This window comes from Echinicola pacifica DSM 19836, assembly GCF_000373245.1.
Classification (GTDB): Bacteria; Bacteroidota; Bacteroidia; order Cytophagales; family Cyclobacteriaceae; genus Echinicola; species Echinicola pacifica.
Genome location: NZ_KB890755.1, coordinates 196,788 through 399,560 on the forward strand (window position 1 = coordinate 196,788; position 202,773 = coordinate 399,560).

At 44.9% G+C, this 202,773-nt stretch carries 141 protein-coding genes, 1 tRNA gene and 1 pseudogene; 54 read left to right on the forward strand and 89 right to left on the reverse strand.

Annotated features, from left to right (window positions below; genetic code table 11):
* The 4 genes from B050_RS23580 to B050_RS0116620 all read right to left on the reverse strand — a co-directional run.
* Positions 1–4,730 (reverse strand): MBG domain-containing protein (locus tag B050_RS23580; RefSeq protein WP_044202787.1); only part of this gene is annotated, 4,730 nt, incomplete at its 3' end.
* Positions 4,731–5,739: 1,009 nt separating this feature from the next.
* Positions 5,740–7,266: a RagB/SusD family nutrient uptake outer membrane protein gene (locus B050_RS0116610; protein ID WP_026235967.1), complete on the reverse strand. Its 1,527-nt coding sequence runs from the start codon at positions 7,264–7,266 to the stop codon at positions 5,740–5,742.
* Positions 7,267–7,344: 78 nt separating this feature from the next.
* A complete protein-coding gene (locus B050_RS0116615; protein WP_018475076.1) occupies positions 7,345–10,386 on the reverse strand; it encodes a SusC/RagA family TonB-linked outer membrane protein in 3,042 nt (1,013 codons plus the stop codon).
* Between the two features lie 463 nt (positions 10,387–10,849).
* Entirely contained in the window at positions 10,850–11,791 is a 942-nt protein-coding gene (locus B050_RS0116620; protein WP_018475077.1) for a hypothetical protein, read from the reverse strand.
* A 590-nt stretch (positions 11,792–12,381) separates the two neighbouring features.
* Here B050_RS0116620 and B050_RS0116625 point away from each other — a divergent pair.
* Complete coding sequence (locus tag B050_RS0116625; RefSeq protein ID WP_018475078.1) at positions 12,382–13,095, forward strand: hypothetical protein; 714 nt, start codon at positions 12,382–12,384, stop codon at positions 13,093–13,095.
* A gap of 1 nt (position 13,096) precedes the next feature.
* A complete protein-coding gene (locus tag B050_RS0116630) occupies positions 13,097–13,957 on the forward strand; it encodes a hypothetical protein (RefSeq protein ID WP_018475079.1) in 861 nt (286 codons plus the stop codon).
* A 190-nt stretch (positions 13,958–14,147) separates the two neighbouring features.
* On the opposite strand, the gene B050_RS22980 is transcribed toward B050_RS0116630, so the two are convergent.
* Together B050_RS22980 and B050_RS0116645 are read right to left on the reverse strand one after the other, a co-directional pair.
* Complete coding sequence (locus B050_RS22980; protein ID WP_157492858.1) at positions 14,148–14,807, reverse strand: hypothetical protein; 660 nt, start codon at positions 14,805–14,807, stop codon at positions 14,148–14,150.
* 9 nt (positions 14,808–14,816) lie between these two features.
* Positions 14,817–15,785, reverse strand: a complete 969-nt coding sequence (locus B050_RS0116645; protein ID WP_026235968.1) for a YHYH protein — start codon at positions 15,783–15,785, stop codon at positions 14,817–14,819.
* Positions 15,786–16,096: 311 nt separating this feature from the next.
* Between B050_RS0116645 and B050_RS0116650 the strand changes: the two genes are divergently transcribed.
* On the forward strand, positions 16,097–16,948 hold the full coding sequence (locus tag B050_RS0116650; RefSeq protein WP_018475083.1) for an AraC family transcriptional regulator: 852 nt from the start codon (positions 16,097–16,099) through the stop codon (positions 16,946–16,948).
* 36 nt (positions 16,949–16,984) lie between these two features.
* On the opposite strand, the gene B050_RS0116655 is transcribed toward B050_RS0116650, so the two are convergent.
* Entirely contained in the window at positions 16,985–19,312 is a 2,328-nt protein-coding gene (locus B050_RS0116655) for a glycosyl hydrolase family 95 catalytic domain-containing protein (RefSeq protein ID WP_157492859.1), read from the reverse strand.
* A gap of 239 nt (positions 19,313–19,551) precedes the next feature.
* Here B050_RS0116655 and B050_RS22620 point away from each other — a divergent pair, with 239 nt between their 5' ends.
* The 5 genes from B050_RS22620 (at position 19,552) to B050_RS0116685 (ending at position 28,124) form a co-directional block, all read left to right on the forward strand.
* Positions 19,552–20,295, forward strand: coding sequence for a phytanoyl-CoA dioxygenase family protein (locus tag B050_RS22620; protein WP_018475085.1), 744 nt, complete (start codon positions 19,552–19,554; stop codon positions 20,293–20,295).
* Complete coding sequence (locus tag B050_RS0116665; protein ID WP_018475086.1) at positions 20,292–21,146, forward strand: sugar phosphate isomerase/epimerase; 855 nt, start codon at positions 20,292–20,294, stop codon at positions 21,144–21,146. The genes B050_RS22620 and B050_RS0116665 overlap by 4 nt, the downstream gene beginning before the upstream one ends.
* Positions 21,147–21,225: 79 nt before the next feature.
* Positions 21,226–24,318, forward strand: coding sequence for a SusC/RagA family TonB-linked outer membrane protein (locus B050_RS0116670; protein WP_018475087.1), 3,093 nt, complete (start codon positions 21,226–21,228; stop codon positions 24,316–24,318).
* 11 nt (positions 24,319–24,329) lie between these two features.
* A complete protein-coding gene (locus B050_RS0116680) occupies positions 24,330–25,871 on the forward strand; it encodes a RagB/SusD family nutrient uptake outer membrane protein (RefSeq protein WP_083923298.1) in 1,542 nt (513 codons plus the stop codon).
* An 87-nt stretch (positions 25,872–25,958) separates the two neighbouring features.
* On the forward strand, positions 25,959–28,124 hold the full coding sequence (locus tag B050_RS0116685; RefSeq protein WP_018475090.1) for an alpha-N-acetylglucosaminidase: 2,166 nt from the start codon (positions 25,959–25,961) through the stop codon (positions 28,122–28,124).
* A 309-nt stretch (positions 28,125–28,433) separates the two neighbouring features.
* Here B050_RS0116685 and B050_RS23705 read toward each other — a convergent pair whose 3' ends face one another.
* The 3 genes from B050_RS23705 to B050_RS0116695 form a co-directional block, all read right to left on the reverse strand.
* On the reverse strand, positions 28,434–28,985 hold the full coding sequence (locus tag B050_RS23705) for a class I SAM-dependent methyltransferase (RefSeq protein ID WP_018475091.1): 552 nt from the start codon (positions 28,983–28,985) through the stop codon (positions 28,434–28,436).
* Positions 28,986–29,366: a hypothetical protein gene (locus B050_RS23710; RefSeq protein ID WP_229802395.1), complete on the reverse strand. Its 381-nt coding sequence runs from the start codon at positions 29,364–29,366 to the stop codon at positions 28,986–28,988.
* A 422-nt stretch (positions 29,367–29,788) separates the two neighbouring features.
* A tRNA-Ile gene (locus tag B050_RS0116695) sits at positions 29,789–29,862 on the reverse strand.
* 134 nt (positions 29,863–29,996) lie between these two features.
* On the opposite strand from B050_RS0116695, the gene B050_RS0116700 reads away from it, so the two are divergent.
* From B050_RS0116700 to B050_RS0116715, 4 genes are all read left to right on the forward strand, one after another.
* Positions 29,997–30,629, forward strand: a complete 633-nt coding sequence (locus B050_RS0116700) for an HAD family hydrolase (protein WP_018475093.1) — start codon at positions 29,997–29,999, stop codon at positions 30,627–30,629.
* A complete protein-coding gene (locus B050_RS0116705) occupies positions 30,619–31,725 on the forward strand; it encodes a site-2 protease family protein (RefSeq protein WP_018475094.1) in 1,107 nt (368 codons plus the stop codon). Before B050_RS0116700 ends, B050_RS0116705 begins: the two co-directional genes overlap by 11 nt.
* Positions 31,726–32,106: 381 nt before the next feature.
* Positions 32,107–32,979 (forward strand): hypothetical protein, encoded by an 873-nt coding sequence (locus B050_RS0116710; protein WP_018475095.1) that lies wholly within the window; start codon positions 32,107–32,109, stop codon positions 32,977–32,979.
* A gap of 200 nt (positions 32,980–33,179) precedes the next feature.
* Complete coding sequence (locus tag B050_RS0116715; RefSeq protein ID WP_157492860.1) at positions 33,180–34,124, forward strand: hypothetical protein; 945 nt, start codon at positions 33,180–33,182, stop codon at positions 34,122–34,124.
* 10 nt (positions 34,125–34,134) lie between these two features.
* Here the strand turns inward: B050_RS0116715 and B050_RS0116720 are convergent, their stop codons facing one another.
* The 12 genes from B050_RS0116720 to B050_RS0116775 form a co-directional block, all read right to left on the reverse strand.
* Entirely contained in the window at positions 34,135–36,462 is a 2,328-nt protein-coding gene (locus B050_RS0116720) for a patatin-like phospholipase family protein (protein WP_018475097.1), read from the reverse strand.
* 100 nt (positions 36,463–36,562) lie between these two features.
* The gene (locus tag B050_RS0116725) at positions 36,563–38,206 is read right to left on the reverse strand and encodes a glycoside hydrolase family protein (RefSeq protein WP_157492861.1); all 1,644 of its coding nucleotides are present in this window, start codon (positions 38,204–38,206) and stop codon (positions 36,563–36,565) included.
* Between the two features lie 114 nt (positions 38,207–38,320).
* Complete coding sequence (locus B050_RS0116730; protein WP_018475099.1) at positions 38,321–40,795, reverse strand: glycoside hydrolase family 95 protein; 2,475 nt, start codon at positions 40,793–40,795, stop codon at positions 38,321–38,323.
* A 264-nt stretch (positions 40,796–41,059) separates the two neighbouring features.
* Complete coding sequence (locus B050_RS0116735) at positions 41,060–42,580, reverse strand: RagB/SusD family nutrient uptake outer membrane protein (RefSeq protein ID WP_018475100.1); 1,521 nt, start codon at positions 42,578–42,580, stop codon at positions 41,060–41,062.
* Between the two features lie 21 nt (positions 42,581–42,601).
* Positions 42,602–45,982, reverse strand: coding sequence for a SusC/RagA family TonB-linked outer membrane protein (locus tag B050_RS0116740; protein WP_018475101.1), 3,381 nt, complete (start codon positions 45,980–45,982; stop codon positions 42,602–42,604).
* Between the two features lie 30 nt (positions 45,983–46,012).
* Positions 46,013–47,071, reverse strand: coding sequence for a FecR family protein (locus tag B050_RS0116745; RefSeq protein ID WP_018475102.1), 1,059 nt, complete (start codon positions 47,069–47,071; stop codon positions 46,013–46,015).
* Positions 47,072–47,579: 508 nt separating this feature from the next.
* A complete protein-coding gene (locus B050_RS0116750; RefSeq protein WP_157492862.1) occupies positions 47,580–48,260 on the reverse strand; it encodes an RNA polymerase sigma factor in 681 nt (226 codons plus the stop codon).
* A gap of 397 nt (positions 48,261–48,657) precedes the next feature.
* Positions 48,658–49,446, reverse strand: a complete 789-nt coding sequence (locus B050_RS0116755; protein ID WP_018475104.1) for a YoaK family protein — start codon at positions 49,444–49,446, stop codon at positions 48,658–48,660.
* A gap of 2 nt (positions 49,447–49,448) precedes the next feature.
* Positions 49,449–49,919, reverse strand: coding sequence for a hypothetical protein (locus tag B050_RS0116760; RefSeq protein ID WP_018475105.1), 471 nt, complete (start codon positions 49,917–49,919; stop codon positions 49,449–49,451).
* 10 nt (positions 49,920–49,929) lie between these two features.
* Positions 49,930–50,433: an adenine nucleotide alpha hydrolase family protein gene (locus B050_RS0116765; RefSeq protein ID WP_018475106.1), complete on the reverse strand. Its 504-nt coding sequence runs from the start codon at positions 50,431–50,433 to the stop codon at positions 49,930–49,932.
* Positions 50,434–50,531: 98 nt separating this feature from the next.
* Positions 50,532–51,902, reverse strand: coding sequence for a sensor histidine kinase (locus B050_RS0116770; protein WP_018475107.1), 1,371 nt, complete (start codon positions 51,900–51,902; stop codon positions 50,532–50,534).
* Entirely contained in the window at positions 51,899–52,591 is a 693-nt protein-coding gene (locus tag B050_RS0116775) for a response regulator transcription factor (RefSeq protein WP_018475108.1), read from the reverse strand. The genes B050_RS0116770 and B050_RS0116775 overlap by 4 nt, the downstream gene beginning before the upstream one ends.
* Positions 52,592–52,939: 348 nt before the next feature.
* Here B050_RS0116775 and B050_RS0116780 point away from each other — a divergent pair, with 348 nt between their 5' ends.
* The 3 genes and pseudogenes from B050_RS0116780 to B050_RS0116800 all read left to right on the forward strand — a co-directional run bounded on the left by B050_RS0116780 (position 52,940) and on the right by B050_RS0116800 (position 55,982).
* Complete coding sequence (locus B050_RS0116780; protein WP_018475109.1) at positions 52,940–53,785, forward strand: alpha/beta hydrolase; 846 nt, start codon at positions 52,940–52,942, stop codon at positions 53,783–53,785.
* Between the two features lie 146 nt (positions 53,786–53,931).
* Positions 53,932–54,324, forward strand: a pseudogene (locus B050_RS23285) (IS91 family transposase); the annotation flags it as partial.
* Positions 54,325–54,716: 392 nt separating this feature from the next.
* Positions 54,717–55,982 carry a PepSY-associated TM helix domain-containing protein gene (locus B050_RS0116800; protein ID WP_018475112.1) on the forward strand — a complete coding sequence of 422 codons (1,266 nt, stop codon included), beginning with the start codon at positions 54,717–54,719 and terminating at the stop codon, positions 55,980–55,982.
* 208 nt (positions 55,983–56,190) lie between these two features.
* Here B050_RS0116800 and B050_RS0116805 read toward each other — a convergent pair whose 3' ends face one another.
* From B050_RS0116805 to B050_RS0116835, 6 genes are all read right to left on the reverse strand, one after another.
* Positions 56,191–56,556, reverse strand: a complete 366-nt coding sequence (locus tag B050_RS0116805) for a DUF2200 domain-containing protein (protein ID WP_018475113.1) — start codon at positions 56,554–56,556, stop codon at positions 56,191–56,193.
* Between the two features lie 86 nt (positions 56,557–56,642).
* Positions 56,643–58,130 carry an arylsulfatase gene (locus B050_RS0116810; protein WP_229802394.1) on the reverse strand — a complete coding sequence of 496 codons (1,488 nt, stop codon included), beginning with the start codon at positions 58,128–58,130 and terminating at the stop codon, positions 56,643–56,645.
* A gap of 219 nt (positions 58,131–58,349) precedes the next feature.
* Positions 58,350–59,609, reverse strand: a complete 1,260-nt coding sequence (locus tag B050_RS0116820) for a TolB family protein (protein WP_229802393.1) — start codon at positions 59,607–59,609, stop codon at positions 58,350–58,352.
* A gap of 8 nt (positions 59,610–59,617) precedes the next feature.
* Positions 59,618–61,189, reverse strand: a complete 1,572-nt coding sequence (locus B050_RS0116825; RefSeq protein WP_018475117.1) for a RagB/SusD family nutrient uptake outer membrane protein — start codon at positions 61,187–61,189, stop codon at positions 59,618–59,620.
* A 48-nt stretch (positions 61,190–61,237) separates the two neighbouring features.
* Positions 61,238–64,312, reverse strand: coding sequence for a SusC/RagA family TonB-linked outer membrane protein (locus B050_RS0116830; RefSeq protein ID WP_026235972.1), 3,075 nt, complete (start codon positions 64,310–64,312; stop codon positions 61,238–61,240).
* A gap of 191 nt (positions 64,313–64,503) precedes the next feature.
* Complete coding sequence (locus tag B050_RS0116835; protein ID WP_018475119.1) at positions 64,504–65,652, reverse strand: hypothetical protein; 1,149 nt, start codon at positions 65,650–65,652, stop codon at positions 64,504–64,506.
* An 82-nt stretch (positions 65,653–65,734) separates the two neighbouring features.
* Between B050_RS0116835 and B050_RS22985 the strand changes: the two genes are divergently transcribed.
* Positions 65,735–66,697: a GNAT family N-acetyltransferase gene (locus B050_RS22985; protein WP_018475120.1), complete on the forward strand. Its 963-nt coding sequence runs from the start codon at positions 65,735–65,737 to the stop codon at positions 66,695–66,697.
* A gap of 40 nt (positions 66,698–66,737) precedes the next feature.
* On the opposite strand, the gene B050_RS0116845 is transcribed toward B050_RS22985, so the two are convergent.
* The 16 genes from B050_RS0116845 to B050_RS0116920 all read right to left on the reverse strand — a co-directional run bounded on the left by B050_RS0116845 (position 66,738) and on the right by B050_RS0116920 (position 82,940).
* Positions 66,738–67,706 carry a polysaccharide deacetylase family protein gene (locus tag B050_RS0116845; RefSeq protein ID WP_229802392.1) on the reverse strand — a complete coding sequence of 323 codons (969 nt, stop codon included), beginning with the start codon at positions 67,704–67,706 and terminating at the stop codon, positions 66,738–66,740.
* A gap of 11 nt (positions 67,707–67,717) precedes the next feature.
* Positions 67,718–68,932 (reverse strand): hypothetical protein, encoded by a 1,215-nt coding sequence (locus B050_RS0116850; protein ID WP_018475122.1) that lies wholly within the window; start codon positions 68,930–68,932, stop codon positions 67,718–67,720.
* Positions 68,933–69,139: 207 nt separating this feature from the next.
* Positions 69,140–70,276 carry a glycosyltransferase gene (locus B050_RS0116855; RefSeq protein WP_018475123.1) on the reverse strand — a complete coding sequence of 379 codons (1,137 nt, stop codon included), beginning with the start codon at positions 70,274–70,276 and terminating at the stop codon, positions 69,140–69,142.
* Between the two features lie 69 nt (positions 70,277–70,345).
* Entirely contained in the window at positions 70,346–71,440 is a 1,095-nt protein-coding gene (locus B050_RS0116860) for a glycosyltransferase (protein WP_018475124.1), read from the reverse strand.
* A 25-nt stretch (positions 71,441–71,465) separates the two neighbouring features.
* Positions 71,466–72,563 carry a glycosyltransferase gene (locus B050_RS0116865; protein WP_018475125.1) on the reverse strand — a complete coding sequence of 366 codons (1,098 nt, stop codon included), beginning with the start codon at positions 72,561–72,563 and terminating at the stop codon, positions 71,466–71,468.
* A complete protein-coding gene (locus B050_RS22635; RefSeq protein WP_018475126.1) occupies positions 72,560–73,459 on the reverse strand; it encodes a glycosyltransferase family 2 protein in 900 nt (299 codons plus the stop codon). The genes B050_RS0116865 and B050_RS22635 overlap by 4 nt, the downstream gene beginning before the upstream one ends.
* Before the next feature lie 9 nt (positions 73,460–73,468).
* The gene (locus tag B050_RS0116875; RefSeq protein ID WP_018475127.1) at positions 73,469–74,368 is read right to left on the reverse strand and encodes a glycosyltransferase; all 900 of its coding nucleotides are present in this window, start codon (positions 74,366–74,368) and stop codon (positions 73,469–73,471) included.
* 10 nt (positions 74,369–74,378) lie between these two features.
* Positions 74,379–75,212: a glycosyltransferase family 2 protein gene (locus B050_RS0116880; protein ID WP_018475128.1), complete on the reverse strand. Its 834-nt coding sequence runs from the start codon at positions 75,210–75,212 to the stop codon at positions 74,379–74,381.
* The gene (locus B050_RS0116885; RefSeq protein ID WP_018475129.1) at positions 75,199–76,194 is read right to left on the reverse strand and encodes a glycosyltransferase; all 996 of its coding nucleotides are present in this window, start codon (positions 76,192–76,194) and stop codon (positions 75,199–75,201) included. The genes B050_RS0116880 and B050_RS0116885 overlap by 14 nt, the downstream gene beginning before the upstream one ends.
* Before the next feature lie 2 nt (positions 76,195–76,196).
* Complete coding sequence (locus B050_RS22640) at positions 76,197–77,171, reverse strand: hypothetical protein (RefSeq protein WP_018475130.1); 975 nt, start codon at positions 77,169–77,171, stop codon at positions 76,197–76,199.
* A gap of 271 nt (positions 77,172–77,442) precedes the next feature.
* Entirely contained in the window at positions 77,443–78,474 is a 1,032-nt protein-coding gene (locus B050_RS22990; RefSeq protein WP_018475131.1) for a glycosyltransferase family 2 protein, read from the reverse strand.
* Positions 78,475–78,480: 6 nt separating this feature from the next.
* On the reverse strand, positions 78,481–79,209 hold the full coding sequence (locus B050_RS0116900; protein WP_018475132.1) for a hypothetical protein: 729 nt from the start codon (positions 79,207–79,209) through the stop codon (positions 78,481–78,483).
* Positions 79,206–80,471, reverse strand: a complete 1,266-nt coding sequence (locus B050_RS0116905; protein ID WP_018475133.1) for an ABC transporter ATP-binding protein — start codon at positions 80,469–80,471, stop codon at positions 79,206–79,208. Before B050_RS0116905 ends, B050_RS0116900 begins: the two co-directional genes overlap by 4 nt.
* Positions 80,472–80,479: 8 nt before the next feature.
* On the reverse strand, positions 80,480–81,271 hold the full coding sequence (locus tag B050_RS22650; RefSeq protein ID WP_018475134.1) for a glycosyltransferase family 2 protein: 792 nt from the start codon (positions 81,269–81,271) through the stop codon (positions 80,480–80,482).
* A gap of 37 nt (positions 81,272–81,308) precedes the next feature.
* Complete coding sequence (locus B050_RS0116915; RefSeq protein ID WP_157492863.1) at positions 81,309–81,896, reverse strand: hypothetical protein; 588 nt, start codon at positions 81,894–81,896, stop codon at positions 81,309–81,311.
* Positions 81,897–82,067: 171 nt separating this feature from the next.
* Positions 82,068–82,940, reverse strand: a complete 873-nt coding sequence (locus tag B050_RS0116920; RefSeq protein WP_018475136.1) for an ABC transporter permease — start codon at positions 82,938–82,940, stop codon at positions 82,068–82,070.
* 324 nt (positions 82,941–83,264) lie between these two features.
* Between B050_RS0116920 and B050_RS0116925 the strand changes: the two genes are divergently transcribed.
* The 7 genes from B050_RS0116925 to B050_RS0116960 all read left to right on the forward strand — a co-directional run bounded on the left by B050_RS0116925 (position 83,265) and on the right by B050_RS0116960 (position 92,608).
* Positions 83,265–83,546, forward strand: a complete 282-nt coding sequence (locus B050_RS0116925) for a SelT/SelW/SelH family protein (protein ID WP_026235975.1) — start codon at positions 83,265–83,267, stop codon at positions 83,544–83,546.
* 103 nt (positions 83,547–83,649) lie between these two features.
* Positions 83,650–84,201, forward strand: coding sequence for an RNA polymerase sigma factor (locus B050_RS0116930; RefSeq protein WP_157492864.1), 552 nt, complete (start codon positions 83,650–83,652; stop codon positions 84,199–84,201).
* 213 nt (positions 84,202–84,414) lie between these two features.
* On the forward strand, positions 84,415–85,422 hold the full coding sequence (locus B050_RS0116935; RefSeq protein WP_018475140.1) for a FecR family protein: 1,008 nt from the start codon (positions 84,415–84,417) through the stop codon (positions 85,420–85,422).
* 128 nt (positions 85,423–85,550) lie between these two features.
* Positions 85,551–89,078 (forward strand): TonB-dependent receptor, encoded by a 3,528-nt coding sequence (locus tag B050_RS0116940; protein ID WP_018475141.1) that lies wholly within the window; start codon positions 85,551–85,553, stop codon positions 89,076–89,078.
* A 21-nt stretch (positions 89,079–89,099) separates the two neighbouring features.
* The gene (locus B050_RS0116945; protein WP_018475142.1) at positions 89,100–90,851 is read left to right on the forward strand and encodes a RagB/SusD family nutrient uptake outer membrane protein; all 1,752 of its coding nucleotides are present in this window, start codon (positions 89,100–89,102) and stop codon (positions 90,849–90,851) included.
* A gap of 146 nt (positions 90,852–90,997) precedes the next feature.
* Positions 90,998–91,810, forward strand: coding sequence for an endonuclease/exonuclease/phosphatase family protein (locus tag B050_RS0116955; RefSeq protein ID WP_018475144.1), 813 nt, complete (start codon positions 90,998–91,000; stop codon positions 91,808–91,810).
* Positions 91,811–92,071: 261 nt separating this feature from the next.
* Positions 92,072–92,608 (forward strand): hypothetical protein, encoded by a 537-nt coding sequence (locus B050_RS0116960; protein WP_026235976.1) that lies wholly within the window; start codon positions 92,072–92,074, stop codon positions 92,606–92,608.
* Positions 92,609–92,703: 95 nt separating this feature from the next.
* On the opposite strand, the gene B050_RS0116965 is transcribed toward B050_RS0116960, so the two are convergent.
* The 5 genes from B050_RS0116965 to B050_RS0116985 form a co-directional block, all read right to left on the reverse strand.
* Positions 92,704–94,374 (reverse strand): RagB/SusD family nutrient uptake outer membrane protein, encoded by a 1,671-nt coding sequence (locus B050_RS0116965; protein ID WP_018475146.1) that lies wholly within the window; start codon positions 94,372–94,374, stop codon positions 92,704–92,706.
* A 12-nt stretch (positions 94,375–94,386) separates the two neighbouring features.
* On the reverse strand, positions 94,387–97,806 hold the full coding sequence (locus tag B050_RS0116970; RefSeq protein WP_026235977.1) for a SusC/RagA family TonB-linked outer membrane protein: 3,420 nt from the start codon (positions 97,804–97,806) through the stop codon (positions 94,387–94,389).
* A 205-nt stretch (positions 97,807–98,011) separates the two neighbouring features.
* Positions 98,012–98,983: a FecR family protein gene (locus B050_RS0116975; RefSeq protein WP_018475148.1), complete on the reverse strand. Its 972-nt coding sequence runs from the start codon at positions 98,981–98,983 to the stop codon at positions 98,012–98,014.
* Between the two features lie 94 nt (positions 98,984–99,077).
* A complete protein-coding gene (locus B050_RS0116980) occupies positions 99,078–99,638 on the reverse strand; it encodes an RNA polymerase sigma factor (RefSeq protein ID WP_018475149.1) in 561 nt (186 codons plus the stop codon).
* A 405-nt stretch (positions 99,639–100,043) separates the two neighbouring features.
* Positions 100,044–100,748, reverse strand: coding sequence for a 3-keto-disaccharide hydrolase (locus B050_RS0116985; protein WP_018475150.1), 705 nt, complete (start codon positions 100,746–100,748; stop codon positions 100,044–100,046).
* A gap of 472 nt (positions 100,749–101,220) precedes the next feature.
* On the opposite strand from B050_RS0116985, the gene B050_RS0116990 reads away from it, so the two are divergent.
* From B050_RS0116990 to B050_RS0117015, 6 genes are all read left to right on the forward strand, one after another.
* Entirely contained in the window at positions 101,221–101,796 is a 576-nt protein-coding gene (locus tag B050_RS0116990; RefSeq protein ID WP_018475151.1) for a DUF4136 domain-containing protein, read from the forward strand.
* A gap of 41 nt (positions 101,797–101,837) precedes the next feature.
* Complete coding sequence (locus tag B050_RS0116995; RefSeq protein WP_157492865.1) at positions 101,838–103,088, forward strand: BamA/TamA family outer membrane protein; 1,251 nt, start codon at positions 101,838–101,840, stop codon at positions 103,086–103,088.
* Between the two features lie 4 nt (positions 103,089–103,092).
* Positions 103,093–105,477 (forward strand): arylsulfatase, encoded by a 2,385-nt coding sequence (locus B050_RS0117000; protein WP_169336268.1) that lies wholly within the window; start codon positions 103,093–103,095, stop codon positions 105,475–105,477.
* 8 nt (positions 105,478–105,485) lie between these two features.
* Positions 105,486–107,075 (forward strand): arylsulfatase, encoded by a 1,590-nt coding sequence (locus B050_RS0117005; RefSeq protein WP_018475154.1) that lies wholly within the window; start codon positions 105,486–105,488, stop codon positions 107,073–107,075.
* A 49-nt stretch (positions 107,076–107,124) separates the two neighbouring features.
* Positions 107,125–107,658 carry a hypothetical protein gene (locus tag B050_RS0117010; RefSeq protein WP_018475155.1) on the forward strand — a complete coding sequence of 178 codons (534 nt, stop codon included), beginning with the start codon at positions 107,125–107,127 and terminating at the stop codon, positions 107,656–107,658.
* Positions 107,659–107,810: 152 nt separating this feature from the next.
* Positions 107,811–108,983: a BamA/TamA family outer membrane protein gene (locus tag B050_RS0117015; RefSeq protein WP_018475156.1), complete on the forward strand. Its 1,173-nt coding sequence runs from the start codon at positions 107,811–107,813 to the stop codon at positions 108,981–108,983.
* A 165-nt stretch (positions 108,984–109,148) separates the two neighbouring features.
* Here the strand turns inward: B050_RS0117015 and eutB are convergent, their stop codons facing one another.
* Positions 109,149–111,458 (reverse strand): ethanolamine ammonia-lyase subunit EutB, encoded by a 2,310-nt coding sequence (eutB, locus tag B050_RS0117020; RefSeq protein ID WP_018475157.1) that lies wholly within the window; start codon positions 111,456–111,458, stop codon positions 109,149–109,151.
* A gap of 841 nt (positions 111,459–112,299) precedes the next feature.
* Between eutB and B050_RS0117030 the strand changes: the two genes are divergently transcribed.
* The 5 genes from B050_RS0117030 to B050_RS0117050 all read left to right on the forward strand — a co-directional run bounded on the left by B050_RS0117030 (position 112,300) and on the right by B050_RS0117050 (position 118,455).
* Positions 112,300–112,932 (forward strand): DUF4136 domain-containing protein, encoded by a 633-nt coding sequence (locus B050_RS0117030; RefSeq protein ID WP_018475159.1) that lies wholly within the window; start codon positions 112,300–112,302, stop codon positions 112,930–112,932.
* Positions 112,933–112,939: 7 nt separating this feature from the next.
* Positions 112,940–113,536 carry a hypothetical protein gene (locus B050_RS0117035; RefSeq protein WP_018475160.1) on the forward strand — a complete coding sequence of 199 codons (597 nt, stop codon included), beginning with the start codon at positions 112,940–112,942 and terminating at the stop codon, positions 113,534–113,536.
* A 495-nt stretch (positions 113,537–114,031) separates the two neighbouring features.
* The gene (locus B050_RS0117040) at positions 114,032–115,660 is read left to right on the forward strand and encodes a peptidase domain-containing ABC transporter (RefSeq protein ID WP_044202912.1); all 1,629 of its coding nucleotides are present in this window, start codon (positions 114,032–114,034) and stop codon (positions 115,658–115,660) included.
* Positions 115,661–115,666: 6 nt separating this feature from the next.
* Entirely contained in the window at positions 115,667–117,043 is a 1,377-nt protein-coding gene (locus B050_RS0117045; RefSeq protein ID WP_018475162.1) for an HlyD family secretion protein, read from the forward strand.
* Positions 117,043–118,455, forward strand: a complete 1,413-nt coding sequence (locus B050_RS0117050) for a TolC family protein (RefSeq protein ID WP_018475163.1) — start codon at positions 117,043–117,045, stop codon at positions 118,453–118,455. Before B050_RS0117045 ends, B050_RS0117050 begins: the two co-directional genes overlap by 1 nt.
* A gap of 2 nt (positions 118,456–118,457) precedes the next feature.
* Here the strand turns inward: B050_RS0117050 and B050_RS0117055 are convergent, their stop codons facing one another.
* The 6 genes from B050_RS0117055 to B050_RS0117080 form a co-directional block, all read right to left on the reverse strand.
* Positions 118,458–118,967, reverse strand: coding sequence for a MarR family winged helix-turn-helix transcriptional regulator (locus B050_RS0117055; protein ID WP_018475164.1), 510 nt, complete (start codon positions 118,965–118,967; stop codon positions 118,458–118,460).
* A gap of 49 nt (positions 118,968–119,016) precedes the next feature.
* A complete protein-coding gene (locus B050_RS0117060; protein ID WP_018475165.1) occupies positions 119,017–119,958 on the reverse strand; it encodes a DMT family transporter in 942 nt (313 codons plus the stop codon).
* A 322-nt stretch (positions 119,959–120,280) separates the two neighbouring features.
* Positions 120,281–121,315, reverse strand: a complete 1,035-nt coding sequence (gene arsB, locus B050_RS0117065; protein ID WP_018475166.1) for an ACR3 family arsenite efflux transporter — start codon at positions 121,313–121,315, stop codon at positions 120,281–120,283.
* The gene (locus B050_RS0117070) at positions 121,308–121,967 is read right to left on the reverse strand and encodes a low molecular weight phosphatase family protein (RefSeq protein WP_240473671.1); all 660 of its coding nucleotides are present in this window, start codon (positions 121,965–121,967) and stop codon (positions 121,308–121,310) included. Before B050_RS0117070 ends, arsB begins: the two co-directional genes overlap by 8 nt.
* Positions 121,942–122,478: a DUF6428 family protein gene (locus B050_RS0117075; protein ID WP_018475168.1), complete on the reverse strand. Its 537-nt coding sequence runs from the start codon at positions 122,476–122,478 to the stop codon at positions 121,942–121,944. The genes B050_RS0117070 and B050_RS0117075 overlap by 26 nt, the downstream gene beginning before the upstream one ends.
* 56 nt (positions 122,479–122,534) lie before the next feature.
* Positions 122,535–122,867, reverse strand: coding sequence for an ArsR/SmtB family transcription factor (locus B050_RS0117080; RefSeq protein ID WP_018475169.1), 333 nt, complete (start codon positions 122,865–122,867; stop codon positions 122,535–122,537).
* 330 nt (positions 122,868–123,197) lie between these two features.
* Here B050_RS0117080 and B050_RS0117085 point away from each other — a divergent pair, with 330 nt between their 5' ends.
* Genes B050_RS0117085 through B050_RS0117095 form a run of 3 tightly spaced genes read left to right on the forward strand, consistent with a single transcriptional unit; the run spans position 123,198 to position 129,641 of the window.
* The gene (locus B050_RS0117085; protein WP_018475170.1) at positions 123,198–126,317 is read left to right on the forward strand and encodes a SusC/RagA family TonB-linked outer membrane protein; all 3,120 of its coding nucleotides are present in this window, start codon (positions 123,198–123,200) and stop codon (positions 126,315–126,317) included.
* An 18-nt stretch (positions 126,318–126,335) separates the two neighbouring features.
* Positions 126,336–128,054 carry a RagB/SusD family nutrient uptake outer membrane protein gene (locus tag B050_RS0117090; protein ID WP_018475171.1) on the forward strand — a complete coding sequence of 573 codons (1,719 nt, stop codon included), beginning with the start codon at positions 126,336–126,338 and terminating at the stop codon, positions 128,052–128,054.
* A 12-nt stretch (positions 128,055–128,066) separates the two neighbouring features.
* A complete protein-coding gene (locus tag B050_RS0117095; protein ID WP_018475172.1) occupies positions 128,067–129,641 on the forward strand; it encodes a hypothetical protein in 1,575 nt (524 codons plus the stop codon).
* Here the strand turns inward: B050_RS0117095 and B050_RS0117100 are convergent.
* Positions 129,630–129,809 carry a hypothetical protein gene (locus B050_RS0117100; RefSeq protein ID WP_018475173.1) on the reverse strand — a complete coding sequence of 60 codons (180 nt, stop codon included), beginning with the start codon at positions 129,807–129,809 and terminating at the stop codon, positions 129,630–129,632. The two genes, B050_RS0117095 and B050_RS0117100, sit on opposite strands and share 12 nt — an antisense overlap.
* A gap of 84 nt (positions 129,810–129,893) precedes the next feature.
* Here B050_RS0117100 and B050_RS0117105 point away from each other — a divergent pair, with 84 nt between their 5' ends.
* Positions 129,894–131,219 carry a family 16 glycosylhydrolase gene (locus B050_RS0117105; protein ID WP_018475174.1) on the forward strand — a complete coding sequence of 442 codons (1,326 nt, stop codon included), beginning with the start codon at positions 129,894–129,896 and terminating at the stop codon, positions 131,217–131,219.
* Between the two features lie 318 nt (positions 131,220–131,537).
* On the opposite strand, the gene katG is transcribed toward B050_RS0117105, so the two are convergent.
* Positions 131,538–133,820 (reverse strand): catalase/peroxidase HPI, encoded by a 2,283-nt coding sequence (gene katG / locus B050_RS0117110; protein WP_026235979.1) that lies wholly within the window; start codon positions 133,818–133,820, stop codon positions 131,538–131,540.
* Positions 133,821–133,951: 131 nt separating this feature from the next.
* Here katG and B050_RS23500 point away from each other — a divergent pair, with 131 nt between their 5' ends.
* Positions 133,952–134,089 (forward strand): hypothetical protein, encoded by a 138-nt coding sequence (locus B050_RS23500; RefSeq protein ID WP_157492866.1) that lies wholly within the window; start codon positions 133,952–133,954, stop codon positions 134,087–134,089.
* A gap of 259 nt (positions 134,090–134,348) precedes the next feature.
* On the opposite strand, the gene B050_RS0117120 is transcribed toward B050_RS23500, so the two are convergent.
* The 11 genes from B050_RS0117120 to B050_RS0117170 all read right to left on the reverse strand — a co-directional run bounded on the left by B050_RS0117120 (position 134,349) and on the right by B050_RS0117170 (position 150,170).
* A complete protein-coding gene (locus B050_RS0117120) occupies positions 134,349–135,362 on the reverse strand; it encodes an L-rhamnose/proton symporter RhaT (protein WP_018475177.1) in 1,014 nt (337 codons plus the stop codon).
* 26 nt (positions 135,363–135,388) lie between these two features.
* The gene (locus tag B050_RS0117125) at positions 135,389–136,426 is read right to left on the reverse strand and encodes an aldose epimerase family protein (RefSeq protein WP_018475178.1); all 1,038 of its coding nucleotides are present in this window, start codon (positions 136,424–136,426) and stop codon (positions 135,389–135,391) included.
* Positions 136,427–136,503: 77 nt separating this feature from the next.
* A complete protein-coding gene (locus B050_RS0117130; protein WP_018475179.1) occupies positions 136,504–137,631 on the reverse strand; it encodes a mandelate racemase/muconate lactonizing enzyme family protein in 1,128 nt (375 codons plus the stop codon).
* 5 nt (positions 137,632–137,636) lie between these two features.
* Entirely contained in the window at positions 137,637–139,082 is a 1,446-nt protein-coding gene (aldA, locus tag B050_RS0117135) for an aldehyde dehydrogenase (RefSeq protein WP_018475180.1), read from the reverse strand.
* Between the two features lie 35 nt (positions 139,083–139,117).
* On the reverse strand, positions 139,118–139,888 hold the full coding sequence (locus B050_RS0117140; protein ID WP_018475181.1) for an SDR family NAD(P)-dependent oxidoreductase: 771 nt from the start codon (positions 139,886–139,888) through the stop codon (positions 139,118–139,120).
* Between the two features lie 12 nt (positions 139,889–139,900).
* Entirely contained in the window at positions 139,901–140,920 is a 1,020-nt protein-coding gene (locus B050_RS0117145; RefSeq protein WP_018475182.1) for a zinc-dependent alcohol dehydrogenase, read from the reverse strand.
* Positions 140,921–141,032: 112 nt separating this feature from the next.
* Positions 141,033–142,229, reverse strand: coding sequence for a glycoside hydrolase family 117 protein (locus B050_RS0117150; protein WP_157492867.1), 1,197 nt, complete (start codon positions 142,227–142,229; stop codon positions 141,033–141,035).
* Between the two features lie 719 nt (positions 142,230–142,948).
* Positions 142,949–144,340: a c-type cytochrome domain-containing protein gene (locus B050_RS0117155; RefSeq protein WP_018475184.1), complete on the reverse strand. Its 1,392-nt coding sequence runs from the start codon at positions 144,338–144,340 to the stop codon at positions 142,949–142,951.
* Positions 144,341–144,342: 2 nt separating this feature from the next.
* Positions 144,343–145,446 carry an NHL repeat-containing protein gene (locus B050_RS0117160; protein ID WP_018475185.1) on the reverse strand — a complete coding sequence of 368 codons (1,104 nt, stop codon included), beginning with the start codon at positions 145,444–145,446 and terminating at the stop codon, positions 144,343–144,345.
* Between the two features lie 2 nt (positions 145,447–145,448).
* On the reverse strand, positions 145,449–146,942 hold the full coding sequence (locus tag B050_RS0117165; protein WP_018475186.1) for a DUF1501 domain-containing protein: 1,494 nt from the start codon (positions 146,940–146,942) through the stop codon (positions 145,449–145,451).
* Positions 146,943–146,945: 3 nt separating this feature from the next.
* Positions 146,946–150,170: a DUF1553 domain-containing protein gene (locus B050_RS0117170; protein WP_018475187.1), complete on the reverse strand. Its 3,225-nt coding sequence runs from the start codon at positions 150,168–150,170 to the stop codon at positions 146,946–146,948.
* Positions 150,171–150,280: 110 nt separating this feature from the next.
* On the opposite strand from B050_RS0117170, the gene B050_RS22655 reads away from it, so the two are divergent.
* Positions 150,281–151,147, forward strand: a complete 867-nt coding sequence (locus B050_RS22655; RefSeq protein WP_018475188.1) for a helix-turn-helix domain-containing protein — start codon at positions 150,281–150,283, stop codon at positions 151,145–151,147.
* A gap of 25 nt (positions 151,148–151,172) precedes the next feature.
* On the opposite strand, the gene B050_RS0117180 is transcribed toward B050_RS22655, so the two are convergent.
* Positions 151,173–152,606, reverse strand: a complete 1,434-nt coding sequence (locus B050_RS0117180) for a sulfatase-like hydrolase/transferase (RefSeq protein WP_157492868.1) — start codon at positions 152,604–152,606, stop codon at positions 151,173–151,175.
* Positions 152,607–152,608: 2 nt separating this feature from the next.
* On the reverse strand, positions 152,609–153,871 hold the full coding sequence (locus B050_RS0117185; protein ID WP_018475190.1) for a glycoside hydrolase family 117 protein: 1,263 nt from the start codon (positions 153,869–153,871) through the stop codon (positions 152,609–152,611).
* Positions 153,872–154,228: 357 nt separating this feature from the next.
* Here B050_RS0117185 and B050_RS0117190 point away from each other — a divergent pair, with 357 nt between their 5' ends.
* The 4 genes from B050_RS0117190 to B050_RS23505 all read left to right on the forward strand — a co-directional run bounded on the left by B050_RS0117190 (position 154,229) and on the right by B050_RS23505 (position 161,822).
* Positions 154,229–155,893, forward strand: coding sequence for a hypothetical protein (locus B050_RS0117190; protein ID WP_018475191.1), 1,665 nt, complete (start codon positions 154,229–154,231; stop codon positions 155,891–155,893).
* A gap of 600 nt (positions 155,894–156,493) precedes the next feature.
* Entirely contained in the window at positions 156,494–159,700 is a 3,207-nt protein-coding gene (locus tag B050_RS0117200; protein WP_157492869.1) for a SusC/RagA family TonB-linked outer membrane protein, read from the forward strand.
* Positions 159,701–159,717: 17 nt separating this feature from the next.
* Positions 159,718–161,466, forward strand: a complete 1,749-nt coding sequence (locus tag B050_RS0117205) for a RagB/SusD family nutrient uptake outer membrane protein (RefSeq protein WP_018475194.1) — start codon at positions 159,718–159,720, stop codon at positions 161,464–161,466.
* Positions 161,467–161,627: 161 nt separating this feature from the next.
* Positions 161,628–161,822 (forward strand): hypothetical protein, encoded by a 195-nt coding sequence (locus B050_RS23505; protein WP_157492870.1) that lies wholly within the window; start codon positions 161,628–161,630, stop codon positions 161,820–161,822.
* 144 nt (positions 161,823–161,966) lie between these two features.
* Here B050_RS23505 and B050_RS0117215 read toward each other — a convergent pair whose 3' ends face one another.
* The 4 genes from B050_RS0117215 to B050_RS0117230 form a co-directional block, all read right to left on the reverse strand.
* On the reverse strand, positions 161,967–163,082 hold the full coding sequence (locus B050_RS0117215; protein WP_044202799.1) for an MBL fold metallo-hydrolase: 1,116 nt from the start codon (positions 163,080–163,082) through the stop codon (positions 161,967–161,969).
* Between the two features lie 516 nt (positions 163,083–163,598).
* Positions 163,599–165,197: a MutS-related protein gene (locus B050_RS0117220; protein ID WP_018475197.1), complete on the reverse strand. Its 1,599-nt coding sequence runs from the start codon at positions 165,195–165,197 to the stop codon at positions 163,599–163,601.
* A gap of 355 nt (positions 165,198–165,552) precedes the next feature.
* Positions 165,553–167,112 (reverse strand): sulfatase family protein, encoded by a 1,560-nt coding sequence (locus B050_RS0117225; protein ID WP_018475198.1) that lies wholly within the window; start codon positions 167,110–167,112, stop codon positions 165,553–165,555.
* A 15-nt stretch (positions 167,113–167,127) separates the two neighbouring features.
* Complete coding sequence (locus B050_RS0117230; protein ID WP_018475199.1) at positions 167,128–168,138, reverse strand: zinc-binding alcohol dehydrogenase family protein; 1,011 nt, start codon at positions 168,136–168,138, stop codon at positions 167,128–167,130.
* Positions 168,139–168,998: 860 nt separating this feature from the next.
* On the opposite strand from B050_RS0117230, the gene istB reads away from it, so the two are divergent.
* Entirely contained in the window at positions 168,999–169,721 is a 723-nt protein-coding gene (gene istB, locus B050_RS0117240) for an IS21-like element helper ATPase IstB (RefSeq protein WP_018473914.1), read from the forward strand.
* A 319-nt stretch (positions 169,722–170,040) separates the two neighbouring features.
* On the opposite strand, the gene B050_RS0117245 is transcribed toward istB, so the two are convergent.
* The 4 genes from B050_RS0117245 to B050_RS0117260 all read right to left on the reverse strand — a co-directional run bounded on the left by B050_RS0117245 (position 170,041) and on the right by B050_RS0117260 (position 178,395).
* A complete protein-coding gene (locus B050_RS0117245; protein WP_018475201.1) occupies positions 170,041–171,756 on the reverse strand; it encodes an SMC family protein in 1,716 nt (571 codons plus the stop codon).
* Positions 171,757–171,800: 44 nt separating this feature from the next.
* Positions 171,801–172,889, reverse strand: coding sequence for a DUF4297 domain-containing protein (locus tag B050_RS0117250; protein ID WP_018475202.1), 1,089 nt, complete (start codon positions 172,887–172,889; stop codon positions 171,801–171,803).
* 726 nt (positions 172,890–173,615) lie between these two features.
* Complete coding sequence (locus B050_RS0117255) at positions 173,616–175,361, reverse strand: RagB/SusD family nutrient uptake outer membrane protein (RefSeq protein ID WP_026235980.1); 1,746 nt, start codon at positions 175,359–175,361, stop codon at positions 173,616–173,618.
* A 43-nt stretch (positions 175,362–175,404) separates the two neighbouring features.
* The gene (locus B050_RS0117260) at positions 175,405–178,395 is read right to left on the reverse strand and encodes a SusC/RagA family TonB-linked outer membrane protein (protein WP_018475204.1); all 2,991 of its coding nucleotides are present in this window, start codon (positions 178,393–178,395) and stop codon (positions 175,405–175,407) included.
* A 579-nt stretch (positions 178,396–178,974) separates the two neighbouring features.
* Here B050_RS0117260 and B050_RS0117270 point away from each other — a divergent pair.
* The 3 genes from B050_RS0117270 to B050_RS0117280 all read left to right on the forward strand — a co-directional run bounded on the left by B050_RS0117270 (position 178,975) and on the right by B050_RS0117280 (position 181,044).
* The gene (locus B050_RS0117270; protein ID WP_157492871.1) at positions 178,975–179,565 is read left to right on the forward strand and encodes a hypothetical protein; all 591 of its coding nucleotides are present in this window, start codon (positions 178,975–178,977) and stop codon (positions 179,563–179,565) included.
* A gap of 245 nt (positions 179,566–179,810) precedes the next feature.
* Positions 179,811–180,095, forward strand: a complete 285-nt coding sequence (locus tag B050_RS0117275) for a YciI-like protein (protein WP_018475207.1) — start codon at positions 179,811–179,813, stop codon at positions 180,093–180,095.
* Positions 180,096–180,381: 286 nt separating this feature from the next.
* Positions 180,382–181,044: a metallophosphoesterase family protein gene (locus B050_RS0117280; protein ID WP_018475208.1), complete on the forward strand. Its 663-nt coding sequence runs from the start codon at positions 180,382–180,384 to the stop codon at positions 181,042–181,044.
* Here B050_RS0117280 and B050_RS0117285 read toward each other — a convergent pair.
* On the reverse strand, positions 181,013–182,563 hold the full coding sequence (locus tag B050_RS0117285; RefSeq protein WP_044202805.1) for a Ppx/GppA phosphatase family protein: 1,551 nt from the start codon (positions 182,561–182,563) through the stop codon (positions 181,013–181,015). The genes B050_RS0117280 and B050_RS0117285 overlap by 32 nt on opposite strands.
* Positions 182,564–182,840: 277 nt before the next feature.
* Positions 182,841–184,739 carry an NADP-dependent phosphogluconate dehydrogenase gene (gndA, locus tag B050_RS0117290; protein WP_044202808.1) on the reverse strand — a complete coding sequence of 633 codons (1,899 nt, stop codon included), beginning with the start codon at positions 184,737–184,739 and terminating at the stop codon, positions 182,841–182,843.
* Positions 184,740–184,993: 254 nt separating this feature from the next.
* Between gndA and B050_RS0117295 the strand changes: the two genes are divergently transcribed.
* The gene (locus tag B050_RS0117295; protein WP_018475212.1) at positions 184,994–186,070 is read left to right on the forward strand and encodes a Gfo/Idh/MocA family protein; all 1,077 of its coding nucleotides are present in this window, start codon (positions 184,994–184,996) and stop codon (positions 186,068–186,070) included.
* A gap of 196 nt (positions 186,071–186,266) precedes the next feature.
* Here B050_RS0117295 and B050_RS0117300 read toward each other — a convergent pair whose 3' ends face one another.
* Positions 186,267–187,184, reverse strand: a complete 918-nt coding sequence (locus B050_RS0117300; RefSeq protein ID WP_018475213.1) for a helix-turn-helix domain-containing protein — start codon at positions 187,182–187,184, stop codon at positions 186,267–186,269.
* Between the two features lie 648 nt (positions 187,185–187,832).
* Here B050_RS0117300 and B050_RS0117305 point away from each other — a divergent pair.
* Together B050_RS0117305 and B050_RS0117310 are read left to right on the forward strand one after the other, a co-directional pair.
* The gene (locus B050_RS0117305; protein ID WP_026235983.1) at positions 187,833–189,362 is read left to right on the forward strand and encodes an aldehyde dehydrogenase family protein; all 1,530 of its coding nucleotides are present in this window, start codon (positions 187,833–187,835) and stop codon (positions 189,360–189,362) included.
* 400 nt (positions 189,363–189,762) lie between these two features.
* Positions 189,763–190,152, forward strand: coding sequence for a DUF779 domain-containing protein (locus tag B050_RS0117310; protein ID WP_018475215.1), 390 nt, complete (start codon positions 189,763–189,765; stop codon positions 190,150–190,152).
* 69 nt (positions 190,153–190,221) lie between these two features.
* Here B050_RS0117310 and B050_RS0117315 read toward each other — a convergent pair whose 3' ends face one another.
* Positions 190,222–192,372, reverse strand: a complete 2,151-nt coding sequence (locus B050_RS0117315) for a family 43 glycosylhydrolase (protein ID WP_018475216.1) — start codon at positions 192,370–192,372, stop codon at positions 190,222–190,224.
* A gap of 330 nt (positions 192,373–192,702) precedes the next feature.
* Positions 192,703–193,500 carry a 3-keto-disaccharide hydrolase gene (locus B050_RS0117320; protein ID WP_157492872.1) on the reverse strand — a complete coding sequence of 266 codons (798 nt, stop codon included), beginning with the start codon at positions 193,498–193,500 and terminating at the stop codon, positions 192,703–192,705.
* A gap of 477 nt (positions 193,501–193,977) precedes the next feature.
* Between B050_RS0117320 and B050_RS0117330 the strand changes: the two genes are divergently transcribed.
* Together B050_RS0117330 and B050_RS0117335 are read left to right on the forward strand one after the other, a co-directional pair.
* A complete protein-coding gene (locus B050_RS0117330; protein WP_018475219.1) occupies positions 193,978–194,919 on the forward strand; it encodes a glycoside hydrolase family 43 protein in 942 nt (313 codons plus the stop codon).
* Positions 194,920–195,057: 138 nt separating this feature from the next.
* Entirely contained in the window at positions 195,058–196,032 is a 975-nt protein-coding gene (locus B050_RS0117335; RefSeq protein ID WP_018475220.1) for a glycoside hydrolase family 43 protein, read from the forward strand.
* Positions 196,033–196,628: 596 nt separating this feature from the next.
* Here the strand turns inward: B050_RS0117335 and B050_RS0117340 are convergent.
* Both B050_RS0117340 and B050_RS0117345 read right to left on the reverse strand, forming a co-directional pair.
* Positions 196,629–197,789, reverse strand: a complete 1,161-nt coding sequence (locus tag B050_RS0117340; protein ID WP_044202920.1) for an aldose epimerase family protein — start codon at positions 197,787–197,789, stop codon at positions 196,629–196,631.
* 19 nt (positions 197,790–197,808) lie between these two features.
* A complete protein-coding gene (locus tag B050_RS0117345; RefSeq protein WP_018475222.1) occupies positions 197,809–198,513 on the reverse strand; it encodes an L-ribulose-5-phosphate 4-epimerase in 705 nt (234 codons plus the stop codon).
* 444 nt (positions 198,514–198,957) lie between these two features.
* Here B050_RS0117345 and B050_RS0117355 point away from each other — a divergent pair, with 444 nt between their 5' ends.
* Positions 198,958–199,359, forward strand: a complete 402-nt coding sequence (locus B050_RS0117355) for a lipocalin family protein (protein WP_018475224.1) — start codon at positions 198,958–198,960, stop codon at positions 199,357–199,359.
* A 122-nt stretch (positions 199,360–199,481) separates the two neighbouring features.
* Here B050_RS0117355 and B050_RS0117360 read toward each other — a convergent pair whose 3' ends face one another.
* From B050_RS0117360 to B050_RS0117380, 3 genes are all read right to left on the reverse strand, one after another.
* On the reverse strand, positions 199,482–200,528 hold the full coding sequence (locus tag B050_RS0117360) for a sialidase family protein (protein ID WP_018475225.1): 1,047 nt from the start codon (positions 200,526–200,528) through the stop codon (positions 199,482–199,484).
* Positions 200,529–200,983: 455 nt separating this feature from the next.
* Entirely contained in the window at positions 200,984–202,279 is a 1,296-nt protein-coding gene (gene fucP / locus B050_RS0117375; protein ID WP_018475228.1) for an L-fucose:H+ symporter permease, read from the reverse strand.
* Between the two features lie 71 nt (positions 202,280–202,350).
* The gene (locus B050_RS0117380) at positions 202,351–202,764 is read right to left on the reverse strand and encodes an aldo/keto reductase (RefSeq protein WP_455423233.1); all 414 of its coding nucleotides are present in this window, start codon (positions 202,762–202,764) and stop codon (positions 202,351–202,353) included.
* Positions 202,765–202,773 lie beyond the last annotated feature (9 nt).

Genomic DNA, 202,773 nt, shown 5'->3' on the forward strand with positions numbered 1-202,773 from the left:
CTAATATTCAATACACCACTTAAATCCTCAGCAGTATCCTCCCCTACGAAACCGCTATACGCAACGCTAAAATTCGGATCCTGCGCTCCATAGACTTTTTTATCGCTGTTTACCGATATATTCAGGGGGGCTTTTTGGATGATTAGTTTTTGAGTTTTAGCATCGGCAGCCAGGGTCTGCGCATCCCCTGCCTGGGTGGCAGTGATGATAAGTTCCCCTGCTCCTATTATTTCGGCACTATTTCCAGTAATGTTCACCAAGCCTGGATGACTTGCAGAATAGCTAATCTCCTTATTTTGATCGGTGTATTTGGCACCCAAAACAAAGGTATTACCTCCATATGTCCTCTCCGCGATCGGCTCAAAAGTGATGGTCTGGGAAGCCTTGATCGCTCCAATATATTCAGATATCACTTTTTCACCATAGACTTGGCCATCACCCGGCTTCACTTCCACTTGGATAAAATATCCTCTATCAGCTTCTTTTAAGGTATATACCTTTAGGAATGCTCCATCTATCTTTGTCCTATCCGTACCATTCGCAGTTTTGGCGCGATACCATTCATAGACTGTTCCGTTCTCATCATCCTTTTCACCATCGGCAAAATCATATTTGGCCGTCAGGCTTTCCCCAATCACCAAATCTCCAGTAAGGGATAGCTTGCTGATTTGTGGTGGGGTATTGGTTTTCTTATTCAGGCTTAGACGTTTCCCCTTTCCTGTGTTTCCGCCAGCATCTTCCAGCCACACCAAGAGCTCCACCGCTCCATCTGGAATCGATCGTAAGTCCAGGCCATTGACCTGCTGGTAAATAGATGTTACGGTAAGTGAGGAATAAATGGAGTCTGTCATTGCGGTACTCTTGAAGGAATAATGCATGGTGCTGCCCATTTCAGCATCCTCAAGACTAATGGTGCCATTGGCTACATTCTCATTGAGAATGGCTCCTCCTTGAAAATGCACAAGAAAGTCTGCCGGGGCTATTCCGTCCACGTGGATGTTTTTAGTCTCTCCTATATTAGTAAGAGCCGCATTGGCTGGGTTATTATTTTTAACCTGATAAATACTTCCCGGCTCATAGCCTAAGATGGTAATTCCCCCCGGGCCCATATCTCCTTCTTGCACGATATATTTAAATGTCAAGGTGGTGGAATTTGCCCCTGATTGGTAGGTGGCTATTTTGGTCTGAGACCCCACGGTCAATCTAATAATAGGGAGATTATCAACTTTCACCGAAACCGGGTCGTCAAAAGTAATCTTGATGATCAACTCATCGCCTATTCCATAGGTTTTTGACTCAGGAACCTCTACTTTGACCACCTCTGCCATATCACGGGTGGCATTTATGCTCGTACTCTTTGTAAGTGGAAGGGTTCCAGAACTTACAAACAACTGGAAGTCCTCATCAAACCCTTCTTTAAACTGGTAATTGAGGGTCAAATTTTCAAATTTAACCTGTCCATGAACAGGCTTTAGCGTGACCGAATTTTCTGATTCATCCAGGTCACCATCGGAAGTCAGGATGCTTTTACCACTTCCTGATTCGTTAAGTAAGAAATTGGTAGTATAATCTACATCCACCAGCTCCTGGTCATCCACCGCGGCAACCACTGGAACGCTGCTGAATTTCACTGCCGTTTCTCCATATATCTTTAGAGGGCTAGGTTCGGTGGTAAATATCAATTTGGTCGCCAGCACATCAGCGATCAGGGCTTTGGATTGGATAGCAGGGAAATCAGGCTCATCAGTAGTCGCCGTCAATATAAAGCTCTGCTTATCCGCCGTGGCGGTATAGGTCAAATTGGTGAATATCGCCTGGCCATTTACCGCTTCCACAGTTGCATTCGTCAAAGTCCCTGCGCTTGCTTCGGTGAGCTCTACTGCTGCGGCAAAATCACGGTCGATATTGCCAAAGTCATCCATAGCCGCAATTATAGGCTGTGTCGTCAGGGCCTTGCCAGAAACTGATCCTACCGGCTGAGTCGTGAATTCCCATCCTGTAGCCTTCACGGTAATCACCGATCCTGTTCCATTGCTAAGTGGACTGCCCGCTTGCATATGAGTTCCTTCTTCTGATACGGTGATCCCTGAGGCGCCATCCAAGTTCAGTATGATGGTATTCCCCTCCTCCAAGAAGGTATTATCATTAAAATAGGCGGAGAGTGTATAGTGCTCATTTCCACCATTTGCAATGGAGATGCTGAGATTAGAAAAGGTTAGTTTTTCAGTATCTGCATCATATTCTCCATCTGCATCCGTCACATCGGGACCATTAAGGAGATACGTGAGCTTCGCCCGCGTGGAATCAGCAGCCGTGCCAGATACCTCAAATGAAATGTTCGAAACGTCCATGGATAAACCATCAGTGCCACCACCATCGGTCAGGATAAAGTCAAATATCCCTTTGTGATCTCCCACTTCATTTAGGGTGCTGGGTAAATCTACCGGTTCGCTAATGCTACTTCCCTCGGTAAGGGTCCCATCAAAATCATAGCTGGAAAGAGTCCTGAAGAGAATATTATCGACTGAATAGGACTCAGTCATTCCCATGCCCATACCACCAGAATAGCTGATCCTTATCTCATCCACCTCTACTTCTACATATTGATTGGGAACTATTATTTCGCCAGCAAAATTACTAGCTTCGTCTATATTAAAATAAAATTTTTCGACGCCTTCATATTTTCCAGAAACCCTAAAATCGAGCCCATTGAATAGGTCAATTCCCCTGAGATCAAAGCTTATGAAATTAAAGGAATCATTAGACTTAAAAGCAAGGGTGGCAGGGGTCATATCATAACTAGATGATTCCCAATCTATTGACATTGAAACACCTATTTCGCCATCATAATAAAACAACCCATATTGATCTTCCTTATAGGCTAAAGACAAGCTTTCAAAAGGGGTCATAGTATCATCATCGGTAACTTTGAATTTGACGGATTTCAGAATCTCATCTTCCTCTATAAATGAACCTAGGAAGGGGCCAGCAAAAGTGCTTTCTCCCATGCCGGAGGGCTGGCTAGGGAAGGTTAACAAACTAAAATTACCCACCAAAACATTAGCTGATAATTTAGCATATTCATTATCCAGATAGCTTTCATTTCCTTCAGCATCCGTACCCATAAATAAGAGCGTTCGTAGGCCTTCTTTGGTGCCTTCCATCCGGACAGACCGAAGAACATCCTGCACCTGTGCGGTGGTATGGCTGCTATTTACATTCAGGCTAAGTTCGCCAAGGTCGGCATCATAATTACTGGTAATACCATATTGAGAGACGATTGTCAATTTATCCGCAGGATCCAGCCCAGAGGTGATTTTCACTTTGACACTGCCCATGCTATAGGAATCAATATCGTGTAATTCTATTTGTGGACTAATTTCCGTAGCCCGACCAATGACCGTCACTTCACGCTCTTTCAAATAAAATAGGGGTGAAATCTGGCCCTCAAAAACAACTGGTTGCTGCGAATTACTTTGAAACCTGGGAGAGGCCCCTTCAATTTCCTTATTTATATAAGAGCCACTTCCATCTTTTTTGATATAATGAGGATTGTTTGGGAAATAAAATAGTCCATCATCATAATTTACCATGCCATTTATCCTGACTTTATTATCAGATATTAATTCCGCTGAGGTCGAGTTAATGTATTTATAGACATCATATGCAATATTTGAAGTATGTGGGCTGGAATAGAATAATTCACCATTGACCACCGTCATCAAAATAGGCCCACCTGTATAATCCGGGTTAGGAACATGCTCAAAAGTCACATTCTCATCGGTATCCATAGAAAAGAGTTTGACTTTTTTATTGATACCTCCATAAGCAAGGTCATAGTGATAAGCGGACCAGAATAGCTTATTATCGAAAATGGTGAAATCTCCAATAATATCGTCCTTTCCTGAAGAGTTCCCTGGGTTTGATTCGAAAACCTGCCAGGAGGATTCTCCATCATAGGCTACCAGCCGGTCATCCCCATTGGTATTTAGGGGAGATGCAGCCACATATAAGATGTCATTAAAAACTATAAATTCTTCAGGAGTACTGAAATTAAAATTATCAATTTTCCGGGTCGTCTGCCCATCAAAGGAGTATAAAGCTGTTTTCTGAGAGGAGCTGCTTCTAGCTCCAAAATATAATTTTTCACCCGTCCCATCATCATAAACGACAAGTGAAGAGCTATTCAAATCAGATAAGCCTGCTTCTCCCGAAACGTTGATGGTTTGATTAGTGCTAGGATCATACTCTACAAGCTGAGTATAGCCATAGCTGTTCGATATGGTTCGAATAAAATAAATTTTGTTCTTATATAATGTGAAATGAAGGTCCATAATAGTTTGGTTATTCATCAAATCACCAATAAGCTCATAGGTTTTACCATCAAATCTCCCTAAAACCACCTTCGATTCCTGCTTTATTATTCCATAGAGATAGCCATCATGATAAAAATTCTCATAATGAAATCCTCTTTGATATAATCCCGTATTAGAAGGTTTTATAAGGTTAACTAAACCGTATTTATCTAGCCGCGCATTATATCCATGCAGCTGGTAAGCTTCTTCTGTAAAGTCATTGACAGAAAAAACCACTGATCCCTGACCAAGGGCATTATTTGCACTAGAAAATAAAGCGATTGGGATCAAGAATTGGAGAATACTGTGGTTTATCCTCATCTGATTCTTTAATACCCATAACTGCTTAGCATGATCGAGTAAAAATTTCATCATATTATACTAATTAATTTATAAAACTTTAATGGTTTAATTAATTTCATGTTTTAATCCCTGCCTATTTCAGAAAAGACATAGCTTCGCCATAGGACCTCCTCATGGAGTTTTTTTGGTCCATAAAACTTCGGCTCTTACTATATAATTATAATCTATGGGTGTAGGCTGGGCAGCTTGGTGTACTCCCCATTCGTATGGCAATTTTAACAAAAAAATCTTATGTACAGAAATATATTTCGCCAGCCAATAGGTAAACAAAACTATAAAATGCAATGACGAATCACATTAATACATAGATCAACAATTTAGATATTATAAAAAGTACTTTTGATAGGATCAAAATTCAAACACTTGTATAAACTGCATTTTTATTGGGATGATTATTTTAGGTGTTTTTTACTTTTTTTTAGTATTTAATTTAGAGCAACTGGCTTAAAACACTATTTTTAATGTATTTTCCTCAAATAATTACAATTTTGAATCCTCAAAAAACGCAAACATTATCCTCAAGGAAGATATACAGTGAAATCTATGGCAAAAATGAAATTACCAAAAGGATAATAGGTTTACCATTTGACATTCTAAGAAAACTTAGGCAACATAAAAGTGAATCAGCAAGCCATCTATTAATTAAATGAAAAACATTAATTTGATTATTTAACGTCATTGCTCTTCTTCCCCTGTATTGCTACTTGTATAATTTTTACTTTTTAGAATTAAAAACCTTTGTTCATTAAATCGTCCTTAACCCAAAACCATCTCGCGCTAAAACAATATTTACATCTAACTATACCCCAAGGACTTAAGCAATATCTCCATTCAGAAATCTACCTAAATACTAATAAAATCAAATCATTAGCTGAGCTTAGCCTACCCAAATGGGCCAGGACGAAAAAAGCAGCACCCATGAAGGGTGCTGCTTATATAATAATCGATGAATTATACGCGCAGCTTTCAGAATCCTCCTATTTTGCAAGACAAAAAGGCTATTGGAGCTGCGCTACCGCCATTAGCGGTACCCATTATTGGTAGGGTCAGATTCCAACAGTGCGGGGTTTAGGACAAATTCCTCGGTGGGAATAGGCAGTAATATATGGTAAGGCTTGATATTCGCCGCAGGGTTAAACACCCGGTACTGGGTGGATTTCACTACTTCCTCCAATATTCCCCAGCGAATAAGGTCCATTCTTCGGTGTCCTTCTCCACCAAGCTCCCATCTGCGTTCGTCATAAATGGCCTGTCTCAGCTCATCCTTAGTAAGGCCCGCCAAATCCTGATCGGGTTCATAGGCGCGCTTTCGCACGGCATTGATATACTCATAAGCGCTGGTGGTGGGGCCATTTAATTCATTTTCGGCCTCCGCAGCCATGAGGTACACATCTGCCATTCGAAAGATGATTTTGTTATCCCCGTGATTTCCTCGAGGAGAATTGATCTGATCAAGGTTCCACATCTTAGGCATATAGGGAAAGTTGAGTTCAAAACCAAGGTAATTGGTCAGCACATTAGAAGCTCTCCTTAAGTCATTGAGCGGGAAGTCATTGACATATCCAGGAATGGGAATGGCTAGACCATAGCCGGTAAAACCCTCCTGCTGCGCACCAAGGGCCGCACTTAGCTCGTTTTGCTTGGTGGGATCTTTAGGCTCATCTCTGATCCGCGGGGTAAAGTGATCCACCCAATCCGAGGAACGTACGTCTTTCACAAAGTCAATCTCCCAGATATTTTCCTCATTATATTCATTGTTCAGGTCAAATATAGCTGCATAATCATCCAATAAGCCATGTGGCGATTGCTGCAGGATCTCCACAGCCTTATCTCTCGCTTCCTGCCAACGCTGCTGAGTGAGGTAAATCTTCACCATCACCGTGGCGGCAGTCCACTTACTGGCCTTGCCAAGATTGGTACCAGAATATTGGGAGGCGAGGATATCCTGTGCGGTCTGCAAGTCTTGAAGGATTTCATTTCGGATCAGGGTCACATCCGTCCGTGGTAGCGACTGGATTTCTGCAATAGGAATCAGCTCCCGATAATAAGGCACATTTCCCCAGAGGTTGGTCAGGTGATAATAGGCATAAGCTCTCAAAAACAAGGCCTGCCCCAGCGCATAATCCCGCTCTGAATCATTCAAGACGGTGGTTCCATCAAGATTATCCAATAGGGTATTGGCATTGAGTATGATGGCATATAAGTCCTGCCAAGTCTGGGGGGCACCACCTCCCTGAGACAGGGCACTGATATTACTCTCACTCAGCGTATAATTCTGGATGGGCTCCACCTGGTCAAACACCCTGTTGGGGCCGATCACATCCGCACCATTTTCATAATATCGGTCCAATCCGATCTTCCCATGCAGGGCGTTTCCCTTATATATATTATAAATCCCGACAATAGCCAATTCATATTCAGCCGCGGAATTAAAGAATATGGAAGGAGAAACAATGTCCCGGGGCTCCTCCTCCAGGAAGTTATCGCAGCTCATCAGCAGACTGAAAGCTGTCAGGACACTTAGAATTATTTTATATTTATTTTTCATGATTTTCATAGTTTTGAGATAAGCTCCCCGTGCCAGATGGCTGGCGGCGAACTTATTTTTTTGATTGATACATAGCAATTAAAAATCAATTTTAGCGCCGATTGCCACCGTTCTGGAAGTAGGATATTGTCCCGAGGAGAAGCCCATGGACAGGTTATCGCTTTGTCTTCCATACTGACTAGTTTCAGGGTCTTTCAGTCTAAAACTAGAAATCACAAACAGGTTATTGCCGGTCAGGTAAACGGATAGGCCACGAATCTTGTCGGTTTTGAGAGGTACATTATAGCCAAATCTGAAATTTTTCAGCCTTATATGTGAGCCATCTTCGATCATCTCAGAATTATTATATATCTCCGAAAGGGCCGCCACAGAACCTGCCCGAGGTATGTCGGAAGTAGGATTTTCGGGAGTCCATCGGTTTAAGGTTTCCGCGTACTTGGTGGTCTCTGACCGACCAAAGAAGGCCGTTTGGGTAAGGCTATTAAATACCTCATTGCCATAGGTGCCCTGAAAGAAGAAGTCCAGTGTGAAATTTCCCATTCTCATGCTATTGCCAAATCCATAATAAAAGTCAGGCTGAGGGCTTCCCAATACGATAAAGTCATCCTCGGTGATCTGATTATCTCCATTGGTATCTTCAAATCTGGGACCGCCAACATCATGATCCCCACCTAAACCAGCTTCATCGATTTCCTCCTGTGACTTCCAGGTACCCAGATAGCGCACTCCTGTAAATACCGGGGTCGTCTCTCCCACGATCAGCCTTGCGCCGGTGCCTCCCTGCTGTGCTGGAGTGGCCAAGTTTATAAAATCTACCCCGCCCAAGTCCACGACTTTATTATTATTATGAGAAAGGGAAAAGCTGGTGGACCAGGTGAATTTATCCTTGTTGAGATTGGTGCTATTTACCAAAAATTCAAATCCCCTATTCTGGACCTTTCCTATATTCTGAAGCTTGCTGACGAAGCCAGTTTGTCGGGGAAGCTGGGCGTTGAGGAGTAGGTCGCGGGTATTTTTCTGATAAAAATCAAATTCCACGCTAAGGCGACCATTGAGGAAGCCCATTTCCAAACCAATATCCAGCTGCTGAGTGGTCTCCCACTTAAGCTCAGGATTTTCGGGTCTTCCGAGGATTACTCCCGGTTGCTCTATGCCATTGAAGGTGGTATTGGCACTGCTCAGTACCGCCAAAGTCCGATAAGAAGGAATCGCCTGACTTCCAGACAGACCATAACTTGTTCGCAGCTTTAGGTCGCTGAATAGGTTTAGGTTTTGGATGAAGGGCTCTTCGTGTAACTTCCACGCGAAGGCTCCAGAGGGAAACAAGGCATATTTATTTTCCGGAGCAAAGCGGGAAGATCCATCCACCCGTCCCACCACGGTAAACAAATACTTATCATGAAAGGAATAATTTACCCTTGCCAACCAAGAAACCAGCTGAAAAGCATCATAGGAAGACGCCACTTCATTTCGGGTGGGATCTGAGCCAAAGCCCAGATTATTGAAGCCTGTGACGTCATTGGAGATCCTAAAGGCTCTGGAAATATCACCTTCCTCTTCCGACTTCTGGATAGTAAATCCTGCAAGAGCAGAGAGCTGACTTCCATTATCAAAATCACGGATATAGTTTACCGTATTTTCATTGATCCAGCCGACCCTCATGGTGCTGGTGATGGCGGCATCTCCCCCATTTTGGAGCAGCAGGTTATTGGGTAAGGCCCCGGGGTTAAAGACATTCTGTTTGAAATTATTAATTTCAGGGCTGAAGGTAGTCTTAAAAGTCAGGTTGTCCATAGGCTGCAGCTCCACGTATATATTACCAAGGATATTGGTGGTATAACTGTGATTTTGGCGCATTTGGATATCTGCTTCGAAGTTTCTAGACACCCCATCGGTAATGGGATCTAGGGCTGTAAACTCTCCATTCTCATCATATATTCCTCGGGTCGGGGTGGTGGACAAGTACAGGGTTCCAAAGTTGATTTTGCTGTTCTCAGTCTTCAGACGGCTGAGGTTTATTCGAAAACCTACCTTCACCAAGTCCGAAATTTCATTGTCCATATTGGCGCGGAAGATATACTTCTTGATACCAGTCTCGCGAATTAAGCCTTCCTGGTCAAAATAATTTCCCGATATATAGTAATTGACCTTTTGGTTTTCTGACATTCCCGATAGGGACACATCGACATTATAAACTGCGCTATTTTGGCTTACCTGATCGATCCAGTCCACATTGGCCACTGCATTGAGATCGGTAAATGGCAAAGCTGAATTTCTAAATTCGGCATCTTCATTGGCATAATCGGCATGCTGAGGGCCATCCAAGAAGTCCACTTTGGTCACCATGGATTGCACGCCATAGTAGGAGTTGAAGGATACATTGGTGCCCCCTTTGGTTCCTTTACCACTTTTGGTGGTGACCAATATCACCCCGTTGGCACCACGAGTACCATAGATAGAAACTGCCACGGCATCCTTCAGGATATCGATGGACAGGATATCGTTAGAATTCAGGTTGCTGAGGTTAAAGTCCGTCCCAACGATCACGCCATCGATCACCCAAAGAGGCTCATTATTCCCCTGAATGGAGTTGCCCCCACGAATCCTAATGGTGGGCGCCGAGCCGGGTTCACCACTGATTTGGGACACCTGAACACCCGCGGCCCGTCCTTGCAAGGTCTGGTCTATCCGGGCCGTGGGGAGGTTTTCGAGGTCTTTTCCATCCACCTTACTGACGGATCCTGTCAGGTCTTTCTTCTTCACCTGACCATATCCTACCACCACGACCTCTTCCAGATTAGAAAGATCAGGTTTTAGAACGAGGTCGATTTTTGCTTGCCCATTTACCTGAATTGTTTGGCTTGCAAAGCCCAAATAACTAAAGCTGAGGCTGGCATCAGCAGGCACACTGATGGAGTAATTGCCATCAATATCCGTGGCAGTACCATTCACTTTGGCGGAGTTTCGGGTCGATAGTTCCACGATATTCACACCGGGGATGGTCATCCCCGATTCCGAGTCAGTTACTGTTCCTGTAACAGTAATTTGTTGGGCATTTGCGCTGACTGCATAGACTAGCAGCACCAGCACAAATACTACCTTTTGGGTAAATTTGATCATAATTGTTATTATTAGGTTAAGGTTAATTGACTATGGGCTCCTAAAAGCCTTACTTCAAATAATGAATACAGACTAGGGTTGAAGTCTATATACACGAAAATTAATTCTGTTTATTCAGGGCTTAACACCAATATTCTTTGATTTTATAAGCACGCTCTGATTTTGGTAGTTTAAAAATAATAGGGTTTCTAGTTTTGGGGAATCGTAAGTATACGATAGGAAACAACTACCTTAATATACCCTGAAAAATGCACAGCTTTACTATTTAGTGATACAAAATATTTGGTCACAAGCCAGCTAGGGATGATTAATCTTGCTCATTATTTGGCACAGCTGCCTTTAGAATCGTCAAGGCAGCCTCACTTCGACCACACAGGCGTATTAAATAGGGGGGGGGGGTAATATATAATTATGGCTCCGCCACTATAAGGGCGAAGCCATAATTAGGTCTAGGATTCTAGGATTATTTCAGGTAATAATCTCTAAATTTCATACCATTGGCACCAATCTCTCCAGTCTCCAAATTGATCATATTCCATGAATTATAGAGCACGAGACCATTCACTCCCCGCTCAATGGCCGCCTCGATTCGGGTAAGTCGATTGGCATATTTCTTATTCATATTTACTTCCGAATCCCAAACAGGAAGATGGCCAGATTTCTCGATGAATTCAGGCCATTTATCATGGTTGAAGCCCAGATTATGAGTGGTGGATACGTCTATATAATCAGCGATATTCGTCTGATCCAGGTATTTTATGGCAGCAGGGATTCCCCATACGTCAGAACCCACCAATTTGGCCCCTTGGACCTTACCATATAATGAGGCATAAATATCATTGATCTGCTCAGCCGTCCAGGCGTCTCCAGGGGCACTATCCTCATTGAGTGGAGAGATAAAATCGACATTATATTCCTTAGAGAAGTCCCTTACCACCTGTATCAACTTATCGCTTTTGGCGAAATCACCTTTTACAGAGGAAGTATTACTCATATCGCCATTAGCGATCCTGACGCCACCCAAATGGTTAGCGGGATTGGCAAAAACCAACAGCTTCTCGGCCTTGCACTTTGCCATCAGATAGTGCATCAAAAATCGCTGCTGCTTAGACATATGCCCTTCAGGAAAAATAGGAATTCTGATGCCATCGACTTTAAACTCATACTTAAAGCCTTTGACTAGCATTTCAATTTGCTTTTTGGTGCTTAGCTTATCAGTGATGAAAGCCTGCTTTACATCCCCCAAAACGATCTGTAGCTCGCCCTTATATTCCTTCTCCACAGAAAACTTCGCCGCAGCGTGATATACCTCCGAAGATTCCAAGGCCTCTGAATCTGCATTAAGGCATGAAAAAGACGCAAAAACTAAACTAATGGCCAAAGCCGCATTAAATAGAATTTTCATAAATATTACTTTAGGTTTATAAAATTAATTATCTACAAAACTAGATAATACAGAATATTTCAAGTATGAATTTTTCGTCAATTATTATGAATCTCTATTCATAAAGCTACTGGAAAGGGTAAGGAAAAGGAGCTATAAATTTAAGAGAAGGCCCACCTCGTCGATGCACGAGTAGGATTAAGCTGACATTTAAACACCCAAATCGTAAGAATGGCCTAAAAATATGCCGCCTTAATTCAGCCTAACTTGGCCAAGCTCGGGCTAAGTGCTTGCGGCTTATAAGTAAATCAACCTTAACCACCATTCTTTATTTACCTGAAAAATTTCTTTTGGACTCTCGTCTCAATAAGTCTCCACCAACCTTAGGTAATGAGGAGAATAGGTGTTTATAATTATTAACCTTTTCCTGAGGGGTCTATATCCTAGTTTGTAAAGAATCAGTTATATTAAAGACTGTTACTCTTAATTTCCAATACATTGACACTATTATTAAGATTTTAACTAAAAACGCATCAATTTGACAGCTTTTCCGGAAATTCTTAGAAAATTAATATAGCCACCATTCTTATTTTATAATTAAATAAAACTTAATGAGTATTTTCACTTATCATTTAGTAAAGACATCCTTCTTTTCTGGCTTAGCAGGACTGCTTTCTAAGCCACTATCTAAAAGCATCCCGGGTTTGGTTTATTCGAAATATATGACCTGTATGACCTTAGGGGCTCCTATTTTTTCGCCCTCCCGGGTATTATTTAGGCAAATTGCAATATTTGCACAGTGGGAAAATGAAGCAGCAATCAACGATTTTTTAAGCAATGATAAGCTGGGTAGAAAAATAGCTACAGGTTGGCATATACGAATGACTTTCCTGAGACAATGGGGTAAAATAAGTGGACTTAAACTCCCAGAAAACATTAACTCAGAGGAGCTTTCATCCACTCCAGTGGTGGCAGTCACGATAGCTAAGATGAAAATCCCAGCCATACCACGGTTTATCTATTGGGGACGACCAGTAGAAAAACTTGTGCGTGATCATCCAGCAGCTTTATTAGCCAATGCATCCATTAAACTCCCCAACACTGTTTCAACATTTTCGATATGGAAATCTTCTAGCGAAATGATAAATATGGTGCAGGGCCATAGTGTAATCCCTATGCCGAAAAGACATGTAAATGCGATGAGCGAAAGAGAGCGTAAGGACTTTCATTTTGAATTTACCACCTTACGATTCAGTCCCATCTCTGAATATGGCTCCTGGAAAGGCCAGAAAAACATTATCCCCAACCTTCCTAATCCAAGCTGAGATGGGCCTTGCTAATCCATCACAAAATTTTCAGGATTGGGTAACCCAACAATGGGTGATCCTATTTGGAAGGAAGTTAAGCCCTAGGGATTCTACTTGGTTAATGGGACCTTTTGGCGATTCCACGGGAATGGGAATGGATTATATAAGTGCTTTAGCTAAAGCTGAGAATCTAATCATCGATAAGGGAAGATCAAAATATGGCCTAATCCATTCGATATCAGACTTAAACTTACCTCCAAAGGAGCTCAACAGGTTACCGAAGGAAGTCATTGACTTTTATGAAAACACCTCCAATTATAGTTTAGCTTTCAATGTTCATTGGGATCCCTTTTTCCGAATCGGTGGATTGATAATCCAGAAGTTGTTCAGTATTCGCTTGAGACAATTAAATCTTCCTATCAAAAACACCTCGACCTATGAAAGGTTAAAGAGCGAAATTATCACCTTAGTAAATCCTGCTTCAGGAAAAATTGAGCGAACGATCTGGCTCAGAAATCTAGCGTTTAATAATCAAATTATATATTCCGGTATTTATGAAATCTGCAGCCTCCCCAGCGGTGAGACCTGTATAAAAGCCATTTTTCCACTGCCTAATGGAAATGCCACGGTGATCCTAAAGCCAAGAGTGGGAGAAAAGGGGGACTTGATTTTAGATTCCTCAGGACAAAAATTCGGGGACGGCGGCTTCTATTTTCTGCTAAAGGATGCTCAAAACATTCTGTGGACCAAATACCTCAGCTCCTTTAAGGATAAGCTCAGCCTTAATTTCGAGAAGGACTCGATTCAGGCTGAGCAGGAATTAAAACTCTGGGGACGGAGGATGTTAGTTATTAATTACCATATTACTAAGTGCTCTTAAATCGTTCTTCATAAAACTGCTGCCGCCCAGGTTGATATCCCACTATCCTCCTCCCAAAAATTAGTCCCTCAATTGATATCTTCCCGGCCCCTGTTCCGGATTGTTTTTTTTATTGCCTGATCCTCAGCATTTCCTGAAAGGGTATCACCAATCTGTTGCAAAATGGGAAGGAGGAAAGGGGAAGCCTCCATTAATAGGGATGTGTTTCCAGCTGGTTCCCTGTTTTATGAGGGAAAATCCGCTGACGAAAGTCGGTCTTTCGTAAGAAGATACCCACAAGGCCAAGGGCAAGCAACGAGACAGTGATGAGCTTCCAAGGATCGGCTCGGGAGCTGGTGGCTTCCAGCACTTGATTATCTTTCAAGCTCAGGCTCATCTGATAGTCATTGGCTTGGTTAAGTATAAACCGGGACTGATCTATCCCCTCCTTGTTGAGGCTAAAGATCACTTGACTGTGGTAGATATTTTCAAAAGCCTTATTATCAATAAATATTTCTTCGACCCCATCTGGCAGCTGGCCCAGGTCAAAAGCGACGGTGGTGGCATGGCCCAAATTCACCATTCCATTCTTTAATGCCATTTTATGGCCGTTGATCTGAAGGCGGATATTCTCTTTTAGATGGTCTAGAAGCAACTGATTAAATTCCTCAGGAGAGCTATAGCTATCTTCGCCAAAAGCCTGCCTAACCTCATATTGGAAGGCAGTCATGGAGGCGTTTAGCTGGATCATCCAGCCCCCATTGGGCTGCTCCACCAATGCCAGGGAAGAAATATCTGGATCATGAGCCATCACTGCATGACTATAGCCTATTGCCATAAGGCTAAAAAGAAGGATTATTATATTTTTCATAAGGGTCGATTAGTTTATATAAGCACCTTGAAGGCAGTTGATGAAATTATTAGCTCCCGGCGCATCCACATGGTAATGGTAGCCTCGAATCTCGTCATAGTGTCCTCTGCATTCGTCCAAGTCCTCCGGCTCTTTACCGTCCTCATTGAGCTGGCCATAAATCCCATGGCCATCCATGGCATAGCCAATCATGGCAGCATGGCCATCCTCCTGAGGGACCTCGGCAGACAGACCCGTGGCAGCATGATAGTGATACCCTTGATGGATATTGATATGGCCGCCAGCATCATCGAAAGGGGCCAAGGTATAGGCCGAAAGAATATTGTCCACAGGAGCAGCACCAGAAAACTCCACTCCATTGAAGGCGATACCTCTTACAGATGGCCCTCCAAAACCTCCCGGACCAGGCCCAGCAAAGCTACTTGAAGAGGTCAACTTCACAGGACTCGTAGGGATCAGCCAGGAACGCTCAAGCCCTTCTATATAATCAGGAATACACTCCACGCAATAATTACGGTATTCCTCCCCTACATTTGGATTGGCAGCATTGATACAATCCTCCTCGCTATCGGTGACATAGATATCTCCGTTTTCATCATACATCAGCCAAGCATCGTCATTATAAAAGGTGGCCATATTGGCGATGAAGTCCCCGTCCACGTCATAGACCTGACCATTCTCCAGCCATATGCCTCCTGCTTCCGCTCCATCTGCGATATTGTCAGGACACCAAGGCCCCATATCATGCTCAGAAGGGGTGCTGGCCACGATTTGGTAGCAGGTCGTTTCAGTTCCGTTTGACAGAGTACAGGGTACCACCGTCACCGTGGTGCCCTCCAGGAAAAGTGAAGGATCAACGTCCATTACTGTACCTATTGACATGTCCACCTCAGGCGAACTTTCGTCCTTGCAGCCATTGGAGCTACATAAAACCGCCACCATCAACAGCGGTGAAATCAACGATTGTATTTTTATCATATCCTTATTTTTCCCCTTTGGACAGCTACCCCAAAAAAATCCTTCGCCAAAACACATTTATTTTAAAAATTAATCTGATAAGTACTGAGGGGGGGATACTAATTAAATTCAATTCTACCTCCCCTACTTAAACCATAACTGCGGCTTTGCCTGATGGGAGAACCTCAATCAACGAATAGATTGCGAGCCCCTCATTTATGGCAAGAAGAAACCCGATCTCCCTTCTTTTGGAGAAGAATTATCGTTCTAAATGCTCTCTAGTTCTTATTTGCTCATAAAAAATCGTATCCTTGTACTTCAAGTTTATCCTTATGAGCTCCCAAGAAAGAACTGTTTACAACCTTCAGGACTATGGAATAAAAAGAGGAGTCAGCTTTGGGCATTATCGGTATATTGAAGCTAAGCCACACCTTGAAAACCATATCCATAGCAATATTTTAGAAATATGCTTTTGCATCAAAGGCCAGCAATATTATATCATAAAGGGCGAGCAGGTTCGATTACAGGGAAATGAATTCGTAATTGTCCCACCCAATACGGCGCATAGCACGGGGGATTTTCCAGAAGGAAAGGGGGAGCTCTATTGGGTGCAGATATCGATTGATGAGGATCTAGGCAAACTTTGTAATATGACTAAGAGGGAAGCCAAGCATCTTTTGGACCTGCTATTATCCAAATCCTCTCTCGTTTTTAAGGGGACATTTTTAGTGAAGCCTATTTTAGAAAAAATAAAACGTACCCTCCATAAACCGCAGAGTATCATCTCCGAAATCACCATCAATCAGCTCTTCACCCAATTGCTACTGGAAACGTTGGAACTCGCCAGCAAGGAGCAAAAGGTGTCGATTTCTGATCGCCTCAATAAAATAGATCATTTCATTCAGGAAAATACTCACCGCACCATTTATTTGGATGAACTTGCGGACCTTATCAATGTATCAGAAGCCTACTTCAAGTCCTGGTTTAAAGAAAAAGCGGGAATGCCTCCGAAGGAGTATATAAACCGCATGAAAATTGATAAATCAAAGACGGAATTGATCGAAAAAAAATCCGTTACCGAAGTGGCTTTTTCCTTAGGTTTTTCATCTTCACAATATTTTGCGACCACCTTCAAAAAATATACAGGAATAAGCCCCAGATCCTACCTTCAGGGCTATAGGTGAAAAGAAAAGCGGAGACCTAAGTCCCCGCTCTTCTTTTTATTGTTTTATAAATTCTAAATTTAACTTCTCTCCTTTTTCCATCATTTTCTCATAATATTGCCCCTGGGCCACTAATTCCCCATCTACAGACACCTCAGCCTCAAAAGGATTGATAATCTTGAGTTTCCCACCTTCTCTTGCCAGAACGCTCGCTGTATATTTAGTCGGACTCCGTTTTTTTGCACTAATTTTGAAAGCCCCCTGGGCCAAGAAACCATCAAATGAAGCCTCTTCCCAGGCTTGTGGAATAGCTGGGAATAGACGAATAAATCCCTCATGACTCTGGAGAAGCATCTCCTGTAAACCAGCTGCAAAAGCAAAGTTCCCTTCCAGGGTAAAGGGTCTATAGGTAAAATTGGAATATCCCTGCCCAGACTGATCACCATTTACATGGAAACTATTGGGCAAGCAAAAGTTATTAGCGAAAATAGAAAGTGTTTCCGCGGCTCCATCTCCATGGAGGATGCGGGCCTGAAGACTTGCAAGCCAGCTAAAAGAATACCCCACCCATGCTGATGAGCCCTGTTTCTTCAAATTATTGATGGTATTAAGCATTAGCTCCTGAGCTTCAGGACCATCGGACCAGTTGACCAAGCTCAATGGGTGAATGGCCATCAAATGGGAAAAATGCCGGTGAGAGCTCTCATAAGCTTCTTCTGGCGCTACCATAAATCCAGAAGCTGGGTCAAGGGCAAACTCAGGCCATTCATTAAGCAGCGTTTCCCAATGTGCCGCGTCCTCCTTTTCGCCCAATGCCAAGGCCAGCTCAGCCGCTTTACTATACACAAATCGAATGATGGATAAGTCAAAATTAGTGGTCTCTCCAAACCAAGCCTCCCTGCTATTGTCATGAAACTCTGGAGAGGAACTAATTGGCAACTTCCGCTTTCCATCGGGGCCCTTTTCTGCTATCTGGTCAAAGAATATAGCTACCTCTTTAAACCAGGGATAGGCTCTGGTTTTTAGATATTCTTCATCCATACTATATTTCCAGTGCCAATAAAAATGCTGGGCTAGCCAACCTGAAACTGTCGGACCAAATGAATATTGGATCCAGCCCCCCATGGGGTCTCCGGTCAGCGTGGTCACTCCGGGCACATTCAAGCCTTCGACACCGAAATAATTTTTGGTGTAATCTTTAAAAGTGTCCTTATACACCCATAGCCAATTCGTGAATCCATACTCCAGGTCCAGATGATCGGCACTGTAGGCTGGCCAATAGCTAAGCTGAGTATTTAAATCGTGGTGATAATCGCCTTTCCAAGGGGGCAGTTTACCATTATCTGCGGTCCACACTGCCTGTAAAGAAATTGGCGGGCCATCAGCTCTTGCTGCAGCACCAAACTTATATTGCTCCAGGTACCACTGTTTTTCCAGTACCTGATCAGGGATACTAATGCTGGATCTAGACCAAAAATCCTTCCACCAATCCACATGGGACGCATAATTATTGTCATAATCGAGTTTTAAGGCTTTCTCCATGCCCTCCTGAGCATCGGCCTTAGCGTCGCCTTTATCATCGTGCGTACTAATGGACCATACTCCTGTCAGCAGGCCTTCTTCATACCTCCACTTTACGGCCACCTGATAGGAGAAGCCGCCCCAGCCCCTCTGTACATAGGTCAAAGTGGAATCTGTCCGAACTACCTCACCTTTGTCATAGCCAAGCCTCCTTAGATCCTGACCTGTGACAGGGTCTTCAGCAGCAGATGAGTTTTCACTCACATAGTTTGGAACGATTAGCTGGGGAATGACCCCTTCGTCTATCCCCTGAAATTGGAAAAAACCCGTGTTTTTTTCGGCATGAACAAAGGTCTTAAGTCGCATTCCGGACTCCCATTCTATTTCTCCCACCGCTTCGGCTAGCTCCAATCGAACGTTTTTTACCTTACCCAAATCCTGAAGATCAAATTCTAAAGCGGCACCCGGAATCTTGGATGGCGCGGGAGAGCGATCATAGGGGTGATCAAATAATTCCTGAACTTTATGGTATTCATCTTCTTCCCACTGCTGTTTCACCCACTGATAGGTCCATTCCTCGCCGTTCAGATTATCCATAGGACGCAAATCCCACAGTCCTACATGATCCAGCGAAAAGCGGAGATTTCCATCCTTTTCCCATATCAATGCTCCTATTTCCCCATTTCCCAAGGGTAGTCCCTCATCCCAAGACTGAGGGATATAGGAAAAAGAAAGGTCGCCGGGATACTTTATAGCATTTTGCTCCTCTATTTTTTCATTTGCAGGATCACAGGACCAAAGACAGGCCGTCAATAATCCGCAGATAATAGGGAGAAAACACCTTGAATTTAACTTTAACATCATTAAACAATTTTGATTAATTAATACAGGAAAGAACTTCTAATGACCTCTCGCTACCCTTAAGAAACACTTATTGAGACCCGGCATATACAGACATGATGGGCTGTGAGATCATGGTGCTAGAGGACAGTTCGAATATCGGAATGATTGGCCAAAATAATGTATAAAAAAATAAGGTGCTACAATATTGAAAGCCTTTCAGGAAATAAACTCCAATATTTGGACATCAAAATTTCATTTTCATGACAAGAAAAATCAAAAAGGAAAATTTCTTAAAAAGGGGCTACACCCATTTGGAATCACTACTTGCACCACAAGAAACCAAAGATCTGCTGACGCTCTATGACGAATTATTGGCAGACAAGTCAAAAACCGCTGGACTGCGTAGTGATCTGGCGGGCGGTGGAGATCAGGGAAATGTGGAACGCATCACCCAAATAATGCGGCCGAGTATCATTGAACCTAAATTACTAGCGCATCCCGCCTATTCAAGGGCATTGGAATGGGCTCAGGAATTACTTGGAAAGGACATCGCTTTGGATTTTGACATGTTCATTAACAAAGCCCCACACACCAATACGGCTACTCCCTGGCATCAAGATGCAGCCTATTGGATAAATATGCCAGATAAAAGAGCGGTTAGTTGCTGGATTGCCCTAGATCAGGTCAGTGAAGAGAATGGTTGTATGTGGTTTATTGACAAAGACCCGGAAAATCCAATTCACCCGCATCAAGCCCTCCCCAATGGCGGAGCACTCTATTGTGAAACTGACGCTAATGACGCCCTAAGTATGCCCTTATCCCCGGGAGGCTGCACTTTCCATGATGGCTTTACCTTACATTTTAGCAGAGGAAATATCACCTCAAGTCAAAGAAGAGCCCTAATTCTGAATTTCCGCCCCGAATCAATGATTCAATTACAAAGAAGCCAGGGAATAGACCATACCGGAAAGAGGGAATTTAGAAATAAAAATGTAGAGGAATGAAACTTAAACTCATTTATCCACGATGGGGAAATGACCATATTCCTTGGAAAAAATTCCTAAAAGAGGTCAAGGAAGCCGGCTTCCATGGAGTGGAAATAGGCATACCCCAATCAAAAACAGAAAGAGATCGAGTCCTAGGCTTGATCAAAGATCTAGGCCTCGATTTTATAGCCCAACATTGGGAGACTCAATCCAGTAATTTCCACGAGCACTTAAATTCCTATAAGCATCACCTAATAAGGTTAGCTGAATGCCAGCCCTTATTAATTAATAGCCATACAGGGAAAGATTATTTTTCTCCTGAATATAACCTTCAGTTGATTGATATAGGCCATGAGATAGAAATAAGAACAGGCGTACCCATCACTCATGAGACCCATCGATCAAGATTTTTGTATGCTGCTCATATGGGTCAAACTTACCTAAAAGGTCATGACAGTCTCAAATTGACGACTGACCTATCGCACTGGTGCTGTGTCGCTGAATCATTACTTGAAGATCAGCCCGAAGCTGTAGAACAGGCCATATTGCACACCTATCATCTTCATGCTCGAGTAGGTTCCTCGCAGACAGCCCAGGTTATAGATCCACGGGACCCCAGATATGCAACAGAGTTGGAGCAATTTAAATCATGGTGGAAATCCATATTAACGAATGCTTGGAATGCTAACAGGGAATGGATGACGGTCAGTCCAGAATATGGACCTGCTCCTTATGCGCTCCATAGCCCTTTTAGTGACTTACCCATGGGGGATCAATGGGAGATCAACCTCTTTATTTCTGATGAAGTTAAAAAGATACATCAGGAAATCTCTGACACGAAAAATCATTTCTATCCTGAAAACAGCTAATTAAAATTGATAGACAATTTCATTTTACCCAGATGAAAGTAATAAAAACTCAGCTTTCCCAACCCAACCAATTAAAATCATGAAGAAATTTACCAAAAAAAAATGGATTAACTCAAATTGGAAAATAGTCCTATTGAGTTTCGGTTTATTATTTTCAGAAGTTCAAAAACCTGCTTATTCAGATAGCTTTCACCCTGCGGCTAAAGCAGATAATGAAAAGATAGTCAAAGAGATCTCGGGCATCGTAACAGATAGGCAAGGAAATCCCATCCCGGGAGTGAGCGTCCTTATCACTGGCTCCAATACAGGAATAGTCACCGATCTTGAAGGAAAGTTCACAATTGAAGCAGAAGAGGGCGATGTACTATCGTTCTCTTTTATCGGAATGAAACCTCAGAAAGTGAATATAGGATCTCAAACCGTCCTCAATATTGTACTTAAGGAAGATGTCAGTTCTCTTGATGAAGTGGTGGTGGTAGGATATGGCACCCAGAAAAAAGCTAATGTAACTAGTTCAGTAACTACTGTTGACGCTAAAGAACTTGGCACCATCACACAGCCTAATATAGGATCAGCACTTCAAGGTCGGGCGCCAGGACTTTTCGTACGGGATGCTGGATACAATCAAGGACTAGGGTTCTTAGTAAGGGGATCTACGACCATAGGAAATAATTCCCCATTATTCATAGTGGACGGCATCCCTCAAAATGCACTTACGGTTGACCCCAATGACATCGCAAGTATCTCCATACTTAAGGATGGGGCAGCCTCCGCCATATATGGCTCAAGAGCTGCAGCCGGTGTGGTATTAATCACCACAAAATCAGGAAGTAATGAAAAGGTGCAGTTTAGTTATGAAACTTATTTTGGCTGGAGCAATTTAACGACTACTCAGGAAGCCGTTGGCTCTGTCCCATCAGCCCAAATCATGAATGAGGCTTCCCTAAATTCCGGTGGACAAGAATTGTTTACTGAGGATCAAATAAACCTTTTCAAGACAAATACGGATCATTGGTACGCCAATACAGATTGGAAAAAAGAATTATTAAAAACTGAACATACCCAAAGACACTACCTAAGTGCCACGGGAGGTAATGAAAAAACCAATTACTATCTTGCCTTCGGATACCGAAGTATAGACGGTATTATGAAAAAAGGAATAAATGGTTCTCAATATAGTTTAAGAACCAATCTAAGTACTCAGCTAAAGGATAATATCAATTTAACTACCAATCTAAGCTATATTCTTACGGACAACACCTCTCCCAGTGTCAATAATGGGATTGATAATATTTACACTCACTTGAATGTTATCGCACCTTTTCTACCTGTAAGACAGACGGAGGAGGGAGATTCTCCTTATGCATTTCTCAATCAGGCAGGAAGCTATAGCAGAGGCTTCTGGAATCCACTCTGGGAGCTGGAAGCGGGTTCGAGTAATTCAATAGGAAAAACGTTTACCATCAACACCAATTTGGATTGGACCATACTTCCCGGTTTAAAAGCTATAGGTAGGTTCTCAGGTATATTCCATAATAGCAAGTCCATGTCCAATATTTACAAGGGATCCACCACCAATGGACCTCCATGGTTCTCTGATATCAACAGCCTTAGCAAAACTTTTGCGGACAATAATCAATTTAACGTGCAGACCTTTCTAAGTTACGAAAAGTCGATAAATAATCATTATTTCAATGCATTGGGTGGTTGGGATGTACAGTTCGATAAATACTCATTCCTTTCTGCAAGTAGAGTAAATTTCCAATTTGATGATCTACTGACAGAGTTTAATGCTCCTAATTCGGGAGATAAGGAAGATATTACAGGGTTGAATAGCAATACCACTGAAAGTGCGCTGCAGTCCGCTGTAGCCAGAGTAAATTATAACTATGCGGAGCGGTATTTTATCGAATTAGCCGGAAGATATGATGGTTCTTCAGTATTTGCTCCAGAACATCGGTACGGATTTTTCCCTGCCGCTTCGGCAGGATGGCTGATCTCTCGGGAGAATTTCTTCGGATTCGAGAGTATGGATATGTTAAAACTACGAGCTTCATATGGAGTAAGTGGAAACAACGGCGTGAACGGAAGCTACTTTTCTAATATTGTGTTTGGAACCTATTATTTTGGAGCCGGAGACCAGGTGGTGGTGACCGCTGCTGAAGGCGGAATACCCTTTAGAAATTTAAAATGGGAAACTACCAATTCTGCAAACATTGGAATTGACTTCTCCTTTAATAGTGGAAAATTTGGTGGTTCAATTGATGTTTATAATAAGATAACTAAGGATATTCTTTTGCCAAGTCCGGTCCAAGGTACTATTGGTACTAATAGGATTGGCCCAGCGATAAATGCCGGAAAGGTAAAAAATAGCGGTATTGAACTTTCCTTAAATCACAGGAACACATTAGGAAATGGCTTACATTATGGAATCACATTAGTCGGTTCTTATAATGACAATGAAATTATAGAACTAACTGATGCCTTTTCAGAATATAGCACAAGCTATCGGAAAGGAGACCCGTTAGGAGCAATATATGGATATGAATCTGATGGGATATTAAAGTCAGAAGCTGAGGCTGAGGCCTATAGAAGCTCTCTAAGCTCAGGCATCAACCCGAATACATCTGCTGGAGACATCAAGTATATTGACCATAATGGTGATGGTAAACTAGATTTCGAGGACCGGGTTGTAATAGCAGAAACGGTACCAAAAATTTCTTATGGCCTGACCTTAGATGGCAACTGGAAGAATTTTGACTTCCAAGCCTTTATTCAGGGAGTTGGAAAAACGCAACAGTACAGTAGTAATGACTTATTTGGAAATTTCGCATGGATACCTGAAGAAGCCCAAGATGCTTGGAGTCCTGACAATCAATCTGGTACTTACCCTAGACTTCTGCTATATGGCCAGCAAACTTATTTCCAAAATTTCTCTACTACCTCTGACTTTTGGAGCTTTGATGGATCCTATTTGAGATTAAAAAACATCCAATTAGGCTATACGCTTCCCCTTACCAAAAACAGATTCTTTGAATCTCTAAGAGTCTATCTCACTGGCACAAATGTCCTCACAGCTTCCAGTTTCAGGCCTGGTTTCGATCCTGAATCAAATGGACTGAATATTCCTCCATTGAAAACTTACACCTTAGGCCTAAATGTTAAATTCTAATCCCACTTGTAATGTATAATTCAGCATATATATCTATAATAATTATCGGAATATCCTGCTTCTCTTTGAGCTCCTGCATGGAAAAAGACATCACCAAGCTACCGGTAACAGCCCTCTCAGAGGATGAATTTTGGACCTCCGAGGAGCAGGTAGCTCAAGCGGCCAATGCAGCTTATTTCAATTTAGAAAATGTTAGCCAGATAGAATGGGATGGATTTACTGAAGTAATGTACAGCCAAACCGGGTCTACAAAAGAAATTTCCACCGGCGGAATAAACCCTGGCTCTAGCCTGGTAAACTCTCTATGGACCTCCTCCTATAGCTCCATCAGAAGTGCGAATTGGTTTTTGGATAATGTAGACAAATCCCCTCTGGAAGCGGATATGCTTTCCGTGTACAAAGGCCAAATGCGCTTTATTAGAGCATGGGCCCATTATCGCTTAATGTACCAATTCGGTAATGTCCCTATTGTACAGCAGGTTCTTGATATTAATGAAGGAAAAGTCCCTGCTAATACCCGAGCGGAAGTGCTCAATTTTGTGATTAATGAACTTGACCTCACCATAAGTGAACTTTCCGTAGCGGAATACGATCCTGAATTTGGGAGGATCACCCCCTGGGCCGCAAAGGCCCTTAAATCGAGAATCCTATTGTATGAGGGGACCTTGGCAGGAGATACCAATCTATTATTAGAAAGTGCTTCCCTGGCCAAAGACATCATGGACAATGGTGGTTTTAGCCTCCACCACAATTATACAGCATTATTTCGGCCGGAAGGAGATGGTAGTAATGAGGTAATACTATCTCGTATCAATGCAGACCTGGAAGGTCAATATCATAACCTAGGACAGATGCTGGGCCCGGTAAGCTTTCATGCCTCCTGGAATATTTTCTCCCCCACAGTAGCCTTAGTGGAAACCTACCCTGATATCAACGGGGAGTCTATCCAATCAAGCCCAATCTATAATCCTGACGAGCCCTTCCAAAATAGAGATCCAAGACTAACACAGACAGTTTTTGACTGGAGAGAAACAGTGAATTATGAAGGAGCTATATTTGAAAATACTGGCTCATGGTTCAATTTCAGAAAATTCATTGACCCCAGCGAAACTTCTGAACAAAGGAGTCATAATGATCATATTATTTTCCGTTTGGCAGAAATGTACCTAACCTACGCCGAAGCAATCAACGAAGTCCAAGGGCCAAATCAAGAGACCCTTGATCTAGTAAATGCACTCCGCATGAGAGCTGGGCAAGGAGCTGCCGACGATGGAACGGACATCTTGGTGCCGCCTATTCCATTGGCGGGAATGAATCAGGATTCATTCAGGATGATTCTCAGAAGAGAAAGAATTATTGAATTCGTTGGGGAAGGCATCTTATATTATGATTACCACCGCTGGAAAGAACTAGAATCCACCATGAATGAACCTGCAGTAGCAGTAGTTTCTCTGGAGGACAGGGTATTTACGGCGCCTCGGGATTATACTTGGCCTATCCCTGAATTTGAATTGATCAATAATGATCTATTATCGCAAAATCCAGGATATTAACTTTAATGTGGTCGTGGGAAATTATACCCTTACGACTTTATAAACCAATAGACCAAATCTACCAGCCTTGGTCAAACCTTAACTGTAATGAGAAATATTCATTTTCTAATAAGCATTATTTTCCTTGCCACTTTTGCATGCAATTCAAAAGCATCAAAAGCCCCCGAAGTTATTAGTGCCTATAATGTACTAAATAGGGTAATCGGAGAAGACCACGCCAAAAAATTCCAATTGGAATTAGTGGTAAAAGACAGCCTTGATTATTATTCAATCAATACTGAGGGGGACAAAGTGATCATTCAAGGTACCTCTTCCACTACATTGACCAGGGGCGCTTATGATTATTTGAAAAATGCGACGCATTCTATCATTAGCTGGTCAGGTAATCGAATCAACATCCCCGATAGGCTTCCACAGTATAAAACCACCGTAAAAACCCCATTTAAGTTCAGGTATTATCTCAATACGGTAACTCATGGATATTCCACTCCGTATTGGGGCTGGGAAAGATGGGAGAAGGAGATAGATTGGATGGCCATGCATGGTTTTAATATGCCGCTTATTGCGGGTGCTCATGAGGCCATCCTATTTCGAACCTTCAAAAAACTAGGCCTGACCGATGAGGAAGTATTACAATACTTTTCTGGACCTGCTCATTTTCCTTGGAACAGGATGGGGAATATTGGGAGTTGGGATGGACCACCACCGCTATCCTTTTTTGATAAGCAAATTGACCTAGCTCATAAAATGCAAAATAGAATGGCTGAACTCGGCATGTCTCCTATTGTCCATGCATTTGCTGGTTTTGTCCCGGAGGGAATTCAGCGAATCTTTCCTGATGAAGACCTCAGAGAATTAGGTTGGGGTGGATTTGAAGAAAAAGTACAGATCCTTTCCCCAAAAAGTGCACTTTTCTATAAAATCGGCAAATTATACATAGAAGAGTGGGAAAAGGAATTTGGTAAGGGGGAATATTATTTAGCAGATAGCTTCAATGAAATGGATGTTCCGCTTTCGCAAGACCCTGAGGTAGCAAAAGAAGAACTGGCTAAATATGGGGAGGCGGTCTTCTCCCCTATTGCAGAAGCGAACCCGAATGCCGTTTGGGTCATGCAAGGATGGACCTTCCCCTACCACCGGGACAAAAATGGCGACCTCTTCTGGACCCCTGACCGACTGCAAGCCATGATGTCCGGAATACCCGATGATAAGCTATTGATATTGGATATGGCAAATGAATATAATGCCTTGTTCTGGAAAATCCCTTACTCATGGAAAATGTACAAAGGTTTTTTCGGCAAGCAATGGATCTATAGCTTTATCCCCAATATGGGAGGGAAAGTCCCCCTCAATGGTGTGCTTGACTTTTATGCTAAAGCCCCACATGAAGTCCTTGAATATAAGGATAAAGGCAACCTGGTTGGATTTGGTTTTGCGCCTGAAGGGATAGAAAATAACGAAATCATCTATGAACTTCTAGCCGACTGGGCTTGGAGAACTGAATCTATTCCACTTCCAGAGTGGATCGCTTCCTACTGTAAATCCAGATATGGCGCATTTCCCACAGAAATTAAGAAAGCCTATGACCTACTACAGGAATCTGCGCTGGGGACCTTCACCGACCACCCTAGGTTTAGATACCAATTTAGGCCTACAGAAAAGGCCCAAGGTACCGTTGATGATAGCGAAAATTTTGATCTTGCAGTTCATTATTTCTTAAAAGCCTCCGACAACTTTGATAATAGTTTACTCTATGAATATGATGCTATTGAACTCGGGACACAATTAATTGGGCTCAAAACAGATGAAATAATAGCGGAGGCTACGGCCCTCGAGGACAGTCCTGAAAAATGGGTCTTATATCAAAAAGCCATTGATAACATGAGGGTCATAGACCGCCTCCTAGCTTCTCATCCTAGCCACCAATTGGAAAAATGGGTGGAACTGGCAAGAGATTATGGCGATAATGACAAGGAAAAACTATACTATGAAAGCAATGCAAAACGGCTGATCACCACTTGGGGAGCTGGGGTCAATGACTATTCTGCAAGGACGTGGAGTGGCTTAGTGGGCGATTATTATGCAGAGAGATGGCAGAAATGGTTAGATGCCAAAATCGCTGGAAATGATTTTGATATTAAGGCATGGGAAGAAAATTGGATCACTTCAAGGTGGGAAAACCGCACTAAACCCTATGATCATCCACTGAATAGCTTAAAACAAATGATACAAAAATTAGAAAAAACGGAATAATCCTATGAATATCCAGCTAGGCTAAAGTCTTATCACTGGACCCGCTTATGAATCTTTAAATAAATAGGAAATGCTAATAAATAAAAGCTTGATTTCTACCTATTGGAAATCAAGCTTTTATTTTTCATTTTTTAAGGAGAAACCTTCCGATAAACCCCATATTGCCTTACCAAAAAGAAACTCCCCAAAGCACCCCTTTGGAAGAAGCGGGAGGCAGACGCAGTTATTAAGTATCCCGAATGGTAATGTTAAGAGGGTTCTTGGGATGGATTCTTTTAAAGAGTGATTAGAAATATTTTTAATCCTCCCTTATTCTATTTTTTTATAATAAAGGCAAACCTGATCTCCCTTACGTTCCTTATTATATTCTTTAGCCATCGTTTTATATTTATTTCTATCTGCTTTAGAAAATTCAGAATTTAAATCTGCTTTAATAAAGCTCTTTCCTTTTTTATACAAGGAGGTAAACATAAATTGAGATGCTGAGCTATCAAACTCAGAAAAATACAAATTAAAACCATTTTCCTGGCCCATTTTTGCCATTGCCTCAACGCTTGGAATGAAAAAATGACGAGGAGCATCCAATTGGAACCAGTTAGTTCTTTCGACTTTCCAAACTAAACCATCTGTAACAGGAACCCGAATTAGCAACTTACCTCCCTTTTTTACTATTCCACTAAGGTTTTTAAACACGGACTGAGGATCCTCCATATGTTCAAATGAATGATGCAGCATAACAATATCATAAGTTCCATGTACACTATCAACGTCTTTTCGCTCAAGTTTTAAACCATTTAATTCAAGCTCTTCATGCACATAGGGATCAAAGCCAAATAGCTTATTAAACCCTGAACAACGCATTTAGTAAACTAACTGACCGTTTCCACAGCCGATATCCGCAATAGCATCATCCTCTGATGCTTCTAGTTTATACAGCCAACGTAGGTATGCAGGATAAGAAGCCCTATAGATCCTCCATTTATAAAATTGCCACCTTACTTTTTTAAAAACATTACGAAGGAAACCACTATTATTCAATCTCTGGAAGGTGTAGTATTCAGGGACATAATATTTGGACAAGTCTGCCGGGGGACTAATTATCTGTAATGAACTGCACTTGCTACATTCCAGATAATCAAATTCATGCCCCATTTCAAACATCCTTTCTACAGCAGTAAAAACGCTATTATTCTTACTATTACCACAGGCCACACATGTATTTCGCTTATTAATCTGAATCATAAAAATATTACTTTTTTTAATATTACCTGGCAATTTTAAAATACCAATCAAACGAAAACACAAAAATTCAAGCTAGAATCGATCTTTAAATTTAGTTTATTACAGGAAATAAAAATCATTAAATCAATAAAAATTGTGAACTTAAACTTACCCACCCGATAAATCCCCTTTCCTGTTCTCAGCTTGGTTAAGCTCAAGCCGAGGGCTGGAAGACTCTATTTTATCAAAGACGAAATAATGGGGCGGATTACTTCCAAACCAGCAGCAGTCAAGCTAAAAGATATGAGATAATACCCTTCCAACCTTCTCCCAAACCGCCGATTCAAGAAAATTAAAAATATAGCGAGCCCATTTCGTGCAATAACTGTGTGCAAACAAAAAAGCCACTTACAATTTTACATCGTAAGTGGCTTTTGTTTGGGTGGGCCCACCTGGGCTCGAACCAGGGACCCTTTGATTATGAGTCAAATGCTCTAACCAGCTGAGCTATAGGCCCTTAAAAGCAGTAGTTGTCAAAATCGGGATAAAAACCCCTCCTTCTTTTTACTTGGAATAACCTAATGTGATTTTTCCTTGCTTTTGGGACTGCAATGTTACATATTTGATTTTAATTCCACAACATTTGAACCAATGAAAATAGATAAAAATACAGATTTTTTTATTTTTGACTTAGGCGGGGTGATTATCGATCTTGATATTCCATTTACAATCAACCAATTGCAGCAAATCGCCTTAAAAAATTCCATTGACTTGTATGAGGACTTTATGAATCATCCCGTGCATCATGCCTATGAGAAAGGTGAAATTGACGATCAGACTTTCCGCGATGAGCTCAAGCTGGTCTTTAAGCATGAATGGCCAAACCAGGAAGTGGATGATATCTGGAATGGGATGCTTGGCAAAATTCCTCAAGAGAAAATCCAGCTGCTGAAAGACCTGCGCAAAACCCATCCTATCTATATGCTTTCCAACACCAATGGTATCCATTTCCGCAAGGTGGAAGAAATTTTATTGGAAGGAAGTGGGCATAAAAGTTTTGAAGAACTCTTTGACCGTGTATTTTTGTCTTTCGAAATGGGATGTAGGAAGCCCGATACGGTCATATACGAGAAGGTACTAGCAGAAATCGGCCAGGAAGGCTCCCGAGGAGTGTTTTTTGATGATAATGCAAGCAATATCGTGGGTGCTCGTAAGGCTGGCCTGCGTGCTCATCATATAGATCACCCTACCGCCCTACTGGATTATTTTGCGAATGTACACTAAGAAAGAATACCTCAAACACCTGCTGTTGTTTTTGCTCACCTTTATCTGTGCCACTCTGGCGGGTGCAGAATGGCTATATGGCAGGTATTTGATTTCGGAGAAAAATCCTCTCACTTGGGAATATTTCCTGAGAGCGACGGCTTTTTCTATCCCCTTTATCGGTATTCTTCTTATCCATGAACTCGGTCATCTCTTTACCTCCATTCATCATAAAGTAAAATCCAGCTTACCCATTTTCATCCCTTTCTGGCTTGGATTTCTGGGTGCCCCTTCCATCGGCACCATGGGAGCCGTCATCAAGATGAAAAGCTATGTCAATAGCCGCATAAAATTCTTTGACATCGGCGTAGCTGGCCCTCTGGCGGGTTTTGTAATTGCCCTAGCTGTATTAGCTTACGGATTTATCAATCTCCCCGAGGCAGAGTATATTTATGAAATCCACCCCGAATACTTGGACCCCAACTATTCCCTGGAAGAAAGTGGGGCTATGGTGGTCGAACTAGGAAACAACCTGCTCTTTCACTTCATGTCTTCCACCTTGGCAGACCCTGAAAAAATGCCTCCTATGACAGAGGTCATTCATTATCCTTTCTTATTTGCTGGCTACCTCGCCTTGTTCTTTACCGCGCTAAATCTGCTGCCTATAGGTCAGCTAGATGGTGGCCATGTGATTTTTGGGCTGTTTCCCAAGCACCATCGGCAGATATCATTGACCTTTTACACAGCATTCTTGTTTTTCGCAGGACTGGGTATCATCAATCCCTTCCTAGAGACTAGCTACCTGCTGATCGCCCTGCCCGTCTATATTCTATTCCTTTACATCTGCTTCTCCAAGGCCAGGCTAAGCAGCCAGACGAAATGGTCCTTCGTACTCAGCCTCGCCGCCGTCCAATATGTGATCATGTACTTCTATCCTCACATCGAGGGCTACGAAGGCTGGCTTCTATTCGCTTTCATCCTCGGAAGAATACTGGGAATCGAGCACCCACCCGTTCGCGACAATAGCCCTCTCACCACTGGCAGAAAAGTGCTGGGCTGGATCGCCATCCTCATTTTCATCCTTTGCTTTACCCCTAAGCCTTTCGTCCTCGAATAGGACTATTAAGCGCCTAAGCTTAGGGATATGCCTGCTTACTTCTTGGCAATAACTCCCTTCCTACCTAGCGGAATACTATACACATAGACCGCATTCCAGAGGAATCATAACCAAACCTTACCAGGCAATGATTCATTGATCCAACCGCTTTCTATTGTCTATACAAATCGTTTTCATATAATTTTTACCAGTTATATGACATATTTACGTGTATGAACTGCATATATCAACTATTTTTAGTAGTTTTATAAAATCAATAAGCTATGAAGGGATCTGGCAGTGCATTCAGTTTTGGAATGGCTATTGACTTAAAGGCCTTAATAGATCTCCCTTGACCATAAGGCCCCAAACGAATACAATATAACCCAAAATGATAATGCTATGATTAACCGTATTTTCACTAGTCTAGCCAGCCATGTACAAAGCATGGGGAAAATGGGGATCTCTCTCAAGCTCCCCTTCGCCCTACCCTATAACCCTCAACCTATAGGGCATAATGCCAGCACCTATTACCCCAAACCCATAGCTACCTATACCTCTCCAAACGAACCCAGGGGAAAGAGGGTGAAAGACCTGAGTTTGAAATTAAATCTCCTCGCATTCAGGAAGGACCGGTTTTATTCTGAATTGCTGAAGATGGAGTCCAAGATATCGCTGCAAACAAGGATCATAAAAGCGCTAAACCCCTGTCTTAAATCTGCCCTAAATAGAAAACAGGTCTTGTCCTACCCTATCTCGAAAATCAAAATGCTTAAGATCACCGCAGAGGACCTCCGACAGGTGGTGGACAGGAACCCTTTGCGAGGTGTGGAAGCATTAAAAGAACTGTGTTATCTGGATCTGCAAGGAAAAATTGACAACTTGAATTATTTCGAAAAGATCAGCAAATTACCTGAGCTCGAAATATTATCCCTGGCCCAAGGCCCATCCATTCCGGCTTTTCACCAACATCGTTTACCCAATTTTCCTCAGGTCAAAAAAATTACTATTGACAATGCTAAGGAACGGTCGGACTTCGAAATCATCTTTCTGATGCCACAATTATCGACTGTAATCCTAAAGAATTTTTCGGCAGAAAACCTTAAGGAAATCATTAATATAAGATGCCTTGGGCAATTTACCTCCATCACCATTTACCTCAATACCTGTGAGGACCATACGGATCAGCCTGATGTGCTAGTGAGGAATTTGATCAAACACTATAGCGAATATGTGAAGATCAATATATTTTACAAAAACAACCCCACCACTTGACCTGATAAGCAACCTACCAGCATTAAATACCACCACTAGACCAACTATAACGATTTATCTACCAATTTCCTGAAACAAATCACCAGAAACAAACGTTAAGTGGTGGAATAAAGGAAACCATGGATATTAAATTATACCCTTTAGATATTCTTTTTAAACGATTTTTTAAGAAAAAATCCATTCAGTCAACACCTGACTTGATGGCTGTACCTTCATTACTGAAGGAGCTTCCTAGCGCACACACCGAATTCATCAGACTCCAACTGCTTCACAGTAAGGCCTTAAGGCTATTAGAGCGGATCCCCGTGGAATACAGGGGCTTGGACTTTGGCTCCGCTCTCCAGTCTATCTGCATTAAACTTACCGCTTATCTTCAGCCTCATATCATGGGGCAGGAAATAATGGTGCGGGAGCCTGAAGAAAACAAGGAATTGACATTTGACCTCGGGGAATTTGCCGCTAAAATCAAGGGGTTAATTCATATTGGCAATATCCGATTGGAGAAGACCGAATTAATTATTCATTATTTAGAACACTACTCTTATACAAGCTATACCTCGGAATGGGGAAAATTAAGTAATGTCCTGAAATCAGCTTTGGCCGACCAAGGTCTGGCCCCAAATCAGCTTCAAAAGCTAAAGGAGCTTAATTTGGACCTCCGCAATGAACCATCCAGAACGCAGTTTGGAGTATTGGAAGGAATAAAATACCTGGATCAAATCCAGAAAGTGGAGATCAATGGGGTCTTGGAGCAAGAGAATGAGTTCAATAAGCTATCACTATTGCCGAATCTGACCACGCTGCTGCTAGATAAAGGTCCTAAGGTCAGTTGGCCATTGGATAAGCTAACTATCTGCCATTTTCCTGCCCTAAAAAAGATCATTATTAAAGAGGCCTACAAGTTTGAAGACTATCAAATCATTTACTATATGGACAGCTGCTCCGAAGTGGTGGTTCGGAAATTTGACCCCTCTCAATTGAAGTATCTGATCAATATACGCTGCCTGGAGCAGTTTAACACCATCGATATCCACTGCTCCAAGCCGGTGGAAGAGGAAGTATATAATTGCCCACAGCTATACCAGCTGATACATTATTATGGGGAATTTCGGCATATCAATATTTTTACGCCTTTGGCTCAATAGAGACGCATCCTTAGCGATCTGAATAATTAAATGAAAAGCCAATGGCCAAATAAGGCCGGATTGCGCCATCCTTGGTATTGGTGGTCAGGCCAGCGGTAATAGGCCCCAAAAAGGAGTTGAGTGAGGCATCTACGCCAAAGCCAAGGATCAGTTGATCTTTCATAAAACCATTCATATCAAAATCACCATTCCCTCCAAAAGGAATATGCGACTGATGGCCGATCAGGTTGGTGCCAGCCCGGATGTATAAATTGGGCGAGGGGATCCATTGAGAATATAAGCCCAGTTTGCCAAAGTTCTCTGCGGTCAGCTCGCCATAATTGAGCCCCCAGGCGGGAGTATCATCAAACTGCACACGCTGGTATCCGCCGATGGAGAAGTCATTGAATAAGAAGGATTCGTCCTGCCCAGAGATGGTCAGGCCAAGGGCCATGGAAGGCACCAGCTGCACCTTATTTCCTAGCGCAAAGAACTTCTGGTAATTGAAATAAGTGGTCAAATAGCCATTTGGCGTGATCTCCTCGAAGGTTCTATCTAATTCACTTTTGGGGATTTTCACCTCCACATCCCCCTGATTTAAGGTAAGGGTATCCACCCCATTTTTCAGCTTTATCTTAAACTTGTTTAGCGTCCTAAAGAGCGATTCCACGATGAGTTCTGAGCCCTGAGTGGGGAAATTACGGTCATTCAGCGAGCTGCGAATATGCAAAAATCGAAGCCCATAGGAGCTATAATAAGCCCCTTTTACCTCCGAAGGTATGGAGATCTGGTAACTTGACTGGGCCTTGGTATGCTCGAAGAATGGACCAAACCAGCTACTTTGCTTCAGCGAGTGTGTGGTAATAAAGTTTAACTTCACCTGCGACTGGCGATTCAGGTATAGGTCTCTTTTGATCCCATCCTCATATTCGGGAATCTGCTGAAACAGGTAATCGTATCTGACATTTATTGCATATTTCTTATCATCGCCCAAGTACTTATAATGATCCAGCCTAAACTTAGGATTTTGAGAGATATCTGCGATAGCGACCGTCCTGGAAGGCTTACCCAGGAGATCCCTCATGGTAAGATTTAGTAAGACCCCTGCCGAGAATACATTGTCATAGTGGAAGGCGCCACTCAAAATCGTATTTTGTTTTTCCTTGGTATTTATCACCAGTCGGTACGCTCCGTTTGGCAATGGAGAAAGCTGGTAGCCCACCTTACTGAAACCATTGACCCCAAAGACCCTATCGATGCCTTTCTGCAAATCGGAGCGGCTAAGGGTGTCTATTTGGTTAAAGCCCAATTTAGACCGAATGAGCTCATCGGAAAACATTTTATTCCCATTAATGACTATACCGTGGATCACCACTGAGTCCACCTTTGTACCAATGCCTACAATGGGATCCATGGGCGGTAGCTTTTTTGCCAGCTCTTCAAATTGCGGCTCATACTCCTCACCGGCGGCCTTGCCAAGGTCCAAAATCTCCTGGAAAGCACTGAAGCTAGCGGTGCTATACTCTAATAAATCCGGCTTAATATAGATATCGCAGCCTGCGATATTGTCCACCAGCTTACTGTACGAGCTGGTCATAGCGATCTGCATCAGGATGCTGGAGAAGGAATCCAGTTCTTTAGGATCTAAAAAGTCCTCATCCCCGACATTGATGCCAATAACATAATCTGCGCCCATCTCCCTGACGATGTCCACAGGGAAATTATTTACCACCCCACCATCCACAAAAAGGGTGCTGTCTGCCTCAAAAGGCGTGAAAGCCGTGGGAATGGCAATACTGGCACGCATGGCATCCGCCAGATAGCCTGACTCGAGAACCACCGCCTTCCCGGATTTCACATCCGTGGCGATCGCCCTGAAGGGGATAGGAAAATCATCAAAACTCTTATAAGGAATGGACGGCCAACTATAATAATGTAAGGTTTCTGAGAGCTTTTGGCCCTCAATTAGGCCTGCAGGAACGGCTATTTTGCCATCTATCACAGGCAGCTCAAAAAGATAGCGGTTATAATATTCCTTTTCCTCAAAGGCAATGCTGCTATACGAGACCCGATTGGATACCATAAGCTCCCAGTCCGAGGTCTTCACGATTTCCTCCAACTCTGCTCCACTGTAACCGATCGCATACAGCCCTCCGATCACCGAACCCATGCTCGTGCCAACAATATAATCCGGCCGAACTCCGGCCCTTTCCATGGCTTGGATGATCCCCACATGGGCGATGCCCTTCGCTCCTCCTCCACTCAGCACTAAGCCGACCTTGGGTTTCTGCTGAGCCTCAGCACCCAACTGTAGAAGGAATAGAAAAATAATTAGGAGGCCTATAAATTTTCTTTGCATGCGGAATAATAAAAGTGATTTCCCACTAAAACTAACCAAAATGAAGGAAAAAATACTAAGCCACAGGAGAAAGAAATAGTAAATTTTGAAGTGTATAGCGCTATTCGTGCACTATTGGTCCGAAAACAGTCTCCTTATCATCGATAATCACTTTAAGGACATCGTCTGAAGAAAGTGCAGCCGTTTCCTGCGCCTTGACGGTTAGCCGAATCTCCTCATACGGCTTCAGAACGGGGCAGAGCATTCGCCCGACTTCCTCCCAGGAATCCGTCTCCTCCACCAAGCGCTCGATGGTAATCAGTGATTTGTCCGAGCTGGCCAAGCCAAAATTCTCAAGCTTTACCGACCATCCCCCCTCCTCCAGCTGAGGCTTCCGGGAGGACAGATAGGCCGAAGTGCTGCGTCTCCATGGCAGTGGGGAATAGCCAAACACCAAGGCTCCCTCATGGGTTTTCCCTAATAATTTGGCCACAAAACTGTCCTCCGAAAAGTCCAGCCCTGCGCTATCAAAAATCAGAACCAGGTCCTCACCTCTCTGCTTAGTAGAAATCAATTCACTGCCTCCACCAAAATTCACCGCCTGGGGATTGCCAAAGCGTACTGAGCTCAGGTCCAAATCGGAATGAGGATCAAATCCTTCCTCGGCCTCTATCACGACGGCCAGTTCCTGGGTGCTTTCGGAAACTTTCTTGTTCAGGATTCTTATCTTTCTCCCTACAGCCAGCGGAATCCCAATATTTTTGGAGCTATGCCCATCATTAGGTTTGTCCTCATGCTTTAGGGTATCGATCACGGCAAAATTGGCCTGAATAGCCCTTCCTGACTCATCCTGAAAAATCTTAATTCGCTCGTACTTAAACCAGTCTTCCTGCAGTCCATCGGTATAGCCAGTGATACCAGGCTGGTAAGCTTCGCCAGCGTCCACAGTCCAGTCGAAGCCGTCAGGCGATCGTAAATAATAGGCTATTCTTCCCAGCCAATCGTTCACTATAAGATGGTATTGGTGCTCATCTTTCCAAATCACCGGATCCTCATATCGGCCCTCTACGGGTGGATACACCGATTTATCGCTTACTTGTTGGTAAGTGGATAGGCCATCTTTGCTTATCCATATTCCCCCACCACGGCAAACCATTATTATGGACCCATCTTCTCTTTGGGCAAAGGAAAGATTACTTAGGCCCTCGATAATCGGTCTATCTCTTGCGTCAAATTCAAACTGAGCATATTCCCAAGGCCCATCCAAGGACTCAGAGAGGTAGCGGCCTCCAATGACATAGATAATATATCGCCCATCATGAATTTGGAATATCTCCGGGTTATGGCCTGCGCCCACCTCATCCATCACGGTAAATGGCCCGATCAGCTGGTCCGACACGGCGTGTACCAGTCTGGATTTTGGCCATTCCATATGCCCTTTCTCGGCCGTTTCGGACCATCGGCAGACATACATATGGTATTTCCCATCCTCTCCTTGAATGATATTCCCTCCCCAGTAAGACCAGTCCGCGTCCTCCAGGCCATTATCAGGATAGCGAGGTATCACCCCCGCCGCTCCCCAGACCTCTGAGCTGCGCTTCCCCACAGGAGGGATGGGCTGAAACAAGTCCATAAATCGGCCTCCTTCCACCAAATCATTCCATGCGGCAGGCCGTGGTCTTTCCTCCACCTGGGCAAAGGAATCACTTATTCCAAGCATAAATATAAGGGCAAAGAGGAGTCTCAATTGTAGTACAGATTTCATATTAAATATATTTCTACCTTTAGAAAGGTCATTTCAACTCATTCCAAATGGTAATTTACACCTATTCCCCATTTTTCGTCTCCCCTTTACGCCGGAAATCTCTAGGTTCTTATCCTAGTTGATTTTCACCAACCTGACAGAGGTATTCTTCTTAAACTCCACTTCCACTAATAGAGGCTTAGAGGAATCGTTTTTGTGGATTACTGTTCCGTTTTCAGCCAGGATTCTAAGTTTCGCTGGAAGGGATACAGATGCGGTATTGGCTAGGGAGGAATGGATTTCTCCTGAAACCACCTGGCCATTTTCCCAGGCAAAATCGACACGGAATCCACCTCGGGCTCTTATACCCTTTAGGCTGCCAGTCTGCCAACCTTCATCCTTCGGCAATGCCGGTAGGAAACGCAGGGTCTCCTCTTCCCCATGACTTTGGAATAGCATCTCGGTCAGACCAGCAGCTCCACCGAAATTACCATCTATTTGGAAGGGGGGATGTGCGCAGAATAAATTGGGATAGGTGCCGCCATTGCTCATCACGATCTTGCCACCCTCATCCATCACAGGCTCCAGAAGCTTCTTGAAAAGCAATAAGGCATGATCGCCATCGCCCAGTCTGGCCCAAAAATTAATCTTCCAGGCTCTGCTCCAGCCGGTACCCCCATCCCCGCGCTGCACGAGCGTTTCTGTTACCGCCTGAGCCAGCTCAGGGCTAGACCAAGGAGTGATCTCATCGTAAGGATGCAGACCATATAGGTGTGACACATGGCGATGGTGAGGATCCACATCCGCCCAGTCATGTAGCCATTCGTTCAGATCTCCATTCTTCCCAATAGTATTAGGAGCCAAGCGACTTCTCTTTTCAGCCAGCTGCTGCGAAAAGTCCTCGTCTATGCCCAAAATAGTCGCTGCAGCTATGGTATTGCCAAAGACTTCCCTGCTGATTTGCATATCCATCGTCGGCCCCATGCTGGTATGTCCCTTATAGCCATTGGGCTTCAGGTAGGTGTTTTCCGGTGAGTTGGAAGGTGCTGTCACGAGATAATTACTCTCGGGATCTTCTATCAATACTGCTGAGAGGAACTCTGCCGCCCCCTTCAGTACTGGATAATATTCCTTCAAAAAGGCCGTGTCCCGCGAATATCTAAAGTGCTCCCAAATGTGCTCGGTCATCCAGGCCCCACCAGTCATGGTAGATCCCCAGCTAGCCCCCTCGCCAGGCGAGGTATAGTACCAAGGGTTACTGATCACATGGGCCACCCAGCCCGGCGCATCATAGTAGGCCTTAGCGGATTTCATCCCATTCTCTACCAGATTGTAGGTAAAATGACGTATAGGCTCGGCCAGGTCACCATAGCCCATGGGCTCTGCCAGCCAGTAATTCATCTGAATATTGATATCCAGGTGGTAGTCGCCATTCCAGGGAGCCTGGTATTCCGGCGCCCATATTCCTTGCAAATTGGAGGGCAGCTGCCCGGGCTGGGAGGAGCTGATCAGTAGGTATTTACCATAGTTAAAGTACAATACTGGCAGCTGGTTATCAGCTATTCCATCAGCATAGCGCTGCAGCCTCTCCGGCGTGGTATAGCGGGAGACATCACCATCCCCCATTTTGTTTTGGAGGCTAAGGTGATTGCGGTTATATAAGGCCCCAAAAGCCTCTATTTGTCTTTCCTTTAAGCCTTTTATGGAGATGGATTCGATCAGCTCCTTTACCTTAAGGCTCGGATCACCATCTCTGCTAGCAGGATCATCTATGGAGTAATCGGTCGCTGCGCTCAAAATCAAGTAACATTCGCTCGCTGATCTTATTTGCAGGGACTGGCCCGACACCTCCGTATCTCCCCCACTTGGGAAGACTTTCAGCTTAGCGGCAAACTTCATTCCCAGAAGATCCTTATTTGGCAGCTGGCCCTGCATTACAATCTGGTTCTTGCTTACTTCCATCGCCTGGATATTCTCCTTGCGATCCAAGGCCAGGTCAAAGGACAAGCTTTTGGGCTTGGAGGCGGTCAGGTGAATCACCATCACCTCATCGGCCAGGCTCACATAGGCCTCTTGGCTATAGGTCACTCCCTCACGGGTCCAGGTGGTTTTCGCTAGGCCCGTTTGGAAGTCCAGTATTCGGGAATAATCTCGGTAATCGGCAAGGGTATCCTGCCAGGTCAGCTGCAGATCTCCCAAAGTCTGGTAACTGCCATAATGGACATTGGCCCCTCTTCCACGGCCAGAGCCATCCCCCTTGGAGACAAAATGCTTTTGAAGCAGCTGCTCTGCCTCTTTGTTTTTTCCTTGAACGAGGAGGTTCTGGATGTCATCCAGGTATTGATGCGCATCTTCCCGATCGGCGTCCTGAGGACCACCAGACCATAGGGATTTTTCATTGAGGACGATTCGATCCTTATTGGGATTCCCAAACACCAGTCCACCCACCTGGCCATTACCAATCGGCAATGCCTCCACATAAACCCTCGCTGGGGCTTTGAAAAATAAACTTGCATCCGCCTGCTGTGCCCAAGCATCACCGCTGCTAAACAGGGCAGATAGACCTATCATAAAGGCCTTGCAGGCCCTGTTAAAGGAGGTTTTTGTCATTTCATTCAAAATTAATTATGCTAAATATAAAATAATTCCTGCCTCGCATTAATTCATCCATGCGAGCAGGAGCTGTGAAAAACTGTAACTCTATTTTCGATTCTTCCCGAACGGCTAAAACTCAGCGATTTTCACAATACAAATCTCACTAAACCTACAAACTTTATCTTAGTATTCGTAGGCGTTAGAGGATGAACAAGGCTTATAATAGGATAAATGGAGCCCTCACTAATCAGCGAGAACTCCATTTCCAATACTCAGGTCTTATTGGTAATCAGGATTCTGAACCAGCACCCCATTACTTTTATCAATTTCGGACTGTGGCAGTGGCCATAGGTAAAAGCGATCTTCAAAGTGATAAGGAATCACGCCATCATCCACACTATTGAGGACTTCTTCGGCGATCTTCCATCTCTTCAGATCATAATAGCGCAGTCCCTCAAAGGCCATTTCTATCCTGCGCTCATGGCGTATCGCCGCTCGGAATTCTTCCATCGACAATCCTGCCGCCAGTGCTGGCATCCCTACTCTTCCTCGTACCTCATTGATGGCCTCGTAAGCTTGGGTGGTAGGGCCACTCAGCTCATTTACCAGTTCGGAATACATCAGCAGCACGTCTGCATATCGCAACACAGGCCAGTCTTGCTCACTTCTGGTGGAATAACCATAAGGGATAAGGTCAGGAGTCAGGAATTTTTTCAGCCCATAGCCGGTAGGGCGATTATTAGATGGACGATGCACATTTCCATTGCCCCAATCCACATAATCGTCAAAAATGGTCATATTCAACCTTGGATCCCGATTCTCAAATAGCTCGGTGGTATTAGTCAGTGGAGACTCTCCAAAGGCCAGCCCATCGATATATTCATATTCGTCCACCATATTTTGGAGGGGGCTCACCACGAGCCAGTCACCATACCACTGATCCATCGGCGTGGCATTGTCAGGAGCCAGGTACTTCACAGAAAACAGGATTTCCACATTTCCCTCCTGAGTACCGGTCTGAAATACCGATAGATAATCCTCTGCCAATTCGTACTTGCCATCCATAAGTTCCTCTGCGAGGCCTTGAGCTTCTTCTAATACTGCGGTGTTTGCGGTTCCATCAGCTTGATAGCCATTATACATCAAGGCTCTAAGGAGTAATCCCTGCGCAGAGCTTTTTACAGCATGGCCTCCTCCGGAGGCAAAAGAAAGGTCCGGAAGCTTATTGATGGCTTCTGTCAGGTCTATATTAATCTGCTCATACACTTCTGCAGCAGGGTTTTTCGGCTGGAACTGTGTCTCAAGATCCAAGGGCTGGGTCACCACTGGGACCGCTCCATAAGCTTGGTAGAGCTGGAAATAAAAGAAGCCCCGCACAAATTTGGCCTCGCCCTCATACTGCTTACGTTGGTCGGCACTGATATCGTCGCCTTGGTAATTTTCCAGGTTTTGAAGAAATATATTCACCCTCGCTATCGCATTATAGGAAGTGCTATAGACATTCGATATATAGCCTCCTGAGGAGGGAAATATATTACCCTGCACGATGGTATTACTTCCCCAGTAGTTGTGCTGACCATAGCCATTGTCGGTGATCACATCCAGATTGGGTGCGCCATAGGTAAATAAGTCGGACTGCATGGACCCATATACTGCCGTCAGGGCATTGTCAAAATCCGACTTAGACTTCCAGAATAATTCGGAGGACAGCTGGTCGGTGGGATTCTTGTCGAGAAAGCCATCGCAGGAGCTCAGCACTAGGAGGCAGGCTATAATTATATAATATTTTATATGTTTCATGATTTCAAAGTTTAGATCAGCTTAGAATTGCACTTGTACACCCAAAGAGTAGATTTTATTTTGCGGGTAATTAACAAAATTCCCATTCCCTGCCCGCTCCGGATCCAAACCTGGGTACTGGGTGAAGGTAAATAAATTGTCCCCGGAGAAGTACAGTCTAAGTTTGGAGAGATTGAGCTTTTCTATGAGATGCTCTGAGAAGCTATAGCCCACCACGAGGTTCTTTAATCTCATATAAGAAGCATCCTGTAGGTAGTATGACGAAGTTCTGGAGATTTTCCCAGAGTCATTCCAGCCCCAATACATGCGTGGCATAGTGGTGGAAGGATTCTCCTCCGTCCATCTATTTCTCCAATCCACCGTGGGAGGAGCTCCCTGGATGAAAGGAATCGTCCCCCAGTTATTCACATAAATATCTCTGTCATGTACACCTTGGAAAAAAGCGGACAGGTCAATACCATTCCATGAAGCGCTCAGGTTGAAGGCATATTCGAACTTAGGAAATGGATTTCCTATGACCACCCTATCATCATTATTGATCACTCCATCATTATTCTGATCCTTGAATTTGAGGTCTCCAGGGACCGAATTGTCATTAAACTGCGCCGCGCTACTATTTATTTCTTCCTCAGACTGGAAGATACCTTCCATCTCCAGCATATAGAAACTTCCCCATGGAAGGCCCTCACGGTAGATCTGATTTCCACTGATCTCCTCAGCGCCAAATTCTATCAGCTCATTTCTAAACCGGTCAATGAAAAATCCAACCTCGTAATTCAGGCCTTGCAGACTTCCATCCTGAAAGCTATTGCGATAGTTTAAATTTATTTCCAAACCAGTGTTCTGCATCACGCCATCGTTGATGGTGGGAGGAGTAAGGCCTACCACGCCAGTCAGCTGCGATCCTCGGAGGATATCAGAAGTCACTTTTCTGTACCAATCCACCGTGATATTCAATCCCCTCAGTATGGAAAGGTCCATTCCAATATCCGTTATTTTGGTGGTCTCCCATTTGATAGAACTGTTGGATAGTCGGGTCTGAGCCACGCCTGTTGCCAGGTCATTATTGTCAAATGGATAGGCTCCTGTAAAGACCAGGATATCCTGATAAGGATAGGTACCAATATTCTGATTTCCTAATTCTCCATACGAGGCCCGGAACTTCAGATCATCCAGCCAGCTCAAATCCGCATCCTTTATAAATGACTCCTCCGTCAGTCTCCAGCCCGCAGATATCGAAGGGAAGGCTCCCCAGCGCTCATCAGGGCTCAATCTACTGGTACCGTCATACCGAAGGTTCATTTCCAGGAGGTATTTCTCATTATAATTATACCCCAAACGGCCGAAGAAAGACTGTATCGCCCATTCTGAACTTGTACCAGAAGCATTCTGAACGGCAGGGCTGCCGGCATTTAGCTCTTGGAGGACATTCGTCGAAAATCGCTCTCTATAGCCTGTTAGGAATTCATATTTATTATATTCCTGGCTATATCCCACCTGTACATTCAGATGATGCTTATCCGCTATACTCTTTTCATAAGCAAAATGCGAGAAAAGGTTTGTGTATATATTTTCGTTGCTATTGACATTTAGGCCCTTTCCGCCCACATCCAGGTCGGTCATGAAGTCGCCAGTCAAGAAATTATATAAAGGCACCTGAGGTCTCCAGTCCTTGGATCGGTTTAGGTCGCCTATTACGGCCGCCTTAGTGTACCAGGTAAGTCCATCCACCAGCTCTATTTCCGTCCACAATTGGGCGTTGATGGCATGATCCACCAGCTTGTTGAGCACTCCATTTTCCACTATGGCCACCGGATTTTTATTATTACTCTCAAAATCAAAGGCTTTGAAAGAATATCTTCCACTACCATCTGGCAGCTGAGGGCCATAGGTAGGGGCTTGGGAAAGGGTACTTAGGAAAGTATCCGTGGCTCCCTGCCGAGGATTTTCCCTTTCACCGCGCTTTAGACTAAGGTTTGTGCCAAAGCGAATCTTATCATTTATAGCCGAACTTAAGTTTACCCGGAAATTATACCTTTCGTAATTGAAGCCCTTCATCACCCCTTCCTGATTCACATAACCAAGGGAGATATTATAGGTGGTGAGGTTTTCACCACCATTGAAGGACAGGTAGTGACTTTGGACAGGCGCAGAATTAAACATCAGGTCCAGCCAATTGGTATTGGGATACTGATTACGATCTGTGGCATTTCGGTAGAGATCGATTTGATCCTGGGTATATAGCCCCTGGGAGATGCCCGAATTAGTTTTAGCTTCATTCCATAGCTCCATATATTCTGCGGAATTGGTGATGAATTCCGGCATTCTGGAAGCTTGATGCACGGCGAAGTTGCCATGATAATCCAATTTGAAGGCACCTTTCACGCCTTTTTTGGTGGTCACGAGGATCACCCCGTTGGCGGCTCTAGAGCCATAGATAGACGCTGAGGCAGCATCCTTCAATACCGACACATTCTCGATATCATTTGGGTCAATATCATTCAGGCTACCTTCCACCCCATCGATAAGCACGAGGGGATTGGAGCCAGCTCCACTAAAAGTCCCCTGGCCACGGATCTGTATCCCCAGGCCTTCATCTCCCGGCTGGCCGGAATTCTGCACGACGCGCACGCCGGGGAGACGCCCCTGGAGCATGGAGGCCGCATTGGTGACAGGTCTTCTGGACAGCACTTCACCATCCACAGCTGCCACCGCGCCAGTGATATTGATTTTCTTTTGCGTGCCATAGCCGACCACAATGACCTCATCCAGGCCCTGTAGGTCTTCCGTAAGGCTAACGGATATCCGGCTTTGATTTCCTACCAGTACCTCCTCGGCTTTGTATCCTACAAAGGAGATGATCAATACCGACTCAGGACCGGGAACAGTCAAGGAAAAATCCCCATTGATGTCTGTTGCCGTGCCCACAGCAGCACCTTTTATGCTCACCGTGGCACCAGGAATCGGTTCCCCGGTGGCGGCCGAACTCACATTGCCACGAACAGACTGCTCTACTTCCACGCTTATGGCCGAATTGCTAGCTTGTCGGGATACATGTATGGTGGTGTTGATGCTCTTGAATTTCAGCTTGGCATTGAGCGAAAGCTCTTCCAGCACCGCCAGCAGGGTACCATTTTCGATGGTCAGGGATTGGTGGGGTAAGTCCCCCAAGGTTTCCTTCTCATAGGCAAATGAAAACTGAGTTTCCTGCTCTATTTGATTGAAAATATCATATACGGAAAGGTCTTCCGCATACACGCTTAGGACAACTTCGTCCAGGCCTTTTTTCTGCACATTATTTGCAAAACTCGATTGCAAGGGGACTGCTTGAAATAGTATAAGCAGCAATAACTTAAATTGAAAGCTGTATAGGCGCAGCTTAGTGTGTAAGAAATGTTTCATAATTATTTGGGTAAATTGTGGATAATAATTCTATTTATTTGGTTTTGAATTGACCCTTACGGATACCTTTTTGCCTGATAGGGTAAACTCCAGATCCGTGGCATAGGAGATACCGTCCAGTACATTTTTTAGACTTTGGTCTTGGTATCTACCGCTGTAATCACCTCCTTCTGGAATACCATTCTCATATATAAATTGGACATCATACCATTTGCTCAATTCATAGAATAGGGATTCGTAGCTAGCATTTTTAAATTTGAGGACCTTGTCTTTCCATCCGAGCAGGGACTCGTAATCATAGGATCCCTTCCGCAGTGTGCCGGTTTCCACCTCATAAAATCCGGCCTCATCCGGCTTCAGCTCTGCTTCTATGCCGTTGTCTGTTCTCACTTTCACTAATCCGGAAAGCACGGCCACATGGGAAAAATCACCCGCTGGGTAAGCTTTCACGCCGAAGGAGGTCCCTAGGACCACCGTGGTAAGTGCACCACTCTGGATGGTAAAAGGATGCTTGGGATCCTTCTTCACATCAAAAAACGCCTCTCCTCGCAAATGGATTTTTCTATTGATCGCAAAATCACTTGAATATCGAATTTCACTATCGGCATTCAATGTCACCTGAGTGCTATCTGGCAATACGAAGGTTTTTTTCATGCCCGCGGGGACTGATCGTACCAGCACTTTTGCCTCCTCGGCCAGCGGAGCAGCTTCCTTATTCCCAAACCAGGAATAACTGAGAAGTAAGCAGGCCGCCAGCAAAATAGATGCGGCTATGCTCCCTCCTATGGTCAAAAAAGCCTGCTTTTTCTTCCCAGGGAAAGTGGAGCGCTCCTGACCACCTCGCTCATTGTTCTTGGCAATAAGAGAATCCAAACCTGCACGAAGCTTTGCGCTATCCACCTGATTATTCTCCTTTGGCCGCAAGGCCTTCGCCAGGGTCTGTGCCTCCAAAAACAGCTCCCGCTTATCGGGATGCTCACTAATCCACTTCTCCCAATACTGATTGGATTGGGAATTGGGGTCTTTTACCCATTTGATGAAAAATGGGTATTCTAAGAAATCTTCTATATGATCAGGGTCAAATGACATAACTACCGCTTAATGATGATAAGTAATCCTATCGAAAAACTAACTGTGGATATTCTGGTTTGGGGCATACATCTCTCACCACCTTTCGTCCTTCCCCCTTATAGAGACATGAGTAGAAAAAATGACATCGGTCAATTGAAAATAATTTATCCAGGGCAATTTTAATTATTCCACTAATACACAGAACCAGCCAAAATAAAAATCATAAACCCCTGAGGATTAAACCCTATTCATGCAAAAAACCAAATAAAAATTATTTCTAAAACGCAGTTTATTTATTATAACGAACGAATAAAAACTCTCTCTCCGTGAGCAAATAAAAGAAGGTGCTCAGGTTCTTTCCGTGTAAAAAATGGTCAATGCTTCCTTGAAAATCTTTCAGGCTAAAAAAGACAATGCTTCCCTAATCAAACCTTTAGCCGCCAGGCTCCAATACATTCCTCTTCCCTACACCTGCCAATGCAGGACTAATTGGCGTCAATACAGCTCTTGGTAATAGGGTTAAGGCTTAGTTCTTTAGCAGCAGTAAAAGTGGCAATAGTCGAAGCAGTTCTTTATTGTGTTTTAGGCTGATAGAAAGTGACTTAAGTGCTTTATAAAGGAGATTTCTGGCGGACCGCACCTGACTCATATCCATAATTTCTGCAATCTCCTTATAGGATAATTGCTCGAAAAAATAAAAATTGATCACCTCACGCTGTCGAATAGGCAGCTGATTACAGGCATTTTCGATAAGCTTACGGCTATCCACGGTAAGTGGGGTAGAAATGGAATAATAATCCTCCTCAAAAGTCACGAGGAATCCATCCTGCCGCTCGTAATTGGATTCGTATTTTATTTTCCTATTCCTTTTCAATTGCCTCAGCAGCCTCCTTCTGTAGGAAGAAAAAAGGTAATTCTTCACCGAGCGAATGGGTGATAGTTGGGATTTGGTACTCACCAAAGTCAAAAAGACATCCTGCACAATGTCAAAAGCTAGGTCCCTATCAGTGGTGATTTGGCTACCGTAATTAAATAGCTTATTGGCATATTTTTCGTACAGCTCCGCCAAGGCCTCATCGCTGCCCTGCAGCAGTCGCTCCCAAATGAAAATCTCTTCACTGGTCTCCTGCCTAGGCAATGTGGACTGATCCACCAATTCAGATTCAACTATTCGATTGAAAATCTCGGATTTGGAAGAACTATTCATTGATCCTGGGTTTATGGTCATGAAAATGGTGCTCCCTAAAAGAACCCTCCATTACAGCCCTCAGCTAAGGTCTGAAAAGAAAAGAGTAAGGCCATTTTCTGTATAAAGAAGAGTTTTTTTAATAGTAAAACAAAACATAAACCCAAATAGCATAGAATTATGCCAAAATAGTATTGAAAAATATCAATTTAAGCAAATAAAAAACACTTCTAATCTAGAAGTATCACTTAACAAAAGCCTCAAAAACGAGTATCACGATCAATGAAAACCATAGAAACCTGAAGGCTAAAGGGATAAAATTGAGGATAACTGGAGTGATAATAGCCTTGAATGGGGCTAGTAATTGAATTACTAATTTTTACGGATAGAGGAACTATAGGTAGATGCGGACTTATAATTACCATCGACTTAGCAGCTTTTCTTTCGGTTTTCTATTGATGGGAATGATATTATCTCTGCGGCGCTGGCGGCGCTGAAGGAGTTCGTAATATTTGATTTTATAATAATCGTAACCGATCACCACGAGCAAAAACAAGCAGACGATATAGAATACATTATAGCCATAATTGATATAGATAAGGCCTGCAGCGACGCCTCCGCTGAGATAAGCGCTCATGATGGCCAGCTGGGTTTTGAGTTTCCCCCTGAGCTGCTTGTTTTTTCGGTATTCCCTGCGGGTAAACATCGAGAACAGCATGCCAAGATCGGTGGTGAGGCCGGTGAGATGGGTAGTTTTCACGGCCGAATTGGAGATACTCGCCGTAAGGCCGTTTTGGATTCCCATCGCAAAGAGCATCAAGCCTATTAGTAATTCGGTCTCCACCAAGGATTCCCTATAGTAATATTGCACGTATGTGCCCACGATAAGCAAGCAGCAGATCTCCAATATGATGGGTATGGCATGAGCGAGATAGGTGTAATTTTTATTGAAATTGATGATTACACAGTTGGCAATAAATCCCCCGAGAAAGAACAATAAAATCCAGGAGGCCACCACTGCCGCTTGGTACCAATTCCCCTTTGCGATCTCCTCGGCGAGTACGGCATAATGTCCTGTGACATTGGAGGTGAAGGCAAAAAACAACATCACCGAGACCACGTTGACCATTCCCGCAGAGAAGGCCGTCAGGCTTCCCAGCCGTATATTATCGCCTAGGGTCCGACTATTACTATACTTGCTCAGCATGATCAGCTATGTTCTTTTACAAAAGTCATCTTAATGATACCCCGTGTCTGGAGGTCCGAATTGAAGTGCACCTCGAGGCTGTCACCATTCAGTTTTTGGATTTGGTAATGCTCCAGCGGCCTATTTTTACCCATCAATTTCAGGATATGCCCTCGGCCTTTGAGCCTCCAATCGAGGGCTTTGATTTCGCCGCCCTGGAGGTGAAGCTGCATCTGCCCATGTGGCAATATCTCCCAAGTCTCCGCCTGATGGATGACCAGATCGCGGCTGATCTCTCGTTTGATATGCTCAGAGATCGCAAAAATACTCGCGTCTGAAGCGGTCGATGGAGAGTCGAGCTTTTCATATTGCCAGGAAATCTCCCTCCATCTGCCCACAAGCCGCTCATCAGGGCTGTGATGGCTGCTAAGAAGTGAGAATATCCCTCCCACTATTAGGAGCGCAACTATCGTATATATTGCTATGATCTTCATGAATTGGGGATTAGGAGGAGCTAAAATGACCGAAAAATAAAGCAGAAAGCTGATTTCTATCCATGTAAGAATCCTTGCCCAGATCCACCCACCTGATCTTAAAGAGATGCACGCTAGCATTTTTTACAAAAGGCATCAGGTCGAAGCTTCGCTTATGGGGCCCCTTAAAGCGGGACTCTGCCAAGGCATATATCTCGTCCACCCGATTAGCCTCCAGATAATTCTCAAAAGCCGACTGATTAAAGCCCGTAAATAGATCCACGCTAAGACTCTCAATTCTCTTTCCGTACTTACTTAGAAGCAGCTGGCAAGATTCTCTGAAAGCTGCATTTTCGAGCTTACGGATGGTTTCCTTCTTCCGAAAAAGAATCAATTCTGTCATGGTATCCGGCAGATATAAGCCATGAAGAAGGATGATCTCGAAAGAATCTTCCTCGTTAGAATTTAAGGCTGTTTTTACTAAATTAACTGATTCTACACTAAAATCAGTTGGTATTAATACCGTTTTTCTCATAAATCACACTCTTTCAATTATTATATAGCAAATATAATAAGCAGTTATTAGAGGGAATTAAGAGATAGATTAGGATAGGATTAGAATTTATCCGGGGATCATCGAAGGCTCGCAAGGCTGATCTGGACGGTGGTGCCATCCTCCTCCACCGATCTTACTTGCAGGTCTCCTTTATGCAGTTGGATGATATTCCTAGCTAGGGGTAGCCCGATGCCATATCCCTCATGATTAAGGGTATTGGAAGCTCGGAAATAGGGATCATAAATATACTTAAGTTCCTGAGTAGGGATGCCGATCCCTTGGTCATGGACGATGATAAGGATGCGGTCTTCGCTGGCGCCCAGAGCCACTTTCACAGGGCTGAAATTAGAATATTTACATCCATTCAGGATGATATTTGATAGCGCAAGGTGCAGCAGCGGCTCGTTACCATTGGTTTTTAGCAGGTCGGGGTTTTCTGGTAGAAGGCTGAAGTCCAATTGTATTTTACTTCTTGAATCGATTTTCTCCACGGTTTCTTTTACATCCAGGATCAGCTGATCCACCCTTAGCTTACTGAATTTCTGACTCTTTCCGTCAAATCCCGTTTGCGCCAGCATCAATAAAGCCTTGGTTTTCTTCTCGAGCTTCTCCGCTTCCCCAAGGATGGTATTTAGCGATTGCACGTATTCCTCGGGCTTTCGGGCCTTGCTCAGGGTCACTTCCGCCTCCCCGATGATAGAAGTCAAGGGCGTGTTGAGCTCATGACTGGCATTGCTGATGAAGTTCTTTTGCGTCTCAAAGGAGGTCTCAAGACGGGTAAGCATTTCATTAAAAGTCTGACTAAGCTTGCTGATAGTATCATCATTATTGCTATTGCCAGGCAGCCGCAGGTGTAGGTTTTCTGAACTAATTTCTTTCACCTTCACGATAATATTATTGATAGGCTGGATGATCTGTCTGGAAAAAAGATAAGCAGCCACCAGAATAATGACAAAAGCAAAGCCCAAAGCCGTAAAAAGCAAATTACGGAGGTATTGGATATGGTGGCTAATAAAGTAATTCTCAGCAGAAATCACCACTAAATAGGGCGTCTGATCGGGTGCCAAATAAAAGGTGCCGTAATAAAAAGTCTTCTTATCGTGGTACGTCCCCGTGCCCTCCTGGATGATATCTTCCAGGAATGAGGGATCCAGCAAGGCCACCTCTGGAATATTCTCCCAGTGGCCGGAGGAAGGTTTCCTGAATAATCGAATTTCCTCATCAGGCAATTTTTCAAGGTACTCCTGCCTAAGCTCGCGGATTACATTTCCTCCCGACTCATTTTCCAGCCGAGATTTTGCTGCCGCAATAGCCCTGATTTCTAGTCGCTTATAGAAGTCAGTAAAAGCATAATTAGAAATAGAATAATAAATAAAACCACTAAACAACAGGGTATAACTAAAGAATACCGCAAGCAGAATATAGATGATCTTATTTTGTATTTTCATTCTCCAACTTTCAAGACGTAGCCCATTCCGATGACGGTTTTGATTAACCTTTCCCCGCCATTTTTCTCCATTTTCTTACGCAAATAATTGATATAAACGTCCACCACATTGGTGCCCATATCGAAATCTATCCCCCATACTTCCTCCAGGATATCCACCCTGCTGAGCACCCTATTGGGGTTTTTCAGCAGCATAAGCAGCAGACGGTATTCGGTGGAAGTAAGGTTGAGCTTGAGGCCATTTCGGCTGACACTTTTCGCATCATCATTGAGTTCAAGATCAGAAAATCGATAGACATTAGCAGGTTTATCCTCCATTATTCCTGCGCCAGACCTTCTAAGTAAAGTTCTGATTCGGGCAAGAAGCTCGATAAACTTAAAAGGCTTAGACAAGTAATCGTCCGCTCCTGCATCCAGCCCGGTCACCACATTCTCGGCACTCCCTAGAGCGGTGAGAAACAATATAGGACTACTGACTCCCTCCTCACGAATAAGCCGGCAAAGCTCGATACCATTCAATTCGGGCACCATAATATCCAAAATCAGCACATCAAAAGAATGCGACTTCACATAGTCAAAGCCCTGCCTCCCATCCATGGCCAAGGTAACCTCATACCCTTCCTCCTGCAAGCCTTTGATAATAAAAGCACTCACGCGACTGTCGTCCTCGACTAATAAGATTTTTTTCACAAGTAAAAATTAGGGTTCATACTTCTAATAGCTCAACACCACCCCTCCTCCTAAGCCAGTAAACCTCCGCTCGATTAAAGATTCTGAGCCTGCTATTTTTTGCTATTTTGTAGAAAGACGACAATCAGCCTGAAATGGTTCCCTTCTAATCAGATTCTAATGTCTAATAAAGTTGCAATCAACAGGATACTTCACATCTCCCCAGCGTACTGCATTCAGCCATGCCATCCTAATAGCCAGGCCCAATCGGTTTTCCTGGCCTGTAGCGTGGGAGCTTATTTAGGTATGGAAAAATGCCTTTGCAGCCTAGGATTTTACAGGTATCTTTAAATTTATAAATCCACTGAAATGAAAAAATCACCTTCACTTATCATCCCCTTATTCCTCCTGACTTTTATTGCCTTTGGCCAAGGGCAAAGCTATAAGACGCTGGAGAATATCCCTTATTATGAGCAGTCTATCAGGGAGGCCGATACCTATATGGAGGAGCGATGTGTTCTAGATTTATATTTGCCCGAGGGCAAGGAAGATTTTGCTACCGTGGTATGGTTTCATGGAGGAGGACTGACTGGGGGAGAAAAAGAAATTCCCCAAGCGCTGAAGGATCAGGGGCTGGCCATTATAGGAGTAAATTATAGGCTGTATCCCAAGGTTTCCGCACCCACTTATATCGCCGATGCGGCCGCGGCCATTGCCTGGACTCTCAAAAACATCCACCAATACGGGGGCGACTCCTCCCTAGTCTTCCTTTCCGGCCATTCGGCTGGGGGCTATTTGGCCGCTATGGTGGGGATGGACAAGAGCTGGCTTGCCAATTATGGTCTGGATGCGAATGACCTTGCCGGACTGATCCCTTTCAGCGGACATATGATCACCCACTTTACGGTGCGGGAAGAAAGAGGCCTCCCCGGTCATCAAGCCCTAATTGACGAGCTGGCTCCCTTGTATTTTGTACGACCTGATGCCCCTCCCCTGCTCCTTATCACCGGCGACCGGGAGATGGAGCTGCTTGGCCGGTATGAGGAAAACGCCTATATGATGCGTATGATGAAGGTGGCCGGTCATACCGAAACCACCTTATATGAGATGGATGGGTATGGCCATAATATGACCGCTCCAGCCTTTCCCTTATTGCTCAGTGAGGTGGAAAGGGTTAGCAAGTTTAAGGCAACTTCTACCCACAAAACACCCTGATCGGATAGTATAGCTACAGCCCTTCGCCAGTATCACGGACCTTGACGCCAAGGCGGTCCACCTCCATATCCGTCAGAATCATCTCCTTCAGCTGCACCCTATTCCCTGCAAAGGAGGGCGAAAGCTACTCTTTCAGGCCTGTAGTCATAAGGAGTAGCTTCAATAGGAGTTGCGGACAGGAATATCTTTCCGGGCATCGGCTCTCCACCTGCCAGCACAAGGCTTTTCGTGCGATTATATCCTGTAGCACTTCGCAGATGGGGAGTGCTATTCTCAAATGTGATCACTGCGATCACACAAAGACCTGTTTCAACAGTTGTCACAACAGGCATTGTCCAAAGTGCCAGTATGTCCGCCAGTTGGTCTGGGTGGATGAGCTTAAAGTAGGACTCCTTCCGATTCGGTATTTTCATATAGTGTTCACCATCCCCGAGGTACTCTGGCCACTGTTCTACCTCAACCAAAAAATCTGTTTCGATCTGCTGTTTACCAGCTCTGCTATGGCTATGAGAAAAACTTCTGGGAATCCTGAATTCTTATAGGCCCAGACAGGAACCTTGGCGGTGAAAATACCTATTCTTTTATATCCGCCTTCATGAAGTGTATCAGCAATACACCTGAAAGCCACCGATCGGTTTCTTATCGAATATCCACTCGCCAGATTTAAATGCTTAGTACCTCCCTGGCTATGGGAATAAAATAGATGAATCACGCTCAAATCCTTATTGGACAGGCATAAAAATAAATATTCCGATCAAATTTCCTGCAATCAATATTTAAATTAAATCTAAATAAACTATATTTGCCAACGATTTAGGTCAAGAAGGGGCTTGAGATAGTGCGCACTTCGTGCAAAACTGTTATAAGTCAGCCTAATGATTGAAGTCCACCAGACAGGAAAAAATTAGATATTATTTAACTACGACAGACCTTGAAGAAGCAAAAAACCAACTGGCAAAAGACAAGGAAATTTTTCAATGACATCCACCTGTGGTTAGGATTGGCAGGAGCGCTGATTTTGATTCCAGTATGTTTGTCAGGCACCATTTACGTGTATTATTCCGAGCTAAAAGACCTGTCCCGATCGGAGCAAGTCTGGAATGAGGGGCCACAGGATGCCAAGCCTCTTGCGATGGAAAACCTTATCGTGCAGGTAAAAAGCCAGGCCGAAGGAGACATTTCCTCCGTTACTATTCCCAAGGATAAAAGTAAAAACTATCAGTTTTCGGTAAAGAAGGAAGGTGATCGTAGTCGTTTTGGTACCACTTATTATGTCAATCCCTATACTGGGGCAATTGCGGGAAATTCGGAGACGACCACGGCCATGGATGGCTTTATGCGCAGCATGTTTAGCCTGCACCGCTGGTTATTATTAGACACAGTAGAGACCGAAATAATAGCAGGCCTGGAAAATAGGAAGCTGGGCAGTTATATCACGGGTACCGCCACCATATTGTTTACCATTGGGGTAATGACGGGGCTGATCATTTGGTTTCCCCAAAGGCTGAAGAGCTGGAAACAGGGGCTTAAATTAAAGCTCAATGGTAGCTGGAAGCGAGCCAACCACGACCTACACAATACGCTCGGATTTTATGCATTCTTCTTTCTCCTGATCATGGGACTTACTGGCCCACAATGGTCCTTCCCTTGGTACCGCACTGGCCTTCAGAAAGCCTTAGGAGTGTATCAGGAAAGGGAAGCTGGCGGTGGAGATCGCGGTCCTAGCCAAGGTGGAAGACCGGAAGGCGGATCAAATCAGAAGGCCAAAGAAGTGGCTAGCCCTGAGTTTTTACCATTCACCGATTACCTGTCCGCGGTGGACGCAGAACTCCCTTATGAGGGTGACTATAGAGTTAGCTTCCCGAAAGACGGCAAAGGAAACATCGAAATTCAGAAATCAAAAGTGGGTTTCTTTGCTCCCTATGGAAGTGATGAGGCCAGCCTAAAAGTGGAAAATGCAGCCATCGTGGAGTTATCAAAATTCAGTGACCAGGACTTTAACCAGCAAATCGCAAGGTCCATCAAAGCCCTGCACATCGGTACAGTCTATGGAGGTATCACCAAACTGATTTACTTTATCTCCTGCCTGATCGCTACCAGTCTGCCGATCACCGGGACCATCATATGGATAAATAAGATGAAGAAAAAAGGGAAAAGGAAAAATCCAAAAAGAAAAGAAGAGTTGCAATATGCCTAATAATGGCTATTCATAGGCTTATAAAGCCATCGCTATCATTAGCGATATAAGTCGAAGACCGGGGAATAAAATTGGATCATCCAATCTTTATTCCCCGGTCTTTTTTTTTGTCAAGCCAATACTTCCAGAAATATAAAATATCTGCGACTTAACTATCTAAATCATCAGCTGCTGGGGTAAAACCCAAGATTCTAGGCCTTCACTTACCTCAGCTGCCCCGAAGTATCTTCGCCATTGTCTTGCCTTTTGCTAGTTCGTCCACCAGCTTATCGAGGTACCTTACTTTTTGGGTAAGTGGCGTTTCTATATCTTCAATTCTATAGCCACAGATCATTCCGGTAATCATCGAAGCATTAGGATGCAGCTTAGCCAACTCAAAGAAGCGCTCAAAGGTGGCTTTTTGTGCAATCAGCTCCTCCAGGGCCTTCCCATCAAAACCCGTCAGCCAGCTGATCACCTGATCTAGTTCTGCTTTGGTACGGCCTTTTCGCTCCACCTTAGCTATATAGAGCGGGTAAACCGAAGCAAAAGTTAACTGAGCCATTCGCTCATCGTGCTTGACACTGGTCTGCATAAGGATAGTATTTGGAATGAATAATATCCTATAATATTAAGCAAACATTCATAAACTGCAAATAGTAAATAAGATCATAAAAATCCTTATTCATCCAGATAGCCCAGCTTGAATTCGACTGAAGGGGTATGGGCTATGCTAAATATCGAGTCCATCTTCCATAGGATTTCAGGATGCTCAAGAGCCAAATTGGTGGTTTCCCCGGGATCTGATTTCAGATTATAGATTTCTATTTTTCTATTCCCCTCTCTTATTCCTGTTCGTACCCCTTTCCAATCGCCCATTCTGGCGGCCTGTTTTCCCGCCTCGCCATGGTATTCCCAGTAGAGATAGGGATGCTTTTTCTGCTTATTTTCCTGCCCCATCATGGTGGGCAGCATTGATATTCCATCCCAATTGTCCCGCACAGGAGCGCCGGCAAGAGCTGCAAAACTAGGCATAAAATCCCAAAAAGCGGAAGGGTGAGCATTGGTGGTATTTGCCGCTATCCGGCCAGGCCAGCTCATAATCAGGGGCACACGAATTCCCCCCTCATAAAGGTCTCTTTTGATTCCTTTGAAGCCGCCGTTGCTATCGAAATATTCAGGATCTCCTCCACCTTCACGGTGCGGACCATTGTCAGAAGTAAAGATGATCAGGGTATTATTTTCTATTCCTAGCTCCTTAACCTTTGCCATGATTTCGCCCACCTGATCATCAAGAACCTTCACCATGGCAGCAAATGCAAGGTGGGGTTTATCTTGCGAAGCGAGGCCTCCCTGGCGAAAAGCCGGACCACTATCCACTCCATTGAAGGGTGTGCCCGGACTCATATGACCCTCAAAGGGTGCCATTTCATGCTCAGGAACGATCAGCTCGGCATGAGGTAAGGGACTTGGCACGAAAAGAAAAAAAGGCTGACCCTTATTCTTCTCAATAAAAGCCAGCGTCTCCCGCTGCATCAGCTCTGGTGCATAGTCCCCAAAAGCCCCCTCTTCATTCCCTGGCATAGGGATCTTCTCCTGATTGTGCCAGAGGTGATCAGGATAGTAATTATGTGCCAATGACTGACATACATAACCATAAAATTCATCAAAACCCTGCTGATTTGGCGCTCCCTCAGTATCCGGACCTCCCAATCCCCACTTTCCAAAGGCCCCCGTGACATAGCCCCTTTCCCGCATCATCTCAGGAAGGGTAAGAATGGAATCCGCCAGGGGAAATTGCCCCTCAATCTCCCTAAAACCATAGGCGGAGGGGTCCAGGCTCCGATTGTCACGAATGGCCACATGTCCCGTATGCTGCCCCGTCATCAGCGAGGCTCGGGAGGGAGAACAGACACTGGTACCCGCATAGTGATTCGTAAAAAGCATGCCCTGCGCAGCTAGCCGATCGATATTTGGACTCTCGAATCGCTGCTGTCCATAGCAGCTAAGGTCGCCATAGCCCAGATCATCCGCTAGAATAAAGATAATATTGGGAGGTCTGGTTTCCTTATTTTCAGCCAGCTTCTCCTCCTTATCCTTTCCTGATTGGCAGCCTTGAGATAGGCATAATAATAGCCCTAAAAACAAGATGCTCGTTCTATTCATCATTACCATCTACTAATAGTATTCGACACTTCATTCTGGTGAATTTCATTTTTATTCCCTCTATATAATACATAATCCTGCAAATCCGAATCACTAAGGGCAACGAAAACCTGACTGATCGCGCCCCATATTTCCAAAAAAAGATGCTGAGCCATCTACTCAGATACACTCCCAAAACCCGGGGCGCATTATCCAAAGGCGGCTCAATATCAATGATCCAGGCTATTCCAGTCGCATCATCATGATATCACTAGCGGTCAACAGGCTGGAATTAAACAGCAACCATTTACCATCGGGGCTAATAGAGTGATGAGAATGAGCCTCACGGCTAAAGGGACTCTTGCTGCTCAGCCTATGTCCAGTGGTCAACAGCTGGGCGGCCTCAGGCTTCCCAAAGGGAATCAGGTAAAGGTCGCCGTTGAAGGTGTCGCCGACGATCCACTGAAGGTCCGAAGTACCAGCGGTATGCCAATATCCTCCCCCGTCTTGCTGCCCATGAAATACAAGCTCATCTGTGCGCAAATTGAGCGAATAGATGCCATTTGGTCCTTGCTGAAGCCTATCCAGATGCCCCATACTATTGAAACCAATATGATCTGGCCCAAGGAAAACCTCATGAGTAATCCAGGTACCGTCAGTTTCCGCAAAGAGAGGCCGATTGCTAACTTCACGGGATTCATTTATGCTGGCCATCCACATCCGCTGTGGTGCATCCCCGCCCGTCTCCCAGCAATACATCAATTCACCCTCCTTATAAGGATTGGCTTGAAGATGGCCTATGCGGAAGGGAACTTCGAGGATCTCCTCCACGGCCCCACTGCTCAGCTCCACCTGCACAATAGACGAATGCCCATCTTCCACCCTGGTGGAGAAATACAGGTATTTTTCGTTATGGTCTAAGGCCATGCCATTGGGCTGAAAATGGGCGGGTAGGATCGCCACTATCTGCTCATAATCAGCCTTCGTCACTTGCTTACCTGCATGAGTCTCCTCCAGCAATCTCCCAAGGTCAAGGATAATCAAAGAATCATTTCTAATATGGTAGGCGAGATTTTTATTCCAGCCCAGGTGAAAGTCACTGCCATCATCCCCTGAGGAAATCTGGGTAATGCTATAGTCTTCCATGGAAAGCGCATAGGCCAGTCCTTTGCCTGATCGGTCTGAGCGAAACACGATGGACCTGCCATCGGGAGTCCACTGAGGATGGGTTTGGTAGATTTTGGAATTATTATGCCTAGAGCTGGTCAGGGCTATCACCGTCTTGCCAGTCACCTCATCCTCAAAGGTAAAATGCTCTGAGGGGAAATGTTGTCCAAAAGCATTTTCGCCAATCATATCAAAGGTCTTATCAACATTGGCGCGACTGGAATAATCTAGTCCTTCCACCCATTGCCCGGAAGCATGATGGGCCCCGAGAGGCCCCATCATGATCAAGCCCAGCCAGCATAGCTTGCTGGAAAGGGTACTCGTTATCTTCTTCATATATTTCATTAGTAATTTGGGTTTTGCTTTAGGTTAGGATTAGAATCGATGGCAGTGCTTGGAATAGGGTATATAGTACGATACGATTCCGATTCTGCCTTAAATTCCCAGGCATCTGTAAACTTCCCAAAGCGAATTAGGTCCCTCCTTCGGGCCAGCTCAAAGGTCAGCTCTCTACCTCTTTCATCGAGGATATCTTCCAGGCTTACGCTGCTCAATGCACTGGCATTGCTACGTTCGCGGACCTCATTGACAAGGATGGTCGCTTGGCTAAAATTCCCCAAACGAGCCATAGCTTCGGCCTTGATCAGGATCACATCCGCATAGCGGAAGAAGGCGATATCATTCCCTGCATTTCCACCATTGGTATTAGGGTCGAGGCCCCATTTGATCCATTTGATACCCGCATTCATCGGTTGATTTCTGATGCCTGTAGCCGGGATAATTTCATACGGCACTGGTCCTTCGGTTGATTTTCCGGCTTGGTAAAGGTTACTATTATTGTCCGGCACCACCCGCTCGACCATCACCACCTCACCATTTCTAGGATCTTTCATGGGACCATAGCTCAAAAACATCCCTTTTCGTACATCCTGATCCTCATACAGTTCCACTATAGAAGGCCGTGTCCCGAATCCATCCTGGGGGGTATAAGGCAAGCCAAATAAGCCGCCGCTAATACCCGGAAGCACCTTCTGTACTAGGGGGTGGCCTATCCCTCCAGGGATATTAGGCGTATAGATTCCTCCGAAGATAAATTCTGCATTCTCCTCATTATTATAAGTGAAATTGTCAAAATAATTGGGCAGAAGCTGGTAAGCGCCGGAGTTTATGACCTTATCAGCATACTCTATCGCCATCTCATTTTGGGCGCTGCCGGTATAGACCTCCGCATTGAGGTACAGGGTGGCGAGCAAGGTATAAGCAGCTTCTCTGGTAAATCGACCGTAATATTCACTTCCCACGTCCGCCTGGGATGGAAGGTTAGGTGCGGCTTCTTCCAATTCTGAAATAATAAAATCGACCACCTCCGAGCGAGTATTTTGGGTGGGGAGATTCAGAGGATCTACTTTAGGAGCCGTAAATAGCGGCACATTGCCATAGAGATCCACGAGAAAGAAATAAGCAAAAGCCCGCAGGGATTGCAGCTCCGCTTTTGGTCCACTGATATTATCCAGGGAAGACTCTTCCAGCGCCGCAATGAGCGCATTGGCCTGCCCCACGGTTCCAAACAGGGTATTCCAAGTGCCGGCAATATAGGCATGGCTGGCGTCCCACTTATGCTCCATCAATTGCTCAAAGTCACTATTAGCCCACCAGCCTTGAATCTTGCCATGGACCACCACCTGATCGGCGGAGAGCTCCAGGGTCCTGTACTCAGCCCCCATGCCGGTGATCTGAGCAAAATTCCTATATACCCCGGACAATGATGAGAGGACTTCCTTATCGTTGGAATAAAAAGTCTCTGGGGTATAAATAGAGTACACGTCCTCATCCAAGGTGCAGCCACCAAGCGTACTTATTACCATAAGTGAGGCCAGGGATATCTTTTTAGCGTAAGTATGAATTTGATTTTTCATGTTCTTTTTGATGTTTTTAGGTTAATTAATTCCGTGCTCACTCCTCGATCAAAAGGCGAAGCTTCCACCTAGCATAAACACACGAGGACGTGGGTAAGCCAAATAGTCAATCCCAATAGCGGCATTTCCACCCCCATTCGTATTGGTCCTCACCTCGGGATCATAACCGGAATAACCTGTAATGACAAATAAATTTTGACCCGTCACATATACTCTGGCCCGCTTTAAGAAGCCTAAAGCCGCAACGTCAAAATTATAGCCGATATTAATATTGTCCATTCGGAGATAGCTCCCATCCTCCAGCCATTGGGAGGAGAACTGGGCGGTCTGATCCCTACTCACCCCCGAAGTAAGGGCAGATTGAAGGATATTTATCCCCGGAGTGGAATTGGTATAGGAAAATTCCGCTGCTGTATTATTAAGAATATCATTGCCCACCACCCCTCTCAAGGTAAAGGATCCATCAAATCTCTTATAGCGAAACTGATGACTCATCCCATAAATAAAATCAGGGTTGGCATTTCCGATTACTACCAGATCTGCGCCTGCCACGCCATCGGTATCGAGGTAGGTCTCCATGCCATTTTCGTCATACCCTGTAAATTCTCGGCCGTAGAACGTACCTAAAGGAAGCCCCGGTCTGATGATCTGCGAGAAATCCTTGGGAGTGATCACCCCTGAGAGTGGGGAAGTACGTATTTCCTCACGGGAAAACTGAGAATTGGAAAGGGAAGTGACCTCGTTTCTGTTTCTGGAAAAATTCACATTCATATTCCAACTAAGAGGGCGGTCCACCATCAAGTCGGCGTTTAGGGATAGCTCTATCCCTTTATTCTCCACTTCCCCGACATTGGCCCACTGAGTATTGACCACGGAGGGAGCGGCAGTGGAAAACTGAAGCAGGAGGTTATTGGTATATTTCTCGTAATAATCGAGAGTACCCGTCAGGCGGTTATTCAGGAAGCCAAAATCTAGGCCAATATTCAGCTGATTTGTTTGCTCCCACTGAAGGTCCGGGTTGGCATAGTTGGTAGGCAAAACACTAGGGATAGCCTCGCCACCAAGCACATATACGGCAGATCCAGCGATCCCCAGCTGCTGGCGATAGAGGTCATTAGGGATCTCCTGGTTTCCCGTCACCCCATAGCCTACACGCAGTTTCAACTGGTCAAAGCTACTAGTCTTCATAAAGTCCTCCTCGGTGATATTCCAGGCAAAGGCTCCTGAAGGGAACAGTCCCCAGCGGTTATTTTCTCCAAACCGGCTAGAGCCATCATTCCTTAGGGTAAAGGTAAAAAGATAGCGATCCTTCAATCGTAGATTGGCACGTCCAAAAACCGAGGCCAGCCGATTGGCTGATTTATAGGAAGTATTAGATAGGATGGTTCCCGACTGGATCAGATTCCACTTGACGGAAGAAGAGACGAAGTTATTGGCCTCCGTGAAGGTATATTCGGTCACAAAACGCTGAAAGGAGTAGCCGCCTAGTAAGCTTAAATTAGTATTACTATTAAACTCCTTATTATAGGTAAGGGTGGCCTCCGCTACGGAACTATAATTCTGCTGCTTATTGATAGAAGCCCGTCCACCGTCAGTTTCTCCTGATGGGTGGCTGGCAGGCATATTGGTAAATCGCTCAATATACTGGTCATTATGACCTAGGTTGATACGGAAAGTAAGCTCATCCATAAGATCGAAAGCAGCATCTACATTCCCCAGAAACATGCCTGTATAGCGCTCATCATCCACTTCCACCCATGATACGGGATTGATTCTTAGCTCTCCTATCTGGTAATAAGAGCCATCAGGATTAGTCACTGGTAAGGTCGGCGCCCATCGGATGGCATCCTTTAGGATATTGCCACCTTCATTATTTATATTGGAAGAAACGGGGGTATTGTCCTCTGCAGTCTTTCCGTAGGTCATATTCACGCCCAGTCTCAAACGACCCTCGAGCGCCTTATGTGTTCCATTAAATCGGCCGGTATATTTCTTCAAGCCGGAGGAAAGCAAAATCCCCTGCTGATCAGTATAGCCTATAGAAGCGCGATAATTACTGGCGTCAGAGCCACCGCCAAAGGCGATATTATGGTTTTGGCTCACCGCAGAACGGAATACCTCATCCTGCCAAAAGGTATCTGCCCCTTCATCCGGAAAGGCCAGATTATTGGCTGTGGCATAGTCTCTATATTGGTCTGCCGACAATACGGGAAGAGTTTTTCTCACGCTCGATACGCCCACATAGGTATCGTAAGTTAGGGTCTCCCCGGAGCTTTTACTTTTGGTCGTAATCATGATGACCCCATTGGCCCCACGGGAACCATAAATAGCTGTGGCCGAGGCGTCTTTCAGAATGTCTATGGACTCAATATCGGAGGGATTTATCGAGTTTAGTGGATTGGTACCCTCTGAGGAGAAGGGGGAACTTCCCTGGACCGAGGACACAAATTTATTGGAAGAGCTAAACTGTAGCGGCACCCCATCGATCACATAAAGAGGGTCATTTCCCGCAGAAATGGAGTTTACACCTCGGATGGTCACAGTGGAAGGAGCGCCAGGCTGGCCGCTATTCTGGACAATATTCACCCCTGCCACTTTTCCTTGCAGCAACTGCTCCGGAGCCACGGACATTCCTGTATTGAAGTCCTTAGAGCCTACGGAGGCCACAGATCCTGTAATATCCTTTCGGCGCTGGGTTCCATAGCCCACCACCACCACTTCACCGAGCTGCTGCATATCCACCTGTAGGGTCAGGTCTATGCTGGTCTGATTGCCCACAGCAACCTCCTGTTTCTCAAAACCTATGGAGCTGAAGATCAGCACCGCACCTTCATCGGGTACCTCCAGGCTATATTTACCGTCAATATCAGTCACGGTACCACGCCCTGCGCCTTTTAGCAGGATACTCACCCCTGGGAGAGGCATATTATCTTCGCTGGACAGCACCGTCCCAGAAATGGTCTTTTCTATACTTTGGCTAGTACTGTAAAAGGGGAAATCCGAAGGGTTTGTTGTCGCCAGCAGGGTCGATGTCTCAGCTTTTAGATGGAAGCTGCAGGCCATAGCGAGTAGGCATAAGCCCTGACTCTTCCATGGCAATTTTAGGGTAATTGCTTTAGTCATTGGAACATTGGATTTATTGGTAATCAATGGGGATAGGATAGTCCATAACCCACAACCAATGTATCCACCCTTTCTAACAAAATCGTTCTGTACTGTGCTGTCCTTGGAACACTATCCATCAGGCTAAACAGTCCTTAAAATCTAGTAATTCATAAAAATAAAACCTTTATATATATTTGAAAAACAGGTAATTACAACTTTTCCTTCAATCCTCCCATGAGAAATCCACCCCAGAAGATGGGGAATAAGATGAATAGACTTTTCATGCGCATCATGATGCCCAGATTGCTCAGGATATTGGCATATAATAGGCTGATTAAGAGAAATAATATTAGTCCAAAACCATAGGATATGGGTGCTTTTTTCCACTGAGTCCAGGAGATGGTGAAGGGCAAAATCATATATAGGAGGACCAATAAGAGGTTCTCTGCCGAGGCTAAATAGGCAGTAAAATTATGAGCATCCAGAAATAAGGGACGAAACCAAAAAGTCAATAGCCGCATCGGTTGAGAATAAGAGGCCATGTCCACCGCCGAACCTACCCCCTGGCCTCCCAGCATCGCAAATTGGCGGGCGATGATCTCCTGTGCGCTGGCCAAACTAAATTCTCCCAAACCCAAATACCAGAACAGCAGAGGAAAAGCACTAATGGCCAAGGCTAAGCAGCTAGCAGCGTACACCCTGGCCCATCGATGCTGTCGCCAAAGTGGCAATAAGCAGAGGCCAAGGGCCAGCAAAACCAACCAGGCAAGATAAGTACGGACCATAAAAATCAGCCCTATCCCAAAGGCAAGATAGAGAAACTGAGGCCGCTGCAAGCCCCTAAACACACAGGCCAAAGCCAGTAAACATAAAGCTTCTTTCCCGATCCCTGCCGTCCAAAAATGTAGGTTGGGAAGAAATAAGAGAAAGGCATACCAAGGGGTATCCAGAAACCTCCAGCTGGAGCGTCCCAAGGAAATCAGCTGTAAAAACAGCATTCTCATCGCCCAATAGCCCAGCCAGCCGTAGATCAGGTGCCCCGCCAGGATATCCCAGTGCCACAGCTTGGAAGGAATATAATTTAGCCAATACATAAAGGGGTAGCCTATACCAAAATAATCCCACCAGCCCTCTGCGTCCACAGCGGCTAAGGGGCCATTGAGGTTCCAATAGACAATGGAATCTCCCCCAAAACGCTGTATATACGCATGGAAGAAGAAGCTGATCCCTATATGCCATACCATCAAAGCCTGCAAAATCCCCGCTTGCTGCGCCGTGACCCTAGCCGAAGAGGCCATACGCTGGTTGGCGTAAAAGGTGAGCGCATACACGATAAATATCACTAGGAATGCTACCATCTGAGGAGAGCCTGTTTTTTTATGAACCGAAAAATAATAAATATGTCCTTAATAATTGTCTGCTATGCGCTAATTTAGGCCAATGCAACTGAGAAACGCATCCCCATCAGACCTCCCTGCTATCGTCGAGCTCCTCAAAACGTCTCTTGGTGAATCTCTGATCCCTAAATCCATCCCATTATGGCGCTGGAAGCATGAGGAAGGTCCATTTGGGCAAAGCCCGGTAATCTTGGCAGAGCATCAGGGGAAAATAGTGGGAGTCAGGGCGTTTATGCCTTGGAAATGGCAGGGAAGGCAGAAAAACTTCGCCAGCCTAAGGGCGGTAGATACGGCCGTTCACCCCGACTACCAAGGTCAGGGGATATTCAAAAAACTCAGCCTCAGCCTAGTGCAAAAATGCACAGAGGAAGGCTACGACTTTATATTCAACAGCCCCAATAAACAAAGCCTTCCAGGATATCTAAAAATGGGCTGGGAAATTCATGGTCGTTTACCGCTGCAAATAGCACTGGTGAGACTGCCAATTCGCTCAGGAAAGCCCAATACTGAGCCCCAAGCTCTTCCAGAATGTCCTGAAAACCTGCTCACGCAAGTGGCAAGATTTAAGAACCCGATGGCCAGCCCACTGCATACGGTGCTGAGCCCCGAATACCTACGATGGCGTTACAAAAATAATCCCCTGTACCACTATGGATTCCTGACCGATGAAGAGACTTATCTATGCGTGTTTCGTATAAAATCCCATTCTCGATTTGATGAATTGAGGATATGTGACCTATATCTTCTCGGGGGATCAGACAGCTATGCTAAGGGCCATCTCCAGGAGCAGCTCGCCGCCCAATGCCGAATCCATCATCCTGCACTGCTGAGCGGTTCGGGCATAGCGATACCGCAATTGGAGTCCTTTGGTCTCACCCGCTTTCTAAGGGTGAACCGCGGCCCATTAGTTACTATGAGAAATCTAAATTGTAAAACGGAAGAGTGGAAAACCCTAATGCATAAACAGGGCTTGGCCTTCAGCATAGGGGACCTGGAGCTGTTTTAGATGGGAAAAAATTACAACTCCTAGAGGGCTTCCAAGTAAATCAAGGTTTGTGAAGCAGCAGATCGGAGAGCTTGGCCATATTGAGGGACTGCATTCCATACCTATCGTGTAGGCTTTGGTAGTGAAGGAGGATCTGGCGAAGAGCGGCGAGGTTTTCTTTGGGGTGCATGCCAAAATTATGCGGATGCCACCATAGGTGATAGCCCTCACCCAGCTGGGCGGCAGTGGTCATTTCGTGCATCACCCGTCTTAATTTCAGCTCATTTAAGCCCGAAAAAGAAGGATTAAAGGGCTTCAAAAGTCGGCTAGCAGGAAGCTGGAGAGGCCTACCAGAACTTATATCAGTCTTGGAAAGGGCAAAGGAAGTCTTATGGCTAAGAGGAAGGTAAGCATCGGCAGTCCGAAAGGCTTTCTTCCAAAACCCCGCTTTTTCTGGCTCCTTCCAGAACCAATCCCCAGGGTTGATGCGGACGGTGCTGAAACCATTTTGCAAACAGATTTTCAGGTGCTCCTCACTGTATTGATTTCTCGGAAAAACCAAGGTTCGCAGCCTTTGGCCATACTTCTGCTGGGCTACCTGCCGGGCCATTTTCAAGTCAGCATCAAAGGCGCTCAGGCCGGCACCTTCTGCCTGGCTATAAAAATGTGAGAAGGTATGACTGGCTAGCTCTTGCCCAGGACAGGATATAATCTGCTCAATGAGCCCATCGGCGCTGTGAAGCAGCGGATCATAGCCGTACTGGGCTATCCAACGATAGGGACAAAGGCTTTTATTTCGGTATTCGGGAAGAATGGTGGGTTTTAATTGATCCCAATCGGCTCTGGACTCAGTCATCAGCATGCCCACTGTGGCCCAGGTCGCCTGAACGTGAAACTCCCTAAATAAGCTCAAAACCTCAGGAATTACCGCTTTGGTACGCGCAAAATAACCCTCCTTTTGGCCGGGTGATACCCGATCAAAAATACCCCAAATCAATTCAAAGTCTAAGGAAATTATAAGCTTGGACATGCTAGTATTCATCAGGAAGGAAGCCTATCGACCTCTAGACGGCTAGGAGCCTGGGCATAACGAAGTTTTTTGCGCCTGCGCTCCACCGCTCGGGATTTTTTCCAATCCAGAAAGGCCACCACCACGAAAAACATAAAATACATGATCATGCTTTTTTGGCGAATGATGATCCCCAGATTAGACATCACAAAGGTCATGGAAAAAGAAATGCTAAGGAAAACCACCGCAGACATCTTGACCATGGCCGGGGCGGTGCGAATGAAAGTGAGGAAATCTTTGTGGAAGATTTTACTGAAATAGATTAGGTAAAATAGATTTTCGGCCGAAATAAATACTCCCAATACGTTTGGCGCGTCGATAAACAAAGGTCGAAACCAAAAGGTGAATAGCTTCACAGGCAGTGAATAAGCCTGCATATCGACTGCCGAGCCGGCATGCTGAAGCTGTCCACCGATAAATTCGGTGTTATTTATGAAACTCTCCCAGACATTGTCCTCATCCAGTCGGAGATAGACCACCAGCTCATCATAGATAAATATGGATAAACCCAGGCCTATCGAGACCGTCAGGAATTTCTGGTAAAGGGGCATTTTTTCCTTGCCCAAAAAGAAAGAAACTCCCATCCCAATCATGGTCGCAAAGAAAATATGTGGTCGAACAAAATAAGTCAAAAAGCCCCCAAGACATAAACTGACCCATCGCTTGCCGGGAAAAGTCAGACCATATACCAGCAAGCCTATCCCGCAAAAAACCACACTTCCCTTCCCCAGACTAGAGGTCCAAAAGTGCATATTGGGAAGAAACATTAGTAGATTTACCACATCATAGCCTTGATAGCGGATCTTAAGGCGGAGATTATCCTTAAAAAAAACGTAAAAAAACACGAAACCTATATATCCAAAAAAGCCAAATAATACCATCGTCATCTCATAATTGAAGAAGAGAAACTTCACAAATGGAAAGGCTATCCACTCTACAAAGCGGGTGCCGGTGGACAGCAAATCGAACCAGTGCAGCTCCGGATAGCTGGCATTATTAAAATAGGCGTGGGAATCAGAATTACGAAAAAGGGCGTAAGTATAGTATATGCCCACGAAAATCATATGATACCAATAGAGATTCGACAGGGTCCTGACACTGATTTGCCTATGCCGTCTCTTCAGAAACTGAAGCAGCGGCTGAGTCAAGGCGTACAAAATCGGTATCAATAATAATCCTCCAATCATAGGGGTAAATCTACATTTTTTTTGTGGCGATATAGAATTTTGGCGAAGCCTATCGCCAGTCACTTAGGTAAAACTATAAGCTAAAAACAAGTATATATATTCCAAAAGGCCTTTCTGCTTCAACCCCTGATAAGAGGTTCATCTCCCGCGAAACCAAAGGCACCTACAGCCTAAATTGCCGGAGAAATCAAGGCTCAAATTTGCAGTTCATTTTCGTGCCTTCAGCACTGATCGGTAGCAGTCTTCCAGTTGGCGGACCATTCGCTCCATTCCAAATCCTTCCACTATGCGCTTCCGAGCCCTATCGCCCATGGCTATTCGTAGGGCCTCTTCCTTCAACAGTCTATCGGCCGCCATCGCCAGGTCCAAATACTCTGATGAGGCAGACAAAAACCCCTCCTGTCCCTCACGGACTACCTCGGCAATCCCCCCCACCCCTGTGCTCAGCACAGGCAGGCTACAGGCCATAGCCTCCAGCATGGCCACCGGCAGCCCCTCAAACTCTGAAGTCATCAGGTAGAGGTCCATGGCCGACAAATACGGAAGCACCTCAGTCTGAGTGCCGGGAAGATGCACCTTCGTCGCCAGACCCAATTCTTGAATCAGGGTCCTGACCATTGGCATTTCGGAACCAGCCCCCACCAGGATAAAGTGGACCTCAGGATGGGAATCTGCAATACTCTGCGCCACGGCCAGCCAGGCTTGCAGCCGTTTCTGAATCCTAAAAACCGCCACTTGGCCGATCACCAGAGCCCTTTCTGGGATACCTAGCTGCTGACGGATGCTGTCTCCTAGCGCTCTATTTTTGGTAAAATGGTCTGTATCCACCGCATTGGTGATGGTCTGAAGGACAGGCTTCCTTCGGTCCTTACCATGCCCCAGCAGGATACTTCTCTTCACCTCCTCCGAAACGGGAATCACCAAATCCTGCATTCCAAAGGTCAATTTATTCAGCTTGCGAGAAAGGAAATTATACCGTTGCCACACATTATGCTCCGTATAGATCACAGGCAGCCCCCTTCTCCAGCCCACCAGTCTACCGAGTACGCCGGCCCAGGGGAGGTGACAATGGATGATATCAATACCCAGTCGCTGCACCAATTTCCCCACCGGCCCCAGCAAAGAGGGCAGTGCCAGGTCAGAAGCCTCAATGAGGTGCACCCTCACCCCGGCCTCCTCCAATTCCTCTGCAAGGTCAAAAGGTCGATGCAGGAAATACAAGCAAAAAAACTCAAAACCCTCCTTATCATGCCTCTTAGCAGTCTCCTGAATCAATTTCTCCGCCCCACCCCTCCCCAGGGATTTGATAAGGTGCAGAATACGAATTGGGTTAGAGGGCTTCATTTAAGCTCTTAAATCTTATCATTTAGGATTTTTGGAATACAGAATTTTAAAGGATAAAGTGATTTAAATTCATGAAATCACTTTAGCATATAATTGATCAAACTCATCTCTTAAAGTACACAAGCTAAAATCTTTAGAAATCATTTCTTGAGCATTTCTGATTATAATTTCAAGTTTATCCGTGGGCATTTCCATAACTTCCACCATATGCTGTAACATTGCTTTTTCATTTCCGGCAGGTACTAGAAACCCTGTTTCCCCGGATATGAGCACTTCTGATATCCCGCCCACGTCATAAGCTATTACGGGGACTTTACAGAACATGGATTCCAGAATCACGGCAGGAAGGCCTTCTATTAGACTAGGAACAACCAAGGCCTTTGCGGATGAGATAACTGGAAATATATTTGATAGTGGGTCCAAAATTCTTACTCGCTCTTTTAGATTCAGTCTTTTAATCTCATTTTTAACCTGATGTTCCATAGGCCCCTTTCCTATAATCACCAGGTCCATAGAAGGGTAATTCCTATTAAATGTTTTAAAAACCTCCAAAAAATGGTCAATGCCTTTTTCAGGAACGAGAGCTCCTATAATTAACAAATAGGATCCTTCTTTCAGTGGATAGGGATTGATATCATTATTCAAATAAACTATGGTCTTTTGATCAATTCCTATTTTAATTACCTCCATCAGGCAATTCGGCTTAAAATTCTCAACTATATCTTCCTGACACAAGTGTGAAACTGAAGCTATGGCATCTACTTTCCGTAATAAAAATGAATTAAGGATTTGCTGATACCTGCTAATTATGAACCCACTCATTTTATTGGCATTCCTAAAGACTATTTTGCCCTTCCAGCCAAATAATAATTTTGAAAAAACCGCATACTTAAGGGTATCTCCGGCATTCGCTTGAATAATATCTGCATCCCATTCATTGATTAATTTTGATAGGTAAGCCCATGATTTAACATCTATAAACCGATACCTTTTTTTGGCTTTTAGGCAAACCATTAATCCATCAAAGGGTAGCTTAGCTTCAGCAGAAAACAGACTTATAACCAGAACTTTATTCCCATTATCTTTTTGCAATTGTGCCAATTGGCATGCAAAAATTTCAGCACCTCTTAATTGTGGCTTATTAATTATATGAACAATATTCATTGTGATAAAGAAAAAAACAGCGTGATCAACCTGAATGTTTTAGATAAAATTCTTCATAATTTCTTGATATATTATCAATATCATATTCATTCAAGGCATGGTAATATGCTCGATTAACTTCCTCCTCCCAATTCTGATAAGTAATCGCCCGATCTAATGTCTTAGCAAGATCTTTGCGATTTCCTACTTCATGAAACATTGCCATATTAGAATGAACGCAGGCCTTAATTTCTGGAATATCTGAAGCTATGATTGGTTTTTTTGCAAGCATAGCCTCTATCAAAGCACCAGGTAGACCTTCATAGTGACTAGGAAATACAAAAAAATCACAAGAATATAAATACCTGCCTACCTCAAGCTGTCCTCCGAGTAAGAAAACATTATCGGCTAAATTCAACCTTTCAATTAATTTGGCTAAGTCATCTTTTAGAGGGCCATCACCTACCAAGTATAATTTAGCAATAGGAAACCTGGCAACCAAATCCCTAAAAGCATATACCAAATCAATTAATCCCTTTCTATGGATCAACCTACTAATATTGAGGAAAACAATATCGTCAGAGCGACTTTCAAAGGTTCTTGTATTTTTTTCTATTGCTCGCCCTCTAGGAATTACCTTAATCTTTGAATTCTCTATTCCCAGGTACTTTTGATGAACCTTCGCTAAATAGGAAGAATTAGCTATCCAATAATCCACTTTTTTAACAGAAATAAAATCTAAAAATTGTACTCTTAATAAGGCCAAAATTTCCTTAAGGGAAAGGTCTTTATATCTTCTCCAATGGTACGAATTATTTACAATGCTATTAATTATCACAAAATCCCCTGATAATTGCCTGGAAACCATATCAGACCGAAATAAAGTTGAGTGTATAACTATTGGTTTTTCAATCCCAATTTCAGCCGACAATTTCTTAGCAATAAAAGAACGTGACGTTGTGGGAGGAAAATTCCAGTATTTAACCTGCAACTTAGCTTCCTCATATAATTCGGACAAAGAATGCTCCCCTTCATATAATACCCAAAACAGAGGTTGAATAATGGTAAACCGCTTAACTATAGCCAGTAAACTTTTTTCTGCACCACCAGTTTGAAGCGTATCTATAATATATATAACCCTCATTTTGAGATTCCTTTTTTTCCTGCAGCCTGATGAGCCCTAATTCCAATGGATTTTCCCAAAACTAGAAACACTAAAAAAATAAAAGTAGATTTTAGATTAAAGGGAATATTTAAATAACAATTAAAAGCGTTTTTCATATTGCCATTATATAGATTCAACCACATGGCTTTATGAAACCACCAACTCCTTAAAACTGGGTCTGATTTTATTTTGGATTTATAGATTTGCAAAAAATAATTATAGGCAAGGGCCTGATATTTATAATCCTTCCGTAAGGAGGAGTGAGTTCCAATCCGACAATTTATCAGGAATTTATGATATCCTTTTCCTGAAAACTTAGTGGAAATTCTGAGAAAGAAATCTCGATCAACAGACGCCCTAAGCTTTTCTTCAAAATAGCCACAACTATCAAAAACCTCCCTTCTAAAACAGATCCCATTATTGGTACCTATCCTAAGTTCATAAAAAAAACTATCACCTGGCAAAGAGAATTTTGGTTCCCAATACTCCCGCTTATATACCTGATCATCACCATTTATAAAATTAGATCCGCACCAATAAAATCCATTTTCGGGATTCTCAGAGATAAACACTATCATTTCTGTCAGGTAGGATCTCTCATAATAATCATCGCTATCAAGGAAAAACAATAGATCCCCGGAGGCATGCCTAATACCCTGATTTCTAGCCTGTGCATTTCCTCCATTCACTTCAGATCTAATCAGTTTGATTCTATCATCCTGAAACTGACTGACTACCTTAAGTGTATTGTCGGTGGAGCAATCGTCAATAATTATAAGTTCATTATATGAATAGGATTGATCTAGGACACTCTGGATAGCTGAAGCTATGTACTTCTCCCTATTATAGGTGGGTATGATGATTGAGACTTTCATTAGGGGCTTTTATCTTAAATTTCTGTTTCCCATTTTTCGTACGAAGAAATGGAGAATGCCATATGAAATCATCTTGCTGTTTCTAAATCCATATTTAAACCCATATCTAAACCCATATATTATCTTAAAAACGCTCTTCAATAGAACAGATAATTTCATTATGAAAAAATGATTTTTGCGAGAAATATATAACAGATTCCGTGTACTATAATACTCCCTCCAAAGCTTATCAATGGGCTTCTTTTTGTAAATTTTAATTTTAACATCTGTTCGATTAAAGAATTCTCGATGTCGTTTAAAAATCTTCTTATCAACTAAAATATCGAATCCAAGCTTTTTTACCCTTAAACAAAAGTCCAATTCCTCAAAACCAAAAAACAGATCATCATCAGGCAAAACACCCTTCTCAATTACATTGGAATGAACTATCATTGTCATATTTCCTGCAATACTATCCACTATCAGTCCCCCTTCAGTATCTAATTGATCATTATTGGTTCTTATAATCTTTCCCGTGTAAGGATCAAAAAAATGCCCTACAGCGCCGATAATACCTGGTAAGGGATAATTAGAAGCAGTTTGGATTAATTTTTCAATCGTATCTTTAAATAGTGGGGGATCATCATCATCTCCCCAATAGATCCATTCGAGATTATCTTTGTAGCATAATTCTAATCCTATCCTGGCGGCGCCAGCTGGCCCCGCATTATAACCAACTTGATGATACTTGATGATTTTATTTTGCACTGATTCCAGCAATTGAAGCACCTTAGGACTGTCACCATTGTCTATAATCCATAACACTTTGAAACAAATCGTCTGTTTTAAAACACTATTTATTGTTTCAATCAAAGTATCTGCACGATCAAATGTTATTATAAATCCTCCGACACCGCTATTCCCGCTCATTGCAGTTTTATTAAAATATAGATAGGTAAAAGGTTTGCATTAGCCTGGCGTAACCCTTTATGTTAAAGGGTTGATATTTTACACATTGCTGAAAATGTATGAAGGCCAGATCATAATTTGATATCTTCAGATAGTTAACTCCAATTATTTGATGATATAAAAATTTAACTTTTTCAGTCAAGGTAGAATCATGCTTTTCAAGGATATAGCTAAGTGATTCTATTTTATTGAAAATGTTTTTTGATTCACCATTAGGTGATTCATTATATATTATACTATAAAACTTCACTATTTTATGATGAAAATTTAATTTTCTAATTCTAAATAATAATTCAGTATTTTCACTGTACTTAATTTTCTCATCATAACCACCTGAGCTAATAAAATGCTGCTTTGGAAGTGCAAATGTTCCTGGAATACTTGAGATTTCTGAAATATTTGATGGCAATATTGACCTTATTTTCTCTGTGCTGCGTCTCTTATATCCAGAAAATAGTATAAGCTCTGAATTTATTTTCCCATGCGAATAGTAATTTAATAAAGCACCTTCATGAAGTAAGTCATCGGAGTCAAGGAATATCAAGTAACGACCCTTCGCCAATCCAGCTCCATAATTTCTTGCTGAAGAAACGCCACCATTATTTTTATAATGATATTGGATTCTTGGATCATCAAGGGCTTTTATGATACTTTCAGTATTATCTTTTGATCCATCATCAATTATTAATAATTCAAATTTTGAAAATGATTGGGATAATACTGATCGAATTACTCCTGATAGTAAATGAGCACGCTGATACGTTGGGATGATAATCGAAAAAAAAGTGGCGTTATTTTTCTCCATTTAGAGCTGAATGGTGTTTTTTCAATAATCTAAAATGACGAAATGACTTAAAGAAATTCAACATATAGGACTGGACCTTTGACTTATAGACAGCCTTATTCAATTGGCTATCAGGTGCCGGTTTAGCAATACTTACTACAAATAACTTGGCAAGAATCAAAAAATTGAAAATGAATAGTTTACTGTATTGTAACATAAACTTACGGTCACTCCAAATAGGGTTTTCTAGCACACCCTTATACGAGAAAAGTAAAGCAGAGCTAAATGCAATTCCACTTTTAAGTTCGATATAATATTCCCACGTAAGACGCTGCTGAGTAATTTGATGATAAAAGGTCAGATTACTCTCATAAGCTAAATTGTACCCCATATATTGAAGAAGATAACAAAGTTCGATATCCTCTCCTGCCATAAGCTTCCCCCCTATCCTACCAGTTAATATAGGCTCGATCCCGCATTTCCACAATTTTAACAGGGGCGCCTTTCGCATAAAAACTCCCGCCCCATATAACTCCGCTTTGGAAGAATCTAAAATACCATCTGCAACACCTTGAGGACCTACAGCATAACTATGGCTATATTTTAAAAACCATTGTGGAGCCTCCTTCTCTATTACAGGTATGCCACAGCCGCCTATTGCCCCTATTTGCGGATTATTATTCATCTGTACATAGCCATGGTCCAGGTATCCTATACTCAAAGCATTATCATCGTCACAAAAGAGCAAAATATCATAGTTACTTTCCATGATACCTCTTAATCTAGCATGGGACAAACCGATTTTAAACTCATTGACAATCTTCCAATCTAAATTTGATTGGGCTAGTATTTTGGTGCAAACCTGAATAGTGTCGTCGGAGGAATTGTTGTTTACCACAATCAATTCCCACTCACCTATGAAGGATTGAGATATAAGGGAATGTAAGGCAAATTCAATCTTCTTGCTTCCATTATGTGTGCATATGATAACGCTGATGCCCATTATTACACCTTCCCAACCAGAGCTTTTTTCAACAAACCTAAACGTCTCCTTAAATTAACCCCCATCCCATTTGGCGGACTATAAAACTTCAGGAGTGGGGTCCTTTTTGAATAGAAATCATATTCGTTCTCAATTAATTCTTCACTGTACGATTGAAATAATGAGTTCAAAACAGCCTCATCTTTTAAGGTAAAGGAATCGTCATTCATTCTTACCGTCGCATTAGTGGATTTAGGTTTAAATCCACTGAAATGGAAAAAAATCAAATCCTGAGCGGAATTGTTAACATAAAACTTCCCATTCAATTGAAGTAAATTCCTTTCAGAGAAATTCCACCAGGCCATATTGCAACCTTGATGCTTCAAAAGACCGATTGAATCGAAAAAAAGCGGTGCTAAATCGACCCATTTTTGGTCCACAAAAATCCCTCGAGGCTTATCAATTTTACAATGGCTTTCCAATCTAATACACCACCAATCAATGAATTTCATTGTCTCTTCCGAATACCGTAAGCCTATAAATCCCAAGTTAAAAACACCATGTCTTAGAGAGGCAAGCTCCCCTCTTTCCACCTTACTGGGCAGAACAGTTAAATTTGGAGTCAAAATAATATCAAATTGTCCTAATTGCTCATGTAAATACCCTAAATCATGGTAAACTTTTATATCAGGATCAATATAATACACCATAGTATCCTTACCAAAACGCTGAAAAAAGTAATCGATAAAATAAGGTTTAACCGCTGTATTAAATTCAATAATATTATATCTCGACAGCATCGAGGTAAAATCCCTTCCAATGGTGTCATACTTTATAACTTCAGCATTTAACGAGTTATAATCAATAGCCACGTCCCATTCATCTACTAAGCCAATATAAAACTGGCAATCAGGAGCATGAACCCTTAGCGATTCCCCTAAAATCCTAGCATGAGCTAAATAGTTATTAGAACAAAGGGTGAAAATTATTTTACTCATAAGTACTTATTTACTCTAATTTTTTCGAATCATGACGCCTGCTATCTCTCTCCCACAGCGCCTTCTATTCACCATAGTATCACATTTTTCTATCAACTGCTTAAGCATACAACTGATATTTACTATATACCAGAAGGATAATATCCTGCGGCTTTCTAAATGAGTCAATCACCCTATCAATTGAGAAATATTGACCAATGACCTTACTGATTTTCAAGTAATTAAACTCACAACATTAGTATCCAAGGAGAAGTAAAATTTATTTAATACTTCACAATTTAACTTTACACATTGTATTTCCTTCCTGAATATAATAATCCGGTAGGCATCTCATTCTAATAAGAAATCTTATTAAATGATGAATACCCTTAAATCTATTTGAAAATTTCAAAAGGTAGCAGAAAAAACTATACTTAGACCTAGTGAGCCTAGAATACCCTAACAGCCCCTTTAATTTTTTGAAAAAATGTTTGGTATAGGTAATATCCCCGTATTTTAAATAAAATTGACAACCAAACCAAAAGCAAATAGAGCCATAAATCTCCTTCCATTGTTGATCTTGCTTAAAATTACTTTTTTCAATTCTGGTGAATAATGAGAGATATACCTCAGCCCTTTCTCTAAGGTTTTCTATCTGCTTGTTTTTTGATTTAGTTCTGCTTATAGATTCGGTTTCACTGACTCTGATAAAAATATTTGCTGGTAGCTGTAAGAACTTAATGTATTTTCCATTGGCAAGGATAGCCCTTATATGTAATTCATAATCTTGCCAGATACCAAGTCCTTCTTTGAAGCCACTGATTGATTTAATAAAGTCAGTGGAATATATCGCACCAGAGGTTTGCCACACTCCATCTAAACGCAAATACCTATACAAATCAGATTCATCTGTATCAGTATTCCAAACAACTCTCATATCCCCTGGGGTATTTAAGAATAGCTCGGAATTAAAAACATAAAAATCAAAATCTGGCTTTTTGTAAATCTCTGTAAATCGATTCTCAAGACATGATTCGCTCATAATATCATCCGAATCCATAAAAAGCACATAGTTCGAATTCACATAATTCAGTCCTATATTCCTACAGGTAGAAGCCCCTTTTGGTTTCCTATTTCTAAAAATAACGGTCAATCTACTATCTAAAGCGCATAGTTTATGCAAAAGCATAATGGTATCATCATCCGAGCCATCATCTACTAATAGGCACTTCCAATCCTTATATGACTGATGTAAAATAGACTGAATCGTAAACTCCAATAATTCCGGCCTATTATATACAGGTATTATTATAGTTAATTCCATTTAAAATCAAGAAGGCGCTGAATAAAATAATTCACTATGAGATAATCTTGAATAATTATAGAAATGTTTGACACTTTTTAAAGTTTCGAATCGGAGTAACAAAAGATCACATATCTCTCTTTCGTCCTTGCGATTAGAATCATCAATAAATACTATTGGGTTTGAGCCTAGTTTTTCACTCAGGAATTCAATCGCACCTACTCGAGATTTCTCTCCTAGATCTCCTTTTGGTGCATCAACTATCACCATATCAAAAATAAAACTATTTACTATATGCTGCTTTGGAATATCAAACCATTGACCATTTCCCTGGTGTGAAAATGGATGATTCTTCTTTAAAGGAAAATGATAAAAGTCTACATTTTTGATAGTTCTCTGTAAAAAACCCAGCCAAATTAGGTCATTATCTATACTAACAAATTTGATATCTAAGCCATTTTTAAGGATATAGTTACTTATAATCTGGGTAGAAAGTCCGGATCCAAACTCCAAAATTACAGCGGGCTTATTTAGTATAATATCATTGATTATATGTTGAATGGTTTGAAAACTTATAGAATAGGAAGTTTCTAAGAGATAGCCGTCTGGGAAGTACGGACGTAAGATCTCCATTGCTTTAAGCTCCCGCATTGAAAATAAGTTGTGATTCTTAGATAATTCAGCACTCTTGCTGAGTAAGTACTCTATTTTCTTCAAACCAAATAGCTTATCTCTTAAACCCTTAATAATGTTCATTCGGAAATAATTTCGTAAGGATAAATAAAATTTGTTTGCCCCTTGGGGATAATCAGACCATTATCATAATATTTAACGTCTTGAACCCTAAATGACATCAAATTAGGGTACCACGAAGCCACATCCTTACCATCATGAATAAAAACTGTGAGTAGATAATCATCTGGTGATAAAGGACATTCTGGAATTTTAAATATTAACCTTCCTGCCTTAATTGAAAAATCATCCTCTGCACTAGTGCTGCACCAAATAAGCCGCTGATTGAGTTTATTATCAATCCTAATATCAACCCTTGCCCCCTTAAATGACTTATTTTCTTTTAACCCTAAATCCAATATTAAAAATAAATCCTCCTTACACACGGCTGGAAAGACCTCATTAATTTTGCTAGATACACTTATATGTTCCAGCCAAATCGCTTTACTTCCCTCGGCCTTCATTTCCATATCTGAAATACTCATCTGATTGACTGGAGCATTTCTTTCTAAATATTTCCTAACAATATCCTCAGTGGCTCCCAGCCCGCCCAGTTGCCCATGGTTTAAGATCATGGACTTTGGGCATAAATTCTGGACCGCCGCCATATTATGACTCACAAACAGCACGGTACGGCCTTGGTTTTTGCTAACATCTTCCATCTTGCCGAGACATTTTTGCTGGAATTCGCTGTCCCCCACTGCTAATACCTCATCGATGATGAGAATTTCGGGCTCTAAATGAGCGGCTACCGAGAAGCCCAACCTTACCTTCATTCCTGAAGAATAAAATTTAACTGGGGTATCTATAAACTTCTCCACGCCCGAAAAATCAATGATTTCATCCAGTTTTCGGTCTATTTCCCGACGGGTCATTCCCAGGATGGTTCCGTTCATATAGATATTCTCCCTTCCGCTAAGCTCCGGATGGAAGCCCGTCCCCACCTCCAGAAGTGAAGCCACACGACCATGGAGGGTGATTCTACCACTCGTGGGCTGCGTGATCTGAGAGAGTATTTTCAGCAAGGTGGATTTGCCTGCTCCATTCTTTCCTATGATTCCTAAGACCTCACCTTCCTTCACTTCAAAATTCACCTCCTTCAAAGCCCAGAAAACGGACTCATCGTCCACTCCAAAATGGCTCATTCTCCTCAATCTTTGGTAATTATCCCATGGAGCCTTTACTATATTTCCCAACTGGCCGACCAAAGTTTTGGCTTTTTTCTCCTTTAAGCCTAACCTATAGCGTTTGGATAAATTTTCTACTTTTATAATTGCTTTGGACACAATGAATTCTATTTCTTAAGCCTATATCGCCAAAATAACTTTACTAACTTTCTAATTATCAACATCTTTTCCAACACTCCTACCCTCTCTTTTTTGGCCCAATCCCAAGTAGCTTTCCATTGGGTAATTCTGGTTTCGATGGTAGTTCCCTTCCAGACTCTATTACCTTCATGTCTCCTAATCAATGCGACAGGTTCTACGATATTTCCAGCAATGAGATTTCCAAAATGAGCTAACCTCAACCACAGTTCAGAATCTTGATGCAATCTCAATGATTCATTAAACATTCCAGCCCTAATCAAAAGCTGTTTTTTAACAGTTATAGAATTGGTACAGAAGTGACCATAGGTACCACGCAATAAATAATGAAAAAGCTTGGATGGGGGGATTGAATCATTATTTATTGAAAAAATCTTCCCGTCGGAACCCATATATTTAGCTGCTTCATAAATACCATCAAAGCTTATATGATCCCTAATTAGGTCATTAAGCTTATCAAAACGACGAGGTAAATATTGATCATCTGCATCCAGAAACGCTATATAAGGAAAATTGGAGGAAGTAATCCCTAAATTTCTACTTGCTCCCGCTCCGCAGTTTTTATGATTTGCGTGATATAATAGCCTTACATTTTTATAATCCGCAGAAAGCCTCTGGCAAACTTCGAAAGAGTCATCTGTGGAACCATCCTCTACCAAAATCACCTCTCCCACAGATTTCAAATTAAATGCAGACTTCACCGCATTTTCAACGAAGCATTCAGCATTAAATACGGGAATAATTACAGATACTAATTTCATCAAGAACTCTAACCAGAGAAAATAACAGTAATCAAAATTATTTTGTCAATAAAACACCCTTACCATGACGATTCTGCTTCACTATTGACAAATGAAACTTGGCTATAATGTTTGCAAAATTCTCCTTATCTCCGGTTCTTTTATAATCATCCATAAACACAAAGTAGTTTGACTTAGCATATCCCTCAATTAAAGTATAAGAAGGATACCTTGAGTCTATTAATGCTGGAGAATTGGCACGTGGTCCATCCAGGATAAACCCATCAAATTTAACTCCTGCAATTTCCTCCTGATAAACGGCCTCATCATACCATTTACCCTTCTTATTGGAATGCTTAATATCAATTGTTGGGCAATAGACTATTTTGACAAAATCAGACAATTCATCTGCTGTAATTAAATTCGTCATTAAATCATACCACTTCTTATCATTCTCTAAACTTATTACTTTTCCATGACCTATGAATTTGAAATACTTCCCCAAAACCAAGGTGGACAGTCCACTGCCAGTTTCCAGAATAGTGGTGCTCCCATTAAATATGGTGTGGTTTAGTAACATCTCCAGATCGGAATAAAGGATGGAAAAAGTACTGTATGGAAAATAAGTAGGTAGAAAATTATTCAACTCACTTCTACTTTTTTGCTCCTTTAAAAAAAACACGATATCCTTGCCAAATAGATTACCAATACCTTTAAAATAATTTTTCATCATATATTAATTTAACAAGTAAACAAAAATTTATTCCACACCAATTGCCAAAATAAAGTGAGAAGAACTCAAAAATAGTTCGCCCTCCTAAGCCACATCAGCGAATACTCTTTCCATTTTTCGGAAATACATCATTCCGAATAGGAAGAGGAGAATGGCGACCAGACTGCCTGGCCAGATCCAGGCCCAGGGGATGGGGCGGTCCAGGAAGGCGGCGCGGAAGCCTTCGATTACGCCCACCATGGGGTTCAGAATATAAAAAGACTGGTAATTTTCAGGCACAGCATTGGTGCTATATACCACTGGTGCAGCATACATAAGCAGCTGCACAAGGAAGGTCATCGCGTGTTTTACATCTCGGTATTGCACCGCCATGGCAGAGAGTATCATTCCCATACCCAAGGAGCAAAGGAGAAGCTGGAGGATGAAAACCGGTAGAAAAAGAACACCGAATCCTGGCATCAGCCCAAAATAGATCAATAGTCCAAGCACCACCAAAAAGGCGATCAGGAAATCAAGTAGCTTGGAGAATATGGAGGCCAAAGGCAATACCATCCGGGGAAAATAAACCTTGGTGATCATCGCAGAATTGGCGATAAGGCTGTTAGCTGACTCGGTGAGCGTGCTTGAGAAATAATTCCACGGCCATAATGCCAAATAAGAAAATAATATATACGGCATCCCATCAGAATCGACCTTGGCAAGCTTACCAAAAACAACCGTAAATACCACCGATGCAAATAAGGGCTGAATGATCGCCCATGCTACACCCAGAATGCTCTGCGCATAGCGAGCCTTGATCCCGCGAAGCGTCAGGAAATATAGTAAATCCCTATACCTCCACAGCTCTCTAAAATCAACTAATTTCCACCCCTTGCTGGGCTCTATTACTTTCGTCTGCACCCTATTTTCTTTTATTCCCCATGATGACTTCGCATAGCTTCGCCCAGTCAGTCCCATAAATGAACCTAATACCCACCGAGTAAAATTATTACTCATAACAAAATTATACCTTTAGGTAGTAAATGCAAGCTTCTTAATTGCAAATCGCTCATTGATTTTTACCAAAAAAACACTCCTAACTTCCAAAAATCACATCACTTATAAATAACTGTATTTTGAACTTAGATTTATGCATTTCAGTCTCTTACACGCTATCCTTTCCTATTCAATATTAATCCTTGCCTCAATGAGAGATAAGGAAGAATACCCAGGACCGGCCATCTGCTATTATTATCCTTTTAGGAGCTTCATAAATTTTCATTTATTGGATATCTTTAAGGTATGGAAAGGAATAAGATTGAAATTCACTATTGCACGCAGTGCCGCTGGCTGATGCGCGCAGGATGGATGGCACAGGAACTGCTGACGACCTTCGATCAGGAGATCGATGAGATGAGCCTGCTGCCCGGAACTGGTGGAATATATGATATCTATGCCAATGGCAATCTGGTCTGGTCTCGAAAAGAAGAGGGGCGATTTCCTGATATCACCGAACTTAAGCAAGCCGTGCGGGATGCCATCGCACCTGACAAATCCCTGGGTCATGCTGATAAGAAAAGTTGATGGACAATTCCATTTGCTGTTTAGATTCATAATGATTTGTTAAACCCTTTATAGCTCCCCCTGATCGGATATGCATTAATTTTGAAAAGAACAATGCATGATCATGGGCGATACTACTTTTTCTGATACCTATATACTAGACCGAATCCGGCAAGGCGACCAAAAGTCTTTTGATAGGCTCTATCAGCACTATTGGGAAATCCTATATCGCTCGGCTTATAGCCGAATAAAGTCCCACGATCTGGCCGAAGACATCGTTCAGGAGGTGTTTATGGACATTTGGAAAAGAAGATCCACGCTCAAAATCAAGGGAAGTATTAAGGTGTACCTGCTCACCGCAGTCAAATACCATATTTTTAAATTGGTGCAGGAGATGCATCTTCATGAGGAACTCGATCTGGCTAAACTCTCCCTAAGCAGGCTTCAGGAAAACACAGTGGAGCTGGATGATATCTATCAGCTTATCGAGCACAGCCTAGAAAAACTGCCCTCCTCCCATGCAGCCATTTTCCAGATGCACCGCATGGAAGGCATGAGCATTCCTGAGGTGAGCGATGCCCTGCAGATGGCTCCACAGACCATATATAATGCCCTCTCACGTATCACCAAGCAACTTAAAAATGAGCTAAAAGGCTATTACACCTTGTTCTTATAGGCAAAATCAGCCTAGCACTACACCCCACAATCATATAGAGTCTCTCCCCAATAGCTCCTGCACTCCACTCCGTCCACACTCCGGCCTTAGTTCGCCTCGCCCTGCCTGATCATCCTTTTGCTTTACCCAAAGGTTACCTAAGTCATACTATTGTTAACCATTTTTTAACGGGTTTTGAAAGTAGAATTCTTTCAAAACGATCACTTCTAGCTGATGCAAAAAGATAATAAACCGATAGCAAAACAGGTGAAAGAATCCATTGACCGCCTTCTTCATGGGGCAAAAATGGACCCGGACTCGATCCAACTGCTTAATAAATGGTATGAGGAGCTCAAGGATGAAGAGCAGTACAAGGAAGACCTGCCTGCGGACTTGGGTGAGAAAATTTTGAGGAAAATCAAGTTTACTATACAATCGGAGCAAAAGCTCAATACCACCCGAAAAAAATACCGCTTAGACATTCCCCATTATAAAAAGGCAAGCTGGATTCGTGCGGCGGTTATTCTGGCATTTGTCGGCTCAACAGCCTTGGCCCTTCATCTCAGCCATCGCAGCCCGCAGCAGCAGGAAGTCACTGTCCAGTCCCTGATCAGCCACTCCAACCCCGCTGGTCAAAAATCTAAAGTCAAACTCCCCGATGGCAGCTCGGTTTATCTCAATGCAGCGAGTGAGATCAGCTATACGTCGGGATTTGGGGAGCATCACCGTGAGCTGAAGCTTGATGGGGAGGCTTATTTTGAAGTGGCCAAGGACAGCCTGCCCTTTCGGGTAACTAGCCATGGGCTGATTACCCAGGCGGTGGGCACGGCATTCAATATCAATGGCTATGAAGCTCAGCAGACGCAGGTGCAATTGGTAGAAGGGATCGTAAAGGTTTTTGAAACTTCTAATCCTCCCAATGTCTATACCTTACTTCCAGGCAAAGGCCTAAGAAAAGACGGAAATTCCAAGGTTCAACTATTCGATTTTGATCTTATGGAGGCCACAGCTTGGACTGAAGGGACCATTCTATTGGACCAAAGCCCATTGGAGGAGACCCTAAAACTACTGGAACGCTGGTATGGAGTGAAGATACTGGTCTCCGCAGCACCGAAAAGAGAACTGGCTTTTTCCGGGGAGTTTCACCAAGCCATGCTCAGCGATTTATTGGAGAGCCTGGCATATTCTTATCGCTTCGAATACGAAATAGACCAAAAACATATTACGATTAAATTCCTATAAATGCCTATGAAAAAAAGAAAGCCAGCTAATAATTAGCTAGCCTCCCAGATGGGGTAGAAGAGTTTCTCAGGCCAATCTACCTCCTTTGTTTCAACGACTTAAATGAACCATCAAAACACATCAAATTTATGAAAAAAATCTTACATGCTATCCTTATGATCAGCAAATACGCCCTATTTGGCTTTTTATTCCAGCTGGTATTCTTCAACCTGCTGCATGCCGGTCCTAGTAAGGCCCAGGGCAATCTGGACCTTACCACAGTAATGATAAATCTCAAAGCCGAAAAAGCGCCGCTGGAGGAGCTTTTTGCTTTGATCAAAGACCAAACTGATTTCACCTTTATCTATGATGATAAACAGGTAAAAGTCAACGAAAAAGTCAGCATAGAAGCCGAAAACACCTCCCTCGAAGAGGTCCTGAAGACCCTGTCTAAGGATCACAGGTTGGCTTTTAAACAAGTCAATGACCGCATCAGCGTCAAGCCCATTCAGGGTGTCCACCTGGGCACCTCACTGATCAAGGAGATCACCGTTTCTGGAAAGATTACCGACGAAAATGGGGAGCCCATCCCTGGTGCGACCGTGGTGATCAAAGGCACCGGAACAGGCACAACCACCGATATCGATGGAGAATTTAAGCTGAGCGCCCCCGAAAATAGCGTCCTCGTATGCTCCTTTATGGGATATATAGCTCAAGAAAAAGCCATTGGAAACTCCACTACGCTGTCCATTATTCTTAAGGAAAAAATATCCGCCCTGAACGAGGTCGTAGTCGTGGGCTATGGCCAACAGAAAAAAATCAACCTTACCGGCGCCGTCAACCAGGTGGGAACCGAAGTGACTGAAAATAGACCTGCGCCCAACCTCACCAGGATGCTTCAGGGAACTCTTCCCAACCTAAACATAAAAATGGTGGATGGAAGTCCCACCCGATCAGCCTCCTTTAATATTCGTGGCGCCACCTCCATCGGTGCTGGCGGCGATGCACTGGTGCTGATAGACGGCGTGGAAGGCGACCCAAACCTCATAAACCCTAACGATGTGGAAAGTGTGACCATCCTAAAAGATGCCGCTTCCGCAGCTGTATATGGGTCCAGGGCCGCTTTTGGAGTGGTACTAATCACCACAAAGTCCGCCAAAGCGGGAGCCGCCAAGCTCAATGTAAATATCAGCCACTCCATCAATAAGCGAACCGTGGTGCCTGACCTAGTCAGCAATGGCTACGAGTGGGCCTCCAATTTTGATGAGGCGTTTTATGGTTGGTATGATTACAAAACCCATCCCATATCAGTCAATAGCGTATTCCCATTTTCACTGGAATACCTCGATCGACTAAAAGAGCATAACGAAACACCAGGCCTGCCTGATGTGGTATTCAATGAGAGCCTAGGACGCTATGAGTATTTTGGCAATAACGATTGGTTCGAAATTCTCCATAAAGACAATATCCCCTCCACCGAGGCTTCTATAAGTGCCTCCGGAGGAAATGATAAGGCGAAATATTATATCTCCGGTTTGTACTATCACCAAGATGGAATATTCAATTACTCCTCGGATAAGTTCGATAAATTCAATCTCCGCGCAAAAGGCGAAATCAATCTAAATGACTGGCTGGTGCTGGAGAATAATTTTGACCTAAGCACCTATACCTATGGCTATCCTCTATTGGCCAATGGAGATGGAAATATCTGGAGGTACCTGGCAGTACAGGGCTTCCCGATGGTCTCCCTTACCAATCCTGACGGCAGCTATTCGCAAAATGGCGTATATATGGGCGCCTCATTTCTGGAAGGCAACAGCCGCTCGGATCTTTCGAACTTTTTCGTTCGAAATACCCCTACCCTTACCGCCACCCCTTTTGGAGACCTGCTGACGCTGAAAGCTAATTTTACCTTCTCCAAAAAATTCATCAATGATACCCGGGTAAACAACTATGTCTATTATAGCAATTTCCCAGGTGATAATAACCGTTATGGCAATAGCCAACTCAGAGAATACACGACTGACAATACCTATTGGGGGTCCAATATCACTGCTCAGCTCAATAAAACTTTAAAGGAAGATCATAACCTGGGCTTATTATTAGGCTATAATATCGAAAGCTCCCTGACCGAAAACCTGAGCACCAGCAGAGATGGATTATTGGTGCCCGAAAAGCCGGATTATAACTTACTGGATGGCTTAAACTATACCATCAACGGCGGCGGTAGCGAATGGAAATACCTTGGCTTATTTTATAGGTTTAACTACAGCTATAAAAACAAATATTTGTTTGAGATGAATGGCAGGTATGATGGCTCCTCAAAATTCCCTGCCGAGGAAAGGTATGGATTCTTCCCGTCGGTATCTGCCGGATGGAATTTATCTGAAGAGGACTTCTTACAAAGCGCCAGCTCCTGGCTGGCAAACCTGAAACTTAGAGGGTCTTATGGCTCATTAGGAAATGGTAATGTCTCCCCTTATCGCTATATGGAGACCATGTCTGTGAATAAGTCAGGGGTAATCCTGGACGGTGTCCAGAGAGGCTATACCTCCATGCCTGGCGTCATTCCCAGCGGTCTGACCTGGGAGCGGGCCACCACCTTCAATATAGGGGTGGATGCTTCCTTCTTTGATGGACGATTTACAGTAAATTACGATTGGTATAATAGGATCACCACGGGGATGTTTACACAGGGACAGCCGCTTCCCAATGTATTTGGTGCCACAGAGCCATTCGGCAATTTCGCCGATCTATCCACCAAAGGATGGGAATTTACACTTGAGTACAAAAACCAAACGACCCTAGCCAATAAGCCCTTTTCTTATGGCATCAAAGGAGCTCTGTGGGACTCCAAAGCCACAATCACCAAATTCAACAATCCTGAAAAAATCCTCGGCGCCTACTATATAGGGCAGACCGTGGGTGAGATCTGGGGCTATGAAACCGAAGGACTCTTCGTCTCTGAGGAAGAGGTGCTAAATCATGCCGATCAAGACTTCATCAGAAATTCCAATGGTAGCATCTGGCTTCCCGGCGACATCAAGTTCAAGGACCTAAACGGTGATGGCATTATAAATAGCGGTGACAATACAGTCGATAATCCCGGCGATCGCAAGATTATCGGTAATAATGCCGCCAGGTATCAGTTTGGGTTTACCCTAAATGCCAACTGGAACAATTTCGGCCTATCGGCATTCTTCCAGGGGATAGCCAAACGGGACTGGTATTTTGCCCCTGAGGCAGATTTATTCTGGGGACCTTATAATCGCCCCTATGGCTTCCAGCCGGCCATGATGATGGATGACTACTGGACCGAAGAAAACCCTGATGCCTATTTCCCAAGACTTAGAGGATACACTGCTCTGCGTACCGATCGCTCGCTTGGCGCACCACAGACACGATACCTGCAAGATGCCAGTTATATCAGGTTAAAGAATATCACCATTGATTACTCCCTGCCTCAGCAGTGGGTGAGCAAAATCGGGATGCAAAACGCCAAGATCTTCTTTACTGGCCAGAATCTATGGACACGATCCGGCTTACATAAGCACACCAATAATTTTGACCCGGAGATTATCGAAAATCCACTTGGGGACATGACGAATGGCTATGGTCAAGGCGATGCCTACCCCATGTTGAAATCCTATACCCTAGGCGTTAATCTATCCTTCTAATTCCTAAAATTAAGAATCGAAATGAAAAATATATTGAAAATAATCGGCACCTCCCTCGCCATATTACCCCTGCTAGTATCCTGTGAGCAGTTTCTGGAAACCGAACCGGTGGACAAGCTCGTCCCTTCCACCTTCTTTCAGACCAGCAAGGATCTGGAACTTTATACCAATTCCTTTTATCAAAGACAGCTTCCCTCAGGGCTGGGCGTCGTACAAAGTGATGAAATGGGGGAATTCACCTCCAAGAACCAATCTAACAATTTCATCGCTGGGGCCTATTCCTCGGTGGATGAGCCGGCATGGAGCTGGTCTGACCTACGGAATATTAATTATTTCCTCGAAAATTTTGACAATGAAGCCATTCCACAGGAAGACCGTGATCATTTCGAGGGGATTGCACGTTTCTTTAGAGCTTATTTTTATTATGATAAGGTAAAAACTTACGGGGATGTCCCTTGGTACTCCACCACCCTCGCCACGGATAATGTAGACCTTTACAAAGCGCGCGATCCACGGACGCTGGTGATGGACTCCGTGCTTGCGGATTTGGACTTTGCGGTGGACAATATCAAGGACACCAAGGACAATTCCAGCTCCCTGGTCACCCGACAGGTGGCTTTGGGCTTTAAATCTCGGCTGTGCTTATTTGAAGGAACCTTCCGAAAGTATCATCCCGAACTGGGGCTTACAGGCAGCGCTGAGGACTTTCTACGAGAAGCGGCGGAAGCCGCAAAGACAATAATCGACGAGGGGAAGTACCAACTGTATAATAATGGGGATCCAGCCACCGACTATCGGGACCTATTCACCAGTGAAAACCCCATCAGTCAGGAAGTGATGTGGGCCGTGGTCTATAACAATGCCCTAATGAAATGGCATAATATCACTTGGAAGTTCAACAGTGCCACCTATGGCAATCGCTGGGGGCTCAATAAGCAATTTGTAAATACCTACCTGATGCAAGATGGCAGCAGATTTACAGATCTTGCTGGCTATGACACCATACAATTTAAGCGTGAAATGGCGAATCGGGATCTCCGACTTGCGCAGACCGTCCGCTCCCTAGGATATACACGCGAGGATGGAAGTCCTGCTCCTCCAAACTTCGGATATACCTTTACCGGATACCATCTGCTGAAATTCAGCCTGGATGATAGCAGGCTGGATGGAATCTCTGAGTCCTATAACTCCATCTCCCTGATCCGCTATGCAGAGATTCTGCTGAACTATGCCGAGGCAAAGGCTGAACTTGGGGAATTTGACCAGGCCATTTGGGATCAGACAATAGCCCTACTCCGTGAGAGGGCAGGCACCAACCCTCTAGCGCCTACCGTGCTGGATGAGTACCTCCAGGAAGCCTATTTTCCAGAAATCTCTGACCTCTATTTATTGGAAATACGAAGAGAAAGAGGCATAGAGCTATGCTATGAAGGCTTACGATATGATGACTTACTAAGATGGAAAAAAGGTCCTCTGATGGAAATGCCCTGGCAGGGAATATATGTACCCGCCCTTAATGAACCCATGGACCTGGATGGAAATGACAGTCCCGATGTGGCTTTCGTCGCGACCGTTCCTTCTCAGAAAATCGATGGGGTGATCTATTTTGTGGTAGATGGGACCTCCTCCATTCTTAGCGAAGGAGATAAAGGCCATATCATCTGGAGAGCAAATGAAGACCGGGAGTTTCCTGATAAAAAATACCTCCACCCTATCTCTAACACAGATATGGTGCTCAATCCTAACTTAACCCAAAATCCGGGTTGGGAATAATTATTTATTAGCAATTCTACCTAAAGGATATTGTCCTGGCTATCTTTACTAGCCTTCGGCAATATCCTTTTTTATTATACCCAAAAAAATTTCACTCCAAAAACCATTATTAACAAACAGCTTAATTATAATAAACCACTTAATTAATGAATCATTTAATTAATACACTTTTTACAGGATTTAGATTAAAACTGAGGATAACCCTCTATTTATTACTTGTAGTCGGCCCTAGCCTTATGGCCCAGGATATAGGGATTATAAGCTATAATATCCATCATGGAGCAGACCTCAACGGGAAGTCCCGGTTAGGGGAAATGGCAGAATTTATATCCAGCCAGAAGGCACAGCTTGTGGGCTTGCAAGAGGTGGATAGTGTCTGCCTGCGATCCGGCATGGTGGACCAGCTCCAGCAGATTGCAAAACATACGGATATGCATTATGCTTTTGCTAGGCATTTTGCTTATGATGGCGGAGCCTATGGCTTGGGCATACTCTCCAGCTATCCGCTGGAAAATATAAAAAACGATCGCATCCTGAGCATTCGAGCCAATGGGGAGAAATCCACATTAGCATTACTATCTGCTGAAATCACCTTATCAACTGGTAAAAAAGTGAGATTTGCGACGGTGCACTTAGCCTTGGACCAGCCCACTAGAATCGTGCAAATCCAGCAAATCATCGAGCTGCTTGGGGATGATCTTCCTCTTATTTTGACGGGGGATCTCAATACCGAACCAGATACGGAAGAGATAAAACTGCTGGAAACGAAGTATCTTTTGACCCATTCTAAGGATCAATTTACCTTTCCTGTGCATAGCCCAACAAAAAAAATCGACTTTATTTTACTTAGCCATTCAGATTTTGAGCAGTCCTCAGCACCCCTGGTTTTTGATCAAATTAGCTACTCTGACCATCTACCTTTGAGGTCCACAGTCCGGTTAAAGCCTACTTTCCCCTAAATAGCTCCTTCAGCAAAGGAGTGAGCATCAGGGCTTGCAGCTTGTATCCCACTTAAGGTCAGACGCTAAAGTCATCACCTTTCCGGATTTTCTTTTCTTTTAATTTGATTTATTTTTAGTATGTTTAATATTATTCATTAAACAAAAATAAATTTTTAACTCTATTAAACCAGGTAAAACGGAAGCCTCCACTTATACATTTTCTTAAAAAAAGGAAACAGAAAACCTGGTTTAATAAAATTAATCAATCATTTAATCCGTATGAAGAAACCTACTTTATTTACCAGTCTATTAAGCCTTGTCTTAGTAAGTTCAATTTTATTTTCATGCAGTTCTAGCGATGAGGAAAAACCCAAGGACAATGCGTCCATTGTGGGGACCTGGGAACTCGTCGATGTGGGCTATTCGGCAATAACAACGTATGTCGATATGAATGAATCGGAATCCAGCTCCTATTCTGGTGTGGGTACCCGATTAGAGTATGAAATCACCTTCACCGAAAACCCTAATACCTATGAGGCTATGGGGAATTATGACATATTGTTATCCTATGAGTTTGATGGGCAGCCAATAGAAGTATCGGTTACCATCACGGACTTTTGGAAAGCAGGAGAGTATGAGATCGATGGGAATATGATTTCAGTACAAAGTCCTAATATGACTAATGAGAAATGTTTCATCTCTTCATTGACGGACACCAAATTAGAATTAGACTTTGTAGGGACCATCTCCAATACCGTAGATGAAGTTACAGTTAGCACCGTCCTTGGTGCCCATTTCATTTTCACCAAAAAATAAGAAAAGGCCTCAAACTTCCCGGGATCATAGCTTAAGAAGCCGGAAGTTTGAGGCCTAATTTTTCACTTTCTCTAATGGAGAATTTCCCTTATTGATTACTGATAATTAGGGTTTTGCTCCACCAAATCAGGGCCCATCATATCCACAAAACTCTGTGGTATGGGGAAATATTCATTTTTATTAGCCTGAAAGCTCGCATTCACCAAATGGGAACGGAGCAATTTTTCTGAGGCAAAATAGCTATTCATCGTCTCCGCAGCGACACCCCATCTTACGAGGTCAAAGAAGCGGTGACCTTCCATGGCCAATTCCAATCGTCTCTCGAGTCTCACCAATTGACGGGCCTGATCGGCCACGGTCCATGGGGTCTCATAGCTGGCTAAGCGATAGTTGTCTGCTGGCGTATCTCCACCCAAGGTGGTGACCACCTGACTATTAGCCGCTCTATCGCGCACCAGATTGACGGTGGCTCTAGCTCCTTCCAGGTCTCCTAGCTCCACCTGCGCCTCAGCCTTCCACAGCAGCAAGTCTGCATACCTGATGATATAATAATTGAGGGCATTGACATAGGGCCAGGTGGGTACTTGAAGTGGATTATTGACCGAAACGATGCGTTTTTTTGGTCCGTAAGGGCCGTAAGTCGCCTGATCTCTCGCCCAGCTAGCTTCATAGATCACGTCCAGATCCAGATAAGGAATCCCCGGCCGACCAATCGTATGGTCCAAACGCGGGTCAAGAAAATCTCCCATCGCTAAGTTTCCATCATTTGCCGGCAAGCCAGCAGCATTCGTTTCAAAGTCATTCACCAGATTCTGACTAGGACGGTGGAAGCCATATTGGGAATAGAATGGCCCACCTGGCGCGGAAAGTCGATCCCCAATGCTTCCATTATAATTACTGGCCTGGCCATCATTTACCGAGTGCTGGACGGCAAAGATGATCTCAGCGCTATTGTCATTTTCTGGCAAGAAAACATCCCTAAAATTGGGCATCAAGGCATATTTCCCTGAGGCGATCACCTCATTTGCCGCATCCAAAGCTTGTTGCCATTTTTGCTGATAGGCATACGTTTTGGCGAGATAGGCACTTGCCGTGTACTTATTTGGTCGGCCGGCATCCTCCTGATCGGCAGGAAGCTGGTCATAAGCGGCCTGAAAATCAGCCTCGATTTTCCCCCAAAGTTCTGCATCGGTCAAATCTTTATTTCCCACATAATAATCCTCCACTTCCACGGCAGATTCATCTATAAAGGGCACATTATTGTAAATTTTCTTGAGCTCAAAATAATAATGACCACGCAGAAATCTCAATTCACCCTCACGGAGCTGCTTTAAATCATCCGCAATCACCTCACTGGACATCAGGAGGTGGAGCGCGTAGTTGGTTCTCTTCACCCCTTCATATAAAGCGAGCCATTTACGGCTGACGTCCGTGATGGTGGGATTGGTATTGAATATCTCCATTTGATGGATCTGGTTTTGATCACCAGTTCCGCCGCCACCTTTATAGGCATCATCGGAGATGGCATCGCCAAAACTCCAGTTGGAAGCGGGGGAATTGAAAGCGCTGGAAGCTCCGTCAAACTGCCCGTTGAGAATGCTATAAGAGGCGATAATGGCTCGCTCGATATTCTCGGGCTTGCTCATTTCGGCTGGCGGCACTTCACCATAAGGCACTTCTTCCAGGTAATCGCTGCAGGAAGTGGTGCCAATTAATATTCCCGAGAGGGCCAATACAACACTGTATTTTATATTAGTAAATTTCATGATTTTCGGCTGTTAAAATTTGACATTAAAACCAAGGGTGATGGTACGTGAAGGAGGATAAATCCCTCTATCCACCCCAATATCCAGGTTTCGATTGCTGGAGGAATAGTTTTGCAGGCCTATTTCCGGTGTCATCCCAGAATAACTGGTCAGGGTAAAAACATTGGAAGCCTGGCCATATACTCGCAGCTCCACCCCGGGGATCATATCCTGATAGAAGGTATATCCCAGCTGCAGGTTATTCAATTTGAAATAACTGCCATCTTCCACATAATAAGAGGAAGGACGGATATTGTCATTTTCATCATCCAAGGACAGGCGCGGGATATCGGTATTGGTATGCTGTGGAGTCCAGGCATTCAGCACCTCATTGGATTTATTATAAGCGGATTGGTTAAAGAACTCTGTTTTGTACTTGGTCAAATTATAGATATCCTGACCAAAGACGCCATTGAAAAACAAGCCTAGGTCGAAGCCTTTATAATAGAAATTGGTATTGAACCCAATAATGACTTTTGGATGCGGCGAGCCGATAATCGTCCGATCATTTGCATCCAGGACCCCATCTTCATTGATATCCTTAAACTGCAAGTCACCCGGCTGGGCATTTGGCTGCACAGCGTGAGCATCTATCTGCTCCTGAGTCTGGAAGATCCCCAGGGACTCATAGCCATAGAAAGTGCCAATAGGCTGTCCAGGAAGTGTTCTGGATACTTCCTGACCAAAATTCACACTGTGAAGCGATGAACTTGGGATGCTCAGGTAATCCACATTGTCATTAAGGCTAAGCAGCTTATTTCTATAGAAGGAATAATTAAGACCCAAGGTGTAATATACCTCACCAGCATTGCCATTATACTTGGTGCCCAGCTCAAAACCACGGTTTCTCATCTTGCCACCATTGATCCAGACGCCGTCATTGGTACCTCCATAAGTCATAGGAATGGGGGCATAAATCAGCAGGTCATCGGTCACCTTATTGAAATAATCCAAGGTCACCTGGAGCTTCTCGTCAAACATGCTAAGATCCACCCCGACGCCAGACTGCGTGGTCACCTCCCAGTTGAGCTCGCCATTGGCCACTCTGGTTTCCACCAGGCCTATGCCCACACTTTCTTGACTGCCATCGATGGCGTAGTTGGAGTAGGTAATATTATTCTGAAAACTAGCTAATGTCGAATAAGAAGGTACCTGCTGGTTTCCTGCTTGTCCCCAGCTAACGCGGAGCTTAAGCTCATCGACCTTGCCTCCAAAATCAACAAAATCCTCATTGCTGATTCTCCATCCGCCGCTGAAAGCCGGGAATACATCCCACTTATTATTGGCGAGCCTGGAGGTACCGTCATTCCTTACGGTAGCAGAGATCAGGTATTTCTCCTTCCAGTTATAATTCACCTTCCCAAAGAAGCTCAGTAAGCTCCATTTGCTGGCAGAGCCAGAATTTTGCTGATCTTCCGTGCCATAATTAAGGTAATGGAAGTTATCATCTTCATATAAGAAGTCCTTGCGGGAAGCTCCTTTAGCCTCATAGTAGTTTTCGATATTTTCCTGCCCCAATAGCACATCCAGGACCCCATCGCCAAGGGTTCTATTATAAGTAAGGGTATTGGTCCAGGCCAGCTGATAGTAGAATGAATTATTATCTGAAAGGCTGTTTACCGCATTCTGAGCCAAAATCTCATCATATACCGGGGAGAATGAGCGCTGGAAATAGCTTTCATAATCTAAGCCGAGATTGGTACGGAAAGTCAAGCCTTCGGCCAAATCTGCCGCAGCAAAGACATTACCCAGAATTTTGATTCTATTTTTGGTATTATCCTTTTGGCGATAGAGCTTACCCAGAGGGTTGCTGATATCATTGAGAGGATTGCCTCCAAAATTCCCGTTGAGGTCCTTCACCGGAACTATAGATGGAAACTGAAAGGCATCATAGACAATGCTTCCTAGCGAACTATTCGTTGCCACATCATTGGTTTTGGTAAGGGAGGCGTTGAAATTCTGGCCTACCTGAAGGAAGTTTTTTACTTTGAAATCAGAATTGAACCGTGCCGAATACCTTTCGAAGCCCGTGTATTTAATGATCCCTTCCTTATTGAAATAGCCTAAGCTAAGCACATGAGAGCCTTGATCGCTGCCCTTGGCTAAGGACACATTATAAGACTGAATCGGAGCCGCTTGGAAGATCTCATTTACCCAGTCCACATCTGCGGAAGGGATGGTCTGATCCGCATCCAAAAAGGCGGGGATCACTGCTCCTGATGGATCAGAGCCATACACATCACTGGCAGGAGTCTTGCCATCATTTTCGAAGGCCTGCCATAGCATATCTCCATATCCCTGAGCTGATAGCATCTGAGGAAGGTTATACGCCTGTTGCACCCCTGCATACGCATCAAAGGTTATTTGCGCTTCTTCGGTTTTTCCTTTTTTGGTGGTGATGATTACCACTCCATTAGCAGCTCTGGATCCATAGATAGAGGAGGCGGCTGCATCTTTCAGCACCTGCAGGGATTCGATATCCTGTGGGTTGATGGTGTTTAGGCCATTGGTGACCGGAGTCCCATCCACGATATACAGCGGGTCATTATTATTGACTGTTCCAAATCCTCTAATCCGCACGGTGACATTGCCACCAGGACCATTATCAGACATCACCTGCACGCCGGTGGCACGTCCCGCCAGCATGGATTCCACACTTGCTGTAGGCAAGGATTTCATCTCTTCGACATTTACGACGGCCACAGAGCCAGTAAGGTCTTTCTTCTTTTGGCTGTCGTATCCCAGGACCACCACTTCCTCCAGCAATCCTTCTTCCTCCTTCAGGTGTATAGTAAGGCTGGATTGGTTGCCGAGGCTTATGGCCTTGGTTTCATAGCCCAAAAAGGACACCTGCAGCACGCTGGCCTCATCAGGTACTACCAGGGAAAAGTTTCCATCCAAATCTGTGACGGTGCCTTTACTGGTACCTTTCACCAATATACTTGCACCAATTACTGGGCTATTGGTTTTGGCATCAAGGACCTTACCCGAAATGGTTCTCTCCTCTGCGGCTAGGGCCTGATCCATACTTTGAGGAATGGCCACCTCCGTTACGTAGATATTCTGTTCTACTCTTCTAAATTCAAAATCACTTTGCTCGGTAAGGGCTTTGAGCACCTCACGCAAATTACCGTTCATCGATAGGGAAATCCTGTTCCCGCTCTTGAGTACTGCCTGATTATAGGCAAACTCAAAGTCCGTTTGCTGCTCCAGGAGGCTAAAAACCTCATCCAGAGACACTTTATCCACCTCTAAGCTGACCAGGTAGCTGGACAGATCCTGGCTATTGGATGGATTGGCAAGGAGCACCTGCATGCAAAGCAGCTGCACCACCACGATCCGAAGGGCGTATTTACTGATAAGCACTATTGGTTTACGTAAATTAATTTTCATATTTTTAAACGTTTAATTTTAAACAACACCGGAGAATAGCCCGGGCAGAGTCGGGATGTTGCAGCATCTCGACCTCTTTATTTTAGGGTGTTTTCCTGAATTTTTAAAGCTGATTTCTAGGCTGTTTCGAAGCTGTCTATCCATGATAGACCCTCCCCTGCCTTTTCAGGATTAAGCAATTTCATATTTCACATAGGCTGCATGTTTATGGATTATTACATGAATTAAAGTGTATTTTGATCTGTCCAGCTTCATTTTCCCGATAGTCAAAATCAACCAGCAGCTTGAGGCCAGAGAGAATAAAGTGTATCCCGCTGTTTTCGTAGCTTACTTTGATCAGACAGTCTTGCTGCACAGTATAGTTTTCGAGTATAATATCCCGGTGGTAATAATCACGAAGTCGCTGCACCACCTCATCAAAGGGCAGTTTGTCAAAAATTATCTTAGAGGCTTTCCAGCCACTGACCCTTGCTGCGTCCACCTGCTGAATAGCTAAAGGCCGATTTCCTGGAGTAAGCACGGCCGCTTGATCGGGCTGCAGCCTCACGGTTTCCTCCCGCTTTTCCCGCTTGGTCACCTCCACCAATCCCGTGGATACCGTCACCATTTCCGAGAAGTCTCCATAAGCCTGCACATTAAAGCTAGTACCCAATACACGGGTCTCCAGCTGAGGGGAGCTCACAGTAAAAGGCCTGTCCTCCTCCCTATGCACCTCAAAAAATGCCTCGCCCCTCAAGGTAACCTTTCGTCCTGCCGACGGAAACTTCTCTGGATATTCCAACTGAGAATTTACATTGAGGATGACCAGGGTCCCATCGGGCAGGCTGAGCCGCTTGCGCTGCTCACCATTGGTCTGCTGAACTACCATGAGCGGCTCTGCAGAGGGCTGCTCTACCAGCTGCGCTAGAAAAGCACCCAAGCCTACCAGCAAAAGTATGGCGGCCACCTTCCACCAGTGGCTATAAAGGTACGTCCGCTGGCTCCCTGCGATCATCTTCGCATCCAGCCCCGCCTTAATCCGATCTCTTACCTCCTTCTGATTCCCTGCGGTCCAGACAAAGGCTGCTTGCTGCTCATGGAGGGCCTGCCATTGGCTATCGATTTGCTCATCCTCCGCTGGACTGGTTTTTCCCGCTTCCTGCTTTTGTAGTAATTTTATAAATTCAGCCTTGTCCATCCTTTACTTCCTGATCATTTATCAGACAGTACCCTCAGACAGCAGAACTACCTATACCGAATTTAAGGTTTAACAAAAGGGTAACTTAAACGATTTAGAGGTAAAGAAAAATTAATATTAGACTATAAAATTTTTGCAAATCTCCCCTCAGCGCTTTCATGGCTTTGTGCAACTGGTGCTCCACCGTTCTTGGGGAAATATTGAGGCGAAGGGCGATTTCCCTTGCCGTAAAGCCCTCTTTTTTATTCAAATGAAAAACCTCCCGACACCGGGGAGAAAGCCGTTGGATACTCTCTTCAAGTTGCTCATACAATAAATCCCTGTCTTGAAGCTCTTCTTCCTTCTCTTCTAATACTACTGGATTCTCCTCCGGCCAGGCTACCAGCCATTTGTTATTCCGTAAGGAATTAGCAACCTGAAACTTAACTGCTCTAAAAAAATACCCCGAAATATGGGTGATTGGTTGACCCTGCCTTTTTTGCCAAAAGGATAAAAACACCTCCTGAACCACATCTTCTGCCTGAGCACGGTCCTGTAATAGCCGATAAGCATATTCAAACAATCGCTTCCAATAGCGATCAAAAAGCATATTGAAGGCTTTTCGCTCTGACAACCTGATTTGCTGATATAATTCCTCGTCGCTAAATTGATCCATGTCCCAATAGAGTATGGCCCAAAAAAAATCAATTAACCCTTAATAAGCCAAAACATCAGGTTAACCTTTGATTAAGTCCATTTGGATCCTGTCGTCGCCAAATATACTATAGCCATAAAATCCTGCCTGCCAAAATCCGAAGTGCGGATCATTCCACTTTAGGATTGAATCAGCTGGTTACCACCCTATCCTTCCCATAAGCTTCCGCTTCTCACGTAGTATTGGACCAGAAATACTGATTTACCAGCTGCAAAATCAGGTTCAGTTAGACTTAGGATATAGTAGTATAGACCTAGAAGTATAGACAAAAAAATTACCCAAAATCCTCCGCAAAAACAGGTTCTGCATATGGATTTCGGGTAATGGATGGTGGTTCAATTTTAATTTATTGCACCAAAAAACTTCTTATAATGCTTTAATATAGATATTTTTCCATCTTACGCTCATCGCTTCGCTTTTCTTGCCCACGCCATGCACCTGCAGGCCAATGAAGCCTTCGCTATTCGCTTGGTATCTTTCCGGGTCATAGTCCAGGTCAGCCACTTGATGACCGTTGATATAGGTTTTGATTTTTTTGCCAATGGCCACCACTCGGTATTGATTCCATTGGTTATTATTAAAATAGCTATGCGAGTTTATCGATTCATCTTCGGACTGAGGCTCCGCAGATTGCCATCCGCCAGCAGATTCACCATAGATATATCCTGCCTGACCAGGGCTCTGCTCGATCTCCACCTGCGGACCATATACACGGCCGCCATATTCTTCGCCTTTCAGTTTGGAGCGGATCTGCACGCCAGAATTAAAAAACTGGTCGTATTTCACCTCAAAGGTGAGTTCAAAATCAGAAAACTCCTCATCGGAGCACAGGAAGGTATTGGGACTTTTGGCGATGGTGGTGCCTACAATGGCTCCATCTTCCACCTTATAAGTGGCAAAACCGCTCTTGATACTCCATCCTTCTAATGACTTACCGTCAAAGAGCATTTTCCAGCCTTCCTTCTGCTGGCTTTTGGTCAAAAAGTTGTCTTTTACTTGTACAGGGCTGATCATGGCAACCGCCCCAATGGCAATATAGGCCAATAAAATCAGCAAACTTGTTTTCTTCATGGTAATTTGGTTTTACTATTCTATTTAAAACTTAAATATCACAAAAAAACCATATGATTACTCGAAAAGCAATCAGAAAATGAAATATATCTTGCCCAAAACCAAAATTTACTAGCCATTCGCCTTCAATCCCCCATCTTTATTAAAAAAATTGTTAATTTCACGTTTAACCTTCATTATTTAATTCAAGGGCTACATTTTTAAAAAGTGCCAACAGCTAGGCCATCATTCCTTTATTCAGCTATAGAGGGAAGTACCACCGTTTAAGTAGATTATTGACCAGTAAAAAAGATTATTAACCCCTCATTAAGAACCAATTATAGGGTAATAGAATGCAAAAAATTATAATTTTTACCAATTTATTCCCTATTTTTTGGATCAAAAGCCCTTGATTTGATTAGATTTACCATAGTTTTAGAATAACCATAAACTATAACTTATTATTTATCAACTCTAATTCAATCTATTCTTTATGAAAACATTAAAATTATTCGGCGCACTTTTTATCGCCTTGTTCCTCACCACATCTCTCACGGAACTTTCAGCTCAGGTAAAAAGTGATTTTGACAAAGACACAGACTTCACTCAATTCAAAACTTATTCTTTTGCTGGATGGCAAAAAAACAGTGATGAGAAGCTTAATGAATTTGACAAAAAAAGAGTCTTGGAATCCTTAAAATCTGAATTTGGTCAGCGAGGCATGACTTATCAGGAAAGCGATGCAGATGTAAAAGTTGCTCTTTATGTTGTGTTGGACAAGAAAACCAGCACCACGGCTTATACTGACTTCATGGGTGGAAACGGTTTTGGTCCACGATGGGGATGGGGCATGGGAGCTGGCAATGTATCCGCTACGACCACTTACTCTAATAGCGATTATACAGAAGGTACTTTGGTGGTGGATATGTACACTCCAGCGGACAATGCTCTTGTATGGCAAGGAATCCTTACTTCTACAGTGACAGAAAAGCCTGAGAAGCGTGACAAAACGATCCCTAAAAACATCAAAAAACTGATGAAGAAGTATCCGGTACCGGTTCAAAAGTAATATTCACTATAAACTAATTTTTATTTTAACATTTATACAGTATGCGTAAGCTAAGTAAATACGCCCTTCTGGGTGTCTTTTTTGCAATGACCACTCTGGCTTTTGGCCAGGACGCTGAAAAAAAGAAGAAGAAATCTGAAAAAGAACCGCCTCATAAGGGCAGTATTTACCTTTCTCCTGTTCCGGTAATCGGGGCAAATCCAGCTTTTGGGTTTATATATGGTGTTGGAGGTTCTGCAAGTTGGTTTATGGGCGAGCCCCAAACCACCAAAATCTCCAACGCCCTATTGGGAGTAGCTTTTACTACTAAAAAACAAACCATTGTCACCCTTAAATCTACGGTATATGGCGAGGACAATGATTTCATCTTATTGGGTGACCTCAGGTTCCTTAACAGTTCCCAACCTACCTGGGGATTGGGCACGGGCCCGCAGTCTGCCAAATTAGCCAGTAATGACTTTGGCTTTGATGATGGCACCCTCACAGGCAACTCTGAGGCGGATATGATGGAATTTACCTTCTTCCGTTTCTATGAAACTTACCTGAAGAAAATTAACGATAACGGTGTCTATGTAGGTCTAGGCCTTCACTTGGACATGTTCCGTAATATCAATGATCAGCTTTTGAGACTCGACTCAGTCCCTCCAGTGATCACTCCATATTATGCCTATAATGCAACTTATGGCTTTGATCAGGAGAAAAGTACGCTAATGGGAATATCCCTAAATGGCGTATTGGATACCCGGGACAATGTAAACAATCCCTATGTGGGTCGCTATGCCATGGCTAGCTTCAAGATCAACCCTAGCTTCATCGGCAGTGATCAGACCAGTACGCAGCTGTGGCTGGAATACCGTGATTATTTCAACTTCACCGAAGATCATAATAATATCCTTGCGATATGGTCTTATGCCAACCTTACCGTATCCGGTAACCTACCTTATATGAACCTGCCCGCAATTGGCTGGGATCAATATTCCAAGTCTGGCGAGCCTTATTCTCAAGGCCGATTCAGAGGACAGAATTTGATGTTTGCAGGGGTGGAATTTAGAAAGCACCTTTTCGCTACTAAGAACAATCCGAAGTTTTTTGGAGCCATCGTCTATGCGAATGCTACCACTGCCAGCGGCAAGGACAATGGTATTAATCTTTTCGAATATGTGGAACCAGGCTATGGTGCCGGGGTGCGTATCAATATCAATCAGAAAGCCCGTACCAATGTAGGTATCGATTATGGCTGGGGTAATTACGGCACATCAGGCCTATTCCTAAGACTTAATGAAAACTTCTAATCAGATGAAATTTTTATACTCCGGCCTTGTGGCAATTTCTGCCGTGACGCTGTTTAGCTGCTCAGAGCAGAAAACAGATAACAGCCCAAACACTCAGCCGGACAATTCGGGCAAGGTATTGCCTTTCCCGGCTTCTCCTATGGCCAGTGTCACTGAGCCCAGATTGCAAGACTCCAAAATGCAGTGGCCGGAGGAACCAAAACGCCTTCCGGAAGATGCCCCAAACGTCCTTATTGTCCTCCTGGATGATGTAGGCTTTGGCATTTCTGAGACATTTGGAGGGGAAGTGCATACGCCTACTTTCACCAAAATAGTGAATGAGGGGATAGTATATAACACCTTCCATACCACCTCGATCTGCTCGCCGACCCGTGCGGCCTTGCTGACGGGAAGAAACCACACCCGAGTAAGCTCAGGCACCATTGCCGAGCGGGCCGTGGCCTTCGATGGATATACAGGCATCATCCCAAAAACCGCCGCCACCATCCCAGAGATTCTTAAGGAATATGGCTACCATACTTCGGCTTTTGGTAAATGGCATAATACCCCTGCCACAGAGACGACCAGCATAGGCCCAAAAAACCACTGGCCAAATGGCTACGGATTTGAGTATTTCTATGGATTTCTAGGTGGTGAGACCTCCCAGTGGGAGCCACGTCTCACCGAAAATTACGATCATATAGAGCCGCCGGAAGAGGAAGGTTATCACCTGACAGAAGACTTGGTTAAGAAAGCCCTGGGCTGGATAGACGACCGACAAGCTTTCTCCCCAGACAAGCCTTTTCTGATGTATTGGGCTCCCGGAGGCGTACATGGTCCTCACCATGTGGCCACCGAATGGGCCGATAAGTATAAGGGTAAATTTGATGATGGCTGGGATGAATACCGAAAGAGGGTATATAAGAGACAGCTGGAGATGGGTATTATCCCTGAAGGTACAGCCCTGACACCAAGAGATAGCACCCTGCAAGGTTGGGATGATATTCCCGAAGATCAGATTGCTTTTCAGAGGCGATTGATGGAGGTCTTTGCAGGATTTGTAGAACATACCGATGCCCAGGTGGGTAAGTTGGTAAGTGGGCTGGAAGAAAGAGGCCTGAGAGAAAACACTATTATCATCTATATATTTGGAGATAATGGTTCCAGTGCTGAGGGCCAGCAAGGGTCCATTTCTGAGCTATTGGCGCAGAACAATATACCAAACACCGTGGAGCAACAGATCGCTGCATTGGACGATCTCGGTGGTATAGAGGTATTAGGCAGCCCACATACGGATAATATGTACCATGCCGGATGGGCCTGGGCAGGCGGCACTCCCTTCAAAGGAACCAAACTTATGGGCTCCTATTTTGGGGGCACCAGAAACCCGATGGCGATTTCATGGCCTAAAAAAATCAAACCTGATGGAGCGATCCGTGAGCAGTTTCACCATGTCATCGATATTGCCCCTACCCTCTATGACCTTCTGAATATCCCTCATCCTGAAGTGGTGCATGGATATGATCAGATGCCTATGGATGGGGTAAGCTTAGCTTATACCTTCGATCAGGCTGATGCCCCTACGGCTAAGGAAGCACAATTCTTTGATAATAACGCCAGCCGTGCGATCTATAAAGACGGCTATATGGCGAGTACCTTTGGACCTTTTATCCCATGGAACACTCCTGCCTCTGTGGCTCGCGTAAAAAGCTGGGATTCTGATAATGATGTATGGGAACTGTATAACCTTAAGGAGGATTTCTCCCAAGCGCACAATTTGGCAAAGGATAACCCTGAACTATTGGAGCAGTTAAAGGCGGAATTCATGACCATGGCCAAAGACAATAAGGACTTCCCTATTGGCGCTGGCCTATGGCTGCGAAATCATCCGGCAGATATCCGAAAAACTCCTTATAAGGAATGGAACTTCAAGCAATCTACGGATAGAATGCCGGAGTTCACCGCACCAGGGATCGGAAGACAAAGCAATAAAGTAACGATAGACCTCACGGTAGGCAATCAGGCTAGCGGCGTATTATATGCTGTGGGTGGTGCCGGCGGAGGAGTGACCCTCTATATGGATAAGGGTCAATTGGTCTATGAATACAATATGCTGATCATCGAGAAGTATATCACCAAAAGTGATAAGGCCATTCCTGCGGGCGAGCACGTCCTTACCATCACCACTCAGGTCAAAGGCCCCGGCCAGCCAGGGACGGTAGAAATCCTATTGGATGGTAAACCTTATGAGAAAGTGGCTCTGAATAGAACGGTACCTTTGGCATTTACTGCCACCGAGACCTTCGATGTGGGCAAGGATTTAGGATCACCAGTGTCTGTAGATTATTTTGATCGTAAGCCATTTGAATTTACGGGAGAGATAAAATCAGTACATATTGAACTTTTATAATTATAAAAATGAAGCAAATTTCTAAGTATTTAGCGATAGCTGCCAGCGCCATTTTGTGGACTGGTCAGCTTTCTGCACAGGATTTTGAGCCTTTTAACCGGACCGTAAAAGTAAACGACTATATGGAGCCTGCTATTCCTCATCCAGACCAGATGAAGGAAGCCCAGGCCAAGCTCCAGGCTCTGGAGAAGAAAACCGGCAAAAAGCCGAATATCCTATGGGTGGTCGTAGATGATATGGGTTATGGTGATCCGGGAAGCTATGGTGGTGGTGCAGCCTTAGGCGCTCCTACCCCACATATGGATGCCCTCGCCAGAGGAGGTCTTCGTCTGACTTCCTGCTATTCACAGCAGACTTGTACGCCTACCCGTTCGGCGATATTGACGGGCAGACTGCCAGTAAGAACGGGGCTTACCCGACCAATCCTTGCAGGAGATCACCTTACCAAGAACCCTTGGGAGGATGAAATCAGCCTTCCTACCCTCTTGGGTGAGGCAGGATATCAGACCTTGCTGGTAGGGAAATGGCATGTGGGAGAGGCAGTAGGCATGCGTCCTCATGATGTAGGATTTGATGAATACTATGGCTTCTACCCTGCTCAGAAAGAAGTAACCCAACGGTTGGATGCCCGCAGGTACCCTGATTTGGTGCTTAATGAAGACCGCCTTAGAGCCTTTGAGGCGATAGGGCCCGATGATCACTTGCAGCATGGCTTCAAAGGCGGCAAAACCGAAAAGGTGATGCAGATAAAAACTACCGATGATATGGGTCGTGTGGATCAGGTCCTTACTGACTTTACCGTAAAACGTATCAAGGAAATGGCTAAATCTGACAAGCCTTTCTTCCTGGAGCATTGCTTCATGAAAGTGCATTGTGACAATTTTGACAACCCTGATTATCCTGGCCTCAGCCCGGCAAAATACCAATATAGAAATGCTATCGCCGAAGTGGACATGCACCTGGGCACGATCATGAAGACCCTCGAAGAAGAAGGTTTACTCGAAAACACCATGGTATTCTTTACTTCTGACAATGGCCCACAGATGGATGCCTGGCCAGATGCTGGATACACTCCTTTCAGAGGTGCTAAAGGTACCACCTGGGAAGGTGGAGTGAGAATCCCAGGAATCGCCTATTGGAAAGATATGATTAAGCCAGAAAGAGAAAGTGACGGTCTATTTGACCTGATGGACCTTTATGGTACCGCCTTGAAAGTGGCTGGAGTTTCTACAGATAAATTACCGAACGACCGCTACTATGACTTCGTCGATCAGACCAGCTTCCTGCTAGCCGATGAAGGCGAGTCCAATAGAGAGATGGTTTACTTCTGGTGGGGCAATCAATTTATGTCTTTACGTATGAAAGAATATAAAGCTCACGTGAAAGTGATCATTCCTACGTCCACACATATGTATATCGATATGTCCACCATCCAAAACGTGGGTCTGGCTCCATGGTTATTTAACCTGTATGTGGATCCTAAGGAGGAACTTACCATGGGACACCGTCGTAATGCCTGGCTAGCCACGGTATTGGGCGAAGCCAAAAAACACGAAATGACCTTTAAGAAATTCCCACCTAAAAATGTGGGCCTATAGAAAACAGTAATTTTTCCTTTTTTTAATCAACAATATAACCACTTTCACTATGAAAAAAGTAAGCTTAATTTTGGCCATATGTCTGTTAACAGCAGCCTCGGTATTTGCTCAGGAAGAACAACAAGTAGTGCTAAAAAAAGTCAGCAACTATGAGGTTCCAAAGGAAGTAATTGACGCAGTGAAGAGGGATTTTCCCGCTTCTGTAGTGGATCAGGTAAAAATCCTCCCTGCCGATGGTATTGAAGGATGGAAAGTCACTGACGTGAAAAACAACCTTACCGACAACGATGTGGTCAACTATTATGCGATCGAATTCTACGGTGATGGAGTATCCGGTGAAGTATTGTACAATGATAAAGGAGAAATGGTGCTGTATAAAAAAGTGATAAATGACGAGGCTCTTCCTCCTTCTATCCGAAATTATATCGGAACGAACTATGAAGGCTGGGCATTTATCAAAGACAAAGAAGTCATCAAAAAAACACCTAATAGCAAAACCGATGTCTATAGCGTAACCATCAAAAATGGCTCACAAAAGAAAACATTGCATTTCAATGCCATGGGTAAGCTAATGGAAAAGTAAATATCTGTCGGTAACAGGCCTAAATTCAGGGGCAGGATTCTTAAAAATTATCCTGCCCCTGCTTTATTTATCAGATTATCAATTGAGAAATTCAGGCAAGCCAAATCCTGAGGGAATCATTCGATCAGAACTACTTCCTTTTTTTTAGAAATATGAAAAAACTAATTACCATTATAGTACTATGTTCTTGGCTTACGCCCCTTCAGGCTATTGCTCAATCCGAGGCTGCCGCCAAGGGCCCAAAGGAAAAGATGAACATGAAGGTCTTTAAGGATAGCCTTGACGGCAATCTTGACATGAGTGCATTCCTGATCGACTTTCACGGATTCATCCCCGTGCCCCAGCTCATTACCGAACCTGCCTTGGGAAGCATCGGGATACTTCTTACCCCTATTTTTATCCAGCCTAATAAGCATGCAGCCAAAGGAAAGTACGTGCCACCAGATATCACAGCAGGATTTGTGGGATATACAGCCAATAAATCCTGGGGATTTGGTGGTCTTCGTATCGCCTCGCTGCCACAATACCATCTAAAATACCGCGCAGGAGCGGCCCACGGGGATGTCAACATGGACTTCTTCCGGCAGTTCCCTGTTATTGGCGAACAAAAATTTGCCTTCAACTTCCAGATGACAGCGGCCTTTGCCTCGGTGTTAAGGCAGATTGGAGAAACGGACCTTTATATAGGTCTGGAATATTTATTTCTACATAATAGAGTGCATCCAGAACTGGAGCTCGATCCCCTACCGGATTTCATCGGTGACCATGACTTCAATAATAACCTCAGCAGTATCGGTCTGGACATAGAATATGATAAGAGGGACAATGTCTTCACTCCGAATACAGGATGGTATATCGTCTCTGATTTCAGGGTGAATGACAACTGGACAGGCAGTGACTATACCTATCAGAATTTCAATACCGCCGTCCTCAAATTTTTTCAGCCTACCAAAAAATGGGTGAGTGGATTTCGTTTCGAAACCAAAGCGCAATTTGGCAAGGCTCCATTCTATATGAAGCCGTCCATATCCATGCGCGGTGTACCGATGTCCAGGTACCAAGGCAATCAAACCTACGTATTAGAGACCGAGCAGAGGTATGATTTTAACCTTCGCTGGAGTGGGGTGCTGTTCACTGGCATAGCCAAAGCCCCTACTGATGAAGTGAGTTTTGCGGATTCCAAGACCGTATATAACCTGGGTACGGGATTCAGATACCTTCTTGCGAGGAAATTTGGACTACGTACCGGCATCGATGTGGCCATGTCCAATGAGGACTGGGGCTGGTATATCGTATTTGGCCATGCATGGAATAATAGAAATTAATCAAATTTGCCGCAGGCAAAACAAAAAAAAAGGATCCCTCAAAAGACCCAAATGGAAAGGACTAATAATAACGATAAGTGCTTTCCCGTCCATAAAAAAATATCACTTGTCCAGGAAGCGAACTCATAGAGGGGCTTCCCGGACTTTTTTTATTACCAAAACTAACTACGCCCACTTATCAAATAGCTGTTCTAAGATCGTGAGGGTTTCGGTAACTGCCTTTTCGGGCACTAAGGCGGTATCTGAAATTCCAGAGACGACCTTGGAGCGATTGTGATCTATGGCTCCCTGCTGCGCCCAAATAGCTGCTGTGGCCACGGTCAGGTAAGCGGAGAAATTATGATGGCCAGAGCCAGGACGCTCTCCGATGAGATGGATGATGGCCTTGCCCTCTTCTGTATTAGCGCCAAACAGCTGCTCCCCGCAGGCATATCCAGCCCGCACCCTTCCATGTAAGATCACAATATTATCTGCTGATAGCCGGTACCCCTGCGCTTTGAGACGGGCACTTAAGGTCTCCAAATACTCGTCAAGGTGTCCTGTATCCATAAGAGCGCGCACATTGAGCCCATCGGAGATAACCAATTGGATTTCTGGCGTCTCCTGTCCCCAGGAGGCTTTAAGCGCCTGGAGCTGCTGCATGGCACTGGTGCTAAGTTTTTCTCCTGACTCAGGGTGATATACATAATCCTTGCGGTCAGAGGAGCGGGTGATGATAGGCACAGCCGCGGGAATGGTGCTAATAAAGCTTGCGGGCATTTCGGTCCATAAGCTTACTTTGGCATCTTCATAGAGCACCTTTACCTGCTCAGCAAGCTGCTCTTCCATATCCCAATAGTGCTCTCCGAAGCTTTCGGCTATGGGAACACCCCGCTCACGAATCGCAAGAATCTTCCGCTTGCCATCAGCGAGTATTTCTTCCCGATTTCTGAGGTCGCCTTTTGCAAGGCAATACTGATAATATACCCACACAGGATCTCCGAAATGAACGGTGGGCTGGTTATCCTCCCCGATCACCCCTATCCTCTTGAAGAAAGCCCACATCGCATCATTTATCTTATAGCCGAATTTCTCCCGTATCCGCACATGATCATTAAAGGCCGTGGTGAGGTAGCTGAGCATGGGGTCATTTTTGGTGGGCAAGGCCATCAAATAAGCCGGATTGGCAGGCATCACCTGATCAATGCACCAGTCGAGATCGTGCAGACTGACCTCCATATGCAAGGTGGAGCAGATGTCTAGGCCTATGCATAAGCCATGCAGCTTGCCCATCAGCGTATCCTCCAGACAGCATCGCACCAGCTGCTCTCTGGTCCTAAATACCTCCGGACCGATAAATCCCGCCACATCATTTACATGTACCCACGGCTGCTGCTCAGGAGCCTTCCCCTGAGCAAGCTCCTGCTTCAGAGCTCTTACAAAGCCATATTTCCGTGATTCATGCAGTACCATATCAAAACCCTGACCATGACCATTGGTGAAGTCTGCCCCCTGACCCGTCTCCGCATATAAGCCATATTGACCCTTTCGCTTGTCCATATGCTCCATCATCTTCCCGATGCTCACATCAAAGGTTCTATTCGCGTCCACCGTGCCCGCCAGACTTTGAAACCAGATGCCAGTGCTTCCTGGCTGCTGCTGCTCCACCGCTGATTGCACATCTATATGGGAAAGCACACAATTGGGCATGGTCTTCTCCAAACCAAAACTAAGAAGAAGCTCATACAGCGCCGCTTCTATACGTGCTACTGACTCGACCTCGCTGGACACCGGATTGGTACCGAGGACCAGGTCTCCCACTCCATAGGACCAGGCATCGAATACCTGCCAAATAATATCCTCTGGATTGTCCGTCGGTGAATTGGGCTGCACTCGTGCACTCAGGTAGCCCTTGCTCCCAATTTGGCTGCCCGGCAGCGGGTTAAAAATCTTCTGACTCGCGCTAATCAATTCCTCATTGCTCATGATCTTCACTAAGCAGCCGATGACATCACTGCTAAGGCCAGGGAGGATTCTGCTGATCTCTCCCTCCTCTGCCTCTAATAAGAACTGCTTTAATTCTCCCAAGGTCCAAGCCGCTAATTCTTTATTGAGCTCCTTATCCGTACTCGCCCAAACCAACTCATATAATTCATCATGATAAATGAGATGCTGGTCTATATCCCCCAGCAGGGTCTGAGAAAGAAGTAGTCGGGCATGCTCTCGGGAAGGCTCATCTGCCGCAGCTATTCCAAGGGTAAGGTCGCCTTCTTTGAAGTCATTTGCCGACCCCAATACCTGGCGATAAAGATCTAAATTGAACTCGCCCTTCATTCGCTTGATATAAGCAAAAAGATCCTCATCCTGTAAGGGTGTATTGATACGCAAGGGAGATAGAGGTGAGGTGGAAGAATGGCCTGCCCAGTCGAAACCACTAAAAAGTACCATCGATGCTCCCAGCAAGCCTGAATGTTTTATAAACTCTTTTCTTGTCATAGCAAGTAGTATTTGGGTAATTAGATAGTAAAAACAGGATTTCGGGTCAATCTTAAGATACCAAGACAGGCATAGGTAGCGCGCTGCTGGTCAGGGTCATTTTTCAGCGATAGTAATGTATAAAAGAAATCAACACATTGCAATACAGCCATCAATTCAATCACCTATATCTTTCAATTTAGGTGATTATTGATAAATTTTGGTTAAAAATAATAGTAAAATTCTTGATTTACACAATTTTAAACCCAAAACACATACAAAATACACCTATACACCTTTAGTAAAAGTAATGGATTAAAAGCAGCATGAATCTTTTTCAACTAGACTATTCAAACCTGCTGCTTTGTTATTTAGCCATTATCAGCGAGTAAAAAACACCAGGTTTTTCTTCACGCTCTCTTTCGAAGGCGAATGCAATTTCTGGCAGTGGCCCACTTCCTATTGCATGAAAATGGATGCAAATCATACCGCCGTTTGGCAACTTTCTAATGGGCCGACAAGGCTCAATCGAAACCATATAGATCACCAACAAATACCAGAAATCAATATTTAAACTTTTTTAATATAAATTTATAATCATATAATTAAATTTCATTATTTTAGTATATGTTTTAGAGTGGTTTAGCCTTGCTCAGTCCGGTTTTCCTACAATCGCAGAAGGTGTCCAGGCAATTTACTGATCATTATAAGGCTTTAGCATTTTTGAAATAATGACATAATACTGCTGATAGACCAGGATTAACACTACGGGATGGAAAGAACGCATTGATATTCCTGCCTCCATTTCAGGCATTTGCGAATTGCATTTATTATATGTTTAATTTTTAAAATTTCATTCTCAATGAAAATCTCATTTATTGTATCAAGGAGCATCATCCTGCTGGCCATAGGCCTCTGTTTTGCTTGCTTGCCCTCTGGGCCTGATTACGTAAAAGACACTGATATCGTCTATACCACTTATGATGAGGACTATGACTTTGACAGCAAAACCACCTATTCCATGCCAGACAAGATCGTAACGGATGTGCAGATCAGCAGAGAGGGCGACACCACTTATGTTTATATGGATGACAAGTACGCCTCTCCTATTCTAGCTCAGGTCGATAAGAATATGACCGATTATGGCTGGACCAAGGTGACACTCGACCAAAACCCGGACATGCTAATGATGCCTGCTGGTATGTCCTCTACCAATTATTACTATAACTGGTGGTATGATTGGTGGTGGGACTTTTATTATCCCTACTGGTGGGGCTGGTATTATCCACCTTATTACCCGGTAAGCAGCTATACCACAGGATCCATGATCCTAGTGCTCACCGATCCTCAGTCTGCTCAGGACAATCCGCTCAATAAGTCTAATACCTCCTGGCTCTCTGTCAGCAATGGAATCCTGACCTACTATAATGATATGGATAGGGTCTATGATGCGATAGATCAGAGCTTTGAACAATCTCCTTACCTCAAAAAGTAAATTTGACATGAATCAGATAAAGAAAATACTCTTTTTAGTAGGCCTCGCTTTCTGGCTAAACGGCAGTGCGTCTGGTCAGGATGGATTCACCATTTCCTATCCTGTGGCTTTTGCTACCGGCGATATCGCCGACTATGTGAAACCCGTGAGTTTTAGGGGACTGACCTTTGATTATCGCTCGAGGATCAATGAAAATATAGCTCTTGGCCTCAGTTCAGGTTGGAATGTATTCTATGAGGAACTTCCTTATGACACCTATACCATCGGCAACGAATCGATTTCCGGCAAGCAATACCGCTATAACAATCAGATTCCTATATTATTTACGGCAGCCTATTACCTAAAGCCTGACCAAAAATTTAATCCTTATGGCAGTTTAGGAATAGGTACTACTTATAGCCGAAGAAATACCGATATGGGTTTATACACGGTCGAGCTCGAAGCCTGGAACTTCACCCTGGCTCCCGAGGTGGGTGTGCAATCGGAGGTAATTCCCGGGCTGAACACTAGCTTCTCCCTGATATATTATAATGGATTTCAGGCAGGAAACGAACTGGACAAAGCACAATCCTACCTGGCGATCAAGATCGGGGTGGAATTATAAGAAGCTATTCATACAATCAAAGCTACTTTTTCCCCTAGTTTTAGGGATTCTGGATAAGGGTAAAACCCTATTTTCTACTTTCTTATCAGGCTGGTATCTCATAGAGGTACCAGCTTTTATACGTTCAAATAAATCCCACTTTGACCTTATCGACGCCGAAAACAGCAAAGCCCCCCTCTTTCTGGAACAGTATTTCACCGCTTTAGCAGCGGAATAGTTCCGCCTGCATTAGGGGCACAGTAAAGGATCCCTGGCGAGATTAGAATTCGATTAGAATTCATTTTATCAGGAACCTTCATCCTTGAAATCCACTTTATTTCAATGAGAATTTATCCCTGATAATACCCCAAAAATAATCCTGAGACAAGATAACGAGAAGAAAACCAGTCAGCAAACTGACCTTCAAAACCTTAGCAACAGCTAGCGCTCCTTAAACCATTGCCACTAGGAATTTGGATTTACGAGCCTTCGGTGGACATCGCCTATAAAAGTACTATGAAAAAACTCAGCCCTACTAAACGATTATGGAGATTACTAAAGCTATATAAGCCTGAAATAAGGCTGATTTATGTATATGCTTTATTTATTGGCTTGGTCAATCTCTCCTTGCCTTTAGGGATCCAGGCCATCATCAATTTCCTGCAAACCGGCGCTGTATCCTCCTCTTGGCTTATCCTGGTACTGCTCGTTTTGCTGGGAATCACCGTCACAGGGATCCTGCAAGTACTGCAGTTGAGGCTAGTAGAGAACATCCAGCAAGACCTCTTTGCGCGGTCGGCCTTTGAATTTGCCTTTCGGCTGCCGCAGATTGAGAGCAAGGAGCTCGACAGCATCCATGCTCCGGAGTTGGCCAACCGTTTTTTTGATACGCTGACGATCCAAAAAGGCCTCCCTAAGCTGCTCATAGACTTCTCCTTATCCACCTTTCAGATCCTATTTGGCATGCTGTTACTGGCTATATATAGTGTATATTTCCTATTGATTGGGATTGTTCTGGTGCTTGCCCTGCTGCTTTTAGTGCGCCTGACAGGAAAGCAAGGCCTCGAGACGAGCCTCAGAGAGAGTAAGTACAAATACAATCTAGCTTTTTGGCTGGAAGAAATCGGCAGAGTCCGCAGGACCTTTTTTATGAGCCAGCCGAAATCATTTCATTTGGACAAAAGCGATGATATCACCTATGATTATGTGACTAGTAGGGAGACCCATTTTAAGGTGCTTATGATGCAATTTAAGTCCTTCATAGGCTTTAAGGTATTCATGGCGGCGGGGATTTTGGTGATCGGCGGGCTGTTGGTTTTCAATCAGCAGATGAATATCGGGCAGTTTGTGGCCGCCGAGATCGTCATCATCCTTATCATCAACTCCACCGAAAAACTCCTGCGGGTCTGGGACACGGTATATGATGTGCTCACTGGCCTGGACAAGATCGGTTTTGTCACGGACTTAGAACTTAGTAAGGATACAGGTGCAGAAACTCTGCAAGCCCAAAAGGTGGACATCACCATTCGAGACTTGGAATTCACCCATATTGGGCACAGCAGCTCAACTTTTGAGGGGCTCAATGCGCAGATTCCTAGCGGGGCAAAGGTGGTCCTTAGCGGAAAAACCGGCTCCGGCAAGTCCACCTTATTAAAGGTCCTTTCAGGCATCCTGCCACCCAGCTCGGGAGAAATCCTGCTGAATGGAATTCCAATGAAGGAAATCAGTCAGGCCAGTGTATTTGAAAATATAGGGATGGTATTTGCTGCCAATCAGATTTTTGAGGGGACTATCAGAGAAAACATTCTGATGGGAAGGGCACTGCCCGAAGCTCAGCTACAGGAAACGCTACAGCGCCTCGGCTTGGCCGATTATATAAGCGATCAGCCAAAAGGCATACATTCTCTTATGGATAGCGGAGGAAGGCGCACTCCCCGCTGCATCATCCAGAAGATCCATCTGGCCCGTGCCATTGTCCATCAGCCAAACATCCTGCTGATGGAGGATCCACTCATCAATATCCCCCAAGCGGAAAGAAGATCGATCATCCAGTACCTCACCGCCGAGGACAAGCCCTGGACCCTGGTCGTCATTTCTGATGAAGAAGACTGGCTGGCCGAAAGTAGTATGACCCTAACTCTCTAAGGAACGATGCTGAACATCTCTAATAATAGCATTTCGAAGCATATCAAGCGCAAGGACTTCAAGGCCTTTGCGGCTTTAGACAATATTAATTATTTCAAGTTTTCCAGAAAAACCGTAACCCTACTCTTTATTCTATTGGGCACAGGGCTGTTTTTGCCTTGGACACAGAATATCAGAAGTGAAGGCTATGTCACCACCCGCTCCCCCGAGCATCGCCCGCAGTCCATCCAATCTGTGATCTCAGGAAGGCTCGAGCAATGGTATGTACAGGAAGGCGATCTGGTCAGCAAGGGCGACACCCTAGTGTTTATTTCCGATGCCAAAAGTGAGTACTTTGACCCCTTATTGGTGCAGCGTACTCAGGAGCAGGTGGATGCCAAGCGGCAAAGTATCCAATCCTATGAGGATAAGGTAAGTGCCATCCGATCGCAGTCGCAGGCTATCAGCCAGGGGCTACAATTGAAATTGCGCCAGCTACAAAACAAAATCATCCAGGCCAATAATAAGGTGCAGATGGATAGCATAGATCTGGTGGCTGCCAAAACCCAGTGGGAAATCGCAGAAAATCAGCGCGAGCGAACTCAGCAGCTCTATGATAAGGGGCTGAAGTCACTGACCGACTTGCAGGAGAAAAAGCTGAAAGTGCAGGAGACGCAAGCTAAATACACGGTTCAGGAAAATAAATTAACGAACCAAAAAAATGAATTGCTCAACTTAGATATTGAGCTATCCAGCACCGAACAGGCCTATCAGGACAAGCTCTCGAAGGCACGGTCAGAACTGCAATCGGCGCTATCCAGTAAGCTTAGCACGCAAGCGGAGGTATCAAAACTGGAAAATCAAGTCAGCAATTACACCCAGCGCCAAAGTTTATATTATATCACGGCGCCCCAATCGGGATTTGTCTCCAAAACCATCAAGCAAGGCCTCGGCGAGATGATCAAGGAGGGGACAGATATCCTGACGATCGTGCCTGACGAGCATGAATTGGCGGTGGAAATCTATATAAAACCCCAGGATTTGCCCTTGGTGCAGTATGGCAATCGCGTGAGAATAAGATTTGATGGCTGGCCCGCCATTGTCATCAGCGGATGGCCAGAGGCCTCCACGGGAGTATTTACGGGCCAGGTGGTCACTATCGATCGGTCCATTAGCGCCAACGGCTATTACCGCTTATTGGTGAGCCCCGACCCGAATGATCGCTCATGGCCTGACAAACTCAGCATCGGGACTGGCTCGCAATCCTTTCTGCTGCTGAATACCGTCCCCATTTGGTATGAAGTATGGCGTCAGCTGAATGGCTTCCCAGCAGATTATTATACCGAGGAGAAAGAATCTCCGAAGCCCCTAAAGCTCAAAGCACCTTTAAAATCAGTGAAATAATGAGGAGAAATTCTGTACTATACCTGCTGATCTTTGGCTGGATGCTCATGGCTGTGCCCCGAGAAATCCAAGCCCAGGAAGGGGTGGACCCTCTCGTCCTGACTTTTGGAGAGTATATCCATGAGGTGATCCATCACCATCCACTCTCTGCAAAGGCCCGACTCAATCGCCAAAAAGCGGAAGCAAACCTGCGAGCGGCGCGAGGGGGATTTGACCCTGTGCTTTCCGCAGGAATGGACCAGAAGCAATACCAGGACAAAATGTACTATCGCAAGGAAAAAGCAGAACTCCGAATCCCTACAGTCGCAGGAATAGAAGTCGTCGGTGGATATGAAAACAACCAAGGCTACTACCTCAATCCTGAAAACCAAACGGGCGATAATGGCCTGTGGAACGCTGGGATAGAAGTCAATATCCTCCAAGGCCTGCTGGTGGATGAGCGCCGTACCGCCCTCAGGCAGGCGAAAACCTACGCTCAGCTCGCCGAGCAGCAGCAAATCCTGCAGACCAATGAGCTGTATTATGAAGCTGCAAAAGTCTATCTGTATTGGGCAAACAGCCATAAAAACCTGGAAGTGGTAGAGGAAAGTACCCAGCTAGCGCAGCAATATTTCCTCAATACCAAAGAGTCCTATATAAATGGTGAAAAAACCGCCATGGACACGCTAGAGGCCTTCACGATGTGGCAGGACCGACAAAACCTCCTTGTGGCCGCAGAAGGTAATCTCATCGCCCAAAAAGCTAACTTGGAAAATTATTTTTGGCAAAAAGAAGAAGTAATCCTGGAACCTCAGTACCAGCCACAAGCGGAAATAGACTACCATACCGTCCCCATCCAGGCTGCCGCTATTCCAGCGGACTTCTCCGCCAATCCGCAGCTTTTGGCCAGCCAGTATGAAATCGAGACCCTGGAGACCGGCAGGCTGCTGAAGCAGCAAAAGCTATGGCCAAAATTAAAACTTAAATACATGCCCCTGCTAAGCCCTACCGGAGATGGGCTGCCGACGTACAATCAAAATGACTATAAATGGGGCTTTGGCTTTCAGCTTCCTCTCTTCCTTCGTGCGGGACGCGGAGACCTGTTGCTTAGCCAAATTAAAATCCAGGAAAAGCAATTGGACCTGGAAACCAAAACGCTGGTATTAGAAAATAAGATCATAAACAGCAAGGCGCAAATTTCCTATTTGGAGGATCAGGTAAACAACCAAAGGCAAAATGTGTCCAGCTATCAAAAGCTACTGGAGGGCGAGATCGAAAAATTCAATTATGGAGAAAGCTCTGTATTTCTGGTGAATAAAAGGCAGGAAAAGTACTTGGAAGGGCAAATTAAATTAACCGAGCTAAGGACAAAAGTAGAAGTGGAAAAACTCAGCTACCTATATTATATAAACCAACTGCCGATCCCCGAATGAGATTATTCAGAAGGAGAATCCGGTAGTCTATTGGTGTTGAGGATTTTTTCGGCTCTTTGATTGAAGCCCATCTCCTCAAACCTCTCCTCCACTTCCCGGAGCTCCTCCAGCAGGCGCAGGTGGTTTCCCATAAGGTCCATCAAGGCCTCGGAAAGCGCCGCCCAATAGCGCTCCAGCTTAGGAAGCTCCTGAATAGCCTTGGCGGAAAGTGACAAATAATACTTGCGAAGATCCTCGGTATCTTGGACGGAATCGATATATCCTTTGGCCTTCATCTTATTGATAAGCTTGATGACCGCCGGATGGGAATGATGGATGGCCTCCGCGATTTCGGTTACTGTCATCTTTTCACGCTCCTGAAGCAGCCGAAATATCATATGCCAATTGGGCTCGATATCCAGTCCATTATTACGATAAAAGTCACGGGTTTGGTAAACGAACAAGTCACTCAAGCGCTTCAGGCGGTCGGTAACCCCGTCGGAGCCCATATTCAATAGAAAATCCTCTTTCATATAGTTACAAATATATTATTTGTAGCATTGGGATAAAAGCGTTCCGGGGCTAAGCCATATTTCCAGAAGCCCTCCTCCTGCTTCCAAAGCGACCCATTTTTTGGGATTTGTTGGTAAAATACACACTGATCAAGATCAGGATGACCGCAATAAGGGTATTAATGGAGATTTTCTCCCCAAGCCATGCCCAGCCTAACAAAATCGCCACCACCGGATTGAGGTACGTATGGATGGATACCTTCTCCAGGGAGAGATGCTTGATCGAATAAATATAGGCATTATAGGTCAGCAATGAAGCCACCAATACAAGATATGCCAAAGACCAAAGAGCCTCCGAGCTATAGTGAAACTGCGATTGATCTTCAAAAGTCAAACTCAATACCTGTAAGAAAAAGCCACCCGACAATAGCTGAAAGGAAGTATTGATAAAGGTGCTGCTCTCACTCTTATTTTTCTTATTGAGGATGCCTCCCGCCGCCCAGGCCAATGTACAGATAAACACCAATAGCAAACCAAAAACAAATCCATCATTGGTGCTGATATGCTGCAAATTGTCCTGAAACAACAGGTAAACCCCAAACAGGCCCAGTCCCAAGCCTACCAAAGTAAAATAATTGACAGGGTAATGCTTATCTGTCACCAGATTATACATCAATACCATCATGGGCACCAAAGAGAATATCACTCCTATCAAGCCTGTAGGCACATACTTTTCCGCCAAACCCACCAAACCATTGCCTAGACCGATCAATAAAATGCCTGGTAAAATCTGCGGCTTTAGGAACTCCCATTTCATATACTTCCTGTGCTGAGGCATAAATGCCAATACCGAAAGCAAAATGAAGCCCGCCAATAAATGACGCATACTTAGAAATGCAAATGGAGGGACATGCTCTATGCCCACTTTGATGGCGTAAAAGGTGGTCCCCCACACCAAACACACTAATACTAATGCAAAATTTGCTTTGAAACTCCTGTTTTGCTCCTGCATAACCCACTAAATTAAGCTGATTAACTTCTATTTATCCTTCTATTCACCGATAGCTCAGCGCTCCATTTAGTTCAAAATAAAACGTCCATCCCAGACCTAAAACCAAACTACGTAACCGGTAACGCAAATGTAAAAACAATTTACGTAACCAGATACATATATTGAGGGATTTTTATTTTTAGGCAAAATAAAACACTGACTAGCAGTGTTTTATTTATTCGATACTTTCATAAAAGAGTGTGGAGCTAAAGCTATTGTTTTAGAGTATAGGTCTCGGGAGAGAAAGAGGAGAAGTTTAAAGCCCCCTCCTCCTGAGCCATGGCTAATAATACTTAGTTCGCAGCCATTGGGCAACTTTGACCAAAATAATCAAAGCGGGCACTTCGATCAAAGGGCCAACGACTCCGGCAAATGCCTGTCCGGAATTGAGACCAAAGACGGCTATGGCCACGGCAATGGCCAGCTCAAAATTATTACCTGCTGCGGTAAAAGCAATGGAGGCATTCTTATCATAAGGAGCGCCCACGGCTTTGGAAATAAAAAATCCTATCAAGAACATAAGGATGAAATAAATCAATAATGGCAGCGCGATACGGAGCACGTCCATAGGAATCTCCACGATCAATTCACCTTTGAGGGTAAACATAATCACTATCGTAAAGAGCAAAGCGATCAAGGTAATGGGTGAGATAGCAGGGAGATAGGTCTCCTGATACCAGCGCTCTCCTTTCCATTTGACCAAATATACCCTACTTAGTATACCTGCCAAAAAGGGAATGCCCAGATAAATAGCCACGCTCTCCGCCACGGTTCCGATGGAAATATCCACTATAGCCCCTTCGAACCCCAATAGTGGTGGGGCTTTGGTGATAAATAACCAGGCATAAAAACTATAGGCAAAGACCTGAAATATACTATTCAACGCCACCAGGCCTGCTCCATACTCAGCGCTACCTTCTGCCAGATCGTTCCATACCAATACCATGGCTATACACCTAGCGAGGCCGATAAGGATCAGGCCAGCCATATACTCAGGATAATCATGAAGGAAAAAAACCGCCAATACAAACATCAGCACCGGACCAATGATCCAGTTGAGCACCAGGGAAATACTCAGTACCTTGGTATCTTTGAATACTGCAGGAAGGAGGCTATAATTTACTTTCGCCAGCGGCGGATACATCATCAGAATCAGTCCTATGGCGATGGGAATATTGGTGCTGCCATGGGAGAAATAGTTGATCAGGTCTGGGCTGGAAGGGAAAAAGTATCCGATACTTACCCCCAGTCCCATGGCCAAAAATATCCACAGGGTCAGATTTCTATCGAGAAGGGAGAGTTTTCTGGCTTTATTCATTTCGGGAAATTTGTGAAAATACATAAAACATCTCTGAGCCGATCTGGGCAGAGCGCGAATCATAGGCCATGACCTCATCGGGAGTATCATCATAGGCCTTTGGGTCCTCATACCGCACCGATATACGCTGCTCAGCATCCGGAATATGGGGGCAATTCTCATCTGCATGCGTGCAGGTCATCACCGCCGCATACTTGCCGCCTTGATTATGGGGATGATCATATTCTTTCGAAAAAGCAATGATAGGATGCTCACCACCATAATTCAAACGATATTCTGGATTAGAGCCTTCTGTATGATCGACTACAAACCCGGATTTTATAAGGCTTCTCACCGCTCTTTCATTGAAGGCGGTCACCTCTACCCCACCCGAAAAGCAGCGGGTGTCCAATCCGAAGAATATCGAACTTACCTGAGCCCACACTTGCGCCAGCTGGCTGCGCCGGGAATTATGCGTGCAGATAAAGTTCAACCGAACTTCTTCCTTATTATCCACTTTGCCTTGAACATACTCAATCAAAGGCTTCAATACCTCCTTGCGCTCCGAGGAAATTTCCACCTGGGAAAAATCCTCTAAGGTTTTGCGGAGCAATTCGTTCATTACCAGATAGTCCATCATCGCTCGTTTAGCAGCATCCGCTATTAGGTGCACAGGATTGATTCTTTGGGCGGACATTCACCTTGGCGACTGCGGGGGCAGCAGGCGTACCACAGCAAGCCGCAGCTTTCTCCTCATCGGTGCTGGCTCTGTCCTTGGCTTTGCAAGTCGTATTACTTTGTCCCAGCACTACTAAAACGCGATTATCGCTAATCTGCACCTGGTCCACAGGCAGTATCGTCAGGCCAAATTGAGGATTGCTATATTCAAAATAAAGCTCTGTATCCTTATAAGTAGGTCTCACCTTCTCCACTGCCTCAAAAATCTTCAAGGCCTTATCGGTATTCACCTGATGCTCGGGTTCCAGGGTATCATTTTCCCATAACTGCACATGGGTCTCTGACCATTGGTTGGCTAGACCACCGCAGTCCACCGTGTTAAAATCAACATTTTTGATTTCCGTAATATGGAAATCAGCTCTTACTTCCATTCCAGAGGCATACTCAAAAGTCAGCACTTTGGCGGATTGGCTATTTAGCAGATCAATAAATTCCTTGGTTTTCATAAGATTTATTTTATTGCAATATAACGATGTATAAAATTAATTTTTTTTAATGTTTTTCAGCAGCCCTCACAAGACAGGTCCTGATACCGATCGAAGAACTGGAGAAAGAGGTTTTTGGTCTCTTTCCACCTGGCAGCATCTATACAGTAGTTGACCGACACGCCTTCGATGGTGCCTTTTACGATTCCCATTTCCTTAAGCTCTCGCAGGTGCTGGCTGATGGTCGCTTGGGCAAGGCCAAGTTCCTGTACCAAATCACTATTGATGCAGCTATTGGCATGCAGCAGGTGCTCGACGATGGCCACCCGTGCTGGATGGGCAAATACCTTAGCCACCTGAGCCAACTGATTTTGGTTATTGGTAAATAAATTTGATTTAGTAACTCCCATATTCGGCTTTTATTACATTGCAATATTACGATGGATATATTACAAAAGCAAGTATTCTAGTAATAATAACCGTCAGCCTACTATTCAGACCAAAAAGAGCAGAGAAAGGCAGAAAGCTAATTAAAACCCTCCACTGGGGGATTTTACCTATTTGCCTTCCTCCTTGTTCAGAATATATCCATTGTCAAAAGCAGTTTGTCGAGTTCTAGTCTAGTCAAAAAAAAGCGATCAAAGCAGCCTATAGACTAGTTTAGAAGAAGTTTTTCGACCGCCATCCGATTAGCGGGCGAGGAATCAATTAACAAACTCATTAACTCAAAATTACCATTTATGAAACAGTTATATTATGCTGCCCAAAGGCGGAGCATGATTCTGCTCCTACTTTTTTGTTCTCTCATCCAAGTGGCGCAAGCCCAGCAATCCATCAGCGGGAAAGTAACGGATGAGACCGGTGGCCCATTACCTGGGGCCACTATAGTAGTCAAAGGAAGCACCACAGGAACCGTCAGTAATATTGATGGGCAATACAGCATTTCGGCAGCCCCAGGGGACCTGGTGACTTTTACTTTTATAGGGTATAAATCACAGGAGGTACCAATCGCCAATCAGACGGTGATCAATATCCAGTTGGAACCCAGCACCGAGAGTCTCCAGGAGGTGGTCGTGGTCGGCTACGGTACCCAAACCAAGAAGGAAGTCACGGGGGCAGTGGCCAATGTAAAGGCCGAGCTCATCGAGAAAGCGCCCGTCTCGGATCTTGGTGAGGCCCTGCAAGGCCAGGTGGCCGGGGTCAATGTCCAAGCGCCCAGCGGCAGACCCGGCGAAGCTTCCAATATCCAAATCAGGGGCGTGGGATCTCTCCTAGGTACTCTGGAGCCACTATATGTGGTGGATGGCGTCCCTTATCAGGGCAATCCTAATATCGCTCCGGAGCAGATAGAGTCCATAGATATCCTAAAAGACGGAGCTGCAGCTTCCATCTATGGAACCAGAGCCTCTAACGGGGTGGTACTGATCACCACCAAAAGAGGGAAAAAAGGCAAGATAAAAGTTGATTTTAATGCCTATGCGGGTGTACAGAATATCACCTCGGGCACTCCCCTGATGAATGCCCAGCAACAGATGTATGCTGAGGAGGTAACCTTGGAAGCGCTGGGTCGGGATCCACTGATATTCTTTTTCAGCCCAAATGCATTGGATTATGACAGTGACTTCGTAGGTGATGTCCAAAACAATAATGCAGGAATCCAAAACTATAGCATTGGAATCACGGGAGGAACGGATGAGCTTGCGGTAAATTTCAGCTCCAATTATTTCAATCAGGAGGGAATTTTGATCAACTCCGGATTCGATCGACTAAGCTCCAGGCTCAATGCCCAGTTTAATAAGGGTAAGTTCAAGGCCTTTGCCAGTATTGCCCTTACTGAGGAAAATAGAGAGCAAGAACCCTGGTCACTTTATGAATATGCCATTGCGCAGAATCCTTGGCAAACCCCACTCGGGGGAGTACAGTCGGAGGGAAATGATTTTGAATTGCCGGCAGATAATCCTATTCTCTATAGCTACCTCTCCAGAGAGCTAAATAATAGCGATAACCGAAAAACCAATAGTAATAATATCGCCCTAAATCTTTCCTATGAGATTATAGATGGCCTAAGTGTAAAAGTCAATTTGGGTTCCAACCAGTGGAATTATAGAAGAGACTTCTTCAGGCCACAATACCTCGTGTACACCACGGGTGGAGATTATAGCCCTACTGCCTCCCGAGAGGATGCCCTTCTCAATGAAGACTATACCTTCACCCAAAGAAATGTACTTGAGAATATCCTCAATTATTCCAAGGCATTTGGCAAGCATAAATTAGACCTCACGGGGGTAGCCTCTTACGAAAAGTTCACCTCCAAGCAGATAGGCGTAGGAATCATAGGGCTACTCAGTAATAAAACCCCAGTTTTGGGAGCGGGTCAGCAGTCTGTAAAGCCGAACAGCTATGACTTCACCAATACCCTGAGCGGGCTCATGGGCAGATTGCAGTATAACTATGACGAACGTTACCTACTCTCAGGTAGTTTCCGTCGTGATGGCTCCTCCAATTTTGGGCCGAGCAATGTGTATGGGGACTTTTTTGGTGCCTCTGCAGGCTGGAATATCTCCGAGGAAAACTTCTTTCAGAGCGCCAGCCTACTCTTTGTGGACAACCTCAAGCTCCGGGTAAGCTGGGCGGAAGTGGGGAACCAGAGCATTCCTGCATATACCTATGCCTCCCTGATCGAAAGTGGGGTAAATTATATCTTCGGTACCGAGGAAAGCCTGGACAATGGTGCGATCCAGCGTCGCTACGCTAATCCTAATGTAAAATGGGAAAGCAGTGTATCGAGTAATATAGGCATAGACCTAAGCATGTTTCAGGGCAAGGTGAATTTCACCGCTGACTACTATAAAAATGATAAGAAAGACATGCTTTTACCTCGTGTAACGCCTCCATCAGGAGGTGCTCACCATCCCAATGCAGTGGCTACCTACAGCCCCATCATCGTCAATGCGGGAAATATGACCAACCAAGGAATCGAATTGACCTTAAACTATAAGAATGAAACGGGTTATGGTTTGAACTATGGGTTTACGGGGACTTTCACCCGCAACAGAAACGAGATCACCAACCTCAATGGAATCGAGAGGGGCTATGCTAATGGCCGGCCGGTACAGTCTCTCGGTCCAAACGTGGATTATACCACCTATTTTGCGGTGGGCTATGAAGCAGGAGCATTCTTCCTTACCGAGCATATCGGGGTGATCAAGACTCAGGAGCAGCTGGTAGATTATCGGGCCATCGAGCCTAGTGCTCAGCTGGGGGATATGATGTATAGGGATAAGCTTACCGAAGATACCGATGGAGATGGGATAATGGATGCTGGCAATGGTAAAATTGACGAAAATGATCGAGTGTACAAAGGATCAGGCCAGCCTAAATTCGAAGCAGGCTTAAATTTCAATATGGCCTATAAGAACTTCGACTTCTACCTCCAAAACTATATTTCATATGGCGCAAGCCTATACAATGGAGCACGACTATATGCCCATACCCAAGGCCGCCATCTGGACCAATATTACCAATGGACTCCTCAAAATGCCGATTCTGACATCCCCACTTACCGCTTAGACTCCTATCATAATAATGTAAGAGCCAGGTCAGACTTTTTCTTAGAAGATGGCAGCTATTGGAGAATCAGGAATATTACCCTTGGCTATAGCCTACCGGGCAAGGTGACTGAAAAGCTGAAGCTGACCAAAGCCAGAATTTATGCTACAGGAATGAACCCTTTTACCTTCACCAAATACACTGGATATGATCCTGAGGTAGGTGGAAATGGCATTAGTACCAGAGGCGTGGATCAGGGAAATTACCCTGTCGCCAGAAGGTTCATCATGGGCATCCAGATCCAATTTTAACCTAAAATAAGCTATACAATGAAATTATATAAATACAGCAAGCATCTACTTAGCTTAGCAATGACTTCCACCCTACTGCTGGGCTGCGGAAGGGACTTCCTGGAGCAAGTGAACCCAAATGCGATCACCACCGACACTTTTTGGGAAACTACCGATCAGTTTAATAGTGGACTCACCACCGTGTATGCGGCTATGCAGTTCCAGTCTATTAGTGGGAGTGGTCTGATTTACGAAATGGCCATGGGCGATATCGGAGGCACAGAAAGCTGGTACCGGCCCACCGCCTTCCGAAACCTTACCTATAATGATGCCAGCATCCAGGTGACGGACAAGTGGAATGAGCTCTATATTGGAATATTCCGTGCCAATCAGGTACTAGACCAATTGGCGATAGCTGAGGAGGGGGTATTGGAGGAAGAAGATCGTCTGCAGATCGAAGCGCAGGCAAAATTCCTACGAGCCTTCTTTTATTTCCAGATTGCCAACACCTATGGGCAGGGTATTATCAGGACTTCAGTGCCCGATTCGGATGAGGCATTTAACCTTCCTCTGAGCACCAAAGAGGAGATTTATGATACGGTTATCCTCCCCGATCTGGAATTTGCGCAGCAATACCTGCCAGAAATCTGGCCGGACAGTGAAAAAGGCCGAGCCAGCTGGGGAGCTGCCACCGCCATGAAAGGCAAAGTGCACCTCTTTAGGGAAGAATGGTCAGCTGCTGCTGCCGAATTTAAGGCGATAATTGACGCTGATATCTATGCTTTGACGCCTAATTTCATGGACAATTTCACCCACCTCAATGAGCATAATGAGGAATCGATATTCGAAACGGCCTATAATGCAGAGATCAACCCTGGTGCGCCTGGCAATACCGTGGATGACACGCCATTTACCACCGGCTCGGAAGCCTCAGGCATAGCCACCCAATTGGGTCAATTGAATTTCGGGGCTTATAACACCCTTCTTCCCACCTATTACCTTCATGAGACTTTAACCGCTGATGAGGTGGATCCGGGCAATAGCATCAATTCAGGGAATATACATTCGACTAGGCTAAGTGCGACGATCGTCCCTATCAATGGGGAGACGGATTATTATCAGCTGGCTATCGGGGAGCGAGGGGGCTGGGCCTTTGGCCAAAGTGCGTATATCAAGAAATACACCAACTGGTATCATCTTCCTAATGAGGACGGCAATAGTCGGTCTGGCATCAACTACCGCCATATCCGTCTTGCGGATGTTTACTTGATGTATGCTGAGGCAATCCTCGAGTCTGAAGGCAATGTGGATGAGGCCATCACTTATATAGATCTGGTAAGGAGCCGCGCCGGGGTGATCACCCTTCGGCAGTACCTCGACCAAAACGGTAATACCTTCCCTCAGCTGCATATCAGCAAGCAGGTGCATGGCAGCCAGCCTATGGTCGCTCCTACTGCCACAAACCTCCTCACCCACTTGCAGCGCGTGGAGAGACCGGTCGAACTGGCTTTTGAAGGTCATCGGTATAAGGACCTGGTGCGTTGGGGCATCATACAGTCTGTCTTTGATGAACTGAGAGCCGACGAGGTGTGGAGAGAGGCTCATAAGCTGGAAATATTCGAGCAGCCCCCCATATTCATCAAGGAAAGAATCCGACCGGATTTCCTCCTTTCCGCTCAAAATTACAATCCTACAGCGCATAATTATTTCCCAGTTCCCGCCGCTGAGCTGCAGACCAACGAACAATTAGGCAATTAATACGACACAACTATGAAATCATATATAAAGATACTATCGATGATCATGGGCCTGGGGGCGCTGGCCTCCTGTGAGGACCTGTACGATGATCTCAGCCTCCATGAGGCTAGCAACCAGGTGATCTATACCTCAGAAATGGATTTTGGCAATACCATTCAGGTGAATGGAACCCTGACCTTTGGGGATGTATCCTCCGGGGTGGCCTCCAGAAAATGGACCTTCCCCGCTCAGGTGGTGGACATCCTGAACTCCGAAAATGACAGCACTTCCACCGAGGCCACTGTCAAGACGATGTTTACTCAAGCTGGAGAATATCAGGTAAGACTGCAGCAAACGTACAATAGTGATGCTTATGTAGGCCTGGACCTACGGGGCACGGAGCTGGACACCACCATTAGTGTGACCGTGCTGGACTCTGTTTCCCTCGGGATCAAGGCTTATATTCTCAATAATGATGGCAGCCTTGGTCAGGAATTGGACCTAAGTGACAATACCCAAAATGAGGTGATGGCGGGAAGTTTTGTCCGCTATATCGTGGCGCCACTTGGGGAGCCTTCCGCTTATACTTGGAATACCGAGGGTGGAGATCCTGCCAGCTCGGAAGAATTTATTAATGAATTTGACGTGAGGTATAAGAGGATGGGCACCTTTGACTTTGGTCTATATGCTGCGAGGGAGCGGCCAGGAGGGTCTTATCTGGTAGAAATCGAGAATTTACTTAAAATCATCCCTTCCACTGAGCCGGTTTCCTTAGAAGGCGCATTTGATGCCAATGGTAAAATTTCTCTCAGCTTCAGCCGTGAAATGAATGCCAACACCCTTTCTCCGGATGATTTTACGGTTACGATACTCAATAAGGGGCAGGCCATTCCTGCCAGCGTGGTCACTGCCGCCCTGGATCCTAATGAAGCCAATTTGGTGGTCTTAGGTTTAGGAGATGAGCTGATCTTCAATGATGATGAGGTGACCGTCTCCTATACTCAAGGTGACTTGGCGACGACTGATGGCATGCAGGCCGACAGTTTTGTGGATCAACCTGTGGTATTTGTGGGAAACAATATATTGAAATCCACGGCCTATGATTATAGTTTCGAGAACTCCACAGCTGCCAACTGGCCTTACCAGTGGTGGGGAGCACCATGGGATAAATATAGCCTGGCCATCTCCAATACAAAATCTTTTGATGGCTCCAAAAGTGCGGCAATCACCCTCCAGCCACAGGGAGGCATGATCATCGGTAATACAGATAGTGATAATAACCTTATCAAATTCCCTGTGGAAGCTGGCAAAACCTATGAGTTGGGTGTATGGGTGTATCTGGAAGATCCTGGCAATACGCCTGCAGGAGCCATTCCGCCAGATTTGCGGTTCTATTGGGCACCGAATACCAACTGGGGAGTGGGCGCCAATCCTGCTTTCACCAGCAGCTTCCCAGTTGGGGAGTGGGTATATAGCTCCATCTTGGTGGATTTCCCAGTCACTGGTGACTATAGCCTCAATATCCGTGGTGCAAATGAAAATAATACGGCTCCGATAAAATTCTATATGGATAATATCTCTCTGGCCGTAGCCCGACTAAGACCCTAAGCTACTTATGACCAGAGGAGGATTTCCTCTGGTCATATCCTCTTTTATTGCAGGCAATTCGCTGGTCTTGGTTCTATAATGACATTCACGGATATCCATTACTAAGCCTTGATTATCAGCAGGATATGGCTCGTCAGAAAGCATGGAACATTCTATCTTGCTGATCATACACAGGGAGATTAGGCAGTTAGGATTTTGTGATAAGTATATATTGCGTACCAACGAATCGCTATAGGTTAAAATAAATCACTTATGAAATATTCATTTAATGCACTATTAATCTGCGTCTTACTCAGCTGTACCAGCAGCTCAGAAGCAGACCCCTCCCCTTCTCCCGAAAAGGATCCTTTATTGGGATATACCTTGGGAAATCTTCCCTTGGAACCCAGCAAAGGCTTTGTCCCTCAAGGCCATGAATGGATGTATTTACCCGCCTTTTCAGACGAATTTGATTATACTGGCAAGGATCAGGAATTCCAGAGCAAATGGAAAGATACTTACTTCAACGCTTGGATCGGCCCTGGTCTTACCGAGTGGAATAGCAGCCATTCCAGCGTGGAAAATGGGGAGTTGATCCTAAAGGCAAGTAGAAAAACAGGCTCCGAAAAAGTATACTGCGGGGTCATCAGCTCCAAAGAAAAAATTAAATTTCCAATCTATACCGAAGTAAGGGCCAAGGTCGCCAATCAGGTATTGTCCTCCAACTTCTGGTTCTTAAGCCAGGATGACACCCGTGAAATAGACATTTTGGAGGTGTATGGAGGGGATCGTCCCGATCAAAAATGGTTTGCCGCAAGGCCTTCTACCAATTACCATATTTTCGTGAGAAATGACAAAAATCAGATTTTAGAAAATTATGATGATCAAAAGCATCATCCCTTACCAGGCGAAACACCCTATCGGGAAGACTACCACTTGTTTGGTGCCTACTGGAAAGATGCCTTTACGATCGACTTCTATTACGACGGGCAATTGGTGCGGGAGCTGCGGAAAGAAGGCATTGAAGATCCATCAGAAGAGGGCCTGAATCGAGAGATGTTTATGATTATTGATTTGGAGGACCATGATTGGCGATCTTTCCCGGCCGCAGGTACCGAGCCAATCCGCGCCACCGATGCGGAGCTCGCCGATGAAACCAAAAATAAATATAGGATAGACTATGTCAGGACCTATAGGCCTGCTGATACCTTTGATGGAGGACTCATCAAAAACGGCAGCTTTACCGATGCCTCTTTGGAGGCCTGGTACTGGAAAGGTCAGGTGCAGCGAAGTCTTCTGCTATATGAAACAGATGGAGATGCTACCGCTTTATCCTTGGCGGGTGCCGATGCGAGTATTGCTCAGAAGGTGGAAGTGGACCAAGGCGCTCGTTATCAGCTAAGTTTCCGTGCCAAGGCCCTCGCCGGGCTCCAGTTGCAGATCCCTTCCCTCAGTCAGGAATCCATAAGCGCCTCCACAGATTGGAAAGATTATCAGATAGAATTTGACAGTGGAGATATGGAAGAAATCATCCTGATGATCACCAACAAAGAAAATCAAGCGGCCTATATTGATAAGATTAGCCTTAAAAAATTATAAAGTGCTATCACTATAAATAGGCTAAGCCCTGGGGCTAAATCAGGGAATACTTCTTTCATTAGATTTAGGACAGAGCTTATTTTAGGTACGCACCTGAGCGGTGCAAAATTATTATTCTTAAACCAACTGATTTTTCTACCCTTCAATGCTCCTTTCGAAGATCCTCGGGAGGAGCTATTCTACTCCATAGAGCTCAAAGGAAGAGAGTAGAAAATGTCTGGAAGAATTAAAATTCAATTACTAAAAAAACCCTGCCTGGAGCGAAATTGATGCTAGAGGCAGGGTTTTATTTATGGTAATAATTAGAAATCTATCTCACTATTTCTGTGGGTATTTCAGGTCAAATCGATCAAGTTTCATCACTTTATCCCAGGCTGCCACGAAGTCCATCACGAATTTTTCCTTGGCATCGTTGGTCGCATAGACTTCTGCAAGTGCTCGAAGTTCAGAATTAGACCCAAAGATCAGGTCTGCGCGACTTGCGGTATATTTAGCCGCCCCGGAAGCTCTATCCAGCCCTTCAAAATGCTCTTTAGAGTCAGAATTCGCCTTCCACTCTGTACTCATATCGAGAAGGTGGACGAAGAAATCATTGGTCAGAGCATCCTTAGAATCGGAGAAAATCCCCTCCTTAGAACCATCAAAATTCGCATTCATGGCTCTCATTCCGCCTACAAGCACGGTCATCTCAGGAGCGGTAAGAGTCAGCAGTTGGGCTTTATCCACGAGAAGTTCTTCTGTGGAGACCGTATATTGAGTCTTCAGGTAATTCCGGAATCCATCCGCCATAGGCTCAAGGACGGCAAAGGAAGCCACGTCGGTTTGCTCCTGAAGGGCATCCATTCGCCCAGGAATGAAAGGAATCTGAACGGTAAAGCCAGCGTTTTTGGCGGCTTGCTCCACGGCGGCATCTCCAGCCAGCACGATTAAGTCAGCCATGGATATTTTTCTGGGGCTGGACTTTGCATTAAAATCCTGCTGAATAGATTCCAGTGTGCCTAGGACCTTTTGTAATTGCTTAGGGTTATTCACTTCCCAATCCTTCTGCGGAGCCAATCTGATCCTTGCTCCATTGGCGCCACCACGACGATCGGATCCTCTATAAGTAGATGCTGAAGCCCAGGCTGTGGACACCATTTCGCTGATGCTAAGCCCTGATTTTAGAAGGCTGGTTTTCAGCTGACTGATATCCCGATCAGTGACCAGGGGATGATCCACAGCAGGGATGGGATCCTGCCAGATAAGATCCTCTGAGGGTGCTTCAGGACCGAGGTAGGTGGTTTTTGGGCCCATATCCCGGTGGGTAAGTTTGAACCAGGCCTTTGCAAAAGCGGCGTTAAAAGCCTCTGGGTTTTCGTAAAAATGCCTGGAGATCTTCTCAAATCCCGGGTCAAATCGCAGGGATAAATCGGTGGTAAACATGCCCGGCTTATGCCGTTTTTTAGCGTCAAAGGCATCAGGCACGGTCATATCGGAATCTTTGGCTTCCCACTGATGACCTCCTGAGGGGCTTTTGGTTAGCTCCCATTCATTTTCGAATAAGCTTACAAAGAACAAATGGCTCCACTGTGTAGGGGTGGCAGTCCAGGTTACCTCAAGTCCGGAGGTAATTGCATCCGTTCCCTTGCCCGATTTATGGCTGCTTTTCCATCCAAAACCCTGCTCTTCGATAGGGGCAGATTCCGGATCTGCACCCACCTGTGAAGCATCACCAGCACCGTGAGCCTTTCCTAGCGTATGGCCACCAGCGATCAAAGCCACGATTTCCTCATCGTTCATGCCCATTCTTCCAAAGGTCTCACGAATATCTTTGGCCGCAAGAAGTGGATCCGGATTACCATTAGGGCCTTCGGGATTGACGTAGATCAGTCCCATCTGAACCGCCGCAAGGGGATTCTCAAGTTCTCGATCACCAGAATAACGCTTATCATCGCCAAGCCACTCTCTCTCTGCGCCCCAATAAATATCCAGCTCCGGCTCCCAGGTATCTTCTCTACCTCCAGCATATCCAAAAGTCTCAAAGCCCATATCTTCCAAAGCTACATTTCCCGTAAGCACCAGGAGATCGGCCCATGATATCTTATTGCCATATTTTTGCTTTATAGGCCAGAGTAATCTCCGAGCCTTATCCAGGTTGGCATTGTCCGGCCAGCTATTCAGCGGAGCAAATCGCTGCTGTCCGGAGCGGCTTCCTCCACGACCATCACCCGTACGATAGGTGCCCGCACTGTGCCAGGCCATACGGATAAATAAACCTCCATAATGACCAAAATCCGCTGGCCACCATTCCTGAGAATCAGTAAGTACCTTACGGATATCCCCTTTTAGACTATCATAAGCTACAGAGTTGAACTCCTTTATATAGTCGAAATCCTCGCCCATGGGATTGGAAAGCGGGGAATTCTGACGAAGAATGCTCAGGTTCAGCTGATTAGGCCACCATTCACTATTGCTCGTGGCCTTGAGAGTAGACTTGCTCTTTTTGGTAGCACCAGTCTCCCCATCTGCCTCCGCCAGCACTTCCTGCTGGGTCTTCTGCTGGCAGGCAGGCAGTAAAAAGCAATAAGCCGCAAGCCACATTATTGGAATAATCCTTTTCATATAATTTAAATTAGTTGTGAGTTTATCCTACAATATTACACAGCTATTTACATAAATCTGCAATAAACTCCATTGATTGTTTTTATAAGGTCATAGACAAAATCAATGAGGCTGTAATAAACTAATTAATTATGAAGAAAATCATCCAGCAGCGTTCCCAGCAAAGGATTATCGTCTGCTTCAAAACGCCTGCTCCTTTTCGGTATCTTCCGCATTATTTCGAAAATCCTGTTAATTTTTATTTTAAGGCCGATAATATTGAACGGTGAAGCGGCATGACTTTCCTGCAAGGAAGCTGGGGAGCTCTTCATTTAGGAAGAAAAATTAATTTATCCTAAGCAATATTAGCGTCAGGTGTTATAAGGCCAGCAAAAAATTAAAGAGATAGTTAAACGTTAAGCATGAGCACTGCATCCCTATCAAAAAATAAATTAAGAAAAGTAAGGGCATTATTAATTAATAAAAATGGAGCAGATCGAGGAATTAAGTCCCTTAATACTGCTCCATAATTTAGGTATTGACTATTAATTAGGCAGCGTTTCCGACACCGATAATTATGATTCCGATGACCATGCAGGCGAGGCCAGCATAGAGATAGCCTTTGGCTTTGGAAGAAGCACCGAGCCACTCCTTGGTGATCAGCCCACTCAGGATAGCCGTGGCCACGCTACTGGTATTGAAGATGGCATATCCCACGGAATTCCCTGCATCTCCAAGGCGATAGGCGGCATAAGCAAAGATGGCAGAAGCGGCATAATGAAAGACCGCCATGACTAGGATCAGAAGGAAATTTCTGCTGAAATTAGGTGTTTTGAAGGTGGCCCAGGCTTTCTTTTGGCTAAGCTGCCAAGCGAAATAAAGCGTCATGGCAATGCCACCGCTGATAAAAATCGGGAACATCACACATACGGCCGTAATCCAATCCGCATTGCCCTGGGCAGTACTTGCTTCGTGCAAATAAGGTCTGCCTACTGCATTGGCATAGCTGAAGCCAGTGGCCAATAATCCGCCGACGATGGCGATGATGATTCCTACCGTGATATTGCCCTTGGCCTTACCAGCGGCAGCATTCTGTGCACTTTGATCCTTTTCTCTGATGATACCGGCCTTCCCATTGAAGATCACTCCAAGCAGTACGACGACGATGCCGGCAAGGATGTACATGAGGGAATTTTCATCTGGCATGCCATCCACGGCGAAGGGCAGCAGTGAACCTATAAGAATGATGGTGCCTATAAATATCGAAAACCCTAAGGACAGACCGATATGGTTTATCGCTTTGCCCCACATCATCACCCCCGTACCCCAGAGGAAACTGGCAAGGCCCATTTTCAACCAAATATCTGCGGGCATATTCCCGAAAATCTCCCCAAATCCATCGATCAATAAGACCGAGGTGATGATAGGAACCACAAACATGGTGAGCACAAAAAACAGGCTCCATGTATTTTCATATTTAAAATCCTTTGTAAACTTCTCTGGCAAGGCGTATAAGCCTAAAATCAGGCCTGCGCTGATGGCCCATATTATTCCTGTTAACATAATACTTTGGGTTAATTGGGTGATCGTTAGAATGAAAAGGTAAAGGTGGTGGTGCTTCGGTAGGTTTCTCCCGCTGGGGTAATGGCTCCAGGTGCTGAAGGGATATTGGGTCCATTGGGATAGCGGTGGGTTTCGCAGCAAAGGCCCCGAAACTTGCCAAACTGATCACCATTTTCACGCTTTAGCTCATCAGAAGTGTACATCCCCGTATAGAAAAGCATTCCCGGTTCGGTGCTCCGTACCACCATCCTGCGAGAGCTTGCTGGATGAGAAATCTCCGCCACGGTTTGCAATCCTTCCCCTTGGTCGAAAATAAAATAATGCTCAAAACCATCCGGAAGACTTTCGAAAACCCTGGTCATCTCCACCCCCTCTTTCAGGTCAAAGCCAAGCGCCTTGCTCTTAGCCAGAGGCCCGACAGGTACATTGCTTTCATCAGGTACTAGGTATTGCTCCGTAGCGATTTGGACCTTATGATTGCTGAGATCCTCTTTGAATCCAGAAAGATTAAAATAACTATGGTTGGTCAGTGAAATAGGGCTGTCCTGGTCGGTATGAGCAGCATAGGAGATCGATAAGTCATTATCTTCTCCCAAAGTAAAACTAAGTTCCACCTGCAAATTGCCGGGAAAACCTTCCTCCCCGTCCGGGGAAAAGAGGCTTAAGGTCAACTGGTTCTTCTCAGAATTCTGCTCCTTCAGCTCCCACATTCGCTTATCAAAACCACGAAGGCCGCCGTGAAGATGATTAGGACCATCATTGGTGGCGAGCTGGTAATCCTTGCCCTGAAGGGAGAATTTACCATCCTTCAGCCGGGAGGCAAACCTCCCTACCGTACCTCCAAAATAAGGAGAGTTGGAGGTATAGGCTGGAGAAAAGTAAGCCTCAAAGGAATCAAATCCACAAACCAGTTCTTCCCGGGATCCTTCCGAACCTGGAATCGATACTGAGGTGATGGTAGCGCCATAGTTCATTATCTTCACTTCCATCCCTGCGCTATTGCTAAGTGTATATAAAAAGACCTCTTGTCCCTCAAAAACACCGAATTTATTTGAGTTAATCATTGGGTTATTGGTTAAGTTAATTGAAAAAAACAACAGCCCTCCAGTCAAAAAGACCTTTGGGCTGCTGAACCATTAAACTAAATTTGAAGGGGCTTATCGCCAGTCAAAACGGCTGCTCCTACTTCATACGGCTGTAATTTCGTCCAGTCAAATTCTACTCCAGTGCCTGGGGCATCGGGAGCGACAGCCAGATGATCTTCGATCTGTAAGGGTCGGGTAGTGTACTCATCGATCGGGAAGCTATGGACTTCCAGCCATCCGCTATTTTCCTGGGCAGAAACCAAACTTACGTGCAGCTCCTGCATGCCATGGGAGCAGGCAGGAATACCATATTTTTTCGCTAATTGGGCGGCTTTTAGCCAGCCGGTGATCCCTCCACAATTGGAGGCGTCCGGCTGAATAAAGCCCAATTTGGCTTGCTCAAAGGCATACTCAAATTCATGAATGGTATGCAGGTTTTCGCCCATCGCCAGTGGCACCTTGGTGGCCTCAGCGATAATTCCATAGCCCAGATAATCATCAGGAATGGTAGGCTCTTCAAACCATAGAATATTATATTGCTCAAAAGCCTTTGAAGCCTCGATGGCTTTTTCGCGGCTCATGGAATAGTTGGCATCCACCATGAAGGTAATGTCCTCTCCCACAAATTCCCGAACGGCCTTGATTCTGTCCAGGTCTTCCTGGAGGTTTTCACGACCGATCTTAATCTTCACGGCATTGAACCCCGCTTCCAAGTAGCTTTTCATATTATCCAGCAACTTCGGCAGGGGAAATTGCAGGTCAATACCGCCTCTATAGGCTTTACACTTATTATTATGGCCACCAGCCATCTTCCAAAGTGGCTGTCCAGCTTTCTTGCATTTGATATCCCAGAGGGCAATGTCCACCGTGGAGATTGCAAAAGAGGCGATTCCTCCGCGCCCGACATAGTGAATATGCCATTCCAGCAGGTCATATATCCCATCGATATCCTCACCAGACTGACCCAGCAAGGCAGGAGTGAGATCATGCTCCACCATGGCCTTGATAGCATGGCCGCCCTTGCCACCTGTATAGCTATAGCCCGTCCCCTGACTGCCATCCTCCAGGGTGATGGTGGTGGTTATCAATTCAAAATGAGTATGGTCGCCATGCTTGGCATCATTGAGCACCTCCGGCAGAGGCACTTTAAACAGTCGGCATTTTATATCTTTAATCTTAGTCATAGTCTTTAGGCTTTGTATCTGACATAAAAAGTTTTCTTATCCAGGTATTGCTCAAAACCGTATTTACCATCTTCTCCTCCGGTACCGCTGAGCTTATAGCCATTATGGAAGCCCTGATGCTGCTCTCCATGGCCTCTATTGATATAGATTTCACCAAATTCCAGCTCATCATTGCACTTCATGATGGTATTCATATTATTGGTGAATACCATTGCCGCCAGGCCATATTCACTGTCATTGGCGAAGCCGATCACCTGATCGAAGTCATTAAACCTGATCACAGGAAGAATAGGACCGAAGGACTCATGATGAACGATGCCCATATGCTGTTCCACATCGGTAAGAACGGTAGGCTCAAACCAAAAGCCTTTTTCAAACTGGCTGCCTTCGGGTCTTTTGCCGCCATGAAGCAGGGTGGCTCCCTCCTGGATGGCCTCAGCGACCAATTTCTCCATATTAGCCAGTTCCTTGGCGTTTACTTTAGGACCCATCTGGCTGGCAGGATCCATGGGATCACCTACTTTTAGGGATTTTACCTTGGCGAGAAACTTCTCCATAAAGGGCTCATAGATGTCCTCATGAAGGTACAGGCGTTCGTTGCAGGTACATACCTGGCCACAATTGTCAAATCGGGAATGCAGGGCGGCGTCCACGGCGGCGTCGATATCGGCATCTTCGAAGACTATAAAAGGAGCCTTTCCTCCCAATTCCAGCTGCACGTGGATGAGGTTATCGGCAGCAGCTCTGGCGATCTGCTGTCCCACGGGAGTACTTCCGGTCATGGTGACCATTTTGGTGATAGGGCTTTCGACTAGTGCGCCACCCATCACACGACCAGGGCCAGTGATGATATTGAGCACACCGGCGGGTAAGCCCACCTTACTGGCGATATTCCCTAGCTCCAGGGTCGCCAGGGGTGTTTCGGTAGTGGGTTTTACCACGATGGTATTGCCAGCGACCAGAGCTGGGCCTATCTTCCTACCGGCAAGGGCAAGAGGGAAATTCCATGCGGTAATCGCCACCACAACGCCACGAGGGACTTTATTGATCCATATTTGCTCGTTCTCGTTGTCAGAGGGCACGAGATCCCCCTCGATACGGCGCGCCCATTCGCAGGCATATTCTATAAATGAGGCAGTCACGTCCACTTCCATCTCCGCCACACTGATCAGCTTACCTTGCTCCTGGACAAGCAGACGTGCCAAATCAGATTTTCTGGCTTTTATCTCTGCCGCAAAAGCATAGAGATATTCTGCTCTCTTTCTCGCAGGTAATTTTTTCCATTCTTTTTGGGCTTTTTCTGCCGCCACCAAGGCCCGCTCAGCATCCTGAGCATTGCCATCCTGGACGGTCGCCACGATAGATTCATCACTTGGGTTCAATACATTTTCGGTGGCCCCTGTGGTGGAGTCCACCCATTGTCCGTCGATATATAATTGATAGTTTTTCATGGTTTTTTGTTTAATGGTTTTTCACTAAATGGCGTTTATCGTCCCATCCATCCGCCATCCACCAGCATCACACTGCCGTGCATATAAGCGGCTGCCTCAGAACATAGAAACACTACCGGACCGCCAAAGTCCTCAGCCTCACCCCATCTTCCCGCAGGAATACGCGACAGAATAGAGCTGGACCGATCAGGGTCATTTCGAAGAGCCTCGGTATTATCCGTGCTGATATAGCCCGGGGCAATTGCATTTACATTCACCCCTTTGCTCGCCCATTCATTGGCAAAAGCCATGGTCAACTGACCAATCGCGCCCTTGCTGGCAGCATACCCAGGAACGGTGATACCTCCCTGAAAAGTGAGTAAAGAAGCCGTAAAGACCACTTTTCCACTACCTCTGGCGATCATCTCCTTACCAAACTCCCGCGTCAGGATAAACTGTGCATTTTGGTTTACCTCGATCACCTTATCCCACATCTCATCGGGATGCTCGGCAGCGGGCTTGCGCAAAATCGTTCCTGCATTATTAATTAGAATATCCACCTGAGGATGAGCTTCCTTTACCTCATTGATGAATCGATATAGGTCCTGGCGATCGGAAAAATCACACTGAAAGGCCGAAAATTTGCGTCCTTTGGACAGGATAGACTTCTCCACTTCACTCCCACTCAGCTCCAATGAAGCACTCACACCAATGATATCCGCGCCGGCCTCTGCCAATGCTTCTGCCATCGCTTTGCCTATTCCTCTCTTGCAGCCCGTCACCAGGGCGGTTTTTCCCTCTAGGTTAAATTTATTCAGTACACTCATTTTGGTTTATTATTATTGGTTAATGTCAATTAGGTATTTCATTCCCGCAGGATTCTTATCTATCTCATCAAAGACCTCCTGAATCTGCTCCAGTCCTCCCACCTTGGTGATCAGCTGCTCAAATGGCACCGTACCCGAGGCAGCAATGCGTAAGGCCTCCTCATAATCTTCCTCCTCATACAGTCGCGCACCCAATAGCTCTACCTCTGACCAGAAAAACTTAAATAAATCGACATTCCTGGTGCCGCCGCCATGAATGGCTACCATTACTATTCGACCGCGAACATTGACCACCTCGGTCATCGCCTCCACACCGGCCTGGGATCCTGACACCTCAAAGGCGCAGTCTATCATCTTCTCATCAGTCAGGCGTGTGATGCTATCTTTTAGGCTTTCCTGCGCCGGGTTGATCACTTCAAATCCCAAATCCTTTAACATCCCTATGCGGGTGGCATTGACTTCGGAGATGAATACATTGGCACCTTTTTCCTTGAGGACAAAGGCGATCAAAGTCCCGATAGGGCCTCCACCGATCACCAAGGCGTTTTCACCCTTAGTCACTCTGCCGATCTTCACATCATGACAGGCCACTGCCAATGGCTCTATAAATGCTCCATGCTTCAAAGAAAGCCCCTCAGGAAGCTTATGAAGGGTATAGGCGGGCACCACCCAGTTTTGCTGGAAGGCTCCTGCGCTATCTATACCGATGAACTTCAGGTTTTTGCCTACGTGCTTATGACCTTTGTCAAAAGAATGCTCCGCGCCAAAGCGAAGCGGACGAACGGCCACTTCATCACCTACAGCCACATTGTCCACGCCTTCTCCAAGCTCCGCCACCACAGCCGAGGCCTCATGACCAATCACCTGAGGTGGACTCACTCGCTTGTCCATTACCCCATGAAAAATATGTACATCGGTGCCGCAAACCCCGCAATACTGAACGGACAAACGAACTTCGCCTTTGCCAGGCTTTTCGATAGGTGATTCACCAATAGAAAACTTTCCCTTTTCTTGATAAAATGCTGCTTTCATATCTTTAATTAGATTTTACAATTTGAGTTTATTGATCCGCAAATGGCTTCCATCGGCCTGGCTAAGGGGTCCCCCTCAGGTCTCAATGGAAGCCCAATGCGATGGTTTATAATTATGGATTGAAGGATTTACGGGCGTCAAATCTCCTGATCACCTGCCAATCACCTGTGACGTATTCATGGGTCAGCCCCCACTGAAGAGCCGCCACAGGGCTAGCCTCAAAGTCGAGCGACTGGTCAAGGCCTGCCGCCTCTGGACCTGATTTGACATGAGATTTAATTTCAAAATTGATCCCATCTGGTGACCATTGGAGAGTATTACGCTCAGGGCCATCTGTGATGATCAAAGCGGCGACGCCTCCATCATATTTCCATACACAGAGCTCATGGCCACTGTTGGTGATCGGATTGTACTCAGACTTGACATATGGGCCGGTGAGCTTATCAGATATGGCCACTCCCCATTTGATCTCACGACCGCCAAAAGTCTTATGCTCGCCCATTCTTTCTCCTTTATAGTAGAGGTAAAATTTGCCTTTATAGTGCAATAGCGTCGGATCATGTACCTTATGACTGTCAAATGAGCCTTGGGACTTTACATTGAAGCGGGAATCCTCTTCTCCATCCCACTCGCCATCATCTGTGGGCGAGAGTATTGGTGCGCTAAGTTTTTTGAAAGGCCCCTCCGGGGAATCTGAAATGGCCATTCCTACCTGATTTTTCACCCTGTTTACATAAGGGGCTTTCACCGTCTGATAGACCAAAATATACTTGTCCTCATGAGTCATCACCTGAGGGGTGAATACCGAGCGGTCATCATATGCACCTGCCTCACCTCTGCCTACCGCCAGTCCTTCTTCTTTCCAGGTCCAGCCATCTTGCGAGGTCGCATACCATACCTCGGACTTGTCCCAAGGGAATACTTTCTTTTCGGGATCTCCCGTACCAAATCCATAGGACTTACCCACCGTTTTGGTATAATAAACATAATAGGTATCCCCCACCTTGATCAGGTCACTGGGATCCCTGCGGGTTACTCCTTCTTCATAGGCAAAGTCGCCCTTCAGGTCGGACTTGGTAAACTCGATAAACCATTCAGGTCCTTGCGCATAATTCCGCTCCAAAGCCCGCTTAGAGGCCGCACTTAATTTATCCGTTTTTGGAATGGCCAAAAAATCATATACCGAATCCGGGTAAGTCTGACCAGGGGCTCCCTCATCGGTGGATGGCTGGCTGGGTGATGGTTCTGAACATGCAAAGATGGTCGATGCCATTATCGCAATGGGTAAAATAGTTTTTAGTGTTAACATATATATTGAGGTTATTAAAATTGAGTTTATCTCTCAGCCCAATAAAAACCGGCATGCCCATCTACCTGCATACCGGCTTTATTTTTGGCATTTGATTTAAATGAAAAGTTGTTTTGACTTCCCCTAAATCACTGGTCTAAAACTCCCATTTTATTCCCCCCTTACCATAAAAACATACTAGACAAAAACTGGATAAATTGGCATATAGGGCTTTTAGGCCTGTATTTCATCTGACAAGCCCACTTTATTGCAGCAAATCACCCATTTCCAACACCCTGTCTATGCCTATCCCATTCGGTCCTAGAAAAAAAGTGAGACCAAAAAAAAACATATGGTATAACTCATAACACATGTATGGTAATGAGGGGAATGGGAGTATATAGAGCATAAGCCTGTGGCAATGGTCAGTGAACACCAAATAAACTTAATGGTAAGACCTTGCATCACTGGCCGAGAGTCTGAATTCTCAGCAATGATATAAGCGGGATAAACCCTTAAAAAATTTCCTTGGGTCTTAAATAAGAATAGCCCTCTGAACCCGGTTCAGAAGGCTATATTATAAATCATACTTTACGATTCATCGCTAAAAGCCCATCATATCCCTACCGTTCATCGCTTCGGTCCCTATTGGGGCATTGGGTGGATAGATGGTCAGTGCTTATTTTGGATAAAAATCATAGGCTCAAAACCTGAGAAGGTCATTTCGCCAATGGTTTTCATCAGCTGCTAACCGAAGGAGCGCTGGCTCCGCCAATTAGGTTGAGATGCGGGAATTGCTGCGAGAGGGCCTCCATCTCTGTGGGGCTGATTAGGGTATTCCACACATACACTTTCCGTGTTGCGGTATTTTCGCCCAGCACCTTTAGCCCTTCCTGGCTTATCTGCGTACCATAGATATTGACCACTTCCAGATGAGGCTGCCCCGCCAGGATCGTCATTTCGGCATCTGTAATGGTGGAGTGGCGCAGGTCGATGCGAATTAGGTTTTTCATAAGAGCCACTTTCTCAAAAGCCTGGCCATTGATGGTAGCTCTAGAAAAGTCAGCATAGACGATATTGGAAGCGATATTTTGGAGCAGCTCGGCCTGATGGCTATCGAAGGTTCCTCCCTGAAGGGAAACCTCCAGCAGCTGGCTGTCAGGGGTCAGGCGATTGACCTGAAGTCCTGCTGCACGCACCTCCTGCAGCTGCTCATCGGTAATGGCAGTGGCGGTAAGCTTATCGATAAATGGCCGTGGGCTGGCGTCCACCTTATAGTCCCGATCCAGAATCGCCACTATCTCTATAGGCAGTTCCTCCGCCGCCAGGCTGAGGCTATCTGGAGCACCTTGGCTCACCCACCATTTCAGAAGGGCGATCTCACCGTAAGACATTCCATTTCCCTGAGGAGGCATATACTTGGTACTGCTCTCAGGCAATGTAATTCTATGCACCAGCTCACTCTCCAGCCCCATGCCGCCAGAAAGTACAGTGCCACTTTCTCCGCCGGCCCGCATCGCCTCCAGGCTACTCAGGTCCAGACCGCCTTTGGCCTTGGCAGGGTTATGGCAACTTATACACTTCTCCTCCAGCACAGGCTGAATGATATGCTGAAATACCAAAATAGAATCAGGATTGCCGGGAAGGCTGGTATCCCCTCCTTCTCCCGTCTCCATCCCTGCTAGTCGCTTGATGGGATTGGGTGCATGCACCAGTAGATAATCAGATCCATGGGTGAGATTTCCCCCTAAATGCCCCGTCAGCGACACCAGGACGAAGGAAACACCAACGAGTCCATAAGCCACCAAAGGGCTTTTCTTGTCCCATTTCCGGGATTTTGACCAGTATAATAAGGCGGTAAGGCCGACTAGTGCAAATCCCATCCATTTATGATTGGCGAGGGCTGCGGCATCATAACCTCCGCCTTGCGCCAGCATCAAGCCAATCAGCGCGCTCATCATCGCCCCAAAAGCACTGGCCAAATACGACCAAGCAATGATCTTGCGAAAATCAGCACTATCCGACTTACGAAGGAAACTCAGTAGCTCTAAAATAAGCCCAAACAATAAAAACCCAATGGGTAAATGAACCACCAAAGGGTGGAATCTTCCGATAAATTGTGCCCAGTCCATAGTTAGATCCTTTCTAGTTTGATGGGTGGGGTATGGTGCGCATTCCACTGGCAGATATAGAGGTTTTTGTCCTCATCCACACATACATCATGGCCGTGGTTAAATAGCGGATTCTCCGCGCGATACATCTGCTGTAGCTCTCCATCGACATATTCGGGAGCCGTACCGCCTGGATTGGAGACCACTCGGTCACCCTCCATCACTGTCACAAAACCCGTGTCTCTCACCCACCCCTTGTTTTCCTCGCGGGTCTTACTCCAGCAGACACCCGCATAGAGATTATCTCCATCGAATACCGGCCGGCAAACAAATAATCCCGGTAAGGATACGGTTTTTACATATTGCCCGTCAAGGGTAAAATATTTAAAGCAATTCTCTGTTCTGGAGGTGCACACCAGCATGGGTTTTGGTCCTCGCAGGTCCACGGCCACCCCGTGTGCATTCTGAAGGTTTTCGTCAGGATTGGCATTATCATGCCCCCCAAATCGACGGATAAATTGCCCATTATGGTCATATTGAAGGATATAATCTGAGCCATAGCCATCTGCCACATAGACATCCCCATTGGGACCCACGGCGATTTCGGTCGGCATATAGGGCTGATCTTCCTTATACACCCCGATGGTGTGAGGGTCCGGAAGATTAAAAATCAGGCGGCCATTGATATCTGTTTTGGACACAAATCCTGCCTGGCGCTGCATCTTACCCTGTCGGTCCTGAAACCAGCCACAGTCTGCGATATACAATACATCCTCCTCACCCTCCTGGTGCAGGGTAAGTCCATGCCCGCCGGGATACTGAGTACCCCAGTGGTCCAGGAGCTTCCCGGATTTATCAAATACCAGAATATTATTGTCAGTATGATCACCTATCATGAGCAAGCGTCCCTTGCTGTCCATCACCATCTCGTGGCAATTGAGGATAGAGGTATAGGCGGCACCTATTTTGGCCCAGTCCTTATGTACTTTATATTGATAGTCACCATGTCCCACGATGAGCTCATCGGCAGGCTTATTTGTATGAAGGGCAAAACTCCAGCGAGGCATCATGCTGGCTGCGCCGAGGGCCATGGCCGAATTTCCTATAAACTTTCTTCTTGAATTCATTTTTATACTAATATATCTTTAACAACATGACCCTCAACATCGGTAAGCCTAAAGCGCCTTCCCTGATGCTTATAGATCAGTTTTTCGTGATTGATACCCATCAGGTGCATCAGGGTGGCATGGAAGTCATGGACGTGCACGGGATTTTCGGTTACATTATAACTGAAATCATCCGTCGCACCATGAGTATATCCAGGCTTCACACCGGCTCCAGCCATCCACATGGTGAAGCAGCGTGGATGGTGATCCCTGCCGTAGTTTTGAGGGGTCAGCTTTCCTTGGGAATAGACAGTACGCCCAAATTCCCCACCCCAGATAACCAGGGTATCTTCCAGCATTCCACGTTGTTTGAGGTCTTTCAGCAAGGCTGCGGTGGCCTGATCGGTATTCTTACACTGATTGCGGATCCCTCCAGGCAGGTAATTATGCTGATCCCAACCTCTATGGTAAAGTTGCACAAACTTCACCCCTTTCTCCAACAGCCTTCTGGCCATCAGGCAGTTGGCGGCATAGGTTCCTGAATCACGGCTGTCCTTTCCATACATATCAAAAACCTGATCGGGCTCATCGGACATATCCGTAATCTCGGGCACCGAGGTCTGCATTCTATAGGACATCTCATATTGGGCGATACGCCCGAGGATCTCCGGATCACCATAGGCACTGTGCTGCATCTCGTTGAGTTGCTTCAAGTATTGCAGCATTTCCGCACGGTCCTCTCCGTCATAGTTATCGGGATTATTGAGGAACAATACGGGATCTTTTCCGGAACGAAACTGCACTCCCTGATGCTGGGTGGGTAGGAAGCCATTTCCCCATAGTCGGGAATAAATAGGCTGTCCACCTGCATTTTTGGAGTTAAGGACGATGAATGTCGGCAGGTTTTCGTTGGATGATCCCAGGCCATAGCTGATCCAGGAGCCGATGGAAGGCCTTCCCGGAAGCTGGTGCCCCGTTTGGAAAAAGGTAATTGCCGGATCATGATTGATCTGCTCGGTATGCATAGACTTGATGAAGCATAGGTCATCGACCATCTCCGCAGTGTGAGGCATCAGCTCACTGACCCAGGCCCGGCTTTCTCCATATTGGTCAAAATTATAAATACTCGGGGCGATGGGCAGGGAAGACTGCTGCGCACTCATGCCCGTAAGGCGCTGTTCGCCGCGGACACTTGGTGGAAGCTCTTTGCCAAACATATCCATAAGCTTAGGCTTATAATCAAAGGTCTCTATCTGAGAAGGTCCTCCACTTTGGAAGAGATAGACAATTCTCTTGGCCTTGGGGATATGATGAGGAAGGCCTTCCAGCCCTCCGCTACCCACGGTAGGGATGCTTTGGCCTCCGGCAAATAGTTTTTCTGAGCCAAATAGACTCCCCAGTGCTAGAGCACCCAGCCCCATAGAGGTTTTGGTGAGAAACTGCCTTCTATCGATTTTTCTTTCTTCCTGCTGCATCTCCTGATCAGCAGATCGTAAAATATCATGATGGTGACACATAGTTTATCTTTTGGTTATTGCTGCATCTGAATTAATAATTACACTCGCCACAACGGCATTGGCGGCGATAGACAACTGGTCCAGGCTAGGATCCAATTGGTATTCACCTGCTGCCAGCCAGCCTTGGGCCTTCAGGGGTTCTTTCACGAATTTATCATATTCTTTTTGTCGGAGTTCCACCAGCAGATCGAGTTCATTGGCCTTGGGCTCCCGGCCCGTCAGCTTGATGAAAGTCTGAGCGATGGAGGATTTGTCCTGCTCTTTACGAGCCATTTCCTCCCCTAGTTTTTTGGATATCTCCACGAATGTAGGGTCGTTCAATAAGACCAAAGCTTGCAGTGGAGTATTCGTTTTCTGTCTTCTCACCGTACACTCACTTCGATCAGGTTGGTCAAAAGTGGATTGGGTGGGATTAGGGACCGTCCTTTTCCATAAGGTATAGATAGACCTGCGATAGAGGTTTTCGCCCGTATCCTGGATATACTCATCAGCATTCATCGCCCATAGTCCTTCGGGCTGATAAGGTCTCACGCTCTTCCCGCCTACCTTGTCCACAAGCAGCCCACTTGCTGCCAGACCATTATCACGGATGACCTCACTGCTCAGCCTTACCTTTGGCCCTCGGGAGAGGTAGGTATTATCAGGGTCCATTTTTCTTATTTCCTCAGTGACCTTCGAAGACTGCCTATAGGTGGCAGACATGACGATCTGCTTATTGAGTGCTTTCACATCCCAGCCACTTTCGCGGAAGGTATTGGCCAGGTAATCCAGCAATCGAGGGTGAGAAGGTAGCTCCCCTTGGTTTCCGAAGTCCTCACTAGACTTCACGATGCCTCTGCCAAAGAAATTTTGCCAGTAGCGGTTTACCGCCACCCTAGCTGTAAGAGGATGATCGGGATGAAATAGCCATTTGGCCAATCCTAGTCTGTTTTTTGGGAAATCTTCCGGCATAGGAAGGATACTTTCGGGAACATCAGGCTCCAATTCTTCCCCATGCTCACTATATAATCCCCGCTCCAGCAGGTAGGTTTTTCGCTTCTCCTCCATCTCCTTCATGATCATCACTTCCGGCACCTTCTGTGTGCTGTCCACCAGCGCGGCCCGGGTTTTCATCAGCTCCTGCTCTGCCTGCTGATAGGGGCTATAGAGATGCTTTAGGTAATATTCGGAAAGCAATTTTTTCTCTGCTGCACTGAGCTGCTCCGGAGATTTCTTCAGCAGAGCTGCATAATCCTGCTCTGCCCAGGCCGATACCTCCAATGCAGTCAGCTCCCGGCTATACACTTGGATATCATCCACCAAGCCATCCTTGATACCGAAGCCCCTCCATCTCGCACCGATCATAAGGCCGGGCTCTATCGGCGAACTATAAATCTGATCTTCGTAATTTCCAAAAACTATATCCTTATATAAGTTGTCAGTGACCAATTTCATTTTCATTTCCTGGCCATTCATAAATAAGCGTAAACCTTCCGCCTTGCTCGATCCATCATAGGTCATCGCGACATGTACCCACTTATTTCGTGGCACCTCGCCTAGACTGTGTTTTTCGATGGCATTATCCGGCCAGGTATGCGCCAGCAGGAGCTCCAATTTATTGTCCCGCAGGTACAGATGGTAGCCTTTATAGCTGTGCAATCTTGCTCCCTGGTTTTTATGGAAGATCACCCCTTCTTTCACCGAATCCGGCAGGTGAACCCATAGTCCTATACTGAAAGCATCATTTCTCTTATATATGCCCACAGGTTTCAGGTCGATCCATGCATCACCGTCCAGCTTCAGGGCCTTGCCTTTTCGTCCCTCCACATAGGTTGGTTGCTCACCTTTGGTAGCATCGCGATCCATTTTTCCTGATTTGCCGGTTTGGCTATTGGTGAGGTTGTCATTAAGGTTAAATTTCCCTGCCAACGCGGAATTTAGCGGCATCGTTAACTTCTGGTATCCCTGGCTGTCGATCCACTGATCGGCTTCAGCCTTTCCTGCATCTGCCGCCTTTTTGAGCTTGGTAGCATCTTTGCTTTCCATCTCTTTTAGATAGGCCAGTACCTTCTCCTGCTTCTCATTTGGCCAGAGCATATTAGGAACGGGGATGTCTCCTGGATCCCAGGATATCTGTCCGGTTTCGTTGAGGTTATTGAAGAAACCATAAAACTGATAGAAATCTTTCTGAGAGATGGGGTCATATTTATGATCATGACATCTGGCGCAGGCCAGTGTCAGAGCCATCGCTCCCTGCCCCAGGACGGAGGCACGATCCGCGACATATTCCACTCTAAACTCCTCATCCACGATCCCACCTTCCATGTTTTGCGGGTGAAGTCTATTAAATCCTGTGGCCAAGAGCATCTCCTTGGTGGGATTAGGGTATAAATCACCCGCGATCTGCCAACTCAGGAACTGCTCATAAGGCATATTATTATTGAAGGAATTGATGACCCAGGTTCTCCAAGGGCTCATGTCCCGATAGCGATCCACTTGGTAGCCATAGGTATCTGCATACCGAGCCACATCCATCCAATCCATCGCCATCTTCTCCCCATAGTGGGGCGATGCCAATAGTCTGTCCACCTGCTTTTCATAAGCATCAGCGGATTTATCATTCACAAAAGCTTCTATTTCTTCTGGGCTAGGTGGCAGACCGGTGAGGTCTAGTGAAAGCCTACGCAGCAAAAGTGGACGCTCCTCCTCAGGTGAGGGAGCGAGTTTTTGGTTGGCTAAGGTAAGGGCAACGAACTGGTCGATATCATTCTTCACCCAGTCCTTGGCGGAAGTTTTGGGAACTTCCACCTCTTTAGGCTTCTGAAATGCCCAATGGGGCTCATATACAGCACCATCTTCGATCCATTTGATTAGAATGGCCTTTTCCTTGTCCGTCAAGGTGAGGTTTGAGCCCGGGCTGGGCATCATATAGTCCTCATCGTGACTGAGTATCCGCTTTACCATCTCACTTTTGGAAGGTTTGCCAGGAACTATGGCCTTTTCGCCAGAGTCACCAGCGCCATAGGCCGTCTCCGCTTCGTGCAACTGGAGGCCGGCTTTGATCGTGCCCTTGTCCGGTCCATGACAGGCAAAGCACTTATCGGATAAGACCGGCTTTACATGGACATTAAAATCCAGCTGCTCCGGCAAATCATTATACACTTCTTGTATTTCTGGCGGAACAGATTCCGAACAGGACCAGAACAATATACTTATCCACAAAAAGTTTAAATAAACAAGTCTTTTCATAATAGGGCTAGATTGCTAATTTTCATTTATCAAATATGAATATTTAGAATTAAATAATTATATATCTTTACGGCATATAAATATACATTTCCGATATTCATCAATACACAATGCAACTTGACACTATCCAATTTCACCTATTAAATGCTGCCAAGGTCCACCTGGATACTCGCTGGGATTATGATAACGTGATCAGCCCTTTTTATAGACTCTATCTCGTGACCGAAGGCAGTGGGAAAGTTTACCATTCCAGCAAGGAATATATCCTTAAACCCGGCTTTCTTTATCTCATCCCCAGCTTTACTTATGGCAGGTATATTTGTCAGGATTTCCAGACCCAATATTACCTCGGAGTCATGGAGGAAATTGGAGAAGCTGGTTCTGTATTTGACCATTATCACTTCCACCATGAAGTACGGGCCACTGCCATCGATGAGGATTTATTTCAGCGAATCATCGAGCTGAACCCCAATCGACATCTGATCAATGATGACCCCAAATCTTATGATAATTATACCACTCTATCTACCTTCAAATCCAAAAACCACAGCTTAAGTCCCTCTTGTTCTCTTGAAACCAATGGCTTGATTCGCATTCTTTTTTCCCGATTTATCCGACAAGCCAAAATCTCCGAAGGCAATACCATCAGTGAAAGTAAAATCCTGGAATCAACTAAATTTATCCGGCAAAACCTCCATATGGACCTCACCGTGCAGATGGTGGCCGATGCAGTGAATTTAAGTGCGGATTATTATTCGAGTTTATTTCAGAAAACCTTCGGAATAAGGCCATTGAAATACATTCAATCGCGGAAAATCGAAAGAGCTCAGGTACTGCTTGCTAGCACCAAAGACCCCTTAGCGGTAATCGCCGAGAAGATCGGACTGGAGTATGTAAGCTATTTCTCCAGACTCTTCAAAGCTCATACCGGCAAGACCCCCGGGGAATACAGGAAGGACCTATGGGGCAAACGCTAATTCGCAGGCCCTTCCCTATTCTCCTTTAGTCCTCCGGGTAATGCTTACGGTACTTGTCCATTCGCTCCATGGCCTTGCCTTCATACTCTCTAAGCAGCTGCCATTTTGGACGCTCCAGAGTCAGCTCCCATTCGAAGAGTTCTTTATACATTTCCCGTACCAGCGCTGGGTTTTCGCTGGCCAGATCTTTTTCTTCCGCTTGGTCCGTGGACAGGTCGTACAATTCCGCTGGCCGATCAGGAAAACGCAGCAGCTTCCAGTCTCCTTTTCTGATAGCGCCTCTATTTTCCTTTTTCCAATACAGCTTTTCATGCGGGCGGGCACTCTGCTCCCCTTTCAGATAATGCAATATATCTAGGCCATCCAAACCCTCAAGATCTTCCACTTCCCCACCGGCTGCAGCATAGAAGGTCGGCAGTAGGTCCAAGGTGGACACAGGATAGGGGTATTGGCCCCCTGCTCCCAGCTCACGAGGATATTTGATGATAAACGGAACCCTGATTCCTCCTTCCAGATGGTTGGCTTTGGTGCCACTTAGTGGGTAATTATTGGCAGCACTAGCATCTGTAGGCCCACCATTATCATTGGTAAAAATCACCAGAGTATTTTCTTCTAAACCTAGTTGCTTTAGCCGATCCAAAACCTGCCCACAAGCCCGGTCCATAGCCAGGGTCATGGCCGCCATCTGCTTTCTTTTTCCCGTAAGACCAGTGATTTTCGCCATATCCTCGGCTGTAGCTTCCAGTGGTGTATGCACGGCATTGAAAGACAGATAAAGGAAGAAAGGCTGATCGCTATTCTCCTCTATAAACCTACAGGCCTCATCTGCAAACACATCCGTGAGGTATCCCTTTGACTCTTCATAATGGCCAAATCCTCGCTCAAGCCTATCCTCCGGCCTTGCCTCCTGCTGGCTTTCTGACAGTTCGAAATAACTCCTAGCTCCTCCCCGGAAGCCAAAAAACTCATCAAAGCCTCTGTTCAAAGGATGATACTCATCGGCAGAGCCCATATGCCATTTGCCAATAACCATGGACTTATAACCTAATGGTTTCAGGTAATCGCCCATCGTCTGCAGTCCCAGCGGTAAGCCCATTTGGTCACCCTGCAAGCCTGCACTGCTCATATATCCAGGTACATTATTTTCCTCAAAGCCAAACCGCTGCTGATACATACCCGTCAGCATGCCAGCTCTCGAAGGGCCGCAAACCGCCGCAGTGACATAAAACTGCTCCAATTCCACCCCTTCTCTGGCGAGCTGGTCGAGATGAGGCGTGGGAAAATGTGGATTGCCCTGAAAGCCAAAATCATAATATCCTGCATCGTCGCTGAAGAGCAAGACGATATTAGGCTTTTTAGTTTGGGCAGCGAGTGGGTTGCTGTGCAGCAAAATAAACAGCAGCAAGCTCCCACAAAGCATGTAAATAAGTCGAGTGAAGTTGGTGACAAGAAATTTCATCTTTATTCCTCTCCTTGAATCAGTCGTTTATTTTCTTCCTCTACTCTTTGTTTTTGCTTATTGCTAAGTCCATGCTGATAGTAGAAGTCTGGTTTATAATAGTAATTATGATTTTTCATCTCCGGATCATTCACGTCCAGGCTCAGGTCACAGTCAAAGCGCAATAAAATGGCATGATTATGCTCCCAGTCGGTGGCATTGGTAAGGTGAGAGATGCCCCAGGTGATGCCATTTCCATAGCTGGTATTGGTAAAAGCGTCAGGCATAAATGGCCCTGCGGCGGTGGGCATTAGGTCGGTGATAGCGGCAATTTCAAAATTCACCCCATCCTCAGCATATTGCACGGTGAAGTGCTCATTACCATCCTTGATCACCAGGGCGGCAATGCCTTCCTTAAAGGGGAAAAGGGTGGTTTCGTGGCCTGAGTTGATGACAGGATTGAGGGGATGCTTTCGGAAAGGGCCAAGAGGATGCTCAGCGATTGCCAGTCCTTGCATGCGCACCAGGTTAGGATCTCCATCAAAGTCAGACTTATAATACAGGTATATTTTACCATCATGAACTATTGGCTGAGGATCATGGATAGAAAACTGATCCCATTCGCCAGCGGCGCCATTAGGGATAACTACCTCGTTATAGGCGGTCCATGGACCATCTGGTGAGTCGGCATAGGAAACTGCTACCGGGCAATCATCCCCTCGCTTGCCACTGGCTTCCATGAAGCCTTGATAGTATAGGTAATATTTGCCTTCCCACTCCAAAATATCCGTCGTGGTCACAGATCTCCAGCCTACCTGCGGCTTGGGAGGCCTCGGCACGGCCACGCCCTGCTCTTCCCAATGGACGCCATCCTTGCTGGTGGCATACCAGATTTCGGAAAGATCCCAATCTGCCGAAGGAATGGTGTCGTTGGATTTGGCCGCTCCCTGCGGAGGCAAAGGAGTATTTCTATAGGTGTACCAAACGTAATATTTATCATTGGCAAATATCACCTTGGAAGGATCCCGTCTGGAGATGGTGCCATCGTGATTATGGTAATCAAAGCCCTTTAGTTCGGTATATTTGAATTGGCTGTAAAGCTCATTGTCCTCCGGGCGTGGGGCAGGATAAGCATCATAATTACGATGCATCGCTGCGCTCAAAGGCATAGCCGGTTTTTCTTTGGGTAATACAAATGGGAAAGCCTGACTTTGCTCCTGCTGCGCATTGGCTTGTCCAAAAAACACCGCACCACCGATTAGCGTAAAGACTATTTTCTTGATCATGATTATTTAAGGTTATTTTATGTTCTTGTTAATTATTGATTCTCATCTCCCGTGATTTGAGGAGATCAGGCAAAGCTAATTTGCATCTATTAATTCAATAAAAGCATCTATAGCCACTAGACAAAAACTGTACAGGCGAATATTTATCGTTTTGAAACAGCATTATTCTCTAACAATTAGATAAATTCAATTTCTGAAACTGAACAACATTTTGACGTCTTTTACCTTTTTTATATGGCTTACAGCGAGGTTTTTCCTTCTTATTAAACATATGAGGTATTTATGTCAACAATTGCAGCCTAGACCTATCATGGATTAGATTAAGTTTACCCTTACAGAAATCTAGACAAATTAAGAATGACCCAAGACCTACTGATTAACCCAAAAAAACTACAAGCCCACACCTTAGTCTATGTCTTTATCATGGTGTTTGGTATGATATCCATCCAAAACACCTATGCTATTCAGTCTCCACCACAGGGGATTTATCAAAAAGAGCGTTGCCAGGAAGGAGATAGTTTGAAGTATTTAAATCCTGAGGCGGCGCTAAAAGCATTCCGGATTTGTAAAAATGAGCTTCTCGCCAATGGAGATACCCTCGGCGCCATAGATATTATCAATAGGATCTCCAATATTCATGGAAATCATGCACGATATAAGGACGCTTATGATAACTATTGGGAAGCCCTGGATCTGGCCAGCACCGCCAACCTGGAATATGCACAGGGAACCATCTACTATAAAATCGGGCAAACCTACGGGTATTATAAGAAAATGAATAAGGCCCTGAACTACCTCAATATTTCCCTGCAAATCAATAAGAAACTGGTCCGGGAGCAGAAGATCCATAAAAATGAGCTGATCAGTAATTACCTTGGGATGGTAGCCTTATTTCGTCAAAATGAAATGCCCTTCGAGGCAAAAAAATACTTGGATAGCTGCTTTCAGATATTACCCAGCACGGTGAAGCCTCAAGAATCTCCCTATGTATTCTTTGAAAAAGCCTATGTCCTAGGCCAAACAGGCCGACCTGGTGAAGCCATAGAAATCAATAAAGACCTGGTCCCCTGGTTCCAAACCAATGTACCTTCTTACCTCGTTCTCGTTTATTCCTATTTGGCTGATTATTATAGAGCTATCAATGATTACCAAAAAAGTGAGAATTACTACCTACAATCGCTAGAAACCTCCACTAAGTATCATAGCCATATCGATTTCTCCTCTCTGGTGCACAAGAAGCTTTCGGACCTCTATGCCCAAACCAACCAATTCAAGAAAGCCTATACGAGTTTATGGGAGGCGAAGAAGCTGGATGATGATTTTTTTGATAGTCGCAGCCCAAATAATACAGGCCTATTGGAGATTCAGGACTTATTTCGTCTGGAAAAGGAGAAACAGCAGAAATTACTTCAGCAGCAAAGACTGGAAACGCTGGAGCATAAGGACCGCGTATCCTTCCTTCAAAAGGTGATATTGGCCATTATCATCATCTTTGGGGCTTTTATGGGAGCGGTATATATTCGAAACCGAACCAAGAAGTTCAAGGCCGAGAAAAAATACCTGGAGAAAAAACGAGCCCTGGAAGTTCAAAAAACGAAAGAAGTACTGGAAGTCAAAAACAAGGAGTTAATTGCCAGCACGGTTCAGCTAATAGAAAAAGACGAGCTACTCATGGACATCAAGCTGCAACTGAAAGAAATAAAAAAAGACGATCAGAAAGTACCTGTAAATACCCTAATAAAAAATATCGACCTTCACTCCCACCGCAACTGGGATGAATTTGAAAAGAGATTTATCCAGATCAACACTGGGTTTTATGATCGCTTAAAGGAGCATTTCCCTAAGCTTAATCACAATGATCATCGGCTATGCGCCCTGATAAAGCTCAATATGTCCAGCAAGGAGATGGCCAGTCTGCTGGCGATATCTGTGGAGTCCATTCACACCAATCGCTATCGACTTCGCAAAAAACTAAACCTGGAACGAAGCGTAAATCTGGAGGACTTTATCGCCAATCTCTAGGAAACCCTGAATACACGCTATCCTTGCCCATCTGTACCAAGGCAAGGATAGCGCTTTTATATAATAATAAACTTCCACTTTTAAGGGCTGGGCTGAGACTCAGTATGGAGGCTATTATGCCCTCCCCTGTTTATTTCCTCTATACCTCTTTGCTTTTGGCAGGCGGGTGGGCTGCAGCTTTGGGTAAAGGCTGAGGTCTTATGAGTATTAATCTGATTATTTCTAATCCATATGTCCATATCCATGGAACAGGCGCTATTGAATACAGCTAAATTCTTCTCATTTCAATAAAACAAATACCCTCTCAAACAACTGCTAGGCTATGTTTTTCCCTAATATATCGCTACTGTCTAGTTAGAGTACAGTCCTTATAATTGGCACTTACTTGTATTTGGTACTTTTTGCATGAGATAATAAATCAGTTCTCAACCAAATAAAATCGAATGGAAAAAAATCAAACTCCATAAGTTCAAATAAGTACTTCTTATCCACCATTATTTGTCAACTCCCTATATAAGCAAGGACAATTGTCGAACGAAACAGTAAACAATTGGTGGACCCAAATTTAGAAAGTGATTTCTTAAACCTTAATCAACAATTATGAAACCCAAAATTCTACTTAGGCCAAGCCTAATGCTAGGCATCACCCTATGCCTATGCTTGCTATCGGCGGTCCTGTCCAGCGAGGTGCTCGCCCAGACTGCCAAAATCTCAGGAACTGTAAATGACGAAAATGGAGAAACCCTCCCGGGCGTAAATATTTTAGTCGAGGGTACCAGCACAGGCACCATTACAGATATTGATGGAAAATACTCCATCTCAGCCCCCGCAGAGGGCAATTTAGTATTTAGCTTCATCGGATACAAAAGCCAAAGCATTCCCATTTCCGGACGCTCCATCATCGATGTCACCTTAGGCTCAAACCTTGAGGCGCTGGACGAGGTGGTGGTGATCGGATATGGCACCCGAACCAAGGGCGAGCTCACCGGAGCGGTGGCGACGGTGGACAAAAGCTTCCTGGATCAGCAGCCGGCAGGAAATGTCAGCAAAGCGCTTCAAGGCAGCGCCTCCGGCATCACGGTGGTCAATTCGGCTACCCCTGGAGGGCAGTCCGAAATCAGAATCCGTGGTATGGGAACCATCAATAATAACGGTCCTCTATGGGTTGTGGATGGGGTATATGGCGCCACGCCTCCGCCACCACACCAGATCGAATCCATCCAGATCCTGAAAGATGCCGCCTCCACCGCCATATACGGTGCCCGGGGAGCAAACGGCGTAATACTAGTGACTACCAAATCAGGAAAAGCAAATCAGGCCGCTCAGGTCTCTGTGAGCGTTCGCTCAGGCTTCAATAAACCTAATGCAACCTTTGACCTGATGACCGATCCTCAGCAACTTGGGGAAATGATGTGGCTGGAATTCCAAAATGATGGACTTCCTACTTCCAATGTGCATTATGGAAGCGGCGACCAGCCCGTACTTAATGATTATCTCTTTCCTAATGGCGCTTCCTTCGGCGATCCTGCCACCAATATTGAGCTATACGACCAAAACAACTATCCCATCACCCTCGCCAATCAGCAGGGTACCGACTGGATGGATGCCGTGTACCAGGATGGGTCTATTCAGGACTTCAATCTCTCCGTCACTGGCGGTGGAAAGAAAACCAACTATTCCTTCCAGGCCAACTATATCAAGGAAAATGGGATCTTTAAATATACCTCCTACGAGCGTGCCAGCCTAAGATCTAATGTGGATGCAGAGGTAAACAACTGGCTGAAGCTGGGCCAGAGACTCGGAGTAATGTATAGCCAAAACAAGGGCTATAATGGCAATAATGCTCATGAAAGCCTCCTCAATAAACTCTATACCATCAGCCCACTGCTCCCAATCTATGATGTGGCTGGCAACTATGCCGGTGGCGTGGTAGGTGGCAACGTCTATGATGGCCCCAATCCGGTAGGTCTTCTGGACCGCTCCCAGGATAGTAAAAACAGCACTTATAATATCACTGGTAATATCTACGCGGAAATAAGTCCGGTAAAGAACCTGAAATTCAAAACCCTGGCCGGCTATAATGTAAACCTATCTCAGAATTTTGGACCTCAGTTTCCAGATCCTGAAAACACCAATGGCACCGACGGTACCACCCTCAATGAGGGCAGTGCAGTGAGCTTCCAGTGGAACTGGACCAATACGCTAAACTATCAAAGGACCTTTGGTAAGGATCATAATACCGACCTGCTCCTAGGTACAGAAGCAGTAAAGAGTACTTATAGAAATATCTATGCCTCCCGACAGGAGTTCTTCAGCACCGACCTGAATTTCCTGGTGCTCGATGCGGGCGCCAGCAACCAGCTGAATGGTGGAAACGCCGCTGCCTGGTCTCTGTTCTCCTATTTTGGGCGTGCTCATTATGACTATAAGAAAAAGTACCTCGCAGATTTCACCGTCCGTCGTGATGGCTCCTCGAGGTTTGGCCTCAACAACCGCTTTGGGGTGTTCCCTGCGGTATCCCTAGGCTGGGTACTTTCTGAGGAAAACTTCCTTTCCGGCACCAGTGGATGGCTCGACTTCCTCAAGCTACGTACGAGCTGGGGACAATCAGGAAATGACCAAATAGGTGATTATAATAGCTATTCGATCTATAATAGTAACCCTGGCAACTCCTATTACGCCATCGGCGGTGGAGACAATACCATCGTGGTAGGCTATCAATCAGCCACTCGTGGCAACCCTAATGCCAGATGGGAAACGACCACTTCCACCAATATCGCCTTCGACGCCACCCTATTTGGCGGCCTCGATGTGACGGTAGATTTCTGGAGAAAGGACACCAAGGATATGCTATTTCCTGTGGCCATCCCACTTGTGGCAGGTAGCGCCACCGCCCCATCCGTAAATATCGGCTCCATGTCCAATAAGGGGATAGATATCACCCTAGATTACCGTGGAGACTTTGGCTCCAGCGGACTGAGCTATACCCTATCGGGCAATTTCACTCATTATAAAAATGAGGTCACTAAACTGTCGGGCAATTCCAGTGAATTTATTCAGGGCTTCCCGATCAGACAGTCCATATATACCCGTACAGAAGCGGGAAGATCCTTCCCTGAATTTTATGGTTATGTGGTGGACGGAATCTTCCAAACACAGGAAGAAGCCGATAACCACCCTGCCAATGGCACCTATAATGCTCCTGGAAACTTAAAAATCAAGGATGTGAATGGAGATGGCACCATCAGCCCAGAAGACCGAACGTATATCGGCAACCCACACCCCGATTTCACCGCAGGACTGCGCATGGGATTAGGCTATAAAGGCATAGATTTCTCCGCCACCTTATATACCACCGTCGGCAATGACCTAGCCAACTATACCAATAGATTTATCCGCTATGGACTCTTCCAGGGACCTAACAGTCCAGACCGTCTCTATCAGTCATGGGGATCGCCTTATTTGGCAGATAATGCCGATGCCACGCTTCCTAAAGCCTCTAGCAGCACCTCTTTTGAGCAGAACCCTTCTACCTTATATATAGAAGACGGCTCCTATCTGAGACTGCAAAACCTTCAGGTAGGATACACCTTGCCTGAGTCGGTACTTGAAAAGCTTAAGATTAGCAACCTTAGAATCTATTTCATGGGCTCCAACTTATTTACCATCACAGGTTATTCGGGATTGAACCCAGAGATACCTGCCAAGCGAGACAATGGAATAGCTCGTGAGATCGACCGTGGAGTGGATACAGGAGCCTGGCCAGTATCCCGTCAGATCATGTTCGGATTGAATCTAAGTCTATAACCCAAAATCAAATTGTCATGAAAAAAATATTATTTTCAATATACTGCATCACGGCCTGCATGCTGCTGCAATCATGCAGCGAGGAGTTTCTCGAGGAAAAACCCTATGGCGCCGTCAACCAAACCCTGCTAAATAATGAAGAAGGGGTAAACTCACTGCTCATCGCCACCTATGCCCTCCTCGACGGATATGCCGAGGGGGAGACGCCTAGTGGAAACCAGGGAGAGGCATCGGTGATGAACTGGGTCTGGGGGGATGTGCCCTCAGACGATATGCACCGAGGAGACCAGACCGGCGGATGGAGCCAGATCAATGACGTGGAACGCTACGAGGTACGCTCGGACAATGAATGGCTCAATGGCGCCTGGGGCATCAATTACGAGGGGGTATCCCGCGCAAATGATGCACTGCTGGCCCTGTATGAATCAGAGGATATACCAGAGGCTCAATACAAACAATTGGAAGGAGAGGCTAAATTCCTAAGAGCCTGGTTTCACTTTCAGCTAAGAATGGTATTCGAAAAAATCCCTTATATCACCGAAGGCGTGGACGCTACTCAGGTGAAAAATGACAAGGAAGTCTGGGATAATATCGAAGGCGACCTGCAATTTGCCATAGATAACCTCAATCCAGCCCCTAAGGATCTAGGCAGAGCCTCCAGCTGGGCAGCTATGGCCCTAAAAGCCCGCACGCATCTATTCCAGCAGGAATTCAGCGCCGCCAAGACCCTTCTGGACGACATCATCATTGACGGTCCCTTCCAGTTGGAAAGTCATTTCTATAATAATTTCGATGAGGAAAAGCAGAATAATGGCGAAAGCATCTTTGAGATCCAATATTCGGTAAATGATGGCGCAGGAGTGGCCAACTCCGGCATAGACCACCAAACCCTGTACCCTCGTGGCCAGGATGTGGGCTTATGCTGTGCTTATAGCGCCCCCTCCTTTGACCTCTTCAATGCCTTCAAAGTAGATGCAAATGGTTTGCCTCTTTTGGACAGCTTTCAGGACAACCTATTGGTGGAAGATTATGAAATCCTAACCACCGAAAACTTCAGCCCTACCGATCACCTGATGGATCCAAGAGTGGACTGGACCATAGGCAGACGGGGAATCCCCTTCCTGGATTGGGGTCCGATGAGTGGCAGCGACTGGATGCTCGACCAACTGAATATGGGGCCATTCCTCAACAAAAAGATCATGTGGTATAAGCGCAATAAAGGGGAAATCTCCAGCCAATCCAGCTACTGGGCGGCAGGTGTAAATGGAAATAACTTCAGGGTCCTACGCTTAGGGCATATCCTCCTATGGCGCGCCGAAGTGGCTGTAGAAGAGAACGACCTCAGCACTGCCCTGTCCCTCGTCAACCTCATCCGTAATCGGGCGGCAGACGATATGGTGATGGGCAAAGTGCTCAACACCTCCTTCCGAGCGAGTGACGAAATCATAATCGATCCATCCCAGCCAGCGGCGAACTATAAGCTGGCCCCTTACCCCTCCTTCCCTAGTCAGGAGTATGCCCGTAAGGCAGTAAGACACGAAATAAGAATGGAATTTGCCCTTGAAGGCATGAGGTTCTTCGATTTGGTAAGATGGGGAATTGCCGATCAAACCTTGAACAACTATCTGAAAAGTGAGCTCAACGGAGGCCGCTTACCTTGGCTCAACGGTGCCAAATACACCGAAGGTCAAGACGATCACTGGCCACTACCACAGGTACAGGTAGATCTCCAGGACGGTGTCCTCACCCAGGATCCCGCCTATTAATCCTACTAATCGGGTTTACCCCACAATAAAAAAATAGCCCAGGCCATGTCTGGGCTATTTTTTTATTGGTGAAATCCATCATTTTATTAATATTTATAGCAACAAACCCAGTTCATTTATTTACGCAGTGAGAAACAGAAGTCATAAAATTCGCAACGGTTGTGCTAATAGTTCTATTTGGCTGCTCGGCACTAACTTTCGGGATGATGGCCTATCAGGGGCAAATACCGGCCGTTAGCTATATACTCTATGGAGGGCTTATCGCTTACTATATTTATGGAAAAGTAAGAACCCACAGAAGAGTCCGGCGGATCAGGAAAATGCTAGGTGAAGAAGACAAAAGGCGCATGGGCTAATACCTAGGACCAGCATCCCCAAGCCTCAAATCTCATTAATCTCTACATAGGCTCTTCACTTTTTAGATTTTGCACTCCTCTCCTACGCCCACTTGGCATTGGCCTTAGGAGCTCCTATAATTTCCATGGATAAGCCCTTTCCGCTTATAAGCCTAGCCACCAAGGGGTATTGGGGAAATCATGTCCCAGCTGGAAGGTTTGGCCGATGAGGGGGGTAATATAGGGTAGGGACTGGAGTTTGGCGGCATTCTCAAAGCGGGTGATGGGGTCCAGCCACTGGTGGGGAGCTAGCCTAAAGGCGCCCCAATGGATGGGCATAGATAGCTTTGCCTGAAGGTCTAGTGCCGCCTGGACCGTTTCTTCTGGTACCATATGGATGTCTTTCCACGCCTCATTATACTGGCCACATTCCACCATCGCAAAGTCAAAGGGCCCCAGACGCTGGCCGATCTCCTTAAAGTGATCTCCATAGCCTCCATCTCCACTAAAATATATCGCTAACTCTTCACTTTTGATGCTCCACCCTGCCCATAGTGTGGCAAAACGATCGGTCATACCGCGACCCGAAAAATGCCTCGCCGGGCAGGCAGTAATGCTCAATCCGTCCACTTCCTTCTCCTGCCACCAGTCCAGCTCAACGATCTTCTCCTCAGGAATTCCCCAATGTTTCAGATGAGACCCCACCCCCAGCGGCGTAATAAATAATCCCACCTGCTCCTGGATCCTGAGAATCGTCGGATAATCCAAATGGTCGTAATGATCATGCGAAATTAATAGTATATCAATCGACTCAAATGCCGACCAATCAATCGGCTGATCCGTGGCAAACCTCTTGCTGCCAAAGGGCAGCGGTGAGGGAATCTCCCCAAACATCGGGTCGATTAAAATCTTCCGCCCGGTCAATTCCAGCAAAAAAGCTGAATGCCCATACCAGGTGACCCTATTGACTTGATCGCTGGCGGAGTATGGGCTGGCCGCATAGCCGGTGGGAAGGCTGCGATGCGGCACCTTGCCCTCTTCGTCTAGCAGTTCTGGAAGTACCTTGAAGACATCCGATAAGTCCCCCGTCGTGGTGGGCAGGCTATTGATAAATATACCATCCGAAAAATGGGGCGATTGACTCATGCGCTCCAGGTCCTCCCCTGCTGGCCTGGCACCAAACTGTGGCTGGGTATTCACAAATACCGTCACCACCAAAATCAATAAACCAATAATGCTCACTAATAGGCCAAGAATAAGGGCCAATATCTTCTTTATCACGCTGATTTCTTTGAGTTGAACAAGGACTTGTCATCATTCCTTTGTCAAATATAATTGACTGAGAAAACAAAGCGGCAGTAAATCAAAAAATGTGGGCTATTGGACGGAAAGTTATCGAACTCCACTCCCGCAATCAGGAATATGAATTTATTTTGAGCGAAGCGTCTGACCTAAATGCAGAGTAATGGTATCCATCCGACAAGCTCCAATATATGCTATCAAAGACCAATGCTAGGATGGCAGGATTCAGCAGATTAGCTGCTTGCCAATCATGCATTCGTCATCCCTTTTAAAATGTAAAAAAACTCCATGAACCCCTTCCCTGCTTCTGGGAATAATACCGGGCTTCTGCGGACCAATCAACATCCTTCTGAAAAAATCTTATGAAAAGTAAAACTCAGCTTAGTTTTATTTAATAAAACCTGATTTAACCATGTAAACAAAAAAGACAATACAATGGGCATCAATCGAAGAGCTAAATTCCAGCCAAAGATTAGATTACAGTCCCGAGCTTAGTTATTTAGTTTTAATTGATTTGATATGTTCTGATAATTTAATAGCCTCAGCTATTATCTCAGGAGGGTAATTATTCAATTCCAGTATTCGTATAGCATTCGTTGTTTTGAGTTGACCGGCCTTAATTTTGAAATCAAACTGGATAGATTTATCTTTTATAATCTCCGTAAAATGGAAAAGGTTATAGCCTTCGTTTAGGTATTCTGCCAATTCCAGGTCGTGGGTAGAAATAAAAACTATATTATTTTCTGAATTTAAATAAGTCAAAATGGATTTTCCCGCAGAGATCCGCTCCACGGAGTTGGTCCCTTTAAACATTTCATCCAGTAAGAAAAGGTTTTGCACTCCAGACCTACTCTCTTCCAGCATGGATTTAACGGTCAGCACCTCCTCAAAATAGTAACTTTTATCGTTCATTATATCATCTGAGATTCTAATAGCAGAATGAATCCTTATTCTTGGCATTGAAAACTCTCGTGCAAAACAGGTATTTAGAGTTTGGGACACTATGCAATTAATACCAATCGTACGAATAAACGTAGTTTTGCCAGACATATTAGAGCCAGTCAGCAGGACGGACTTATCATCAATAGCTATGGAATTGGCTACTGAATCTTGCAGAAGCGGATGGTAAATTTCCCTTGCTGATAGATATTTCTTTTTGCCGGTAAGGATGGGAACTGAATAATAAGGGAGCTCATTTCTCAATGAATCTATCGAAATAGCGGTATCTATCTCACCAATTTTCTTAAACAAGAGGTGGATTTCATCCTTCTTGGAATTTAGTTTCTGCAAGACACTAAAAAAAACTATAGGTTCAATGAGAAACAGGGCCTTTACGATATCCGTCAAGGTATCAACAGCCTGACCAATATCACTCTGAATTTTAGCCTCCAATTTGAACAGCGACATTCTAAATCCGATATTATCTATGGAGCGGATAGAATTATTTACTTCTTCATTGCTTTTTGCCACTATCCCCGATTTCACAAATTCCTTGGCCACCTGATTTAAAATTATCAACTGAAGAATAGTCCCACTATAGTGAACGAATTTTTCCTTATTCCAATAATGAATAAAATAGTTGATCGCTAAAACAGCCACTAATAGGATAAGAAATTGGGGATAAAATAGGGATAGTGAAAGAGAGATAATGCCAGTGATAGAAAGTATGGGAATGATAAAAAACCACTTCGGCTTTAAGGAATGATCTTCTAGAAACAAAGAAGAAATATAATAGGCCTCATAGCTATCTAACCTTGAAAGCTGCTCTATCGCAGTTTTTTTTAGTTCAGGATTTTTCCTAAAAACCGAAATAAGCTCCTCACATCTTTCTTGTCTTTCTGAGTTTTGGGGGATTACCCTGAAGGAATTATATAGAAACTGTTGGCCAATCTTGGATAAAGTGCGGTCAATAAACATAAAAACCTCATCCAAATCCAGATCATGATAAGTCTTATCTGAGACCACCTGAAAGGCTGCTGTTTGATCTTTCTTAATAAAATACTCGCTGATAGTATTGAAATTAAAACTTCCTTTTTTAGCTTTTGAATAGTTGGCTAACCTTTCTTCTTTTTTTCTTCTTGGAGATTTAAACATCTTCCATAATTAAGCACTATTAATGTTCCTGATGTATGCGGTTAGCGTTTAGCTATAGTTATGAAACTTCACCTTATGGAGTGATTTACCCCGTTTTCCATATCAGCAGATTTTGCGATAGCTGCCTTTCCGAAACTGCCTATCAGGCAACTCTCTAAAAGGATACATTATGATCACATTAATAGCTATTGGAATGAACTTATATGACTATCTTCTTTTTGATTTCTTCCTTAATATACTTTTTTTTTCAACTTTAAGCCTAAAAAAAAAGCCTCTTCCTGAAGCGAAAACTTCAGGAAGAGGCTTTTAATTTTATTGACCGGAATCTAATCGTCCAGTGATGGACAAGCGGCCTTTATTTCAGTTCAAGGTCACCACCTTCTGACTTCAAGTCTCCCACCAGGGATTCGTAAGTAGCTTTCAACTCCTTCAATTTCTCAGGATTTGTTTTAGCAAGGTTAGTCTGCTGACCCAGGTCTTCTTTCAGGTTAAACAACTGGTAATCTTCATCATTTCCCAGTTCGATATTCACGGACTTATTGATCGCAGCTCCCTTATAAGGAGGGATCATCATCCAATCTCCTGACCTCAAAGCGGTGCGGGAAGTAGCTTCCAATACCAGATTTTCCCTTCCCTGCTTGCTTTCACCAAGGAATACATCCATCATGGCCTGGCCATCCGTGGTCATATTCGTACTTCCCAGCATATCGGCAAAGGAGTTTAGTAAATCCATCTGGCATACCATCGCATCAGACACAGTCGGCTGGATAGTTCCTTTCCAATAGGTCACAAAAGGCACCCTAGTACCTGCCTCATAAAGGCTATATTTACCTCCTCTAAGTGGTCCGGCGGGCTTATGATCCCCTAGTTTCTCCACTGCGTCGTCATAATAGCCATCATTGAGCACAGGGCCATTGTCACTGGATAGTACGATGATGGTATTTTCCAGAATGCCTTCCTCATCGAGGGTCTTGATGAATTCTCCAATGCACCAGTCGGCTTCCAAAATCACGTCACCACGAGGGCCCATGCCGGATTTACCTTCAAATCTCGGGTGGGGAGTACGTGGTACGTGAGGCTGCTGGAGCGCATAATACAAGAAAAACGGGCTGTCTTTATGGTCCTTCACATAGGATTTGGCAGTGGTCAGGAAATGATCCGCCATGTCCACATCTTTCCATTTGGCGGCTTCTCCACCTTTCATAAAACCGATTCTTGGGATGCCGTTGACGATAGAATTATTATGGCCATGATGCCATTTCATCGTCGTCTGATCGGGATTATCTTTGCCGGTAGGCTCTCCCTCAAAATTATTCTTATAATCCACCTGAATGGGATCGTTGGGATCAAGATTCACCACATCACCATTTTCGATATAGACGGTAGGTACCCGATCCTGGGTCGCTGCCATGATATAGCTATAGTCAAAGCCCACCTCATTTGGTCCAGGGCTGATGTGCTCATTCCAGTCAGCATCGCCCTCACCGAGGCCCAGGTGCCACTTTCCTACGACTCCCGTAGAATAGCCCTGCTCCTTAAGCATCTTAGGTAGGGTCATCTGATCAGTGCTGATCAGCAGCGGCGCAGTACCCGGAAGGATCCTGGCGTTTTCATTTCTCCAAGGGTAAGATCCCGTCAGCAAGCCATATCGGCTAGGCGTACAGGTCGCAGAAGTGGCATAACCGTTGGTAAAACGAACCCCGCCGTTGGCGAGCATATCCATATTTGGGGTATTAAGTTCGGTCGCTCCATAGGCACTCACATCGCCATAGCCGAGGTCATCTAGGTAGATCACCACGATATTTGGCTTGGTAGGTTCTGTGGAACTGGTTTCTTCTTGTTCTGTGGTCTTCGTCCCACAGGAAAGCATAAAAATCACTGCCGATAAGCAGCTCAATAAGGTAATTTTTTTCATGATGTAATTTAGGGTTTAATTGTGTACCATAGCTTTGATAACCTTATTACTTGGATCAAGCCAAGACGTAAAGTTAGCCTTTACTTCATCAAATTCCACGGTATGCGTGATATATGAGCCAGCTTTCACCTTTTTTTCTTTCAATGCCTTCAATACATGTTCAAAATCTGCCTTGGTAGCATTTCTGCTGCTCATCAGGGTAGATTCACGCTTATGAAAATCAGGATGGCTAAATTTAATTTCGCCTTTCTGCAAGCCTACCAAAACATATCTTCCTCCATGGGCCATCAATTCGAAGCCATTATGGATGGCGATTGAGCTTCCGGTGGCGTCTATCACGTTTTCTGCAAATGCTCCTTTGGTGATTTCGTCGATTTCCTTTCTATAATCGCCCTTAGCATTGACGGTATGCTCCACGCCCAGCACCTCACGGCAAAAAGCCAGTCGATCTTCATTGATATCCATCGCGATCACCTTGCCACCGGCAATACGAGCAAACTCCATCACCCCAAGACCAATCGGCCCCGCGCCCATTACAAGGACAAACTCTCCCGGCTGTACACCAGCACGACGGACCCCATGCGCCCCAATAGCCAGCGGCTCAGCCAAGGCCAGCTCATCCAGACTCAGCCCTTCCTGCTTTACCAGTGCAGAGGAAGGCACCGAAATATACTCCTTCATCCCCCCATCTTCATGCACTCCAAAGACACTGATTCTTGCACAGCAATTGGGTTTGCCGGCCTTGCAAGCCACACATTCGCCACAATTGAAATAAGGAATGATGGTCACCAAGTCTCCCGGAGCAAAGCCTTCCGCTCCATCCACCTCCACTAGCTCGCCCGACAGCTCATGGCCCAGCACCCGTGGATAATTGAAAAATGGCTGCGTTCCCTCAAAAGCATGCAGGTCAGTGCCACAGATGCCTATCCTTCTTATTTTTATGATCGCCTTGCCAGGCTCCAAAGTCGGTTTTTCTACCTCTCCATATTCAAAAGTCCCTGGCTCATTACAGGTTAAAATCTTCATTATTTCTTCGTTTTTAAGGTTTAATACAGACCCTTTAGTCCTTATCGTACTAGTAGATCCGTGGGTATATTTTTAATTTACTATTCCTATTTCACGCCTCTTACGAGGCAAATCAAGTTTTCTGGTCCTGAGAAGTCCTCTCAGCGATTAGCTTATCCTCCACTTTTCCTCCACTTTTAATCAAATCCTGGATTAATTATCCATGGGAAGCCATAGCTGGGATTTCCTTCTTATGCTTATAATGATAGAAGCCATAGGCTACCACCACCATATAGCAGCAGATCGGGATGAAGAAGGACAAGTGGATGCTATCCAGACTATCCGAAACGTACCCCTGGATCACCGGGAACACTGCTCCTCCGAGGATCGCCATGATTAGGCCCGAGCCGCCAAGCTTCGTATCCTGACCTAAGCCTTCGGCTGCTAGGCCATAGATCGTCGGGAACATAAGCGACATACAGCCCGATACACATACNAAGGCTATTGCGCCTACCATNCCACCAGCNAGGATCACCACCAGCGTCAAGCAGATCGCGCCGATCGCCGACAAGGCCATCAGCAGGCTTGGACGTACATATTTCATCAGTGCGGTAAATATAAATCTACTCGCGGTAAATAATACAATGGCCGCNTGACGGACTGCTTGCCCTTGCAAGAAAATCAGATACAGAAGCTTTGGAAAAAGCATGTAAAACGGCTATGGAGAACGGGATATTCTCCTACAAATTCATCAAAAACATACTAGAAAACCATATGGAAGACGAATCTGTCCAAAACAGCAGTACAGCGCTGCCCAAACACCAGAATNTAAGGGGAAAATCATATTACAGTAACCAACAAGCGATTAAATTTTAACAACTATGACAAACCAGATCCAATCGCAGCTTGCCAGACTCAAGCTGCACGGCATGTCCAAAACATGGACGGCAATTATCGAAACAAGAAAAAACCAAAGCCTCTCACTCGCTGAGGGTCTTGAACTGTTGCTGCAGGCCGAAGAGCTTGAAAGGGATAACAGAAGATTCAAAAGACTTGAAACCAATGCGGCATTCAGGTATAAAGCTTCTATAGAGGAGCTCAAACTGGACGAGGTAAGAGGTCTTGACGATGTGCTTCTCACCACACTTGCAACAGGAGAGTTCATCAATAAAGGGGAATCAGTCCTGATTACCGGGGCAACAGGGTGCGGAAAAAGCTATATGGCTTCCGCACTGGGACACCAGGCCTGTATTCTGGGATTTAAAGCCGCTTACTTCAATACACAGAAACTGATGCTTAAAACCAAGATGGCCAGGCTGGAAGGGACAGTGATGAAGTTCTTTGACAAACTGGCCAAGACAGATCTGCTGATCATGGACGATTTTGGGCTGACACACCTGGAACAGCAACAGAGAATAGATTTTATGGAAATGATAGAGGACAGGCACGGGAAGAAATCAACCGTAATCGTCAGTCAGCTGCCCGTTTCGAGTTGGTACGATATAATTGGCGAAGAAACTATTGCCGATGCCATTCTTGACAGATTGGTACACTCCTCTTACAGAATAGAGCTTAAGGGAGAAAGTCTCAGAAAAAAAATGTAAAATTGTCAGCCTAACAGATTATAGTACCAAACCCATTTTTAGAGGGGTCAATATGACCGGAACAGGGGTCAGTATTGTCCGGAATATCCATTAGGTATTCAGAATGCCTATATCAATATGGGGTTTGTCGGACGGTTACAAATAAATTGAATCTATTAAATATTTATATTCTTGAATTTCAATCTTTTTCTCCTGAGAATAAAGAGATAGATTTATATTTACTAAAATTAATATAAATATTTTTTTCATTGAAATTCGATGATTTTTTTTTAAATTATTGCCAACGTTTGTGTATGGTGCGTATCCCGAAGGGTATGCACTATACATTTTGTTGTGCCTCGTTTTCATTAATTATAGATTCAAAATAAGGCTTCATTTCGTTAAATACTTTCTCAAACTGCTCCTTAAGCAAAAGGCTTCGTTCTTCAGTCAATTCAATTATGTCATTTTTTTCTAACTCAGCAGAATCTGGAAGTTCCTCAAGTGCAAGTATAAGTTGGGAGTCTTTTGGTTGCTGCGATAAAATGAAGTCTATCAGAATAGGTAAATTCTCACTGTCTTGGCCCTGCTGATTGGGAGAGTCAATTACTATAGGACAAAATGCGGAAGAACCTTCTTTTCGTATTGTATGCAGGATGCTATAGTAGTAAGCCATTAATGCCCTTGGCATAGCGCTACCTGACTCCTTAATGCTTGCATCAATTCTTGAATAGTATTTTTCCGATAATGAATGAACATTAAGCTTTTTCAAAAAGCGAGACATTAATTCTCTATAATCTGATTTAATCCTATTTGATCTTTTTCGGTCTTCAAAACTTTTAACATCTGCTTCATATTGTTTTTGTAACAATAGTTTTGATTTGAGTTCTTCTTCATACTCTTTAATCTCGCTTTCGAACAATTTTCTTATTTCTTTTTTACCCTCACTTTCAATGACATCTTTGAGCTTTACTTTCTCCCTTTTACTTTCTAACTGTTTTTGAATATCAACTATAGTTTTATTATTTGTCGAAAATTTGCTGTTAGTTTTTTCAATCTTAGACTTAACAACTGACAACTCATCTTTTAATTCTATAATTAAATCTAAACACCTTTGTTCATCTTTAGCAATTCCAAAACGTTCTGAGAAATTATTTTCATAGTCTGCTCCACAGCTTGGGCAAGAAACAACCTCCTCTAAATTATTTACAGCAAACTCATAATCTCTATTTGTTTCACTTAAAGCCCTTTGAGTAATGATTAATTGGGATTCTAAGTTAATTTTTTGATTGTAAAGATGGGTTAAATCATGTTTTAACTGATTTTGAGACTTGTTCAAGACTTCACAGTTTACAAGCAATTCAGTTATTTGAATTTGAAAATCTTCGATATCAATATTGAAATCAATCTTAGATAATTTTTCCTTTAAGTTTTTGAGTAAGCTCCTTACAATTGACAAATCTTTATCTATTTCTAATATTCCAATATTTACTAAGCTTAATTCATTTTTCGCTTCGTAAAATTTATTAGGTCGAATCCCCGTATGATAATTTACAATACTTGTTTTAGCATTAGGAAGGTATAGTCTAGAGAATGATGACCAGTTTGCTGTCCAACTTTTATCTTGGTCGGCATAGTAAGGCAATAACAAGTATGCAGGTGGAGGTGCAACTATTTCACCTTTTTTGTTAGGTAACTGAATTTTAAAATCAAAGAGCGAAGTAAAATATTCTGCTAACTCTGAAACCTTGCTAAAAGCTTTTAATTGATTTTCTTTATTATCAAATATGCTGAAATTCTTGCCATTTCTTAAGATATACAGAGTTTCATCTTCTATAGAAAATTCAATTAATGAAATCACATTCGCATCTCTCCAATTAGGATGAAGGTTCTGTGGTTCAGCGCCAAAAGTTTGATATATAGATTTTAATAAACAAGATTTACCTGTACTATTTCTTCCCAGAATTATCGTTCTTTTGCTGTTGAATTTTACTTCTCGTGCCTTGTCTTCTTTTAGAGACAATAGTAGCATTCTCTTTAATTTGAACTCCTTCATTTTTCCAATTTCTTAGGGTTCTAACCAGTTGTTTAAAATTCCCTTTATTCATAGATAATGTATAAGACCATAGTTGCAATTAAGTCTTTATTGAGACTATTACTCGCAAGCTTTGTAGTGTTTAATTCAGTAATAATTTGCTTTTGACAGTCTAACAGACTTGAATTTTCAGCAAAAATCAATTCAGATTTCGTCTTTCGAATTTGAGCTTCAATCTTCTTAAATGCCTTGTCGTTATAGGACATTTTTTTAAGTTCATAAATTCTTGATTGTGCCTTAAAAGACTGAACAGCTTGAAAATTTACATTCTCAGTATTTAACCTATTTTCAATAGATAAAGTGGTGTTAGGTATAGAGTTTGAACTCTCCAATTCTTTTATGTATTTATCAAAATCACTGCGACTTATCGATTTCCTTGCTTTTAACTCTTCAAAATTTGTAACAGATTTTTCATAATCAGTTTTCATTTTGATTTCGTCAAAAATTGATTTGTACAAAGGAGCAATCTTGTAGCTTAAGTCGGAGAAGTTTTTGTCTAAAAAATCAACAATTCTAGCCTTAGCTAAATCAGAGTGTTTATCAATATCAAGCTCTCCAAGTTTGAAAAAAGTAATCTTTTGAAAGTCTTTTAAATCATTTAAAGAATGTTCACTTTTTAGTGCATCTATAATTTCATTAAGCTCTGTATTTCTCAATTCTGACACACAAAACCCAGAAGTGTCCTCACATTTACTGCTATCCGCTAATACACCTTTAACCTTGTTATTAGTAATGAAATTTAATGACTCAACATTATCGCCAAATTTGATTATGTGATCGAAGAGCTTTCCAAGGGGTGAATTAAGAAGGGCTGTTTTACCTTTTTTTTGCTTAATTAATTCGTTTAATGTCCAATGATTCTTTTTGTTAGTCTTTACTTGATAGAACGAAATTTTAGTTGGGTCTGAAGATGAATCAAAAATTATAATGTCATCATGATGCTCTAATGTCAAAAGGTAATCTTCTGGTTTTGAATGTAGTTCCAACAATTTACAAATCGCCCAATCTTTTTGAAAATCAAATCTGTTTGAAGATGATGAACCACTATTTTCTCTTGGTCTAATGGAAATAATGTTTTGTTTAAGTTCAGTCATTCTTTAAATTTTGTTCTTATGAGGCCCAACACTTCTGGTTACATCACTCCCTATCCTATTACCTCTATATTGAGGTGGTCCACAGGGTGCTGGGTTTCTGCAATGACCACTTTAAAGATTTTATCGATCCCAACAAGTGGACTCTAAGTGTTTTAATTGGAAATTGACAGGACTAGATGCCCTCCCCTTATTTAGTTGATTTGCTCGGTTTTAAAGAAGGTTTGTTCCCTGATGTATCCTTATTGTCTCTTCTTCTTTTATCAAGGGTGCCATCCTTCTTTTTTGGTTTTGGACCTGGTTTTATTGCCTCGATCATCATAAATACTATTGTTATTTGGTCTATTCAGTGATCCTTAAAATTATCCAATACAATTTTCATCTACAATACCCTATTTAGGGTATTTTTTAGGTGAAATAGGTAATAATAGCCAAAATCTAGCTTGGGAATAAAGGTTTAACCTTGCAAGCCACTTGTGTAAAGCTTGTAGGTAAACCCTTCTTGTATGGGGAGGTGATTTAAAGCTTACCAGGATTGGTACATTTTCTGGTATGGCCACCTAAGGGCGAATTTGAAGGCAAAGTGAATTTCTCATCCACCTACCAAACCCTACCAACTTTTCACATTCACCTACCTTCTTAACCCCTAGCCCCCCAAAAAACCAAAAAAAGCCGATGGGGGTCCATCGGCTTTTGAGGTTTAGTTAAAGTGTAAGGGGATTGTGGCTTTTAGTAGCCGGGGTTTTGGCTGAGGAAGCCTGCTTCGCTGGAGGCTCCGTCTATGGCCTTTTGGGGGATGGGGAATAGGCGCTTGTTTACGTCTGCGTCGGTCTTCTCCGTCCAGCTGTCTTCGTATTTGCCAAAACGTATTTGATAATTTCTTCGGAAGCCTTCCCAGTAGAGCTCAAAGCCGGTTTCTCTAAACAGGATGTCCAGGTCTATGCTTGCCAGAGCTGCCGGCACTTGGGCAGGACGGGCAGAGCGGGAGGTCCTTAGGGTATTCACGTCGGCTAGAGCGCCGGCTTTATCGCCTGTCCTTAGCTTGGCTTCTGCCCGCATCAGGTAGATCTCTCCCAGACGGATGAGCACGAGGTCCACACTGCTGTTGGAGCAGCAGTTGGGGGCGGTATGGCTAAACTGGTATTTGGAGAATCTGTAGCCAGCATTGTGCAAGCTTCCCTCGGTACTGAAGTCCACCTTGAGGCTGTGATCCACATATTTGATATCGGCACCGCTGCTTCTTTTGTTGATGACTGGGTAAATTCTTACCGTCCCATCTTCACAGGTCATGATATTACCGCTGCCATCTTTACGTGGACCCCAGATGATATCACGGAGTATCCCTCTGTCTATCTCAAATTCCGTGGCTTCCACACAGTAATAATGCTCTGAATCGTTGTTGGGGTTGACGTTGGTGAGGTCTCTCAGCTCGTCAGGGATTATGGTATTCTCCTTAAAGAATCTCGCATCAGCATCCGCAGGATCCACAGATCCATAGGCATCTACCCAGGCCTGGAAGAAATCCGGGGTCGCTGCCACCGCATCGGTGCCTCGGGTACTTGGAGACTCTGGTCTTGGGATTTGATCCCCTGATAGTGACCAGTAGGCCCATCGGCTATGCTCGGTCTGGAGCACACCTCTTTGGTCCAGGGAAAATATAATTTCTGCGTTGATATTATTATCATCACTGAACAAGTCAAAGTATTCCGGAGACAGGGTATATGGGCCATCGATGATGGTGCTGGTGTATTGGATGACCTTCTCCATATCCTCCGATCTGAAGTCCGGCGTGCCGTAAGGATCACGATAGACGGCAGCATTCAGGTACAGTCGAGCGAGTAATGCCTGTACGGCGAAGCGGTTCATCCGCCCGGGGCCTTTGTCGGTATTGATCACATCCACCACGGACAGCAGCTCACCTTCCAGGTAGCTGATCGCCTCCTGACCTCTAAGGATCTCTGAGATTTGATCCGAATTGTCTTTTTTGAATACCAAACCCCAGTTGTCCAAGGCCAGCATATTTAGGTAAGCCTTCATGGCCACCATCTCATATAGCGGATCTTGAGCGCTTGCATTGCCCATATCCACCTCGATCTGCAGCCTCTCCTCGGCCAGTACGGTCCGTGAAAGGGTGAGGGTGATATAGGTCCAGGTGTCGCCCACGAGGCTATTGCTTGGAGTCATCAGGTGCTGGTGGATGGCTATAAACTTGCCACCATCAAACCAATCGGTACCGCCACGATACGGGAGTATCCCCTCATCGGAGGCCACTTCCTGCAGACCAAAATTTACGGTGTGCATCCATACCTGGCGCAGCATCCCATACACAGGAGCTATGGATCCACTGACCACCTCTGCTTGCCCTGTACCAGTCAATGACTCATCGAGCACCTCTTCATCGAGGGTGGTACAGCTTAGGAAAGCAAACAAAAATGCAGCTATCGCTAGTGATATATTTATTTTGCTGTTTTTCATTGGATTACTATTTTTATTTGATTGATCAATCATCAAATTCTTATTAGAAAGTCAAATTCAGGTTGATGGAGAAGGTTCTTGCCCTTGGGTAAGTAAATCGGTCGATCCCAAAAGTCTGAATCCCTCCTGAGGTGGAGCCGGTATTTACCTCCGGATCGAAGCCCGAATAGTTGGAGATCACAAACAGGTTTTGACCGGTCAGCGACAAGCGGATGTTCTGAAAAGCATCTCCTAGTCCGATGAGTTTGGAATCCAGGTTATAGCCTAAGGTGGCGTTGTTTAACCTGAAATAGGATCCGTCTTCTAGGAAGCGCGTGGATACCGTATTGGAATTATTGAAGGACTCCTCAGGAAACTGCGTCGCAAAGTCGGTGGTATTATTGGATCTTGCGAGTTGGGCTTTGGTGAAGATGGACATGGTCGTGTGATTGTACACTTTATTTCCACCAGAACCATTAAAATTCAATCCCAAATCAAATGCCTTATAATTGAAGTTCATATGCATCCCGTAGATCACCTTAGGGATGGCACTTCCCACCACCGCACGGTCATTGTCCAGCACCTGTCCATCGCCATTGATGTCCTTAAACATGTTCAGGCCGTTCTCGTTGATCCCATCAAATTCCAGCATATAGAATGCGCCAATAGGCTCACCATTGATATAGCCGTTGATGGTGGCTCCCGTCTGACCTGCTCCCTGAGCAGACCCAGTCGTCAGCACCGAATAGGGAGAATCTTTTACCTCATTTTTGATCAAGGTAATATTGCCTCCGATAGAGTAGGAAAAATCATTATGCACACGGCTGGCGTACTCCAAGCCTAGCTCTATACCGCTATTATGGATTTTCATATCCTTGATATTGTCCCAGTAAGTAGAGGTAGGCTCCACAGGATCAGAAGGCACCACTTCGAGCAGGATATTGGAAGATACCTTATTGAAATAATCAAGGGTACCGGTCAGTCGATGATCTAAGAAGGCGAAATCAAGCCCAAAATCCACCTGGGTGGACACTTCCCATTGCAGGTCCGGATTGGCAAGTCGCGTGAAGACGATCCCGTATGGATAGCCATCCAGAGAGGTGGCATCAGTATCTATTGGGTAGGTGTTAAGGCTTCCTGATCCCTCAGAAAGTCGGTCCTCAGAATAACTGGCTTTGGTGATCTTTGAAGGGATTTCCTGGTTCCCTGTCTTACCCCAGCTGGCTCTTAACTTCAGGTTATTGAAAACTGAATTGTCTATAAAATCCTCCTTGCTCAGGTTCCAGCCTGCCGCAAAAGACGGGAAATAACCGTACTTATTGTTCTCACCAAACTTCGAAGACCCATCCGCTCTAAAGGTGGCGGTAAAAAGATATTTGTCCCCATAGGTATAGTTTACCCTACCGAAGAAAGATTGCAGCTCGTTCTTCACTGCGGAGGAACTTACCGTGGTAGGATATTCACTGGTACTATTTTGATCCTGGTATCTTGGCTCAATATTATTGTCCGCAAACCCCCTGTATGACGTCAGTCGATATTCATCCAGGAAAGTCTGATAGGAATGCCCTCCCAGGACGGTCACATTATGCAAGTAATTGTTCCAATTATAGGTCAAGGTATTTTCTACCAGTTTATTGGTATTTGAACTAATCCCCACATCCAGGGTGCCATCAGAAATATTGGACTCGTTGATCACCTGTGTATAAGGCTTATATTGTTGGTAGCGATTGGTGGATGAATAATCCACGCCTAGATTCAGCTTATAGGTAAGGCCATCGATGATCTCGAAGGATGGCGCTATGGTCCCAAGGATACGGTTATTGGCAGCATCATCACTGTATAGCTCGTACCTTTTCAGTGGGTTCAGCGCATTGGTATTTAGCAGCGTAGGCTGGCCATCCGTATAGGCCGGCACCGTAGGGTTTAGGCTTAGCATATCACTGATCGTGGATGTGATGCTCGGACGTAGGTTTTCGGTATGCGAGGCCGTCAGGTTATAGTCAATCTTCAGCTTGCCTTCAAAGGCCTTTTGGCTCATATTCAACTTCCCTGAATAGCGCTTCAGCTCACTGTTCTTTAGGATACCTTCCTGATCCTGATAGCCCATGGATGCGAAATAGGAGAACTTCTCCGTATTGGCTCCGCTCATGGAAAGGTTATAATTTTGAGAAAAACCAACTTGCGTCAGCTCATCCTGCCAATCGGTATTTCCATCGAAATCCTCTAAAGCACCACCGGCTTCCACGACTTGCGTACGAAACTCATCCGCCCCAAACACATCTATTTTATTGGCCATGGAGGACCAGGCAGTGGAAGCGGAGAAGTTTATTTGACTGGTGCCGGTCTTCCCTTTTTTGGTGGTAATTACTACCACCCCATTGGAGGCTCTGGAGCCATATAGTGCCGTGGCACTGGCATCTTTTAGCACATCAATGCCCGCGATATCATTCGGATTCAGAAAGTTCAGCGGATTGGAGGCGATCCCCGTATCAGAATTGTCAAGCAGGAAGCCATCCAGCACATACAGCGGCTGCGTCCCTGAGCGTAAGCTTCCGATCCCTCTAATGATCACATTTTGGTTGGCTCCCGGCTCACCACTTGTAGAAGTGATGTTGACACCGGCCATTTTGCCTTGCAAGAGATCCACGGGATTGGAGATCACCCCTTTGTTAAACTCCCCACTTTTTACCGAACCGATTGCTCCGGTGATATCTGATCGCTTTTGGGTACCATAACCCACCACGACCATCTCATCCAGCTGTGTGGCATCTTGCTTCAACTGTACATTTACAGTCGAGCGGCCATTTACGGGAATTTCCTGCATGATATAGCCTACAAATGAAATCTGTAGAACGGCCCCATCGGGCACATCTAGGGAAAATTCTCCGTCAAGATCCGTTACTGTTCCTGCGGTGGATCCCTTGACACGAATCGTGGCGCCAGGTAATGACAATCCTTCCTCATCAGTAACAGTCCCGGAAACTACCTGTCTCACCGGGAGCACATCCGTAGAAATACCGCTAAATCCGGTAGCGAAATCAGTACTTCCAGCCATTGAATGGGATGAGCTCGCACTCAGCCCTGCCCATAGCGTCAGACATGCCGTGGCATATTTGACTTTTGATAATCGTAGATTTGATTCCATAAAATTATAGGTGTTGGATATCTATATAAGTTACAATAATTGCAGGGTTAAACCGCTCACTAGAACTGCCTTCTAAAAACTTTAGCAAAAGTATAGTTTAAATCAACCAAGGAGGTTAACTGTACTTTAGGCTTGTATTAATTAAAATCTGCCTTTTACTTTAAAGCTTAATAATTTGCTAAACCCTTTTAAATTTAAAATGAAGATGAAAATTAATTTCTCTAGCCTAAGTAATTGGGTCTAAGGCAGTGTAAGACTAAAAATCCTCCGCTGAAATCGGACTCCATTAATTAGCCTTTGGTAACACTGGAAAAATGGGCTTCCTATGGCTCATGCTGCCGATCAGGGTGGGTAGGTCATTATTTATAAAAAGATAATTCTGTATTTCCGCAAAGAGGCAGATCCGGCACCCGATCATAGAATAGACCTATCGCCACGTAATTTCCACCCTATAAATAGTGATATTTAGCCCAATTCACCTTATATTCATTGGAATCTATCTTTTCTTCACAGCCCTCCAGCGCCTTGACCAAAAGCACTTCCTCAAATCTGTTCAAAAAACTATACTTAGTCCTTTCCTCCATTCTTGGTGCATTGTCTTTGGCGAGTATCGGAGAGAGTATCATGGCCTGGAAGCCGCTTATTAATAAAGTGATCCATTCTTATCAATCTTTCCTTTATCCCATCCATCAGCTTCTTTACGGATGGCTGCCATGGACGATTCCAGATAAGCTTAAAGATTATATCACCATTGGGCTGCTGGTCGGCTTGGCCTTCGTCCGGGACATGGATCGGAAGACCCAGCAGAACTCATTCTATTATTTCTTTCTAAGCCCAGCCATCTTTCTCTTCTTTGGCCTCCTTTTGATTTGGCCCTTAATTCTTTTCGGCAAGGTCCTTTCCCTGGCTCTTCCCTTTATCGTCCTTGGCTTTTATTACCTGACGGACAAGGAGGAATATGCCCTCCTACGCACTTCTACCTTTCGTATGTGGAAAGAAAAAGACTATTATTTCTGGAACCTGCTCGGCGCCATCCTCTTGGTCCTGCTGGTATTATTTATTATCAATGAAAGTTTATAATACCTAATACCTATTTCGGTTGAATGATGCTCCCCCTATCCTCTTGGCAATATTTCCCTAATGACTTATTGCTAGAAGGAAAGAATACCTTTGATTAAGCCTGGAATTTTGCTTCGCAGCCTGCTGATAGATCCACTTTAGTGCGGTGATTTTAGGGAATGGGCTATCGATTATAGAAAGCCCCCATCGAAAAACTGAGATTTTCTTCTTTCCTTTGGTATGGGAGAAATAATTTTCTACAAACGATGACTTATTATATTCTTAGCTATCAGACTGCTCCTGATTATATGCTGCGCCGTGAGGCCTTCAGGGCGGCACATCTGGACCATGTGAAGCATTATCAGGCGCAAGGTCTTCTGCTTATGGCGGGGGCATTGATGGATCCTGCGGATAAGGCCGTACTAATTTTCAAGGCGGAGGACTCCACTATTCCCGAGGATTTTGCAAAAAACGACCCTTACGTCCTCCACTCGGTGGTGAGCAGCTGGGAGGTACGCGCCTGGAACGTGGTGGTGGGTGGAGAGTATTAGGCAGTAGGTATAAGTTACCATATGCTTTAGGAGCAATACTATAATTCTTCCCAAGTGGATTTTTCAGAGAAATGACGATATTAAAGGCTCAGACAAAGCCTATAACCGCTTATAAGCCTATTTTTTTTCTGTTAAAGGCTATTTTCAATTGTAAATATTTACTGGTTCTTATTTTTTCCTACTAAAGTAAATCTGTAAATTTAGTTTGGAAAAGCTTACGGAAATGGCTTTTTCTGGGAGAATTCACCAACTCACACCCTGTTTAACCCACTTAAAACTCACCATTATGCAGCTCTTTTTTATAGGAGACGTCCATGGATGCTATCATACATTTGAAGCTTTACTGGAACATTGGAATCCAGAAACAGAATACCTAGTCCAGGTCGGCGACCTTATAGACCGGGGAAACTTCCCTGTGGAAGTCATCCGGAGGGTGCAGGAAATACAGCAAAAGTATCCAGAAAATGCCAGCTTTATCCGCGGCAATCACGAGCAAATGCTCATTGATCATCTTGAAAACGGAAAAATCGGCGGCACCTGGCTATTCAATGGGGGGCAGAAGACCATGGATGAGTTTAAGAAACACGATATCGACCTGGACAGCCTGCTGCCCTGGCTGAGAAATAGCCCGCTAAAATGGGAAAACGACCATATCTTTGCCTCTCATGCGGGCATCAGCAAGGCGGACTGCAATGTCTATGATGTCCACCATCCGGATGGCATACTGTGGAACCGCAAGAAGCTAAAAAAAATCCCTAAAATCCAGGTCATAGGGCACACCCCGCAGGCAGACGGCAAAGCCTCCTTCACCACGGCCAGTCAGCACTGGAATGTGGATACAGGGGCTTACCGCGGCTTTTGCCTTACGGGCATCAAGCTCCGTAATAATGGAGATTTCCTCGAGGAAATCAATATCCCTACGCTGGAACAGGACTGTACTTTGCGCTGATCACGATGTCTTTATTCAGGGCTTTTTCCAGAACGAAACGGTTCCGCATCGCTTCCCAAATCTCCAAACTGGGGTTTTCTTCCCCTTTCACATGAATGCTTAATACCGTATCCTTTAGGCTGACCTCCAGGTCTTCCACCCATTGATTGCGGGTTTTGTCCAGGCCTATGGCGATCCGTAGGATTCCAGCGAGCACCTGAACCAGCGTTCTCTTCGCTTTGGGGAGTTTCTTATATTTCTTATGACTCTTGCGTGGCCCCGACTTACGATGGTAGCGCACGATCTGGCCCAGCAGGATGATTTCCTCATTCGTAAATCCCCTTAGCCGCGAGTGAGCGATGATGTACCGGGAGTGCTTATGATAGCTGGGAAAACCAATAAAATGCCCCACTTCATAGATATACCCTGCAAAATCCAGCAAGTCACGCTCGGTATCGCCAAGCTGGTGCTGATCCTGCATTTGATCGAAAAGCCGTCTTGCCAAAAAGGAAACATGGCGCTTCTGCTCAATATCTGATTTGTATTTTACTGCTAAACCTAAAACGCTTCTTTCTCGCAAATCCCCGCTGAGATTGGCCCTCTCCAGCTTTTCGCCTTTATTTTCCAGGTACCCAAGGATCAGCCCCTCCCGCAAGGAGGCATCGCATAGCGTGATTTCCTTGGCCTTTGCCAGCTCCAGGAGTCTTACCAGCAGCAAAGCCCCTAGGTGGATGGCATCCACTCTATTGGCGCTGATGCCGGGGATGCCGGTCCGCTCCTCCGCAGGCAGCTCCAGCAGCTTTTTGGTGATTTTCTTCAGGCCTTTTAAGCTTACCGTCTCGGCATTTACAGTGCTTAGGGAAGCGCCATTTTCAGCGAGATGAGCCGCTTCGCCCAGCGCCCTGATGGTCCCAGATGTTCCGATGACCTTGTCAAAGCCTGCCTTTACGGCCGACTTCATGATATCCCTGGCCGCCAAGGTAATCTGCTCGTCCAGATGCTGGACCTCCGACTTGTCCAGGAGATCTTTCCCACCTACCATATCCAGCAGTCGTAAGACCCCGAGCTTTATACTTTTCTTGAAAAATATATCCTCCTGATCCCCCACCGTCGCCTCGGTACTTCCTCCGCCAATATCCAATACTAATATTCGCTCAGACCCAAAAGCAATGGCCCTGCGCACCGCCAAAAAGATCAGTCGCGCCTCCTCTTTTCCTGAGATCACCTGCGGAGTCACCCCCGTCTCCTCTGCTACCCGCCCCAAAAACTCCCCGCCATTCTTGGCTTCCCGAGTCGCACTGGTGGCGGCAGCAATGATCTCATCCACCCCATACTGATCCGCGAGCTGCACATAACGACGGATGACCTCAACGCCACGCTCAAAAGCCTCTGCCGAAAGCCGGTTGGTGGCAAATACCCCCACCCCTAATTTCACCATCTCCTTTTCGTCTATCAACACCTTGATCGTCTCCCTTTGGCCAATCTCGGCGATGACCATATGTATAGAATTGGTCCCTATATCTATTGCTGCTATCTTCATTTGTCGTTTTATCAGTTTTATTCCTACTCCCTAGTCCAGCCCTCCTGCGATTATTATTCCCATTCTGGAGGGCTTTCATCCGTCGGGAGGCCTCAGGCCTTATTATTCAGCATTATTTTGTCGCTCCGCTCAAAAGCAATTCTGGTAAAACCCTGAGCTTCCTTCCCCTACAGAAGGGTGCTGAGAACACTGAGCACCCCATTTTACCCAATAAAGGAGAACAAGGACTAGCCTGTTCTCCTTAGGGAATTTTGTTTATATACTTATGATATCCTGATTAGTCCTTGCGGAAGAAGTTAAGGTGTTTCGTACCTGTATCATCTCCGACTTTCAGGCATCCATGTTCACCAAAATAATCTCTCAGCGACTGTACCAGGTTGGCGGTAGAATCCTCGGTGCTCACTGCATAATAATAGTTGATCGCAGCAGACATTACCGGCATGGCAATACCTGCTTTGAGGCCTTGGCCGATTACATTTGCCAGTTCTCCAGCCCCATGCTGGAGCCTTGCCTGGAAGGCATTGGAGGTAAATAGGCTGTCGGATTCTGTAAACACTTCGGCGAGGCCTTCCATAAGGGAGGATTTGATGATGGAGCCATTGGTCCAGCCTCTGGCAATAGCGCTCATATTCAGGTCCCACTTTTCATCCTCACTTACTTTTTTGATCAGGCTGAAGCCAATTTCATGGATGACCCAGCGAGACATGGAGTAGGCTTCCTGCAAGCTTTCTATAATTTCTTCCACCTGCACTTCACCGATCTGCCGCGGAAGTTTGTGAGCGAGGTACGTTCTTCGTTGTTTATGCGTGGAGATCATTCTGGCGGTCACCGCTGCGGTGAGTGGAGCATAAGGCACCCCATGTTTGGCGGCAGTACTTACTGCCCAGCGTCCGGTACCCGTCTGTCCGGCGATATCCTGCACCTGGTCCAGCAGCAGCTCGCCACCTTCTTTTTGGGATAGGATCTCTATAGTCGCATTCAACAGATAGCTGTCAGCGCCATCCTTGGCCCATATTTTCATCCGCTCCACGATTTTGTCGGAACTCATTCCTATCCCGAAGCGCATGAGGCTGTATATTTCTGCCAAGACCTGAATCTCTCCATACTCTATACTATTATGCACCATTTTGACAAAATGTCCGGCGCCCTGAGGCCCTATATAGTGCAGGCATGGCTTACCACTGGTATCCACCCCGGCGATTTTCTCCAGATAGGGTCTTGCCAGTTCATATCCTTCCTTGGATCCTCCCGGCATAAGGGAAGGGCCTTGCAGGGCGCCTTCTCGGCCTCCACTGATCCCCATCCCCAAAAAGTGAATGTTCTGATTTTGGAGGTATTGCATGCGCTTATTGCTGTCCTCAAAAAATGAATTTCCTCCATCTATAATCACATCCCCCTTATCCACAAATGACAATAAACGGGCGATCTGCTGATCGATGACCGCCCCGGCAGGGATCATCATGAGGATCTTTCGTGGCTGAGCGATAGATTCTACAAACCTCTCCAAATTATCAAAAGGCAATATCCCCTCCACTTCGGGATGGGCATCCACCAGCTTTTTGGCAACATCCTCCTCCACCCCTTCCAGGGTACGGTTATAAATAGAAATCTTGATATTCTTATCTGCCATATTTAGGGCCAGGCTGCTGCCCATCACGCCCATACCTATAATTCCAAAAGATGATACTGCTTTGGTGTTTTCGAGTTTACTCATAATGTCGTTTGCTATTTTTTCAGGTTGTTGTTCGATAGAAATAATTTCGGCATACCGGGGGACTTCCAGGGTGTTCATTTGAGAAGACAGTAGCGAGGCAGGCATATAATGCCCTTCCCTCTGTGCCATTCGCTGACTAATCAAGTCTGCACTTCCCTTCAGAAAAAACCAATAAATCAATGCTCCATTTGCAGCAAGAACCTTTCTATACTGCTCCTTTAGTGCCGAACAAGCCAAAATAGCCCCTCCATTCTCCTCCCATAAGGCCATCTCCGCTGCAAGCGTTTCCAGCCATGGTTTTCTATCATCATCATCCAGCGGAATGCCGTTTTTCATCTTCTCCACATTCTGGGAAGGGTGAAAATCGTCTGCATCATAAAAAGGAAGGCTCGTCTGATCACTGAGCAATCTACCTATTGTCGTCTTTCCTGAACCGGATACGCCCATTAACAAAATAATCATTCTTTAATTTATAGAATAATTTGAAATATTTCAGTACCTGCTTCACTTAAAGCCAATATTTAATTGGAAAATAATATCATCGGCTCTTATTTTCACCTTGGCCCTGGGCCAATACTCCTGCAAGATCCCTCCCCAATACAAGGAGCTCCGATTCCGCCTGGCCTCATTCTTTGCGCAGCATTATCCCTTGGAGAATTAAAAAAATCCTTAACCGATTTAGTATATTTGAATTTAACCTAGTGAATACATAAACTATGACTCAAAAAATTAAAATCCTGGTGGTAGGTTGCGGAAATATGGGAGCGGCACATGCCAAGGCCTATCATCAGCTGGAAGGTTTTGAGATATGCGGATTGGTGGCCCGCGGCGATAGCAAGCTGAGCCTCAACCAATCTTTGCAGGCTGATTACCCCTTGTTTGACCAGTATGAAACGGCCCTGAAGAGCTGCCAGCCAGATGCAGTATGTATCAGCACCTACCCGGACACCCATGAGGCTTATGCCCTGCTAGCTCTGGAAGCTGGCTGCCATGTCTTTATAGAAAAACCCCTCGCAGACAGCATAGCAGGCTCTGAGCGAATAATCGCCGCCGCCCAAAAGGCTAATAAAAAAGTGGTGGTGGGCTATATCCTTCGCCACCACCCTAGCTGGATGAAGTTTACCGAAATCGCCCAAAGCCTAGGCAAGCCCCTCGTCATGCGCATGAACCTCAACCAGCAAAGCCATGGCAGAATGTGGGACGTCCACCGAAATCTGATGAAAAGCCTTAGCCCTATCGTAGACTGCGGCGTGCATTATATAGACGTGATGTGCCAGATGACTGGCGCCAGACCCATTCGGGTAAGTGCCATCGGTGCGAGATTGACCGAGGATATCCCTGCGGGCAATTATAATTACGGACAACTGCAGATCACCTTCTCCGACGGGTCCATTGGCTGGTATGAGGCAGGATGGGGACCTATGGTGAGCGAGACGGCCTTCTTTATCAAAGACGTCTTTGGACCAAAAGGGGCCGCTTCCATCGTGGCCAAAGAGGCAGGATCTGCCGGTAAATCCGACTCCGTGGATGACCATACCAAAACCGAATCAATCAAAATCCACCACGCCGCCATCAATGCTGAAAATCAATTCACCAAACCTGACGAATGGCTGGAAATGACTGATGAACCCAGCCATGATGAACTCTGTCAGCGGGAGCAAGTCTATTTCCTGGAGGCAATCAAGGAGGATATTGACCTCAGCCAGCATCTCGAAGATGCCCTAAACAGCCTCAAAGTGGCCTTTGCCTGCAATGAGTCTGTGAAAACAGGCAAAATGGTAGATATCGACTAACACTTATCGAAGTCTAAACACCCTGCCTGCCAAAGCGCCAGTCAGCACCCTTCGGAATCTCCTAATCTGGAAAAAAATCATTGAGGCAGATGCAGCAGGACTCGAAATAGATGTTTTTAAGGAAATTATAATGATAGATAGGGCCGGTAACTGTATTTACTGGCCCTTATTTTTTGCTTTTTTTAGTGAACAGAAATTAGTGCATCAAACCCTGTTTCCACTCTGTCGGGGAGATTCCTTCAAACTGACGGAAGACCCGCGAAAAATAATTGACGCTGCTAAACCCACTTTCATAGCAGGCCTCTGTGGCAGACAGATGACCAAATTGCATTAGCTTCTTGGCTTTTGCCAATCTTTCCTGATTGATAAACCTTACCGGAGTCTCTCCCAATTCCCGCTGAAAGGCCCTAAAAAACTGCGCCCTTGATAGACAGGCCTGACTGGCGAGGTAGTCGGCAGAAAGTGGCCTATGGAGATTTTGGCGTATATACTTCACCACATGCGCCAGACGGTTTTTGGTGCTTAGCTTATCCATATTCTCCAGCAGATAATACCGTGCCTGTGTCTGCATCAGGCTTACGATCAGCTCCCGCGTGGTATTAGAGGCCTTTAGCTGCTTACCAAAATCATTGTCCACCATCACCCTGATAAGCGCATTGAGGTTTTGCTGCACCGGCTTATCATTCAAAAGGGCAAAATTATCCTTGGACCAGGCCCATTCCCCATTATCCAATTTGGGGAAGTATTCATTAAGCCAGGCCAGAGTATCCCAAACAAATCCCTCACTAATTTCCAAAGCTAAGCATTGGGTGGGGAGCTCCGCGGAGGCCTCCGGAAAATCGATATGCATCAGTTCTGAGGCGGGCATCACAATGGATTGACCTGGCAAAAACTCAAATGGATCCTGCTTTTTCAGGTGCATGACCTTCCTCCCCTGGATCATGCTGACGATTACGGGATTGTCAAACTGGAGGTCATACTGGTAAGCATAGCGGCGAGTTTCGTACAGATTCAGCACCGCATGATCCGCCTGATGAGCGGTCCGATGTTCCACTTCCACAGTAGGACTGCTGAAGATCTTGTATTTCTCTTTGATATTAATTGCGTCGAGCATATGGGTCGGTATTATCTGGGTTTATGCTTTATTTCTGCCAGGCAAAATCAAACCTCCTTCATTCCTCAATTCCAAAAATCCAAGGACTGATCAAGCAGTCTTGAAGCCCCTCGGCTAGGTTGATATAGCCTTTCAAATTAGGTACTGTTCTTAATATATAGTCTTGATGTTGCGCTTGCAAATAAGGCCTGATCAATACTCAAAAACTCCTGATTTTATAACGTATAATCTTCAGGAAGTTGCCTGAACCCTAAAAAGAATTGGCTTGATACGGCCCGCAGGCTTATAAACTCTGCATCACTCTAAACATCGTAAAGCAAAGCCATTGAGGATGCTGCGCCAAAAGGAACTTACCTTAAAATCGATCCCCCTCTATCTGTACGCCTTATAGATCACTTAAGGTAATTGGATTTCATTGGACTTAGCCTTTTCTCACCAATAATTATCGTCCTAAGCCCAGGGCCTTTATCTAATCTTATAAGCTACAGGCCCAAGGAGGAAACCGAGGTATAATCTACATAAAAACAAGCGGAGGCACAAGGCCCGCTGAAGATTGAGACTATTGTGCTACTTAATGGTACGATCCTGAAGATGGATCTATTAAATAATGAAGAACTTGAGGATTCAACCATTAAAAATCATTTAAAGATGAGTACAGCAACCCAAGAAACACCTAGAACCCTAATAGACCGCCCCAAATTCAAAAGTCACTATGACAACTATATCGGCGGGAAATTTGTCGCCCCTGTGGGAGGAGAGTATTTTGACGTTATCAGTCCGGTGGACGGGCAGGTATTCACCAAGGTGGCTCGAGGCAAAGCCGCCGATATTGAGCTGGCGCTGGACGCTGCGCACCGTGCATTCCCTTCCTGGAGCCGCACCTCGGCCACAGAGCGGAGCAATATCCTATTAAAAGTCGCTGACCGCATCGAAGAAAAACTGGAATATCTAGCAGCCGTAGAGACCATTGATAATGGTAAACCAGTAAGAGAGACCATCAATGCCGATTTAGCATTGGTGGTCGATCACTTCCAATACTTCGCCGGAGTCATCCGTGCAGAGGAAGGTAGCGTCTCCGAGCTGGACCAGCATACGGTATCCATGAATATCAAGGAGCCTATCGGCATAGTCGGGCAGATCATCCCTTGGAATTTCCCCATGCTGATGGCCACCTGGAAGATCGCTCCAGCATTGGCGGCAGGCTGCTGCACCGTGGTGAAACCCGCCGAACAGACGCCTGCTTCTATCATGATATTGATGGAGACCATCGGTGACCTGATCCCTGATGGCGTACTCAATGTGGTCAACGGCTTTGGGCCTGAAGCCGGGAAGCCGCTTGCACAATCCCCACGGGTGGACAAGGTGGCCTTTACCGGAGAAACTACCACCGGTCGATTGATCATGCAATATGCCTCCGAAAACCTCAATCCCGTCACCATGGAGCTGGGCGGGAAATCCCCCAATGTATTTTTCCCTTCCATAATGGACGAGGACGATGCCTTTCTGGACAAATGCCTAGAAGGTGCCGCGATGTTTGCCCTGAACCAAGGCGAAGTATGTACCTGCCCAAGTAGAATACTGGTTCATGAAAAAATCTATGATGCCTTTATGGAAAAAGTGGTGGCACGTGTAGAGGCCATTCAGATGGGACATCCCCTAGACAAAAATACCATGATGGGGGCACAGGCCTCCAAAGATCAGTTTGAGAAAATCCTCAACTATATCGATATCGGCAAGCAGGAAGGTGCTAAAGTCCTCACCGGAGGAAATGCCGCCCAACTCAATAATGGTCTGGAAAATGGCTATTATGTGCAGCCTACACTGCTCGAAGGCCATAATAAAATGCGGGTCTTCCAGGAGGAAATCTTTGGCCCGGTATGCTCGGTCACCTCCTTCAAGGACGTGGATGATGCCATCTCCATCTCCAATGATACCCTCTATGGACTAGGCGCTGGAGTATGGACCAGAGACACCCACGAAGCCTACCAGGTTCCCCGTGCGATCAAAGCAGGTCGGGTATGGGTGAATTGCTACCATAATTATCCCGCTCATGCCCCATTTGGCGGCTTCAAAAAGTCAGGATTTGGTAGAGAAAATCACCTGATGATGCTAAATCATTACCGTCAAAATAAGAATATGCTGATCTCCTACGATAAGAATAAGCTAGGTTTCTTTTAACGGATGAATGCCATTATCAAAAAGGAGCTAACCTTATCTTAGCTCCTTTTTTTATGGTAAACCTCAATCAAAGGATCTATTGCCAGAACTATAGGCTTATTATAAATGAGTACTTTCATAGAAATAACGGGGACTCGTCGCTCAGGAAAAACACCTTTCGAGCGTAGCGAATAATATAAAATCATCGAAGTCCCAATCCGCTGTAATAGGGGAATAAGACCTGATGTANNNTNTNAAANNAAACCTCAAAACTAGGTAATTTCATAGAAATAACGGGGACTCGTCGCTCAGGAAAATTACCTTTCGAGCGTAGCGAATAATATAAAAATCATCCTAGTCCCAATCCGCTGTCATAGGGGAATAAGGCCTGATGTACAGTTTAAAAATAAACCTCAAAACCATGTCCTTTCAAAGAATAGCCCTCACCGAGGCTGCAAGAGAACTAATAGATGAAATACGAAGTGAGCACGGCCCCCTGATGTTCCATCAAAGCGGTGGATGCTGCGATGGCTCCAGCCCCATGTGCTTCGCTAAAGGAGACTTCAAAACCGGCGCATCAGATGTGTGGATGGGCAAAATCCACGATTGCGACTTCTTTATGTCCCGGGACCAATTTGAATATTGGAAGCACACCCATCTCACCCTGGATGTATCCGAAGGCCGTGGCGCCAGCTTTTCGCTGGAAATCCCTTATGGAAAGCGATTTCTGATCAAAAGCCGGATACTGCAAGAAAATGAACTCTCCGACCTGGAACCCATCAAAAGCGGCGAGGACATCGAATGTATATAGAAGCCCTCCACAATCCACAGGCCCGAAATAAATCTTCCTAATCGTCTTCCTAATGGTAGCGACTTAGTCCTAGCGGTCAATGGGCGCGCTTAGGGCGATCCCTTCCACGGTAGCTTGGACAGGAATGATATTTCCATCTGCATCAAAGCTCAGCTTATCGATGCATACTTCACGGTGGAAGCCTGCTGCAGAGCCCATCTTGAGACCATGCGGCCGGGTGAAGCGATGGTAAACGATATACCACTCGTCCTTGCCGGGAACTTGAATCACCGAATTGTGGCCGGTACCGTAGATTTCTTTGGCCGGGTCTTTAGCTATCACCAGGTTGTCCTCAGGGATAGTCAATGGCCCCATTGGAGAATCGGCAAAGGCATACCTCACTCGGTAATCAGCATCCCGGGTATCGTTTTCGGACCACATAAAATAGTACTTTCCATTGCGATAAAACACCTCGGTTCCCTCACGGAAGGTACCATCCTCGGGCGTCAGCAGCTTTACCTTAGACCGGTCAAAACTCACCATATCGTCATTTAGCGGTACCGCAGCCAGGTATCCATTGCCCCAATAGAAGAAATCCTTCCCGCTCACAGGGTCATGAAATACATCAGGGTCTATTTCCTGACCGCCAGAGGCACCCGAGGGCTTGAAGTCCACCAGCGGCCTACCGATATCCGTAAAAGGACCTGCTGGATCATCCGCCACCGCCACACCAATCTTCTGGGCAGCAGTGAAATAATAGAAATACTTATACTCTCCATCCACCTTCTTCTCGATGGCACATGGCGCCCAGGCATTCCGATCCGCCCAGGACACATCTTTGTGAAGATCGACAATCAGCCCATCATCCTGCCAATTGACCAGATCCGGAGAGGAAAAAGTCTTAAAGAATGTTCCCGACCAGGAATCAAATCCATCGCTGGTGGGGTACAGGTGAAATTTCCCTGTTTTATTAGAATAGATAATTTCCGGATCAGCATAGTAGCCTTTCAATACCGGATTATGATCCATAGCAGCACTTACCTGATAGTCCCTGACGCTGCCATCGGGCTGAGTCAAAGTATAGGTCACCGCTCCATTGCTGAAATCCTGCGCACCGGAAGGGCTGATTTCATAGCCCACCATCATCTCTAAACCCGGATCCAGCTGCGTCAAATCTACCCCTTCTTTTACCGGCAGGTATAGGCTTGCTTTTTCGGAATCGAGGAGGATATTTTTGAAATAAATCAGCTCAGTATTAGCATGAGTTATCCAGTCCTGCGGGTCTAGGCCAAATTCCGTTTCCAATCTCCGGGCCTCTTCCAGGCTTATGGGAAGCACACTTCCATGTCGTGGGTGAAAGTTCATGCTTACCTGGTCATCTATCACCGAGAAGTTTTCCAGATCGGTGCTTTCAGTAAACTGATAGGCGCCTTTCATATAGACATCATACATGAGGATGTATTTGTCACTATCGTTCAATTTGAATATTCCTGAGCCCTCCACAGCTTCTGTCGTTTGCTGCAGGTATTTATCTTCCATTACGTAGCCCCCAGTGAGGCGGTCTGACACCGCTTTTTTGATTCCATTTCCATGGCCCTCGGTTTTGAAAAACAGATGGTATTTGCCCTCCTTCTTCACGATATCCCCGTCAATGCAGGATTTGTTTTCTGGATGGAGGAACAGTGGCTTGGGAACAGTCTCTAAGCTGCTAAAATCATCATTGGCGTAAGCATAATAAATAATATCAGGATCCTCGCCCTGCTTCATGGAGAAGTACACCATGTATTTTCCCTCATGCTCATCATATACGGTCTGGGGCGCCCATACCCTGCTCACATCTCCATACTGCTCCGCAAATAAATCAGGAATATATACGGTATGATGCGTCCAATGCACCAAATCGTCACTTTTCAGAAAGACCATTCCCTGATTGATCCAGCCATCATTGGGGACATATAGATCCGTCAATACCATATAAAACGCTCCCTCTTCTCCGCGCAGAATATGCGGATCGCGCACGCCTCCTTGCTTGCTGATGCTGTCGGCACTGATCACAGGTTGATTGTCATTCAGGGCACGATAGGTAAATCCATCCTTGCTTATCGCATAATGAACCGCTTCCTCTCCGGGACCATTGCCAGTAAAATAGGCAAATAAATAGGCTTCCGGATTGGCCGCTGGCCTGCTGCAGCTGGTCAGGACGAATAAAGTGATAGCTAATAGGGAGAATAATTTTTTCATTCTAATGAGGATACCTGGTTGAATATTGTATTTCGATTCCTAAAGATAAATAAATGTTTTATTAACACTTATATAATCAGAAAAGATTTGCTGATTTGATTTACCGTATAAGCCATAGGAATCAGCTGATCTAAGCTCTAAAGGCAGATATGCTAAAACGCTCAGTAAAAGGACGATAAACTTAGGTCCCGGGACAGAATAGCCCATATATACCATAAAAAAGGGCCTGCAGGTGGAAGTAATATTCCAGCTTGCAGACCCATTTTTAAGGTCTTGTCTTATATAAGAAAGCCTCAGAAATCAGCCTAAGGCTATGTTTTTGACTGAGCTTTAATTGAGTTCCTTAATTTCTATGTCCTTGAAAAGCACTCCTTGGCCTTCCGACTGCAGGCCGATATAGCCTTCATTGAGGAGGTGCCCATCTTTTTTGATGGCCGGATCAAAGCCTTTGGCCACGGCGCCTCCTATTTGCGGCTTGGTATATTGCAATACGGTATCTCCATTTACCAGATGGAGCACAAGGGAATCGCCATAAACGATCAAATCAGCCTGGACCCACTCATCCCAAGGGAAGGTAGGACTGGTCGAACTGATACAATGCCGCGGATCCATCTCCCCCTCGAAGAACACCTCGGTGCCCGGTGAGCACATATTGCCAGTAGGCCTGGACTCTCCTTCTTTTGCCTCGGCGAGCATCTGGTATTCCACGGAGATGGGCCAGTCCTGCTCCTTCAAAATGCTCTCTGGAGATTGGGAATGGAACATCACGCCACTATTCCTATAAGTATAGCTCGGTGCATCAGCGAGCCATTCCTCTGTAAATCGGTACTTCCACCGCAGGTGAAAAGAGGAAAAAGGCTGCTCATAAAATAAATGACCATATCGCTGATCAAAGCCCTCATCATACTCATCATACTTCACTAAAATGGCTCCATCCTCCACCCTAAAGGTATTCCGGTAATTTTCACCAGTTTCATGGTGATGGATTTTAGGAACCCAACCCTCAAGGTTTTCTCCGTTAAAAAGTGTTTGCCATTCGGCGTCTTTTCCTTTATCCTGTGAAGAGGAAGTACAAGCTGCCAAGAGCAGGGCGGAAAGAACCGCAGCTATCGTCATTTTAGTTATCATGTGGTATTCGTTTTTATTAGGGCTCCAAAATAGTCATTTCAAGCCAAAATTATAAGAATTTTACCTGAAGGGTGCTTAGGTATTTTAAGAGGATCCTCAAAATATCCTTGCTTACCTGATAGTAGGTACTGCCTCATCGGCAATAATATGGCTCCTTTACTAAAATAATATTCTCTCCAATATGAATTTCCCGGAGCAGCCCCTCCCTACTTCCAATGCTAAGTCCAGACCTAGTACCTTCTATATAGTTCTGCCTCGCGCTATAAACCTCAAATCCTATCCAGGCTGCGCGGCAAATATTCCAGGAAAAGAAATAGAAAGCCAGATGGCATTAAAGCAAGTTTCACTCATCCCTGCTTACACAATCCATGTAGGCCCATAAAAGTAAGGTATTAATTGTATAATCAACAATTATTTAATTAAGCTTGGGAAAATGGCTATTTCTAAGCTAATTTGGAGTAATAAAAAATCCCCAAGATGAAAAACATTATCCTCCTAGCCGCTTTACTCCTATTAGCCAATCCACTGGTGATGGCCCAGTCGAATGAGATCTATCTATTTTCCTATTTTATGGGTAATGGGGAGGATGGTCTCCATCTAGCCTATAGCGAGGACGGGCTAAAATGGAAGGCATTGAATGATAATAAAAGCGTGCTGACGCCCACCGCTGGCGGGGACAAACTCATGCGTGATCCCTGTATCATCCGTGGCGGAGATGGCAAATTCCATATGGTCTGGACCGTCAGCTGGAACGAAAAGGGACTTGGCTACGCTAGTTCGGAAGACCTCATTCACTGGTCCGAGCAGCAATTCATCCCAGTAATGGCTCATGAAAATGAAGCTCGCAATACCTGGGCCCCTGAAATCATCTATGAGGAGAAAAAAGATCAGTATATGATTTTTTGGTCCTCGACCATCCCGGGGCGCTATCCGGAGACACAGGACAGCTTGGAAAATGCCTATAATCACCGAATGTATTATACCCTTACCAAGGACTTTAAGGATTTCTCCGACACCAAACTTTTTTATGAGCCCGGCTTTAATGTGATCGATGGGACTATCATAAAACAAGGAAAGGAATACATCATGTTTGTGAAAGATGAAACACGGACACCAGCCGCAAAGAATATACGTGTCACCAAAAGCAAGAAACTCACCAAGGGCTATCCAGTAGCCGGCAAACCCATCACGGGGGATTATTGGGCGGAGGGGCCTAGTCCGCTGGTGGTGCAAGACCGCTGCATAGTCTATTTTGACAAATACACCAATCATGAAATGGGGGCGGTCGCGTCCACCGATTGGATAAATTGGGAGGATATCTCTGATCAAATCAGTTTCCCAAAAGGTACCCGCCATGGTACGGCCTTTACTATTAGCAGGGAGGAATTCCAGTACCTTCAGTCCCAGCTCCGACCCTAATCCCTCTTCCTCAGTGCTCGCACCCGAGTATGAAAATTATATTTAGTGTTTTATTTACACTTATTGTTTTATATCTGGGTATGAAGCCTTATTTTTGTTTCAATCGATAACAAAAATTCAAATAAACCCTTTATTAAGATGAAGAGAATCCTCCTTTTTGGCCTTCTAGGCCTACATTATATGGCGACACAGGCGCAGAGCCTTCCTCAGCCAAAGTCCCCAATAAATCCCGGCAACCCGGTCATCACGGAAAAATACACTGCCGATCCAGCCGCAATCGTCCATGACGACATCGTCTATCTGTATGTGGGTCATGATCAGGCTCCTATAGAAAAAAACTTCTACGAGATGCATCAATGGCTGATTTATTCCTCCTCAGACATGGTCAACTGGGAAGAAAGGGCGGCAGTGGATGTGAAGGAGACCTTCTCCTGGGCGGCAGGCGATGCCTGGGCGGCAGAAGTCATCGAAAAAGAGGGTAAGTTCTATTGGTTTGTGACGGTAAGTCATAAGGATGTCCATGGCAAAGCCATTGGCGTGGCCGTCGCAGATAGCCCTATCGGCCCCTGGAAGGACGCCTTGGGTCATGCCCTCATCACCAACGATATGACGACCGACACCAAGATCAGCTGGGATGATATAGACCCGACCGTATTTATAGATGATGATGGCGCAGCGTATCTGTTTTGGGGTAATACCATTTGCTATTATGCAAAGCTGAAAGATTCTATGGTGGAGCTGGAGAGCGAAATCAAGCAAATCGAACTTCCACACTTTACGGAAGCTCCCTATATCCATAAGAAAGGAGACTTCTATTACTTGTCATATGCCTATAAATTTCCGGAAAAAACCGCCTATGCGATGAGCAGCAGCATCGAAGGACCTTGGCAGTATCAGGGAATCCTTAATGAAGTCGCAGGAAATAGCAATACAAACCACCAGGCTATCATTGAATACAAAGGCAAGGATTATTTCATCTACCATAATGGAAGCATTCCCACCCATGGTGGCAGCTTCCGAAGATCGGTTTGTATCGATTATCTCTATTATAACCCTAATGGAACCCTCAAAAAAATAATCATGAGCTCCGAAGGAGTGGAAGCCGTAAAATAATCCTCACTAGCCCGACCCCTTATAGCCTAAAGGTCATTAATACTTAGCGGTCGGGCTAGTGATTTCCCCTATCAAAAACTCCTGTTTCAAATACATAATACCCCAAAGCTCATTCAAGCTTCTCAGACTCATCATTTTTAGCTTTAGGGCGCAGCAATCAAGCCTTACTCTGCTGATATTGACCACCCAAAACCGCTCAGTCCGAAAGCTGAAAACCTTAGTATCCCCCATATATTTTTAGCCAGTCTATCCCCTTCCATGATAGTCAGGAAATGGGATAGACTGTTTATTTTTAAATAGAAAAGCAAGACTATTTCCTGCCCACCAGATTATATCCCAAAAGACCCCAGCATTTCCTAATCGACAGCTTTAATAGATAGATTTACCTTTGCTTGATACGTTTTTTTGGGGGGAATTCTTTAAACAAATTAGCTGAAAAATCTATATAAAAGCAGTGCTCTCTCTGTTGCAGTGCACATTATTCTAGGCTAAGAAAGCAAATCATCGGTACCACAACTCACTTTGGCAAGGCCATAAAAAAACCTCTCAACAAATCTTATAGATCTATTGAGAGGTCTTAGGTTTAAATGCGTCTATTATTTTACTCCAAAATGATACTTAATGGTATGCCGGTACGTTTCATCGGGATTTAACCTTGCTGAAGGAAAACTCTCTTCATTAGGTGAATTGGGGAAGGTCTGTGGCTCCAGGCATAGTCCAAAATACTGGTCATAGCTAGTTCCGTCCACCTTAATGCTTCCATCCAGGAAATTGCCAGAGTAAAACTGCACGGCGGGAGAGTCTGCATACAGTTCCATCAGCCTCCCACTGCCGGGATGATACAATTCCGCCATTTTGGTCATCTTCCCATCGGCCTCTGTCTTCAGGACATAATTATGATCATAGCCACCTTCCACCTGGGCGATACGCTCACCGATGGTATGCGGGCTGGTAAAGTCAAAGGCGGTTCCTTCCACTGCCAATACCTCACCAGTAGGAATCAAACCACTATCCACCGGGGTATAGTCGGCTGCATTGATCGTCAGCTCATGACCGAGAATATTCTCTTTAAGTCCGGAAAGGTTAAAATAACCATGATGCGTAAGGTTCACGATGGTGGCTTGGTCCGTACTCGCCTCAAAGGCTACGGTCAGGTCATTAGCATCGTTCAATAAAAAGCTAACTTTGGTCTTCAATTCACCCGGAAACCCCTCTTCTCCATCCGGGCTGGTATAAGTCAGTACCACACCTGCCTGATTCTCAGTTTTCACGATTTCAGCATTCCAAAACACCTTATTGAAGCCCTTATCGCCGCCATGTAAATGATGGTCACCATCATTGGTAGCGAGGGTATAATCCTTACCATCGAGCTCAAATTTCCCATTAGCAATCCGGTTGGCATATCTCCCGACGGTGGCCCCAATATAATTGGCGCTGCTGCTATATCCTTCCAAATTTTCATAATGCAAGACCACATTTTCGAGTTTACCATTCTTATCCGGAACCATCAGACGGGTGATGACTCCGCCATAATTGGACAGATCGACCTCCAGGCCATTGGAATTTTTGAGGGTATAAATTTGTGCTTCCTGGCCCTCCACAGTTGCATTACTAACGGTCACCTCCAAACCGCTGGTTTGGATCATTTCCTGGGTATCTGCTGAGGAATCATCGGCCGTTTTTGGGCCACAGCTGTAGAGCGAAAGTGCCCCTGCAAGTGTCAGCGCACTTAGTGACTTAGCATTCAATAGGTTCATAAAATAGATTTTAGGTTTATTAACAGCCTTGGCCATAGTATGCATCTGCACCATGTTTTCTTTCATAGTGTTTCTTAATCAATGCATCCTTGAGCCTAGGGGCATTAGGATTTATCTGTAGGGTAAGGTAAGCCATTTTGGCTACTTCTTCCAGCACTTTACTATTATATACTGCCTTCTCGGCTGATTTGCCCCAGGTAAATGGACCATGGCTTCCCACTAATATCATCTCCACTTCCTGATAATCCAATCCCTTTTCTGCAAAACAATCCAATATCTGCTTGCCGGTCATATGCTCATAATCCCCCTGGATCAGATCATCCGACATCGGTGGGGCACAAGGAATATCCTTGGTCAGGTGATCTGCATGGGTGGTACCAAAAATCGGCACATCCATCTGCGCCTGCGCCCAGGACACACCATATAGCGAATGCGTATGGACAATGCCCCCGATTTTCTCCCATTCCTTATAGAGATAGGCATGGGTTTTAGTATCAGAAGAAGGACGCATGCTGCCTTCCACGATTTTTGCATCAAAATCACAGATGACTATATCCTCGGCCTTCAGCGAGGCGTAAGGAACACCACTAGGCTTGATCGCAAAAACCCCCTGATCCCGATCTACAGCACTTACATTTCCGAAGGTATATACCACCAGATCTAATTTTGGCAGTTCCATATTAGCTTCGTAACACTCCCTTTTTAACTCTTGATATTTACTCATATTACCTGCTGAATTCTTTTTAAAACCTTAAATAATAAGCTCATACAGCGAATGAACGTCAAACCTGGCTGTCTGCCAAATCTCCTTAGCCCCTCCCGTATCTGCCACTTCCCCTCAATAAGAACCCTAATTTAAAAATATTATTTGTATTATTTACACTTATTAACTTTTTATGAATTTCGTTATGGTTTATCAAGTTGAAACCGCCTTTTCCTTAGCCATCGAGCTGAGCCTATGGCCTCGTAGCAGTCAGCTTAGAGGCTGGCTGCCTCATCATTCCAGATCCATGATGGCCTCTTAAGGGAAGAATCCGCCTACCAAAATATCTTCGTTTTATTTGTCCAAATATAAATTATTATTTAACTGTGACATAATATGCCATTAGTTCGTATGGGTTTAGAGTCAAATAAAACTCATTTCTTTTATCAATAAACTCCATAAATTATGAAAAAATTACTAGTATTATTTTCATGCCTACTTATTCTTAATGCATGTGGCAAAGAAAAGGAAATACCCTCCAATGTGTTGGTAGGCAATTGGAAGCTTACCAGCCTGTATGTGGACCCGGGAGATGGTAGTGGAGTTTATGTGGATGTAAACAGCAATAAGCAAATTACTTTCTTTAACGATGGGAGCTTCACCAGCAAGGGAGATATCTGTGATATTTATCCATCGGATGAGGGCATAAGCTCAGGAAGTTATTCAGTGAGTGATACCACCATTATGGTGGCCATTTGCAAGGGAAAAGAAGCTAATATTGATATTAAGCTGATACTTGAAAAGGACCTCATCACCATATACTACCCATGCATTGAAGGTTGCGCCAATAAGTACACCCGACAGTAGTCGGGATAAACGAGAAAAGGAGGCTAGCTCCGAGCGAGTTTAGCCTCCTTATTTAAACTTTTTTCAATGGAAGATAATCCCGCAATACCAGGCTAAAATCCCTGCCCGTACCTTAATGTTTGTTATTGCCCTTCCAACTCGAGTTCTAAATAGTTAATTCTTTTTCGATCCCAGGTATAACTAATATGAATATGGCCATCCTGCGATTGAATGATTGCGGGATAGCTATATTCGCCCGAGCTCTCCTTTACCAGAGTATAAATATCCTTCCACGCTAAGCCGTCAGTCGAAATGGCCAAGCGCAATTCTGTCCGTCCATCGGACCAGCTATGGCCACTTTCGGCGGGATTATATACCAGTAAGTGCCTGCCATCCGCCAAGGTCACAGCATCCGTCCCACTATTAGGGTTCATCACCTCTGTGGCTTCAAGCGCAGACCAGGAACGGCCATTGTCCTCCGACCAAGCGGTGATCACCTTATCCTGCTTGCTTCTGCACAGGACCTGCAGTCGCCCATCCTCATGGACCAAAATACTCGGCTGGATAACATCAAAATCCCCTTCATGGTCTATAGGAACAAATTCCCATGTATCCCCGCCATCCTCAGAAATCTCTATATGTGCCCGCCAGCCATCCTCATCCTCCACGCTCGAAGGGGCCAGGATACTGCCATCTTCCAGGAGAATAGGCTTATTTTTGATGGGACCATAGAAGCCATCAGCGAGTTTTTTGGGAGCGCTCCAGGTCAATCCCGAATCGCTGCTGCTGATATAGTTTCCCCACCACTCCTGCGGAGAAGGCCCTTCTTTATAGAATAAACCCAAGCGGCCTCCAGGCATCTGAAAAAGCACAGGGTTCCAGGTCGGATAACTTAGGCTGTCATTCACGCGTCCGTCTGCCACCTGCTGCGGCGCAGACCAGCCATCCTCCTCCAGCACCGAGGTCCAAATGGCCACATTGGCATGCCGCTCATATTCCCCGCCAAACCAGGCAGCCATCATACGACCATCCTCGAGCTCCACCAAAGTGGAAGCATGGCACTCTTTGAAGGGAGCATTGGTGAAAATAAATTCGTCTGTCAAAACATTCAGCTGATCCTGAGCATGCCCAGCCCTCATAGCCGTAAGAGTCAAGGCCACGATTGCAAATCCATAAATCGACTTTTTCATATTTAAATCTAATCAAATCTTTCTAACCTATTTTCTTTTCATCCTCCCCTTTCCTATTATTTGGCTTGCGCCAAAAATAAATATCCTTCCCCTATATCCCTCCTCAGACCAGTCGATCCTCCCCGATCGCATTCTGTAGGGCGTATAGAAGATATGGCTTGCGCCAAAAGCAATTCACCTTTCCTAACAGCTTCCTCTTCCTCGATGGCCTTTTCCAGAAACTTAAGTTACTTCACGTCGGGGAGCAGCCCAACTTAAGATTCCTTATCTCCTATAGCAATACTTTGCTACAGGACATTAAGGCCATTTGATATATGGAATGCAGAAGGTGGCCCTTCACCAAATCGCCCATCACCTGAATCAATATTCTCCACTAAATACTATAAAAAAAGGCAAGGATAATAGCTGTTTGCTAGTCCTTGCCTTTCTATATTTTTAATCAAATCCTGGATTAATTATCCATGAGAAGCCATAGCTGGGATTTCCTTCTTATGCTTATAATGATAGAAGCCATAGGCTACCACCACCATATAGCAGCAGATCGGGATGAAGAAGGACAAGTGGATGCTATCCAGACTATCCGAAACGTACCCTTGGATCACCGGGAACACTGCTCCTCCGAGGATCGCCATGATCAGGCCCGAGCCGCCAAGCTTCGTATCCTGACCTAAGCCTTCGGCTGCTAGGCCATAGATCGTCGGGAACATAAGCGACATACAGCCCGATACACATACNAAGGCTATTGCGCCTACCATNCCACCAGCNAGGATCACCACCAGCGTCAAGCAGATCGCGCCGATCGCCGACAAGGCCATCAGCAGGCTTGGACGTACATATTTCATCAGTGCGGTAAATATAAATCTACTCGCGGTAAATAATACAATGGCCGCNAGATAATAATCCGAGGCATCGCTCTCATTGAGCTGCAGCTCCAGCATGATATAGCGGATCGTATAGGACCATACCCCGATCTGNGCACCCACATAGAAAAACTGGCATAGCACNCCATANACATAGTTTTTGTTGGCAAAGAGTCGCTTGAANCCATTGCTTAGCGAGTCGTTCAGGCCATCTCCAGAGGCTTTTGGCATCTTGGTAAACTTGATGATCAGCCACATCACNACCAGGAAGAAGGCCACTCCTACATAAGTACTCATCACCGCATCCAGCTCCGACTGGCGGATCTGATCCAGCTGCTCCAGCGTCATCTTACTTCGCTCATCTGCCTCGGCGACATTCAGCTGAGAAAGGATAAAAAACTTACTCAGCAAGACCCCTACGATCGAACCCACCGGGTTAAACGACTGCGCCAAGTTGAGGCGGCGGGTGGCCGACTCCTCCGGGCCCATCACCAGTACATAGGGGTTTGCGGCNGTCTCGAGGATGGACAGGCCTCCGGCCAATACATACAGNGCAAACAGGAAGAAGCCATACGACATCATGATGCTCGCCGGATAAAACAGCAAGCCGCCCACCGCAAACAGGCCTAAGCCCAATAGCACACCTGACTTATAGGTATATTTCTTGATATAGATCGCNGCAGGTAGGGCCAGGCAGAAATAAGCGCCATAGAAGGCCATCTGGATCCAGCTGGTCTGCGTATCGCTCATGCTCAATATCTTCTTGAAGGCGGCCAGCAGCGTATCGGTCATATTATTGGCCAGGCCCCAGAGCATAAAAAGGCTCGTCAGCAATATAAAAGGCCAGAGGGTGGCCTTTGACACCAAGGCGGTTTTTGATTGGTTATTCATCGTTCTTTTAAGGGTATATTGATAATTAGTTTTTTCTTCTTTTTTGGCTATTTCGTCTCATAATCTCCCTATTACAGAGGGCTATGNTCATGCAGCAAGCCCCGCTGATGGAGCTCCGACCAAAACTCTGCCGGTAGGCTTTGCTGCGTGGAGTCCACATTGCGCTTTACTTTTTCTGGCTCCGTNGTGCTCAGCGCCACACTCGTCACCCCAGGTGCCGACAGGCCAAACTGCACGCAGGCATGAGCCGGNGTGATCCCAAAGTCCTTNCAGGCAGCAAAAAAACGATCCCGCCAGTCAAACTTCGCTATATTCTCCGGGCTATCCCGCTGCATCAACTTATAATCATAATAGTCACCGCCTACCAAAAAGCCCGACTGGAACACGGCAGAATTCANAATCCCTACCTTATCATCGGCCAGCTGCTGCATGAAAGCCAGCAGCTCTGCCGGGTGGGAGATGATCGTCATGCTATTGGCAAACATCACCCAGTC

Bases quoted from the DNA above. Each gene is read 5' to 3' on its own strand.
- B050_RS0117170 (WP_018475187.1), bottom strand. From the start codon at position 150,170: ATGAAAAGACTTGTTTATTTAAACTTTTTGTGGATAAGTATATTGTTC.
- B050_RS0116770 (WP_018475107.1), bottom strand. From the start codon at position 51,902: ATGAAAATACAAAATAAGATCATCTATATTCTGCTTGCGGTATTCTTT.
- B050_RS0116650 (WP_018475083.1), top strand. From the start codon at position 16,097: ATGAGCTCCCAAGAAAGAACTGTTTACAACCTTCAGGACTATGGAATA.
- B050_RS0116615 (WP_018475076.1), bottom strand. From the start codon at position 10,386: ATGATCAAATTTACCCAAAAGGTAGTATTTGTGCTGGTGCTGCTAGTC.
- B050_RS0117105 (WP_018475174.1), top strand. From the start codon at position 129,894: ATGAAATATTCATTTAATGCACTATTAATCTGCGTCTTACTCAGCTGT.
- B050_RS0117300 (WP_018475213.1), bottom strand. From the start codon at position 187,184: ATGCTCGACGCAATTAATATCAAAGAGAAATACAAGATCTTCAGCAGT.
- B050_RS0116630 (WP_018475079.1), top strand. From the start codon at position 13,097: ATGGGCCTTGCTAATCCATCACAAAATTTTCAGGATTGGGTAACCCAA.
- B050_RS0116925 (WP_026235975.1), top strand. From the start codon at position 83,265: ATGGAAAGGAATAAGATTGAAATTCACTATTGCACGCAGTGCCGCTGG.
- B050_RS0116995 (WP_157492865.1), top strand. From the start codon at position 101,838: ATGCGTAAGCTAAGTAAATACGCCCTTCTGGGTGTCTTTTTTGCAATG.
- B050_RS0117050 (WP_018475163.1), top strand. From the start codon at position 117,043: ATGAGGAGAAATTCTGTACTATACCTGCTGATCTTTGGCTGGATGCTC.
- B050_RS0117080 (WP_018475169.1), bottom strand. From the start codon at position 122,867: ATGGGAGTTACTAAATCAAATTTATTTACCAATAACCAAAATCAGTTG.
- B050_RS0117130 (WP_018475179.1), bottom strand. From the start codon at position 137,631: ATGACTAAGATTAAAGATATAAAATGCCGACTGTTTAAAGTGCCTCTG.
- eutB (WP_018475157.1), bottom strand. From the start codon at position 111,458: ATGACAAGAAAAGAGTTTATAAAACATTCAGGCTTGCTGGGAGCATCG.
- B050_RS0116670 (WP_018475087.1), top strand. From the start codon at position 21,226: ATGAAGAAATTTACCAAAAAAAAATGGATTAACTCAAATTGGAAAATA.
- B050_RS0117005 (WP_018475154.1), top strand. From the start codon at position 105,486: ATGAAGCAAATTTCTAAGTATTTAGCGATAGCTGCCAGCGCCATTTTG.
- B050_RS0117255 (WP_026235980.1), bottom strand. From the start codon at position 175,361: ATGAAAAACAGCAAAATAAATATATCACTAGCGATAGCTGCATTTTTG.
- B050_RS0116820 (WP_229802393.1), bottom strand. From the start codon at position 59,609: ATGAAGAAGATAACGAGTACCCTTTCCAGCAAGCTATGCTGGCTGGGC.
- B050_RS0117090 (WP_018475171.1), top strand. From the start codon at position 126,336: ATGAAATTATATAAATACAGCAAGCATCTACTTAGCTTAGCAATGACT.
- B050_RS0117310 (WP_018475215.1), top strand. From the start codon at position 189,763: ATGTCCTTTCAAAGAATAGCCCTCACCGAGGCTGCAAGAGAACTAATA.
- B050_RS22640 (WP_018475130.1), bottom strand. From the start codon at position 77,171: ATGAGTAAAATAATTTTCACCCTTTGTTCTAATAACTATTTAGCTCAT.
- B050_RS0117150 (WP_157492867.1), bottom strand. From the start codon at position 142,229: ATGTTAACACTAAAAACTATTTTACCCATTGCGATAATGGCATCGACC.
- B050_RS0116720 (WP_018475097.1), bottom strand. From the start codon at position 36,462: ATGCAAAGAAAATTTATAGGCCTCCTAATTATTTTTCTATTCCTTCTA.
- B050_RS0117075 (WP_018475168.1), bottom strand. From the start codon at position 122,478: ATGAAAACCAAGGAATTTATTGATCTGCTAAATAGCCAATCCGCCAAA.
- B050_RS0117200 (WP_157492869.1), top strand. From the start codon at position 156,494: ATGAAACCCAAAATTCTACTTAGGCCAAGCCTAATGCTAGGCATCACC.
- B050_RS0117055 (WP_018475164.1), bottom strand. From the start codon at position 118,967: ATGAAAGAGGATTTTCTATTGAATATGGGCTCCGACGGGGTTACCGAC.
- B050_RS0117060 (WP_018475165.1), bottom strand. From the start codon at position 119,958: ATGCAGGAGCAAAACAGGAGTTTCAAAGCAAATTTTGCATTAGTATTA.
- B050_RS0116980 (WP_018475149.1), bottom strand. From the start codon at position 99,638: ATGGATCAATTTAGCGACGAGGAATTATATCAGCAAATCAGGTTGTCA.
- B050_RS23705 (WP_018475091.1), bottom strand. From the start codon at position 28,985: ATGCGTTGTTCAGGGTTTAATAAGCTATTTGGCTTTGATCCCTATGTG.
- B050_RS0117330 (WP_018475219.1), top strand. From the start codon at position 193,978: ATGAAAAACATTATCCTCCTAGCCGCTTTACTCCTATTAGCCAATCCA.
- gndA (WP_044202808.1), bottom strand. From the start codon at position 184,739: ATGATTATTTTGTTAATGGGCGTATCCGGTTCAGGAAAGACGACAATA.
- B050_RS0116975 (WP_018475148.1), bottom strand. From the start codon at position 98,983: ATGGACAAGGCTGAATTTATAAAATTACTACAAAAGCAGGAAGCGGGA.
- B050_RS0117345 (WP_018475222.1), bottom strand. From the start codon at position 198,513: ATGAGTAAATATCAAGAGTTAAAAAGGGAGTGTTACGAAGCTAATATG.
- B050_RS0116750 (WP_157492862.1), bottom strand. From the start codon at position 48,260: ATGAATAGTTCTTCCAAATCCGAGATTTTCAATCGAATAGTTGAATCT.
- B050_RS0117165 (WP_018475186.1), bottom strand. From the start codon at position 146,942: ATGTGTCACCATCATGATATTTTACGATCTGCTGATCAGGAGATGCAG.
- B050_RS0117285 (WP_044202805.1), bottom strand. From the start codon at position 182,563: ATGAAGATAGCAGCAATAGATATAGGGACCAATTCTATACATATGGTC.
- B050_RS22620 (WP_018475085.1), top strand. From the start codon at position 19,552: ATGACAAGAAAAATCAAAAAGGAAAATTTCTTAAAAAGGGGCTACACC.
- B050_RS0116755 (WP_018475104.1), bottom strand. From the start codon at position 49,446: ATGCTGAGCAAGTATAGTAATAGTCGGACCCTAGGCGATAATATACGG.
- B050_RS22980 (WP_157492858.1), bottom strand. From the start codon at position 14,807: ATGAAAAATATAATAATCCTTCTTTTTAGCCTTATGGCAATAGGCTAT.
- B050_RS0117095 (WP_018475172.1), top strand. From the start codon at position 128,067: ATGAAATCATATATAAAGATACTATCGATGATCATGGGCCTGGGGGCG.
- B050_RS0117035 (WP_018475160.1), top strand. From the start codon at position 112,940: ATGAATCAGATAAAGAAAATACTCTTTTTAGTAGGCCTCGCTTTCTGG.
- aldA (WP_018475180.1), bottom strand. From the start codon at position 139,082: ATGAAAAACTATCAATTATATATCGACGGACAATGGGTGGACTCCACC.
- B050_RS0116620 (WP_018475077.1), bottom strand. From the start codon at position 11,791: ATGAAAATTCTATTTAATGCGGCTTTGGCCATTAGTTTAGTTTTTGCG.
- B050_RS0117355 (WP_018475224.1), top strand. From the start codon at position 198,958: ATGAAAAAATTACTAGTATTATTTTCATGCCTACTTATTCTTAATGCA.
- katG (WP_026235979.1), bottom strand. From the start codon at position 133,820: ATGAAAAGGATTATTCCAATAATGTGGCTTGCGGCTTATTGCTTTTTA.
- B050_RS0117185 (WP_018475190.1), bottom strand. From the start codon at position 153,871: ATGATCAAGAAAATAGTCTTTACGCTAATCGGTGGTGCGGTGTTTTTT.
- B050_RS0116725 (WP_157492861.1), bottom strand. From the start codon at position 38,206: ATGAAATCTGTACTACAATTGAGACTCCTCTTTGCCCTTATATTTATG.
- B050_RS0117085 (WP_018475170.1), top strand. From the start codon at position 123,198: ATGAAACAGTTATATTATGCTGCCCAAAGGCGGAGCATGATTCTGCTC.
- B050_RS0117145 (WP_018475182.1), bottom strand. From the start codon at position 140,920: ATGAAAGCAGCATTTTATCAAGAAAAGGGAAAGTTTTCTATTGGTGAA.
- B050_RS0116645 (WP_026235968.1), bottom strand. From the start codon at position 15,785: ATGATAAAAATACAATCGTTGATTTCACCGCTGTTGATGGTGGCGGTT.
- B050_RS0117260 (WP_018475204.1), bottom strand. From the start codon at position 178,395: ATGGCTGGAAGTACTGATTTCGCTACCGGATTTAGCGGTATTTCTACG.
- B050_RS0116655 (WP_157492859.1), bottom strand. From the start codon at position 19,312: ATGATGTTAAAGTTAAATTCAAGGTGTTTTCTCCCTATTATCTGCGGA.
- B050_RS0116990 (WP_018475151.1), top strand. From the start codon at position 101,221: ATGAAAACATTAAAATTATTCGGCGCACTTTTTATCGCCTTGTTCCTC.
- B050_RS0116810 (WP_229802394.1), bottom strand. From the start codon at position 58,130: ATGATGAATAGAACGAGCATCTTGTTTTTAGGGCTATTATTATGCCTA.
- B050_RS0117120 (WP_018475177.1), bottom strand. From the start codon at position 135,362: ATGTTAACAGGAATAATATGGGCCATCAGCGCAGGCCTGATTTTAGGC.
- B050_RS0117045 (WP_018475162.1), top strand. From the start codon at position 115,667: ATGCTGAACATCTCTAATAATAGCATTTCGAAGCATATCAAGCGCAAG.
- B050_RS0117205 (WP_018475194.1), top strand. From the start codon at position 159,718: ATGAAAAAAATATTATTTTCAATATACTGCATCACGGCCTGCATGCTG.
- B050_RS0116715 (WP_157492860.1), top strand. From the start codon at position 33,180: ATGGCTGTACCTTCATTACTGAAGGAGCTTCCTAGCGCACACACCGAA.
- B050_RS0116865 (WP_018475125.1), bottom strand. From the start codon at position 72,563: ATGAGGGTTATATATATTATAGATACGCTTCAAACTGGTGGTGCAGAA.
- B050_RS0116935 (WP_018475140.1), top strand. From the start codon at position 84,415: ATGCAAAAAGATAATAAACCGATAGCAAAACAGGTGAAAGAATCCATT.
- B050_RS0117360 (WP_018475225.1), bottom strand. From the start codon at position 200,528: ATGAAAAAGTCGATTTATGGATTTGCAATCGTGGCCTTGACTCTTACG.
- B050_RS0116855 (WP_018475123.1), bottom strand. From the start codon at position 70,276: ATGAAGCCCTCTAACCCAATTCGTATTCTGCACCTTATCAAATCCCTG.
- B050_RS0117295 (WP_018475212.1), top strand. From the start codon at position 184,994: ATGACTCAAAAAATTAAAATCCTGGTGGTAGGTTGCGGAAATATGGGA.
- B050_RS0116780 (WP_018475109.1), top strand. From the start codon at position 52,940: ATGAAAAAATCACCTTCACTTATCATCCCCTTATTCCTCCTGACTTTT.
- B050_RS23710 (WP_229802395.1), bottom strand. From the start codon at position 29,366: ATGATTCAGATTAATAAGCGAAATACATGTGTGGCCTGTGGTAATAGT.
- B050_RS0116880 (WP_018475128.1), bottom strand. From the start codon at position 75,212: ATGGAGAAAAATAACGCCACTTTTTTTTCGATTATCATCCCAACGTAT.
- B050_RS0117340 (WP_044202920.1), bottom strand. From the start codon at position 197,789: ATGAACCTATTGAATGCTAAGTCACTAAGTGCGCTGACACTTGCAGGG.
- B050_RS0116920 (WP_018475136.1), bottom strand. From the start codon at position 82,940: ATGGGACTGACTGGGCGAAGCTATGCGAAGTCATCATGGGGAATAAAA.
- B050_RS0116680 (WP_083923298.1), top strand. From the start codon at position 24,330: ATGTATAATTCAGCATATATATCTATAATAATTATCGGAATATCCTGC.
- B050_RS0116745 (WP_018475102.1), bottom strand. From the start codon at position 47,071: ATGTCATTTGACCCTGATCATATAGAAGATTTCTTAGAATACCCATTT.
- B050_RS0117315 (WP_018475216.1), bottom strand. From the start codon at position 192,372: ATGAAAAAATTATTCTCCCTATTAGCTATCACTTTATTCGTCCTGACC.
- B050_RS0117225 (WP_018475198.1), bottom strand. From the start codon at position 167,112: ATGAAAAAAATTACCTTATTGAGCTGCTTATCGGCAGTGATTTTTATG.
- B050_RS0117040 (WP_044202912.1), top strand. From the start codon at position 114,032: ATGAAAAAACTCAGCCCTACTAAACGATTATGGAGATTACTAAAGCTA.
- B050_RS0116765 (WP_018475106.1), bottom strand. From the start codon at position 50,433: ATGAGAAAAACGGTATTAATACCAACTGATTTTAGTGTAGAATCAGTT.
- B050_RS0116965 (WP_018475146.1), bottom strand. From the start codon at position 94,374: ATGAAATTTACTAATATAAAATACAGTGTTGTATTGGCCCTCTCGGGA.
- B050_RS0117100 (WP_018475173.1), bottom strand. From the start codon at position 129,809: ATGATCAGCAAGATAGAATGTTCCATGCTTTCTGACGAGCCATATCCT.
- B050_RS0117190 (WP_018475191.1), top strand. From the start codon at position 154,229: ATGACCCAAGACCTACTGATTAACCCAAAAAAACTACAAGCCCACACC.
- B050_RS0117305 (WP_026235983.1), top strand. From the start codon at position 187,833: ATGAGTACAGCAACCCAAGAAACACCTAGAACCCTAATAGACCGCCCC.
- B050_RS0116940 (WP_018475141.1), top strand. From the start codon at position 85,551: ATGAAAAAAATCTTACATGCTATCCTTATGATCAGCAAATACGCCCTA.
- B050_RS0117160 (WP_018475185.1), bottom strand. From the start codon at position 145,446: ATGAATTCAAGAAGAAAGTTTATAGGAAATTCGGCCATGGCCCTCGGC.
- B050_RS0116860 (WP_018475124.1), bottom strand. From the start codon at position 71,440: ATGAATATTGTTCATATAATTAATAAGCCACAATTAAGAGGTGCTGAA.
- B050_RS0117015 (WP_018475156.1), top strand. From the start codon at position 107,811: ATGAAAAAACTAATTACCATTATAGTACTATGTTCTTGGCTTACGCCC.
- B050_RS23500 (WP_157492866.1), top strand. From the start codon at position 133,952: ATGAAGAAAATCATCCAGCAGCGTTCCCAGCAAAGGATTATCGTCTGC.
- B050_RS0116610 (WP_026235967.1), bottom strand. From the start codon at position 7,266: ATGAAAAATAAATATAAAATAATTCTAAGTGTCCTGACAGCTTTCAGT.
- B050_RS0116945 (WP_018475142.1), top strand. From the start codon at position 89,100: ATGAAAAATATATTGAAAATAATCGGCACCTCCCTCGCCATATTACCC.
- B050_RS0117180 (WP_157492868.1), bottom strand. From the start codon at position 152,606: ATGAAATTTCTTGTCACCAACTTCACTCGACTTATTTACATGCTTTGT.
- B050_RS0116760 (WP_018475105.1), bottom strand. From the start codon at position 49,919: ATGAAGATCATAGCAATATATACGATAGTTGCGCTCCTAATAGTGGGA.
- B050_RS0116885 (WP_018475129.1), bottom strand. From the start codon at position 76,194: ATGGGCATCAGCGTTATCATATGCACACATAATGGAAGCAAGAAGATT.
- B050_RS0117000 (WP_169336268.1), top strand. From the start codon at position 103,093: ATGAAATTTTTATACTCCGGCCTTGTGGCAATTTCTGCCGTGACGCTG.
- istB (WP_018473914.1), top strand. From the start codon at position 168,999: ATGACAAACCAGATCCAATCGCAGCTTGCCAGACTCAAGCTGCACGGC.
- B050_RS22635 (WP_018475126.1), bottom strand. From the start codon at position 73,459: ATGAAAGTCTCAATCATCATACCCACCTATAATAGGGAGAAGTACATA.
- B050_RS0117275 (WP_018475207.1), top strand. From the start codon at position 179,811: ATGACTTATTATATTCTTAGCTATCAGACTGCTCCTGATTATATGCTG.
- B050_RS0117010 (WP_018475155.1), top strand. From the start codon at position 107,125: ATGAAAAAAGTAAGCTTAATTTTGGCCATATGTCTGTTAACAGCAGCC.
- B050_RS0117155 (WP_018475184.1), bottom strand. From the start codon at position 144,340: ATGGACTGGGCACAATTTATCGGAAGATTCCACCCTTTGGTGGTTCAT.
- B050_RS0117140 (WP_018475181.1), bottom strand. From the start codon at position 139,888: ATGAGTGTACTGAATAAATTTAACCTAGAGGGAAAAACCGCCCTGGTG.
- B050_RS0116735 (WP_018475100.1), bottom strand. From the start codon at position 42,580: ATGAAACATATAAAATATTATATAATTATAGCCTGCCTCCTAGTGCTG.
- B050_RS0116835 (WP_018475119.1), bottom strand. From the start codon at position 65,652: ATGGTAGCATTCCTAGTGATATTTATCGTGTATGCGCTCACCTTTTAC.
- B050_RS0117320 (WP_157492872.1), bottom strand. From the start codon at position 193,500: ATGATAACTAAAATGACGATAGCTGCGGTTCTTTCCGCCCTGCTCTTG.
- B050_RS0117230 (WP_018475199.1), bottom strand. From the start codon at position 168,138: ATGAAGATTTTAACCTGTAATGAGCCAGGGACTTTTGAATATGGAGAG.
- B050_RS0116875 (WP_018475127.1), bottom strand. From the start codon at position 74,368: ATGAGCGGGAATAGCGGTGTCGGAGGATTTATAATAACATTTGATCGT.
- arsB (WP_018475166.1), bottom strand. From the start codon at position 121,315: ATGAATAAAGCCAGAAAACTCTCCCTTCTCGATAGAAATCTGACCCTG.
- B050_RS22990 (WP_018475131.1), bottom strand. From the start codon at position 78,474: ATGGAATTAACTATAATAATACCTGTATATAATAGGCCGGAATTATTG.
- B050_RS0117250 (WP_018475202.1), bottom strand. From the start codon at position 172,889: ATGACTGAACTTAAACAAAACATTATTTCCATTAGACCAAGAGAAAAT.
- B050_RS0117220 (WP_018475197.1), bottom strand. From the start codon at position 165,197: ATGTTTAAATCTCCAAGAAGAAAAAAAGAAGAAAGGTTAGCCAACTAT.
- B050_RS0116710 (WP_018475095.1), top strand. From the start codon at position 32,107: ATGATTAACCGTATTTTCACTAGTCTAGCCAGCCATGTACAAAGCATG.
- B050_RS0117335 (WP_018475220.1), top strand. From the start codon at position 195,058: ATGAAGAGAATCCTCCTTTTTGGCCTTCTAGGCCTACATTATATGGCG.
- B050_RS0116730 (WP_018475099.1), bottom strand. From the start codon at position 40,795: ATGACAAAAACCTCCTTTAACAGGGCCTGCAAGGCCTTTATGATAGGT.
- B050_RS0116850 (WP_018475122.1), bottom strand. From the start codon at position 68,932: ATGATTGGAGGATTATTATTGATACCGATTTTGTACGCCTTGACTCAG.
- B050_RS0117030 (WP_018475159.1), top strand. From the start codon at position 112,300: ATGAAAATCTCATTTATTGTATCAAGGAGCATCATCCTGCTGGCCATA.
- B050_RS0116830 (WP_026235972.1), bottom strand. From the start codon at position 64,312: ATGACTAAAGCAATTACCCTAAAATTGCCATGGAAGAGTCAGGGCTTA.
- B050_RS0116845 (WP_229802392.1), bottom strand. From the start codon at position 67,706: ATGTCCAAGCTTATAATTTCCTTAGACTTTGAATTGATTTGGGGTATT.
- B050_RS0116625 (WP_018475078.1), top strand. From the start codon at position 12,382: ATGAGTATTTTCACTTATCATTTAGTAAAGACATCCTTCTTTTCTGGC.
- B050_RS0116740 (WP_018475101.1), bottom strand. From the start codon at position 45,982: ATGAAACATTTCTTACACACTAAGCTGCGCCTATACAGCTTTCAATTT.
- B050_RS0116960 (WP_026235976.1), top strand. From the start codon at position 92,072: ATGAAGAAACCTACTTTATTTACCAGTCTATTAAGCCTTGTCTTAGTA.
- B050_RS0116970 (WP_026235977.1), bottom strand. From the start codon at position 97,806: ATGAAAATTAATTTACGTAAACCAATAGTGCTTATCAGTAAATACGCC.
- B050_RS22650 (WP_018475134.1), bottom strand. From the start codon at position 81,271: ATGAAATTAGTATCTGTAATTATTCCCGTATTTAATGCTGAATGCTTC.
- B050_RS0117280 (WP_018475208.1), top strand. From the start codon at position 180,382: ATGCAGCTCTTTTTTATAGGAGACGTCCATGGATGCTATCATACATTT.
- B050_RS22655 (WP_018475188.1), top strand. From the start codon at position 150,281: ATGCAACTTGACACTATCCAATTTCACCTATTAAATGCTGCCAAGGTC.
- B050_RS0116700 (WP_018475093.1), top strand. From the start codon at position 29,997: ATGAAAATAGATAAAAATACAGATTTTTTTATTTTTGACTTAGGCGGG.
- B050_RS0116685 (WP_018475090.1), top strand. From the start codon at position 25,959: ATGAGAAATATTCATTTTCTAATAAGCATTATTTTCCTTGCCACTTTT.
- B050_RS0116900 (WP_018475132.1), bottom strand. From the start codon at position 79,209: ATGAACATTATTAAGGGTTTAAGAGATAAGCTATTTGGTTTGAAGAAA.
- B050_RS0116805 (WP_018475113.1), bottom strand. From the start codon at position 56,556: ATGCAGACCAGTGTCAAGCACGATGAGCGAATGGCTCAGTTAACTTTT.
- B050_RS0116985 (WP_018475150.1), bottom strand. From the start codon at position 100,748: ATGAAGAAAACAAGTTTGCTGATTTTATTGGCCTATATTGCCATTGGG.
- B050_RS22985 (WP_018475120.1), top strand. From the start codon at position 65,735: ATGCAACTGAGAAACGCATCCCCATCAGACCTCCCTGCTATCGTCGAG.
- B050_RS0116825 (WP_018475117.1), bottom strand. From the start codon at position 61,189: ATGAAAAATCAAATTCATACTTACGCTAAAAAGATATCCCTGGCCTCA.
- B050_RS0116665 (WP_018475086.1), top strand. From the start codon at position 20,292: ATGAAACTTAAACTCATTTATCCACGATGGGGAAATGACCATATTCCT.
- B050_RS0116705 (WP_018475094.1), top strand. From the start codon at position 30,619: ATGTACACTAAGAAAGAATACCTCAAACACCTGCTGTTGTTTTTGCTC.
- B050_RS0116930 (WP_157492864.1), top strand. From the start codon at position 83,650: ATGGGCGATACTACTTTTTCTGATACCTATATACTAGACCGAATCCGG.
- B050_RS0117245 (WP_018475201.1), bottom strand. From the start codon at position 171,756: ATGAAGGAGTTCAAATTAAAGAGAATGCTACTATTGTCTCTAAAAGAA.
- B050_RS0116955 (WP_018475144.1), top strand. From the start codon at position 90,998: ATGAATCATTTAATTAATACACTTTTTACAGGATTTAGATTAAAACTG.
- B050_RS0117125 (WP_018475178.1), bottom strand. From the start codon at position 136,426: ATGATTAACTCAAATAAATTCGGTGTTTTTGAGGGACAAGAGGTCTTT.